The organism is Arthrobacter sp. Y81, from assembly GCF_002929335.1.
Taxonomy (GTDB): domain Bacteria; phylum Actinomycetota; class Actinomycetes; order Actinomycetales; family Micrococcaceae; genus Arthrobacter.
In genome coordinates, this window is the sequence record NZ_PJIL01000001.1 from 1 (window position 1) to 225,625 (window position 225,625).

At 65.2% G+C, this 225,625-nt stretch carries 222 protein-coding genes, 4 tRNA genes and 1 riboswitch (1 of these 227 cut by a window edge); of the genes, 139 read left to right on the forward strand and 87 right to left on the reverse strand.

Features of this window, described 5'->3' with window-relative positions:
- From CXQ91_RS00005 to CXQ91_RS00035, 7 genes are all read left to right on the forward strand, one after another.
- The coding region (locus CXQ91_RS00005; protein WP_181038724.1) for an ABC transporter substrate-binding protein at nt 1-603 on the forward strand (603 nt) is incomplete at its 5' end.
- Nucleotides 604-659: 56 nt separating this feature from the next.
- Nucleotides 660-1,385: an ABC transporter ATP-binding protein gene (locus CXQ91_RS00010; RefSeq protein WP_043483399.1), complete on the forward strand. Its 726-nt coding sequence runs from the start codon at nt 660-662 to the stop codon at nt 1,383-1,385.
- Nucleotides 1,375-2,340 carry an ABC transporter permease gene (locus CXQ91_RS00015; protein WP_104171914.1) on the forward strand — a complete coding sequence of 322 codons (966 nt, stop codon included), beginning with the start codon at nt 1,375-1,377 and terminating at the stop codon, nt 2,338-2,340. Before CXQ91_RS00010 ends, CXQ91_RS00015 begins: the two co-directional genes overlap by 11 nt.
- A gap of 240 nt (nt 2,341-2,580) precedes the next feature.
- Entirely contained in the window at nt 2,581-3,042 is a 462-nt protein-coding gene (locus CXQ91_RS00020; protein WP_104171915.1) for an SRPBCC family protein, read from the forward strand.
- Nucleotides 3,043-3,246: 204 nt separating this feature from the next.
- Nucleotides 3,247-3,543: a putative quinol monooxygenase gene (locus tag CXQ91_RS00025; protein ID WP_104171916.1), complete on the forward strand. Its 297-nt coding sequence runs from the start codon at nt 3,247-3,249 to the stop codon at nt 3,541-3,543.
- A 158-nt stretch (nt 3,544-3,701) separates the two neighbouring features.
- Entirely contained in the window at nt 3,702-4,973 is a 1,272-nt protein-coding gene (gene cobA, locus CXQ91_RS00030) for a uroporphyrinogen-III C-methyltransferase (protein ID WP_104171917.1), read from the forward strand.
- 115 nt (nt 4,974-5,088) lie between these two features.
- The gene (locus CXQ91_RS00035) at nt 5,089-6,552 is read left to right on the forward strand and encodes an FAD-dependent oxidoreductase (protein WP_104171918.1); all 1,464 of its coding nucleotides are present in this window, start codon (nt 5,089-5,091) and stop codon (nt 6,550-6,552) included.
- Between the two features lie 117 nt (nt 6,553-6,669).
- On the opposite strand, the gene CXQ91_RS00040 is transcribed toward CXQ91_RS00035, so the two are convergent.
- The 6 genes from CXQ91_RS00040 to CXQ91_RS00065 form a co-directional block, all read right to left on the reverse strand.
- Nucleotides 6,670-7,110, reverse strand: coding sequence for an SRPBCC family protein (locus CXQ91_RS00040; protein ID WP_104171919.1), 441 nt, complete (start codon nt 7,108-7,110; stop codon nt 6,670-6,672).
- A gap of 145 nt (nt 7,111-7,255) precedes the next feature.
- Entirely contained in the window at nt 7,256-7,546 is a 291-nt protein-coding gene (locus CXQ91_RS00045; RefSeq protein WP_258073765.1) for a hypothetical protein, read from the reverse strand.
- Between the two features lie 88 nt (nt 7,547-7,634).
- Nucleotides 7,635-8,804 carry an AI-2E family transporter gene (locus CXQ91_RS00050; protein ID WP_104171921.1) on the reverse strand — a complete coding sequence of 390 codons (1,170 nt, stop codon included), beginning with the start codon at nt 8,802-8,804 and terminating at the stop codon, nt 7,635-7,637.
- A gap of 153 nt (nt 8,805-8,957) precedes the next feature.
- On the reverse strand, nt 8,958-9,638 hold the full coding sequence (locus CXQ91_RS00055) for a FadR/GntR family transcriptional regulator (protein WP_104171922.1): 681 nt from the start codon (nt 9,636-9,638) through the stop codon (nt 8,958-8,960).
- Nucleotides 9,635-10,861, reverse strand: a complete 1,227-nt coding sequence (locus CXQ91_RS00060) for an MFS transporter (protein WP_104171923.1) — start codon at nt 10,859-10,861, stop codon at nt 9,635-9,637. Before CXQ91_RS00060 ends, CXQ91_RS00055 begins: the two co-directional genes overlap by 4 nt.
- A gap of 79 nt (nt 10,862-10,940) precedes the next feature.
- Nucleotides 10,941-12,383, reverse strand: coding sequence for a PucR family transcriptional regulator (locus CXQ91_RS00065; RefSeq protein ID WP_104171924.1), 1,443 nt, complete (start codon nt 12,381-12,383; stop codon nt 10,941-10,943).
- 167 nt (nt 12,384-12,550) lie between these two features.
- Between CXQ91_RS00065 and CXQ91_RS00070 the strand changes: the two genes are divergently transcribed.
- The 3 genes from CXQ91_RS00070 to CXQ91_RS00080 all read left to right on the forward strand — a co-directional run bounded on the left by CXQ91_RS00070 (nt 12,551) and on the right by CXQ91_RS00080 (nt 16,569).
- Nucleotides 12,551-13,981, forward strand: a complete 1,431-nt coding sequence (locus CXQ91_RS00070; RefSeq protein WP_104172383.1) for a gamma-aminobutyraldehyde dehydrogenase — start codon at nt 12,551-12,553, stop codon at nt 13,979-13,981.
- A 53-nt stretch (nt 13,982-14,034) separates the two neighbouring features.
- Complete coding sequence (gene gabT / locus CXQ91_RS00075) at nt 14,035-15,390, forward strand: 4-aminobutyrate--2-oxoglutarate transaminase (protein ID WP_104171925.1); 1,356 nt, start codon at nt 14,035-14,037, stop codon at nt 15,388-15,390.
- 315 nt (nt 15,391-15,705) lie between these two features.
- Entirely contained in the window at nt 15,706-16,569 is an 864-nt protein-coding gene (locus CXQ91_RS00080; RefSeq protein WP_104171926.1) for a universal stress protein, read from the forward strand.
- 90 nt (nt 16,570-16,659) lie between these two features.
- Here the strand turns inward: CXQ91_RS00080 and rarD are convergent, their stop codons facing one another.
- Nucleotides 16,660-17,703: an EamA family transporter RarD gene (rarD, locus tag CXQ91_RS00085; protein ID WP_374953600.1), complete on the reverse strand. Its 1,044-nt coding sequence runs from the start codon at nt 17,701-17,703 to the stop codon at nt 16,660-16,662.
- 132 nt (nt 17,704-17,835) lie between these two features.
- Here rarD and CXQ91_RS00090 point away from each other — a divergent pair, with 132 nt between their 5' ends.
- The 12 genes from CXQ91_RS00090 (at nt 17,836) to CXQ91_RS00145 (ending at nt 31,229) form a co-directional block, all read left to right on the forward strand.
- Nucleotides 17,836-18,846 (forward strand): DNA topoisomerase IB, encoded by a 1,011-nt coding sequence (locus CXQ91_RS00090; protein WP_104171928.1) that lies wholly within the window; start codon nt 17,836-17,838, stop codon nt 18,844-18,846.
- A gap of 66 nt (nt 18,847-18,912) precedes the next feature.
- The gene (locus CXQ91_RS00095; protein WP_104171929.1) at nt 18,913-20,367 is read left to right on the forward strand and encodes an FAD-dependent oxidoreductase; all 1,455 of its coding nucleotides are present in this window, start codon (nt 18,913-18,915) and stop codon (nt 20,365-20,367) included.
- Nucleotides 20,368-20,477: 110 nt separating this feature from the next.
- The gene (locus CXQ91_RS00100; protein ID WP_104171930.1) at nt 20,478-21,884 is read left to right on the forward strand and encodes a GAF domain-containing protein; all 1,407 of its coding nucleotides are present in this window, start codon (nt 20,478-20,480) and stop codon (nt 21,882-21,884) included.
- Between the two features lie 122 nt (nt 21,885-22,006).
- Nucleotides 22,007-23,530, forward strand: coding sequence for an aldehyde dehydrogenase family protein (locus tag CXQ91_RS00105; RefSeq protein ID WP_104171931.1), 1,524 nt, complete (start codon nt 22,007-22,009; stop codon nt 23,528-23,530).
- A 145-nt stretch (nt 23,531-23,675) separates the two neighbouring features.
- Nucleotides 23,676-24,698 (forward strand): alcohol dehydrogenase AdhP, encoded by a 1,023-nt coding sequence (adhP, locus tag CXQ91_RS00110; protein ID WP_181038725.1) that lies wholly within the window; start codon nt 23,676-23,678, stop codon nt 24,696-24,698.
- On the forward strand, nt 24,698-25,105 hold the full coding sequence (locus tag CXQ91_RS00115) for a DUF779 domain-containing protein (RefSeq protein WP_104171933.1): 408 nt from the start codon (nt 24,698-24,700) through the stop codon (nt 25,103-25,105). The genes adhP and CXQ91_RS00115 overlap by 1 nt, the downstream gene beginning before the upstream one ends.
- A gap of 209 nt (nt 25,106-25,314) precedes the next feature.
- A complete protein-coding gene (locus CXQ91_RS00120) occupies nt 25,315-26,889 on the forward strand; it encodes an amino acid permease (RefSeq protein WP_104171934.1) in 1,575 nt (524 codons plus the stop codon).
- Between the two features lie 67 nt (nt 26,890-26,956).
- Nucleotides 26,957-27,562: a TetR/AcrR family transcriptional regulator gene (locus CXQ91_RS00125; RefSeq protein ID WP_104171935.1), complete on the forward strand. Its 606-nt coding sequence runs from the start codon at nt 26,957-26,959 to the stop codon at nt 27,560-27,562.
- 203 nt (nt 27,563-27,765) lie between these two features.
- The gene (locus CXQ91_RS00130) at nt 27,766-28,752 is read left to right on the forward strand and encodes an ABC transporter substrate-binding protein (protein WP_104171936.1); all 987 of its coding nucleotides are present in this window, start codon (nt 27,766-27,768) and stop codon (nt 28,750-28,752) included.
- Complete coding sequence (locus tag CXQ91_RS00135; RefSeq protein ID WP_374953601.1) at nt 28,749-29,591, forward strand: ABC transporter permease; 843 nt, start codon at nt 28,749-28,751, stop codon at nt 29,589-29,591. The genes CXQ91_RS00130 and CXQ91_RS00135 overlap by 4 nt, the downstream gene beginning before the upstream one ends.
- A complete protein-coding gene (locus CXQ91_RS00140; RefSeq protein WP_104171937.1) occupies nt 29,588-30,361 on the forward strand; it encodes an ABC transporter permease in 774 nt (257 codons plus the stop codon). The genes CXQ91_RS00135 and CXQ91_RS00140 overlap by 4 nt, the downstream gene beginning before the upstream one ends.
- Nucleotides 30,362-30,386: 25 nt before the next feature.
- Nucleotides 30,387-31,229: an ABC transporter ATP-binding protein gene (locus CXQ91_RS00145; protein WP_374953611.1), complete on the forward strand. Its 843-nt coding sequence runs from the start codon at nt 30,387-30,389 to the stop codon at nt 31,227-31,229.
- A gap of 41 nt (nt 31,230-31,270) precedes the next feature.
- Here CXQ91_RS00145 and CXQ91_RS00150 read toward each other — a convergent pair whose 3' ends face one another.
- From CXQ91_RS00150 to CXQ91_RS00165, 4 genes are all read right to left on the reverse strand, one after another.
- Nucleotides 31,271-31,906, reverse strand: coding sequence for a DUF2461 domain-containing protein (locus tag CXQ91_RS00150; protein WP_104171939.1), 636 nt, complete (start codon nt 31,904-31,906; stop codon nt 31,271-31,273).
- Between the two features lie 163 nt (nt 31,907-32,069).
- Nucleotides 32,070-33,569, reverse strand: coding sequence for a catalase (locus tag CXQ91_RS00155; RefSeq protein ID WP_104171940.1), 1,500 nt, complete (start codon nt 33,567-33,569; stop codon nt 32,070-32,072).
- 27 nt (nt 33,570-33,596) lie between these two features.
- Nucleotides 33,597-34,064, reverse strand: coding sequence for a Fur family transcriptional regulator (locus CXQ91_RS00160; RefSeq protein WP_104171941.1), 468 nt, complete (start codon nt 34,062-34,064; stop codon nt 33,597-33,599).
- Nucleotides 34,065-34,094: 30 nt separating this feature from the next.
- Nucleotides 34,095-34,889, reverse strand: a complete 795-nt coding sequence (locus tag CXQ91_RS00165; protein WP_104171942.1) for a hypothetical protein — start codon at nt 34,887-34,889, stop codon at nt 34,095-34,097.
- Between the two features lie 142 nt (nt 34,890-35,031).
- On the opposite strand from CXQ91_RS00165, the gene CXQ91_RS00170 reads away from it, so the two are divergent.
- Together CXQ91_RS00170 and htpX are read left to right on the forward strand one after the other, a co-directional pair.
- A complete protein-coding gene (locus tag CXQ91_RS00170) occupies nt 35,032-36,303 on the forward strand; it encodes an MFS transporter (RefSeq protein WP_104171943.1) in 1,272 nt (423 codons plus the stop codon).
- A 50-nt stretch (nt 36,304-36,353) separates the two neighbouring features.
- Nucleotides 36,354-37,223 carry a zinc metalloprotease HtpX gene (gene htpX / locus CXQ91_RS00175; protein ID WP_104171944.1) on the forward strand — a complete coding sequence of 290 codons (870 nt, stop codon included), beginning with the start codon at nt 36,354-36,356 and terminating at the stop codon, nt 37,221-37,223.
- A gap of 141 nt (nt 37,224-37,364) precedes the next feature.
- Here htpX and CXQ91_RS00180 read toward each other — a convergent pair whose 3' ends face one another.
- Nucleotides 37,365-37,856, reverse strand: a complete 492-nt coding sequence (locus tag CXQ91_RS00180) for a YajQ family cyclic di-GMP-binding protein (RefSeq protein ID WP_104171945.1) — start codon at nt 37,854-37,856, stop codon at nt 37,365-37,367.
- A 223-nt stretch (nt 37,857-38,079) separates the two neighbouring features.
- Here CXQ91_RS00180 and CXQ91_RS00185 point away from each other — a divergent pair, with 223 nt between their 5' ends.
- Both CXQ91_RS00185 and CXQ91_RS00190 read left to right on the forward strand, forming a co-directional pair.
- Nucleotides 38,080-38,334, forward strand: a complete 255-nt coding sequence (locus tag CXQ91_RS00185; RefSeq protein ID WP_104171946.1) for a hypothetical protein — start codon at nt 38,080-38,082, stop codon at nt 38,332-38,334.
- A 160-nt stretch (nt 38,335-38,494) separates the two neighbouring features.
- Nucleotides 38,495-38,576 (forward strand) — tRNA-Tyr (locus tag CXQ91_RS00190).
- A 131-nt stretch (nt 38,577-38,707) separates the two neighbouring features.
- On the opposite strand, the gene CXQ91_RS00195 is transcribed toward CXQ91_RS00190, so the two are convergent.
- Together CXQ91_RS00195 and CXQ91_RS00200 are read right to left on the reverse strand one after the other, a co-directional pair.
- Complete coding sequence (locus CXQ91_RS00195; protein WP_104171947.1) at nt 38,708-39,655, reverse strand: LysM domain-containing protein; 948 nt, start codon at nt 39,653-39,655, stop codon at nt 38,708-38,710.
- Nucleotides 39,656-40,270: 615 nt separating this feature from the next.
- The gene (locus CXQ91_RS00200; RefSeq protein WP_104171948.1) at nt 40,271-41,005 is read right to left on the reverse strand and encodes a potassium channel family protein; all 735 of its coding nucleotides are present in this window, start codon (nt 41,003-41,005) and stop codon (nt 40,271-40,273) included.
- Between the two features lie 60 nt (nt 41,006-41,065).
- Between CXQ91_RS00200 and CXQ91_RS00205 the strand changes: the two genes are divergently transcribed.
- Entirely contained in the window at nt 41,066-41,611 is a 546-nt protein-coding gene (locus CXQ91_RS00205; RefSeq protein WP_104171949.1) for a thioesterase family protein, read from the forward strand.
- A gap of 63 nt (nt 41,612-41,674) precedes the next feature.
- Here CXQ91_RS00205 and CXQ91_RS00210 read toward each other — a convergent pair whose 3' ends face one another.
- From CXQ91_RS00210 to CXQ91_RS00220, 3 genes are read right to left on the reverse strand one after another with little or no spacing between them, the layout of a single operon-like run.
- The gene (locus tag CXQ91_RS00210; RefSeq protein WP_104171950.1) at nt 41,675-42,475 is read right to left on the reverse strand and encodes an ABC transporter permease subunit; all 801 of its coding nucleotides are present in this window, start codon (nt 42,473-42,475) and stop codon (nt 41,675-41,677) included.
- Nucleotides 42,472-43,401 carry an ABC transporter ATP-binding protein gene (locus tag CXQ91_RS00215; protein ID WP_104171951.1) on the reverse strand — a complete coding sequence of 310 codons (930 nt, stop codon included), beginning with the start codon at nt 43,399-43,401 and terminating at the stop codon, nt 42,472-42,474. Before CXQ91_RS00215 ends, CXQ91_RS00210 begins: the two co-directional genes overlap by 4 nt.
- Nucleotides 43,398-44,147: a TetR/AcrR family transcriptional regulator gene (locus tag CXQ91_RS00220; RefSeq protein ID WP_104171952.1), complete on the reverse strand. Its 750-nt coding sequence runs from the start codon at nt 44,145-44,147 to the stop codon at nt 43,398-43,400. The genes CXQ91_RS00215 and CXQ91_RS00220 overlap by 4 nt, the downstream gene beginning before the upstream one ends.
- Nucleotides 44,148-44,278: 131 nt before the next feature.
- Between CXQ91_RS00220 and trxA the strand changes: the two genes are divergently transcribed.
- A complete protein-coding gene (gene trxA / locus CXQ91_RS00225; protein ID WP_104171953.1) occupies nt 44,279-44,692 on the forward strand; it encodes a thioredoxin in 414 nt (137 codons plus the stop codon).
- Nucleotides 44,693-44,833: 141 nt separating this feature from the next.
- On the opposite strand, the gene CXQ91_RS00230 is transcribed toward trxA, so the two are convergent.
- Nucleotides 44,834-45,112 carry a putative quinol monooxygenase gene (locus tag CXQ91_RS00230; protein ID WP_104171954.1) on the reverse strand — a complete coding sequence of 93 codons (279 nt, stop codon included), beginning with the start codon at nt 45,110-45,112 and terminating at the stop codon, nt 44,834-44,836.
- A 102-nt stretch (nt 45,113-45,214) separates the two neighbouring features.
- Between CXQ91_RS00230 and CXQ91_RS00235 the strand changes: the two genes are divergently transcribed.
- Nucleotides 45,215-46,891, forward strand: coding sequence for an AMP-binding protein (locus CXQ91_RS00235; protein ID WP_104171955.1), 1,677 nt, complete (start codon nt 45,215-45,217; stop codon nt 46,889-46,891).
- 13 nt (nt 46,892-46,904) lie between these two features.
- On the opposite strand, the gene CXQ91_RS00240 is transcribed toward CXQ91_RS00235, so the two are convergent.
- The 3 genes from CXQ91_RS00240 to CXQ91_RS00250 form a co-directional block, all read right to left on the reverse strand.
- A complete protein-coding gene (locus CXQ91_RS00240) occupies nt 46,905-47,711 on the reverse strand; it encodes an ABC transporter permease (RefSeq protein WP_104171956.1) in 807 nt (268 codons plus the stop codon).
- On the reverse strand, nt 47,711-48,679 hold the full coding sequence (locus CXQ91_RS00245) for an ATP-binding cassette domain-containing protein (RefSeq protein ID WP_104172385.1): 969 nt from the start codon (nt 48,677-48,679) through the stop codon (nt 47,711-47,713). Before CXQ91_RS00245 ends, CXQ91_RS00240 begins: the two co-directional genes overlap by 1 nt.
- 169 nt (nt 48,680-48,848) lie before the next feature.
- Nucleotides 48,849-49,829 carry a DNA-3-methyladenine glycosylase gene (locus tag CXQ91_RS00250; RefSeq protein ID WP_104171957.1) on the reverse strand — a complete coding sequence of 327 codons (981 nt, stop codon included), beginning with the start codon at nt 49,827-49,829 and terminating at the stop codon, nt 48,849-48,851.
- A gap of 189 nt (nt 49,830-50,018) precedes the next feature.
- Between CXQ91_RS00250 and CXQ91_RS00255 the strand changes: the two genes are divergently transcribed.
- Nucleotides 50,019-50,450 (forward strand): VOC family protein, encoded by a 432-nt coding sequence (locus CXQ91_RS00255; protein ID WP_104171958.1) that lies wholly within the window; start codon nt 50,019-50,021, stop codon nt 50,448-50,450.
- Nucleotides 50,451-50,482: 32 nt separating this feature from the next.
- Here the strand turns inward: CXQ91_RS00255 and CXQ91_RS24660 are convergent, their stop codons facing one another.
- Complete coding sequence (locus CXQ91_RS24660) at nt 50,483-50,776, reverse strand: hypothetical protein (protein ID WP_181038726.1); 294 nt, start codon at nt 50,774-50,776, stop codon at nt 50,483-50,485.
- A 122-nt stretch (nt 50,777-50,898) separates the two neighbouring features.
- Here CXQ91_RS24660 and CXQ91_RS00265 point away from each other — a divergent pair, with 122 nt between their 5' ends.
- The 7 genes from CXQ91_RS00265 to CXQ91_RS00295 all read left to right on the forward strand — a co-directional run bounded on the left by CXQ91_RS00265 (nt 50,899) and on the right by CXQ91_RS00295 (nt 59,157).
- Nucleotides 50,899-52,284 carry a cystathionine beta-synthase gene (locus CXQ91_RS00265; protein ID WP_104171959.1) on the forward strand — a complete coding sequence of 462 codons (1,386 nt, stop codon included), beginning with the start codon at nt 50,899-50,901 and terminating at the stop codon, nt 52,282-52,284.
- A 39-nt stretch (nt 52,285-52,323) separates the two neighbouring features.
- A complete protein-coding gene (locus tag CXQ91_RS00270; protein ID WP_104171960.1) occupies nt 52,324-53,511 on the forward strand; it encodes a cystathionine gamma-synthase in 1,188 nt (395 codons plus the stop codon).
- 6 nt (nt 53,512-53,517) lie between these two features.
- The gene (locus CXQ91_RS00275; RefSeq protein WP_104171961.1) at nt 53,518-54,786 is read left to right on the forward strand and encodes a glycosyltransferase 87 family protein; all 1,269 of its coding nucleotides are present in this window, start codon (nt 53,518-53,520) and stop codon (nt 54,784-54,786) included.
- A 54-nt stretch (nt 54,787-54,840) separates the two neighbouring features.
- Nucleotides 54,841-55,350 (forward strand): helix-turn-helix domain-containing protein, encoded by a 510-nt coding sequence (locus tag CXQ91_RS00280; RefSeq protein WP_104171962.1) that lies wholly within the window; start codon nt 54,841-54,843, stop codon nt 55,348-55,350.
- The gene (locus CXQ91_RS00285; protein ID WP_104171963.1) at nt 55,347-56,750 is read left to right on the forward strand and encodes an MFS transporter; all 1,404 of its coding nucleotides are present in this window, start codon (nt 55,347-55,349) and stop codon (nt 56,748-56,750) included. The genes CXQ91_RS00280 and CXQ91_RS00285 overlap by 4 nt, the downstream gene beginning before the upstream one ends.
- Before the next feature lie 281 nt (nt 56,751-57,031).
- Nucleotides 57,032-58,414: a glycosyltransferase 87 family protein gene (locus tag CXQ91_RS00290; RefSeq protein WP_104171964.1), complete on the forward strand. Its 1,383-nt coding sequence runs from the start codon at nt 57,032-57,034 to the stop codon at nt 58,412-58,414.
- On the forward strand, nt 58,411-59,157 hold the full coding sequence (locus CXQ91_RS00295) for an SDR family oxidoreductase (RefSeq protein WP_104171965.1): 747 nt from the start codon (nt 58,411-58,413) through the stop codon (nt 59,155-59,157). The genes CXQ91_RS00290 and CXQ91_RS00295 overlap by 4 nt, the downstream gene beginning before the upstream one ends.
- A gap of 81 nt (nt 59,158-59,238) precedes the next feature.
- Here the strand turns inward: CXQ91_RS00295 and CXQ91_RS00300 are convergent, their stop codons facing one another.
- Genes CXQ91_RS00300 through CXQ91_RS00315 form a run of 4 tightly spaced genes read right to left on the reverse strand, consistent with a single transcriptional unit; the run spans nt 59,239 to nt 64,031 of the window.
- The gene (locus CXQ91_RS00300) at nt 59,239-60,438 is read right to left on the reverse strand and encodes an acyl-CoA dehydrogenase family protein (RefSeq protein WP_104171966.1); all 1,200 of its coding nucleotides are present in this window, start codon (nt 60,436-60,438) and stop codon (nt 59,239-59,241) included.
- Nucleotides 60,439-60,460: 22 nt separating this feature from the next.
- Nucleotides 60,461-62,017 (reverse strand): APC family permease, encoded by a 1,557-nt coding sequence (locus CXQ91_RS00305; RefSeq protein WP_104171967.1) that lies wholly within the window; start codon nt 62,015-62,017, stop codon nt 60,461-60,463.
- Nucleotides 62,014-63,234 (reverse strand): glutathionylspermidine synthase family protein, encoded by a 1,221-nt coding sequence (locus CXQ91_RS00310; protein ID WP_104171968.1) that lies wholly within the window; start codon nt 63,232-63,234, stop codon nt 62,014-62,016. Before CXQ91_RS00310 ends, CXQ91_RS00305 begins: the two co-directional genes overlap by 4 nt.
- A gap of 2 nt (nt 63,235-63,236) precedes the next feature.
- The gene (locus CXQ91_RS00315; RefSeq protein ID WP_104171969.1) at nt 63,237-64,031 is read right to left on the reverse strand and encodes a Tat pathway signal protein; all 795 of its coding nucleotides are present in this window, start codon (nt 64,029-64,031) and stop codon (nt 63,237-63,239) included.
- Between the two features lie 196 nt (nt 64,032-64,227).
- Between CXQ91_RS00315 and CXQ91_RS00320 the strand changes: the two genes are divergently transcribed.
- The 9 genes from CXQ91_RS00320 to CXQ91_RS00360 all read left to right on the forward strand — a co-directional run bounded on the left by CXQ91_RS00320 (nt 64,228) and on the right by CXQ91_RS00360 (nt 73,672).
- Complete coding sequence (locus tag CXQ91_RS00320; protein ID WP_104171970.1) at nt 64,228-65,826, forward strand: ATP-binding protein; 1,599 nt, start codon at nt 64,228-64,230, stop codon at nt 65,824-65,826.
- Nucleotides 65,823-66,497 (forward strand): response regulator, encoded by a 675-nt coding sequence (locus tag CXQ91_RS00325; protein ID WP_104171971.1) that lies wholly within the window; start codon nt 65,823-65,825, stop codon nt 66,495-66,497. The genes CXQ91_RS00320 and CXQ91_RS00325 overlap by 4 nt, the downstream gene beginning before the upstream one ends.
- Nucleotides 66,498-66,531: 34 nt before the next feature.
- Nucleotides 66,532-67,185, forward strand: a complete 654-nt coding sequence (locus CXQ91_RS00330; RefSeq protein WP_104171972.1) for an MOSC domain-containing protein — start codon at nt 66,532-66,534, stop codon at nt 67,183-67,185.
- 433 nt (nt 67,186-67,618) lie between these two features.
- Nucleotides 67,619-69,871 carry a DEAD/DEAH box helicase gene (locus CXQ91_RS00335; protein WP_104171973.1) on the forward strand — a complete coding sequence of 751 codons (2,253 nt, stop codon included), beginning with the start codon at nt 67,619-67,621 and terminating at the stop codon, nt 69,869-69,871.
- A 236-nt stretch (nt 69,872-70,107) separates the two neighbouring features.
- Nucleotides 70,108-70,179 (forward strand) — tRNA-Thr (locus CXQ91_RS00340).
- 62 nt (nt 70,180-70,241) lie between these two features.
- Nucleotides 70,242-70,318: transfer RNA gene (locus CXQ91_RS00345), tRNA-Met, on the forward strand.
- Between the two features lie 133 nt (nt 70,319-70,451).
- Nucleotides 70,452-71,246 (forward strand): membrane protein insertase YidC, encoded by a 795-nt coding sequence (gene yidC, locus CXQ91_RS00350; protein WP_104171974.1) that lies wholly within the window; start codon nt 70,452-70,454, stop codon nt 71,244-71,246.
- A 105-nt stretch (nt 71,247-71,351) separates the two neighbouring features.
- Entirely contained in the window at nt 71,352-72,011 is a 660-nt protein-coding gene (locus tag CXQ91_RS00355) for an SDR family oxidoreductase (RefSeq protein ID WP_104171975.1), read from the forward strand.
- A gap of 89 nt (nt 72,012-72,100) precedes the next feature.
- Nucleotides 72,101-73,672: a Na+/H+ antiporter gene (locus CXQ91_RS00360; protein WP_104171976.1), complete on the forward strand. Its 1,572-nt coding sequence runs from the start codon at nt 72,101-72,103 to the stop codon at nt 73,670-73,672.
- 20 nt (nt 73,673-73,692) lie between these two features.
- Here CXQ91_RS00360 and CXQ91_RS00365 read toward each other — a convergent pair whose 3' ends face one another.
- Nucleotides 73,693-74,895, reverse strand: coding sequence for an ROK family transcriptional regulator (locus CXQ91_RS00365; RefSeq protein WP_104171977.1), 1,203 nt, complete (start codon nt 74,893-74,895; stop codon nt 73,693-73,695).
- Nucleotides 74,896-75,131: 236 nt separating this feature from the next.
- On the opposite strand from CXQ91_RS00365, the gene CXQ91_RS00370 reads away from it, so the two are divergent.
- The 5 genes from CXQ91_RS00370 to CXQ91_RS00390 all read left to right on the forward strand — a co-directional run bounded on the left by CXQ91_RS00370 (nt 75,132) and on the right by CXQ91_RS00390 (nt 81,236).
- The gene (locus CXQ91_RS00370; protein WP_104171978.1) at nt 75,132-76,421 is read left to right on the forward strand and encodes an ABC transporter substrate-binding protein; all 1,290 of its coding nucleotides are present in this window, start codon (nt 75,132-75,134) and stop codon (nt 76,419-76,421) included.
- Nucleotides 76,422-76,446: 25 nt separating this feature from the next.
- Nucleotides 76,447-77,400: a carbohydrate ABC transporter permease gene (locus CXQ91_RS00375; RefSeq protein ID WP_104171979.1), complete on the forward strand. Its 954-nt coding sequence runs from the start codon at nt 76,447-76,449 to the stop codon at nt 77,398-77,400.
- Nucleotides 77,400-78,314, forward strand: a complete 915-nt coding sequence (locus tag CXQ91_RS00380) for a carbohydrate ABC transporter permease (RefSeq protein WP_219816484.1) — start codon at nt 77,400-77,402, stop codon at nt 78,312-78,314. Before CXQ91_RS00375 ends, CXQ91_RS00380 begins: the two co-directional genes overlap by 1 nt.
- Nucleotides 78,315-78,422: 108 nt before the next feature.
- A complete protein-coding gene (locus tag CXQ91_RS00385) occupies nt 78,423-80,129 on the forward strand; it encodes a glycoside hydrolase family 13 protein (protein WP_104171980.1) in 1,707 nt (568 codons plus the stop codon).
- Nucleotides 80,130-80,258: 129 nt separating this feature from the next.
- Nucleotides 80,259-81,236, forward strand: a complete 978-nt coding sequence (locus tag CXQ91_RS00390; protein ID WP_104171981.1) for an aldo/keto reductase family oxidoreductase — start codon at nt 80,259-80,261, stop codon at nt 81,234-81,236.
- Nucleotides 81,237-81,369: 133 nt separating this feature from the next.
- On the opposite strand, the gene CXQ91_RS00395 is transcribed toward CXQ91_RS00390, so the two are convergent.
- Genes CXQ91_RS00395 through CXQ91_RS25160 form a run of 4 tightly spaced genes read right to left on the reverse strand, consistent with a single transcriptional unit; the run spans nt 81,370 to nt 84,325 of the window.
- Nucleotides 81,370-82,290, reverse strand: coding sequence for a TauD/TfdA family dioxygenase (locus CXQ91_RS00395; protein ID WP_104171982.1), 921 nt, complete (start codon nt 82,288-82,290; stop codon nt 81,370-81,372).
- 54 nt (nt 82,291-82,344) lie between these two features.
- Nucleotides 82,345-83,241, reverse strand: a complete 897-nt coding sequence (locus CXQ91_RS00400) for an ABC transporter permease (protein ID WP_104171983.1) — start codon at nt 83,239-83,241, stop codon at nt 82,345-82,347.
- Nucleotides 83,241-84,119 carry an ABC transporter ATP-binding protein gene (locus CXQ91_RS00405; RefSeq protein ID WP_104171984.1) on the reverse strand — a complete coding sequence of 293 codons (879 nt, stop codon included), beginning with the start codon at nt 84,117-84,119 and terminating at the stop codon, nt 83,241-83,243. Before CXQ91_RS00405 ends, CXQ91_RS00400 begins: the two co-directional genes overlap by 1 nt.
- The gene (locus tag CXQ91_RS25160; RefSeq protein ID WP_258073767.1) at nt 84,116-84,325 is read right to left on the reverse strand and encodes a hypothetical protein; all 210 of its coding nucleotides are present in this window, start codon (nt 84,323-84,325) and stop codon (nt 84,116-84,118) included. The genes CXQ91_RS00405 and CXQ91_RS25160 overlap by 4 nt, the downstream gene beginning before the upstream one ends.
- On the opposite strand from CXQ91_RS25160, the gene CXQ91_RS25165 reads away from it, so the two are divergent.
- Entirely contained in the window at nt 84,297-84,482 is a 186-nt protein-coding gene (locus tag CXQ91_RS25165) for a hypothetical protein (protein WP_258073768.1), read from the forward strand. The genes CXQ91_RS25160 and CXQ91_RS25165 overlap by 29 nt on opposite strands.
- Nucleotides 84,483-84,697: 215 nt before the next feature.
- Here CXQ91_RS25165 and CXQ91_RS00415 read toward each other — a convergent pair whose 3' ends face one another.
- On the reverse strand, nt 84,698-85,699 hold the full coding sequence (locus CXQ91_RS00415; protein ID WP_104171985.1) for an ABC transporter substrate-binding protein: 1,002 nt from the start codon (nt 85,697-85,699) through the stop codon (nt 84,698-84,700).
- 314 nt (nt 85,700-86,013) lie between these two features.
- Between CXQ91_RS00415 and CXQ91_RS00420 the strand changes: the two genes are divergently transcribed.
- The 7 genes from CXQ91_RS00420 to CXQ91_RS00450 all read left to right on the forward strand — a co-directional run bounded on the left by CXQ91_RS00420 (nt 86,014) and on the right by CXQ91_RS00450 (nt 91,604).
- The gene (locus CXQ91_RS00420; protein ID WP_104171986.1) at nt 86,014-86,880 is read left to right on the forward strand and encodes a CoA ester lyase; all 867 of its coding nucleotides are present in this window, start codon (nt 86,014-86,016) and stop codon (nt 86,878-86,880) included.
- Nucleotides 86,881-86,906: 26 nt separating this feature from the next.
- Nucleotides 86,907-87,869, forward strand: coding sequence for a DUF2797 domain-containing protein (locus CXQ91_RS00425; RefSeq protein WP_181038727.1), 963 nt, complete (start codon nt 86,907-86,909; stop codon nt 87,867-87,869).
- Nucleotides 87,870-87,892: 23 nt separating this feature from the next.
- Nucleotides 87,893-88,117, forward strand: a complete 225-nt coding sequence (locus CXQ91_RS00430) for a DUF3188 domain-containing protein (protein ID WP_104171987.1) — start codon at nt 87,893-87,895, stop codon at nt 88,115-88,117.
- Nucleotides 88,118-88,275: 158 nt separating this feature from the next.
- Entirely contained in the window at nt 88,276-88,749 is a 474-nt protein-coding gene (locus tag CXQ91_RS00435) for a MaoC family dehydratase N-terminal domain-containing protein (protein ID WP_104172388.1), read from the forward strand.
- A gap of 3 nt (nt 88,750-88,752) precedes the next feature.
- Nucleotides 88,753-89,205, forward strand: coding sequence for a MaoC family dehydratase (locus CXQ91_RS00440; protein ID WP_104171988.1), 453 nt, complete (start codon nt 88,753-88,755; stop codon nt 89,203-89,205).
- Between the two features lie 13 nt (nt 89,206-89,218).
- Entirely contained in the window at nt 89,219-90,499 is a 1,281-nt protein-coding gene (locus tag CXQ91_RS00445) for a sugar MFS transporter (protein ID WP_104171989.1), read from the forward strand.
- A 37-nt stretch (nt 90,500-90,536) separates the two neighbouring features.
- Nucleotides 90,537-91,604, forward strand: coding sequence for a UDP-N-acetylmuramate dehydrogenase (locus CXQ91_RS00450; RefSeq protein ID WP_104171990.1), 1,068 nt, complete (start codon nt 90,537-90,539; stop codon nt 91,602-91,604).
- Between the two features lie 11 nt (nt 91,605-91,615).
- Here CXQ91_RS00450 and CXQ91_RS00455 read toward each other — a convergent pair whose 3' ends face one another.
- The gene (locus tag CXQ91_RS00455) at nt 91,616-92,107 is read right to left on the reverse strand and encodes a hypothetical protein (protein WP_104171991.1); all 492 of its coding nucleotides are present in this window, start codon (nt 92,105-92,107) and stop codon (nt 91,616-91,618) included.
- Between the two features lie 130 nt (nt 92,108-92,237).
- On the opposite strand from CXQ91_RS00455, the gene CXQ91_RS00460 reads away from it, so the two are divergent.
- Nucleotides 92,238-93,350: a winged helix DNA-binding domain-containing protein gene (locus CXQ91_RS00460; protein WP_104171992.1), complete on the forward strand. Its 1,113-nt coding sequence runs from the start codon at nt 92,238-92,240 to the stop codon at nt 93,348-93,350.
- Between the two features lie 29 nt (nt 93,351-93,379).
- On the opposite strand, the gene asd is transcribed toward CXQ91_RS00460, so the two are convergent.
- From asd to CXQ91_RS00525, 13 genes are all read right to left on the reverse strand, one after another.
- Nucleotides 93,380-94,522: an aspartate-semialdehyde dehydrogenase gene (gene asd / locus CXQ91_RS00465; protein WP_104171993.1), complete on the reverse strand. Its 1,143-nt coding sequence runs from the start codon at nt 94,520-94,522 to the stop codon at nt 93,380-93,382.
- A gap of 84 nt (nt 94,523-94,606) precedes the next feature.
- Nucleotides 94,607-95,008, reverse strand: a complete 402-nt coding sequence (locus CXQ91_RS00470) for a hypothetical protein (protein ID WP_146072288.1) — start codon at nt 95,006-95,008, stop codon at nt 94,607-94,609.
- Nucleotides 94,995-95,648, reverse strand: coding sequence for a hypothetical protein (locus tag CXQ91_RS00475; RefSeq protein ID WP_104171995.1), 654 nt, complete (start codon nt 95,646-95,648; stop codon nt 94,995-94,997). The genes CXQ91_RS00470 and CXQ91_RS00475 overlap by 14 nt, the downstream gene beginning before the upstream one ends.
- Before the next feature lie 9 nt (nt 95,649-95,657).
- Nucleotides 95,658-96,734 carry a WXG100 family type VII secretion target gene (locus CXQ91_RS24665; protein ID WP_181038728.1) on the reverse strand — a complete coding sequence of 359 codons (1,077 nt, stop codon included), beginning with the start codon at nt 96,732-96,734 and terminating at the stop codon, nt 95,658-95,660.
- Nucleotides 96,735-96,862: 128 nt separating this feature from the next.
- On the reverse strand, nt 96,863-97,081 hold the full coding sequence (locus CXQ91_RS00485; RefSeq protein WP_104171996.1) for an NF038396 family protein: 219 nt from the start codon (nt 97,079-97,081) through the stop codon (nt 96,863-96,865).
- Nucleotides 97,082-97,085: 4 nt separating this feature from the next.
- Nucleotides 97,086-97,670, reverse strand: coding sequence for a dihydrofolate reductase (locus CXQ91_RS00490; protein WP_104171997.1), 585 nt, complete (start codon nt 97,668-97,670; stop codon nt 97,086-97,088).
- On the reverse strand, nt 97,667-98,470 hold the full coding sequence (locus CXQ91_RS00495; RefSeq protein WP_104171998.1) for a thymidylate synthase: 804 nt from the start codon (nt 98,468-98,470) through the stop codon (nt 97,667-97,669). The genes CXQ91_RS00490 and CXQ91_RS00495 overlap by 4 nt, the downstream gene beginning before the upstream one ends.
- Nucleotides 98,471-98,479: 9 nt before the next feature.
- The gene (locus CXQ91_RS00500) at nt 98,480-98,866 is read right to left on the reverse strand and encodes a GntR family transcriptional regulator (protein WP_104171999.1); all 387 of its coding nucleotides are present in this window, start codon (nt 98,864-98,866) and stop codon (nt 98,480-98,482) included.
- A complete protein-coding gene (locus CXQ91_RS00505; protein WP_258073769.1) occupies nt 98,863-100,506 on the reverse strand; it encodes a hypothetical protein in 1,644 nt (547 codons plus the stop codon). The genes CXQ91_RS00500 and CXQ91_RS00505 overlap by 4 nt, the downstream gene beginning before the upstream one ends.
- Nucleotides 100,507-100,640: 134 nt before the next feature.
- Nucleotides 100,641-101,645 (reverse strand): NUDIX hydrolase, encoded by a 1,005-nt coding sequence (locus tag CXQ91_RS00510; RefSeq protein WP_104172000.1) that lies wholly within the window; start codon nt 101,643-101,645, stop codon nt 100,641-100,643.
- A gap of 10 nt (nt 101,646-101,655) precedes the next feature.
- The gene (locus CXQ91_RS00515; RefSeq protein ID WP_104172001.1) at nt 101,656-103,905 is read right to left on the reverse strand and encodes an RNA degradosome polyphosphate kinase; all 2,250 of its coding nucleotides are present in this window, start codon (nt 103,903-103,905) and stop codon (nt 101,656-101,658) included.
- Between the two features lie 103 nt (nt 103,906-104,008).
- Nucleotides 104,009-104,980: a mycothiol synthase gene (gene mshD / locus CXQ91_RS00520; RefSeq protein ID WP_104172002.1), complete on the reverse strand. Its 972-nt coding sequence runs from the start codon at nt 104,978-104,980 to the stop codon at nt 104,009-104,011.
- Between the two features lie 277 nt (nt 104,981-105,257).
- Nucleotides 105,258-105,956, reverse strand: coding sequence for a response regulator transcription factor (locus CXQ91_RS00525; RefSeq protein ID WP_011692843.1), 699 nt, complete (start codon nt 105,954-105,956; stop codon nt 105,258-105,260).
- Between the two features lie 276 nt (nt 105,957-106,232).
- Here CXQ91_RS00525 and CXQ91_RS00530 point away from each other — a divergent pair, with 276 nt between their 5' ends.
- The 7 genes from CXQ91_RS00530 (at nt 106,233) to CXQ91_RS00560 (ending at nt 112,515) form a co-directional block, all read left to right on the forward strand.
- Nucleotides 106,233-106,967: a permease gene (locus CXQ91_RS00530; RefSeq protein ID WP_104172003.1), complete on the forward strand. Its 735-nt coding sequence runs from the start codon at nt 106,233-106,235 to the stop codon at nt 106,965-106,967.
- Nucleotides 106,968-107,134: 167 nt separating this feature from the next.
- The gene (locus tag CXQ91_RS00535; RefSeq protein WP_104172004.1) at nt 107,135-107,749 is read left to right on the forward strand and encodes an FABP family protein; all 615 of its coding nucleotides are present in this window, start codon (nt 107,135-107,137) and stop codon (nt 107,747-107,749) included.
- A 109-nt stretch (nt 107,750-107,858) separates the two neighbouring features.
- Nucleotides 107,859-108,608, forward strand: a complete 750-nt coding sequence (locus tag CXQ91_RS00540; RefSeq protein ID WP_374953602.1) for a flavodoxin family protein — start codon at nt 107,859-107,861, stop codon at nt 108,606-108,608.
- A gap of 82 nt (nt 108,609-108,690) precedes the next feature.
- Nucleotides 108,691-109,776, forward strand: a complete 1,086-nt coding sequence (locus tag CXQ91_RS00545; RefSeq protein ID WP_104172005.1) for a folate-binding protein YgfZ — start codon at nt 108,691-108,693, stop codon at nt 109,774-109,776.
- Nucleotides 109,773-110,216 carry an ankyrin repeat domain-containing protein gene (locus CXQ91_RS00550; RefSeq protein WP_258073770.1) on the forward strand — a complete coding sequence of 148 codons (444 nt, stop codon included), beginning with the start codon at nt 109,773-109,775 and terminating at the stop codon, nt 110,214-110,216. Before CXQ91_RS00545 ends, CXQ91_RS00550 begins: the two co-directional genes overlap by 4 nt.
- A 177-nt stretch (nt 110,217-110,393) precedes the next feature.
- Entirely contained in the window at nt 110,394-110,957 is a 564-nt protein-coding gene (locus CXQ91_RS00555) for a PadR family transcriptional regulator (protein WP_104172006.1), read from the forward strand.
- 31 nt (nt 110,958-110,988) lie between these two features.
- On the forward strand, nt 110,989-112,515 hold the full coding sequence (locus CXQ91_RS00560) for a DHA2 family efflux MFS transporter permease subunit (RefSeq protein WP_104172007.1): 1,527 nt from the start codon (nt 110,989-110,991) through the stop codon (nt 112,513-112,515).
- A 65-nt stretch (nt 112,516-112,580) separates the two neighbouring features.
- Here CXQ91_RS00560 and CXQ91_RS00565 read toward each other — a convergent pair whose 3' ends face one another.
- From CXQ91_RS00565 to CXQ91_RS00585, 5 genes are all read right to left on the reverse strand, one after another.
- Nucleotides 112,581-113,339, reverse strand: a complete 759-nt coding sequence (locus CXQ91_RS00565; protein WP_104172008.1) for a GNAT family N-acetyltransferase — start codon at nt 113,337-113,339, stop codon at nt 112,581-112,583.
- A gap of 134 nt (nt 113,340-113,473) precedes the next feature.
- On the reverse strand, nt 113,474-114,499 hold the full coding sequence (locus CXQ91_RS00570) for a 6-phosphofructokinase (RefSeq protein ID WP_104172009.1): 1,026 nt from the start codon (nt 114,497-114,499) through the stop codon (nt 113,474-113,476).
- Nucleotides 114,500-114,670: 171 nt separating this feature from the next.
- A complete protein-coding gene (locus tag CXQ91_RS00575; RefSeq protein WP_104172010.1) occupies nt 114,671-114,928 on the reverse strand; it encodes a PspC domain-containing protein in 258 nt (85 codons plus the stop codon).
- A gap of 3 nt (nt 114,929-114,931) precedes the next feature.
- Entirely contained in the window at nt 114,932-115,234 is a 303-nt protein-coding gene (locus tag CXQ91_RS00580) for a hypothetical protein (RefSeq protein ID WP_104172011.1), read from the reverse strand.
- A gap of 1 nt (nt 115,235) precedes the next feature.
- Entirely contained in the window at nt 115,236-116,954 is a 1,719-nt protein-coding gene (locus tag CXQ91_RS00585) for a PspC domain-containing protein (protein WP_104172012.1), read from the reverse strand.
- 124 nt (nt 116,955-117,078) lie between these two features.
- Between CXQ91_RS00585 and CXQ91_RS00590 the strand changes: the two genes are divergently transcribed.
- Together CXQ91_RS00590 and CXQ91_RS00595 are read left to right on the forward strand one after the other, a co-directional pair.
- Nucleotides 117,079-118,545 (forward strand): ATP-binding protein, encoded by a 1,467-nt coding sequence (locus CXQ91_RS00590; protein ID WP_104172013.1) that lies wholly within the window; start codon nt 117,079-117,081, stop codon nt 118,543-118,545.
- A gap of 50 nt (nt 118,546-118,595) precedes the next feature.
- Nucleotides 118,596-119,228 (forward strand): response regulator transcription factor, encoded by a 633-nt coding sequence (locus CXQ91_RS00595; protein WP_104172392.1) that lies wholly within the window; start codon nt 118,596-118,598, stop codon nt 119,226-119,228.
- A 135-nt stretch (nt 119,229-119,363) separates the two neighbouring features.
- On the opposite strand, the gene CXQ91_RS00600 is transcribed toward CXQ91_RS00595, so the two are convergent.
- A complete protein-coding gene (locus CXQ91_RS00600; protein WP_104172014.1) occupies nt 119,364-120,581 on the reverse strand; it encodes a pyridoxal phosphate-dependent aminotransferase in 1,218 nt (405 codons plus the stop codon).
- A gap of 275 nt (nt 120,582-120,856) precedes the next feature.
- Here CXQ91_RS00600 and CXQ91_RS00605 point away from each other — a divergent pair.
- The 10 genes from CXQ91_RS00605 to rplL all read left to right on the forward strand — a co-directional run bounded on the left by CXQ91_RS00605 (nt 120,857) and on the right by rplL (nt 128,329).
- Nucleotides 120,857-120,929, forward strand: a tRNA-Trp gene (locus tag CXQ91_RS00605).
- A gap of 80 nt (nt 120,930-121,009) precedes the next feature.
- Nucleotides 121,010-121,294: a preprotein translocase subunit SecE gene (gene secE / locus CXQ91_RS00610; RefSeq protein ID WP_104172015.1), complete on the forward strand. Its 285-nt coding sequence runs from the start codon at nt 121,010-121,012 to the stop codon at nt 121,292-121,294.
- Between the two features lie 116 nt (nt 121,295-121,410).
- Nucleotides 121,411-122,250 carry a transcription termination/antitermination protein NusG gene (gene nusG, locus CXQ91_RS00615; protein WP_104172016.1) on the forward strand — a complete coding sequence of 280 codons (840 nt, stop codon included), beginning with the start codon at nt 121,411-121,413 and terminating at the stop codon, nt 122,248-122,250.
- A 131-nt stretch (nt 122,251-122,381) separates the two neighbouring features.
- Nucleotides 122,382-122,813 (forward strand): 50S ribosomal protein L11, encoded by a 432-nt coding sequence (gene rplK / locus CXQ91_RS00620; RefSeq protein WP_024365990.1) that lies wholly within the window; start codon nt 122,382-122,384, stop codon nt 122,811-122,813.
- Between the two features lie 174 nt (nt 122,814-122,987).
- The gene (gene rplA / locus CXQ91_RS00625) at nt 122,988-123,695 is read left to right on the forward strand and encodes a 50S ribosomal protein L1 (protein WP_104172017.1); all 708 of its coding nucleotides are present in this window, start codon (nt 122,988-122,990) and stop codon (nt 123,693-123,695) included.
- 489 nt (nt 123,696-124,184) lie between these two features.
- On the forward strand, nt 124,185-124,724 hold the full coding sequence (locus tag CXQ91_RS25170; RefSeq protein WP_258073771.1) for a hypothetical protein: 540 nt from the start codon (nt 124,185-124,187) through the stop codon (nt 124,722-124,724).
- Complete coding sequence (locus CXQ91_RS00635; RefSeq protein ID WP_104172018.1) at nt 124,706-125,830, forward strand: GNAT family N-acetyltransferase; 1,125 nt, start codon at nt 124,706-124,708, stop codon at nt 125,828-125,830. Before CXQ91_RS25170 ends, CXQ91_RS00635 begins: the two co-directional genes overlap by 19 nt.
- A gap of 8 nt (nt 125,831-125,838) precedes the next feature.
- Nucleotides 125,839-126,951, forward strand: coding sequence for a GNAT family N-acetyltransferase (locus CXQ91_RS00640; protein ID WP_104172019.1), 1,113 nt, complete (start codon nt 125,839-125,841; stop codon nt 126,949-126,951).
- 329 nt (nt 126,952-127,280) lie between these two features.
- Nucleotides 127,281-127,871: a 50S ribosomal protein L10 gene (gene rplJ / locus CXQ91_RS00645; protein WP_104172020.1), complete on the forward strand. Its 591-nt coding sequence runs from the start codon at nt 127,281-127,283 to the stop codon at nt 127,869-127,871.
- 80 nt (nt 127,872-127,951) lie between these two features.
- On the forward strand, nt 127,952-128,329 hold the full coding sequence (gene rplL, locus CXQ91_RS00650; protein WP_104172021.1) for a 50S ribosomal protein L7/L12: 378 nt from the start codon (nt 127,952-127,954) through the stop codon (nt 128,327-128,329).
- Nucleotides 128,330-128,491: 162 nt separating this feature from the next.
- On the opposite strand, the gene CXQ91_RS00655 is transcribed toward rplL, so the two are convergent.
- Nucleotides 128,492-128,992, reverse strand: coding sequence for an aminoacyl-tRNA deacylase (locus CXQ91_RS00655; RefSeq protein ID WP_104172022.1), 501 nt, complete (start codon nt 128,990-128,992; stop codon nt 128,492-128,494).
- Nucleotides 128,992-130,191, reverse strand: a complete 1,200-nt coding sequence (locus CXQ91_RS00660; protein WP_104172023.1) for an acetyl-CoA C-acetyltransferase — start codon at nt 130,189-130,191, stop codon at nt 128,992-128,994. The genes CXQ91_RS00655 and CXQ91_RS00660 overlap by 1 nt, the downstream gene beginning before the upstream one ends.
- 225 nt (nt 130,192-130,416) lie before the next feature.
- Between CXQ91_RS00660 and CXQ91_RS00665 the strand changes: the two genes are divergently transcribed.
- The 9 genes from CXQ91_RS00665 to CXQ91_RS25175 all read left to right on the forward strand — a co-directional run bounded on the left by CXQ91_RS00665 (nt 130,417) and on the right by CXQ91_RS25175 (nt 148,161).
- A complete protein-coding gene (locus CXQ91_RS00665; RefSeq protein ID WP_104172024.1) occupies nt 130,417-130,896 on the forward strand; it encodes a hypothetical protein in 480 nt (159 codons plus the stop codon).
- Nucleotides 130,897-131,218: 322 nt separating this feature from the next.
- Nucleotides 131,219-134,734, forward strand: coding sequence for a DNA-directed RNA polymerase subunit beta (gene rpoB / locus CXQ91_RS00670; protein ID WP_104172025.1), 3,516 nt, complete (start codon nt 131,219-131,221; stop codon nt 134,732-134,734).
- Between the two features lie 120 nt (nt 134,735-134,854).
- Entirely contained in the window at nt 134,855-138,754 is a 3,900-nt protein-coding gene (locus CXQ91_RS00675) for a DNA-directed RNA polymerase subunit beta' (protein WP_104172026.1), read from the forward strand.
- Between the two features lie 397 nt (nt 138,755-139,151).
- Entirely contained in the window at nt 139,152-139,526 is a 375-nt protein-coding gene (rpsL, locus tag CXQ91_RS00680; protein WP_011692814.1) for a 30S ribosomal protein S12, read from the forward strand.
- 1 nt (nt 139,527) lies between these two features.
- The gene (rpsG, locus tag CXQ91_RS00685; protein WP_011692813.1) at nt 139,528-139,998 is read left to right on the forward strand and encodes a 30S ribosomal protein S7; all 471 of its coding nucleotides are present in this window, start codon (nt 139,528-139,530) and stop codon (nt 139,996-139,998) included.
- 69 nt (nt 139,999-140,067) lie between these two features.
- Nucleotides 140,068-142,182, forward strand: a complete 2,115-nt coding sequence (gene fusA / locus CXQ91_RS00690; protein WP_104172027.1) for an elongation factor G — start codon at nt 140,068-140,070, stop codon at nt 142,180-142,182.
- 245 nt (nt 142,183-142,427) lie between these two features.
- Entirely contained in the window at nt 142,428-143,618 is a 1,191-nt protein-coding gene (tuf, locus tag CXQ91_RS00695) for an elongation factor Tu (protein ID WP_069949303.1), read from the forward strand.
- Nucleotides 143,619-143,782: 164 nt separating this feature from the next.
- Nucleotides 143,783-147,997: a hypothetical protein gene (locus CXQ91_RS00700; RefSeq protein ID WP_104172028.1), complete on the forward strand. Its 4,215-nt coding sequence runs from the start codon at nt 143,783-143,785 to the stop codon at nt 147,995-147,997.
- Between the two features lie 38 nt (nt 147,998-148,035).
- A complete protein-coding gene (locus CXQ91_RS25175) occupies nt 148,036-148,161 on the forward strand; it encodes a hypothetical protein (RefSeq protein WP_258073772.1) in 126 nt (41 codons plus the stop codon).
- An 8-nt stretch (nt 148,162-148,169) separates the two neighbouring features.
- Here CXQ91_RS25175 and CXQ91_RS00705 read toward each other — a convergent pair whose 3' ends face one another.
- On the reverse strand, nt 148,170-149,597 hold the full coding sequence (locus CXQ91_RS00705) for a GH1 family beta-glucosidase (RefSeq protein WP_104172029.1): 1,428 nt from the start codon (nt 149,595-149,597) through the stop codon (nt 148,170-148,172).
- 398 nt (nt 149,598-149,995) lie between these two features.
- Between CXQ91_RS00705 and rpsJ the strand changes: the two genes are divergently transcribed.
- The 28 genes from rpsJ (at nt 149,996) to map (ending at nt 168,818) form a co-directional block, all read left to right on the forward strand.
- Nucleotides 149,996-150,304 carry a 30S ribosomal protein S10 gene (rpsJ, locus tag CXQ91_RS00710; protein ID WP_003803825.1) on the forward strand — a complete coding sequence of 103 codons (309 nt, stop codon included), beginning with the start codon at nt 149,996-149,998 and terminating at the stop codon, nt 150,302-150,304.
- Nucleotides 150,305-150,321: 17 nt separating this feature from the next.
- Nucleotides 150,322-150,972, forward strand: coding sequence for a 50S ribosomal protein L3 (gene rplC / locus CXQ91_RS00715; RefSeq protein WP_102973689.1), 651 nt, complete (start codon nt 150,322-150,324; stop codon nt 150,970-150,972).
- 4 nt (nt 150,973-150,976) lie between these two features.
- Entirely contained in the window at nt 150,977-151,594 is a 618-nt protein-coding gene (gene rplD / locus CXQ91_RS00720; RefSeq protein WP_104172030.1) for a 50S ribosomal protein L4, read from the forward strand.
- Nucleotides 151,591-151,896: a 50S ribosomal protein L23 gene (rplW, locus tag CXQ91_RS00725; protein WP_024366132.1), complete on the forward strand. Its 306-nt coding sequence runs from the start codon at nt 151,591-151,593 to the stop codon at nt 151,894-151,896. The genes rplD and rplW overlap by 4 nt, the downstream gene beginning before the upstream one ends.
- 29 nt (nt 151,897-151,925) lie before the next feature.
- Nucleotides 151,926-152,765: a 50S ribosomal protein L2 gene (gene rplB / locus CXQ91_RS00730; protein WP_104172031.1), complete on the forward strand. Its 840-nt coding sequence runs from the start codon at nt 151,926-151,928 to the stop codon at nt 152,763-152,765.
- Between the two features lie 12 nt (nt 152,766-152,777).
- Nucleotides 152,778-153,059 carry a 30S ribosomal protein S19 gene (rpsS, locus tag CXQ91_RS00735; protein ID WP_011692805.1) on the forward strand — a complete coding sequence of 94 codons (282 nt, stop codon included), beginning with the start codon at nt 152,778-152,780 and terminating at the stop codon, nt 153,057-153,059.
- A gap of 38 nt (nt 153,060-153,097) precedes the next feature.
- Entirely contained in the window at nt 153,098-153,463 is a 366-nt protein-coding gene (gene rplV, locus CXQ91_RS00740) for a 50S ribosomal protein L22 (protein ID WP_003803798.1), read from the forward strand.
- Nucleotides 153,464-154,297: a 30S ribosomal protein S3 gene (gene rpsC, locus CXQ91_RS00745; RefSeq protein ID WP_104172032.1), complete on the forward strand. Its 834-nt coding sequence runs from the start codon at nt 153,464-153,466 to the stop codon at nt 154,295-154,297. It begins immediately after the preceding gene.
- A complete protein-coding gene (rplP, locus tag CXQ91_RS00750) occupies nt 154,298-154,714 on the forward strand; it encodes a 50S ribosomal protein L16 (protein ID WP_104172033.1) in 417 nt (138 codons plus the stop codon).
- 2 nt (nt 154,715-154,716) lie between these two features.
- A complete protein-coding gene (gene rpmC, locus CXQ91_RS25610; RefSeq protein WP_104172034.1) occupies nt 154,717-155,046 on the forward strand; it encodes a 50S ribosomal protein L29 in 330 nt (109 codons plus the stop codon).
- The gene (gene rpsQ, locus CXQ91_RS00760) at nt 155,043-155,351 is read left to right on the forward strand and encodes a 30S ribosomal protein S17 (protein WP_104172035.1); all 309 of its coding nucleotides are present in this window, start codon (nt 155,043-155,045) and stop codon (nt 155,349-155,351) included. Before rpmC ends, rpsQ begins: the two co-directional genes overlap by 4 nt.
- A gap of 393 nt (nt 155,352-155,744) precedes the next feature.
- The gene (rplN, locus tag CXQ91_RS00765; RefSeq protein ID WP_003803789.1) at nt 155,745-156,113 is read left to right on the forward strand and encodes a 50S ribosomal protein L14; all 369 of its coding nucleotides are present in this window, start codon (nt 155,745-155,747) and stop codon (nt 156,111-156,113) included.
- A gap of 3 nt (nt 156,114-156,116) precedes the next feature.
- Nucleotides 156,117-156,476: a 50S ribosomal protein L24 gene (gene rplX / locus CXQ91_RS00770; protein ID WP_104172036.1), complete on the forward strand. Its 360-nt coding sequence runs from the start codon at nt 156,117-156,119 to the stop codon at nt 156,474-156,476.
- Nucleotides 156,476-157,057, forward strand: coding sequence for a 50S ribosomal protein L5 (gene rplE / locus CXQ91_RS00775; protein ID WP_011692799.1), 582 nt, complete (start codon nt 156,476-156,478; stop codon nt 157,055-157,057). Before rplX ends, rplE begins: the two co-directional genes overlap by 1 nt.
- Before the next feature lie 86 nt (nt 157,058-157,143).
- On the forward strand, nt 157,144-157,542 hold the full coding sequence (gene rpsH / locus CXQ91_RS00780) for a 30S ribosomal protein S8 (RefSeq protein ID WP_018773673.1): 399 nt from the start codon (nt 157,144-157,146) through the stop codon (nt 157,540-157,542).
- 18 nt (nt 157,543-157,560) lie between these two features.
- Nucleotides 157,561-158,097: a 50S ribosomal protein L6 gene (gene rplF, locus CXQ91_RS00785; RefSeq protein ID WP_090575311.1), complete on the forward strand. Its 537-nt coding sequence runs from the start codon at nt 157,561-157,563 to the stop codon at nt 158,095-158,097.
- A 2-nt stretch (nt 158,098-158,099) separates the two neighbouring features.
- Nucleotides 158,100-158,483, forward strand: a complete 384-nt coding sequence (gene rplR, locus CXQ91_RS00790; RefSeq protein WP_104172037.1) for a 50S ribosomal protein L18 — start codon at nt 158,100-158,102, stop codon at nt 158,481-158,483.
- Nucleotides 158,480-159,208, forward strand: a complete 729-nt coding sequence (gene rpsE, locus CXQ91_RS00795; RefSeq protein WP_104172038.1) for a 30S ribosomal protein S5 — start codon at nt 158,480-158,482, stop codon at nt 159,206-159,208. The genes rplR and rpsE overlap by 4 nt, the downstream gene beginning before the upstream one ends.
- Before the next feature lie 3 nt (nt 159,209-159,211).
- Nucleotides 159,212-159,418 carry a 50S ribosomal protein L30 gene (gene rpmD, locus CXQ91_RS00800; RefSeq protein ID WP_056626615.1) on the forward strand — a complete coding sequence of 69 codons (207 nt, stop codon included), beginning with the start codon at nt 159,212-159,214 and terminating at the stop codon, nt 159,416-159,418.
- Complete coding sequence (gene rplO / locus CXQ91_RS00805) at nt 159,419-159,913, forward strand: 50S ribosomal protein L15 (RefSeq protein WP_011692793.1); 495 nt, start codon at nt 159,419-159,421, stop codon at nt 159,911-159,913.
- 189 nt (nt 159,914-160,102) lie between these two features.
- Nucleotides 160,103-161,413: a preprotein translocase subunit SecY gene (gene secY / locus CXQ91_RS00810; protein ID WP_104172039.1), complete on the forward strand. Its 1,311-nt coding sequence runs from the start codon at nt 160,103-160,105 to the stop codon at nt 161,411-161,413.
- A gap of 5 nt (nt 161,414-161,418) precedes the next feature.
- Nucleotides 161,419-161,988, forward strand: a complete 570-nt coding sequence (locus CXQ91_RS00815; RefSeq protein ID WP_181038745.1) for an adenylate kinase — start codon at nt 161,419-161,421, stop codon at nt 161,986-161,988.
- Nucleotides 161,989-162,204: 216 nt separating this feature from the next.
- Nucleotides 162,205-163,239: a 3-oxoacyl-ACP synthase III family protein gene (locus tag CXQ91_RS00820; protein WP_104172041.1), complete on the forward strand. Its 1,035-nt coding sequence runs from the start codon at nt 162,205-162,207 to the stop codon at nt 163,237-163,239.
- The gene (locus CXQ91_RS00825; protein ID WP_258073773.1) at nt 163,236-164,075 is read left to right on the forward strand and encodes a glycosyltransferase family A protein; all 840 of its coding nucleotides are present in this window, start codon (nt 163,236-163,238) and stop codon (nt 164,073-164,075) included. Before CXQ91_RS00820 ends, CXQ91_RS00825 begins: the two co-directional genes overlap by 4 nt.
- Complete coding sequence (locus tag CXQ91_RS00830) at nt 164,072-165,274, forward strand: cytochrome P450 (protein WP_258073774.1); 1,203 nt, start codon at nt 164,072-164,074, stop codon at nt 165,272-165,274. Before CXQ91_RS00825 ends, CXQ91_RS00830 begins: the two co-directional genes overlap by 4 nt.
- A complete protein-coding gene (locus tag CXQ91_RS00835; protein WP_104172042.1) occupies nt 165,264-167,045 on the forward strand; it encodes a class I adenylate-forming enzyme family protein in 1,782 nt (593 codons plus the stop codon). The genes CXQ91_RS00830 and CXQ91_RS00835 overlap by 11 nt, the downstream gene beginning before the upstream one ends.
- Nucleotides 167,042-167,953, forward strand: a complete 912-nt coding sequence (locus tag CXQ91_RS00840) for an NAD(P)-dependent oxidoreductase (protein ID WP_104172043.1) — start codon at nt 167,042-167,044, stop codon at nt 167,951-167,953. The genes CXQ91_RS00835 and CXQ91_RS00840 overlap by 4 nt, the downstream gene beginning before the upstream one ends.
- 37 nt (nt 167,954-167,990) lie before the next feature.
- Nucleotides 167,991-168,818 carry a type I methionyl aminopeptidase gene (gene map / locus CXQ91_RS00845; protein ID WP_104172044.1) on the forward strand — a complete coding sequence of 276 codons (828 nt, stop codon included), beginning with the start codon at nt 167,991-167,993 and terminating at the stop codon, nt 168,816-168,818.
- Between the two features lie 137 nt (nt 168,819-168,955).
- On the opposite strand, the gene CXQ91_RS00850 is transcribed toward map, so the two are convergent.
- The 3 genes from CXQ91_RS00850 to CXQ91_RS00860 form a co-directional block, all read right to left on the reverse strand.
- A complete protein-coding gene (locus tag CXQ91_RS00850) occupies nt 168,956-170,302 on the reverse strand; it encodes an ABC transporter substrate-binding protein (RefSeq protein WP_104172045.1) in 1,347 nt (448 codons plus the stop codon).
- A gap of 102 nt (nt 170,303-170,404) precedes the next feature.
- A complete protein-coding gene (locus CXQ91_RS00855; protein ID WP_104172046.1) occupies nt 170,405-171,259 on the reverse strand; it encodes a carbohydrate ABC transporter permease in 855 nt (284 codons plus the stop codon).
- Entirely contained in the window at nt 171,256-172,206 is a 951-nt protein-coding gene (locus CXQ91_RS00860) for a carbohydrate ABC transporter permease (protein ID WP_181038729.1), read from the reverse strand. Before CXQ91_RS00860 ends, CXQ91_RS00855 begins: the two co-directional genes overlap by 4 nt.
- Before the next feature lie 259 nt (nt 172,207-172,465).
- On the opposite strand from CXQ91_RS00860, the gene CXQ91_RS00865 reads away from it, so the two are divergent.
- From CXQ91_RS00865 to truA, 8 genes are all read left to right on the forward strand, one after another.
- On the forward strand, nt 172,466-173,482 hold the full coding sequence (locus CXQ91_RS00865) for a P1 family peptidase (protein WP_104172047.1): 1,017 nt from the start codon (nt 172,466-172,468) through the stop codon (nt 173,480-173,482).
- 153 nt (nt 173,483-173,635) lie between these two features.
- Nucleotides 173,636-173,857: a translation initiation factor IF-1 gene (infA, locus tag CXQ91_RS00870; protein ID WP_009358723.1), complete on the forward strand. Its 222-nt coding sequence runs from the start codon at nt 173,636-173,638 to the stop codon at nt 173,855-173,857.
- Nucleotides 173,858-173,926: 69 nt separating this feature from the next.
- Nucleotides 173,927-174,040, forward strand: a complete 114-nt coding sequence (rpmJ, locus tag CXQ91_RS00875; protein WP_009358722.1) for a 50S ribosomal protein L36 — start codon at nt 173,927-173,929, stop codon at nt 174,038-174,040.
- 173 nt (nt 174,041-174,213) lie between these two features.
- On the forward strand, nt 174,214-174,588 hold the full coding sequence (rpsM, locus tag CXQ91_RS00880; protein ID WP_066293239.1) for a 30S ribosomal protein S13: 375 nt from the start codon (nt 174,214-174,216) through the stop codon (nt 174,586-174,588).
- 52 nt (nt 174,589-174,640) lie between these two features.
- Nucleotides 174,641-175,042 (forward strand): 30S ribosomal protein S11, encoded by a 402-nt coding sequence (gene rpsK / locus CXQ91_RS00885; RefSeq protein WP_028265083.1) that lies wholly within the window; start codon nt 174,641-174,643, stop codon nt 175,040-175,042.
- A 132-nt stretch (nt 175,043-175,174) separates the two neighbouring features.
- Complete coding sequence (locus CXQ91_RS00890) at nt 175,175-176,185, forward strand: DNA-directed RNA polymerase subunit alpha (protein WP_104172048.1); 1,011 nt, start codon at nt 175,175-175,177, stop codon at nt 176,183-176,185.
- A gap of 77 nt (nt 176,186-176,262) precedes the next feature.
- Nucleotides 176,263-176,955: a 50S ribosomal protein L17 gene (gene rplQ, locus CXQ91_RS00895; protein WP_104172049.1), complete on the forward strand. Its 693-nt coding sequence runs from the start codon at nt 176,263-176,265 to the stop codon at nt 176,953-176,955.
- A gap of 31 nt (nt 176,956-176,986) precedes the next feature.
- Nucleotides 176,987-177,877 carry a tRNA pseudouridine(38-40) synthase TruA gene (gene truA, locus CXQ91_RS00900; RefSeq protein ID WP_181038730.1) on the forward strand — a complete coding sequence of 297 codons (891 nt, stop codon included), beginning with the start codon at nt 176,987-176,989 and terminating at the stop codon, nt 177,875-177,877.
- A 33-nt stretch (nt 177,878-177,910) separates the two neighbouring features.
- Here the strand turns inward: truA and CXQ91_RS00905 are convergent, their stop codons facing one another.
- From CXQ91_RS00905 to CXQ91_RS00915, 3 genes are all read right to left on the reverse strand, one after another.
- Nucleotides 177,911-179,473, reverse strand: coding sequence for a signal peptidase I (locus tag CXQ91_RS00905; protein ID WP_104172051.1), 1,563 nt, complete (start codon nt 179,471-179,473; stop codon nt 177,911-177,913).
- 74 nt (nt 179,474-179,547) lie between these two features.
- The gene (locus CXQ91_RS00910) at nt 179,548-179,949 is read right to left on the reverse strand and encodes a hypothetical protein (protein WP_104172052.1); all 402 of its coding nucleotides are present in this window, start codon (nt 179,947-179,949) and stop codon (nt 179,548-179,550) included.
- A gap of 21 nt (nt 179,950-179,970) precedes the next feature.
- Nucleotides 179,971-180,046, reverse strand: a riboswitch (cyclic di-GMP riboswitch).
- A 207-nt stretch (nt 180,047-180,253) separates the two neighbouring features.
- Nucleotides 180,254-181,933 carry a cell wall metabolism sensor histidine kinase WalK gene (locus tag CXQ91_RS00915; protein WP_104172053.1) on the reverse strand — a complete coding sequence of 560 codons (1,680 nt, stop codon included), beginning with the start codon at nt 181,931-181,933 and terminating at the stop codon, nt 180,254-180,256.
- A 256-nt stretch (nt 181,934-182,189) separates the two neighbouring features.
- Here CXQ91_RS00915 and CXQ91_RS00920 point away from each other — a divergent pair, with 256 nt between their 5' ends.
- Complete coding sequence (locus tag CXQ91_RS00920; protein WP_104172054.1) at nt 182,190-182,987, forward strand: response regulator transcription factor; 798 nt, start codon at nt 182,190-182,192, stop codon at nt 182,985-182,987.
- Here the strand turns inward: CXQ91_RS00920 and CXQ91_RS00925 are convergent, their stop codons facing one another.
- The 18 genes from CXQ91_RS00925 to CXQ91_RS01010 form a co-directional block, all read right to left on the reverse strand.
- Entirely contained in the window at nt 182,988-183,449 is a 462-nt protein-coding gene (locus tag CXQ91_RS00925) for an Hpt domain-containing protein (RefSeq protein ID WP_104172055.1), read from the reverse strand.
- Between the two features lie 107 nt (nt 183,450-183,556).
- Nucleotides 183,557-184,441 (reverse strand): type II secretion system F family protein, encoded by an 885-nt coding sequence (locus CXQ91_RS00930; protein ID WP_104172396.1) that lies wholly within the window; start codon nt 184,439-184,441, stop codon nt 183,557-183,559.
- A gap of 7 nt (nt 184,442-184,448) precedes the next feature.
- The gene (locus CXQ91_RS00935) at nt 184,449-185,381 is read right to left on the reverse strand and encodes a type II secretion system F family protein (protein ID WP_104172056.1); all 933 of its coding nucleotides are present in this window, start codon (nt 185,379-185,381) and stop codon (nt 184,449-184,451) included.
- A gap of 10 nt (nt 185,382-185,391) precedes the next feature.
- A complete protein-coding gene (locus CXQ91_RS00940) occupies nt 185,392-186,948 on the reverse strand; it encodes a CpaF family protein (RefSeq protein ID WP_104172057.1) in 1,557 nt (518 codons plus the stop codon).
- The gene (locus CXQ91_RS00945; protein WP_104172058.1) at nt 186,949-188,145 is read right to left on the reverse strand and encodes an AAA family ATPase; all 1,197 of its coding nucleotides are present in this window, start codon (nt 188,143-188,145) and stop codon (nt 186,949-186,951) included.
- Nucleotides 188,142-188,909, reverse strand: coding sequence for a Flp pilus assembly protein CpaB (locus CXQ91_RS00950; RefSeq protein ID WP_104172059.1), 768 nt, complete (start codon nt 188,907-188,909; stop codon nt 188,142-188,144). The genes CXQ91_RS00945 and CXQ91_RS00950 overlap by 4 nt, the downstream gene beginning before the upstream one ends.
- A 42-nt stretch (nt 188,910-188,951) precedes the next feature.
- The gene (locus CXQ91_RS00955; RefSeq protein ID WP_104172060.1) at nt 188,952-189,983 is read right to left on the reverse strand and encodes a pilus assembly protein TadG-related protein; all 1,032 of its coding nucleotides are present in this window, start codon (nt 189,981-189,983) and stop codon (nt 188,952-188,954) included.
- Complete coding sequence (locus CXQ91_RS00960) at nt 189,971-190,345, reverse strand: TadE/TadG family type IV pilus assembly protein (RefSeq protein ID WP_104172061.1); 375 nt, start codon at nt 190,343-190,345, stop codon at nt 189,971-189,973. Before CXQ91_RS00960 ends, CXQ91_RS00955 begins: the two co-directional genes overlap by 13 nt.
- Before the next feature lie 126 nt (nt 190,346-190,471).
- The gene (locus CXQ91_RS00965; RefSeq protein ID WP_104172062.1) at nt 190,472-190,699 is read right to left on the reverse strand and encodes a Flp family type IVb pilin; all 228 of its coding nucleotides are present in this window, start codon (nt 190,697-190,699) and stop codon (nt 190,472-190,474) included.
- Between the two features lie 418 nt (nt 190,700-191,117).
- Nucleotides 191,118-191,996, reverse strand: coding sequence for a type II secretion system F family protein (locus CXQ91_RS00970; RefSeq protein ID WP_104172063.1), 879 nt, complete (start codon nt 191,994-191,996; stop codon nt 191,118-191,120).
- 11 nt (nt 191,997-192,007) lie between these two features.
- Entirely contained in the window at nt 192,008-192,805 is a 798-nt protein-coding gene (locus CXQ91_RS00975) for a type II secretion system F family protein (RefSeq protein WP_258073775.1), read from the reverse strand.
- 146 nt (nt 192,806-192,951) lie between these two features.
- A complete protein-coding gene (locus CXQ91_RS00980; protein WP_374953603.1) occupies nt 192,952-194,472 on the reverse strand; it encodes a CpaF family protein in 1,521 nt (506 codons plus the stop codon).
- Nucleotides 194,421-195,620: an AAA family ATPase gene (locus CXQ91_RS00985; protein WP_104172066.1), complete on the reverse strand. Its 1,200-nt coding sequence runs from the start codon at nt 195,618-195,620 to the stop codon at nt 194,421-194,423. Before CXQ91_RS00985 ends, CXQ91_RS00980 begins: the two co-directional genes overlap by 52 nt.
- Nucleotides 195,620-196,390, reverse strand: coding sequence for a Flp pilus assembly protein CpaB (locus tag CXQ91_RS00990; RefSeq protein ID WP_181038731.1), 771 nt, complete (start codon nt 196,388-196,390; stop codon nt 195,620-195,622). The genes CXQ91_RS00985 and CXQ91_RS00990 overlap by 1 nt, the downstream gene beginning before the upstream one ends.
- A gap of 58 nt (nt 196,391-196,448) precedes the next feature.
- The gene (locus tag CXQ91_RS00995; RefSeq protein ID WP_258073776.1) at nt 196,449-197,405 is read right to left on the reverse strand and encodes a pilus assembly protein TadG-related protein; all 957 of its coding nucleotides are present in this window, start codon (nt 197,403-197,405) and stop codon (nt 196,449-196,451) included.
- 125 nt (nt 197,406-197,530) lie between these two features.
- A complete protein-coding gene (locus tag CXQ91_RS01000) occupies nt 197,531-197,938 on the reverse strand; it encodes a TadE family protein (RefSeq protein ID WP_104172397.1) in 408 nt (135 codons plus the stop codon).
- A gap of 110 nt (nt 197,939-198,048) precedes the next feature.
- Complete coding sequence (locus tag CXQ91_RS01005) at nt 198,049-198,243, reverse strand: Flp family type IVb pilin (RefSeq protein WP_258073777.1); 195 nt, start codon at nt 198,241-198,243, stop codon at nt 198,049-198,051.
- A 225-nt stretch (nt 198,244-198,468) separates the two neighbouring features.
- Nucleotides 198,469-199,152, reverse strand: coding sequence for an A24 family peptidase (locus tag CXQ91_RS01010; protein WP_104172069.1), 684 nt, complete (start codon nt 199,150-199,152; stop codon nt 198,469-198,471).
- Nucleotides 199,153-199,486: 334 nt separating this feature from the next.
- Between CXQ91_RS01010 and rplM the strand changes: the two genes are divergently transcribed.
- From rplM to glmM, 3 genes are all read left to right on the forward strand, one after another.
- Nucleotides 199,487-199,930: a 50S ribosomal protein L13 gene (gene rplM / locus CXQ91_RS01015; protein WP_078027203.1), complete on the forward strand. Its 444-nt coding sequence runs from the start codon at nt 199,487-199,489 to the stop codon at nt 199,928-199,930.
- 38 nt (nt 199,931-199,968) lie between these two features.
- Nucleotides 199,969-200,475, forward strand: a complete 507-nt coding sequence (rpsI, locus tag CXQ91_RS01020) for a 30S ribosomal protein S9 (protein ID WP_104172070.1) — start codon at nt 199,969-199,971, stop codon at nt 200,473-200,475.
- 163 nt (nt 200,476-200,638) lie between these two features.
- On the forward strand, nt 200,639-201,997 hold the full coding sequence (gene glmM / locus CXQ91_RS01025; protein WP_104172071.1) for a phosphoglucosamine mutase: 1,359 nt from the start codon (nt 200,639-200,641) through the stop codon (nt 201,995-201,997).
- 88 nt (nt 201,998-202,085) lie between these two features.
- Here the strand turns inward: glmM and mscL are convergent, their stop codons facing one another.
- The 3 genes from mscL to coaA all read right to left on the reverse strand — a co-directional run bounded on the left by mscL (nt 202,086) and on the right by coaA (nt 204,460).
- Nucleotides 202,086-202,481, reverse strand: a complete 396-nt coding sequence (mscL, locus tag CXQ91_RS01030; RefSeq protein WP_104172072.1) for a large conductance mechanosensitive channel protein MscL — start codon at nt 202,479-202,481, stop codon at nt 202,086-202,088.
- A gap of 87 nt (nt 202,482-202,568) precedes the next feature.
- Nucleotides 202,569-203,489, reverse strand: a complete 921-nt coding sequence (locus CXQ91_RS01035; protein WP_104172073.1) for a M15 family metallopeptidase — start codon at nt 203,487-203,489, stop codon at nt 202,569-202,571.
- A gap of 5 nt (nt 203,490-203,494) precedes the next feature.
- Nucleotides 203,495-204,460 carry a type I pantothenate kinase gene (coaA, locus tag CXQ91_RS01040; protein ID WP_104172074.1) on the reverse strand — a complete coding sequence of 322 codons (966 nt, stop codon included), beginning with the start codon at nt 204,458-204,460 and terminating at the stop codon, nt 203,495-203,497.
- A 134-nt stretch (nt 204,461-204,594) separates the two neighbouring features.
- Here coaA and glmS point away from each other — a divergent pair, with 134 nt between their 5' ends.
- The 8 genes from glmS (at nt 204,595) to CXQ91_RS01080 (ending at nt 217,317) form a co-directional block, all read left to right on the forward strand.
- Entirely contained in the window at nt 204,595-206,487 is a 1,893-nt protein-coding gene (glmS, locus tag CXQ91_RS01045; RefSeq protein ID WP_104172075.1) for a glutamine--fructose-6-phosphate transaminase (isomerizing), read from the forward strand.
- A gap of 5 nt (nt 206,488-206,492) precedes the next feature.
- Entirely contained in the window at nt 206,493-206,840 is a 348-nt protein-coding gene (locus CXQ91_RS01050; RefSeq protein ID WP_011692749.1) for a holo-ACP synthase, read from the forward strand.
- 54 nt (nt 206,841-206,894) lie between these two features.
- Nucleotides 206,895-208,421: an NAD(P)H-hydrate epimerase gene (locus CXQ91_RS01055; protein WP_104172076.1), complete on the forward strand. Its 1,527-nt coding sequence runs from the start codon at nt 206,895-206,897 to the stop codon at nt 208,419-208,421.
- Nucleotides 208,422-208,512: 91 nt separating this feature from the next.
- Nucleotides 208,513-210,786: a glycogen debranching protein GlgX gene (gene glgX, locus CXQ91_RS01060; RefSeq protein WP_104172077.1), complete on the forward strand. Its 2,274-nt coding sequence runs from the start codon at nt 208,513-208,515 to the stop codon at nt 210,784-210,786.
- On the forward strand, nt 210,783-213,155 hold the full coding sequence (treY, locus tag CXQ91_RS01065; RefSeq protein WP_104172078.1) for a malto-oligosyltrehalose synthase: 2,373 nt from the start codon (nt 210,783-210,785) through the stop codon (nt 213,153-213,155). Before glgX ends, treY begins: the two co-directional genes overlap by 4 nt.
- Nucleotides 213,152-214,906: a malto-oligosyltrehalose trehalohydrolase gene (gene treZ, locus CXQ91_RS01070; protein ID WP_104172079.1), complete on the forward strand. Its 1,755-nt coding sequence runs from the start codon at nt 213,152-213,154 to the stop codon at nt 214,904-214,906. The genes treY and treZ overlap by 4 nt, the downstream gene beginning before the upstream one ends.
- Before the next feature lie 112 nt (nt 214,907-215,018).
- Nucleotides 215,019-216,056: an L-glyceraldehyde 3-phosphate reductase gene (mgrA, locus tag CXQ91_RS01075; protein ID WP_104172080.1), complete on the forward strand. Its 1,038-nt coding sequence runs from the start codon at nt 215,019-215,021 to the stop codon at nt 216,054-216,056.
- A gap of 175 nt (nt 216,057-216,231) precedes the next feature.
- Nucleotides 216,232-217,317, forward strand: coding sequence for an inositol-3-phosphate synthase (locus CXQ91_RS01080; protein WP_104172081.1), 1,086 nt, complete (start codon nt 216,232-216,234; stop codon nt 217,315-217,317).
- A gap of 111 nt (nt 217,318-217,428) precedes the next feature.
- Here the strand turns inward: CXQ91_RS01080 and CXQ91_RS01085 are convergent, their stop codons facing one another.
- Nucleotides 217,429-218,046, reverse strand: coding sequence for a MerR family transcriptional regulator (locus CXQ91_RS01085; RefSeq protein WP_104172082.1), 618 nt, complete (start codon nt 218,044-218,046; stop codon nt 217,429-217,431).
- 101 nt (nt 218,047-218,147) lie between these two features.
- Here CXQ91_RS01085 and CXQ91_RS01090 point away from each other — a divergent pair, with 101 nt between their 5' ends.
- The gene (locus CXQ91_RS01090) at nt 218,148-218,657 is read left to right on the forward strand and encodes a DUF2306 domain-containing protein (RefSeq protein WP_104172083.1); all 510 of its coding nucleotides are present in this window, start codon (nt 218,148-218,150) and stop codon (nt 218,655-218,657) included.
- 45 nt (nt 218,658-218,702) lie between these two features.
- Here CXQ91_RS01090 and CXQ91_RS01095 read toward each other — a convergent pair whose 3' ends face one another.
- From CXQ91_RS01095 to mshA, 3 genes are all read right to left on the reverse strand, one after another.
- The gene (locus CXQ91_RS01095; protein WP_104172084.1) at nt 218,703-219,662 is read right to left on the reverse strand and encodes a DUF559 domain-containing protein; all 960 of its coding nucleotides are present in this window, start codon (nt 219,660-219,662) and stop codon (nt 218,703-218,705) included.
- 148 nt (nt 219,663-219,810) lie between these two features.
- Nucleotides 219,811-221,508 carry a formate--tetrahydrofolate ligase gene (locus tag CXQ91_RS01100; protein WP_104172085.1) on the reverse strand — a complete coding sequence of 566 codons (1,698 nt, stop codon included), beginning with the start codon at nt 221,506-221,508 and terminating at the stop codon, nt 219,811-219,813.
- A 65-nt stretch (nt 221,509-221,573) separates the two neighbouring features.
- On the reverse strand, nt 221,574-222,839 hold the full coding sequence (mshA, locus tag CXQ91_RS01105; RefSeq protein WP_104172086.1) for a D-inositol-3-phosphate glycosyltransferase: 1,266 nt from the start codon (nt 222,837-222,839) through the stop codon (nt 221,574-221,576).
- Nucleotides 222,840-222,960: 121 nt separating this feature from the next.
- Between mshA and CXQ91_RS01110 the strand changes: the two genes are divergently transcribed.
- Nucleotides 222,961-223,497, forward strand: a complete 537-nt coding sequence (locus CXQ91_RS01110; protein WP_181038732.1) for a GNAT family N-acetyltransferase — start codon at nt 222,961-222,963, stop codon at nt 223,495-223,497.
- A gap of 30 nt (nt 223,498-223,527) precedes the next feature.
- On the opposite strand, the gene CXQ91_RS01115 is transcribed toward CXQ91_RS01110, so the two are convergent.
- Entirely contained in the window at nt 223,528-224,961 is a 1,434-nt protein-coding gene (locus CXQ91_RS01115; protein WP_104172087.1) for a 6-phospho-beta-glucosidase, read from the reverse strand.
- A 92-nt stretch (nt 224,962-225,053) separates the two neighbouring features.
- On the opposite strand from CXQ91_RS01115, the gene CXQ91_RS01120 reads away from it, so the two are divergent.
- Nucleotides 225,054-225,625, forward strand: the 5' portion of a protein-coding gene (locus CXQ91_RS01120) for a PfkB family carbohydrate kinase (RefSeq protein WP_104172088.1). Its footprint extends 520 nt past the window's final position; the window shows 572 of its 1,092 coding nt (coding positions 1-572); the start codon lies at nt 225,054-225,056; its stop codon lies beyond the right edge, outside the window.

Here is a 225,625-nt window from a genome sequence, read left to right on the forward strand (position 1 = left end):
GGGCAGGGCTACAAGACCAACACCGACGGCAGCGGCGATGTGGCGATCAACCCGACCGAGAACGCGCAGACGCTGAAACTGTTCCAGGACGGCAAGCTCGACGGCGCGTGGCTGCCCGAGCCCTGGGCCTCCCGGCTGGTGCTGACGGCCGGTGCGAAGGTCCTGGTGGATGAGAAGGACCTGTGGGACGGGTCGCTGACCGGCAAGCCCGGCGAGTTCCCCACCACCATTTTGATCGTGAACAAGAAGTTCGCCGCCGACCACCCGGACACCGTCAAAGCCCTCCTGAAGGGCCACGCCCAGTCCGTTGCCTGGCTCAATGACACACCGGCTGCGGAAAAGGCGAGTGTGCTGAACGCGGCGCTGAAGGAATACGGGAGCGCCGAGCTCCAGCAGGACGTCATTGACCGGTCCCTACAGAACATCGTCTTCACGGTGGATCCGCTGGCCGGAGCCTACAAGAAGCTCCTGCAGGACGGTGTGGACGCCGGCACCACCAAGCAGGCGGACATCAACGGCATCTTCGACCTCACCGCCCTGAACAGCGTCACCGCCGAAACCGGCGGGGACAAGGCCAGCGCCGCCGGCCTAGGCAAGGACTGACCAAGCGCACCACCCCCAAGCATCACCTCCAGCCCCATCAACGTAAGGACAGGACCATGCCAGTCGTACTGGAAAACCTGGGCAAACGCTTCGGCGACGGCGCCCCGGTGCTGGACGACGTCAACGCCAGCATCGCGCAAGGCGAGTTCGTCGCCCTCCTCGGCGCCTCCGGCTGCGGCAAGTCAACCCTGCTGAACATCATGGCGGGACTGGAGCTGCCGACGTCGGGCGCCCTTGAGGTCCCCAGCGACGGCGCGGCCTTTATGTTCCAGGACGCCGCCCTCTTCCCGTGGCTGACGGCCCGGGAGAACATCGAACTCGCCCTGAAGCTGCGCGGCGTGGGCAAGGCCGAGCGGCGCACCAAGGCCAACGAACTCCTGGACCTGGTGCACCTGGGCGGTGCCGGCGACAAGCGCCCGCACGAGCTCTCCGGCGGCATGCGCCAGCGCGTGTCCCTGGCCCGCTCCCTGGCCCAGGACCGGCAGCTGCTGCTCATGGACGAGCCGTTTGCCGCCCTTGACGCCATCACCCGCGACCTCCTCCACGACGAACTGGAGCGGATCTGGAAGGAAACCGGCCGCACCATCGTTTTTGTGACGCACAACGTCCGCGAAGCCGTCCGGCTGGGCCAGCGCGTGCTGCTGCTGTCCTCACGCCCCGGCCGCGTGGTCCAGGAATGGAACGTCACCGAGGAACACCGAACCGACGCCGGACTTGCCGGACAGCTGACCGGGGTCATCACCGCCCGGCTGCGAGAGGAGATCCGCCGCCATGCCAAATAACCCAACACCCCTGGCCGAAGCGCCCGTTACCGGGGAAGTGTCCGGCGCCGAGCCCGAGACGCGGAAGATCCACGCTGCCCTGACCCGGTCCTCCACCGGCAGCGAGGACCTGCGCGAGCTCGAAGCCGGCCTTGATTCATTGCAGTCGGACGCCGCCCGTGCGGCGCGCGTCGACTGGAGCCGCATCCTGCTCCCGGTGGCGGCGCTCGTGGTGCTGGTCCTGGTCTGGCAGTTCTACGTTTCGCTGGGCCTCAAGCGCCGGGACCTGGTGCCCGGTCCGCTGGACGTGCTGGGACAGTTCGGCACGCTCTGGGGAGACGGCTCACTGCAGGAAGCCGTCTGGACCTCGCTGCAGCGCGGCCTCATCGGCTTCCTGATCAGCGTGGCCATAGCGACGCCGATCGGGCTCCTGCTGGCACAGGTGGCCCCGCTGCGCCGCGCCTTCGGCCCGCTCATCTCCGGACTGCAGGTGCTGCCCTCCGTGGCCTGGGTGCCGGCGGCTATCCTCTGGTTCGGTATCACGGACGCCACGGTGTACTTCGTGGTGTTCATGGGCGCCATTCCATCCATCATCAACGGCCTGATCTCCGGCGTGGACCAGATCCCGCCGCAGTACCGCAGCGTCGGCACCGTCCTGGGCGCGAACCGGCTGCAGATGGCCCTTCAAATAGTCCTGCCCGCGGCCCTTCCCGGCTACCTGAGCGGGCTGAAGCAGGGGTGGGCCTTCTCCTGGCGGTCACTCATGGCGGCGGAAATCATCGCGGTGGGTGGCACCATCGGCTTCGGACTCGGTTCCATGCTGAACCAGGGCCGCGACCTCGCCGACATGACCATCGTGATGTCAGCCATCCTGCTGATCCTGGCCGTGGGCATCCTGATCGAACTGCTCGTGTTCGCGCCGATTGAAAAGCGGCTCCTGCGGCGCCGCGGCCTCCTCGCGGGCAGCACCCGCTAGGGCCCGCTGCCTGCCCGGCCACAGCGAAACCCAACAGCAGAGCCCGACGGCGAGTCCCGCCGTCGGGCTCTGCTGTTCTGGTTGGTCTCGGCCTAAATGGGGCACTTCGACACGGACACGCCGCGTGTTGACCGCTTGCGGGGACGAATTGGCTTCAATGTGCCCCACGACGGACGCGACGGCGCCCCACGACGGCCGCGACGGCGCCGGGACAGCGGGGGAGTCTGGCAGACTGGCGCCATGACCGTCAGCTTTGTGTGCCGCACCGAATCCGCCCTGTCCCGGGAGCAGCTGTTCGACCTCGCGCGCAGCATCGACGCGCACGTGGACTCGCAGGCCGATGGCGGGGAGCGCGCGGTGGCGGGCGTGACGTCCGGCCTGATCGGCACCGGGCAGGAAGTGACGTGGCGGGCGCGGCACTTTGGGCTGCCCATTCGGATGACGAGCCGCATCACGTCGCTGGAGTTTCCCGCGCGCTTCGTGGATGAGCAGGTCCGGGGGCCGTTCAAAGCCTTCCGCCACGTCCACGAGTTCGAAGCGACGGACCACGGATGCCTCATGACGGACCGCGTGGAGTTCACGGCGCCGTTCGGGCCGCTGGGCCGGATCGTCGAGAGGCTCGTGCTCCGCCGGTACCTGGAACGGCTGATCGCGGAGCGCGGACTGTACCTCGCCGGGCTCGTTCCGCCGCCGGCGGGCTAGGGCTCCGGCTGCCGCTGGCGCTGGCGCGGCCGAACCGGGGCACTTCGACACGGACACGCCGGTGTCCACGGGTGCTGCAGCCGGAATCACCGTCAATGTGCCCCTCGGCCGCGGAACGGGCGAACCCTTGTCCGGCCCGGGGCACGTGCCTAGACTCGCGAATAGGCCGGCAGCGCCCGGTTCCGACGATTTAAGGAGACAGCCATGGCACCGAAACTTGGACTGCTGGCTATGGTCGAGGCGAAGCCGGGGAAGGAGCAGGAAGTTTGGGCCTTCCTCAACGGAGGCCGGGAGATTGTGGATAACGAGCCGGGCACCCGGACCTGGTATGCCTTCCGGGTCAGCGAAAACACGTTCGGCATTTTCGACACCTTTGATACTGAGGAGGACAGGCAGGCCCACCTCAACGGTGCCATTCCGGCCGCGCTCGCTGAACACGGCCCGGCCATGCTCGCCAAGGATCCCGACATCAAGCTGATCGAACTCATCGCCGTGAAGTAGGGCCGAAAGGAAGGCCGCATTTAGGGGCGGGCACCCACGCTGCTGACCACCAGCCCGCCACATGCCCACCACGTTTCAATGTGACGCAGCGTTACCTTACGTGAACTGGTGTTTCCGCGCCGTTGTTCCGGTATATGACGCGGCCCTATCGTCGATTCATGGCAATTCAGGATATTTACCCCACGGCACTGCGCCTGCTGGGCCGCCCCGTGCTGGTGGTGGGCGGCGGGCCGGTGGCCACGCGCCGCGCCAAAGGGCTGCTCGACGCCGGTGCCCGGGTAACCGTGGTTGCCCCCGCTGCCTCCGCGGGACTTGAGGAACTGGCCGACGCCGGCCTCCTCACCTGGGAGCAGCGCCCCTACCGCACTTCCGACGTCGACGGCGTCTGGTTCGTCCAGACCGCCACCGGCGATCCCGCCGTGGACTCCCGCGTTTCGGCCGACGCCGAGGCGCAGCGCGTCTGGTGCGTCAACGCCTCCGACCATGAAGCCTCCGCCGCCTGGACACCCGCCGTCGCCGTAGTTGACGATGTTCAGATCGCCGTGAACGCCGGGGGAGACCCGCGCCGGGCCATGGCCCTGCGCGACGCCGTCGCCACCGCGCTGGAAACCGGCGACCTTCCGCTGCGCCGCCAGCGGGCCCACCGGGGAAGCGTGGCCCTCGTGGGCGGCGGCCCCGGCGACACCGGGCTCATCACCGTCCGCGGCCGCCGGCTCCTGGGCCAGGCCGACGTCGTCGTGGCAGACCGCCTCGGCCCGCGCGAACTCCTGAACGAACTCGCCCCGGACGTCCGCGTCATCGAGGTGGGCAAGACTCCCGGCCACCATCCCGTACCGCAGGCCGACATCAACCGCATCCTCGTGGAAGAGGCACTCAAAGGCCACCGCGTGGTCCGGCTCAAAGGCGGGGACCCGTACGTCCTGGGCCGCGGCGGCGAGGAAGCCGAATTCTGCCGCCAGCACGGCGTCGAGGTTGAAGTGGTCTCCGGCGTGACGTCAGCGATCTCCGTTCCCGCAGCGGCCGGCATCCCCGTGACGCACCGCGGCCTGGCCAAGGGCTTCAGCGTGGTCACCGGCCACGAGGAACTTTCCGAGGTCCCCGCCCGGGCCGACCACACCATCGTGCTGCTCATGGGGGTGGGCCAGCTGCGCGAATCCGCCGCCGCCCTGGCCGGCGCCGGTTTGCCTCAGGACACTCCAGTTGGCATCGTTGAGAATGGCTATCTGCCCAACCAGCGCGTGATCATTGGCACTCTCGGTTCCATCGCTGACCAGGCCGAGGCCACCGGCGTCGCGAATCCCGCGGTGATCGTGATCGGCGACGTTGTCCGCGTCAGCCCGTTCGCGCCGTCGCACTTCAAGACTGCCGACTACAGCACCACCACCCCGAACCGCCCCCGCATTTCGAACACCCGCGTCCTCACCCCGTAGCCAAGTAGCCCCCGTAGCCCCTTCCCAACTAGCTCGCAGATAACGCTCCCAAAAGACGATTTCACGACGTTAAATGCGAGTCAGTTGGGCCGTGACAGAAAAAAGGAACACAGCCGTGTCAACTAGCACCACCGTAGGTTCTGCCGCCCGCCCGCTCCGGGTCGCCGTCGTGGGTTCCGGCCCCGCCGGCGTGTACGCCGCCGACATCCTCACCAAGAGTGAAGCCGTCAAGAGCGGCGAGCTGACCGTGAGCATCGACCTCTTTGACCGCTACCCGGCGCCCTACGGCCTGATCCGCTACGGCGTTGCCCCGGACCACCCGCGCATCAAGGGCATCGTCAACGCCCTGCACAAGGTCCTGGACCGCGGAGACATCAGGTTCTTCGGCAACGTGGACTACGGCACGGACCTCTCCATCGAGGACCTCCGCACCCACTACGACGCCGTCATCTTCGCCACCGGCGCCATCAAGGACGCGGACCTGAACATCCCGGGCATCGAACTCGACGGCTCCTACGGCGGCGCCGACTTCGTGTCCTGGTACGACGGCCACCCCGACGTGTCCCGCGAATGGCCGCTGGACGCCAAGGAAATCGCCGTCATCGGCAACGGCAACGTGGCCCTGGACGTGGCCCGCATGCTCTCCAAGCACGCCGACGACCTCCTGGTCTCCGAAATCCCGGACAACGTCTACGCCGGCCTGAAGTCCTCGCCCGTCACGGACGTGCACGTCTTTGGCCGCCGCGGCCCGGCCCAGGTGAAGTTCACCCCGCTGGAACTGCGCGAGCTGGCCCACTCCAAGGACGTGGACATCATCCTGTACCCGGAGGACTTCGAGTTCGACGAGGAATCCGACCGCCAGGTCCAGAGCAACAACCAGACCAAGACCATGGTCGGCACGCTCACCAACTGGATCGCCGAGCAGCCGGAGGACGTCTCCGAGCTCAAGGCCTCCCGCCGCCTGCACCTGCACTTCCTGCACAGCCCGGTTGAAATCTACGACGACGCCGAGACCCCCGGCCGCGTTGCCGGCATGAAGTTTGAGCGCACCGAGCTGGACGGCACGGGCAACGCCCGCGGCACCGGCGAGTTCGTGGACTACCCGGTCCAGGCCGTGTACCGCGCCATCGGCTACTTCGGTTCCGCCCTCCCGGAGGTCGAGTTCGACCACAAGAAGGGTGTTGTACCGAACGACGGCGGCCGTGTCCTGGATGCTGCCGGCACCCACGTTCCGGGTATCTACGCCACCGGCTGGATCAAGCGCGGCCCGGTGGGCCTCATCGGCCACACCAAGGGTGACGCCCTCGAAACCGTGACCTACCTGCTCGAAGACCGCGAAAACCTTCCGGTTGCCGCCGTTCCCGAGGCGGACGCCGTCGTCGAACTCCTTGATGCCCGCGGCGTGAAGTTCACGAGCTGGGAAGGCTGGCTGGCACTGGACGCGCACGAGCGAAGCCTGGGCGAAAAGGCCACCGAGACCGGTTCGCACGGCGTTGATGTTGCCCGCGAGCGGGTCAAGGTTGTGCCGCGCGAGGACATGGTGTCCATCTCCCGTGACGGAGTGGCCGCGCAGGTCTAATCCTGCCGATCCCTACCGCGCACGTTGACTAGTGCGCGAACGGGCAGCTGATGACCGCAAACCCCGGGTTTGACGTCATTAGCTGCCCGTTCGCGCGTTAACCTAGCAGCGCAGAACCTAGTTGCCGGCGCCGCCCGAGGCCATCAGTTCCAGCCGGTTCAGCGTTTCTGTATTCCGGACCGAGATGAGCGGACCCCGGATGAAACTGGGAACCAGCAGGCCCGGGCCCTTGACGGCGTCCTCGGCGATGGACACCGTGCACCCGGTTTCCACCGGCTCCAAGGTGATGACCACCTTGGCTTCTCCCAGGGGCCAGCCCCTGGCGATCAGCTCGATGGACTTCCCCGGAACCGACGCCGTCACCGTGGTCTTGTCGTTGATCAGCAGCGGCCATGCGCCGACCGAGTGGTGCAGCACGGCGCCGGCAGCGGGCCACAGTGCATCCACATCCCTGATCCTGGACGCACCTACGACCCATCCGGAGTAGAGCCAGCCGTCGGCGATGACGTTCCAGACGTCGGCCGGCGGGGTCAGGAAGGTCTTGGAAACTGTAGCCATCTCGGTGCTCGCTTTCTTCTGTGGCTGCTTCACGTCGGCCGAGGGCGGGAGCCGCCCGAACGCGCGGCGACGTCGCCGAGGGCCGTATCTTCGTCCGCCATGGGGTGTTGTTCCTGCCTTCCCTCCGTTGTGCCGCTCAGCGGTGTTAGCCGTTCATCGGACCTTCGGCATGGACATCGGCGGCGCCGGGGCCCACGAGTTTCACCGTGCAGCGGATGATGACCTGGTCCGTTGCGGTGTGGAGGTCGGCCAGGGTGTGGTCGGGATTGATGACCAAATACGTTTCGGTCCCGGCTTCGACGTCGAAGCCCCGTGAGGCGGCATCCTTCGTGGCGTTGGCCAGGGCGTCACGCCGCAGTTCGTCCAAGTACGCCTCGTCGTCGCCCCTCGAGGAGTCGCCAAAGGCCCAGCCGAAGAGGGTTCCAGTTTCGTTCATAGGGCTGATCTTACGCATCCCTCAGAGTACCAAGATATTGGTAAGCGTGCTTACTATGACAGGCCTGCAAGGGGTCAAGTCCGTGTGGTTAGCCGTGCGCGCTGTCCGCCGGAGCAAGCTCCGCGTCCGCAGGTTCCGGGTCCTTGTTGTCCAGTTCCTGACCGGCCGAGTTCTTGGCTTCCAATTCCTGGGGGTCCGTTGTCCAGACCTGGATGATCGCCCACGCCACTGCGGCCAGGGGGACGGAAAGCACGGCGCCGACGATACCGGCCAGGATGGTCCCTGCGGTCAGGGCCAGCAGGATGACCAGGGCGTGCAACTGGAGGGACTTGCCCATCACCACGGGCTGCAGCAGGTTGCCTTCCAGCTGGTTGACGGCGATCACCACGATGATCACGATCAGCGCAACGACGGGTCCGCTGGCCACCAGGGCCACGAGCGCGGCCAGGATGCCGGCCACCGTGGCGCCAACGATCGGAACGAAGGCGCCGATGAAGACGATGATGGCCAGCGGTATGGCCAGCGGAACCTGCAGGATCAGCAGCGCCGAGCCGATGGCCACGGTGTCCACCAGGGCAACAATGGCCGTGCCGCGAACGTAGTCACCCAGGACCTGGATGGTCCGGGTTCCGGACCGGCGAAGCTTCGCCTCGCGTGCGCCGGTGAACGGCCGCAGGAAGAAACTCCAGATGGCCGTGCCGTCCTTGAGGAAGAAGAACAGGATCACCACCATGAGGCTGGCGCCGGCCAGGAACTCGGTGATGACGGAGAGCCCGGTGAGCGCTCCGGAGCGGACCTGGCTGCTGGCGGCGAATTCCACGATGGCTGCCCGGGCCTGTTCAATCTGCTCCCGGTCCACGGGGATGGGGCCGTTGAGGAGGAAGGACTGCAGCTCATCCAGCCCCGAGGATGCCTGGCTTGCCAGCTCGCTCCACTGGCTGCGGATGGACACCACAATGACGGTGGTGACGCCGGCGAGTACCGCGAGCAGGGCCACGAAGGCCAGGCCCGTTGCCGCTGCACCGGGCAGGCCGCGCCGCTTCAGCACGTTGACGAAGGGCGCGATCGCGGCCGCCAGGATCAGGGCGATCAGCACCGGGATAACCAGGAGCCTGATCTGGAGCAGGGCGAAGACTGACACCACAATAACGGTCAGGATCAGCAGGATCTGGGCGGAGCGGACGCCCACCCGGCCCAGGCTGTCCGCCCAGGGGTCTGGACGCTTGCCTTCCGCGGTGACTTCGACTGATCTGGCCAAGGGGTACTCCAATTTCGTCAGCGTGCAGAAAACGGGCAAGTCGGATGCGGCCACGGCCGGATGAAGAGCTCCCCCAAAGAGACAAGCCTACTGATTTAGTGCGGTGCCCGCTGAAGGTTTAGTGCGGCGCCCGCTGAAGGGTGGCCGGACCGGCTACTCCCGGAGCCACTCGGCGCAGGAGTTCAGGTTCCGGTTGACGCTGTCCACGGCGGCGCTTTCGTCGTGCGCCTCGATGGCCTCAACAAGCTTGCCGTGCCCTTCGTCGGGGAGCCCGTCGAAGCCGACGCGGCGCTGCTGCCGGAGCAGGTCAGCGTGGAACACGGCACCGAAGCTGACGTAGAGCTCGTGGAGCAGCGGGTTCCCGGTCGCGTGCGCCACCAGCACATGGAAGTCCCAGTCGGCTTGTGCCCAGGCCGCGTAGTCCTCGGACTTCCAGGCATCGCGGCGCTGGTCCAGCAGGGCCTTCATGGCGGTGATGTGGTCCGTTGTTGCATTGCGGGCGGCCAGCCGGGCGGCCTGTGTGTCCAGGCCCACCCGGACTTCGAGGATGTGCTCCTGGGTGTGGTCCTGGTACATGCGCTGCGCCGCGCCGGAGATCTCGCTCGTGGCGCGGACGTAGGTGCCGTCGCCGCGGCGGACCTCCAGCATGCCGCCATGGGCCAGCGCCTTGATGGCCTCGCGCAGGGTGCCCCGGGACACGCCCAGCGTGGCCATCAGCTCGGGCTCGGCCGGGATTTTCTGCTGCAGCGGCCATTCGCCGGAGTGGATCATCCGGCGGAGCTTGTCGGTGATTTCGTCGGCCAGTACAGGCCGGTTCGAAGTGGTGAGGGTCATGGCCGGGTCCTTGTCAGCAGGTGCGCCACGACGATCTGGGCCAGCGCGATGGCCAGCAGCAGGACCAGCGGTACCATCCAGCCGCCCGTGGCGCTGTGAAGCAGGCCCATGCCGAACGGACCCGCCGTGGCGAGCAGATACCCCACCGACTGCGCCAGCGTGGACATCGCGGTGGTTTCCGCCGTCGTGCGTCCGCTGCGGCTGATCATCACCATCACCAGCGGGAAAATACCCAGGCCGAAGCCCAGCAGCACGGCCGGGACGGCAGCCAGCGTCGCAGGCAGCAGCATCAGGGCTGTGACGCCCAGGACCATGGTGACGCTGGCCAGGTAGAAGGCCGGCCGCAGCATCCGTGGCCGCGATCCGATGGCGATCAGCACCATGCCCGCAGGAACGGAGACCAGCTGCATCAGCCCGAACATCAGGCCGCTGTCCGTCGCGGTCAGCCCCAGCGTGGTGAGCATGTACGGGAACCAGCTCAGTACCGCGTAGGCGAGGAGTGCCTGAAGGGTGAAAATGGCGGTGAGCAGCGCGCCCTTGCGGGTCCGCAGGAGCGGCCAGGGGGAAATGTGGCTGCCCCGGCCGGGCGTGGCGTTCCGGTGTGCGTGAAGGGCGACCGGCAGGAAACCCAGGAAGGCAGCCACGGAGAGCAGGCCGATGGAGCCGAGGCCCGCCGACGCCGACCCCAGCGCCTGGGCCACCGGGACGACCATCACGGCAGTCACCGTGGCGCCGGTGGTCATGGTGACGGTATAGAGCGCCGTCATGAGGGAAGTGCGGTCCGCATAGTGTTCACGGATGAAGGACGGCATGGCCACGTTGCATACGGCTAGTCCGGACATTCCCGCCACGGTTCCGGCCACCAGCATGCCGGTGGACGGGATGCCGCGGACCAGGAGGCCGGCGGCGAGCGTTCCCAGGGCCAGCAGGATGGCCTTCTCGACGCCCACCCGGCGCGTCAGCCAGGACGTGGCCGCGCCGGCAACCGCGAAACACAGCGTGGGGATGGAGGGGATCACGGCGGCAATGAAGGGCCCGTAGCCCAGGACTTCCTGGAGGTCGTGGAGGAGGGCGGAAGCCCCGGTGATACCGGCGCGGAGGTTGAGGCCAATGAGGACGACGGCAATGATTCCGAGGACGACGACGGCGCGTGGCCGGGCAGCGCTGACCCGTGCGGTTGGTGAGGTGTCAGTCCCGGGTGGTGCCGTCGTCGTGGTTGCCATACTTAAACATTAGACGTTAGACGTTTGATGTTTGTAAAGATGTGGCAAACATCTCCGGACGATTCAAGCGGCGGGGGGACTACCCCTGCTGCCGCTGGCTCAGCCGCTGCACGGCCAGAGCCAGCCAGAGCTGCACGCGGTCCTGGGTCTGGGCGGGATCGTAGCCGGTCAGCTCGGTGATCTGCGCGAGCCGGTACCGGACGGTATTGCGGTGCAGGGTCAGTGCCTCGGCGACGGCGGCCACCGAGCCGTTGTTGTTCAGGTAGCTTTCCAGCGTGGTCATCAGCTCGGCCCCGTGCAGGGCGTCGAAGTTCCGCAGCGGGTTGAGGGACTCATTCGCCATGTCCGCGAGCGGCACGTCCTCGCTGGCCAGGAGCAGCGAGGTCAGGCTGAGCCGCTCGGGCTCGTTGACGGGCAGGCCGTGGCTTGCCGCGTCCCGGGCCTCGAAGTAGCTCCAGCGCAGCCCGTTGGGTTTGGTGTAGGCGCCGCCGATGCCGATCGTGGCGTGGATCCCGGCCTCGGCCAGGTGGTCGCTGAGGCTTTTGGCCAGCACGCTGGCGCCGCTGCCGTCGTCCTGGACCACGATGATCAGGTCCTTGCCGACGACGGCGGTCACCCCGTGCTCCAGCGGCCGCGGCACCGAGGAACTCACCAGCTGCTTGGGGTGCGCCGCGGACTCGGCCAGGAGGACCACGTTCTTCCGGGTGCTGTTGACGCCGATGCCGGCCAGCCGCCGGGACGCCTCGCTGGCCTCCAGGGTCCCGTGGATCACGTCCTCCAGCACCTGGCCGGACAGTGCCCGCTGGGCCTGCCGTTGCTTGACCATGTTGTTCAGCTCGACGCTGATCAGGTTCTGCGCGTACCCCACGATGCCGGAATCCTCGAAAGGCTGCCGGATCCAGAGGGTGCACGCGTCGCGCCGGCCGGTGGGGATGGGGTAGGACGCCCAGGTGTCCGCCGTGGGTGGCGGGTTGCCGGGCACGCTGTTGTACAGCTGCGCCGTGAACTGGGTCAGGACAATGTCTGTGCGGAGCATCGAGCCCAGGTTCTTGAGCAGCTCGGACAGGCCGCCGCCGGTCAGCAGGGCACGGGCCAGGATCTGGTGGCCCGCAATGAGCCTTTCCAGCTTGGAGTAGTGGTCCGCGGACTGCGCGTCCGCCACCAGCTTGGTGATCGCAATGAACGGCGTCTCGTACGGGACCTCCACCACGGGAAGGCCCCAGCGGTTCGCCTCGGCAATCAGTGCCGGCGGAACGGCGTCGTGCGTCAGTCCGATCCCGAACCCGATCCCCACCGCGCCGGCCCGCTGCACCTGCCGCACAAAGCGGCGCTGCTCCGGGGCGGACTTCAGCCGCATTCCTGTGGTGAGCACCAGCTCGCCGCCGTTGAGGAAACGCTGCGGGTCCTCCTGCTCGGTGACGGCAACCCACTGGATGTCCTGGTGCCACGTGGTCTCCGCCAGGCCGGATTTGGTGAGCTTGAGCGACTGTACGCCCAGCAGGGCGGCGAGGGAGATTGCCATGAATTCAGGATAACCGGGCGCTGGTCAACCGCACTAAAGGGTTCCCGGGATGGTGTGCAGGTGGCTATTCCCTGAGTACGGGCCCTGGCATAGGCTCGTGAGCAGTCGCAACACTGCGCCGGTTGCAGGACTGGCTGCAGAAACCAGCATGAAAGAGGTTGTACACCGTGGTCCAAACCTTGCAGAACTTCATCAACGGCGAGTTCGTCACGCCCGCCGGCACCGGACTGCTGGACATCGTGAATCCCACGAACGGTGAAGTGGTGGCGAAGTCGCCCATCTCCGTCCAGGCCGACGTCGACGCCGCCATGACGGCCGCCAACGAGGCGTTCAAGACCTGGAAGCACGTCACCCCGGGCCAGCGCCAGCTGATGCTCCTCAAGCTTGCCGACGCCGTTGAGGCCAACAGCGACGAACTCGTTGAGGCCCAGCACCGCAACACCGGCCAGGTCCGGTCCCTGATCGCCTCCGAGGAGGTTGCCGCCGGTGCCGACCAGCTCCGCTTCTTCGCCGGAGCCGCACGCATCATGGAGGGCAAGTCCGCCGGTGAGTACTTCGAAGGCCACACCTCCTACGTGCGCCGCGAACCGATCGGCGTCGTGGCCCAGGTTGCACCCTGGAACTACCCGTTCCTGATGGCCATCTGGAAGATCGGCCCCGCGCTCGCGGCAGGCAACACCGTGGTCCTCAAGCCTTCGGACACCACCCCGGAGTCCACCCTGGTCCTGGCGAAGCTGGCCAAGGACATCTTCCCGGCGGGCGTTCTCAACGTTGTCCTGGGAACGGGTGAAACCGGCGCCATGATGGTGGAGCACAAGGTTCCCGGCCTCGTCTCGATCACCGGTTCGGTCCGTGCCGGCATCGCGGTGGCCTCCGGCGCCGCGAAGGGCCTCAAGCGCGCCCACCTGGAGCTCGGCGGCAAGGCCCCGGCCATCGTGTTCAAGGACGCCGACATCAAGAAGAGCGCGGCCGCCATCGCCGAATTCGCCTTCTTCAACGCCGGCCAGGACTGCACGGCCATCACCCGCGTGCTGGTCGAGGACTCGGTCCACGACGACGTCGTGGCAGCCATGGTGGAACACACCAAGACCCTGCACACGGGCTCGCAGAACGACGAAGACAACTACTTCGGCCCGCTCAACAACGTCAACCACTTCAACGCCGTGAACTCCGTGGTGGAGCACCTGCCCGAGAACTGCAAGATCGTGACGGGCGGCCACCGCGCGGGCGACAAGGGCTTCTTCTTCGAACCCACCATCATCACGGGCGCCAAGCAGACCGATGACGTCGTCCAGAAGGAGACCTTCGGGCCGGTCATCACCGTCCAGAGGTTCAACACCGAGGCCGAGGCAGTGGAGCTGGCCAACGACGTCGAGTACGCCCTCGCGTCCAGCGTCTGGACCACCGACCACGGCACGGCCATGCGCGTCAGCCGCGACCTGGACTTTGGCGCGGTGTGGATCAACACCCACATCCTGCTGACCGCCGAAATGCCGCACGGCGGCTTCAAGCAGTCCGGCTACGGCAAGGACCTCTCCATGTACGGCGTCGAGGACTACACGCGCATCAAGCACGTGATGAGTGCGCTCGACGCATAATCCAGCTTCCTGACCTTTACGCCTCATCCCCAGCTTTCAAGAAAGGCTTCTCCATGACCACCACCGCCCATGACATCACCTACCGTCTCGAGCAGAAGCGCCGCGTTCAGGCGGACTTCCCGGGACCCAAGTCCGTTGCGCTGACCGAACGCCGCAAGGCTGTCGTGGCAGCCGGCGTCGCCTCCAGTGTCCCCGTCTTTGTTGCGGACGCCGACGGCGGCATCATCCACGACGTCGACGGCAACTCCTTCATCGACCTGGGCTCCGGCATCGCCGTGACCAGCGTGGGCGCGTCTGATCCCGCCGTTGTGGGTGCCGTGAAGGAAGCCGTGGAGCACTTCACCCACACCTGCTTCATGGTCACCCCGTACGAAGGCTACGTGGCTGTCGCCGAGCAGCTGAACCGCCTGACCCCGGGCGACCACGAAAAGCGTACGGTGCTGTTCAACTCCGGTGCCGAAGCCGTGGAAAACGCCGTCAAGGTGGCCCGCCTCGCCACCGGCCGTGACGCCGTCGTCGCGTTCGACCACGCCTACCACGGACGCACCAACCTGACCATGGCGCTGACCGCGAAGGCCATGCCGTACAAGACCAACTTCGGCCCGTTCGCGCCCGAGGTCTACCGCATGCCCATGAGCTACCCGTTCCGCGAGGAAAACCCCTCGATCACCGGTGCCGAGGCCGCCAAGCGGGCCATCACCATGATCGAAAAGCAGATCGGCGGCGAATCCGTTGCAGCGATCATCATCGAGCCGATCCAGGGCGAGGGCGGCTTCATCGTCCCGGCCGACGGCTTCCTGCCGGCACTGGCCGCCTGGGCCAAGGAGAAGGGCATTGTCTTCATCGCTGACGAGGTCCAGTCCGGCTTCTGCCGCACCGGCGAATGGTTTGCCGTGAACCACGAAGGCGTTGTCCCGGACATCATCACCATGGCCAAGGGCATCGCCGGTGGCATGCCGCTGTCCGCGATCACCGGCCGTGCGGACCTGCTCGACGCCGTCCACCCGGGCGGACTGGGCGGCACCTACGGCGGCAACCCGGTTGCCTGCGCCGCGGCACTCGCGTCCATCGGCTCCATGGAGCAGTACGACCTCAACGCCCGCGCCAAGCACATCGAGGAACTGGCCACCGGCCGGCTCCGCGAACTGGCCTCCGAGGTATCGGTCATCGGCGACATCCGCGGCCGCGGCGCCATGCTGGCGATCGAACTGGTGCAGGCCGGATCCAAGGAACCGAACCCGGAACTGACCAAGGCTGTTGCCGCCGCCTGCCTCAAGGAAGGCGTCATCATCCTCACCTGCGGCACCTACGGCAACGTCATCCGCCTGCTGCCGCCGCTGGTCATCAGCGACGAACTGCTGCTGGATGGCCTCGGGGTGCTGGCCGCCGCCATCAAGGCGCAGGCCTGACCACGACGCCTCAAAAAGACCCGGGGCCCGCACCAGGGCCCCACCCACTGGGACTCCGCCCGGATGCCTGACCCAGGCTGCCGGGAGCCAACCGAAGAGCCGCGGACCGACCGTCCGCGGCTCTTCTGTGCGTGCGCTGCTTTGGCTATCCCCGGGCCCCCGATTCGGGCCCGTTTCGGGCCAAATGTCTCCCCTGAATTGGGCCCTTGTGGGCTAGAGTCAGCACTACCACTGCAGGAACGCAGACCGGCCGACGTCGCCCGGGAACCCCGAGCGCGGCTGGATTCTGCCCCAGACCCAAAAAGGGGTTCACCCATGCGATACGTAGTTGGCTACACACCAAACGAACGCGGCGCCGACGCCGTAGCCCTGGCGTCCGCGATGGCCCGGGCGCAGGGCGCCCAGCTAGACCTCGTCTACGTGGTGAAGAAGGGCGTCCCGCATGCGGCGCAGGATGCCGGCGGCGGCCATGTCGGCGCCGGCGAGCAGGCGGTGCTGGACGCACAGCGTGAAGGGCTGGCACTGGTTCCCGAGGACGTCAGCGTGGAGTTCCACGTGCGCCACGCCGAGTCGTTCGCTGCGGGGCTGATCGAGGCTGCCGTCGAGTACCAAGCGGGACTGATCGTGGTGGGTGCGGCGAGCAGCGGCCTCTTCAAGCGCCACACGGTGGGCAGCGTGGCCAACGCCCTCCTGCACGCTTCCCCGGTTCCGGTGGCGCTGGCTCCCCGCGGTTACCGCCGCACGGAGGCCGTCACCCGGCTGACGCTCGCCGTCGGCCAGCGGGTGGGCGCGGACGCCGCGATCGACGTTGCCATCGGGGCCGCGCAACGCCGGGGTGTGCCGCTGCGCATGGTCTCCCTGGTGGAGCTCGACGCGGAAGGTGACAGCGGCGAAGTGGTCAACGCGGCGCACATCCACGCCAATACTGTGCTCACCGAGGCGTCGCGCCGGCTCCCGGAGGGCCATAACGTGAGCGTGGAAGTGGCGCACGGCCGCACCATCGAGGAGTGCATCGACGACCTCGAATGGGACGACGGCGAGATCCTGATCGTGGGTTCGTCGCGCCTGGCCGAGAAAAACAAGCTGTTCATCGGCAGCACGGCCAACAAGGTGCTGCGTGCCTTGCCCGTGCCGATGGTGGTCATCCCGCGCGAATACGAGCGCCTCGACAGCCCCTGAGGCCTAACTGACAGCGCGAACGGGCAGATAATGACCCCAAAAAGCGAAAAACAGGTCATTATCTGCCCGTTCGCGCTTGGTGGGTGGGGCTTAAGTGTCCGCTCGCGCTTCCCGCAGCGCGCGCTTCCGGGCCACGGAGCTCCTGCGCGATGCCGCCAGCATGTCCACGGTCAGCACCAGCAGCGCCAGCCAGACCACGCCGAAGCCGATCCACCGGTCCAGGGTCATGGTTTCCTTGAACACCACCAGGGCCACGATGAACTGGAGTACCGGCGCGAAGTACTGCAACAGGCCGATGGTGGTCATGGGCAGGCGGCGGGCCGAGGCGCCGAAGAACACCAGCGGCACCGCGGTGATGACGCCGGAAGCGACCAGGAGCCAGAAGTGCCCGGCGCCTTGGGTGCCGAGGGTGGCGGATCCGCTGACGCCAAGAAAGATCATCGTTGCGGCCGCGAGGGGAGTGAGCACCACCGTCTCCACGGACAGGCTGGTGATGGCGTCGGCCTTGGGCCCGACGCGCTTCTTCACGAAGCCGTAGAGTCCGAAGCTGACCGCCAGCGTCAGCGCGATCCAGGGCAGCTTGCCGTAGGAAATCGTCAGCACCACCACCGCAACGAAACCGATCCCGACGGCGGCCCACTGGAGCGGACGCAGCGTTTCCTTCAGCACGAACACGCCCAGCAGCACGGAGACGAGCGGGTTGATGAAGTAGCCCAGGGACGCCTCCACGGCCTGGCCGGTGGTGACGCCGTACGTATACGTCAGCCAGTTCACCGCAATCAGTGCCGCGGCGATGGACAGGGTGCCAAGGACGGTCCGGTTCCGGAACGCCGCCCCGAGCACTCGCCAGGAGCGGGTGACCGTGATCAGCAGCGTGCAGAACAGCAGCGACCACACCACCCGGTTGGCCACGATTTCCACCGCACCGGCGGGCTGCAGCGCGAAGAAGTACAGCGGCAGCAGCCCCCACAGTCCGTACGCGCCGATCCCGAAGAGGACTCCCGCCGTCGTGTCCTTGTCCACTGCCTTAAGGGCGACGCCGGGGCGGGGCGGCTGTCCGCCGGAAGCTGCGGCGGCTGCGGAGGTACCCGGAGTGGTCAGGGCTGGGGCAGTTGTTCCATCGGGTGTAGGCACACGATCAATAACACCACCCGCGCGGGCGGTATTCCGCCAACACGGCCACGATTCCCCCGGAGCCATGCTGCGGGGCCTTGCGGTGCTCAGTACGCTTACTAATATGAACAAGCATCCTGAGCCTGCCGGGCCATGAGGCTCCGCCACAGCAACGCTTCGGGAAGGGGCTACCGGCGCCTGGCCGCAGGAACCGGCTTCACGTACCGGGACCTGGACGGTTCCACGCTGCCCCCGGGGCCGGTCCGGGAAAGGCTGGAGAGCATCGGCATCCCGCCGGCCTGGACCGACGTGTGGATTGCGCCCTACGACAACGGGCACATCCAGGCCACAGGACTCGACGCCATGGGCCGCCGGCAATACATCTACCACCCGGCCTGGCGGGAAAAGAAGGACCGGCTCAAATTCGACCGGGTCCTCCAGCTCGCCGAATCCCTGCCAACGGCGCGGAGGCTGGTCACCGTGGACCTGCGCAGCGACGGACTCTCGCGCGAACGCGTCCTGGCGGCTGCCTTCAGGATGCTGGACACGGGTTCGCTGCGGGTCGGGTCCGAGCGGTACACCAACGAGAACGGCAGCCACGGGCTGGCCACCCTGCTGTGCGCCCACGTGAAAGTGAGGCAGGAGAGCCTCCGGCTCAGTTTTCCCGCCAAGAGCGGCAAAACCTGGGAATCCGAGATCGACGACGCCGACCTCGCCGCCCTGGTCCGGGTGCTCAAGCGCCGGGGCGGCAACGCCCGGCTCCTGGCGTACAAGAACGGGCGCAGCTGGCATCCGGTGGGCAGCACGGAGATCAACGAATACGTCAAGGAACGGACCGGGCAGGACTTCACGGCGAAGGACTTCCGCACCCTGCATGGAACCGTGGCTGCCGCGGTCAGCCTGGCCCGGATCGGGCCCCAGAAGACAGTGGCTGAGAAAAAGAGGGCCATCAGCCTCGCGATGCAGGACGCGGCGGCGGTTCTGGGAAACACCCCGTCGATCGCCCGGAAAAGTTATGTGGATCCACGGCTCCTGGACCATTTTGCCGCGGGGGAGACCATCGACCCCCGGCGGACAGGCTCGGCGGAATCCGAATTGCGCGCGCTGCTGTACCGGGAGGGCGACGTAGTATCCCTCAACAGCTCCCCAGGGAAAGGGGGCTGACCAATTAGAATGGGGAACTGTGCGCTACGTGACGTGGCGCAGATTCTCGTTTCAGAAGGGCTCCCGGTGTCCAACTCGGCCGAAACCACCCCCAAACGTCCCCTCCGCGTCGCAATTGTCGGCGCCGGACCGGCAGGCGTGTACGCCGCGGACATCCTGACCAAGTCCAACGAGGTCAAGGGCGGCGACTTCGAAGTCAGCATCGACCTGTTCGAGGCCTACCCTGCGCCCTACGGCCTGATCCGCTACGGCGTGGCACCGGACCACCCGCGCATCAAGGGCATCGTCAACGCACTGCACAAGGTGCTGGACCGCGGCGATATCCGGTTCCTCGGCAACGTGACCTACGGCCGCGACCTGAAACTCCACGATTTCCGCGCCTTCTACGACGCCGTGATCTTCTCCACCGGCGCCATCAAGGATGCTGACCTGAACGTTCCGGGCATCGAACTTGAAGGATCCTTCGGCGGGGCCGACTTCGTGTCCTGGTACGACGGCCACCCGGATGTGCCCCGCGACTGGCCGCTGGACGCCAAGGAAGTCGCCGTCATCGGCAACGGCAACGTGGCCCTGGACGTGGCCCGCATGCTCTCCAAGCACGCGGACGAGCTGCTCTCCACGGAAATTCCGGACAACGTCTACCGGGGCCTGAAGAACTCCCCGGTCACGGACGTTCACGTCTTCGGCCGCCGCGGCCCGGCCCAGGTGAAGTTCACCCCGCTGGAGCTGCGCGAGCTGAGCCACATGAAGGATGTGGACATCGTCCTGTACCCGGAGGACTTCGAATTCGACGAGGCCTCCGATGACGCCATCCGCAGCAACAACCAGATCAAGACCATGGTGAACACGCTGACCAACTGGCTCGTCGAGGAGCACGCGGAATCCGAACAGCCGTCCTCCCGCCGCCTGCACCTGCACTTCCTGCACAGCCCGGTGGAGATCTACGACGGCGCCGGCAACAGCGCGGGCACCGGAAGGGTTGCGGGCATCAAGTTTGAGCGGATGCAGCTGGACGGCACCGGGCACGTCAAGGGCACGGGGGAGTTCATTGACTACCCCGTCCAGGCCGTGTACCGCGCCATCGGCTACCACGGCTCCCCGCTGGACGAACTGGAGTACGACGCCAGGGCCGGCGTGATCCCCAACGAGGGCGGCCGGGTCCTCGACTCCGAGGGCAATCCGGTTCCCGGGATCTACGCCACGGGCTGGATCAAGCGCGGTCCGGTGGGACTCATCGGGCACACGAAGGGCGACGCCCTGGAGACCATCGGCTGCCTGCTGGAGGACCGGCTGACACTGCCGCCGGCGCAGAACCCGGATCCGCACGCGATCATTGCCCTGCTGGAGGAGCGCGGCGTCGAGTACACCACGTGGGAGGGCTGGAACAGGCTGGACGCCCACGAAGCAGCCCTCGGTCAGGCGTGGACCGAAGCGGAGGCGGAGACCGGCGTCGTCCGCGAACGCGTCAAGGTTGTGCCGCGCGAGGAAATGATCCGGATCTCCCGCAGCGCAGAGGGCTAACCCGACGACTAGCCCTATGGCGGCTTGCTGGATGGCAATAGACTGAGCAGACCAATCCAGCACGGCATACCGTCACGCCTGGCACACCGATGTGCCGGCAAGGGAGTTCGATGAGGAAAACGAATCAGCCAGCAGTTCCGGGCACGGACGCCGCGGCACTTCTCCAGCGGCATGCCCTGGCGGGCCACGAACTGCTCGGCGTGGCGGGCTTCGGCCCTGCCGGCGGCCTCGATTCCGCGAACAGCGCCGGCCACACCGGGAGCGTGCACCTGCCCGGGCTGCGGAGCCTGGTGGAGGAATCCTGGCAGCGTTCCGTCCAGTTCCGGGCCAATCCGGACAACCCCGAAGCACCACTGGCCCTGGACGGGGAGGAGCTGGAGGAATACCGCCGGCAGCATCCCCTGGCCACCATCATGCCCGTGATCCATAAACTCCTGGTCCTGCCGAGCCACGACAGCGGCCTGCTGGTTGCCGTGGGCGACGAGGTGGGCCGCCTCCTCTGGGTGGAGGGCGACTCCGTAATGCAGCGGCGCGCCGAAGGCATGATGTTCGTGGCCGGCGCCGACTGGTCCGAGGCCAGCGTTGGCACCAGCGCCCCGGGAACCGCCCTGGCCCTGGGCCGCAGTATCCAGATTTCCGGTGCCGAACACTACAAGCGCTCCGTCCATCCGTGGAGCTGCACCGCCGTGCCGTTCCACGACCCCGACTCCGGCGCACTGCTGGGGGTCGTGGACATCACGGGCACCGAATCCGCGGTGGCGCCGCACACGCTGTCCCTCGTGGAGGCCACCGTGGCGGCTGCCCAGGCGCAGTTGCGCGTGGAGCGGCTCCAGTTGGCGGCCGCCCGCCAGGCGGCGCCGGCACGACGGCGGACGCCGTCCTCCGCTGCGAAGGCTGGTTCCGCGGTGGAAGGGAGCCTGTACCGCAACAGCCTCCAGCTCCTGGGCCGGGACCAGGCGCTGCTCAGCATCGAAGGCCGCACTGTGGCACTCTCCGCCCGGCACAGCGAAATCCTGGCACTGCTCAGCGTCCACCCCAAGGGGCTCAGCGCGGAGGAACTCTGCACGCTGCTGTATCCGGGCGACGGCTCCTCCATGACGCTCCGGCCGGAGATGGTGCGCCTGCGCAAGGTCCTGCAGCAGCTGAGCCCGGAAGCCGTCCCCGCGTCCCGTCCATACCGGCTGCCCATGGACCTGATGCCGGACTCGAGCCAGGTGCTCAACTGCCTGCAGCGCGGGGCGCACCGCATCGCCCTGGAGATCTACCGCGGCGCGGTGCTGCCGCGTTCGGAAGCGCCGGGCATCATCGATCTCCGGGACCGTGTGTCCTCGCTGCTGCGCGAAGCGGTCCTGACGGACGGCAGCGCCGATGCGCTGCTGAAGTACGCGGAACTTCCGGAAGCAAAGGACGACGTCGGCGTCCGCACCGCTGCGCTGAGGCTGCTCCCGCTGCGCTCGCCCAAGCGGGCCGCCGTCGTCGCCGATCTTGAACGGCTGGAAAACGAACTCAGCGCCTGAGGCGGCGGCGCTGGCGTGCGGGACGGCGCTGGCGTGAGCTGAGTCACAGGGTTGCAACCTGGTTGCAACCTCCCGGCTCCTACGGTGGAGGCATAGTAACTGCCACAGCAAAGGAGCTAGCAATGACTGTCTACGCACAGCCCGGTACCCAGGGTTCGAAGGTTACGTTCAAGGACCGCTACGAGAACTGGATCGGCGGCGAATGGGTTGCCCCGGTCAAGGGCCAGTACTTCGAGAACATCACGCCCGTCACCGGCAAGGTCTTCTGCGAAGTTGCCCGCGGCACCGCGGAAGACATCGAGCTGGCACTGGACGCCGCGCACAAGATTGCACCGTCCTGGGGCAAGACCTCCGTCGCAGAGCGCGCCGCGGTCCTCAACAAGATCGCCGACCGCATCGACGAGAACCTCGAGATGCTCGCCGTCGCCGAGTCCTGGGACAACGGCAAGCCGATCCGCGAAACCCTGAATGCGGACATCCCGCTCGCGGCGGACCACTTCCGCTACTTCGCCTCCGCCGTCCGTGCCCAGGAAGGCCGGCTCTCCCAGCTCGACGACGACACCACGGCGTACCACTACCACGAGCCCCTTGGCGTCGTCGGCCAGATCATCCCGTGGAACTTCCCCATCCTGATGGCCGTCTGGAAGCTCGCCCCCGCCCTGGCCGCCGGCAACGCCGTGGTCCTCAAGCCCGCCGAGCAGACGCCGTCGTCCATCCTGGTCCTGATGGAACTCATCGGTGACCTGCTGCCGGCCGGTGTGCTCAACGTGGTCAACGGCTTCGGCGTGGAGGCCGGCAAGCCGCTGGCCTCCAGCCCGCGGATCCGCAAGATCGCCTTCACGGGCGAGACGTCCACCGGGCGCCTGATCAGCCAGTACGCCAGCCAGAACCTGATCCCGGTCACGCTGGAACTGGGCGGCAAGAGCCCGAACATCTTCTTCAACGATGTTGCCGAGTCCAACGACGCGTTCTACGACAAGGCACAGGAGGGCTTCGCCCTCTTTGCCTTCAACCAGGGCGAGGTCTGCACCTGCCCGTCCCGCGCCCTCGTCCAGGAGGACATCTACGATTCCTTCATGGCCGACGCCGTGGCCCGCGTGGAGAAAATCATCCAGGGCAACCCGCTGGACACCGACACCCAGCTCGGTGCCCAGGCCTCCAACGACCAGCTGGAAAAGATCCTCTCCTACATCGACATCGGCAAGCAGGAAGGCGCCAAGGTGCTCACCGGCGGCTCCCGCGCCCAGCTCGAAGGCGACCTGGCCGGCGGCTACTACGTCCAGCCCACCGTCTTCGAAGGCCACAACAAGATGCGGATCTTCCAGGAGGAGATCTTCGGACCTGTTGTGTCGGTCTCCCGGTTCAGTGACTACGACGACGCGATGGAAATCGCCAACGACACCCTCTACGGTCTCGGCGCCGGCGTCTGGTCGCGCAACGGCAACGTCGCTTACCGTGCGGGCCGCGAGATCCAGGCCGGCCGCGTTTGGGTCAACAACTACCACGCCTACCCGGCCGGCGCCGCGTTCGGCGGGTACAAGTCCTCCGGCATCGGACGTGAAAACCACTCCATGATGCTGGACCACTACCAGCAGACCAAAAACCTCCTGGTCAGCTACAACGAGAACAAGCTCGGCTTCTTCTAAGGGATTGGGGCGCTCCCGTGGTGTCGACTCCGTCGCCACGACGGGGCCCTCGCGCCCCACTCCGCCCGCACCACCCTGGCCACCCCTCAGGAACGCAGCACCACCTCCACCGCACCAACGCTCCATCAACGCAAGGATTTCGCCAATGACGACGACAATGCAAGCAGCAGTAGTAACCGAGTTCGGCAAGGATCTTCAGATCCAGACCCTCCCCATTCCCACCCCGGGCCGGGGCCAGGCGCTGGTCAAGGTCATCACCACCGGCGTCTGCCACACAGACCTCCACGCGGCGGAAGGCGACTGGCCGGTCAAGCCGACACCGCCGTTCATCCCCGGCCACGAAGGCGTCGGCGAAGTGGTGGCCTTGGGCGAGGGCGTCACCGACCTGGCCGTCGGAGACCTCGTCGGCAATGCCTGGCTGTGGTCCGCCTGCGGCGACTGCCAGTACTGCCGCACCGGCTGGGAGACGCTGTGCGAAGCGCAGAAGAACGCCGGCTACAGTGTGGACGGTTCCTTCGGGGAGTACATGCTCGTGGACACGCGCTTTGCCGCCCGCATCCCGGCCGGCTCGGACCCCGTTGAAGTCGCCCCGGTGCTTTGCGCCGGCGTCACGGTGTACAAGGGCCTGAAGATGACCGAGGCGAGGCCCGGACAGTGGGTCACCATTTCCGGTATCGGCGGACTCGGGCACATTGCCGTGCAGTACGCCGTGGCGATGGGCCTGCGGGTAGCCGCCGTGGATATCGCGGACGACAAGCTCGCCCTGGCCAAGAAGCACGGCGCGGAGCTTACCGTCAACGCACTGCACGAGGACCCGGTAGAAGTCATCCAGCGTGAAACCGGAGGTTGCCATGGAGTCCTGGTCACGGCAGTGCACCCGTCAGCGTTCGGACAGGCGATCGGGATGGCCCGCCGTGGCGGCACGATCGTGTTCAACGGGCTGCCGCCGGGCGACTTCCCGGCGCCGATCTTCGAGATTGTGCTCAAGGGCCTGACGGTCCGCGGCTCAATCGTGGGTACCCGGCAGGACCTGGAGGAAGCCCTCGAGTTCTATGCGCAGGGCAAGATCCACCCCACCGTGTCCACCCGGGAGCTCTCCGAGGTCAACGCCGTTCTTGACGAGATGAAGCACGCCAAGATCGACGGCCGCGTCGTCATCAAGTACTGATGATGGAGGCGAGGCTTGACGCGGCAGTGACGCTGCCCGGGGAGGACATCTCCCGGGTGGCGCTCACGGCCGAGGCCGTGGAACTGCTCAGGAAGCTGTGGGGCCAGCACGGGCCCCTTATGTTCCACCAGTCCGGCGGCTGCTGCGACGGCTCCTCGCCTATGTGTTATCCGGCGGGGGAGTTCATCACCGCGGATGCGGACGTCCTCCTGGGGCTGTTCGACATCGCCGACGGCGTGCAGCCGCAGCCCCTCGAGTTCTGGATGTCCCGGGAGCAGTTCAGCTACTGGAGCCACACCCATCTGACCGTGGACGTGGTCCAGGGCCGGGGGAGCGGGTTCTCAGTTGAGTCCCCCGAAGGCAAGCGGTTTCTGATCCGGTCAAAGCTCATGGACTGGCCGGCCTGACCAGCCCGTCCTCGCAGCACGAACGAACACTTGAGGCCTCTCGTGAGAGGGGCCTCAAGTGTTCGTTCGCGCCAAAACTTGAACCCGCTATGATCTTCAGGCCGGGCATGCGGCGTCTCACTATCTGGGATAAATATGACCGTCCACTGGATGGACACTACTCTTGATAAGTCTGTTTCCAACAAGCTATCGAGATTGTGGACTTTCCTATGAACCTTTTCCGGACAAAATCCATTGAGCAGTCGATTGCCGACGCCGATGAACCCGGACGCAAACTGAAGCGTTCCCTGAGCACGTGGGATCTGATGATCATGGGTGTCGCCGTTGCTGTCGGCGCCGGGATCTTCTCCGTCGGAGCCAAGGCCGCCGCGAACTTCGCCGGCCCCGCTGTGACGCTCTCCTTCGCCATCGCTGCAGTCACCTGCGCCCTGGCCATCATGTGCTACGCCGAATTTGCCACGGCCATCCCGGTGGCCGGTTCCGCCTACGTCTTCACCTACGCCACCATGGGCGAGCTGCTGGCCTGGATCATCGGCTGGAACCTCATCCTTGAGCTGTTCACCGCCGGCGCCGTGATCGCCAAGTACTGGGGGATCTACCTCAGCAAGGTCTTCGCGCTGATGGGAGTGGATATTCCGCCCGCCATCTCGCTCGGCGGAATCGACCTCTACTGGGGCGCCTTCCTGATCGTGGCCGTATTCACCGTGCTGCTGGTGCTGGGAACGAAGCTCTCCGCCCGCGTGGGCAATATCTTCACCCTCATCAAGATCGCCGTGGTCCTGTTCGTGATCGTGGTGGGCTTCAGCTACGTGAAGTTCGAGAACTACGCACCGTTCGTTCCCGCCTCCGAGCCCACCGCGGCCTCAGGCGGAGCCGACGTCCTCAAGCAGTCCTTCTTCGGCTTCCTCACCGGAGCCGTGCCGGCACAGTACGGCACGCTGGGCATCTTCGCCGGCGCGGCGCTGGTCTTCTTCGCCTTCATCGGATTCGACGTCGTGGCCACCTCGGCCGAAGAGGTCAAGAACCCGCAAAAAACCCTGCCGCGCGGCATCTTTGGCGGCCTGGCGATCGTCACTGTCCTCTACATCCTGGTGTCGCTCGCCCTGACCGGTATGGTGTCCTACACGCAGCTGGCGGAGGCCGAGAACCCCACCCTCACCACCGCTTTCGAAGCCGTGGGGAACACCGACGCCGCCAAGGTCATCGCCTTCGGCTCCCTGGTGGGCCTCACCACGGTGATCATGGTGCTGCTCATGGGGCTGTCCCGGGTGGTCCTGGCCATGAGCCGCGACGGCCTGCTGCCGCGCTCGCTGTCCAAGACCAGCACTATCCGTGCGACGCCGGTCCGCCTCCAGATCATCTGCGGTGCAGGGGTCGCCGTCGTGGCAGGCCTCACCAACGTGGACCTGCTGGAGGAAATGATCAACATCGGCACGCTCTCCGCGTTCGTGATGGTCAGCCTCGGCATCCTGGTCCTGCGGAGGAAGCGCCCGGACCTGAAGCCGGCCTTCCGCGTCCCGTTCGGCAAGGTGCTCCCGGTGGTATCGGCGCTCCTGTGCCTCTACCTGATGACGAACCTCGCGGTGGAGACCTGGATCTTCTTCGCCATCTGGCTGGTCATCGGCGTGGCGATCTACTTCTCCTACGGCCAGCGCCACTCCCGGCTCAACGAGAAGTTCGCCGAAGCCAAGGCCGCCGTCAATGGCCCCCCGCAAGCAGTGCATGCGGTGCAGGACAAGGGCACCGCGGACGACGAGTACGAGGACGCGCTCACCCGCAGCTGACCTCCGCTCCCGTCCGCACGCCGCTGCGTCGGAATCCGCCCTGGCCATGACTCCATAAGATGGAGCCATGGCCAGAGCAGTTAAACCGGAGCGCAAGGCGGAACTGTTGTCCGCCATTCAGGACTACCTGATGGACAAGACCCTGGCCGAACTCACGTTCCGGAGCCTGGCGGACGGCCTGGGCATCAGCTCCTACGTGCTGGTCTACCACTTCGGCAACCGGGAGCAGCTGGTCAACGAAATCATCCGCTCCATCGAATCCCGGCTGGACAGCATGCGCACCACGGACGTGCGCGACATCGACCAGGAGGCCTGGCGGTCGTACCTGATGGAGTCCTGGGGGTGGACGATGGCCCAGCGGAACCGACATCTGGCCAGGCTTGAGTTTGAGGCCACAGCGCAGGACATCGTGGCGGCCTCGCCCCGCGGAACAGCCCAGGACCACTTCCGCATGCTTCACGAAAAGGCCCGCGACTGGCTGGTGGTGCAGGGCATCCGGCCGGAGTTCGCGGACACCGACGCCCGCCTCTTCACGTCCACGTTCTACGGCCTCCAGTTCGACTTTGTGGTGATGAACCAGCCCGAGGAAGCGACGAAGGCCTTCGAGCTGATGGTGGCTGTATTTTTCCAAAACCTTGAGCACCGTCTAGCGACGGACGGCCAGCACTTCTGACCTCCTTACTGACCTCCTTACAGGGACAGCCGGCCGGGGGCTGGCACTTACCCCGGCGTCTCAGAGCTGTAACAATGAGCCGTAAGTGGATGTGGTTGACCTCACATTGTGCTTAGATCAGATTGTTGAACAGAAGTTCGGATAGCGAACATTTGCGACTTGGGGCTCATCACTCGCAAGTCAATGGGCACAAAGGAGTGAGCATGAAACGTCGTCTTATTGCCGTTTTGGCAGCCGCCTCTGTTCTGGGACTGTCGGCCTGCGGAAGCGGCTCGCCCAGTTCCACGGGAGGCGGGACTGCATCTGGCACCGCCGGTGGAGGTTCGGACCTGACGAAGGTCAGCGTCGGTGTCATTCCCATCGTCGACTGCGCACCCATCTACCTCGGCGACAAGCAGGGCTTCTTCAAGGAAGAGGGCCTCCAGCTGGACATTCAGACCGCAACGGGCGGCGCGGCGATCGTCCCCGGCGTCGTCAGTGGCAGTTTCGACTTCGCGTTCTCCAATCTGATCTCGGTCATGGTTGCCAAGGACAAGGGCCTTGACCTGAAGTTCGTCGCAAATGGTGCTTCCACCACCGGCGAAAAGGGCAGGGACATCGGCGGCGTCGTCGTTCCGGCAGGCTCGAGCATCCAGTCCGCGAAAGACCTCGCCAACAAGACCGTTTCGGTGAACAACCTCTCCAACATCGGCGACACCACCATCAAGTCGGTTGTCGAAAAGGACGGCGGTGACCCCAAGAGCGTGAAGTTCGTCGAGGTGGCCTTCCCGGACGCCCCGGCGGCCCTGGCCAACAAGCAGGTTGATGCTGCATGGATCCTTGAGCCCTTCCTGTCCAAGGCCGTGGCGGAAGGCGGCAAGGTAGTTTCCTGGAACTTCGTCGAGATGAGCCCGGAGCTGGACATTGCTGGCTACTTCACCATGGGAGACACCATCAAGGGCAAGGCTGAGCTCACGCAGAAGTTCACCCGCGCCATGAACAAGTCGCTCGAATATGCGCAGCAGCACCCGCAGGAGGTCCGCGACATCGTGGGCACCTACACGAAGATCGACGAGGCTGCCCGGGCCAAGATCGTGCTGCCGCGGTACCGGGTCGAATTCAACAAGGATGCGTTCAAGACCCTCGGCGACGCCGCCGCCAGCTACGGCACGCTGACCAAGGCTCCGAACGCAGACGAACTCCTCCCGTGAGTTCACAGGCCCCAACCGCCGGTGGTGCTGGTCCAAGCGCGGAGCGGCACCACCGGCGGGTCCGCAAGGCACCAACAAAACAACTGCTCGGCGTCGCGGGGATCCTGGGGTTCCTGGTCACCTGGGAGCTCATTTCCAGGCTCGGCATTATCGATGAGCGCTATCTGCCGCCCGCGAGTGAGGTCATTGCCGCCCTGGTTGCCGACTTCGGCCTCACGGCCTTTTGGGTCTCAGTCGGCGAGACCATGAAGGCCTGGTTCCTGGGCCTCCTGATAGCAGTGGTGGCAGCCGTGCTGCTCGGCTTCATTATCGGCTCCAGCAACTTCCTCCGGAAGGCCACCAATTCGACGGTCGAATTCCTCCGCCCAATCCCCTCTGTCGCCCTGATCCCGCTGGCCGTTTTGCTCTTCGGCGTGAAGATCGAATCGTCGCTGCTGCTGATCGTGTACGCGTCCTTCTGGCAGGTCCTGATACAGGTCCTCTACGGCGTGGCCGACGTCGATATGGTCGCCAACAATACGGCCAAGACCTACGGCCTGGGCAGGATGGCCCGCATCCGCTACGTCGTCTTTCCCACCGCCCTGCCGTACCTTATGACCGGCGTACGGCTCGCCGGCGCGGTGGCGCTGGTCCTGGCCATCACGGCCGAACTTGTGATCGGATCCCCGGGACTCGGCCGGGAGATCGCCCTTGCCCAGTCCGGCGGCGCAATCTCGGGTATGTACGCCCTGGTGCTCGCTACCGGCCTGATCGGCGTGGTGATCAATATGCTGATGCGCTTCATTGAAAAGAAGACCCTGGCCTGGCACTCCTCGGTCCGGTCCGAGGTGGTCGTATGAAAGTCCTGAAGACCCTCGGCTACCTCCTGGGACTGCCCGTCCTGCTGATTCTGCTCTGGTGGTCCTCCACCCTTGGGGCGGTCAACTTCTTCGTCCCCACGCCGGCCACCCTGGTGAGCAAGTTCGGCGAGGTCTGGTTCGGCGAGCGCTTCTTCACGGACGTGTTGCCCAGCATCGGACGGCTCCTAGTGGGCGTCGTGGCGGCAATCGTGATCGGCGTCGTCGGCGGAGTGCTGATCGGATCGATCAAATGGCTCCGGGCGCTGCTCGAACCGACGCTGGAGTTCTTCCGCGCCATCCCGCCTCCGGTCCTGGTGCCGGTGCTGATGCTGCTCATGGGCATCACCGACTCCATGAAAGTTGTCGTCATCATCTCCGGGTGCGTCTGGCCGGTGCTGCTGAACACCATCGAGGGTGTCCGCGCGGTAGACCCAGTGCTCTCCGACTCCAGCCACACCTACGGCATCGACGGCTGGGCCCGGGTCCGTTACCTGGTCCTGCCCTCCGCCAGCCCGCAAATCATGGCCGGCGTCCGCCAGTCGATGTCCCTCGGGCTGATCCTGATGGTGATTTCCGAAATGTTCGCCTCGTCCGCGGGGCTCGGCTTCACCATCGTCCAGTTCCAGCGCTCGTTCGCCATCCCGGAGATGTGGTCCGGCATTGTGGTTCTGGGCCTGCTGGGTGTTGGCATGTCATTCATCTTCCAGTGGGCCGAGCGGAACATCCTGCGCTGGTACCACGGCCAGAAAGAGGTAGAAAATGCAGCCTGACTTAACTCAAGCGGCCCCGGAAGCGATGCTCTCCGTCCGCGGGCTGAAGAAGGTGTATCAGACCGACGGCGGCGACATCGAGGCCGTACGGAACCTCACCTTCGACCTACGCGCCGGCGAGTTGGCGTGCCTCGTGGGCCCCTCGGGCTCCGGCAAGACCACGCTCCTGAAATGCATCTCGGGGCTCATGGCCCCGACGGAGGGCGAAGTCCTGCTGGACGGGAAGCGGGTCACGGGTCCTCCGAAGAAGATGGCCGTGGTGTTCCAGGAATACGGACGCTCACTCTTCCCGTGGATGCGGGTCCGCGACAACGTGGAGCTCCCGCTCAAGAACCAGGGCATGCCGAAGGCCGAGCGTGACAGGCTGGTGGATGAGGCCCTCGAGGCCGTGGGCCTGTCCGGCGTTCCGCGGTCCTACCCCTGGCAGCTCTCCGGTGGCATGCAGCAGCGCGTAGCGATCGCGAGGGCCATCGCCTACCAGCCCGAGGTACTGCTGATGGACGAACCGTTCGCAGCCGTGGACGCCCAAACCCGTGCCGACCTGGAAGACCTGATCCGCGTCGTGTGGAAAAAGCTCGGCGTAACCGTGCTCTTCGTGACGCACGACATCGATGAATCGGTCTATCTGGGGGAGCGCGTCATCATCCTCTCCAGCTCTCCGACGGTAATCCAGGAGGACATCGTGATCGATCTTCCGGCAGGGCGTGACCAGCTGAACACCCGTTCGTTGCCGCGCTTTACTGAGCTGCGGCACCATGTCTATGAGCAGATCCAGCTGGCTAAGAGAGGGCACCGCCCGGCGGCCTCATCGGCGGCGCAAACCCCAACGACACCGACTTCCACGGCTTCTACCTTTGGCCCTGCATAGCCATCTGGCGCTTCTTCCTTAGGGCGTCGCAACCCCGATGCTCACGGCGAAGCGTGGCGGCCCATCCACTCGACGAGCGGCCGCAGCTGTTCCCAGAGCCGGCCAACCTCCTCCGCGGCGCCCGGCGTGGAGAGCCAGCCGGGTTCGCCCAGCTCCCTGCCGGCGGACAGCGACTTGTATTTGAGGAGCTCCGCCCGGGGATGCTCGCGGGGGAAGCCCCGGGGGACGGTCTTGAGCCGTTCACCCTCAACGGTGAATCCGGCATCGGTGAGCCGATGAACAATCTTCTCCAGGGATTCCCCGGTCCCGGTGGCATCCACCGAGTTCCGGAAGCGGGCAAGCTGGGCGGGCGAGATCGAATGGCAGCCGGCACCCACCAGGAGGCCGCCGGCACTCAGCTGCACGTAGTACCCCACGCCCTCCTGGAAGGACGCGACCGCACCCTGGGCTGTCTTGTAGGGGGACTTGTCCTGGGAGAAACGGATGTCCCGGTTGGGCCGGAAGATCTTCGCGGGGCCAAACCGGGGCTCCAGCTCGGCCAGCAGGGCAGCCAGCGGTTCCCGGACGAGCGTCTCGTAGCGGGCCTTGTGTTCCAGCCACCAGTCCCGGTTGTTGTTCTGCTCAAGGTCCGCATAGAAGCCGGAGGCACCGGCCGGGATGCCGTCGAATGTGTTCATGTAGGGAGCCTAGGGCCGCCCCGCCGCGCAGGCCAGAGGCTGCGCACCGTATGTGGAAAGCGCACGGAACGCAGAACACCCCGCCGCGGAAAATCCGCGGCGGGGTGTTCATATCAAAGGCCGTCAGGCACCGTTCAGGAGCGAGCCTTAGCTAATGAGCGAATCAGAGCTTGTTGGCTGCCTCAGCGTCTGATTCAGTCTGGCCCGCCCCCAGGTTGGCGCGCAGCTTGGCGCCGAGTTCGGCGTCAACGTTGGTCCAGTACTGGATGGCGCGTTCCTTGATACCCGGGCTCTTCACGCCGCCCACAGCACCGGTGATGGTGTCCAGCAGGCGGGCCTTGGCGCCGTCGTCGAACACTTCGCGGTACAGCGTGCCGGCCTGGCCGAAGTCGCCGTCCTCGGCGTGCAGGGAGTGCGCGGAGAGCGTCAGCTCGCCGTCGTTCTCCCAGCCGCCTGCCGGGTCCTGCGGCTCAACAGCAGCGGGGCCGCCAACGGAGTTGGGGGCGTAGACCGGAACGGACGGGGCGTTGAAGTGGTAACGCCCGGCGCCGTCCTGGCTGTAGTTGTTGACCTGGTTCTTGGGCTGGTTCACCGGGATCTGGGCGTGGTTGGTGCCCACGCGGTAGCGGTGGGCATCAGCGTAGGAGAAGATGCGGGCCTGCAGCATCTTGTCCGGGGACGCGGCGATGCCCGGAACGAAGTTCGACGGCGCGAAGGTGGCCTGCTCGATCTGCGCGAAGTAGTTCTCCGGGTTCCGGTTCAGCTCCATGGTGCCCACCTTGATCAGCGGGTAGTCAGCCTTCGGCCACACCTTGGTGAGGTCGAACGGGTTGAAGCGGTAGGTCTTGGCATCCTCGTACGGCATGACCTGGACGTGCAGGTCCCAGGACGGGAAGTTGCCGGCAGCGATGTTTTCCTGCAGGTCGCGGATGTAGAAGTCCGCGTCCGACCCGGCCAGCTCTTCAGCCTGGTCACCGCTGATGGTCTTGACGCCCTGGTTGGACTTGAAGTGGTACTTGACCCAGAAGCGCTCGCCCTCGGCGTTGATCCACTGGTAGGTGTGCGAGCCATAGCCCTGCATTTCGCGCCAGGAAGCCGGCAGGCCGCGGTCGCCCATGAGCCAGGTGACCTGGTGCGCGGACTCGGGGGAGAGCGTCCAGAAGTCCCACTGCATGTCCGCGTCGCGCAGGTGGGTGCCCGGGAGGCGCTTCTGGCTGTGGATGAAGTCCGGGAACTTGATGCCGTCGCGGATGAAGAAGACGGGGGTGTTGTTGCCCACGAGGTCGTAGTTGCCCTCGGAGGTGTAGAACTTCACGGCGAAACCGCGGGGGTCGCGCCAGGTGTCCGGGGAGCCGCTCTCGCCGGCGACCGAGGAGAAGCGGATCAGCATTTCGGTCTCGACACCCGGCTGCAGGAAAGCGGCCTTGGTGTACTTGGAGATGTCCTCGCTGGTGGTGAACTTGCCGAACGCTCCGCCGCCCTTGGCGTGCACGACGCGCTCCGGGACACGCTCGCGGTTGAACTGTGCGAGCTTTTCGATCAGGTAATGGTCGGTCAGGATGATGGCGCCGTCAGCGCCGACAGCCTTCGAGTGAGCGTCGGAAGTGACGGGAGCACCGGACTGCGTGGTGGACACAGCGGGCGCAGAGATGTTCTGAGTCATCTTTCTCCTTCTGGTTGGGTTTCTTGCTTAGTTTCGTTCGGCGGGTAGCTTTTGGGTGCGCTGACAGTCCTGGCAGATGCCCTGGTACATGACGTCAGCGATCTGGATGGTCATCGGCTTGGCGTCCGGGTCCCAGTGCGGGGTGAGACAGGGGGCGTGGCCAACGGCGCAGTCCACGTCCTCCACCCGTCCGCAGCTGATGCACACGGCGTGGTGGTGGTTATCGCCCACCCGTGTCTCGTACAGCGCAGGGGAATGGGGAGGTTCGAACCGGCGCAGCATCTGGAGGTCCGTGAGGTCGCCAAGGACCACGTAGACGGACTGCGCGGTCAGTTCGGGGAGTTCCTCACGCGCGGCGGCAAGGATGCTTTCGGCCGGCGAGTGCGGGTGGTGTTCGACGGCGGTGAGAACCGCCAGCCGCTGTTTGGTCACCCGGCGGCCGTGGGCGCGCAGGGCAGCTGCCCATGCGTCCTGGCCGGCCTCGTGAACTGTCATAGCCCCATTGAACCACTTATTATGACTGAATCACAATAAGGCTAGGCTAATCTCCGGAGAACGCAGCACCATTTCAAACGGGTTGACGGCCTCGCCGGCGGAGCGGCCCAGCGCGTGCAGTTCCAGCCGCCCGCCCGTGACGGCAGTGTCCGGCACCATGCAGCTAAGGCCCGTGACGGCCTGCCGCAGCGCCAGGGCTTCCAATGCCGCGGCCAGGGCAAGGAGTTCCTGCGGGGTGACGTCCTGCACGGATCCGATGCTCCGCTCCGGCGCCAGGACCGTGTGGTGCGTCCCGGCAGGGGTCGACGGCGCCCAGGTGCGGATGGCGGGCAGCGGCACCGCTCCTTTCGGGCCGTCGCTGCGGGGGCCGGTGCCGTCAGGTGAGCTGGGCCGGGCGGCAGTTGCCGCCGCCAGCAACGCGGTGCGCAGCCCGACGTCGTGCTTGTCCAGATCCTGATCCGGCACCGGCCTGCGGCGCTGCGCGGGTAAGGCGAGCTGTTCGGCAGGGGTGACCGGTTCGCCGTCCCAGCGGCCGAAAAGGTGGAACGTGGGGGTGGATGACTCCGCGGCCGGTTCGCCGATCGAGGCACCGAGCGCATGCCAGCGGTGCGCAAAAAGCAGAGTGCAAGTGTCCGCCCCCAGGACGTCGGCCAGTGCCTTGCGGGCAGCGTTGTGGCACAGCAGCCAGTCGGCGGCCGACCGGTGGTCGAGGGCCGTCGCGGGATTGCTGAGGCGGATCATCAGGTGGCCGGAAGTCAGCGGCGTGCGCGGCCGGGTGACTTCCCATACCGCAGAGCCGAAAAGCAGCCTTCTGGACAACTCCATGCGCACTCCGTTCGCTGTTGTGTTTCCCCGCCCGAGACTATCAAGCTCAGCACCACTATTCGGGGCCCTGCCGGGGTCACTGCCGGGGGTGCCGGTGGCGGCATGGCCCGGTGCCGTCAGTGCCCGCGGCTAGAGTTGCCCGGTGGGCAAACTGCTGGCTGACATCACTCCGTTGCGCGAGAGTCCGGACTTCCGCCGGCTGTGGCTGGGATCAGCCGTCTCCAACCTTGGCAGCCAGCTCACCCTGGTGGCGGTCAGCCTGGAGGTGTACCGGCTGACGCAGGACAGCCTCTACGTCGGGCTGCTGAGTATTTTCGCGCTGGTTCCCCTCGTACTGGGCGGCCTGCTGGGCGGGTCCATCGCCGATGCCCACGACCGCCGCAGGGTGGCGCTCCTGGCCACTACCGTGCTGTGGCTGACCACGGCCGCGCTGGCGCTGCAGGCCTGGCTGGAGGTGGGGAACGTGTGGCTGCTGTACGTGCTGGTTGCCGTGCAGAGCGGCGCGCAGGCCATCAACCAGCCCGCCCGGAGCGCCATCATCCCTATGCTGGTCCGCAAGGAGCTGCTCCCCGCGGCCAACGCCCTGAGCATGATCAGCTTCGGCCTGGCCATGACTGCCGGTCCGCTCCTGGCCGGCGTGCTGGTGGCGTGGGTGGGGTTCGGCTGGACATACACGCTGGACGTGGCGAGCTTCGTGTTTGCCTTCTGGGCCCTGCTGAAGCTTCCGCCGATGCCGCCGGGGAAGGAAGCCCACCGCGCCGGGCTACGTTCCGTGGTGGAGGGGTTCCGGTTCCTGGGCACGCGCCCGAATCTCCGCATGACCTTCGTGATCGACCTGGTGGCCATGATCTTCGCTCAGCCCCGGGCCCTGATGCCGGCCATCGGTGCGGTGATGATCGGCGGCGGCGAGGCCACGGTGGGCATCCTCCTGGCATCCACTGCGATCGGCGCCTTCCTGGCCGGCCTGTTCTCCGGACCGCTGGGCGGCGTCCGCCGGCAAGGAAGCGCCGTGGTGTGGTCCGTCATGGGCTGGGGCGCGTCCATTGCCGGTTTCGGGCTGGTGGTGGTCCTTGCGGGGCGCTCGGGGGAGGCCGGCGTAACGCTGTGGCTGTTGCCCGCCGCGCTGTGCTGTGCACTGGCCGGCATCTCCGATTCCGTGAGCGCCGTTTTCCGCACCACCATCCTCCAGGCGGCCACGCCCGACCACCTTCGAGGGCGTCTCCAGGGCGTGTTTGTGGTGGTGGTTGCGGGTGGTCCGAGGATAGGGGACATGCTGGCCGGCGGCGGCACTAAACTTTTGAGTGAAGGTTGGGTTTTGCTGCTGGGCGGCCTTTTGTGCATCGCTGTGGCATGGGCGCTGGCACGCTGGCAGTCGGGTTTTTTGAAGTACGACGCGCGGAATCCCGTTCCGTAACGACCGCCCGTTGTAGCTTCAAGAGGGTAAGAACTTCGCGAGGAGGCACAGTGCATAATCACCACAACGGACTGAAGACCGCGGCGCTGTTCGGGGTGCTCTGGGCGGTGCTCCTGGGGCTCGGTGCCGTGATCGGCAGCAGCATGCGCAGCACGGCTCCCATCTGGATCATGGCGCTGGTGGGTGTGGGCACCACGGCTTACGGGTACTGGAACAGCGACAAGATCGCGCTCCGGTCCATGCAGGCCTACCCCGTCACCGAGGCGCAGGCCCCGCAGCTCTACCAGACTGTCCGGGAGCTCTCGGCCCGGGCCAACCAGCCCATGCCCCGGATCTACGTCTCGCCCACGCCCGCGCCGAATGCCTTTGCCACCGGCCGGAACCCGCAGAACGCCGCCGTCTGCTGCACCGAAGGCATCCTGCGGCTGCTGTCCGTCCGCGAACTGCGCGGCGTACTCGGCCATGAGCTCATGCACGTCTACAACCGGGACATCCTCACCTCATCCGTGGCCGCGGCGGTAGCCGGCGTGATCACCTCGGTGGGGCAGATGCTGCTGTTCTTCGGCGGCGGCGACCGGCGCAATTCGAACCCGCTTGCGATGATCGCCATGGCGCTGCTGGCCCCGCTTGCGGCGATGGTGATCCAGTCGGCCATCTCCCGGACCAGGGAGTACGACGCCGACGAGGACGGTTCCGAGCTCACCGGCGATCCGCTGGCGCTCGCCTCAGCCCTGCGCAAGATCCATCAGGGCGTGCAGATGGTGCCGCTGCCTCAGGACCAGAAGCTGGTGAACGCGTCGCACCTGATGATCGCCAACCCGTTCCGCGGCGGCGGGCTGAGCAAGATGTTCTCCACGCACCCGCCGATGCAGGACCGCATCGCCCGGCTGGAACTGATGGCTGGCCGCCCGCTCCGCTGAGCCCCGCCGTCGTACTTTCTTCCGTGGTGAGGCGCATCGTGCCTTTCGACGCGCAAAGAGGCCGGCGCGGCCCGTATACGGGTGTCGCCGGCCTCTTTGTGTAGCGTCAGGTTTTTTTCGTGTCGAAAACGACGGCGGGGGCTAGCTGCGGAAGTTCACGAACTGCAGGTCGGCCTCGTCGAAGCCCTTAAGCAGGTTCATGGTCTCCTGGAGGTCGTCGCGTGACTTGGACGTCACGCGCAGTTCGTCTCCCTGGATCTGGGACTTGACGGACTTCGGGGCCTCGTCGCGGATCAGCTTGTTGATCTTCTTGGCGAGGTCCTGGGCGATGCCCTCCTTGATGGAGGTCTCCAACCGGTATTCCTTGCCGGACGCGTAGGGCTCGCCCGTGTCCAGGGACTTCAGGGAGATCCCGCGGCGGATGAGCTTGGACTGCAGCACGTCCAGGACGGCGAGCACGCGCTCTTCGGAGTTCGCCTTCATCAGGATCTTCTCACCGCTGAAATCGACCTCGGCGCCGACGCCCTTGAAGTCATACCGCTGGGCCAGTTCCTTCTGCGCCTGGTTCAGCGCATTGGCAACTTCCTGCTTGTCTACCTTGCTGACGACGTCGAATGTGGATTCGCCTGCCATAACTGTCCTCCTGCTGATCGTCCCGATACCCCTTGAAGGGCGGTGTTGTCTGCATTCCAGCCTAGTACGGATGGCGTCCAAGTGAAGGCCGCGTCCCGAACAACGTTCGAAGTGGAATCGTTCCGGGCGATTCACAGTTTCCTCATAGCGAACGCAGGGCGGGAACGAAGCCTTGGCCCCCAGAGTTGAAGGTGTTGGAAGAGTTGCCCCGGAAGGAAAGCACATGCACCAGAAGGCCGTCCGTTATGTCACCCGCTCAACTGCAGCCGCAGCCGCAACAATCGCCACGGCGGCGACCTCCGTGGCAGCGGCCGCGGTGGCCGCGTCCATCATCCTTAGTCCCGTGGCAGACGCTTCTTCCCGAATGGACGGTGTGCATTCGGACCTGATGCGGGCAGTGCAACTGAACCAGATCACGGAGGAGCAAGCCGCCAAGTTCGAGGCGAAACTGGCCGGACGCATTCTCGGTGAAGCCTGATTTTCCGCGGAGTTCCGGGGGATTCGGGGCCCTTTGAGGCTCGATTCGATTCTTCGGCAGAAGTTCTGTAAAGTTGTCTTGCCCGCGGTTGCTGGAAGCGGAACGGATGGAAACAGCCGTTCTGAACATGGAAGCCGCGAGTGATCTTCTTTTGAAGTTCGGCAGATTACCCGAGCGGCCAAAGGGGGCTGACTGTAAATCAGCTGGCAACGCCTACGGGGGTTCGAATCCCTCATCTGCCACCCTTGGAAAAGTCTCCGGAACCGTCAGGTTCCGGAGACTTTTCTGTTTCCGCTACGTTTTCACGTTCCGGCCGGAGCTTGTCCGCGGTCCCTAGCCCTCAAGGCTCGGAACCGCGGACAAGCTTAGGAAATCAGTTGAGGCCTATCACCAGCATCTGGTTGGTCCCCGGGATGCAGGTCTGCAGGATCACCCGCGGAAAGCCTCCGAAAACGGCTGAGACATTGTTGGTTGTACCGGGGTTGGGCACCTGGCCCCGCCCGGTGACCGTGTAGGTTCCGTAGCCGGGAATGCTGACCGTTTCGCCGACGCCGATCCCCGAGAACCGTGCCCACCCGCCGCAGAAGTCGTGTTCCGTGATGAACAGGGCGTACGCATCAGTCGGGGTGAAATGAATCGGGCCGATGCAGGCGTCCACCATCCCCTGGCCACCGGCGCCCGCGACGTAGATTGTCCGGACCGCAGGGGCCGGAGCAGGAGCGGGGGCTGGTGCCGGAGCCGGCGCTGGTGCCGCTGCCGCGGGGGCCGCGGCCGGGGCGGCAACGGCGGGGCCCGTCAGCTTCAGGACCTGGCCCGGCACGATCGGCGAGTACGAGCCCAGCCCGTTGGCCGCCAGCATGGCGTTCATGTCGACGCCAAAGCGGGCAGCGATCGCCCCCACCGTGTCCCCGGCAACCACCGTGTACGTGTTGGATGCCTCGGGTGCCGGGGCGGGTGCCGGGGCGGGTGCCGGTTCTGGGGCCGGTTCGGGCGCCTGCACGGCGGGCGCAGGTTCGGCAGCCGGTGCTTGCGGTGGCGCGGCCTCCGGAACGGCAGCAACAGCCGCCTCCGGCGTGCTGGCACCGGCCGTGGCAGAGGCGTCTGCGGAGTTGGCGGCCGCAGGCACCGCAGCCGTCACGGCCTGGGCTTCGCTGACCTGGGACGTCTGCGCGGCGCCGGCGAAGCTTATGGCGGTCACGGCAATCGCCGTCACCACGGCTCCTGCGGCCAGCATGATCCTCAGCCTGGTATTTGTGCCGCGGCCTTGTGCAAGTGTGGGGACAGGTGATCTGTCCTCCTGATTAAGCTCGTTTTGATCCATCGGTTCCCCCCGAGAGTCAATGCCCTTGGGGGTCGACAGGACAGCAGGCCCCAGGGCGGTGGTGCGCCGGCCCCGGACCGCACAAAGGGCAGCCCGTTGCGTAAAGACGCATGAAGTGGGCTGCCGAATTGACGAAGAATTGCGGAAGCCCGAATGATTAGACCCATGCCCACCTCGGTGGCCATGTGAAATTCCGGAATGCTGCTTGCCCTAGGAATATCGAGTCTATGAATGGGGAGTATTTGCCGCACGAGTGGGCATTACCTGAATCTTCACGCATAACACCCGCACATTGGCGGGACATACCCAATGCCGTTTTTTGTTCGACGGCGGGGGCACTCGCTTGCGGATGGAGTGGTACTTGGCCTGGGGTGAGTACGCAGTCCGTGAATGCCCTGCCGTGGGCACGATGAGCGCCAGGACACGTGCGCATTGCGAATGCTGGTTAATTAGTCTTTTGCCTGGACAATTCTCGCGTTTGGGGAGAATGGCGCAAAACAAAATAATTCAGTCATCTGGATTTATTCCAGGCCAATAGACGGCAAAAGGTAGCCGCCCGGATGTAAAGTCCGGGCGGCTACCTTTTGATTGAATGGGGTCGGTTGGTGGGCGGTTCTACAGCTCGCGCTCGCTGCGCAGTTCCGCCAATTCCCGGCGCAGGGCGGCAACCTCCACCAGCAGCTCCCGGACCTCGGTGCGGACCGGAACTTCAGCCGCTTCCACGGCCGCTTCGGTGTTCTCTTCCACCCGTTGTACCAGCCATGATGCGATGGACGCCGTGACCACACCCAGCACCGCGATGCCGCTCATCATCAAAGCCGCTGCGACCATCCGGCCAATCGGCGTGACCGGAAAGAGGTCGCCGTACCCTACCGTGGTGATGGTGGTGATGGCCCACCAGGCGGCGTCACCGAAGGTGAGGATTTTGGCGTCGGGGGCGTTTTGTTCGACGTCCAGGACGGCGAGTGCGCCGACGAAGACCAGCAGGACCGCGGAGCCGGCCACGTAGGTGACCACGCGGCCGCGGAGGGTTTCACCCACGGTGCGGTGCAGCACGGAGAGCAGCGTCACCAGCCGGAGAAGCCGCAGCGGGCGGAAGAACGGGAGGGCAACGATCAGCAGCTCGTGCAGGTTGAGGATGAACCAGTGCTTCCTGTTCTCCGCGAGCCACAGGTTGGCGGCATAGTCGGCGGCGAAGATTGCCCAGGTGATCCACATGATCCCTTCCAGGACGTCGGCCTGCCGCCCTTCGATGTGGCCGATCACCTGCCAGGCATAGGCTGCCAGGAACACCAGGGCTGTCCCCATCAGCGGCCACTCGGCTATGTCCCTGTAGCGTTGCTGTGTCATGGGGGAAATCCTACGGGGCCGTCTCTTGGCGCGGATGTTACTCATGGGTAACATGGTTGCATGCACCTGCTTTTGCGAACCCTCCTGCTCCTGTTCACGTCCTCGCGCCGGCCGCCCCTGAGCATCTGGGACACATCCTCCCTGCCGCTTCGCGTCCTGCCCACGGACATAGACATCGCCATGCACGTCAACAACGGGATGTACTTCTCGCTGATGGATCTGGGCCGGTTTGATCTGATGGCACGTAGCGGGACCTGGCAAAAGATGCGCCGGCGGGGTTGGACGCCCGTGGCCGCAGGGGAGACCATCGCCTTCCGCAAGTCCCTGCAGCTGTGGCAGCAGTACACCATCGAATCGCGGATCATCGGCCTGGACACCAAGGCCATCTACTTCGAGCAGCGCATGGTGGCGGACGGGGAAATCTATGCACGGGCGCACATCGCCACCCGTCTTGTCAGTAAGGGGAAGCCTGTCAGCCAGGAGGAGATCTTCGCTGAATTCGGTGAGCCCCCGGCCGGGCTGGAACTGCCGGAGTGGATCCACGAGTGGCGCGAAACCAATGCACTGCCCGGAGCCCGCCGTCCCGCGCCGAACCTCTGGCACTGAGACGCTGCGGCGCCGCTGAAACCGCGCCTGCCGCCTACACGCCCGACGCTGCGGCACCTGCCGCTACGCGCCGACGTCGCGCCTGTCCAGCGCTACTGCGCTGAGCAGCACCAGTGTCACTGAGATGCCCCACAGCCAGCCGGCGGCCGCCCAGTCCGCCCCGCCGGCCACCGGGGAGTTTCCGTAGGCCCAGTGGTATGGGGATAGTCCCAGGAGCCACTCGACGTCCTTGCTCTGCCGCCCCACCGCATTGAAGACGTAGCCCAGCACGCCCACGGCAGCACCGGCAGCAAGTCCATACGTCCGGCGGCCCGTCAACGTGCCGGCGAAGAGGGCGGCGGTGCCGGTGAGCAGCGACAGCCCGGCGAACAGCACGGCGGCACCGAACAGGTTTTCCGGCATGATGTCCAGCCGTGCCGAGTCATTGAGCAGGCGCACCAGGACGAATACCAGGACGGACAGCAGGATCACGCGAAGGAACAGGGCCAGGGCACGCTCCAGGACCACCTGGACACGTGTGACGCCGTGCGCCAGCGTGAGTTCCAGCTGACCCGATTCCTCGTCGCCGCCCACCGCCGCCGCGCCCCAGGCCACCGAGGCGATAGTCATCAGCATGAAGCCGATCAGGCCAAAGAGCGTGGCCTGGGTGTAGCCCGGACCGGTGGCGATCTGATCGTAATTCAGGGCCTTGGTCATCTCCGGCGGCAGGGCGTCGATCATGTTCTGCATTTCGGCGCTGCCGCCGATGGAAGGGTAGAGCGGCAGGTAAAGGAAGACGGCAAAGGCCAGTCCGGCCGCCCAGCCGAGGGTCGACCGCCAGGAGTCCACGAAGGCCCTGGTGAAGAGGGGAAGGGTCGTCTTCACGGCCGTACCCCGTTGCCGGCCAGGCTTCCGTACATCTTGAGCACTGATTCCTCCAGGTCGGGTTCCTCGAGCACCAGGTCGGTCAGCTGCAGCCCGGAAAGCACGTGGAGCAGCGGCTGGATGGCGCCTTCAAGGGTGGCTGAGAGCTCGACGCCGTCGCCCGAGTCCAGCACCTCAAGCCGGGCGATGCCGGGGACCCGGCGGAGCATCGCGCCGGCGTCGTCCGCGGAAATCCCGGTGGCGCTGAGCCGGACATGCCGCACCGCGCTTTCCCGGAGCCTTGCCACCGAGGCCACGGTGACGATGTGGCCGTCGCGCAGGATGGCGACCTCATCCGCGGCCTGCTGGACTTCGCTCAGTACATGGGAGCTGAGGAAGATGGTCTGCCCTTTGTCCCGGGACTCCTTCACCATGGCCAGGAATTCCTGCTGCACGAGAGGGTCCAGGCCGCTGGTGGGCTCGTCTAGCACCAGCAGCTCCGGGTCGTGCATAAAGGCCTGTACGAGCCCCAGCTTCTGCCGGTTGCCTTTCGACAGCTTGCGTGTGTGCCGGTCCAGGTCGAGATCAAGCCGCTCCGCCAGCGCATCGATGTGGCCGCGCTTCACCGGGCCGCTGATGGCCTCGTAATGGGACAGGAGTTTTCGTCCCGTGATCCGGCCTTCCAGGAACAGTTCGCCGGGGAGATATCCGATCCGGCGACGAAGCTCCGGTCCTGCCCGACGGGGGTCCTCGCCCAGCACCCGGGAACTCCCGGACGATGGCCTGATGATGTCCAGCAGGCAGCGCATGGTGGTGGTCTTGCCGGCACCGTTGGGCCCGATCATGCCAAACACCGTTCCGCGTTCCACCGTGAAGTCGATGCCGTGCAGCACCTCCCGGTTGCCGAATTTCTTGGTCAGTGACTGAACGACTATCGCCTGGCTCATCGAACTTCCTCCCTGTTCAGCGATCCGGAAGGCTGCGCCCCGGCCCCGGCCCCGGCCCCGGCCCCGGCCCCGGCCCCGGCCTCCGCCGGAGCCTCCGTTCCGGAAGCCCCCATCGCGGACCGTGCAGCGTCCAGGAAGGCGGTGTCGGTGTAGAACCCGTACGTGTAGAGCTCCAGCGCCGGCACAGTCAGCCGGCGCACCGTGTCGGCGCCGAGTCCCGTCGTCCCCAGCGACCTGGCGATGTGCCTGCCAAGCACCAGGATGGCCAGGCTATTGGAAGCGATCACGACGGCGGCGGCGTGGGGATCGCTGAAGGCACGGACGGTGCCGTGGGCCACGCCGGTTTCCATCAGCTGCGCTGTTTGCCGCACCAGTGCATCGAACAGGCGCTCACCGGCCTCCGACTGGTCGCTGAGCGCCTGCCGGATGTAGGCGATTTCGTCGTCGTACTGCCCGGGGTCCACAAGGTATTCCGCGAGGAGGTCGCGGGCGCTGGCCGGATCCGCCTTTTCCTGGCCGCGCCGTGCCACGTCCCCGATGACGAAGTCGTCGCAGGCCAGACGCAGGCCGGCCTTGCTGCCGAAGTGATGGATGACCAGCCCGGGACTGACACCCGCGGCCGTGGCAACGGCGCGGACGGTGGTGCGTGCGAAGCCGGTGCTGCCAAAGAGCCCGATGGCAGCGTCCCTGATCCGCGCCCTGGTGCTGCGGTCGTCCCCGCGTGGGTCCGCTGTTGCTGAACGCATGTTCAAGATGCTAAACGCCTGTTTAACCCCCGGTAAGGGCCATAGGTCCCGGGGGCCGGGCTGAAGCGGTGCAGGTGTGCCAAGAGCGAAACGCATGGGACATCCCCGGGCGGCTCGCGTACCGTTGACCCATGGCTACCGTAGACATTACAGGTGAACAGTTCGCAACAACCGTCGAGAACAACGACATCGTCCTCGTTGATTTCTGGGCCGAATGGTGTGGTCCCTGCAAGCAGTTTGGACCAACGTATTCCGCCGTTTCCGAGAAGCACCCGGACGTCGTCTTCACCAAGGTGGACACCGAAGCGCAACAGCAGTTGGCGGCCGAAGCCGGCATCACGTCCATCCCCACGCTGATGGCTTTCCGCGAGAAGGTGCTGGTGTTCTCCCAGCCCGGCGCGCTGAACGCCCAGCAGCTGGAACAGGTGGTGGACGCGGTCAAGGCACTGGACATGGAGGAAGTCCACGCGCATGTGGCTCGTTCGCAGGCTGAGGCAGCGGCTGCGGCCGGCAAGCAGGACGGCACCCAGATTCCGGAGGCCTAGGCTTCCGCCGGGCGTCAATCGCCTGAGGCTCCACCGCCTAAACGCAGCATTTAAACTCCAACGCGGGGTCACTTCCGCCCACGAACCATGGTTCGTACGGGCGGAGTGACCCCGCGTTGTTTGTCCGGAAAAGCTGCGGGACTACAGCCGTTCGAGCTGGACGGGCTCGGCCAGCAGGGCGCTCAGCGATTCGTTCAGGTCCTGGACGGCGGTGCCCTTGGAATGCTTGTCAAGGTCCTCTTCGGAAGCCCACTGTTCGGTGAGCACCAGCTTGTCCTCGGTGGCCTCCGTCAGTTCGTACCGGATGCAGCCGGGTTCGTTGACCACCTCGTCGATCGCGATTTCGAGGGCGAGCTTCACGCGGAAGAATTCGCCGTCGTTGGGGATGAACGTTGCCTGCAGGTCAATGGGTGCACTCATGCTTTTCACAATAGCGGCCCGCCCTTGCCGGTTCCGAAATATTTTGTAGGGCTTCCTAGTTTTACGCTTCTCTTGCCAGTGGTCTGTTGGTAGCGTGCCAGCATGCGCGCTTATACAGCCGGGGACACTGACGTCCCGCTGCTCGAAGAGACCATCGGACAGAATTTCGAGCGGATCGTGGCCCGGTTCCCGTTCCACGACGCCCTGATCGAGGCTGCTCCGGTTCCCGGCGCGGATGCCCGCCGCTGGAGCTACACAAAACTGAACGACGACGTCGACAGGCTGGCCCGGGCGCTGCTCGCCCTCGGCGTCGGCACAGGGGAGCGGATTGGCATCTGGAGCCCCAACTGTGCGGAGTGGACCATCATGCAGTACGCCACAGCCAAGATCGGCGCCATCCTGGTCAATGTGAATCCGGCTTACCGGAGCCATGAGCTGGAGTTTGTGGTGAAGCAGAACGGCATGCGCATGCTTGTCACGGCGCCGTCGGACCGGAGCAGCGACTACACCGGGATGGCCCGGCAGGCCCTCGCCGAATGCCCTGAGCTGAAGGAACTGGTGTTCCTCCCGGATGGCGGCCAGCCGCAGCTGCAGGCAGGTGACCCGGAAACGGACGCCGAACTCACCTACGCCGAGCTGCTCAAGCGGGCAGACGACGTCGGACATTCCGTCCTGAAGGCCCGCCTGGCGGGGCTGGATCCGCACGATCCCATCAACCTGCAGTACACCTCGGGCACCACCGGCTTCCCCAAAGGCGCCACGCTCACGCACCGCAACATCCTGAACAACGGCTATTCCATCGGCGAGCTGCTGGGGTACACGGAACACGACCGCGTGGTGATCCCGGTGCCGTTCTACCACTGCTTCGGGATGGTCATCGGAAACCTGAACGCCCTGAGCCACGGCGCCGCCACGATCATTCCGGGGCGGTCCTTCACTCCTGCGGCGGCCCTGGAGGCGGTCCAGGATTTTGGCGGGACATCGTTGTATGGCGTGCCCACCATGTTCATTGCCGAGCTGGCACTGCCGGACTTCGCGTCCTACGACCTGTCCACGCTGCGGACCGGCGTTATGGCAGGATCGCTGTGTCCCATCGAGGTGATGAACCGGGTCATCTCGGAGATGAACATGAGGGATGTGGCCATTTGCTACGGCATGACGGAAACGTCCCCGGTATCCACCATGACCCGCGACGGTGACACCATGCAGCACCGCACCGAGACCGTGGGGCGGACCATGCCGCAGCTGGAGAGCCAGGTGGTGGACCCTGTGACAGGCAGTGTGTTGGAGCGCGGCGATATCGGCGAGCTGTGCACGCGCGGTTACAGCGTGATGCAGGGGTATTGGGACCAGCCGGACAAGACCGCCGAAGCGATCGACGCTGACGGCTGGATGCACACCGGCGACCTGGCCCGCATGGATGCCGACGGCTACGTGGTGATCGAAGGCCGGATCAAGGACATGGTGATCCGCGGCGGGGAGAACATCTACCCGCGCGAGATCGAGGAGTTCCTCTACATGCACCCCTCGATCCAGGACGTGCAGGTGATCGGAGTCCCGGATGCCAAGTACGGCGAGGAGCTGATGGCATGCATCATCCTCAAGCCCGGCGCCGAGCCGCTGGACGCCGCCGCCGTCGCCGAGTTCTGCCGGGGGCAGCTGGCCCACTACAAGATCCCGCGGTATGTGGACGTCCGCGAAAGCTTCCCGATGACGGTCTCGGGGAAAATCCGCAAGGTGGAAATGCGCAAGGAAGCCGTGGTCCGGCTGGGACTCTGACAGCCGGCGGCCCCTACCTGATGTTGCGGTTGATGGCCCGGATACCAACCACGAGTCCGACGGCGGCCGTCACCGACGCGGCCAGGAGGCCCAGGAGTGTATCGCTGCCGATGTTCCCCGCGAACAGTTCCCGCTCGGCATTGACCAGGTAGGTCAGGGGATTGAACCAGCTTGCGGTCTTCATCCAGTCCGGACCGGCTTCAATGGGGAGCATGATGCCGGACAGGATCATCAGCGGGAAAAGCAGGGTCTGCTGCACTCCCCAGAAGATCCACTCCTTGTTCTGCGACACGAGGGCAAGGGCATAGGAGAGCGCACCGAGTCCGATGCCGAAGATGCCCAGGATGACCAGCCCGAACAGCACGTGCAGCGGGTAGAAGACGAAGCCGAACGGGATGCAGACAAGGGCGATGAGCAGCCCTTGCACCACCAGCGGCGCCCACTCCTTCAGCGCCCGCCCGATCATCAGCGAGGAGCGGGACAGCGGTGTGGCCAGGATCCGCTCGTAGGAGCCGGTCATCAGCTCGTACTGCAGGTTGGACCCGGTCATGGACGTGCCGAACAGGGCGATCATGACCACGACGCCGGGCAGGAACCACTGCAGCGTGGACTGCCCGCCGAAGGCCGGGGCTCCCACTGCTGACCCGAGCAGCGGGCCGAAGAGGCCCAGGAAGACGAGCGGCTGGATCAGCGAAAAGATCAGCGAAAACGGGTCCCGCAGCGGCAGCAGCATCTCGCGCCAGAACACATACCTTGTGTCGTGGAGGACCTGGATCAGGCCCGGTTTCTTCGCGACGTCCCGGACATCCTGGACACTCATCAGCGGTCCGCTCCTTCCCTGAGGTTGCGGCCGGTCAGCTCAAGGAACACATCGTCCAGGGTGGGCGGTTTCAGTTCCAGGGACTGGGCGGGAGCGCCGGCGTCGTTCATTTCCTTGAGCAGCGCGGGCGCCAGCCGTGCGCCTTCCGGGAGCCGCAGGCGGAAGCTGACCAAGCCGTCGTGCGTGTTTTCCTGGACCTCACCGCCCGCTGCTGCCCGTCCCAGCAGCCCGCGCACGCCCGGGGCCGACTCCGCTGCAACCTCAACGGCCAGCAGATCGCCGGCCAGGTTGGCCTTGAGGCGGGCCGCGGTGTCGTCGGCGATGATCCGGCCGTGGTCGATGACAATCACCCGCTCGGACATGGAATCCGCCTCGTCCATGTAGTGCGTGGTGAGGACGATGGTGGTTCCGTGCTCGGCGCGCATCCGCATGATGTGTTCCCACAGGTTGGCCCGGTTCTGCGGGTCCATGCCGGTGGAGGGTTCGTCCAGGAAGAGCAGCCGCGGTGAGTGCATGAGGCCCAGGGCAACATCCATCCTGCGCCGCTGCCCTCCGGAAAGTTTGATGACCGTGCGTTTGGCGAGGTTGGTCAGGTCGAGGGACTTCAGTAGTTCCTGGGCGCGGGCGGCGGCATCCGTGGTGTTCATTCCGTAGAAACGGCCCTGCATCATCATTTCGTCGATCACCCTGAAGCTGTGGCCGCCGCCGTTACCCTGGCCGATGTAGCCGATCCGGGCGCGCACGCCGGCGGGGTCCACCGAGACGTCCACGCCGGCAACCGTGGCGGTGCCGGAGGTGGGCCGGAGCAGCGTGGTCAGCATCCGCAGCGTGGTGGACTTGCCGGCGCCGTTCGGGCCGAGGAATGCCACGAGTTCGCCCGGGGCGACGTCGATGTCGACGCCCTTGACGGCCTCGACCGTTTCCTTCTTGACCGTGAAGTTCTTGGTGAGTTTCCGGGTGTGGATCACTGCGCGCTCCAGGATGCGGATCACTGGCGTTCTGGCTGCCGGACGCCATGCCGCCACGCTATACCCGGCCGGCGGGGGCGTCCACAGGATCAGGGACAGCTTCGGTCCGCGATGGAGGGGCGGGTGTGCCCAAGATCAGGGCCGCAAGTGTCCGTTCGCGCCCAAATACCTAGTGCCGGCGGTGGTCCTGGATGGTCATGCGCGGGCCGAACGTGGGTTTCCGGAAACCGCTGAGGCCGATCATCCGTACCACCCGCTGCCGGTGACCCTGCCACGGCGCCAGCAGCTGCAGCATCCCGGCATCGTCCGTCCGCCGGCCGGTCAGCGCGGCGCCCACGTACGCGGCCAGATGGTAGTCGCCCACCGCGATGGAGTCCGGGCAGCCGTGCGTGCGCTGGACCACCTCCGCCGTCGTCCAGATGCCGATGCCGGGGATGGTCTGCATCTTGGCGGATGCCTCCGCGGCCGTGAGCCCCGCCAGGCGCTCAAGGGCGACGGCGGAACGCAAAGCCCGCATGACAGTTGCCGAGCGCTGCGGTCCCACGCCGGCCTTGTGCCATTCCCAGGAGGGGATCCGCAGCCACTGCTCAGGAGTGGGCTGAACCAGCAGCCCGGCCGGCGCGGCCGTACCGGCGGCGGGGGCCGCCGTGCCAAAGCGGTACATCAGGTAGCGGTAGCCCCGCCGGGCTTCGATGACGGTGACCTTCTGCTCGAGGATGGTAGGCACCAGGGAATCGACTATCCGGCCGGTGGACGGGAGCCGCAGGGCAAGGTTCCGGCGCCGGGCTTCCACCACCATCCGGGGGAGCGTGGCGTGGAACTCGGGGCAGTCAAAGCCGGACCAGTCGTCCCCGCTGCCCAGCAGCCGCGGCGCCGTCGAGATGGCGTCCCCGGACCCGGACCCCCAGGCCTGCACGTCCACGTCCGGTTCGCGGGGGTCCCCGGAAACGGTGAGGCGCAGCGTTGCCGGGCCATCCGGCGTAGTAAATGACATCCAGACACCATCGGGCCGGGAGGCGAAGGCCGGATCACCGTTGCCGCGCATCAGCGTGCCGAGGGTCTGCAGGAGATTGAAGGGACCGCCCGGATGCCACCGCAGCGAGGCGTCAGCCGCGGCGGCGAGGCCAGCAGGGACGTCGGTGATGGTCATGCGTCTATCGTCCCACGCAGGGCTGACACAGCCCCCAGCGGCAGGCCGCCCCGGCATCGCCTGCACGGCCTGTAGCCCGGTGGACCGGCAAGGCCAAAGGGCCCTGATTGGCTCCGGCCTGCGGGACTAGAATTTGCGTGTGGCGCGGTAGATCCGTGCCCTCCACCCCCATTTTGTCAGGAGCGCACAATGGCTGGAATCGTACATTTTGAAATCCCGGCGGACGATCAGGGACGGGCCACCGAGTTCTACAAAGCGGCCTTCGACTGGACAATCAACCCGATGCCCGAGATGGACTACAACATGGTCCTCACCACCCCGAGTGATGAAACAACCGGAATGCCCAAGGAACCCGGGGCGATCAACGGCGGACTGTTCGCCAGGGAAGGGGAACTGAAGACCCCCATCATCACCGTTGATGTCGAGGACATCGACGCCTCGCTCGCGCGGATCGAATCGCTGGGCGGAGCCGTAGTCAAACCCAAGGATGCCATCCCCGGAATGGGTTTCTACGCCTATTTCCGGGACCCCGAGGGCAACGTCCTGGGGCTGTGGCAGAACGCTGACGCCGGGGGAGCGGGCGTCAGCCCGGAATCCGCGGCAAACGACATCGGCGCGTAGGCCGGGGCCCGGGCAGCCCTTCTGCCCCGGGATCAGTCCATCCCTGAAGCCACCCACAGCGCCACGACGGCCAGGGGAACCGTCAGCGCTGCGGCCGCCAGGCCCGCGAGGGCGAATCCGCCCCACTTGATCCGGACGTTCAGGGCACGGAGCCGCTCGTGCCAGAGCAGCGTGGCCAGGGACATAGCCAGGACGAAGGACAGGACCGGAATGGTGCGGCCGGCCAGTTCCGCGAAGGCAGGCACAGGCAGCGCACCCAGGGCCAGGGCCCCCACGCCGGCCACGAGCGTGATCCCCGGCAGGAGGTAACTCCGTCTCTTCGTCAACCACGCGAACCGCTGCACCGCCCAATCGTCCCACCCGTCCCGGCCTGTGCCCGCGCGGCACGCACCGGCGGGGCGGGCCGCCGAGGCAAGGGGTGCAGGTCCGAGACGGTAACTTTGTACCTATGAAGTACGCCCAGTCCGTCCTGGACCTCATCGGCCACACGCCGCTCGTCAAACTCAACCACGTAACTGATGGTGTCAAAGCCACCATCCTGGCGAAGGTGGAATACCTGAACCCGGGCGGATCCATCAAGGACCGCATCGCGGCGAAGATGATCGAGGAGGCGGAACGGGACGGCAAACTCCTGCCCGGCGGAACCATTATTGAACCCACCTCGGGGAACACCGGAGTCGGCCTGGCCCTCGTGGCCCAGCAGAAGGGCTACCGCTGCATCTTCGTGGTCCCGGACAAGGTCGGCGAGGACAAGCGCGCCGTCCTGCAGGCATACGGCGCCGAAGTGGTGGTGACTCCCACTGCCGTCGCCCCGGACAGCCCGCAGAGCTACTACAGCGTGTCGGACCGCCTGGTCACCGAAATCCCGGGTGCGTTCAAGCCGGACCAGTTCTCCAACCCCGCCGCGCCGGGAAGCCATTACGAGTCCACCGGACCCGAGATCTGGCAGGACACCGACGGCCGGATCACGCACTGCGTGATCGGGGCGGGCACCGGCGGCACCATCACCGGCACCGGCAGGTACCTCAAGGAAGTTTCCGCCAACCGCCCCGAAGCCGACGGCGGACGCGTGCGGATCATCGGTGCCGACCCCGAAGGCTCCGTCTACTCCGGCGGAAGCGGCCGGCCGTACTTCGTGGAGGGTGTCGGCGAGGACATGTGGCCGGCCAACTACGACAAAACCGTCCCGGACGACGTAATTGCCGTCAGCGATGCCGAGTCCTTCGAGATGACCCGCAGGCTTGCCCGCGAAGAGGGCCTGCTGGTGGGCGGCTCATCCGGCATGGCCGTGGTTGCCGCGCTGCGGATCGCCAAAGACCTGCCCGAAGACGCCGTGGTGGTGGTGATCCTGCCCGATTCAGGCCGCGGCTACCTGGCCAAGATCTTCAACGACCAGTGGATGCGGTCCTACGGCTTCCTGTCCGGCGGCGAGGAATCCTCCGTCGGTGAGGTGCTCAAATCCAAGACCGGCGAGCTCCCGGAGCTGGTGCACATCCACCCGAACGAAACCGTCCGCGACGTCATCAACATCATGAACGAGTACGGCGTCTCCCACATCCCGGTCCTGTCCCAGGAACCGCCGGTGGTCATGGGCGAAGTGCTGGGCGCCGTGGATGAACGGAGCCTCACGTCCAAGCTGTTCCGCGGCGAGGCGAAGCTGACGGACAAGATCTCCGAACACATGGGGGAACGGCTGCCCGTGATCGGTTCGCTGGAGACCATCTCCGCCGCCCGCGAACTGCTTTCCGACGTCGACACGGTCATGGTCACCTTCGTCGGCGCCCCGGTGGGCATCCTGACCCGCCACGACCTCCTCGCCTACCTCAGCAACTAGTCCTGATTGCAAGCCCGATCGGCAGCCGAAAGGAACTTCATGTCTGTCTCTGAAAACCAAGGTTTCAACACCCGCGCCGTCCACGCCGGCCAGGCCTTCGAGCCGCGCACCGGCGCCGTGGTGCCGCCCGTGCACTTCTCCTCCACGTACGCCCAGGACGGTATCGGCGGGCTGCGCGACGGCTACGAATACGGCCGCGGCACCAACCCCACCCGTGACTCGCTGCAGGAACAGCTGGCCGCCCTCGAAGGCGGCTCGCACGCGTACTCCTTCAGCTCCGGCCTCGCCGCCGAGGACTCGATGATCCGTGCGCTGACCCGTCCGGGCGACCACATCGTGCTCGGCAACGACGCCTACGGGGGCACCTACCGGCTGATCAGCCGCGTGCTGGGGGAGTGGGGCATCGGCAACACCCCAGTGGACATGTCCAATCTTGACGCCGTCGCGGAGGCCGTTGCGGCCGGCGGACCGGACGGGGGCAAAACCCGCCTCGTGTGGGTGGAAACGCCGTCGAACCCGATGATGAAGATCACTGACATCGAGGCGCTCGCCAGGCTGGCGCACGACGCCGGAGCACTGCTCGTGGTGGACAACACCTTCGCCTCGCCGTACCTGCAGACCCCGCTGGCCCTCGGCGCCGACATCGTGGTGCACTCCACCACCAAGTACATCGGCGGCCACTCCGACGTCGTCGGCGGCGCGATCGTGGTCAACGACGCGGAGCTGGCCGAGAAGATCGGCTTCGTGCAGTTCGCCGTCGGTGCCGTCTCCGGCCCGATGGATGCCTTCCTCACCACCCGCGGCCTCAAGACCCTTGGCGTCCGGATGGACCGGCACAGCGACAACGCCCAGGCCGTGGCCGAGTGGCTGCTGCAGCGCCCCGAAGTGGAAGCCGTGCTGTACCCGGGCCTCCCGTCGCACCCGGGCCATGAGCTCGCGAAGAAGCAGATGAAGAAGTTCGGCGGCATGATCTCCGTGCAGTTCAAGGGCGGCGAGGCGGCGGCCCGCACCGTCGCGGAAAACACGTCCGTGTTCACCCTGGCCGAGTCCCTCGGCGGCATCGAGTCGCTCATGAACTACCCGTCGGAAATGACGCACGCCTCCGTCAAGGGAACCGAGCTGGCCGTTCCGGTCAACCTCATCCGGCTCTCCTGCGGCATCGAGGACGTCGAGGACCTCATCGCGGACCTGGAGCACGCCTTCACCTTCATCGGGACGGGCAGCTAGCAGCCGGTGACCATCTCGCTCCGGGCGGTTTCGCCCACCAAACGCGGCTGGATCGCGACGGTGGCAGGCGCTGCCGCCGTCGTGATCGCCCTTGTGGTTCTGTACTCGGCGTACATCCCGCTGATGAACGACTTCGAGGTGTACTATTACGGCGGCAGCCGGGTGCTGCAGACCGGCGAGAGCGGCGTCAACGAGCTTTACGCGCCGCGGGACGGGCTCCCGTTCACCTACCCGCCGTTCGCAGCGTTGCTGTTCGCGTTGCTGGCGACGCTCAGCATCGGTGCCAGCAGCCTCATTTTCATTACGACGGCGCTGGCCGGCGCCGCCGTTGTGTCCGCGTGGCTGGCGCGGCACTACTTCGGGCTGCACCGCTGGAAGGACGCCTTCGCCGACTGGCGGTTCCGGGCCGTGGCGCTCGCGGGGACGGCGGCGATCCTGCTGCTGGGCCCATGGCGGGACACATTCGATTTCGGTCAGATCAACATCATCCTGATGGGGCTGATCCTCGCGGACTTTGCCCTGTACGGAAAATCCCGGGCGGGTGAGCTCCGCTGGCCGGCAGGACTGCTGATCGGCATGGCGGCGGGGATCAAACTGACGCCGCTGGCGTTCGGCCTGTACTTCCTGGTGCGCCGGGACTTTAAGGCGCTCGGCTGGATGGCTGCGGGCTTCTTCGGCTCCATCGCGCTGTCCTGGGCCGTGCTCCCGCATGCCTCGGTGACGTTCTGGACCAAGATCCTGCCGGACACCGGACGGATCGGCGGGCCCGGCTACGTGGACAATCTTTCCGTCAAAGGCCTGCTGCTGCACCTGGGCATGCCGGACTCCGGAGTCACCAGCGCGGTGTGGCTGGTTCTTTCGCTGGCCCTCGTGGCCGTGGCGGCGCTGGTCATCAAATGGGCTGTTGATGCGGACGAGAACTTCGTCGCGGTATCGGCCACCGCCGTGCTCATGCTGCTCATCAGCCCGGTCTCCTGGTCCCACCACTGGGTGTGGATGGCCGTGGCGCTGCCCTCCATGGCCTTTGCGCTCCACCGCATCCCGTCGAAGGACGGAAGGATGCGGCTGGCCGGCTGGATCATCGTGGCCGCCTCTGCTGTGGCGTTCTACCTGACGCCCAAATACCTCGCCGTGATGGCGGGCGCGCACGAGTGGGGCAAGGACCCGCAGACGCTATGGCAACTCGCGGTGTCCAGCCTGGGCGTTGTGTGCGGCATCGCCATGCTCGCCTACTGGGCATTGGCCTACCGTCCGTCGAGGGCCACCCTCCGCTGACGTCGTACCCGACTACCCTGGCTTTCTTGAAGATAGTCAGCTAGGGTTTCCTGCATGGCACTCCGCTCTGACTGGTCCCAACGCACCTGCGCCATGGCCCGCGGCCTGGACATCCTGGGCGATCCCTGGAGCATGCTGGTGCTCCGCGAGGTCTTCTTCGGCAACGGCCGCTTCGACGCCATGAAAAAACGGCTGATGGTGGCTGACTCCGTGCTCACCAAACGCCTCGCCGGCCTCGTGGACGACGGGCTCCTCGCGCGGAAACCGTACGACGACGGCGGCCGCACCCGGCAGGAGTACGTGCTGACCGAGAAAGGCGAGGACGCGCTGCCGGTGCTCAACGCGGTCGTGATCTGGGCCGAAAAGCATCTCCCGGCACCGTCCGAGCAGGCGCACATGTTTGTCATTCACTCCACCTGCGGCCAGCGGACGTCCTCCGCGGACAGCTGCACCGCCTGCGGTGAGCGGCTGACCGCGGAAAACACCAGCTGGCACAGCCTCACCCGCACGGCGGAGCCCGTCCGGCTGGCCACCTCCACTTCACAGAACGGACCCGCAGCATGAGCGCTTCCGAAACCACCCTGCTGCCCTCGCCCCAGAAAGGCAGGCGCCGCCAGCTGCATCCCGCGTGGATCGTGGCCGCCGTCGCGTTCCTGGCCCTCGTGGGGGCAGCCGGCTTCCGGGCTGCCCCCGGCGTCCTGATGGTGCCGCTGCAGGACGAATTCGGCTGGTCCACCACAGTCCTGTCCGGGGCTGTCAGCATCAACCTGGTGCTCTTTGGCCTCACCGCACCGTTTGCCGCAGCGCTCATGGACCGGTTCGGCATCCGCGCCGTGACGTCCGTGGCGCTGGTCCTGATCGGCGCGGGGAGTGCCCTGACGGTGCTGGTGAACCAGTCGTGGCAGATCCTGCTGACGTGGGGGCTGCTGATCGGGCTGGGCACGGGGTCCATGGCGCTCGTCTTTGCCGCCACCATCGCCAACACCTGGTTCACCAAGAGCCGCGGCCTGGTGATCGGCATCCTGACAGCGGGGAGTGCGGCCGGGCAGCTGGTTTTCCTGCCCTTCATCGCCATGCTGGCCCAGGATCCCGGCTGGCGGCAGGCATCCCTGCTTATCGCCGCCGGCGCCCTGGCCGTGGTGCCGCTGGTGCTCAAATTCCTGAAGAACTCACCGGCCGACGCCGGAGTGCTGCCGTACGGCGCCGAGGCCGTCGCCTCCGCAGACACCGGCACAGTCGCCGGTGCTGACACCGGCACTGCGTCCGGCATTGCGTCCGCCGCTGCGGCGGAACAGGCCCCTTCCACTGCGCCCAGCGGGAACGCCGCGGTCCGGGCGCTCCAGGTCCTCAAGCGTGCCAGCAAGGTCCGGACCTTCTGGGCACTGGTGGCCGGCTTTGCCATCTGCGGTGCCACCACCAACGGCCTCATCGGCACCCACTTCATTCCCTCCGCGCATGACCACGGCATGGCAGAGACCACCGCGGCGGGCCTGCTCGCCGTCGTCGGGATCTTCGACATCGTGGGCACCATTGCGTCCGGCTGGCTGACGGACCGCTTCAACCCGAGGATCCTGCTGGCCGTGTACTACCAGTTCCGCGGCATCGGGCTGCTGGTGCTGCCGCTGCTGCTGAGTGCCACCGTCCAGCCCAGCATGATCGTTTTCGTGGTGATCTACGGGCTCGACTGGGTTGCCACCGTTCCGCCGACGGCCGCCATCTGCCGCCAGGTCTTCGGGGCGGACGGCAGTGTGGTGTTCGGCTGGGTCTTCGCCGCCCACCAGCTCGGTGCGGCCGCCGCCGCCCTGGGCGCCGGCGCCATCCGCGACGCCACCGGTCAGTACACCTATGCCTGGTTCGGCGCAGCCGCCATGTGCACCATCGCCGCCGTCATCAGCGCCACCATCCGCAAGGACGCCGGGGCACGGGAACCCGTCCTCGTGGCGGCCAGCCGCGCCGACCGTTGAGCCCGGCCGCCCCCGCAGACCGCTGAGCCCGGCCAGCCACCAACGCGCGGCCGGCCCGGCATCCCGTGGCAGCAACAGCCTGACGGTTTGTGGTGCCCTGCCTAGTGCCCCGTCTGGTTATGCCACGCCGGAGCCGCGCAGCAGGGGACAGGGCCCCTGTTTCAGTAGGATGTGAGGACGAGGCGCCGAATCCGGCGCGAGTCAGCCGGCACAACATCGCGATAGCGCGCAACGCGCCTACAGTGGCGCCACTCTGCAGGAACAACGTTTGGGGACACGGGATGGCACTGCTCGACGCCGAAAAGGAGCTCGACGCCGCGACGCGGCACGACGCCGACAGGAAACCCCGGCCACGCGCCGGGACCGCTGCACCCTGGTACCGGAGCAGGCTGGCGCTGGGCGTCTCCGGCGAGCTGGTGACATTGCTGGCCGTGCTGGCTGCCGCCCTGTTCGTCTCCTCAAGGCTCGACGCCTGGGGCGAGCACGGCCTCGACTTCAGCGTCTATTGGCACGGCGGCAAGATCCTCAACGAAGCCGGCCAGTCGCCGTCGAACCTCTACAGCCGGACAGTTGGCTGGGCCGGCGGGCCGGAACTGCCGTTCACGTACCCGCCGTTCGCCGCGATGCTGTTCAGCCTGCTGGCAACGCTGCCGGAGAAGTCAGCGCTGATGCTCTTCAACGCTGCCGGGGCAGCCGTGGCCGTGTGGGTCGCCGTGCGCGGAGTGCGGTATTGGAGCGCCAAACAGGACTGGCGCAGCACCTTCGGAGCCCCCGGGTTCAAGGCAACACGGAACCGGTGCGGCGCCGTCATTCTGCTGCTGGCCGTCATCAACCTGGGACCGTGGCGCGAGACCCTGGCGTTCGGCCAGATCAACATCCTGCTGATGGGGCTCATGGCGGCCGACCTCCTCGCCAGGAACCAGCGCTGGAACCAGGGTGTCCCCGGGCGGGGGTTCCTGGTGGGCATGGCCGCCGGCATCAAGCTGACGCCGCTGGTCTTCGGACTGTACTTCCTGGTGCGCAAGGACTGGCGCGGACTCTTCAACATGGCCGCCGGGTTCGCCTTCACCGTGCTGCTGGGGTGGCTGATGCGGCCGGTGGAATCGTTCCAGTTCTGGCTGGAGATCCTCCCGGACACGTCCCGGATCGGCGGGGCGGGCTATGTGGACAACCTTTCGATCAAGGGTGCGCTGCTGCATTTCGGTGTTCCCGAAGCCGGCGTCACCGTGCCCTGGCTGCTGCTCAGCATGCTGGTGGTGGGCGTGGGCGCCATGGTCGTCAAGGCCGCCAGCGACCAGGGCGCGCGGGTGGTGGCCATTTCAGCAACGGCACTCACCATGCTCCTCATCAGCCCGGTTTCCTGGTCCCACCACTGGGTCTGGATGGCGGCCGTCCTCCCGGCATTCGCCTGGACCCTGCGTGAGACACCGCAGCGCCAGCGGGTGACCCGCTGGCTCCTGGGCGGCGTTCTTGGGGTCTCGATCATCGTGTTCTTCTTTTCACCCAAGAGCATCGGCGAGGCGCTTGGAGCGGAGAACTTGGACTTCCAGACGCCCGAGCCCTGGCTCATGGCCTCCAGCGCCGGCGTGTTCTGCGCAGTGGCCATCCTGGCCTGCTGGCTCGTGGTGCTCCGGCGGAACTCGCTGGCTGAGGTGCCCGGATGAGCAGGACAGCCCTGGTGACCGGCGTCGGCCGCCTGGCCGGAATCGGTGCCGGCATTGCCCGCCGCCTGGCAGCGGACGGCTGGGACCTGGTGCTGACGTACTGGCAGGACTACGACTCCCGGATGCCCTGGGGAGTCCAGCCGGACGACGTCGAACGCCTCCTGGCGGAGCTGGAAGCAACCGGCGCCCTCGTCGTTGCCCTGCCGGCGGATCTGGAGGACCCGCTGGCCGTGGACCGGCTCATGGCCGAGGTGGCAGCACAGGCCGGGACGCTGCAGGGCCTGGTGCTCAGCCATGCGGAGTCCGTGGACTCCGGCGTCCTGGACACCACGCTGGCGAGCTGGGAGCGGCATTTCGCCGTGAACACCCGGGCCAGCTGGCAGCTCATCGCCGCCTTTGCCAGGCAGGCAGGGCACGACGGCGGCGCGATCGTGGCGCTGACCAGCGACCACACAGCGTTCAACCTGCCGTACGGTGCGTCCAAGGGAGCGCTGGACCGGACGGTCATTGCCGCGGCACGGGAGCTGGGACCGCTAGGGATCACGGCGAACGTGCTGAACCCCGGGCCTGTTGATACCGGCTGGATGGATGCGGAGCTGCGGGAGGATCTCAGCCGCCGCCAGCCCGGCGGACGGCTCGGCACCCCCGAGGACGTGGCGGGAACCGTGGCGTTCCTGCTCTCACCCGAGGGCCGCTGGGTGTCAGGTCAGCTGATCAAGGCCGACGGCGGCTCCTCGGCCTGAGCCCGTCAGCCCAACTAGCTGGCATTTAACGTCGTCAAAAGCGCTTTTGACGACGTTAAATGCGAGCTACTTGGGACGGGCCTACCGGAAGGCGCCGATGCCGGTGATGTGCTGGCCCAGGATCAGGGTGTGGACCTCGTCGGTGCCCTCGTAGGTGCGCACCGACTCGAGGTTGGCGGCGTGCCGCAGCGGCGAGTAGTCCAGGGTGATTCCGTTGCCGCCGAGGATGGAGCGAGCCTCCCTCGCGATGGCCAGCGCCTCACGGACGTTGTTCAGCTTGCCGAAGGAAATCTGCTCCGGCTGCAGGGTGCCGGCGTCCTTGAGCCGGCCAAGGTGAAGGGCGAGCATGGTGCCCTTCTGGATTTCCAGGAGCATGTTCACCAGCTTCTCCTGCGTGAGCTGGTACCCGGCGAGCGGCCTGCCGAACTGGAGCCGGTCCTGTGAGTACTTCAGGGCGGCTTCATAGGAATCGCGGGCTGCGCCCATGGCACCCCAGGCAATCCCGTACCGCGCCTCGTTGAGGCAGGTGAAGGGACCGCGCAGGCCGCGGGCACCCGGCAGCAGGGCCTCGGGTCCCAGCCGCACGCCGTCGAACACCACATCGCACTGGATCGAGGCGCGCATCGACAGTTTCCGGCCGATCGGCGTCGCGGTGACCCCGGGGGTGCCCGCCGGCACCAGGAAGCCGCGGACGCCGTCGTCGGTCATTGCCCACACCACCATCACCCCTGCCACGGATGCGAGCCCGATCCAGCGTTTGGCGCCGGCCAGGACCCAGCCGGCGCCATCCCCGGACCCGTCGCGGCGGGCCACAGTGGTCATCGAGGACGGATCGGATCCCGCGGTGGGTTCGGTCAGGGCAAAGCAGCCGATCACCTCTCCGGCGGCCATGCGGGGGAGCCACTCCTGCTTCTGGTCCTCGGACCCCCACCGGTGGATGGCGGTCATGGCCAGGGATCCCTGGACCGAGACGAACGTGCGGATCCCGGAGTCCCCGGCTTCCAGTTCCATCGCGGCGAGGCCGTACTCGACGGCGGAGCGGCCCGGGCAGCCGTAGCCCTCCAGGTGCATGCCGAGGACGCCCAGCTCGCCGAGTTCGGGGGCCAGATCGAGCGGAAAGACGGCGTCGTCGTACCAGCGGGCGATATCCGGCTTGATCCGTTGCTCCGTGAAATCACGGATCCGCTCCCGGACCGCCAGCTCCCCGGGGGTCAGCAGGGCATCAAGGGCCAGGACGTCGGAGGGGTCCGAAACAGCGGGAACGTCAGCAGCGTTGCTCATTGGAGCATCCTACGGGTTGCTCCTAGCGGTTGCTCGGCACCGGCCGCTGTGCCAGGAAGTAGCCGCGCGTGGCGGGGGCGAAGCGGCACACCACGGCCAGCACCACACCCAGCGCCAGCAGCACCACGCCGCTGACGAACGCACCGCCCACGCCGAGGATCTCCGTGTCCCCGTACGTCGGATCCCACATCTGCACGGCGGAAATGAAGAACGCGGCGGTCAGCATCAGCGCACCGAGCAGCGGCAGGATGCCCCGGAACCAGAGGTTGCGGGCTGACTCGCGCAGGGTGCCGCGGAAGAACCAGAAGCACGCGAAGCCGGTCAGGGCATAGTAGAACGCGATGAACAGGCTGATGGAGCTGATGGAGTCGGAGAGCAGGTTCTGGCTCAGGAAGCTCATGGCCACGTAGTACACGACGGCGGCGGCACCCATCACCTGCGTGGAGAACCCCGGCGTCTGGTTGCGCTCGTGGACTTCCCCGAACTTGGCCGGAAGGGCGCCATGGACGCCCATGGACAGTGTGCCGCGGGCGGTGGGCAGGATGGTGGTCTGCGTCGAGGACAGCACCGATGCAAGCACGGCCACCACGATCAGCCAGCCCCAGGGCCCCAGCACCACGTCCTTCATGGCCAGGAAGACGTCATCCTGGTTCTCGGCATTGCCCAGCCCGATCCCGTCCGTGCCCACGGTGGCATACATCATGACCAGCAGCGCCACGGACACGTAGATCGCCACGAGCACGAAGGCGGAGATGACGGCGCCGCGGCCGGGGGTCTTGGCGGGGTTCTCGGTTTCCTCATTCACGGCCAGGCAGGTGTCCCAGCCCCAGTAGATGAAGAGCGCCAGCAGTACACCGTGCACCACCGCGCCCGGATCGGCGAAGGCGCCGGCCGGGTTGAACCATTCGATGTCGAAGGCCTGGCCCTCGGGTGCACCGCCCGTGATCCGGAAAATGATCGCCAGCGCGAATATGCCCAGCGAGACATACTGCACGTAGGTCAGGACCCGCTGGACGTGCTCACCCAGCCGGATGCCGCGGTAGTTCACCAGGGTCATGAAGATGATGAACACCACGCCGGTGGACGTCACCACCAGGTCGTTCTCCGCCAGCGACCCGTCGCCGATCAGCAGCCACAGATACTGCCCGGCCACCTGTGCCAGGTTGGCGAGGACCACAATGCCGGCCAGGGCAACGCCCCAGCCGCCCAGCCAGCCCGCCCACGGACCGAACGCCCGGCGGGCCCAAATGAAGGTGGTGCCGCAGTCCGGCATGGCGCTGTTCAGTTCCCGGAAGGCGTAGGCGATGAAGAGGACCGGCACAAACCCCAGGAGCAGGATTAGCGGAGTGTAGTTGCCGTTGACCGCGACAATCAGGCCCAGCGTGGCCGCCAGCGAATAGACGGGTGCGGTGGAGGCCAGCCCCAGCATGACGGAGTCGCCCAGGTCCAGGATGCCGGCGCGCAGCCCCTTGGACGGAACTACCGGTCCCGGGCCGCCGGAGTTGCCCCCGGAGTTGCCGCCGGAGCTTCCCGATGTTCCCTCCGGGGGGCCTCCCGCCATCGAAGTCCCTGCGGTCATAGTGCGATACCTGCTTTGCTGGAGGAGGCCGAGGCGGCCTGGACTGAAAGAGGGGCCGGGGCGTCGATGGTGTTGGGAACGAACCGGCAGAAGTAATCGGTGATGGGTCCGTCGGACTCGCGGATGCCGCAGCCCACGGACTCGCCATCAACCACCCACAGGCCCAGCACGGGATGGTTCCCGTCGAAATCGGGCAGGGAATGGAACTGCTGGTAGCACCAGCCTTCGCGCCCGTAGCCGCCCGGCTGCTCCATGTTGATGCCGGCAGCGTGGATCTTGATGTTGTCCCCTTCGCGGCCGTGCAGCGGCTTGGCGACCCATTCCTTGAGGGGCCCGGGATCGTTCAGGTACGCCGGGAGGAGGTTCGGGTGGTCCGGGTAGAGGTGCCACAGGGCCGCCAGCAGCGCCTTGTTGGACAGGAGCATCTTCCAGGCCGGCTCCACCCATCGCGGATTGTGGGCACGCTGCAGCAGGCGCTGGCCGAAAGGCTCCTTCATCATCAGTTCCCACGGATACAGCTTGAAAATGGTGCTGATCATGAAGTTGTCCAGGTCCACAAAGCGGTTCAGGTTGGGGTCCCAGCCGATGTCGGACATGTTGATGCCGATGGTGGTCCAGCCGCCCTGGCCTGCGACGTCGCGCATGTACGCGGCGGTCATCCAGTCCTCGCCGGACTGCTCCGCCTCCGAGTGCGCAATGTGCAGGGTGCTCATGCCGGTGCGGTACTGCAGCTTCTTCCACTGCCGGATGAGGGCTTCATGGATGCCGTTCCACTGGTCCTTCTCCGGGAACACATCCTGCAGCCAGAACCACTGCGCCACGGAAGCCTCGATCAGGCCCGTGGGGGTGTCCGCGTTGTACTCGAGCATCTTGGCCGGGCCGCCCCGGCCGTCGTACACGAAGTCGAAGCGGCCGTAGATGTCCATATCCGCGGCCTGCAGCGATTCGGCAGCCAGTTCCAGCGCCTGCGGGCCGATTCCGATGTTGCCCATGGCCCCGGTGGCGAGGTACTTGGCCGCCTCAAGGCACATCAGGTGCATGTCCTCAGCGGTTTTCTCGAGGGTTTCCACCTCGTCCATGGTGAATTCGTAGTACGCCGATTCGTTCCAGTACTCGATCTTCTTGCCGTCCGGCATGGTGGTGGTGGAAAAGACCAGCCCCTGTTCCTCGATCTTTTGCTTCCAGTCGGGCCTGGGCGTCGCCTGCAGTCTCTTCACGCCTAGCCTCCCGTGCTTCCGCCCTTGGAGCTGCTGCCAAAGCCGCCCCTGCTGACCGTTCCGCCCTTGGTGCTGTATCCCTTGGACGTTTTGGCCCCCTGCGGCACGGTCTTGGTGAAACCGGTGTACTGCGAGCGGTTCTGCCCGACAGCCGGGACGCTGGCGCCGCGCGAGTAGAAGTACCAGGCGTAGATGGCCGAGCTCCGTCCGGCGCTGCTGCTGTTGTCACACTGGGCGTCATCCACGCGCTCGCCGGTTTCATCGTTGAAACAGACCTGCGCGTAGTCGGCCTCCGCTTCGTTGCTGGCCACGATGGCGGTGATGGTGCCCGCCAGCAGGGCAGTAACGCCGAGGCCGACGACGACGGTACGGCGTTGCGAGCGCTTCTTGCGTGCCGCCGCTTCCCGTTCGCGTTCGCGCTCGAAGGGGTCGATCACGGGTCCGGGTCCGCTTCCGGGCGCCGGAGCCGGGCCTTGACCAGGCCCGACAGTCGCACCCTTCTGCCGGCGTCCTGCCTTTCTTCCTGTTTCGGGCTGGGCGCCTGCCGCTGCCGAATCGCCGAGCAGGTCCGGGCGGAGATCGGGTTTGGGGACCTGCCAGGGCGGCAGTTGGCCGCTGGCGGGATCGTGGGGCTGCGGCGTGAAATCTTCGGGCGAAGTCATCCAGCCGGGTCCCGAAGCCCCGGGCACGCCGGGCGCCGCTGACTCGCCGTCCGGTCCCTGCGGTCCGGAACGGTTGTTCTTCGGATCCTTCTTCGGATCCTTCGAAGGATCCTTGTTCGGGTCCTGCGGCTCCATGGGTCCCCCTTGGTTGTCCATGCTGAATCTGTGACCGGCCACGCGCGCCAACGCTGCGTGGCCCCCCGCTTTGCCGTCCGCGTGGCCACGCGGACGGCAAGGCACAGTTGTGTCAATCCTGAAGTCAGCCTAGTGCCTGGAGGGAGGTCCTGGTAACGGGAAACAGGGGGAGAACTGCCCATGCCAAGATGGAGCCATGGCAGCAGTTGAACCCGCCCGTTCCGGCGCCCCGCACTCCGGCCCCGCCGGTTCCGGGACGGCGAGCTCGGCGCTTCAGGGCATAGGGCGGAGCCGCTTCGTCCTGGGCATGGTCCTTGCCGTGGTCCTGCCGCCTGCCGTGGAAGTCCTCGTGACGCTGGCGGGGTACCGGAATTTCAGCATCATCATGCTGCTGCACCTCGCCGTCGCCGTCGCAGTGGCTGCCATCGGGGGACTCTGGCCCGCCGTCGTGGCAGCCGTCCTGGGCACAACGCTCCTCAATTACTTCTCGGCCGATCCGGTGGGCTCGCTGTCCATCGCCGATCCCTCCACGTTGTTCACCCTTCTGGTGTTCCTGGCGGTCGCCTGCAGCGTGGCCCTTGCCGTCGGCCTGGCGACCCGCCGGGCCGAGGAAGCCGCACGGTCCGGGGCCGAAGCCACCGCACTGAGTGAGCTTTCGCTGCGGATCCTCAGTTCCGACGGCAGCCTGGAGACGTTCCTCGAGAAGGTCCGCAGCAGGCTGGCGGTGGACGCCGTCAGCCTGCTGGCCGGAACCTCCCCGGCCGGCCCGGGCAGCGCGGCCGGCCCGGGCGGCACAGGATCCGCTGCGGCAGGCCGTCCGGGACGCTGGCCGGGGAGTAATACCGAATGGACAGTGGTTGCCAGCGCCGGGACCAGTCCGCCGGTGACCCATGCGGCCGCCGACCACGCCGCCGTCGTCGATTCCCGGTACACCCTGCTGATCAACGGCGGGCCACCGGCAGGCCAGCCTTTTTCCGGCCAGCACCAGCGGATGCTGGCCGCCTTTGGCGCGTTCCTGGTGGCCATCCTGGAACGCCGGCAGCTGGTGGCAAGCAGGCAGGACAACCAGCGTCTCTCCGAGGGCAACAAGATGCGCACGTCCATCCTGAGGGCTGTCAGCCACGACCTGCGCACACCGCTGGCCGGGATCAAGCTGGCGGTCAGCAGCCTCCGGCAGGAGGAGGTGCGGTTTTCCCCGGAGGATGAACGCGAGCTGCTCGCCACCATCGAGGATTCGGCCGACCGCCTGGACCACCTGATCGGCAACCTCCTGGACATGTCCCGGATCACGGCCGACTCCGTCAACCCGCTCCTGCGCGGACTGGGGTGGGTGGACGTGCTGCCCGATGCGCTGAAGGGGCTGCCCGCGGGGCGGATCCGGGTGGAACTGCCGCCCAACTTTCCCCGGGTGGAGGCCGACGCCGGGATGCTGGAGCGCGTGGTGGCCAACCTGGTGGAGAACGCGCTCAAATACGCGCCGGAGGCCGACGTGGTGCTGACGGCTCGGGCGGGGGAGGGGATCGCGCTCGCGGGCCGCCCCGCCAGCGAATTCCGCGTGGTGGACCAGGGCTCCGGGGTGGCCCCGGCGGCCGTGCTGGACATGTTCCGGCCGTTCCAGCGGCTCAACGATTCCCAGCGCACCGACGGCGGCCGCAACGTCGGGATCGGGCTTGGCCTTGCCGTGGCGAACGGCTTCACCGAAGCCATGGGGGGCACGCTCGCAGCGGAGCCGACGCCGGGCGGTGGGCTGACCATGGTGGTCACCCTGCCGCTGTGGGAGGGGCCGTTGCCGTGACCCTGGTGCTGATTATCGAAGACGAGGCACAGCTGGCCCGGGCCATGCAGATCAACCTCCGGGCACACGGCTACCAGGCAATCACCGCTGGCTTCGGAGCGGACGGACTGAAGCTGGCAGCCCAGCACCCGGTGGACATCGTGGTGCTGGATCTCGGGCTGCCGGACATGGACGGTGTCGACGTGATCCGGGGGATCCGCGGCTGGAGCTCGGTGCCCATCATCGTGCTGTCGGCCCGCCACGCCTCGGAGGACAAGGTGGATGCCCTCGACGCCGGGGCGGACGACTACGTGACAAAGCCGTTCGGCCTCGACGAACTCCTGGCGAGGCTGCGGGCGGCCTCCCGGCGCTCGCCGGCGCAGCGCGAGGCGCCCACGGTGGAAACCGCGGACTTCGTGGTGGACCTCGCCGCCCGGAAGGTGGTCCGGGACGGAAAGGAAATCCGCCTCACCCCCACGGAGTGGAACATCCTGGAACTGCTGGTGCGCAATGCAGGAAAACTGGTCAGCCAGCAGCAGCTCCTCACCCAGGTGTGGGGGCAGGCATACGCCAAAGAGACCCAGTACCTTCGCGTCTACCTGGCCCAGCTGCGGCGCAAACTGGAGCAGGACCCGGCCAACCCGCGCCACCTGCACACGGAGGCCGGCATGGGGTACCGCTTCGATCCGTGAAGCGGCTATAAGCCCACCCGCCTACACTGGTGCCATGGACACCGCATCTGTGCTTGCCGTCTGCCGGGTACACCAGCTTCTGAGCGATGAGGGAAGCGTGGGTGTCACGGCCATCGATAAACGTGCCGTGGACGGCCCGGTCAAGGTTCACAAGCTCGGACTCCATGGGGACGTCCAGGCCAGCCGCATCCATCACGGCGGCGTGGACCAGGCGCTGTACGCCTATTCGCAGGACGACGCCGACTACTGGGTGGGTGAACTGCAGCGCGAACTGCCGCCCGGGATTTTCGGTGAGAACCTGCGCGTCGCGGGCATCGGCACCACCACCGCGGTGATCGGCGAACGGTGGAAGATCGGACTCGACGTCGAAGTCGAGGTCACCTCACCCCGTGTCCCGTGTGCCACGTTCCAGCGCCGCATGGACGAGTCCCAGTGGGTCAAGCGTTTCACCGAAGCAGGCCGGGTGGGCACCTACCTCCGCGTCATCAGGACCGGGACCATCCAGGCCGGCGACCATATCCACCGGCTGTTTGTTCCCACCCACGGCGTGACCATCGGCAAGTGGTTCAGCGAGGCCACCGTCGAGGATATGGAAGCGCTGCGTGATGCAGACGCGGACGGCGAGATCCGCCTGCAGCCGGAGTACCACGACGAATTCGAGAAGATTCAGCGGCGCCTGGGCGTCTAGTTCCACCGGCTTCGGGCGGGCTGTGCGGCCCCGTGTGCAGCCGATGTGTGGCTCTGTGTGCGCAACGTCACCGCCCTTCGGCGGCCGGCGGGTTAGTGCAAAGCGGAACCATGCCTTACACTTGAAACATCCCCCACTCCGGAAATCCCTTATTCCTGCCCAATTTTTGAGGCAGGACTGGCAAGTGTTGGGGCCCGCACAAGCGATGCGGGCATTTTCATAGGGAGAGCCGGCTAAAGAAAACGCTGTACAGACTGCTGGGATAGCAGCCAAGAGATGCAGCGGGAAGTCCTGCCACGGGATTGCGAAAGCGCCGGACTTCTACGTGACCGGCCGGTCAATGTCTGCCCGGCGTCCAAACGGCACATGTACTGCGGCTCCGCTCACCTCGGGTTGTGCCGCCTGGCCCCCTATGGATGAGGAAAACTCCCCTATGCCCGAAATTCACAACGACGCTACCGCCGAAGCCGCAACCGTCGACACCACTGCCGAAAACGCTACCCCGGTAGCCGGCGCTGCCCCCGTCTTCACCGAGGCTCCGGCACCTGCCGAAGCGCCTGCCGCTGAAGAAGCCCCCGAGGCTGAAGCCCCGAAGGCTGAAGAAGCCCCGAAGTCTGAAGAAGCCCCGAAGTCTGAAGAAGCCCCCAAGGCTGAAGAGGCACCCAAGGCTGACCCGACCAGCGGCGAAACCGACACTGAAGCCGAAGGCATCCGCTTCGTGGACCTCGGCATCGACCCCCGCGTCCTCGCCGCCCTGCAGGATGTCGGCTACGAGAAGCCCTCACCCATCCAGGCAGCCACCATCCCGCTGCTCCTTGAAGGCCGCGACGTCGTGGGCCTGGCCCAGACCGGCACCGGTAAGACTGCAGCATTCGCAGTACCGGCACTGTCCCGCCTGGCAGAGCTCCACGACCTCAACGGCCCGTCCCGCAAGACGCAGGCCCTGGTGCTGGCTCCCACCCGTGAGCTGGCGCTCCAGGTTGCCGAGGCCTTCACCTCGTACGCCAAGCACATCGACGACTTCACCGTCCTCCCCGTCTACGGCGGCTCCGCCTACGGCCCCCAGCTCGCCGGCCTGCGCCGCGGCGCCCAGGTGGTTGTCGGTACTCCCGGCCGTGTGATCGACCACATCTCCAAGGGTTCCCTGGACCTGTCCGAGCTCCAGTACCTGGTGCTGGACGAGGCCGACGAAATGCTCCGCATGGGCTTCGCCGAAGACGTGGAGCAGATCTTCCAGCAGACGCCGTCCGACCGCCAGGTTGCACTGTTCTCCGCCACCATGCCGAGCCAGATCCGCCGGATGTCCAAGCAGTACCTGAACAACCCGGCCGAAATCTCGGTTAAGTCCAAGACCACCACCGGTGCGAACACCCGCCAGCGCTACCTGCAGGTCATGGGACCGCACAAGCTCGACGCGCTGACCCGCATCCTTGAGGTTGAAGAGTTCGACGGCGTCATCGCCTTCGTGCGCACCAAGATGGCCACCGAGGACCTGGCTGACAAGCTGAGGTCCCGCGGCTTCCAGGCTGCCGCCATCAACGGTGACATCCCGCAGCAGCAGCGCGAACGGACTGTCGATGCGCTGAAGGAAGGCCGCATCGATATCCTGGTGGCCACCGACGTCGCGGCCCGCGGCCTTGACGTTGAGCGCATCAGCCACGTGATCAACTACGACATCCCGCACGACACCGAGTCCTACGTGCACCGCATCGGCCGCACCGGCCGTGCAGGCCGCAGCGGTGACGCCGTGCTGTTCATGACCCCGCGGGAGAAGTACCTGCTGCGTTCCATCGAAAAGGCAACCCGCCAGCCGGTGGAGCAGATGCACCTGCCCACGGCCGAGACCGTCAACACGCTGCGCCTGGGCAAGTTCGCCGAGCGCATCACGGAGACCCTCGAGTCCGAAGACGTAGCAGCGTTCCGCGACCTGATCGCTTCCTACGAGGAAGAGCACAACGTTCCCGCTGCGGAGATCGCTGCCGCGCTGGCCGTCATGGCGCAGGGCGGACAGCCGCTCCTGGTCAAGGAACTGCCTGCTGCTCCCGAGTTCCAGAAGCGCGAGCGCTCCAAGGACGGCTTCGGTTCACGTGGCCCCACCCGCACCCTGACCGAGGGCAACGCCACTTACCGGATCGCCGTCGGACGCCGCCAGCGCGTCATGCCGGGTTCCATCGTTGGCGCCATTGCCAACGAGGGCGGCATTTCCTCGGCACAGATCGGCGGCATCGACATCCGCTCGGACCACTCCCTCGTGGAGCTTCCGGCGGACCTGAGCGCCGACCAGCTTAAGGCCCTGTCCCGCACCCGGATCGGCGGCGAGCTGATCCACCTCGAGCTGGACAACGGCCGCAAGCCGTCCGGTGGCGGCGGCGAGCGTGGCGGTTACCAGGGCAACCGTGGCGGCGACCGTGGCGGTTACTCCGGCGGCGGAGACCGTGGCGGCAACTTCAAGGGCAACGGCGGGTTCAAGAAGGAATTCCGCAAGAGCGACGGCGAGCGTTCCTCGGCTGACCGCGGCGGCCGTTCATACAGCGACCGTTCGGAGCGCACTGTTGGCGCTGACAGCGGCGCCACCCGCGGCCAGGCCAGTGACTCCCGCTTCGGCGGCCACGGTGACGGCTCACGCAAGCCCCGCCACGGCAACGAAGGCGGCCAGGGCGGCTTCAACCGCAAGGGCAAGTGGTAACCACTAGCAACACCAAGCACTAAGAACGGGCCGGCTGATTCAGCCGGCCCGTTTTTCTTTAGCCGGCACCTTGTGTTGGCTTCATCACATCGGCGTTCCGGCGACTGCCGCAGAGCCTTCGGGAAGCTGCTTCAGGCCCGGTTTTTCGGGCTTTTCGGCGGATTTTCCCGCTTCGCGGACCTGTCCTGCCGCCGATTTGTTGGGAGCGGAATCTTCCGGTAGAGTATTTACTCGTTGCCCCCCTAGCTCAGTGGTAGAGCGCGTTCTTGGTAAGAACGAGGTCACCGGATCGATTCCGGTGGGGGGCTCTGAATGAGGGCCTGTGTCAAGGCGGTTTTTGACCGGCTTGATGCAGGTTTTTCTCATTCGTGGCGGTGTAGCTCAGTTGGTTAGAGCGCACGACTCATAATCGTGAGGTCGGGAGATCGAGCCTCCCCACCGCTACCAGATAGAACCCCCGGAATCCTTGAGATTCCGGGGGTTCTTTCGTTTTCCCGGCTTTGGAGTGCCCCGGATCCCGGGACCGTGACAATCGGCCCGTTTCGCCGTAGCTTTGCAGCACCTGGGGGAGGGGATCTCTATGGACCTTGAATCAATCATGTTTCCGTTCAAGTGGCTGGTGTCAGTCATCATGGTGGGCTTCCATGGCGGGCTGAGCGCCATTGGCATGCCGGCGGCCGACGGCTGGACGTGGTCGCTGTCCATCATCGGCCTGGTGCTGGTCATCCGTGCTGCCCTGATCCCGGTCTTCCTGAAGCAGCTCGACGCCCAGCGCCGGATGCGGTTACTCCAGCCGGACCTCAAAAAGCTGCAGGAAAAATACCGCGGCAAGACCGACCAGCTCTCCCGCCAGGCCATGGCGCAGGAACAGATGGCTATGTACAAGAAGCACGGCACCAACCCCTTTTCGGCCTGCCTGCCCATGCTCATCCAGGTGCCGTTCTTCCTGGCCCTGTTCCAGGTGCTCTCCGGCATCAGCACTGCTGCGCACCAAGCCGAAGGCATCGGGGCCATGAGCCACGAGCAGGTGGTGCAGTTCGATGAGTCCACTATTTTCGGCGCCCCGCTGTCCGCGGCACTACTCCATGGCACGCCCCCGGGCGGCAACCCCGTGGCGGTCGCAGTACTGGCCATCGTGATGATCCTCGCCATGACGGCCGCGCAGTTCATCACGCAGAAGCTGATCATGGCCAGAACCATGTCCGACGAGGCCACGGAGACTCCGTTCATGCGCCAACAGAAGGCCATCCTCTATGTCCTGCCGGTCATCTTCGGCGCGGGCGGCATCGTGTTCCCCATCGGCGTCCTGATCTACTGGACCACCACCAACCTCTGGACCCTGGCGCAACAGTTCTTCGTCAGGCCAGCGGCATAAAGCCAGCTGCCTGGCCGGGCCGCAGCCTGAACCTGCAGGGTCCTGGCCCTTAAGCCCACCGCGAGCACGCTGCCGTTCCCAGCTTCGGTGGGACAGAATGGGTCAATGACGCGCATCGCAATCATCGGCGGCCACGGCAAAGTGGCTTTGGAACTGGCCAGAATCCTCGCGGCGGACGGTGAGGACGTCACGTCCTTCTTCCGCAACCCGGACCATACGGAGGACGTCGCGGCGACAGGCGCCACGCCGTCGGTCCTGGACGTTGAACACACGACGCCGGCGGAACTCGCCGGCGCCCTTCGCGGCCATGACGCCGTGGTGTGGTCCGCCGGTGCCGGCGGCGGTAACCCCGACCGCACTTATGCGGTGGACCGGGACGCCGCCATCCGTTCGATGGACGCGGCGGCGGAGGCCGGCGTCGGGCGCTACATCATGGTGTCCTACTTCGGTGCAGGACCCGACCACGGAGCTCCCGCTGACAACAGCTTCCACGCCTACGCCGAGGCGAAAGCCGCCGCGGACCAATACCTGCGCGGCACGGACCTGGCCTGGACCATCCTGGGGCCCGGGTCGCTGACGGACGGGCCGGGCAACGGGCTGATCGACGTCAACCCGGCCGACACCTCCGCGGGCACTGCCACATCACGCGCCAACGTGGCCCTCGTAACGGCCGCCGTCCTGGGTTTGCCGGAAACCGCCGGCCGCACCATCGAATTCCGGGACGGTACCCTGCCGGTCGCCGCGGCGCTGGAGCCCGGCAACTAAACGGGGAGTAGCGCCGGCCCGCACCCGATATCGTGGAGGAGGTGCCTGCGCATCCCCGCGGGCACTTCCACTTCGGGGAAAGTGAGCACATGGACCAGCTTGCACTCATTATCGGGCTCCTGCTTGCCACGGTGGTGGCCGTGGGCCTGGGGGACCGGCTCCGGCTGCCCTATCCGGTGCTCATGCTGATCCTGGCGGCATCGCTGACGTTAATCCCCGGCTTTCCGGAAATGGACATCTCGCCCGAGCTGATCCTGCCCATCTTCCTGCCGCCGCTCCTGTTCGCCACCGCCCAACGCAGCTCGTGGGCTGTCTTCCGGGTCCGTTGGCGCACGCTGATCATGCTCGCCGTGGCCCTGGTGATCGTGTCCACCGCCGCGGTGGCCGGGGCGGCCTGGCTCATGATCCCGGGAATCGGGATCCCCACTGCCATCGCCCTGGGCGCCATGGTGGCCCCGCCGGACCCCGTGGCCGTGGAATCCGTGGCCGGCCGGGTGCACATGCCGCGGCGGCTCATCACCGTCCTGCAGAGCGAGGGCCTCTTCAACGACGCCGCCGCCATCGTCATCTTCCAGGCCGCCGTTGCCGCCGCCGTATCAGGCAGCAGGATCGGGCCCGACGTCGTCCTCAAGTTCCTCGTGGGGGCTGCGGTTGCGGTGCTGGTCGGTATCGCCATGGGCTGGGTCACGGCGCTGATCACGCGGCTCGTGGCGTCCATGGTGGCGCGCAGCGCGGTCACCTTGGTGGTGCCCTTCGCGGCCTACATCCTCGCCGAGGAGGTGCACGCCTCCGGCGTGATCGCCGTCGTCGTCACCGCCCTGGAGATGCAGCGCCACTCGCGGCCCCAGGACGCCGCCGAGAGGGTCACGCGCACGGCCTTCTGGGACGTGGTGGAGCTGCTGGTCACAGGGCTGGCGTTCGGGCTGGTGGGACTGGAAATCCGCCACGTCATCCACGACGAAGGCACTGAAATCTACGGGATGATCGGAACCGCGGTGGTGGTGTGCATCATTGTGTTCGCCGTCCGGTTCCTGTGGCTCGCCCTCCTGGCGGCCTCGGCGCGCAAGCGGGAGAACCTGCTGCAGCCCACGTCGGCCAAGGAGGTCCTGATCCTGACCTGGTGCGGCATGCGGGGCCTTGCGACGCTGGCGCTTGCCCTGGCCCTGCCCCTGACCTTGGCGGACGGCACTCCCTTCCCGGCGCGTGACCAGCTGCTGGTCATCGCCTGCGCGGTGCTGCTGGCCACCCTGGTGCTGCCCGGCCTGACGCTGCCCTGGCTGATGAAGGTGCTGAAGGCCACCGGGGACGGTTCGGAGGAACGCGACGCCGCCCGGGTGCTCGCCAAGCGGGCGCAGCAGGCCGCCGTCGCCGCCCTGAAGGACAACGACCTCATGAAGGAGCTCCCGCCGGAGAAGGTGGCGTTGGTCAAGGAGAAGATGACGCGCCTGCATGCGGAGCTCCTGGATGGAAGCCTGAAGAACGAATCGGTGGGGGAGAAGCGCAAGCGCGGCCGCGAACTGGCCATTGCCGTGCAGACCATTGCGCTCGACGCCGCCCGCCAGGAAGTGGTGGCGGCCCGGAACGAACCGGACATGGACCCGGAAGTCGCGGACCGCGTGCTCCGCCAGCTGGACCTGCGCACCATGATCATGCCGGAGTAGGTCACTCCCGCCGAAGATGCCTAGGCCGGGGCCGCGAGCTCCAGGTCCAGGGTGTTTTTCTCGACATAGTCCAGGGCGCACCGGACGGCACCCACGGTCACGATCGAGTCGCCGAGAGGGGAAACCGCCACCGTCGGGGGAGTGGCCGTGAACTCCGTCAGCCGCTTGGCGATCGGTTCGAGCAGCACGCCTGCCGAGTTTGCCACGGCACCGCCGATGACCACCAGTTCGGGGTTGATCATGGTGGCCACGGCCCCGATGACCCTGGCCATCCTGTCTGCCAGCCGGTCGAGGATTTTCAGGGCAACGGCGTCTCCGGCGGCGGCAGCGGCGAAAACGTGCTCCGCCTCGACGCCTCCGCCGGAGTGCTCACGAAGTGAGGTTTTGGCCTTGCCGGCAAGAGCGTCTGCGGCCCACCCCCTCGCCAGGGACGCGATGCCGAAGGTGTCGCCCACGCCCTCCACCATGTCGAGGAAGGCAAGCTCACCGGCACCGCCGCCGCGTCCGTGCAGCAGCCGCCCGCCGTCGATCACTCCCGAACCCAGGCGTTCACTGGCGAGGATGACCACGACGTCATCCACGCCGGCGGCCGCCCCGCGCCAGCGGTCGCCCAGGGCAGCGAGGTTGGCGTCGTTTTCCAGCAGCACAGTCCACCCGCGCCGGTCCAGCAGCGCCGCCTTCAGGCCGACGTCGAACAGTCCCCAGAAGTGCTGGGTCACCAGCACGTCGCCGTTGCGGTCCACCGGGGCCGCGATGCCGGCGCAGACGGCGAGCACGGAGTCAGGGGAGGCCCCCACGCCGTGCAGGGCCATCATGGCGGTCCGGTCAATGACGGCGATCCGTTCCTCGGCCGAAATTTCGGCACCGGCGAACGGCTGGCTGGACCGGCCCAGGGCTTTGCCGCGGAGATCGGATACCACCACCGTGGCCTTGGAGATGCCCACGTCCATGCCCAGGACATAGCCTGCGCGCTCGTTGAGCTCGAACCGCCGGGCCGGCCTGCCTTTCTGGTAGCCGCCAAATGCCCGCTGGTTTTCCAGCTCCGTGATCCAGCCGCGCTGCATGAGGTCCTCGCACACGGAAATTGCGGTGGCCCGGGTGAGTCCGGTGGCTTCCATGACTTCCGTGACGGTCACCGCCTGCGAGGCGCGCATGAATTCCAGCACTGCTCCGGCGCTCACGCGCCGCAACAGCTGGGGCGTTGCAGCAGTCATTTCAGACATGGTGTTGACCTCTCTGTGCTTTGCACCACATAATACTTGAGGAACTAAATTTAGATTCCATATAAACTTAGACCATGTGGACCGGACGGCCGCCGACCACTGGCTTGACTTCCAGCCCTTCACTCAGCCTTTTGCAAAGGAGCAACTGTGAACCGCATCCTGAAGCACTGCCCGCCCGGACCCCGGCACCAGCGCCGCCACTCCCGCACGTCAGCCCCCGTCCTGTGAACGCCGCCGTGCCCGCATCACTCCTGAGCAGGCGTTCGCTGCTCCGGGCCGCCGGCCTGGCCGGGGCCGCCGCCATGATTCCCCTGACCGGCTGCGCGTCGCCGTCCGGCCCGCAGAACGGCGTCACCACCCTGCGCTTCATGCAGAACAAGCCCGAGGTGGTGGCCTACTTCAACCAGGTCATCAAGGACTTCGAGGCGCTGAACCCGGACATCCACGTGGTCCAGGACTTCAATGAGGGCAACTTCGTTCCCGGTCTGGTCCGCAACGATCCTCCGGATGTGGTGACCCGCGGCTTCGCGCAGGCCACCGCCGATTTCGTCCGGAAAGGCATCTTCGCCGACCTCTCGGACCTGCCCGTGGCCGCCGGCATCGACCCGAAAATGCAGGAGCTCATCAGCTCCTGGGGCCAGTACAACGGCAACGAGGTCAGTGCGCTGCCGTTCTCGCTGGCCGCCGCCGGGGTCATCTACAACCGCGACATCTTCGAGGCGCAGGGTGTCGCCGTCCCCACCACGTGGAGCGGGTTCGTCGCGGCCTGCGAAACGTTCAAGGCCGCCGGCATTGCCCCGATCTACGGAACGTACAAAGACACGTGGACCCTCGCCCAGGGCATGTTCGACTATGTGTCCGGCGGCTCGCTGGACGTCGCGGACTTCTTTACCAGGATCAATGCCAGGGGCGCCCGCATCAGCAAGGACGCGGCCGAGTCGTTCTCCAACAACTTCGGCCCGGCGCTGCCCAAGATGCTGCAGCTCGCGTCCTACGCCCAGAACGGCGCCGCCAGCAAGAACTATGCGGACGGCAACGCGGCGTTCGCCAAAGGCCAGGCGGCGATGTACCTGCAGGGCCCGTGGGCGCTGTCCCAGCTCGTTTCAGCCAACAAGAACATCAGGCTCGGGAGCTTCCCGCTGCCGGTGACGGACAACGCCGAGGAAACCAAAGCCCGCGTGAACGTGGACATGGCGCTCTCCATCACCCGCAACACGCCCAACATGGCCGCGGCGCAGCGGTTCGTCAACTACCTGCTGGAGCCGTCCGTGGTGAACACGTTCAACGAAAAGAACGCGGCCTTCTCGCCCCTCAAGGACGCTCCCGCCGTCAGCAACCCGCAGATCAGCGGGCTCGGCGACTCGGTCAAGGAAGGACGCTACTACCAGGGCGCTGCGACCTACTTCCCGCCGTCAGTGCCCCTGAACAACTACATCCAGTCCTTCGTGTACGGCAAGAACGGCGAGCAGTTCCTTTCAGCGCTCGACGACGAATGGCGCCGCGTTGCCGAGCGCACCGCAGTCTGATCCCACCCCGACTCCAGGAGTTCACATGACTACAACTTCCCGGGTGGCCCAGACAGCCCGTCCCGCAGAAGGCAAGACCCCGGCCTCGGCCTCCACAGGCACCGGAGCATTCCGGTCCAAGAGCAAGATCGACCCCACGTACTACTGGATGGTGGCGCCGGTACTGGCACTGTTCGCCTTCTTCATCACCCTGCCGGCACTCGTGGGCGTCTTCTTCAGCCTCACGAACTACGCCGGTTACGGCGACTGGAAGTTCATCGGGCTGATGAACTACGTCAACATCTTCAAGGACCCGGCAGTACTGCAGTCCTACATCTTCACCTTCGTGTTCGCCCTGACCACCACAGTGGTGGTCAACGTCGTGGCGCTAGCCATTGCACTGGGACTGAACGCGAAAATCAAATGGCGCACCGGCATCCGCACCGTCTTCTTCATCCCCATGGTGCTGTCCGCGCTCATCGTCTCCTTCGTGTTCAACTACCTTTTCTCCAATACGCTTCCGGTGCTGGCGGAGCGGTTCGGAATGACCCCGCTCGCCACCAGCATCCTCGCCAATGAGAACCTGGCCTGGATCGCCATCGTGGTGGTCACTGTCTGGCAGGCGGCGCCCGGCGCCACCATCATCTACCTGGCAGGACTCCAGAGTGTCCCTTCCGAGGTCTATGAAGCCGCGGACCTGGACGGTGCCGGCAGTTTCCGCCAGTTCCTCAGCCTGACGCTGCCGCTGATCCTGGGCTACCTGGTGATCAACGTGATCCTCGGGTTCAAGGGCTTCCTGGGGACCTACGAAATCATCGTGGGCCTCACCGGCGGAGGTCCCGGCATGGCGACGCAGTCCGTGGCCATGCGCATCTTCTCCGGCTTCACGGGCGGCGACTACTCCTACCAGATGGCGAACGCCGTCATCTACTTCCTGATCACCCTGCTGATCTCCGTCATCCAGCTGCGCCTCATCCAGCGCCGGGGGGTTTCACTCTAATGACCGTTTCCACACGCCCCGAGCCCATCACCGGAGCCGCAGCGCCCACCGGCGTCACGCCGGGCTTCCGCAAGAACCGCAAGTCGAACCGCGAGGGCTTCAAGGTCAACTGGTGGCTCACCGCCCTGATGCTGGTGGCCTCGCTGACCGTCCTTCTGCCGCTGTACTTCACCGTGGCCATGGCACTGAAGTCCCCGGACCAGATCGGAACCGGCACGGGCCTCGCCTGGCCCAACCCGATGAACTGGGAAAACTTCGCCGCCGCCTACGTGGCCACCAACTTCCCGCGGGCATTCATGTCCACCGCGTTTGTTACCGTGCTGAGCGTCCTCGGTTCCCTGGCCTGCAGTTCCCTGGTGGCCTACGCCATTGCCCGGAACTGGAACCACACGTTCTTCCGGGGCTCGTTCGTCTACCTGCTCTCGGCAATGTTCATTCCCTTCCCGGTGATCATCCTGCCGCTCATCAAGCAGACAGCGCTCCTTGGCCTGGACAACCCGGCCGGTGTCGTGTTCCTGCACGTACTCGGCGGAATCTCGTTCAACACGCTGCTGTACATTGCCTTCGTACGCTCCATTCCCGTGGAGCTGGAAGAGTCGGCACGCATGGACGGCGCCACCACGTGGCAGGTGTTCCGCAGGATCATCTTCCCGCTGCTGGCTCCCATGAACGCAACCGTGGGGATCTTCGCCTTCCTCGGCTCCTGGAATGACTTCCTGCTGCCGCAGATGATGATCGCGGATCCCGCACTGCAGACCCTCCCTGTGGTGCAGATGCTTTTCCAGGGCGAATTCAACACCAACTACAGCCTCGCCTTCGCGTCGTACCTCATGGCCATGGCGCCAACTCTGGTGGTTTACATCCTCGCGCAACGTTGGGTACTGTCCGGAGTCATGCGCGGTGCAGTGAAGTAACCGAAGTAACCGGCGACGCAGCCAGTGAAACAGGCGCAAGGCATCCGGACGCGCCCATCCATTTTTCCCTTTACCAAAAACAACTAACCCAAGAAAAGGAAATCTCTTTTGTCCACCACCGCCACTCTGGCAACCCTGTCCGATTCAAACCTCGCAGCCGATCCCAACTGGTGGCGCCAGGCCTCCGTTTACCAGATCTATCCGCGCAGCTTCTCGGATTCGAACGGTGACGGCCTGGGCGACATCAAAGGCATCACGGCCAAGGTGCCGTACCTGAAGGAACTGGGGATCGACGCCGTCTGGCTGAGCCCCTTCTACCCGTCCGCGCTCGCGGACGGCGGCTACGACGTCGACGATTACCGCGACGTGGACCCCAAGCTGGGCACCCTGGAGGACTTCGCCGAGATGTCCGCCGCGCTCCACCAAGCCGGCATCAAGCTCATTGCGGACATCGTCCCCAACCACTCCTCGGACCGGCACGAATGGTTCAAGGAGGCCCTCGCCGCACCGAAGGGCTCCGCTGCGCGCGAGCGCTACATCTTCCGTGACGGCCTGGGCAAGAACGGCGAGCTGCCGCCGTCGGACTGGGACTCCGTCTTCGGCGGTCCCGCCTGGGAGCGCATCACCGAACCGGACGGCACCCCCGGCCAGTGGTACCTGCACATCTTCGCCAAGGAGCAGCCGGACCTGAACTGGGCCAACCGCGAGATCCGCGACGACTTCCTGAAGACTCTGCGCTTCTGGTCCGACCGCGGCGTGGACGGCTTCCGCGTGGACGTGGCGCACGCCCTGACCAAGGACCTCACCGAGCCGCTGCTCTCCAAGGCCGAACTCACCGAGGCCAACACCGGCACTGACGGCTTCCCGGACGGCTCGCACCCGTTCTGGGACCGCGACGAGGTCCACGAGATCTACGCCGAATGGCGTGAGGTGTTCAACGAGTACAACCCGCCGCGCACGGCCGTCGCCGAAGCCTGGGTGCACGCCACCCGCCGCGCCCGCTACGCCAGCCCGCAGGGCCTGGGCCAGGCGTTCAACTTCGACCTGCTGCAGGCGGATTTTGATGCCGAGGAGTTCCAGGAAATCATCACCCGGAACCTCGCCGAAGCGAAGGCAACCGGGGCGTCCTCGACCTGGGTCTTCTCCAACCACGACGTCGTCCGGCACGCCACCCGGTACGGCCTGCCGATGGGCGGCGGCGTCCACGCCAAGGGCCAGGACGGCAAGGGCTGGCTGCTGGCAGGCGCCCCCGCCGAGGAACTGGACACGGAGCTGGGCCTGCGCCGAGCCCGTGCGGCCAGCCTGCTGATGCTGGCCCTCCCGGGCTCGGCCTACCTGTACCAGGGCGAGGAACTCGGCCTGCAGGAAGTCGGCGAGATCCCCGACGCCGAGCGCCAGGACCCGGCCTTCTTCCGCAACAAGGGCGTGGAGATCGGCCGCGACGGCTGCCGCGTGCCGCTGCCGTGGGCCACCGAGGGCGCCTCATTCGGTTTCGGCGCCGGGGACGCCCACCTGCCCCAGCCTGAATGGTTCAGCCGCTATGCCGTAGACGCCCAGGATGGCGTGGAGGGCTCCACCCTGGAGCTCTACCGCAAGGCGCTGAAGCTGCGCCGTGAGCTGCAGACCGCGGAAGAGCTGGAATGGGTGGAAACGGGCAACTCCCAGGTGCTGCAGTTCAGCCGGCACGGCGGCTGGCAGTCCGTGACCAACTTCGGTGCGGAGCCGGTAGAGCTCCCGGCAGGCGAGGTACTGCTCAGCAGCGGCCCGCTGGCAGCCGGCAAGCTGCCCGGCAACACCACGGCCTGGCTGCGCTAAGGCCGGTGCCAAGCAGCATCCGTTAGCTTCACAATGAAACCCGTCCCGGTGGCGGTGCCCGGGCAGGGCACCGCCACCGGGGCTTTTTTGCCGCTGGGCCTTCGCCGGATCAAGTGAAAGAGTGACGACATGAGTAAAAATGCTGCAAGCCAGGAACTGAGCCGTAAACAGGAACTGATCTATGGCTGCATGGGGCTCGGCGGCAGCTGGTCCGCCGAGCCGTACGCATCCGAGCATGTGGGCCAGGCCGACGCCGCCATCAACGCCGCGCTGGATTCCGGCATCACGCTGTTCGACCACGCCGACATTTACCGCGGCGGCAAGTCGGAGGCCGTCTTCGGTGAGGTCCTCGCGATTACGCCGGGCCTGCGGGAACGGATCCGGCTCCAGACCAAGTGCGGCATCCGGCTCAACGAGCAGGGGCTCGAGACGCATTACGACCTGAGCCGCGACGGCATCCTCGAACGGGTCAACGGCAGCCTGAAACGGCTGAAGACCGAGTACGTGGATGTCCTCATGCTGCACCGCCCCGACCCGCTGGCGGACCCCTCCGAGGTGGCGTCCGCCGTCGGGCAGCTGATGCAGGAAGGCAAAGTGCGCCAGGTGGGTGTGTCCAACATGTCCGCCCCGCAGATCGAGGTGCTGCAGGACCACCTGGAAACACCGGTGGTTGCCAACCAGCTGGAAATGAGCCTGCTGAAACGCGCCTGGCTGGAAAGCACCGTGCTGGTCAACCATGCCGAGGGGCTGGACCACAGCTTCCCGCACGGCACCGTCGAGTTCTGCGGCCGGCAGGGGATCACACTGCAGGCCTACGGAGCGCTGGCACGGGGCCACTACACCGGGGCCCCGCCGGAAAGCCCGACGCCGGCAGAGGCCTCCACAGCGGCGCTCGTCGCCGACATGGCGAAGGCCCTGGGAACCACCAGGGAAGCTATCCTCCTCGGCTGGCTCATGCGGCACCCGGCCGGGATCGCCCCGGTGATCGGCTCGGCCAATCCGGACCGGATCCGTGCCTGCGCCGGCGCTGCCCGTGTTGCCGCGGCCATGACCCGCGCCGAGTGGTACCGGCTGTGGGTCACCGCCCGGGGGAGCGACATCCCCTAAGCCCCGGCCGCCCCGCCCATGTGCCCCGCTTAACCCAACTAGGTCGCAGTAGATGTCGTTATGAGCGCTCAAAACGACATTAACTGCGACCTAGTTGGGCGGGCGGGCGCCTGATGGTGCCGGCACACGGCACCTAAAGCGGCGTAACCACCGAGTACGTGGACGAGTCGCCGTTCAGGCCCTGGCTCTGCTTGCCGTCCACACCCACTGGAATGTCGCCGGCAATGGTCACCCGGTTGAGCTTGCGCGGCTGGCCGTCATAGTTGTCCGGGGCGTAGTGCTGGGTGATGCGGTTGTCGAACAGGACCAGCTGGTTTGGCTCCCAGTTCACCCGCACCACGTTCTCGGGGCGCGTGACGTAGGCCTGCAGCAGCCGGATGATGTCCTTCGACTCAGTGTTGGACAGCCCCACGATCCGCAGCCGCTGCGCGAAGCCCCCAATGAACAATCCGCGCTCGCCGGTCAGCGGGTGCACCCGGACCACCGGGTGGGCTGTCTCGAACTTCAGCCGGATGAACTCCTTGCGGCGTTCCTCCGCGTTCTGGTGCTCCAGGTTCTTGGGCACCGAGTAGTCGTAGTCGTTGGTGTGGATGGCCCACAGGGTGTCCGCGAAGTTCCGCAGTTCCTCCGGAAGGTCGGCGTACGCCCCGGCCGAGGACGCGATCAGGGTTTCCCCGCCGTAGGCCGGCAGGTCGATGCTGCGGAGCGTGGATGCCTGCGGCGGGTTCACCACGAAAGTGACGTCCGTGTGCCAGTTGTTGGCGGAGCCGTTCTCGCTGTCCACCGGCAGGACGTTTTCTTCGCCCTCAACGGAGGCCACGGTGGGGTGCGCCTTGGTGAGCGGCCCGAAGTGGCTGGCGAACTTCACCTGCTCCTCGTCCGTACGGATGTTGGCCTCGCGGAACACCAGGGCCTTGTGCTCGTTCAGGGCCGCGCGGATCCGGGACACGGTATCCGCAGAGAGGTCCCCGCTGAGGTCCAGGCCGCGGATTTCAGCCCCGATGCGGGAGCCCAGTTTGGCGAATTCGAGCTTGGTTTCGGTGATGGTGGTCATTGCTTTTCCTTACTGGTTGATGGTGCGGACAGGCTGTTGGTGCTGGTGAAGCCGTCAGTTGCCGGCGCCGACGGCGGTGCGCCAGCGGGAGAAGTGCCGTTCCAGGGCGACGAGGAGGACGTTCACCGCCAGCCCCAGGACGGAGACGGTGAGGATGCCGGCGTACATGTCCGGGATGAGGAAGCTCATCTGCGAATTGACGATCAGGTAGCCCAGCCCGGCCTTGGCACCCACCATTTCGGCGGCGATGAGCACCAGGATGGAGGATGTGCCGGCCATCCGGATGCCCGTGAAAATCGTCGGGACAGCCGAGGGCAGGATGACCTTCTGGAACAGCCGGAAGCTGTTCAGCCCCAGCGACCTCGCGGCCCGGATCAGCAGCGGATCCACGGTCCGGACGCCGGCGATGGTGTTCAGGAGCACCGGGAAGAACGCCGCGTAGGCCACGATGGTGATCTTCGATTCCTCGCCGATGCCCAGCAGCAGCGTGAACACCGGCAGCAGGGCCAGCGTGGCCGTATTGCGGAACAGCTCCAGCAGCGGGTTCAGGAATGAGCTCAACCAGCCGTACCAGGCGATCAGCAGCCCCAGCACCACGGCGGACACCACTGCGATGCTGAACCCGGAGACCGAACGCGTGAGGCTAGCCTGCAGGTGGTTCTGCAGCTGGCCGGTCTCCAGCAGCTTCACGCCTGCCGCGATGACCTCGTGCAGCGGCGGCAGGAACACCCGCGTGGAGGGGCTGGCCAGGTACGTCGGGCCGAGTTCCCACAGCGCCAGGAACAGCAGCACGGCGAGGGATTTCCAGCCGGCCCGTCCGGCGAGCCCGGCCAGGGCAGCGAACCTGCCCGCCGGCGTCGTGCGCTGTCCGCTTTCCGGACCGGAACCGGTCCGCAGGGAAGGTTCGACGGCGGCAGCCGCCTCAGGCGGTCGGGTCAACACAGCGCTCATCAGGCAGCGCTCCTTTCCTTGGGTTGTTCGTCGGGGGCCGTGCCGTCAGGGAGGATCTTGCGGTGTCCGGAGCCCTGGGCGAGCCGGACCTCGTCGTGCAGGAGGGACCAGACCTCGTGCCGGTGTTCCACGAACGCCGGATGGGAGCGGATATCGTCCTCGCCGTCGCGGTCCGGGATGTTGATGTCCACGATTTCCTTGAGCCGGCCGGGGCGGGCGCTGAGCACGGCCACGCGCTGGCCCAGGTACACGGCCTCGTCGATTCCGTGGGTAATGAAGACGATGGTTTTGCCCGTTGCCTTCCAGATCCGCAGCAGCTCGTCCTGGAGCTGCTCGCGGGTCTGCGCGTCCAGGGCGGCAAACGGTTCGTCCATCAGCAGGATGTCCGGCTCATAGGCGAGGCTTCTGGCGATGGCCACGCGCTGCTTCATACCGCCGGACAGTTCGTGCGGATAGCTGTCCTCGAACCCTGCCAGCCCCACCAGGTCGAGGAATTCGCTGGCCTTGGCGGCCCGTTCCTTCCGCGAAAGGCCGGAGTTCTCCAGCCCGATGGAGACGTTGGCCGACGCTGTCCGCCAGGGGAAGAGCGCGTACTGCTGGAAGACGACGGCGCGGTCCTGGCCCGGACCGGTCACTTCCTTGCCGTCCACCAGGACGCTTCCCGAGCTGGGCCGGGAGAGGCCGGCCAGCAGGTCCAGCAGCGTGGTCTTGCCGGAGCCGCTGGGGCCCACGAGGGTGAGGAACTCTCCGGCAGCGACGTCCAGGCTGAGGTCATCCAGGGCCGTCAGCACGGACGGGCCGGCCTGGTTCCGGGTGCCTTTGCCTTGGCGCACCGCGAATTCCTTGGTGACGTTCCGGAGGCTGATTTTCGGCGTCATGGTTGTCCTTTCGTGTTGCTGGTGGCGGCGCCGGGGCCGGCTGTGCCGGAAGCCGCACCGGTGCCGGTTGCCAGGCCGTTGAACTCGTTCGTGTAGAGCTTGGGCAGGTCCAGGGCGCCGTCGATGATCCCGGCCGAGGTGAGGTAGTCGCTCCACAGGGTGAAGTCCTTGTCCTGGATGCGGCCGCCCGGCGAGGCAACCCCCACGCTCTTCCAGTACGCCGAGGGTGCCGGCGTCCACCTGTTTCTTGCGCAGTGCCTGCTCGGTTTCGTTCGGCGGCACCACCACCAGCTGCACCTGCTTGATGTCCTCGAGGAAGCCCAGGTCCTGGGCGAGTTCGGGCAGGGACACGTTGTTGGGTGAGCCTTGGTACCGCACTGTCTTCGCCTCTTCACCGGCGGGCTTGCCGGCTGTACTCGCGCCGGCGGCAATCCCGCCGCAGCCCGTGGCCGTGAGGACGATGAACGATGCTGCTCCGAGGGCGGATGCCATGACGGTGCGGCGGGGGAGGATGATCTTTCCCGGGGCGGCGGCGCTCATCCAGTCACCAGCTCGTTGAACTCGTTGGTGTAGAGCTTCTACGGATCCAGTTCGCCCTGGACAATCCCGGTGTCCTTGAGCCACTTGCCCCAGCGGGTGAAGTCCTCATCCTTGATCTCGCCCTTGGCCGGAACACCCACGCTCTTCCAGTACTGCAGGGCAGCCGGGTTCTCGTTCCGCCCGCGTTCCTGCAGGATCTTGGTGAACCGGGCAATCACTTCCTCGCGCGGTGTGGTCCGCTCCCACTCGATGGCCTTGGCCACCCCGGTGGTGAACGTCCGCGTGGTGTTGGGGTTCTTGGCGATGAAGTCCGTGCGCAGCACGTAGGGGCCGCCGGCGAAGGTGCCGAACAGTTCGGCGTCGCTGAACACCGAGCGCAGTCCGCCGTTGGCGATTGCCTTGTCCTGCAGGACGCCGCCCAGTGAACCGGCGTCCACCTGGCCGCGGCGGATGGCTTCCTCGGTGTCGTTGGGCGGCACCACCACCAGCTGGACCTGTTTGATTTCCTCGGCACTCAGGCCGTTCTTCTGCAGGTAGGTGTTGATGACGGCGTCGGAGTGCGCACCCAGCGTGTTCACGGCGATCTTCTTGCCGATGAAGTCCCGGGCGGTGCGGATGGGGCTGTCTTCCTTGACGTAGAAGCCGTTGAACGTCTTCTCGTCCTCGCCGTAGTAGTTGATGACGGCTTTCACCGGGGCGCCGGCTTCAACGAGTTTCACCACCGCTCCGGCGAAGGCGCCGCCGAAGTCGGTCTGCCCGGTGGCTGCCGACTGGATGTCCTGCGGGCCGCTGATGGTATTGCCCACCCAGTAGAGCTTGACGTCGCCGAGGTAGCCGAGGTCCTGGGCCAGCTCGGGAAGAGTGACGGAGTTGGCCCAGCCCTGGTAGCGCAGCTCCTTCACCTCGGTGGCGCCGGCGGCGCCTCCGGAGGAACTACCGCCGGCTGAGCTTGTGCCGTTGGCAGTCCCGCCGCAGCCCCACACCGTCATCGCGATGACGACGGCGGCCGCGGCACTCATGATGGTCAGGTGTCGTTTCATCCGGGGTTCCTTTGTGAAGCATTGGGGAGAGGCTGTGGAGTGATGCAGCGGGGTTGTTTGCCTGCCGCTTGAACGATGTAATCGCACCTTTCCGGCCAATAAAAGCGTTGCTGTCACGCCGGGAAACCCGCGGAAATGAGCGGAAACAGGAGGAAACGGCGGGTCACAAGACGCCCCGTTTCGCCCGGTAACGGCCTGTGAAGGAGTTTGACGCGCAGGCAACCGCGGATTTTGGTCGTATTGTTCGCGGTATTGTTCCAGGGCAGGCGGCTGTTACTTAGCGTTTGTGCGTACCGGGCGGATACGGTAGATACATGACCTCTATCTCCACCGCCGTCGAGACTGTACGGCCCGAACGAAACATCCCCGCCGAAATTGCCCGTTCGTGGCTTTTGGTCAACGCAATGAAGCCTGAGCTTTTTGACGTCTCGGCCGTGTCGCGCGCGGACTCGATCATCCTGGACATCGAAGATGCCGTGGACCCCTCGCAGAAGGACGCTGCCCGCGAACACGTGGTCAACTGGCTGACTGCCGGCGGCCAGGCCTGGGTCCGGATCAACGACGCCACCAGCCCTTTCTGGGCCGCAGACCTCGCCGGCCTGCGCGGCACGCCCGGACTGCTCGGCGTCATGCTGGCCAAGACCGAGTCCGCGGACCAGGTCACGGAGAGCTACCACCGCATGGACGGCAAGACCCCTGTGATTGCGCTGGTCGAATCCGCCGTCGGCATCGAGGAAGCCAACAACATCGCCAAGGCCCAGGGCGCGTTCCGCCTGGCCTTCGGCTCCGGTGACTTCCGCCGCGACACCGGCATGGCCGCCACCGCCGAGGCCATGGCCTACCCGCGCGCCAAGCTGGTTGTCGCCAGCCGCGTGGGCAACCTCCCGGGCCCCATCGACGGCCCCACCGTGGGCACAAACCACCCGATCCTGCGTGAGCAGACCGGCATCACCGTGATGATGGGCATGACCGGCAAGCTGTGCCTGGCCATCGACCAGACCAACGTCATCAACGAGGTCATCAGCCCCACGCCGTCCGACGTCGCGTGGGCCACGGACTTCATGGCCGACTTCGAAGCCAACGGCCGCGTGATCCGCGACGGCTCCGACCTGCCCCGCCTGGGCCGCGCCGAAAAGATCATGAAGCTCGCCGTAGCATTTGGCGTGCAGCCGGCGCTCTAGCGTCCCCAGCAATCCAAGGAGACCCCGTGACCGATACCCGCTATCTGGTCCACGGGGTCTTTTGGGATGGGGCGCCGCCCGGTTCCGCGGAGAACCGTCCGTCCGGGAGGAACGACGGCGGGACTCCGGTCATGCGGCTCCAGGACCCGGCCGGCGGCTTCAGGGAGCTGACGCTCGACGCCGGCAGCCGGCTGGGCCTCCGGGTGGCCGCTGAGGGTAAGTTCTGCCTGGGGCATCACAGGGTGCACGGTCCGGCCGACCGGGACCATGTGCTCTGCCCGGCCAAGGCGCCGGCAGCCAGGGGCAGCCAGTGCGAGCGCTGCTTCGTGGTGGACGATTCCCGGCTCATCCACGACTTCCACCGCGGCGGCGGGGTCCCTCCGGGCCTGCGCGCGTACCTGATGCAGCAGCACTGGTTGTACGTGGCCACGTTCGCCAACGGGGCCAGCAAGGTGGGCACGGCCTCGAACCTGCGGAAATGGAACCGGCTGGCCGAGCAGGGCGCCGTGGTGGCCCGGTATGTGGCCCGCGCGGACGACGGCAAGGTTGTCCGGATTCTCGAAGACATGCTCACCCGTGACGCGGGGCTCCCGCAGCAGGTCCGGTCGGCGGCCAAGGCTGCGGCCCTGGTGGCGCCGGCCCCCGCCGTCGAACTGGACGCCCTGAACGGGCAGCTGGCAGCGGAGGCCCGCTCACTGCTGACGCGCTCCGGCATCGAAGGCTTTGACGTGGTGGACGAGAGCTGGGTGCGGCCCGGCCTCGCGGATCGTGCGTGCACGCCGGCCGCCAGGCATTCCTACCCGCATGACCTCAGCACCGGCACGCACGGATTCCGGATTGACGCGGTGAGCGGCAGCATCGCTGTTGCCGCCCTGGATGGCGCCGAGCTGGAGTTCGTGGTGAACCTCAGCCAGCTGAAGGCACGCACGGTGGAGCTCGGGGACCACTACGGATCAGAGGTTCCGGCCGTGCAGGAGTCCTTGTTCTGAACGGCGGCCCGTAGAATGGCACGGTGCTGAACGAATTCTGGGCCACCGCATCCACCGCCTACAAGGTGCTCGTTTTCAGCGCCATGGGCCTGATCGCCGCAGGCATCATCCTCAACCTGGTGGGCAACACCTCCAACAACCAGGGCCTCGCTGTGGCCTCGCTGCCGGTGATCGGGCTGGGCCTGGTCCTGCATGTGGTGGGGATCGTGGTGCGCGGCCAGCAGATCCGCAAGACCTACAAGAGGTAGCCGGCGTTTCTGTGCACCTGTTCCGGCTGGACCCCCTGGAACAACCTGATGACCATACGGCCAGTGGAGGAATGGCGCCGGACCCTCTGCGCGTAACAGGCCGTGAGCCCGCCCACCTCTTCGGTGTCCAGCGGCGGCGGAACGATAGGCTTGAGGCCATGACTATCAATCCGGATCTGCAGGGCCGTAGCTACCCTGCCGCAGAGGTGTACGACGTCGGCCGCGAGAAAATCCGCGAGTTCGCCAGGGCCGTCAAGGCAACCCACCCCGCGCACTTTGACCTGGGCGCGGCCAAGGCCCTTGGCCACAGCGACCTCGTGGCGCCGCCCACCTTCGCCATCATCATTGCCCAGCGCGCAGACGCCCAGTTGATCGAGGATCCGGAGTCCGGCATTGACTTCTCCCGCGTGGTCCACGCGGACCAGCGCTTTGTGCACCACCGCCCCATTTTCGCCGGGGACCGGCTGGTGGCCGAGCTGCACGTGGACGGTGTCCGTGCCATGGGCGGCGGCGCCATGATCACCACCCGCTCGGAAATCTTCGCCCTCAGCGGTGAAGCTTCAGCAGACGGCTCCCGGGAGAGCGTCGCCACCGCCACCTCGTCCATCCTGGTCCGCGGAGAGGGACAGTAACCCATGAGCACTGCATCCATCACCCCCGTTTTCTCTGAACTCGCGGTCGGCCAGGACCTCGGCAGCCGCAGCATCACCGTCAGCCGCCAGGACCTGGTGAAGTACGCCGGTGCGTCCGGCGACTTCAACCCGATCCACTGGAATGAAGCCTTCGCCACCGGTGTGGGCCTGCCCGGCGTCATTGCCCACGGCATGTTCACCATGGGCGCGGCAGTCCAGCTCGTCACCGACTGGGCCGGCGACCCGGCCGCCGTCGTCGATTTCCAGACACGCTTTACCAAACCGGTACTCGTCACGGACACCACCGGCACAGAGGAGCCGGGGGCCGTCATTGAGGTCAGCGGCGCCATTGGCGCGCTCGACGCCGACGCCGGCACCGTGCGCGTGGACCTCACCGTGGTCTTCGCCGGCCAGAAGGTCCTGATGAAGGCACAGGCAGTCGTCAGGCTTGCGTAACAGAAAGGCTGCCTTGACCAGGGAAGCCTTCGTTCCGGCTGCCGAAATCACCCACTGGCGCAACGCCGTGGTGGTTGCCTACGGGGCCAGCGGACTCGCGTTTTCCACCTGGGTCTCCCGTCTGCCGGCCATCCGCGATGGCCTGGACCTGACTCCCGGCACCATCGGCCTGCTCCTGCTCTGCATGACGGCCGGTTCGTTTGTTTCAGTCTCCGCCTCGGGGCTGATCGTCCTCCGGTTGGGCTCCAAGCGGACCATCCGGATCGGCAGCATCATGGTGGGCTTCGGGCTGGTGCTGGCAGGCTTCGGCACGTCCGTGCTCGCCAGCCCGGTGGCGGTTGCCGCGGGACTGGTGATCATCGGGCTGGGCACCGCCAGCTGGAACACCGCGTCAAATGTCGAAGGCGCAGCGGTGGAACGCGCCGTCCGGCGGCACATCATGCCACGGCTGCACGGCTCCTTCAGCCTCGGAACGGTGGCCGGCGCCGGGCTGGGTGCTTGGGCGGCCGGGGCCGGCGTTCCCGTGTTCTGGCATCTTGCTGGCGGCGGGCTCGTCGTGGCCGTCTCAGTGGCAACGGCAGCATCCTGGTTCCGGGCGGACATCACGCCGGTCCAGGGGGAGCGCCCGTTCAAGGCGTCCGGGACGGACACGTTCGAGGATCCCTCCACCGGGCCCATCCCGATCGTCCGCCAGACGGACGCGGTCCCGGAGCAGCCGCTGGACAATAAACGCCAGATTGCCCAGGCCTGGCGTGACAAGCGCACGCTGCTGCTGGGCGTGCTGGTCCTGGGCCTCGCCCTCGCCGAGGGGGCGGCCGGCGACTGGGTGGCCCTGGCCCTTGCCGACGGCCATGGCCAGAGCGACGCGTCCGGCGCGGCGGGCTACGGGCTGTTCGTTACCTTCATGACCATCGGCCGCTTTACCGGCACACTGGTCCTGGACCGGTTTGGCAGGGTGCCCGTGATGCGCTGGTGCGCCGCCCTGGCCGTCGCCGGCCTGGGTTTGTTCGTGTTCGCCCCCGTGCCGTGGATGGCGTTCGTGGCGTTGGCGGTCTGGGGCCTCGGGGCGTCGCTGGGCTTCCCGGTCGGCATGTCCGCGGCGGCCGATGATCCGGTCAAGGCCGCGGCCCGCGTCTCAGTCGTGTCCACCATCGGGTACGGCGCGTTTCTCTGCGGGCCGCCGCTGCTGGGGCTGCTGGCCGAACACGTGGGCATCCTCCACTCGCTGCTCGCCGTGATGGTGATGCTGGTGGTCAGTTTCCTGCTGTCCCCGGTGGCCCGAAAGCTCCCCTGAATCCCGGTGCCGTCCCAATGACCGCTAGGCTGGACAGGTGACCCAGACTTTGCTTTCCGACCTGACCACTGCCGCCGTCGGCGGTCCCGCCGGCAACTACATCGAAGCGCGCACGGAGCCGGAGATCATCGACGCCGTCCGCTCTGCGGACGCCGCCGGCGAACAGTTGCTGATCATCGCAGGCGGTTCGAACCTGTTGATTTCCGACGACGGGTACCCCGGCACCGTGCTCAAGATTGCCTCCGAGGGGTTCACCGTCAACGCTGAGGATTCCTGTGGCGGGGTGGCTGTGGTGGTCCAGGCGGGGCACAACTGGGATGCCCTGGTGGAGCACGCGGTGCGCCATGCATGGTCGGGAATCGAAGCCCTGTCCGGCATTCCCGGGTCCACCGGTGCCACGCCCGTTCAGAACGTGGGTGCCTACGGCGCCGACGTCTCCCAGACCATTGCCGCTGTCCGGACCTGGGACCGGGAACAGAACGCAGCCCGCACGTTCACGAGTTCCGAGCTGAAGTTCGGATACCGGGACTCGATCCTCAAGCAAACCACCGTCCAGGGGTCCCCGCGCTACGTGGTCCTGACGGTCGAGTTCCAGCTGCCGCTGGGCAGGATGAGTGCTCCGATCCGGTATGCCGAGCTCGCGAAAACCCTGGGCGTTGAGCCCGGCAAGAGGGCATACTCCAACGATGTGCGCCGGGAGGTCCTGCGGCTCAGGGCCTCCAAGGGCATGGTCCTGGACCCGGCCGACCGCGACACCTATTCAACCGGTTCCTTCTTCACCAATCCCATCGTCCCGGCAGGCGCGGCGGAGGCACTCCCCGAAGGCGCTCCCCGCTATCCGGCCGGAGCAGACGGACTGGTGAAGCTGTCCGCAGCCTGGCTGATTGACCATGCAGGCTTCGGGAAGGGCTTCGCGCTGGAGGCCGGCAGCGTCTCCGGCGGCCGCGCATCGCTGTCCACCAAGCACACCCTGGCCATCACCAACCGGGGTTCCGCCAGCGCGGCGGACATGGTCGCCGTCGCGCGCGAGGTGCGCCGCGGCGTCGTCGAGCGCTTTGGCATCGAGCTGCACCCCGAACCCTTGCTGATCGGCGTTGAGCTCTAAGGAACAGCCACTCAGTTCCCGCTATGGCGCGGGGCTACCTTGCTGAACAGCATGAACGTGAACCCGGACGCCGCTGCGCCCAGCAGGAAGACCTGGCAGAATGCCACGGACTGCGCGCTGGGGCCGTTGCGGAGGACCAGCCCTGCACCGGCGAACACCACTGCGCCCGCCAGCAAAGCAAGGGCGGCCAGCAGGAAACTCCTGATGGTTGGCGGCATCTCGCCGGCCTGCTCATGGGCTACGGCGCCGCGGTCCTGGTCACCAGCGCGCCGGCCGCGGTGCTGGGGCTGCAGCAGGGAGGCTGCGATGAAACTGATGACAGCCACTCCCATGCTGATTGTGGACACCAGCTGCAAGGCCTGGACGGTGGGGGAGAGGCTGGTTCCGCCGGCAATCGCGATGGACAGCCCGGCAGCCATGCCGGCGGCGCTCGTGACCCAGCCCAACAGGGCGAGTGCCCGGCACAGGGGCCGCAGGTGCGGCCAGAGGTCTCCGATAGTCATGCATCCAGCGTAGGGACCTCTGCTGTAAACGGGCTGGGAGGAGGCGGGGTACTGCCCGTGCCCCGCCGCCGGCCGGGAGATTCCGGAAATGCGGACGTGAATTGTCCGCGGCTGGACCTACGATGGGGGCATGGGAGCAGGCACGCGGATCCGGGTCACCCGGCATGTCATCGGAAGGCTGCGGCTCGCCGCGCAGGGGCTGCTGGCACCGGACTTCGACTCCGTGCCGGAGGCCGTGCGCTGGATGACGGCCATGCAGGCGCAGGACATGCAGGCCGCGCTGTGGGCGGTCGGCCTCAGGGTGCGTAACTCCGGCGTCGACACGGTCCGGTCGGCGCTGGATGAAGGGCTGGTTGTCCGCTCATGGCCTATGCGCGGGACGCTTCACCTGCTTGCTCCGGAGGACCTGCGCTGGATCCTGGACATCACGGCCGACCGCCTGCTCCGGGGCATGGGCACCCGCCACCGGGAGCTCGAGATTGATGCCCGCGACGTGGACGTTGCCCGTGAGGCGGCGTTGGAACTGGTCTCGGGCGGCGGATCGGCCACGCGCCAACAGCTCTTTGAGGCCTTCGAAGCAGCGGGCCAGTCTACGGTTGGCCAGCGCGGCATCCACCTGCTGGGGATCCTGTGCCAGCGGACCTGGTTGGTGCAGGGACCCCTCGTCGGGAACCAGCAGCTCATCAAGGCGTTCGACGAGTGGATCCCGAAATCCCGGGAACTGGGCCGCGCCGAGGGCATCGCTGAACTGCTGCTGCGGTACATGTTCAGTCACGGCCCGGCCACGGAACGTGACTTCGCCTGGTGGTCGAACACCCCGGTGACGGAGGTCCGCAGCGGCCTGGCCCTGGTGAAGGACCAGCTCGTTGAGCTGGAGTTCGAAGGGACCAGCTACTGGATGTCGCCGGCCACCGCGGCGCTGCTCGACGACGGTGTTCCCGGCCAGCGCGCCCTGCTGGCGCTGCCCGGGTTCGATGAATTCCTGCTGGGCTACACGGACCGGTCACTGGTGCTTCCACCCGAGCACGCCCAAAAAGTGGTTCCCGGCGGCAACGGGATGTTCAAGAAGACCATTGTGTCCGGCGGCGAAGTGATCGGCACCTGGGCGCGGAAAGGCACCGGGCGGACGGCCGCCGTCGTGCCTGAACCGTTCGACACGGTTAACGGACTGCGGCCTGCAGCCCAAAAGTCTTTTGAGCTGCAGGCCGCGAGGTACCTGAAGTTTCTCGGCCAGGCACCGTAGCACCTGGGGCGGGAACCGGGGGGGAGCGCCTAGAGGGTGCCGGTGGCGATGTTGAGCATGCGGCGCAGCGGCTCGGCTGCGCCCCACAGGAGCTGGTCGCCCACGGTGAAGGCGCTGATGTACTCCGGGCCCATTTCGAGCTTGCGGATACGGCCCACGGGGATGTCCAGCGTGCCGGATGCAGCCACCGGGGTGAGGCTCGCCATGGAGTCCTCCTTGGTGTTCGGCACCACCTTGGCCCACTCGTTGTCCGCGGCCAGGATGCTTTCGATCTCCGCTACGGAGAGGTCTTCGCGGAGCTTGAGCGTGAGCGCCTGGGAGTGTGAACGCATGGCGCCGATCCGGATGCACAGGCCGTCCATCACGATGTGGTTCTCGCCGGACGTGCCGAGGATCTTGTTGGTCTCGACGCCCGCCTTCCACTCTTCCTTGGACTGGCCGTTGCCCAGGTCCGCGTCGATCCAGGGGATCAGCGAGCCGGCCAGCGGGACTCCGAACTGCGTCGCGTCGATGTCGGTGCGCTGGTGCGCCAGGACCTTGCGGTCGATTTCCAGGATGGCCGACGCCGGGTCGTCCAGTTCGGAGCTGACCTCGGCGTTGAGCGTGCCGAACTGGCTGAGCAGCTCGCGCATGTGGCGGGCGCCGCCGCCGGAGGCAGCCTGGTAGGTCATGGATGTGCCCCACTCGACGAGGCCGTTCTTGAACAGGCCGCCGAGGCCCATCAGCATGCAGGACACGGTGCAGTTGCCGCCGATGAAGTCCTTGGTGCCGTTGACCAGGCCCTTGTCGATGACGTCGCGGTTGATGGGGTCCAGCACGATGATCGAGTCATCGTTCATGCGCAGGGTGGAGGCGGCGTCGATCCAGAGGCCGTCCCAGCCGCGGCTGCGCAGCTCGCCGTGGACCCGCTTGGTGTAGTCGCCGCCCTGGGCGGTGACGATAATCGGCAGCTTAGCCAGCGTGTCGACGTCGAACGCGTCCTCGAGCTTGCCAGCCGCGCCAGCGGCAGCACCGGCAAGAGTCGGGGCGGCACCTCCGGCGTTTGACGTGGAGAAGAACACCGGGTTGATGTTGGCGAAGTCGCCTTCGTCCTGCATGCGCTGCATCAGGACGGAGCCGACCATGCCGCGCCATCCGACCAGGCCGACGGAGGGGGTAGCTGCTGTAGTCATTCGTCCAGTTTAGACTTCGGAACCGGCACGGCGCAGTCGGTTACGTCACGCCCTGGCTCAACCGGAATCGTCAGAAGGGGCAACCTACTCAACCGGGCGGGCGAGGTTGCTGGCTTTGCGCAGTTTCTCGGCCCGACGCTCCTTGAAATAGCTGGACCAAGCCGCGACTGGCACAAAAACTCCGACAGGGATGACCCACCAGACCTCACCCAAAATGTTCCACGTGCCATCTAGTGCGATCCGGACAATGCCGTAGACCACTCCACCGGCGAACAGTGAGGCGAGGACCGAGAGGAAGAGCAGGCCGCCGGAGCTGTTAACGGGCTTGACCACGCCGCCGCCATCGTCTTTGCGGACTCCGTATTCGGCCGGCGTGTAGCCGACCATCTCGCCGTTCTCCGCCCTGCGGTAGATCAGCCGGTCGTCTGAATTGCGGGACGGCACGTAGCCGGGATCCTGCGGAACTCCCTGGCTACGCCGCGCCACGGGCATCCTCGATCGCAGCGAGCAGCCCGGCGTCGTCCAGGAGCGCGGTTTCGGCGACCTCATCCTTGTCGAAGTCCGGGATGCCGGTAGTCCACGTGCCGTTTTCACGCCTGATGAGCAGGTGCTGCTCGGAACCCAGGGTCTTGAACACGAGATACGCGGAACCGCCGTCGTTCTGCTCGACATGCTGCCGCACCACCCGAAGCGTCGCTTCCGCGGACGTGATGTCCGGGTCCTGGGCAAAAACGAACCAGGTCCCCAGCAACCGCGGTTGGAGCATCAGGGACACCCCGGGTGCTTCCAGGAGAGCCACGTTGTCCATGGCATCGCCGGTCAGAAGCGAGATTTCCGTCCACCGGGTCGCTTTTCCGAGGGCAGTGGCGACTGCGGCTGCGACTCCGGTGACGCCCAGGTCGCCGTCCTCATCAACGGTGGCCATGTCCCGCGCCATCAACGACGACGCACCGGCGGTGGACAACGTAACGTCGTCCACCATTTCTTCGGCGCGGAAAACGCTGACCGATCGGTCCCGGGCCGGCCCTTCGAATACATTGAGCAAATAGGCAAACTCGCCCACACCGAAGCCGATGACGTCGATGCCGAGCCGTGGCTCCTGCTGTGTGTGGTCCTGAACAGTCATGCTGGTCTCCTATCCACCGATTCCGAGGAACTTGCCCACGGACTTGCCCGCATCTTTTAGCGTATCCGCCGTATCACTGACGAACTTTCCGGGATCCTGCACAGCGTTGACGATACCCTCGCCGACGTTCTTGCCGACGCTGCTGATGGTGTCCCAGTTCTCGTATATGGCAATGCCGACGCTGGCGACCTGGCAGACGGTCCCGGCTGGAGGCGGCAGGAAGCAGCCGACGCCCAACAGGCCCTTGCCGGCGCTGGCCAAGCCACCTTTTACATCGCCCTCGGAAAAGCTCTTCACCGAGTCGTAAGCACTGAACCCAACGCCTGCCCAGCCGAGTCCCCGGGCGAGGCCGGACTTGCCGAGCCATTCAAGCTTGGTTCCAGCACCGATCCACGGCTTTTCTTCCAGTATCGGGGCAAGGTTCTTCAGCACGCCGAACTGATGCAGGTTCTTCAGCGACGCAATGTCTGTGGCTTTGTCGATAAGTCCAAGGCCGCGGTTTGCGGCGGCGGATCCCTTCAGCATGTCGTCCAGGGCAGAGTTGCCGAGAAGCCTGTGGCCAGCGAAGCCGGGGCCGCCGATCCGATGGCGCCCTTGGAGGAACGACTTGATGAAATCCGCCCGCTGGTTTTTCAGCACCCATCCGTACTGACTTACGTGCTTAGCAAGGGTGAGGGGTGCCTTGATGAACTTCTGGATGGTCAGGCCGCCCTTGAGCGCGCCGATGCCACCCAGCAGCACGCCGCCCAGGACCCCTGCCAGTGTCCCGCCGGGGTCGCTGATGCTGCCCGGTCCGCCGCCGGAGCCGGACCCGGTGTTGCTGGCCTTCTCCTGCTGCTCGGCCTGGGTCAGCAGCTTCTTCGACTCCTGCTTGAGAGCCAATGCTGTTCTCTGAATGAGGGCACGGTGGCTGCTGTTCCAGTCGGCGCGGAACGTGACCGCGTCCTGACCCTTCCACGCGGGGTTGTTGTTGATCTGGTTGCTCAGCTGTGTTGACTGCTGAAGCAGGCTGTCGGATGTTTTGCCGAACTGCTGCGCGAGAGTCCGCAGCTGGGCAACGTCCGCGCCCCACAAGTTTCCTGCCACAAGGCATCCCCCCAAAAGTTCTGAGCAGCGGATAATCGTCAAGCTGCTCGCACGACTCTAGTAGCTAAACAGCAGTGCCCGCGATGGGCTGGTCTCCCCATCGCAAAGGCAACCCGCCGCCTTAGCCGCTACTCGGCGTCGTGCTGCTCCAGCACCGCCGCCTTGCGGAGGCGCAGTGCGTAGACGGCCCCGAACGCGAACGCCTGGGTGACCACCACCAGCACGATGGCGCCGGCGATCTTGTTGCCGCCCAGGATCATGGTCAGCCCCACGATCGCGGAGAGAAGTGCCAGCAGCGGGAGCAGCATGTAGCCCAGGACAAAGAGTGTTTCCGGCTTCTTCAGCATGCTCCTAGCCCTCTGTCCGGCGCCACATGGTGAACCGGTACCGCGTTCCGCTGGTGGACGTCAGCCAGCCGGTGGCCGGTTCGCTCGCGGCCAGCTTCCACTCGAAGCCGAGATCGGGCGCATAGGTGTCGCCGTCCGTCTCGGAATCAATGAACGTCACTACCGCGACGTTGGCGATGTCCAGGGTCTGCGCAAAGATTTCTCCGCCGCCCAGCACCCACACCGTTTCGTGGCCGGGCGCGAACTGGGATTCCAGCAGGGCGTCGTCGAGCGACTTCACCGCGAGGGCGCCCTCCGCCTCGGCGGTGTCGCCCCAGCCTTCCTGCCGTGTCACCACAATGTTGGTGCGCCCCGGTAGGGGACGGTACTTGTCCGGGAAGGACAGCCAGGTCTTGCGGCCCATGATCACCGGGTGCCCGTTGGTGAGCCGGGTGAAATGCTTCATGTCCTCGGGCAGGTGCCACGGCATGTCGCCGTCCTTGCCGATCACGCCTGCCGTGGTCTGGGCCCAGACAAGCCCCACTCCGGTGGCGTCGTCGGCAATTTTTTCAGTGAAGGCCAGGGGATCCATGGCGTTGTCGGTGCTCATACTGCGATCGGCGCCTTAATCGTAGGGTGGTGCTGGTAGCCGACGACTTCGAAGTCGTCCAGCGTGTAGTCGAAAATTGTGTCCGGCTTGCGCAGGATCTTCAGCTGCGGGTACTCGTACGGCTCCCGTTTCAGCTGCTTGAGCACCTGGTCCATGTGGTTGTCGTAGATGTGCACATCCCCGCCGGTCCAGACGAACTCACCCGGTTCCAGGCCCACCTGCTGCGCCAGCATGCATGTCAGCAGCGCATAGGAGGCGATGTTGAACGGGACGCCCAGGAACGTGTCCGCGGAGCGCTGGTAAAGCTGGCAGGACAGCTTGCCGTCCGCAACGTAGAACTGGAAGAAGGCGTGGCACGGGGGCAGGGCCATGTCCTGGAGCTCGGCGACATTCCAGGCGGAGACGATGTGCCGGCGCGAGTCCGGGTTGGACTTCAGGTTCCCCACCAGTTCGGCGATCTGGTCGATGTGGCCGCCGTCGGGCGTCGGCCAGCTGCGCCACTGGACACCGTAAACGGGGCCGAGTTCGCCGTCGGCATCTGCCCATTCGTTCCAGATGGTGACGCCCTGGTCCTGCATCCACTTCACATTGGTCTCGCCGCGCAGGAACCACAGCAGCTCGACGGCCACGGACTTGAAATGCACCCGCTTAGTGGTGACCAGCGGGAAGCTTTGGCTCAGGTCAAAGCGCATCTGCCGTCCAAACACGCTGAGCGTGCCGGTGCCGGTGCGGTCTGATTTGTGCGTGCCGTTGGCAAGGACGTCGCGCAGGAGGTCTTCATAGGGCGTTGGAATGCTCACCGTCCCAGTCTACTGATGGCCGAGCCGCACGCGCAGAATGCCCTGGAGCGTGCCGTCATCAAGGCCCGCCGCGCGGCCTTCCCTGATGTAACGGTCGACGGCGGCCACGACGTCGGCGTTGACGGCGCCACCGGGCGGCAGACCGTCGTCGGGCATACCGACGACGACGGTGCCGTTCCGCCGCCGCGTTTCGATCAGGCCGGCCTGCTCGAGTTCCTTGTAGGCCCGTGCCACTGTGCCCGCCGCGATGCCCAGGTCCGCGGCAAGGCTGCGCACGGTGGGCAGCCGGGTTCCGGCAGCCAGCGAGCCCACGGCAATTAGCGAGGAGATCTGCGTGCGGATTTGCTCATAGGGCGGCACTGCCGATCCGAGGTCCACGGAAATGCCCGCCGTCATGTGATGGCTTCCCTATCGGGCAGGGGAGCGGACCGGGAGCCGGATCCCGCGAGGGCACGTACGGGCACGAGTGCCGTCACGATCGCCGCACCGGCCATGATGGCACCGGCGAGGGAGGCGGGCCACCAGGGGATGGTCGGCATAAACGCCACGCCGAACACAGCTGCCCACGCTTGGCTGTTCATGAGCAAAACCATGGCTGCCTGCGCCATGAACATGGACGAAAGTGTCCGGACTATCCGGTATACGGTGATGGCCCGCAGGGCGGCGTCGAGGCCCGGGGGAGCGTCCCGTACTCCGTGCCGGCCTCGCGTGGCGAGGAACGCCGGGAGCGCCAGGATCACACCGATTGCGCTGAAGACGGCGGGAGGCAGCCACGCCCCGTCGCGGCCAATGAGTGAGTTTCCGAGCGCTGATACAACGAGCGTTGTCACGAAGACCAGCAACGCCAGGATCGCGGTGGTATACAAAGCTGCAGACACCGGCTGCCGGGGCCAGGTGCGGGGCCGATCAGCGCTGGCGTAGTTGCGCTGCAGCAGGAGCTCGCCAGCGGCGAGGACCAAAAGCACCAGCGCGGCCATCAAGGCCACGAAAGCGGGCGGCCCGTAGCCCGCTGGCGCGGCCATGATCGCGGGCACGAGGAAGACTCCGACGAGGAGGGGAAGGGCCGCGGCGACACCGAGGGCGGCGCCGACCGAGGAAACCAGCCGGGCTGCGGGGTGCGACCCTCCGGCCGGCGTAGTGAGTTTCGCCTGGGAGCCTGTCGGCCCGGCCAGTTTCGGCGGTGCCCAGACCAGCATGGCCAGCAGAACGGCCATGCCCACAAGGCCCGCGAAATTTGTCCACGACGTGCTGCCGACGGCGGGGTCCGGCCGGGCCGCAAAGTTGCCGGCGATGGCTGCCAGGCCCGACGCCACGGTTGTCACCGTGCGCAGGAGCCGGTTCATGGCAATGGTCCGGAGCACTGAGTTGTCGTGGTCCGTCAGCGGCTCGAGTTGCCTGCGGTGGGAGATCAGCAGCAGCACCACCCACGTGCCCGCAGCCAGGACAACCAGCGCCGCGCCCAGCCAGGTGGCAAGTTCGATGCCGGCGATCCGCCCGTCGCCGCCGATGGTCCGGAATCCTTCCGGATCCTCCCGGACTGACCCGTAGGGCATCGGTGTGTACGCTGGAAGCGTGCCCGTCCAGGCGATGAAGACCGCCGCGCCCGTGAAGATGGCCAGGGTTGTCCACGCCAGCGGCCGCGGAAGGAAATCACGGATCTTCCGCACATGCAGGCTTGCCTTGCGGTGGCGGCGTTTGGGCCGCGGATAGCTGACCTGGCCGAGGGCATGGATCCCGATGACGCCAAGGACAGGCCAGGCCAGTGCCGGGATGACTGTCTCGGGTGTCACCAGGAAAGGTCCGATGACAGGGCTGTTAGTCCTGCCGGCCGGGATGATGCCGCTGTTCATGGCGCCCTGCAGTGAACTGGCCATCCAGCCGATGACCCCAACCCAGAGCGCGTGCTGGGACACAGTTTCGGGGGATGCCCCCATCTTAGGTTCCCACACCACCCACCTGAGGATGAGATAGACAACGACGGCGGCGGCCAGCGGTCCCAGCATCAGCGTTGGCGGCACTTCGAATTGGCCCGGCATAATCCCCCCAGATTTTTGCATCAATGTACTGAGTATTTGATACAAAGACCTGGGGGTCAAACCGACCCATTACTTGGCGTGCCGGGCGGGCGGGCTACTTGGCGTGCCGGGCGGGCGGGCGCCGGCACGGCCCGCTAATCGTCGAAGGGCCTGAACTGTTCCACTGCGACGATTTTGTGGTTGCTGCCGCGGGCCACGTGGCACACGATGATCTCACCCGGAGCCAGGTAGGGGTCGGAGGACGGCAGGAGCGCCCGCAGCCGGCCGTTCATGTGCTCCCCGAGCTGCTTGATGACGGTAGGCAGTGCGGGCCGGTGGGTGCACAGGGCAATGGCGCGCTGTTTGTCGAAGAGTGATTCGACGACGGCAGCGGTCTTCTTGGGGCTGCGGGCGTGGCGGTGCTCCGTCAGGGCATCGTGCAGTTTCACCTTGGCTTCGGCAGACTTGGCGTACGGGGCAATCGTGGCCACGCAGCGCTGCCACGGGCTCGAGTGCACGCGCATCGGCTTCCACACATGCAGCAGCCGGCGAACGGCCTGTGCCTGGCGCAATCCGGTGGCAGCGAGCGGACGGTCGCCTTCCGCTTTGGTCCAGGAAGAACGCGGCTTGGCTTTGGCATGGCGGACCACCAGCAGCGGCCAGGTATCCAGTTCCTTGCGGTCGTAGGCTGCCACCAGCCGCTCGAGTGGCGCCACATCACCGGGGTTGCTCAGCAGGGCGGCCGCCTTTTCCGGCGAACACCACATCACGCTGTCCACTTCCTTGCCGTCCGGACGAAGCACGGCACCGTCCACATCCACGGCCCAGTAGTGCACTACCTTCAGGCCGGCAGACACATGGTAATGAATGGGCGGAAGGGGAATGCCCAGGGTGGCCTTGAGCCCGATCTCCTCTTCGATCTCGCGGACGGCGCACTCAGGGATGGTCTCGCCGGCGTCGATCTTGCCTTTGGGCCACGACCAGTCGTCATAGCTCGGACGGTGGATCAGCAGGACTTCCAGCTTGTCCTTGTTGACGCGCCACGGCAAAGCGCCCGCCGCAACCACGGCAATGGGTTCGCCGGGATGGTCGGTCTGGTCGGCAACGAGCGAATCGTTTGCCGTGTCATTGCTGACGGCACTTGTCTCGTCACTCTTCAAGGCCAGGGTCCTACCGCCTTACCGTCGGGCGCTGGCGGGAGCGCGATGCGAGCAGCCATGACTGGACGTCTTCCAGGAGCCGGCCGTCGTCGCCGAGGTGGTGCCTGGTCCATTCGCCTTGGCTGTCCAGGTGCCAGCTGGCGGTTTCCGGGTCCATGTAGCGGCGGAGCATGTCCAGTACATAGGCGGTGTCGTCGCCGCTGGTGAGCTGGACGAGGGCTTCCACGCGCCGGTCCAGGTTGCGGTGCATCATGTCGGCGGAACCGATATAGACCACGGGGTCGCCGCCGTTGGCGAAAGCGAAGACCCGCGAGTGCTCCAGGAACCGTCCCAGCACGGAGCGCACGGTGATGTTTTCGCTGAGTCCCGGGATGCCCGGGCGCAGGGAACAGATGCCGCGGACGATCACGTCAACGTTCACGCCGGCCTGCGACGCTCGGTAGAGCGAGTCGATGATCGCCTCGTCCACCATGGAGTTGACCTTGATCTGCACCCTGGCGGCGATGCCGGCCTTGGCGTTGCGGATTTCCTTCTCGATGCGGTCGATAAGTCCCGAACGCACGGAACGGGGCGCCACAAGGAGCCGCTTGAAGGTGGACTTCGGGGCATAGCCGGAGAGCTGGTTGAAGAGCTTGGAAAGGTCCTCGCCTACCTGCTCGTTGGCGGTCAGCAGCCCGAGGTCCTCGTAGTAGCGCGCCGTGCGCGGGTGGTAGTTGCCGGTGCCGATGTGGCAGTAGCGCCGCAGGCCGTCCACTTCCTGGCGGACCACGAGGGACAGCTTGCAGTGGGTCTTCAGGCCCACGATGCCGTACACAACGTGCACGCCGGCCTGTTCCAGTTTCCGGGCCCAGGAAATGTTGGCCTGTTCGTCGAACCGGGCCTTGATCTCCACCAGGGCCAGCACCTGCTTGCCTGCCTCCGCGGCGTCGATGAGGGCGTCGACGATGGGGGAGTCGCCGGAGGTGCGGTACAGGGTCTGCTTGATGGCCTGCACCTTCGGGTCCGCCGCGGCCTGTTCCAGGAAAGCCTGGACGGAGGTGGAGAAGGAATCGTACGGGTGGTGCAGGAGGATGTCCCGCCGGCGCATGGCGGCAAACACGTTCGCCGCCTTGGACGTTTCCGATTCATTCAGGTACCGCGAGGTGTGCGGCACATGCTTGGGGTAGTGCAGGTCCGCGCGGTCGATCCCGGCAATGACGGACAAGCCGCGGAGGTCCAGCGGGGCAGGAACGGAGTAGACCTCGGACTCCTCCACACCCAGTTCGCGGATCAGCAGGGCCCGGATGTTCGGGTTGATGTCGTTGGTGACCTCGAGGCGCACGGGCGGGCCGAACCGGCGGCGCAGCAGTTCCTTCTCGAGCGCCTGCAGCAGGTTCTCGGCGTCGTCCTCTTCGACCTCGACGTCCTCGTTACGGGTGACGCGGAAGGTGTGGTGCTCCAGGACCTCCATGCCGGCGAACAACTGGTCCAGGTGGACTGCGATGACCTCTTCCAAAGCGATGAACCGGGCCACCCGGCCGGGCACGGATCCGGCACGCGGGCCGTCGATGGAGATGAGGCGGGGCAACTGGTCGGGAACCTTGACGCGGGCGAACAGCTCCTTGTCGCTGACCGGGTTGCGCACCACCACGGCCAGGTTCAGGGACAGCCCCGAGATGTAGGGGAACGGGTGTGCGGGGTCCACCGCGAGGGGCGTCAGGATTGGGAAGACCTTCTCCGCGAACATGGCGCTGAGCTGGTCCTTGGCCTGGTCATCCAGTTCGTCCCAATGCATGAGGTGGATGTGCTCGTAGGCGAGGGCGGGCCGGATCTGCTCGGCGTAGACCCGCGCGTGGCGCTGCTGGAGCCGGTGGGCGGCTTCGCCGATCTGGTCCAGAACCTGCAATGGGCTCAGGCCGGCCGGGGACGGTACGGCCAGTCCTGTGGCGATACGGCGCTTCAGGCCGGCAACACGGACCATGAAGAACTCGTCCAGGTTGGAGGCAAAGATGGAGAGGAAACTGACCCGCTCCAGGAGATAGAGGTTCGGGTCCTCGGCAAGTTCCAGGACACGCGAATTGAAGGCCAGCCAGCTGAGCTCACGGTCCAGGAACCGGTCCGGGCTGATGTCGCCTTCCGGCTCAAGGTTGGGGGCGAACTCGGGGATGTCGATCCGGTCCTGCGTGGCACGGGAGGCCGGCACCTCGGAGGACCCGAAGCGGGCGCGCGCTGGCCGCACCTTAGCTCCAGACGTGGCTGTCCCGGCTGATTCCGGTTGCATGGTCTCTCCTTTTGCTGGCGCGGTTTACCTTCAACCTTACAAGCATTCGATTCGGGGGATATGTAGATTTCCTGAACCGTCCCGCGTGCGTCAGCCGATTGGATTAACTGGCGTTTAAGGGTCCATACATAACGTCCGCATCCCATCGCGTGAAGCCGAGCCTGCGGTAGAGCGAAACGGCCGGAGTGTTGTCGGCATCCGTGTACAGCATGACCGCGTGGAAGCCCTTGTCCTGGAGGTATTTGATGCCTGCCACAGTGAGGGCTTTGCCGAGTCCCATGCCCTGGGCCTCGGGGGCCACACCCACCACGTACACCTCGCCCATCGCCGGGTGGCTGCCGTGACGCGGGTGCACCTTGGTCCAGTGGAACCCGAGGATCCGGCCGGACGAGTCTACGGCCAGGAGGAAGCCGGCCGGATCGAACCAGTCCTCGGCCATCCGGGCCGAGAGGTCCTGCCGTGTCATGTCTCCCTGCTCGGGGTGGTGGGAGAAGGCGGCCTTGTTGGCTGCAAGCCAGGCCTCTTCATCCTGGCCTGGCACGAAGGCGCGCAGGGTGACGCCGCCAGGGAGGGCGGCGTCGGGGAGTTCCGCGTCAGACGCGGTGAGCCGCATCTTCCACAGTTCCCGGATCGGTCCGTACCCGTACTTGGCTGCGAGGTCCGCCGCGGCCTCGTGGTTTCCGTGGGACCAAGCCTTGAGCCCGTCGAACCCCCGGGATGCCTTGAGTGTGGCCACCAGCCTGTCCGCCACCCCCTGGTTCCGGTAGCTGGGGTGCACTGCCACCTCAAGCACGCCGGTGCCGTCCGCTTCCTCAACCACCACCGCAAATCCGGCAAGGTCCTGGGCAGTGGCAGGGTCCGAATCCTCATCCGGCGCGTAGAGGGCCAGGGCCAGGAGCGAATGGCTGCCTGACTCGCCGGCGCGGAGCGTCACAAAGGTCTGTTCGGACAGCGGAGGGTTGCCGTCCGACTCTTCGGCGGCTGCAGCGAGGGCGGTGAAATCCCTCAGCAGCTCCTCATCCACTTCGCCTTTGAGGACGAGCACGGGCCAGTTTTCGGGATGCGCAGGACTCATGGAGTAAAGGCTATACGGCCCGTCTGGCTGGCGGAGGGATTGGGTGCCGATTTGATGCCGCGGGATCCGGCACGTATAGTCGTTACCTGTTCCGGCTTCCTGAAGCGGGATTTGAGGGGGATCCACCACTGGGGTGGCCTCGATACGTTCGACCCGTATGTCCTCCACCACCGGCGTAAAGCCCAACAAGAAGCCCCGGACCAAGTGGTCCGGGGCTTCTTCGTTTCGATGCATTGCTCGCGGCGGCCGATACCCGGCCTGCAGTTGTGCGGGGCGGCTACGCCTCCGTCAGCTCTTCCTCGGGCTGGCGTACCAGGGTCAGGCGGTAGCCGACGTTGCGGACCGTGCTGATCAGGTTTTCGTGGTCTGCGCCCAGCTTGGCCCGCAGCCGCCTGACGTGGACGTCCACTGTGCGGGTGCCTCCGTAGTAGTCATAGCCCCACACTTCGGTGAGCAGCTGCTGGCGGGTGAAAACCCGGCCCGGGTGCTGCGCCAGGTACTTCAGGAGTTCGAATTCCTTGAAGGTCAGGTTCAGGGGAGCACCGTTGACCCTGGCCGTGTAGCTGGCTTCGTCGATGACGACGCCGGCGGCGCGGATTTCGGTCGGAAGGTCCTCTTTCTCGGGCACGGCACGTGCGACAGAGAGCCGGATCCTGGCTTCGACTTCAGCCGGACCTGCTGAGTCGAGCAGGATGTCATCGACGGCCCAGGCCGAGGAGACGGCCGCCATGCCGCCTTCGGTGAGGATCAGCATCAGGGGCGCGCTGAGCCCGGTGGCCTTGAGCAACTGGGTCAGGGACCGTGCTCCCACCAGGTCCTTGCGGGCGTCCAGGAGCACAACATCGCAGGGGTCAGTTTCCAGCAGCGCTGTTGGCTCGGCCGGCAGGATATGTACTCGGTGGTTCAGTAGTTCCAAGGCAGGCAGAATGTCCACCGAGGATCCGGTGCTGTTCGTCAGTAGCAGGATGTGCGACATTGTTCCTCCAAGGGGCTGTCCGCGCATCATTGGGCGTCTGAACCGGGCTTTCACCGGCCGGTACTGGCTGCCCGCGTCGGTAGTGGCCAGCCGGAAATCCGGCCGGGTCCGCGACCTCCGAAGGAAGCGTAGCTGAGCTTTGAGTATACCTAATTGACCCTTAACGGACACTGATCCGGCCGCTTTCAGTTCACGTTTTGCGACATAAGCAGGTCATATAGGGCAGGATTGGACCCAGCGAAGATGACGTCAGCAGAGAGTGAGCGCGGGTAAACAGTGAAGCCGTGGACCATCGGAACCATCGGGCTGGCCGGGCTTGCTGTATTTATCGGCGGCGCGTACACCTCGCCGGAAGTCCTGCTCGGCGTTGCCATTCTGGTGGCATTGGCCGTCGGAATCGGCTGGCCCCATTTCCTTGGCATTCCCGCCAAGAAGACCCTTGCCGCAATCATAGGGCTCCCTGGTGCGGGCTCGGCCGTGGCTGCCACCTATGTCCCGGCACCGGGTTTCCTTGACTGGACGCCGGCCTTTATCGCCGCAGGTGTCATGGCTGTGTTCCTGATGCAGCTGATGCGGGGCACCGGCCAGGCCCAGCGGCTGGAGTCGACACTGGGCTCGAGCGCCGGAGTGCTGCTGTCCTGTCTCGGCGCAGGGTGGATCGCGGCATCGAGGTTCAACGGAGTCAAGGAAATGCTGCTCGTGGCCGGCATCAGTGCGGCGTTCGCCTTGCTGGCAGGCCTCATCCGCTGGCCTGACCGGATCGTGGCGCCCCTGGGCATTGTGCTGGCGGGCCTGACGGCGCCGCTGGCCGGCCTGATCTTCTCGAACATCGCCGTAATACCCGCCGCCGTGGTGGGAGTTGTGGTGGGTGCGGTTCTGGTCAGCCTGCGCAGGCTGGTTATACTCCGCGGGGACGCAATTAACATTCCTGCCGCCCTTGGCATGGGACTTGCGCCCGTGGCTGCGGTGGGTTCGCTCGCCTACTTCATAGACAAACTACTCATCTACTAACGCGTTAGGATGGCATCATGTCCGTACTTGCATTTGAGATTTTCTTCCTTGTCCTGCTTGGCATTGCCAGCCTTTCCATGGCCTGGTTCGCGGGTTTCGTGGTTTACCGCCTGTTCAAGGGCCAGAAGTAATACCAGCCCAGCTGGTTATCTGCAGAGGTAGTTACTGTGCCGATTGAAATTCCTACAGACCTCACTCCCGAGCTCGTCCCGTTGTCCTGGCTCATTGGTGAGTGGGAGGGCAGCGGACGGCTGGGAGCCGGCGAGGAGGATTCCGAGCACTTCTTCCAGCGGGTGTCCTTCACGCACAACGGCCTGCCGTACCTCCAGTACCGCGCCGAGAGTTGGCTCACTGACGACGACGGCACCAAGCTGCGGCCACTGACGGTCGAGACCGGCTTCTGGGCGCTGGAGCGGAAGCAGCGTGAGGAAGACGGCGGGCCCGGCCTGATTCCGGCGGACATCGTTCCCGTCCTGAAGAGCGCCGACGAAGTCGAGGCATTGCGCAACAGCGACGGCGGCTTCGACATCTCAGTTTCCATTTCGCATCCCGGCGGAATCTCCGAGCTGTACTACGGACAGATCAAGGGCCCCCAAATCCAGCTGAGCACCGACATGGTGATGCGGGGCAGCCACTCGAAGGAGTACACGGCAGCCACCCGGATTTTCGGACTGGTGGACGGAAAGCTTCTTTGGCGCTGGGACGTCGCCACCGGAAAGGGCTCCACGCCCGGCGCCGGACTGGAAGCCCACGCTTCGGCCATCCTGAGCAAGGCATCGTAGGGCCAAGCGCTGTAGCGCACGGCATAGTAGGCGCATCATGCCGGTCCAAACAGCTGGCCGCAGGTCTCACTGATTTTTGTTGTCCGCAACGAGTGCAGGGAGCAAGACCGTGAACAGCCAGCAGCCAGGCCCTGGTAAGCCAGATCAGCGAATTAAGGCAAACTACGGCGACCTCAAAGCCGTTTTCTTCAACGGCACCCTCAAGAAATCTCCGGAGATCAGCAACACAGAGGGCTTGATTGAGGTCAGCCGCCTGATTATGGAGAAGCAGGGCGTCACCACCCGCGTGATCCGGACCGTCGACCACGACATCGCCAGCGGGGTGTACCCGGACATGCGCGAGCACGGCTGGGCCACCGACGAATGGCCGGAACTGTACCCTGCGGTCAAGGAAGCGGACATCGTGGTGGTGGCCGGACCTATCTGGCTCGGCGACAACTCCTCCCAGACAAAAAAGCTGATCGAACGCCTCTACGCGCACTCCGGGCAACTGAATGAGAAAGGCCAATGGGCCTTCTATCCCAAGGTGGGCGGCTGCCTGATTACCGGCAACGAAGACGGCATCAAGCATTGCTCCATGAACGTCCTGTACAGCCTCCAGCACGTCGGCTTCACCATTCCGCCGCAGGCTGATGCAGGGTGGATCGGGCCGGTAGGGCCGGGCCCGAGCTACCTGGACGAGGGGTCCGGGGGTCCGGAGAGCGACTTCACCAACCGCAACACAACGTTCATGACGTGGAACCTGCTGCACTTCGCGCGGATGCTCAAGGACGCCGGCGGGATTCCGGCCTACGGCAACTTGCCGGAGGAATGGAAGGCCGGTACCCGGTTCGACTTCGAAAACCCCGAGTACCGCTAAACCCGCCGTCCGCGCCAACGACTGCCGGCGGCCGGGCTTGCCGGTGCCGGAATACCTGCCCACTTAAGGATGTTCCCTTCATATGACTATCAAGAGCCCCCTGTTGTCGCGCCCTGGCGCCGTCGAGGCCGGCGGTGCGGACTCCGGCGTCGCGTCGCATTACGGTGAGCCGCTGCGGGAGCAGCGGGCGCTGGCAGCCGGAACCGCCGTCGTCGACCTTTCCCACCGTGGTGTGGTCACCGTCTCCGGCCCGGACCGCTTGAGCTGGCTCAACACGCTCTCTTCCCAGCAGGTCACCAACCTTGCCCCGGGCGAGTCCAGCGAACTGCTGCTGCTCAGCATCCACGGCCGCATCGAGTTCGACGCGCGGGTGGTTGACGACGGCGGGACCACCTGGCTGATTGTGGAGGCCGCCGAAGCGGCGCCGCTGGCCGAGTGGCTGAACCGGATGAAGTTCATGCTCCGCGTCGAGATCGCGGATGCTTCCGACGAGTGGGCGGTCCTGGGGACCACCCGGCGGGTGGAGGAATGGTCCGGCCTGAAGGTGTGGGAAGACCCCTGGCCGCATGTGGGTGCCGGCGGCTACGCCTACTCCGTGGTCGGGGAAGAATCACATCCGGGCATGGAGCGGCCCTGGTTCGAATACCTGGTCCCGGCCGCGGAACTCGAGGCGACCGTGGGTGACCGGCCGCTGGCCGGCGTCTGGGCAGCGGAAGCGCTCCGTGTCGCCGCGTGGCGCCCCCGTCTCGGCGCCGAAACCGATGACAAGACCATCCCGCATGAACTGGACCTCCTACGCACCGCGGTGCACCTGGCGAAGGGGTGCTACAAGGGCCAGGAGACGATCGCCCGCGTGCACAATCTGGGCCATCCGCCGCGCCGCCTGGTCTTCCTCCAGTTGGACGGCTCCCAGCACACCCTTCCCGCTGTCGGGAGCGAAGTGCGGCTGGGGGAGCGCAAGGTGGGAACAGTGACCTCTGTGGTTCAGCACTACGAAATGGGTCCCGTGGCACTGGCAGTCATAAAGCGTTCAGTCTCCCCGGATGAAATACTGACGGTCGTAGACGGCGATGAACCATACACGGCCGCGCAGGAAGTCATTGTGGCTCCCGACGCCGGCCAGGTGGTGGGCCGCCAGACTGGCTTCCTGAAGGGAACACACCGATGACAGACAATGCAGGGGACACCGCCGCTGGACACAATCCAGCCTCAGGGCACAACACAGCCGCTGGACCCGACGACGACACCCTCGCCCTGGCCCATGCGCTCTTTGACGCGGCACGGCAGGGCGACGCTGCACTGCTGGGCAGCTACCTTGATGCCGGGGCGCCGGCCAACATGACCAACGCGTCGGGGGACTCCCTGCTGATGCTGGCGGCGTACCACGGCCACGCCCCCGCGGTTCAGCTTCTCCTGCGGCACGGTGCGGACGCCAACGCCGTCAACGACCGCGGGCAGACCCCCCTCGCAGGGGCGGCCTTCAAGGGGTACACGGACGTGGCAGAGGCGCTGCTGGGCGCCGGAGCCGACCCCGACGCCGGGACGCCCTCGGCACGTGCGGCGGCAGAGATGTTTGCCCGGACCGAAATCCAGGCCCTGTTGGGCTGAACGCATTGCCTTGCAGGGAAGTCGCCACGCGACGGCGGCACCACCTGAAAGCCCGTGGGTCACCGGACCCGCGGGCTTTCTTGCGCCCTAATATTCCATGTGGAATAGTTGAAGCGGAATAATGGCGGTTTGCCGCCAAACAACACTGCGCTGTCGGATTACAGGGGGACCGGAACCATGCCACGATCCGCTCCGCTGACGCCGCTCGGCATCTCGGCCCTCTCACTGCTGTTGGAGGAGCCGATGCATCCGTACGAGATGTACCAGCTCCTGATGGCCAGGCATGAAGACCGGCTGGTCAAAGTGCGTCCCGGTACGCTCTACCACGCCGTCGGCCGGCTGGAGGAACGAGGACTGGTGGAAACAGCCGGCACCGACCGGGAGGGCAACCGGCCGGAACGGACGACGTACCGGATCACGCCCGCGGGGCGGGAGGCCCTGACGGCGCGCCTGCAGGACATGCTTGCCGAGCCGGTCAACGAATATCCGTCGTTCCCGCTGGCTATCGCCGAGGCCTACAACCTTCCCGCCGCCCTCGTTGTGGAACTCCTGGACCGCAGGCTGGCGCTGCTGCAGGAACAACTCGAGTTCCTGCAAAGAGGGGAGGCGGCCGTCCTGAAGAAGGACGTGGCACGCAAGTACTGGATCGACCTCGAGTACCAACAGACCATGCTGGGGTCCGAAATGGGCTGGATACGCAGCCTGCAGGACCAGCTCCGCTCCGGGGAAATCCCGTGGTAGCGGAACACACCACCACACCCGAAGGATTCACATGGAAAACGTAGCTAGGCCGTGGCCGGCCCTTTGGTCCCTGGTGATCGGCTTCTTCATGATCCTGATCGACACCACCATCGTCTCGGTCGCCAACCCCCGGATCATGGAAGGCTTGAACGCCGACATCAATTCCGTCATCTGGGTGACGAGCGCCTACCTGCTGGCCTACGCCGTGCCGCTGCTGATCACCGGCCGGCTGGGCGACAGGTTCGGGCCCAAGAAGCTCTACCTGACGGGCCTTGTGGTCTTTACCCTCGCGTCCCTGTGGTGCGGCCTGTCCGGCGACGTCCAGACCCTCATCCTGGCCCGTGTGGTCCAGGGCTTTGGTGCTGCAATCATGACACCCCAGACCATGGCGGTCATCACGCGGATCTTTCCGCCGGACCGGCGGGGTGCGGCCATGGGCATCTGGGGCGCGACAGCCGGCGTCGCCACCCTGGTGGGACCGATCCTCGGCGGTGTCCTGGTGGACGGCCTGGGCTGGGAGTGGATCTTCTTCATCAACGTGCCCGTCGGCATAGCAGGCTTCATCCTGGCCCTGCGCTTTGTTCCGTCGCTGACCACGCACCCGCACAAGTTCGACATCCCCGGCGTGCTGCTCAGCGCCGTCGGGCTCTTCCTGCTCGTGTTCGGCATCCAGGAAGGCGAGACGTACAACTGGGGCACCATCACCGGCCCCATTACCGTCTGGGGCCTGATCATCGCCGGCCTTGCCGTGCTGGCGGGGTTCGTCCTGTGGCAGCGTTTCAACAAGGGCGAGCCGCTCCTGCCGCTCTCGCTGTTCAAGGACCGCAACTTTTCGCTGGCCAACCTGGGGATCACCACGGTGGGCTTCACGGTGACGGCCTTTGGCCTCCCGCTGATCTTCTACTACCAGGTGGTCCGCGGGCTGACTCCCACGCAGTCGGCCCTGATGATGATCCCGATGGCGCTGATTTCAGGCGGCCTCGCGCCGGTGGTTGGCAAGATCATCGACCGCGTGAACCCGAAATACATCACCGCCGGCGGCTTGGCACTAATGGCCGTGGCGCTGTTCTGGAATTCAGCGCTGATGCACCCGGACACGCCGATCTGGCTGTTCCTGCTGCCCAGCGCCGTGCTCGGCTTCGCCAACGCGGGCATCTGGGCGCCGCTGAGCTCCACTGCCACGCGCAACCTGCCGCCCCGCCAGGCCGGGGCGGGCGCCGGGGTCTACAACACCACGCGGCAGATCGGCGCCGTGCTGGGCAGCGCGGCCATTGCCGTCCTGATGCAGGCGCGGTTGGCTGAGGAGCTTCCGGCGGCGGCCGGCGGTGCCTCGGGGGAGGCCGGCTTGAGTTTCGGCGGCCAGCTTCCGGAGGCCCTGCGCGAAGGATTCTCGACGGCGATGGGACAGTCCATCATGTTGCCGGCGGCAGTGATTGTGCTTGGTGCGGCCGTGGCGCTGTTCTTCGCAAAGCCCAAACCGGTGGAAAACTGGGGCGGCTCCGCGGCGCAGGCATCGGACACCGCGGCGGCCAAATCAGCGCAGGCCAAGTCCGTCTAAGCCTGCACGGCTGAACCCGTTGGGCTGAACCCGTTGGGCTGAACCCGTTGGGCCGGCCGGGCCGGTCAGCCCAGCCGGACCGTGGTGTGGATGCCGCCCGTGGCGAATCCGAGGCTGCGTGCTATCGCCAGGGCGCCCTTGTTGCTGACATCCGAACGCCACTGCAGGGTGAGCCCCGCCGCCAGCGCCTCATGGGCCGCGATGGACGCCGCCAGCGAGCCGAGTCCCCGGCGGCGCCAGTCAGGGTCAACGAGAACCCCCATGTGGGCGAGAATGCCTTCCCACTCGGTATAGGCGCCGCAGGCCACCGGAATCTTGCGGCCGTTGTCATCGCGCATGATGGTGTAGCGGTGGTCGAGGTCGGACAACCCGACCTCGTTGACGTCGTCGGGCGGACACATGCCTTCCAGCTCAATGGCTTCGGGGTTGCCGTGCGAGACCGTGAGTTCCTCCGCCGGCTGGAGCAGGGGGAGATCGTCCGCGAAGAAGAGGGCGGCCGCACCCTGCCCGTGTCCGCCGTGCTGACGGGTGATGGTCAAAAGGGTTACGTGCTGCGCGAGCTCCTCATCAGGAATGCCCTCGGCGGCGTCCAGGGCCCACTGCGGTCCCACGAGGGCCGATGCCCCGAAGAGGCGCACAAAATCAACTGACTTCCGGGATTCGTCCGCGCGTGTGATCCGGGCAGCGGCCGCAGGCGAGCCGGTCCCCGAAGCGGCGGCATCGGCGTCGAGCTTCCGGGCTTCGGCGAACGCTCCGTCATCGAGGCCCAGGCGGCGGGCCCAGGCCAGCTGGATGATGTCTGCGGAACCGGCGTCGAGAGTCATGCCTCAACCCTACCCAGCGTGGACCCGACCCGCGGAGGGAAGCGCGAACGGACACTTGGGGCCCCTCCCCAAAGCGCGAACGGACACTTGGGCCCCTCCGAAGGGGCCCAAGTGTCCGTTCGCGCCAAAGCGGCCTAGCCGAAGAGGACGGCGGCCTCGTCGTAACGGTCCTGCGGGACACACTTGAGGTTGCCCAGGGCGGCGTCGAAGCCCACATGGACGATGTCGGTGCCGTGGAGCGACACCATGGTGCCCCAGCGCTGGTCCACCACGGAGTCGATGGCGGCCATGCCCAGGCGCGTTGCCAGGACACGGTCGAACGCCGACGGGACACCGCCGCGCTGGATGTGGCCAAGGACGGTTGCGCGGGTCTCGATGCCGGTCCGCGCCTCGAGTTCCGGGGCCAGCATCTCGGCGATGCCGCCCAGGCGCGGGCGGCCGAAGGTGTCCAGTCCGCGCTCGGAGTGCGGCGTTTCCTGGCCCTCGGGCACAAAGCCCTCGGCCACAACCACCAGGGGTGCACGGCCACGGGCGTGGGCTTCCTGCACCCACTCGGTGATCTGGTCCATGGAGGCCTTCTGCTCCGGGATCAGGATTGCGTGGGCGCCCGAGGCCATGCCGGCGTGCAGCGCGATCCAGCCCACGTGACGGCCCATGACCTCGGCGATCATGCAGCGGTGGTGCGATTCGCCCGTGGTGCGGAGGCGGTCGATGGCCTCGGTGGCGATCTGGACGGCGGTGTCGAAGCCGAAGGTGTAGTCCGTGGCGTCAAGGTCGTTGTCCACGGTCTTGGGAACACCGACGATCTTCAGTCCGGCGTCGGTCAGCCGCTTGGCTGCGGCCAGCGTTCCTTCGCCGCCGATGGCGATGATCGCGTCAATGCCCAGCCGGTCCATGTGGCCCTTGATGACCTCGGGGCCGCCGCCATTTTCAAACGGGTTGGTCCTCGACGTTCCAAGGATGGTGCCGCCCTGCTTCGCGATGCCGCGGACCATGGTGCGGGGAATGTCAATGACATCGCCCTCGACGACGCCGCGCCAGCCGTCGAGGAATCCTACGAATTCGTGGCCGTGGATGGCGATCCCCTTGAGGACGGCGCCGCGGATGACGGCGTTCAGTCCGGGGCAGTCGCCGCCGCTGGTGAGAATTCCAATTTTCATGTCTCGGCTCAAATCCTGGTGAGAGGGTGTACAGGCAGAGCGCCACGCTGAGCTCACCCTAGATTCTAGTGCTGAGTGTGGGTTACGACACAAACTGGTTACAAACGGCCCCGTTTCATGGCAGACGAAAGGCCCCCGCTCCGGGGAGCGGGGGCCTGCGGGACCAAGCGGTCAGGATCCGTTGATTGATCGTTTGTCGAGGAATGACTGGAGGATGATTGCGTTCCGCTGGTCCGGGAGGATCAGCCACGCCGCCAGGTAGACCACGAAGGCCGGACCTGGCAGGAGGCTCAGGAGCAGGAACGCGATCCGGACGAAGGCGACGTCCACATTGAGTTTGGCTGCGATGCCCCCGCACACGCCTCCCAGCCACCGCTGCGGTCCGCGCTTCAGGCCAAAGCCCCTGACGATGCTGAAGAACTTATCCATGCCTCAAGACTTCCCTGTTGTGGATTGTTTGTCACGTCCGCGGGCGGAAAGGAGCCCGCCCACTACCAGGGCGGCGCCGGCACCGATCATCAGGCCGATGAGCACGTAGGTTCCGTTCAGTGCCACGATGCCGAGCTGGCCGATGATGATCAGCGCTGCCAGGGCGAGGATGATAAGGCCCCAGACCACTGTGCCCACCCGGGCGGGTGAGGGTCCGCCGTGCCTTGCTCCTGTGCTGTGTGCCGGTTCTGCGGGTGAAGCCTTTGCCTGCGGCACGGTGTCCGGAGCAGGTTCGTAGCTGCTCATGTCAGTTTCCTTCCTGGATGGTGATGTTGCTCATAGTGCCGTCGATCTCAAGGACGAGGGCGGCGCCCGGCTTGTCGGTGTTGTAGTTGCTCTGCTGGTTCGTCATGCCCCCGTGGTTCTGCGAACCGTCATTGAGGTTCCCCAGGGTCATGTCCGCCCGAATTTCCACGGGAACCGTGTCCGGGATGATCACCGTCAGGTTGCTGGCCGTGACGTCCATGGGAATTACGACGTCGGTGCCCAGCGGCGGTGTGAGGCTCAGCTGCGTCAGGTCAGCGGTTCCGGTGCCGCCGGTGATGTCAAAGCCTTCCTTTGCCTGCTCGATGCTGACAGGGTTCCAGTTGGCGTTCTGGAAACGGAACCGGTCACCGTTGGGCACCACGTTGAAGATGCCGCCGATGATGAGTGCCACTACGGCAAAGAATCCGAGGATTCCCGAGGTCCTGCCCCTGAGGCCCGCGATCAGGATGCCGAGGCCCAGGACTGCAGCACCGCTTGCCCACACCACCGCGTTCGTGGCGTCACCCAGGTTGGTGATGTTGAGGGCCTCAAGGGCCTTGATGCCGCCGCCCACCAGGAGGGCAAGGCCGGCCGTCACCGCGACAGCCGGGGCGCCCGGGCCCATGTTCGGAGCCTTTGGTGCGGGAGCGGACGGGCCGCCGTAGCCGCCATACGGCTGGTTGGGGCCATAAGGAGGATTCGCTCCCGAGGGCCCAAAATTGCCGGGCGCGGGGGTGCTTGGATCCGCGTAGGGGCCGTAACCGCGTGAGCCGGGAGCGCCGCCGTCGTAAGAGCCGTCGCCGTAGGAGGCACTGGCGTAAGGGCCCGCGTAGGGGCCGGTCGCATAGGGCGCGCCTGCCGCCGGGGACGGTGTGCCGGCCGGCGATGTGGCTGCGAAGGCGGTTCCGCCGGCTGCTGCGCCGGCTGCGGCGCTGGCGTTCATGATGGGCGCTCCGTTTCGGGTCTTGTCGCGCTGCGAGAGGTAGTAGACGAGGTAGATGGCCCCTGCGATCCAGAAGGCCGTCCAGAGGAAGCCGCCGAAGCCGTTACGCTCCCAGCCCCAGAATCCGCCGCCCAGGCTGGGAAAGCCGATCACCGTGGTGACGAGGGCGCCGGTCATGCCGGTCGACCATCGGCCTGCGCCTGCTTCCTGGACGTGGATGCGGCCGTCGGGTTCGGGCAGGAGTGCCCAGGCAACGCCGTACAGCAGCACGCCGATGCCGGCGAAAATCGAGAGGACAATGAAGACGCCGCGCACGATCAGCGGATCGACGCCCAGCCGGTGTGCGATGCCGCTGGCGACGCCGCCGATCCAGCGGTCCGGCCCGCGCTGGATCCCGTGTCCCCGGACCCAGTTGAAGAAGTTCTGGGGTTGGGACTGCGGGTAGCCGTAGGGGCCGTTGGCGGACTGGGCGTCCGGGAATTGCGCATTCGGGTATAGCGGCGGTGCGGGCAGGGGCTCGCCCGCAGCTGGGCCGTCCGCTGCTGGGCCGTCCGTAGCGGGACCGGGCTCCGAGTCGGAACCGGTTGAATGCGGCGCGTCGGGGCTGGCGGGCGGACCGTCCTGTGACGCGGAGGGGCTGTCCGGAGCTGAAGCGGTGCCGTCGTCGATTGAGGAAGCGCGGTCGTCGGACGTGCCTTGCGCTGAGTCGGCGGAACCGGAATCGGGACGGCCCGACGGCAGCGGATCTTCATCTGGGTGTGCATTGTGCGAGTTCATACTTCGATCCTGCCGTCCGCAGCGGCCGCGCTCTATTGGGGAACACCCTGAGCTTCCCCTGAGTGACCCCCGGTTCATGCCGAGATCAGGCGTGACGAACCCTGATCCGTGTTTGGATTGACACATGACAACGGCCATCTCCCGCCCTCCGCTGGTCCGCAGCAGCGACCGCGTTATCGCTGGCGTCTGCGCGGGCCTCGCCGCGCATCTGGGCTGGCCGGTGCGGATGGTCCGGATCGGCATGGTGGTGGCCGCGCTCGCGGGTGGTGCAGGGCTGGCTTTTTACGCGTGGCTCTGGATCATGGTCCCCACAGCGGACGAGAACGCGAAGCGGAATGCGCGGCGTCCGGCGTCGCCCATTGCCCCGGCAGTCAGTGCACCGGGGCCGCTGCCGGTGCCGGCGGACTTTGTTGCCGCACCATTCGCTGCAGCGACATTTCCGGCCGGGGTCACCTACCCCCAGGCGCCAGGGTCACCCGGCACGCCAACCGCGCCCGGCACGCCGGGGCAGGGCTCCCCGGCGCAGGGCTCGTCGGCCTGGCAGCCGGGCCCGGCGCCCGCGTCCGGCTCAGCCCTTGGGACGGCCGGTTCGCCATGGTTCCGTTTCCGGCGCATGCCGTACGGCAAGGAAATCCTGCTGGGCGCCGGCCTCTTGCTGGCAGGTGGAATCCTGACCGCTCGGATGCTGGGGGTCGACGTTCCGCTGGGCACCCTGATCCCCGCCGCTGCCATCCTTGGCGGGGCTGCCATCGCCTGGATGCAGCTGGATGAAACCCGCCGGGCCGGGCTCCTCGACAAAACCAAGGCGGACCAGGCCGGCGGCTGGGCCCGGCTCGGCGCAGGGCTTGCCCTGGTGGTCGCCGGCGTGCTGGTGATGGTGTCCGGCTCGGGCTCCTGGGAGCAGACCTGGCTGGCACTCCTGGCTTCCGTTGCCGTCCTCGGCGGGGTGGCCCTGGTGCTGCTCCCGTGGGGCCTGAAATTCTGGCGGGACCTGGAAGCGGAACGTGCGGGCAGGGTCCGCGCCACGGAGCGGGCCGAGATTGCAGCGCACCTGCACGACTCCGTCCTGCAGACTCTCGCACTGATCCAGCGACGCGCCGGCAACGAACACGACGTCGTGCGGCTGGCCCGCGCGCAGGAGCGGGAGCTGCGGGGCTGGCTGTACCGGGACCCCGGCAAGGAGGCCGGGCAGCTTTCGGAGCGCATCAAGGCTGCCGCGGCGGAAGTCGAGGACTCCCTGGGGAACGCCGTGGACGTGGTCAGCGTAGGGGACACCGCCATGACCGAGCGGCACGAAGCCCTGGTGCAGGCCAGCCGTGAAGCCATGGTGAACGCATCCCGCCACGGCGGCGGCACCGTGTCGGTCTACCTGGAGGTTGCCGACGGCGGTGTGGAAATTTTCGTCAAGGACCGCGGGCCCGGCTTCGACCCGCAGTCGGTTCCGGCCGACCGCATGGGGGTCCGGGAATCGATCATCGGGCGGATGAAACGCCACGGCGGCACAGCCGTCATCAGCAGCAGTGCGGACGGTACGGAAGTGCGGCTCGGGCTGCCTTCGGACGCCGCGGACAACGGAGAGGGAAAGTCGTGAACAACATCGACACAGCGGGCGCGCATGCAGGAGGTGTTTCAGTTATCCGCGTGGTCATCGTGGACGACCACGCCATCTTCCGGTCGGGACTCAAGGCCGACCTGGACGCCCGGGTCACCGTCGTAGGCGAAGCCGGAACAGTGGAGCAGGCCATCGCCGTGATCGCACAGACACGGCCCGAGGTGGTGCTGCTGGACGTGCACCTGCCCGGGGGCCTCGGCGGGGGAGGGCGGGAAGTGATCGCCGGCTCGGCGGCCCTGCTGTCCAGCATCCGGTTCCTCGCCCTGAGCGTCTCGGACGCCGCGGAAGACGTCGTTTCGGTCATCCGCGCCGGGGCCCGGGGGTATGTCACCAAGAGCATCTCCGGCACCGAAATCACCGACGCCGTGCTGCGGGTGGCCGGCGGAGATGCCGTCTTTTCGCCGCGGCTGGCCGGGTTCGTCCTGGACGCGTTCGGCACCGCCCCGGCGGATATCGCCGACGACGAACTGGACCGGCTCTCCGCCCGTGAGCTGGAGGTCATGCGGCTGATCGCAAGGGGCTACAGCTACAAGGAAGTGGCCAAAGAGCTCTTCATCTCCATCAAGACCGTGGAAACCCACGTCTCTGCCGTGCTCCGCAAACTCCAGCTTTCCAGCCGGCATGAACTGACCAAATGGGCGGCCGAGCGCCGGCTCCTCTAGCCCGCCCCAGACGCTCTCTCACCACCTGCCGCTTAAACCCAAACGCTCTCTCACCACCTGCCGCTTAAACCCAAACGCTCTCTCACCGGGTGAGAGAGCGTTTGGGTTTTTCCTGCGAAAAGTGAGAGAGCGTGCCTACTTGGCCTTGCCGAGGAAGCCCTGCAGCCGGGCCACACCGGTGGCGAGGTCATCGTCGCCCAGTGCGTAGGAGAGACGCAGGTAGCCGGAGGGGCCAAAAGCCTCGCCCGGAACAACCGCAACTTCAACCTCGTCCAGGATGAGCGCCGCCAGCTCGGCGGAAGTCTCCGGGCGGACGGTTCCGTTCGCCGTCTCAAACTCCTTGCCCAGCAGTCCGCGGACGTCCGCGTAGACGTAGAAGGCTCCGGTCGGCGTCGGGCATTCCACGCCGTCGATCGCGTTCAGGCCGGCGACAATCGCCTTGCGGCGCCGGTCGAAGGCCACCTTCATCTCATCCACGGCGGTGAGCGGGCCCGAGACGGCCGCGAGGGCAGCGATCTGCATGATGTTGGAGACGTTGGAGGTGGCGTGCGACTGCAGGTTGGTGGCCGCCTTGATCACATCAGCCGGACCGATCATCCAGCCCACCCGCCAGCCGGTCATGGCGTAGGTCTTGGCAACGCCGTTGAGGATGACCACCTTGTCGCCGAGTTCAGGCACCGCCGTGGCAATGGAGGTGAAGGGAACGCCGTCGTAGGTCAGGTGTTCGTAGATTTCGTCCGTGACCACCCAGAGGCCCTTGGAGGCCGCCCAGAGGCCGATTTCCCGGACCTGTTCGGGCGAGTAGACGGAACCGGTGGGGTTCGACGGCGAGACGAACAGCAGGATCTTGGTGCGCTCGGTGAGGGCGGCTTCAAGCTGCTCGACGGTGACCAGGTATTCCTGCTCCGGTCCGGCGAACACCTCAACCGGCACGCCGCCGGCCAGGCGGATGGCTTCCGGGTACGTGGTCCAGAACGGGGTGGGGACAATGACTTCGTCGCCCGGATCAACCAGCGTGGCGAAGGTGTTGTACACGGCCTGCTTGCCGCCGTTGGTCACCAAAACCTGGGATGCCTCGGCCTTGTAGCCGGAGTCCCGGAGAGTCTTCGCGGCAATGGCCTGCTTGAGCTCCGGCAGGCCTCCGGCGGGGGAGTAGCGGTGGTACTTCGGCTGGCTGGCGGCCTCAATGGCGGCCTGCACGATGTAGCCGGGCGTCGGGAAGTCGGGTTCCCCGGCGCCGAAGCCGATGACCGGCCGTCCGGCTGCCTTAAGTGCCTTGGCCTTGGCATCAACGGCAAGGGTGGCGGATTCGGCGATAGCGGAAATGCGTTGGGAAACGCGGGCGGCAGGCATGGCGGGGTCCATTCTTCGCTTGCAGCTCGATGGCTGGTTGTGGGTTTCGACGAGATCTACTCTATGCTGTTCAGCGGATCGTTCAGCGTGGCGGCCAGGAATGTGACCGTGTCCCGGTCTGCGGCTCCCGGCAGCGGCAACGAAGGTCCAAAATGAGGCTGGTTCGACGTAAGCGCAGTTGTTGCGTAGACTAGTTCTCCGGTGTTGAAAACACGATGATGGCCTGCGCCCCGTGAAGTTTGCGGGAAGTGTGGTGTGATTGGTTTTCGATCCATAGGGTAGTGGCGCAATTGGTAGCGCAGCGGTCTCCAAAACCGCAGGTTGCAGGTTCGAGTCCTGTCTGCCCTGCGCAAGCGGTTCCGGCGGTGAGCCGGAGCCAGCGCAGCAACCATGGTTCAGTTCAGAGCCGGGTATCCGACATTGCGAGGATGAGTGAGGACCAGGTGACCGAAACGGCTGCAAGCAGCTCCAAGGGCCGCCCCGCCAAGAATGCCGCTAAGGCAGGCTTCTTCGCTCGCATCGCACTCTTCGTCCGCCAGGTCATCGGTGAACTGAAGAAGGTCGTAGCACCCACCCGCAAGGAACTGATCAACTACACGCTCGTGGTGCTGGTGTTCGTGATCATCATGATGCTCATCGTTACCGTCCTGGACCTGGCGTTCGGGACCGGAGTGAGCTGGGTCTTCGGCGGCACAGGCCCCACGGACCGCTAAGGCGATCCGTCCGCAGACTGCGTGGAATGCTCCGGGAAATCCGGAAGCATTCACGGGGTGTGCGGAATTGAGCCATTTAAATAGGCATGTTTAGCAATGAGGAAGCAGGAGACCAAGTGTCTGAGCAGGAGCTCGAGGTAACTGAGACTGAGCTGGATGATAACCAGGACGCCGTGGCGGTAGCCGGGGAAGAGTCCGAGGTTGAGTCTGCTGCGCCCGATTCCATCGACGATTCCTCTGAAGCCGACGCTGATGCCGACGCTGGCGATGAAGATTCCGACGCCGAAACGGGCGAAGCTGACGCTGACTCCGATGAAGAGGCTGACGCACTGGCCGCCGCGGCCGCCAAGGCCGAGGTTGATCCGGCCGAGGAATTCAAGGCCAAGCTGCGTCGCCAGGAAGGCGACTGGTACGTCATCCACTCCTACGCCGGTTACGAAAACCGCGTCAAGGCCAACCTTGAAACCCGCATCCAGACCCTGGACATGGAAGATTACATCTTCGAAATCCAGGTTCCCATGGAAGAAGTCGTGGAGATCAAGAACGCCCAGCGCAAGGTCATCAACCGCGTCCGCATTCCCGGCTACGTCCTGGTCCGGATGGACCTGACGGATGCCTCGTGGGGCGCCGTTCGCCACACCCCCGGTGTCACCGGCTTCGTGGGCAACGCCCACAACCCCGTGCCGCTGCGCCTGGACGAGGTCTTCTCCATGCTGGCCCCGGTCTTCGAAGAAGAGCAGGCGGAGAAGGGCAAGCCCGTCAAGCACGCGGCCGCCCAGATCGACGTCGACTTTGAAGTTGGCGAGTCCGTCATCGTCAAGGAAGGTCCGTTCGAGACCCTCCCCGCCACGATCTCCGAGATCAAGATCGAGTCCCAGACCCTCGTGGTTCTGGTATCCATCTTCGAACGCGAGACCCCGGTCACCCTGGCGTTCAACCAGGTCTCCAAGATCTAACACAACCCACAGAATTCGCTCCGTGGCTGCCCGCTTAGCAGCCACGAAGCGGCCGGCCGCCTCGCCATGGCGGCCACCAACCTGAGGCACGCTCCTGTGTCCCAGGACGAAATTGAGAGAAGGACCCTACATTGGCTCCCAAGAAGAAGGTCACCGGCCTCATCAAGCTGCAGATCCAGGCAGGTGCCGCTAACCCGGCCCCGCCGATCGGTCCTGCGCTTGGCCAGCACGGTGTCAACATCATGGAATTCTGCAAGGCGTACAACGCTGCGACGGAAGCCCAGCGCGGCAACGTTATTCCTGTTGAAATCACGGTCTACGAAGACCGCTCGTTCACGTTCATCACCAAGACCCCGCCGGCTGCAGAGCTCATCAAAAAGGCTGCAGGCGTCGCCAAGGGCTCACCCACGCCGCACACCGTCAAGGTTGCCAAGCTGACCCAGGCCCAGGTCAACGAGATCGCCACCACCAAGATGGAAGACCTCAACGCCACGAGCCTCGAAGGCGCAGCGAAGATCATCGCCGGCACCGCCCGCTCCATGGGTATCACCGTCGAGGGTTAATTCCCCACCGCTGATGCGGCGCCGGATCGGGCAACCGATGACGACGTCGGACGGCACCGCCGGGCGACCGGCACCACTGAAACATTGAAATGTCAGGATTCCACACCGGGATGCTGACTGTGGCAGGGCCCAGCGCGGTCCGCAGACCACAACTGCACAAGGAGAATAAGCAGCATGGCAAAGCGCAGCAAAGCATATGAGGCAGCCGCCGCCAAGATCGACGCGGAGAAGTTCTACGCGCCGTTCGAGGCAGTGACGCTCGCCAAGGACACCAACCCGTCCAAGTTCGACGCCACCGTTGAGGTCGCTTTCCGCCTGGGTGTAGACCCGCGTAAGGCCGACCAGATGGTCCGCGGCACCGTTAACCTGCCGCACGGCACCGGTAAGGTTGCCCGCGTCCTCGTCTTCGCAACGGGCGACAAGGCAGAAGCAGCAATCGCTGCCGGCGCCGACTTCGTTGGTTCCGATGACCTGATCGAAAAGATCGCAGCCGGCTGGACCGACTTCGACGCCGCCGTCGCCACCCCTGACCTCATGGGCAAGGTTGGCCGCCTCGGTAAGGTCCTGGGTCCCCGTAACCTGATGCCGAACCCGAAGACCGGCACCGTGACCGCTGACGTCGCCAAGGCTGTCAACGACATCAAGGGTGGCAAGATCGACTTCCGCGTCGACAAGCACTCCAACCTGCACTTCATCATCGGCAAGGTTTCGTTTGACGCCCTCAAGCTGGCCGAGAACTACGCAGCAGCACTGGAAGAGGTGCTTCGCCTGAAGCCGTCCGCTTCCAAGGGCCGCTACATCCAGAAGGCCACCGTGGCAACCACGTTCGGCCCGGGCATCTCGGTTGACCCCAACGTCACCAAGGTCCTGACCGAGGTCTAATCCTCACCAGGCTCGTAGGAAAGACCGTCCCGCATCTGCGGGGCGGTCTTTCTGCTTTTGCCCTTCCGCTTCCGTTTGCGGCGGTCTCCACGGCGGTTAGGCTGTCCCCGTGAATGCAGCGCCGTACCTCATAGAACCCCTCGTCCTGCCCGCGTCCCTCGATGCCCCGGATGGCGGACAGTTCCTGGAATTCGGCGAACTCAGCGATGCCCTGGTGCTTGAGACCTGGGGGAACCCGGACCGTTCGTCACCGGCACAAGCGCGGCTCCAGTATTGGCGTGACAGCCCGTACACCCAGTTGCGGCTCTTCTTCGTTCGGGTGGACGGACGCATGGTGGGGAGATCCTGGATCCGGTTCGGGCTCCAGGAGAACGTCCACACCGCGCTGCTCCACGCGGCTGCACCACGCTGCAGACTTTCACCGAGCACCCGGCGGACTTCGATGTCGAGGATCCCCGGCTGCTCAAGCCCGGGACGGGTACCGGAGGAGTGCCGGCAGAAGCACGGTGCGTCCGTTTCGCGCGGAGGGCCAAGGCGGGGGAGCACTATGAGTTGCTGTACTGGACCGACAGCTGTCCCGACGAGTACACGGCCCAACTGGCGGTCCTCATGGCCCGCATGAGCACGGACACCCCCGCCGGCGGTCTCAGCTACGACGAGGAAACCTGGGACGTGGCGCGGGTCCGCCATGTTGAAAATACGTGGAAGCAGGCAGGCCTGGACTCCCTCGTGGCAAGCGCCCGGCACCGCGGAACGGGTGAACTGGCCGCGTACTCGGTCCTTCAGGTATCGGACCGGAAACCCTGGCTGGCGAACCAGGACGATACCTTGGTGGCCAGTCACCACCGCGGTCACCGCCTGGGCATGCTGGTCAAGATCCTCAACATCCGCCGGCTGCTCACCGGCTACCCCAACGTGGAGCGCATCGTCACGTTCAACGCCGCCGAGAACGACCACATGCTGGCCATCAACGTGGCCCTCGGGTTCCGTCCCGCGGGGTACGACGGCGAATGGCAGAAGACGCTGTGAGCGGCCCGGCCATCACCGCCGTCCCCATCCCGCGGCCCGGGGACGAGGGGACCGAACGTGCCACTGGCCTGCTGGCATGCCGTGCCATCCGGGACATGCACCATCTGGACCAGTGGGGAAACCTGGACCGCGCTTCCACCCTCCGGGAGGACCAGGAATATTGGCGGGGCAGCGAGTACGAAGAACGCCTGCAGTTCCTGGCCACACTGGATGGAGTGCCGGTGGGAACCTGCTCGGTGGTGCTGCCGCTCAAGGAGAACACTGCCGCGGCCTGGATCGAAGTGGTGGTTGCCGCAGCATACCGACGGCAGGGGATTGGCCGGCGCCTGCTGGCGGTCGCCGAGGAAACGGCCCAACAGCGAGGGCGCCGGGTATTTGAAGGCTATTGCGAGGAGCCTGTGCTGCCGCAGGCCGGGCGGGCGGCGTCGGAGTCCGACAATCTGGAACTGCCGGCGAAATCGGGGAGCGGTGGACTTCCGCTGAATCTCGCCTCAACCCGTTTCGCGCTGGCCTCCGGCTACGAACTGGAGCAAGTGGAGAGATCCAGCAGGCTTCCGCTGCCGGTTGACCCCGGCCTGCTGGACAGGCTGGAGGCTGACGCCAGGGCGCATGCCGGCGGCTACCGGGTGGTGGGCTGGCAAGGCCGATGTCCGGACACCCTTGTGGACGCCTATGCAGTGTTGAAGGGCCGGATGAGTGCAGATGTGCCGACGGCGGGCCTGGAAGCAGAAGCCGAGGAATGGGACGCGCCGAGGGTTCGGGAGGCGGAACAAAGCTGGCAGCGCGGCGGCGTGGCTTCGCTCGTGGCCGCGGTGCAGCACTCAGGCACGGGGGAACTGGCGGCCTACACGGTGCTGAGCTACCGGCCGGAGCGGCCCGGTACGCTGATCCAGGAGGACACGCTGGTGGCAGGACCGCACCGCGGCCACCGCCTGGGCATGCTGGCCAAGATCGCAAACCTCCGGCGCGCCCAGGAGGTCTGCCCTGCCGCCGGGTCTGTCATTACGTGGAATGCCAGCGAAAACCGGCATATGCTGGCGATAAATATTTCGCTTGGATTCAAGCCCGCTGGCTTTGAAGGTGAGTGGCAGAAACGACTGGAATGACGCCCTTTATGGCTCAAGACGTACGGATCGAACAACTCTGGATTCCCGATTCCCTGGACGGGCCCGACAGCGCCGATTTCCTGGCCGCCGTCGAAGTTGGCCGCAAAGTGCGGATGCAAACGTGGGGGAGCGACGACCTCGCCTACACCCCGCTTGAAAAGCTCCTCGAACTTGCCGACCCCTACGAACGCCAAGTCATCCTCGTTGCAAAGATCGACGGCGACATAGTGGGCGCGGTGGATATTGCCCTGCCCCTGGCCGACAACCTCGACCACGCTGAGTTCACGCTGGATATCCTGCCGGAGTTCCAGCGCCAAGGCGTCGGACGCCAGCTGTTGGAGGCTGCAGAGCAGTTTGCCCGGGGCGAAGGACGGACCATGATCCTGATCGACACCAATCATCCCGGCGTTTCGCTGAACAGCTCCATCGACGACCAGCTGGTCCCCGGCTCAGGCCTGGGCTTTGTGCCGCTGGGCAGCCGGGAAGTGGAGTTTGCCCGCAAGACGGGATACACCTTGCAGCACATCGAGCAGTTCAGTTCGTGCCTGCTGCCGCTGGACAGCAAGCTGGTCGCGGAGCTGGAGGAGGAAGCCGAGCAGGCCAACGCGGGCCGCTACCGCCTGCATCATTGGACGGACAGGTGCCCGGACCAGTGGCTCGAAGCCGTGGCCGCGCTGGAAAACCAGGCAGGTGAGGACACCACACCGTCGTCGAGGACCGAAGAGCAGCTGGTGTTCGACGGCGCCATGATCAGGGAAGCTGAAGAGGCCACCATCGCGCAGGGACGGCGCACGGTGGTCACCGCCGTCGAGCACATCGCCACCGGAATGCTGGTGGGGCTGACCACCATCAGCGTGCTGTCCCAGCGGCAGGACGTGGTGTTCCAGGACGACACGGTGGTGATGCAGGAACACCGGGGCAACAAGCTGGGCCTGCTGATCAAGGTGGCCAACATGGAACGCCTTACGGAGCAGTTCCCCGATGCCAGGGTCATCTACACGTGGAACGCTCCGGAGAACCGGTATTTGCTCAAGGTGAACCAGCAGCTGGGTTTCACCACTGCAGGTGTCACGGGAATCTGGCAGAAGGACCTCCCGGACTTCGGGCCGAGCAGCAGCTGAGCGACGCTGGGCAGCAGCCTCGCCTCCCGAATGGCGACCGATTTGGAGTACGGGCCGCGTTGCCCGTAAGCTTGAACTACCAAAGACCGTCGGTTGTTGGAAATCCACTCTCCTGAGCATTGCTCAATACTGCAGTTGTGTGCGGGAGAGCCAGTGGGTTTTCGGACGAAGGACCCTGAACATAGGGCGGCCGGCGCAGGTGAACGAAGCAAAGCTCCGCGGTTAAACTGTGTTGAGCCAAGCCCCGTGCATCTGCGCGGGGCGTTTTTTAGTTTTAGCTCACCTGAGCGGGGACCCGGTATACCGGCACTATCCCCGGAAGGAGGGTTATGGCAACGCCTGCAAAGGTTTCAGCAGTAGCTGAGATCACTAACGATTTCAAGGAATCGAACGCCGCTGTCCTGACCGAATACCGTGGGCTCACTGTTGCACAGCTCAAGCAGCTGCGTGTTTCTCTCGGCCAGGACACCAAGTTCTCGGTCGTCAAGAACACCCTGACCGCCATTGCAGCCAAGGAAGCTGGTGTCGAAGCATTCGACGGTCAGCTCGCCGGCCCCACTGCAATCGCGTTCATCAAGGGTGACGCAGTTGCAGCGGCCAAGAGCCTGACGGATTTTGCCAAGACCAACAAGCAGCTGGTTATCAAGACCGGTTACTTCGAGGGCAAGGCACTGAACGCCAGCGAAGTTGCTGCCCTGGCAGCACTCGAGTCCCGCGAGCTGCAGCTCGCCAAGGTTGCAGGGATCCTCAAGGCTCCTGCCGCCGCCGCTGTACGCATCATTGACGCCCTGCGCCTCAAGCTTGAAGAAGAGAACGGTGCACCGGCGGCAGCCGAAGCGCCCGCCGCTGAAGAAGCCCCGGCCGCAGAAGCAGCAGAGACCGAAGCTCCGGCCGAAGCCGCAGCCACCGAAGAGAACTAACTTTCTCTTTCAAACCAGACTCCGGTGCGAAGGCAACGGCCCAGGCCGCCAAGCACCACCTATAGGAAGGACGCCACACCATGGCGAAGCTCACCAACGAAGAGCTCATTGAAGCTTTCAAGGAACTGACCATCATCGAGCTCTCCGAGTTCGTCAAGCTCTTCGAAGAGACCTTCGAAGTTACCGCTGCTGCTGTTGCTGTTGCCGGCCCCGCCGGTGGCGGCGCCGCTGAAGAAGCTGAAGAGCAGACCGAATTCGACGTCGTTCTCGAAGCTGCTGGCGACAAGAAGATCGCAGTGATCAAGGAAGTTCGCGCCATCACTTCCCTGGGCCTGAAGGAAGCCAAGGACGTTGTCGACAGCGCTCCGAAGGCCGTCCTCGAAGGCGTCACCAAGGAAGCTGCAGAGAAGGCCAAGGATCAGCTCGAAGCTGCCGGCGCCCGCGTTACCGTCAAGTAACACTCTCTGCTCCGGAAGGCTTCCAGCTTTCCGTACGGCTCCGGGAAACCCTGTCCACTCCGGTGGGCGGGGTTTCCCGCGTTTAACCCAACTGACTCGCAGTTAACGTCGTGAAACGGGGGAATGACGACGTTAACTGCGAGTCAGTTGGGCGGGCGGGACTTAGCCCACGGGGTCGCTGATGTCCGCGACCACGGCGTCCAGGGCAGTGGTCAACGCATCGGCGTCCACGAACGCGCTGTAGCCATGTTCCCCGGCGCCCATGGAAATGCGCCTCCCAGTGATGGTCCGGTCCGCGTACACCGGCCACGGCGTGGTGCTCCCCAGCGGCGTGATGGTGCCGCGTTCGTAGCCCGTGGCTTCCAGGGCGACGTCGGCCGGCGGCAGCGAGAGTTTGTTGACCCCCACCAGCCCCCTCAGCTTGGGCCAGGAGATCTGCCGGTCGCCGGGTATCAAAGCAAAGAGGAAGCTGCCGTCCTTGTGCTTCACCACCAGGGACTTCACAATGTCCGCCGGCGTAATGCCCAGGATGCCGGCGGCCTCCTCCAGGCTCCTGGCCGCAAGCCGCTCCACTATTTCGACGTCGAGGCCCCGCACGGCGGCGTCGGCAAGGAACCGTGCCCTGCCTGCGCCGCCAGCCACGCCTGCCGATGCGGCCGCCATCAGTCCCGGTACAGGAGGAGGGCCTCGCCCTGGCCTCCGCCGCCGCAGAGGGAAACGGCGGCCTTGCCGGTGCCCCGGCGTTTCAGCTCGTGGGCGGCATGTCCGGCCAGGCGCGCACCTGACGCACCGATCGGGTGCCCCAGGGCGATGGCGCCGCCGTGGATGTTGCATTTCTCCAGCGGGTACTTGAGGTCCTTGAGCGACTGGACGGCAACTGAACCGAAGGCCTCGTTGATCTCAATGAAGTCGAGATCCTCGGTGGTCCACCCCGCACGGTCGAGGGCGTTCCTGATGGCGTTGGACGGCTGCGAGTGCAGCGAGTTGTCCGGGCCGGCCACCTGGCCAGGCTTGCCCACCACCGCAAGGTAGTCCAGGGCGTTGTCCTCCGCGAATTTCCTGGTGGTCAGCACCAGGGCCGAGGCGCCATCGGACAGGGGAGAGGAGTTCCCCGCCGTGATGGTGCCGTCGCTGACGAAGGCGGCACGGAGGCCGGCCAGCGACTCGACCGTTGTATTGGGGCGCACGCCTTCATCGGTGGAGACAACGATGGGGTCGCCCTTGCGCTGCTTGACGCTGATCGGTGCGATCTCGTCGTCGAAGACGCCGTTCTTTGCCGCCAGCGCGGCACGCTGGTGCGACTGTGCGGCCACGTTGTCCTGCGACGTCCGGTCGATGCCCAGGACCAGGTTCTTGCTTTCCGTCGAGAGGCCCATGGAGTGACCGTCGAAGGCATCGGTCAGGCCGTCATGCGCCGCCACATCCAGCGCCTGGATGGCCCCGTAGGTCCAGCCCTGCCGGGAACCCGGCAGGATGTGCGGTGCCCGGGTCATGGATTCCTGGCCTCCGGCGACGACGACGGCGGCATCGCCGCTGCGGATCATGCGGGCTGCGTCAATTACTGCCGTGAGACCCGAAAGGCACACCTTGTTGATGGTGACCGTGGGGACGTTCCAGCCGATGCCGGCACCGATGGCGCTCTGCCGCGCCGGGTTCTGGCCGGCTCCGGCCTGCAGGACCTGGCCCATGATCACCGCGTCCACCTTGTCTGCGCCGACGCCGCTGGCGGCGAGGGCCGCCTTGATGGCATGCGCCCCGAGTTCCACCGCCGTGAAGCTGGCCAGCTGGCCGTTGAGGCGGCCCTGCGGCGTGCGGGCCGCGGCGAGGATGACAACATCGTTGTCGTCTGCGGAGTTGCTCATGGTTATCTCTTCCGATCTGTGACGATGTACGCCAAGGCTATCGTGAGCCGAATCACCTATCCATTCAAACGCACCCGAGGCGGCGTCCATTCCGCGCCGTGGATGGATACAACTGCCCATGCTGCCGCCGTGCGGACGCTGAAACAGCTGGGTAGGGTTGGGGACGGATACTCCCCTCGGATATGTCCGTGCAGGTGAGGACGTTGTGGGGAAACAGGAGCTCAAATGAAGAAGATACTTGCAGTCGTGGCATTCGCTGGCATGGCCGGGCTCACCGCCTGCGCTGCCACAGGACCCGACAGCGGTTCCGGAACAGAAACCAGCGCGCCGAAAACGGAAACGTCCAGCGCGCCTGCACCGTCGCCGTCGGCCTCCAAGCCGGCTTCCAAGTCCGCGTCCGCGGCCGGAACCTCCGGTGTGAAGGAAGCGTGCGAGACGTTCAACTCCCTCTACGCCGACTACAAGGCGATCCAGAACGATTCGAACGCCTACGAAGACATCTACCTGGCCGCTGACGACGCCCAAGACACTGTGACAGGGAACCTGGTGGGTCTGTTCGCGTCGCTCAAGGTCCTTGCGATAGACCATTCCTCGGCAGTTGATACCGGCGGCAAGCCCGAGCAGGAGTCAAAGGATGCAGTCCGCGATGCGGTGTTCGCCAACGCGGGCGAATGCACCGCAGCGGGCGTGACGCTCAGGCTGTAGGGGACGCAGGCCGGGGGCTGCGGCCAATTAGGTGCCTTCGGCAACGGTGCTTGCAATAACCGGGGAAGTGGGGTAGACACGTACGCCGTTTTGCCGTATCGTAGATATTTGCGTCTTCCCTGTTTACCTTCAGCCTTCATATAGCGGTGGGCTTTGCCTAGCAGCTGATCCATCGACGTGCCGTCCGAGACGTGCAACATCATGGACAGCCTGGGTCCCGGGTCATATAGCGGAACCGGACTGGTAGCACTGCGGAGTCATTCTGCAGGGCTTTCAACGGGGGAGATCTGAAAACGCCTGAAGGTCTGTGGAAGGATCCCTCTTGGTCGCCTCGAGCACCTCTAATGTAAACAACGCTACCGCTATCAATGCCGACAGCACCGATGGTGCCACTCGCCGGCTCTCATTCGCAAAGATTCACGAACCTCTTGACGTTCCGAATCTGCTTGCCCTGCAAACGGACAGCTTCGACTGGCTGGTCGGAAACGAACGCTGGCAGGCACGCGTTGCGAAGGCCGTCGAAGAAGGCGACCTCAGTGTCGCCACTAGCTCCGGTCTGTCTGACATCTTCGAAGAGATCTCCCCGATCGAGGATTTCCAGGGCACCATGTCCCTGAGCTTCTCCGACCCGGAGTTCGCTGACCCCAAATACACCATGGCTGAGTGCAAGGACCGGGACGCTACGTACTCGGCTCCGCTGTACGTTAAAGCCGAATTCATGAACAACAACACGGGCGAAATCAAGCAGCAGACCGTGTTCATGGGTGACTTCCCGCTGATGACCGAGAAGGGCACCTTCGTCGTCAACGGCACCGAGCGTGTCGTTGTCTCCCAGCTGGTCCGTTCCCCGGGCGCCTACTTTGAGCGCACCGCTGACAAGACCAGCGACAAGGACATCTTCACTGCGAAGATCATCCCGTCCCGCGGCGCCTGGTTCGAGCTCGAGATCGACAAGCGCGACCAGGTCGGCGTGCGCCTTGACCGTAAGCGCAAGCAGTCCGTCACGGTGCTGCTGAAGGCCCTCGGCTGGACCGAAGGCCAGATCCTCGAAGAATTCGGCCAGTACGACTCCATGCGCGCAACGCTGGAGAAGGACGCCACCGAAACCCGCGAAGACGCCTTGCTGGACATCTACCGGAAGCTGCGACCGGGCGAGCCGCCCACCGTCGAGGCTGCCCAGTCCCTGCTGGACAACCTGTACTTCAACTCCAAGCGCTACGATCTGGCCAAGGTCGGCCGGTACAAGATCAACCGCAAGCTGGGCATCGACCGCTCCCTTGGTGACAAGGAAGCTTCGGTCCTGCACGTTGAAGACATCGTTGCAATGATCAAGTTCCTGGTTGCACTGCACGCCGGCGAGAAGACCCTCACGGGCAAGCGCGACGGCCAGGACCACGAGCTGCGCGTTGAGATCGATGACATCGACCACTTCGGCAACCGCCGCATCCGCGCCGTCGGCGAGCTCATCGAGAACCAGGTCCGCACCGGCCTGTCCCGTATGGAGCGCGTTGTCCGCGAGCGTATGACCACGCAGGACGTCGAGGCCATCACGCCGCAGACGCTGATCAACATCCGCCCCGTTGTGGCAGCCATCAAGGAGTTCTTCGGAACCTCCCAGCTGTCGCAGTTCATGGACCAGAACAACCCGCTGTCGGGTCTGACCCACAAGCGCCGTCTGTCCGCGCTTGGCCCGGGTGGTCTGTCCCGTGACCGTGCAGGCATGGAAGTTCGAGACGTTCACCCGTCCCACTACGGACGTATGTGCCCCATCGAAACTCCTGAAGGCCCTAACATTGGTCTGATCGGTTCGTTGGCTTCCTACGGCCGCATCAACCCCTTCGGCTTCATCGAGACTCCTTACCGTCTCGTGTCCGAGGGCGTCGTTTCCGATGAGGTCGAGTACCTGACGGCCGACGACGAAGCAGAGGTCCTGATCGCACAGGCCAACGCTCCGCTGGACGAGAACAAGAAGTTCGCCGAAGAGACCGTCCTGGTCCGCGCCCGTGGTGGTGGAGGCGAGCCCGTGCTGGTTCCCGCCGCCGACGTCGAGTTCATGGACGTTTCCCCGCGCCAGATGGTGTCCGTGGCTACCGCCCTGATCCCGTTCCTCGAGCACGACGATGCTAACCGCGCACTCATGGGTGCCAACATGCAGCGCCAGGCCGTGCCGCTGGTCCGTTCCGAGGCCCCGTTCGTGGGCACCGGCATGGAGCGCGCCGCCGCCGTCGACGCCGGTGATGTCACCATCGCGAAGAAGGCCGGTGTGGTTACCGAGGTCTCCGCCGAGCTGGTCATCATGCTCAACGATGACGGTACGGAAACCAACTACCGCATCAACAAGTTCGCACGCTCCAACCAGGGCAACTGCTACAACAACCGTGTCCTGGTGAGCGAAGGCCAGCGCCTGGAGGTCGGCGGCATCATCGCTGACGGCCCGGCAACGGACCAGGGTGAACTCGCCCTCGGTAAGAACCTGCTCGTGGCATTCATGTCATGGGAAGGCCACAACTTCGAGGACGCCATCATCCTCTCGCAGCGCATTGTTGCCGAGGACGTTCTTTCCTCCATCCACATCGAGGAGCACGAGATCGATGCCCGCGACACCAAGCTTGGTGCCGAGGAAATCACCCGTGACATCCCGAACGTGTCCGAGGAAGTCCTGGCTGGCCTGGACGAGCGCGGCATCATCCACATCGGTGCCGAGGTTGAAGCCGGCGACATCCTGGTCGGAAAGGTCACCCCGAAGGGTGAAACCGAACTGACCCCGGAAGAGCGCCTGCTGCGTGCCATCTTCGGTGAGAAGTCCCGCGAAGTCCGCGACACCTCCCTGAAGGTTCCGCACGGCGAGTCCGGCACCGTCATCGGCGTCCGCGTCTTCGACCGCGACAACGACGACGAACTGCCCCCGGGCGTCAACCAGTTGGTCCGCGTCTACGTGGCCGCCAAGCGCAAGATCACCGACGGCGACAAGCTCGCCGGCCGTCACGGCAACAAGGGTGTTATCTCCAAGATCCTCCCGATCGAAGACATGCCCTTCCTTGCCGACGGTACCCCCGTTGATATCGTCCTGAACCCGCTGGGTGTTCCGGGCCGTATGAACGTCGGCCAGGTGCTCGAAACGCACCTCGGCTGGGTTGCCAAGACCGGTTGGAAGATCGAAGGCGAGCCCGAATGGGTCAAGCAGCTGCCGAACCTGCCGCGCGAGAGTGGCTCGACCACTGTTGCAACGCCGGTCTTCGACGGTGCGCGTGAAGAGGAAATCACGGGCCTGCTCGATTCCACGAACGTGACCCGCGACGGTGTCCGACTGATCAACTCATCCGGCAAGACCCGCCTGTTTGACGGCCGCTCCGGCGAGCCGTTCCCGGATCCGATCTCGGTCGGCTACATGTACATCCTGAAGCTCCACCACCTGGTGGACGACAAGATCCACGCACGCTCCACCGGCCCGTACTCCATGATCACGCAGCAGCCGCTGGGTGGTAAGGCACAGTTCGGTGGCCAGCGCTTCGGTGAAATGGAAGTGTGGGCGCTCGAAGCTTACGGCGCCGCCTACACGCTCCAGGAACTCCTCACGATCAAGTCGGATGATATCCACGGTCGTGTGAAGGTCTACGAAGCAATCGTCAAGGGCGAGAACATCCCCGAGCCGGGCGTTCCTGAGTCCTTCAAGGTCTTGATCAAGGAAATGCAGTCGCTGTGCCTGAACGTGGAAGTGCTTTCCACGGACGGAACCACAATTGAAATGCGTGACTCTGATGACGCAGTCTTCACGGCTGCGGAAGAACTGGGCATCGATCTGTCTCGTGCAGAGCCCAGTTCCGTAGAAGAGGTTTAGCAGGGGACTTACCGGGAAAAGCAAGCGGCCCCGCCGCGCTGACTTTTCCCGGTAAGTCACCTCCCTCTTCCCGTAACCCAAGACTTCAGAATTTAGAGAACAAGAGAGAACAGGGACCATATGTCCAGCGAATCCTCCTTCGGCCTCATGCAGATCGGCCTCGCCACCGCGGAAGACATCCGTGGCTGGTCTTACGGCGAGGTTAAGAAGCCGGAAACCATCAACTACCGCACGCTCAAGCCCGAGAAGGACGGCCTCTTCTGCGAGAAGATCTTTGGCCCGTCCCGCGACTGGGAATGCTACTGCGGCAAGTACAAGCGCGTGCGCTTCAAGGGCATCATTTGCGAGCGGTGTGGCGTTGAGGTCACCCGTGCAAAGGTCCGCCGTGAGCGCATGGGCCACATCGAGCTGGCCGCCCCGGTCACGCACATCTGGTACTTCAAGGGTGTTCCGTCCCGCCTGGGCTACCTCCTTGACCTGGCACCGAAGGACCTCGAAAAGGTCATCTACTTCGCTGCCTACATGATCACGAGCGTCGACGCCGACAGCCGTCACGAAGAACTGCCCAACCTGCAGGTTGAGCACGACATCGAGAAGAAGCAGCTGGTCGACAACCGCGACTCCGACATCGCCACGATCGCCCGCGATCTCGAGAACGAGCTTGCCCGTCTCGAAGGCGAAGGCGCCAAGGCTGCCGACAAGAAGAAGGCCCGCGATTCCGCGGACCGTCAGATGGCCAACGTGCGTAAGCGCGCCGATGCCGACATCGAGCGCCTCGAGCAGGTCTGGGACCGCTTCAAGAACCTGAAGGTCGCCGACCTCGAAGGTGACGAAGGCCTGTACCGCGAGCTGCGCGACCGCTACGGTATGTACTTCGAAGGCTCCATGGGTGCCGAGGCCATCAAGAAGCGTCTTGAGAACTTCGACATGCAGGCCGAGTCGGACTCACTGCGCGACATCATTGCCAACGGCAAGGGCCAGCGCAAGACCCGTGCCCTGAAGCGACTGAAGGTTGTCAACGCATTCCTGACCACCAACAACAGCCCGCTCGGTATGGTGCTGGATGCCGTCCCGGTGATCCCGCCGGAACTGCGCCCCATGGTCCAGCTGGACGGTGGCCGCTTCGCGACCTCCGACCTCAACGACCTCTACCGCCGCGTGATCAACCGCAACAACCGTCTCAAGCGCCTGCTTGACCTGGGTGCTCCGGAGATCATCGTCAACAACGAGAAGCGCATGCTTCAGGAAGCTGTTGACAGCCTCTTCGACAACGGCCGCCGTGGCCGTCCGGTCACCGGACCGGGCAACCGTCCGCTGAAGTCCTTGAGCGACATGCTCAAGGGCAAGCAGGGCCGCTTCCGCCAGAACCTCCTGGGTAAGCGCGTCGACTACTCCGGCCGTTCGGTTATCGTTGTCGGTCCGCAGCTGAAGCTGCACCAGTGTGGCCTGCCGAAGCAGATGGCACTGGAGCTCTTCAAGCCGTTCGTGATGAAGCGCCTGGTTGACCTCAACCACGCCCAGAACATCAAGTCAGCCAAGCGCATGGTTGAGCGTTACCGTCCGCAGGTCTGGGACGTTCTCGAAGAGATCATCACCGAGCACCCAGTGCTGCTGAACCGTGCACCTACCCTGCACCGCCTCGGCATCCAGGCGTTCGAGCCGCAGCTGGTGGAAGGTAAGGCAATCCAGCTGCACCCGCTGGTTTGTGGCGCCTTCAACGCTGACTTCGACGGTGACCAGATGGCAGTGCACCTGCCGTTGAGCCCCGAAGCCCAGGCTGAAGCACGCATCCTGATGCTGTCCTCGAACAACATCCTGAAGCCGTCTGACGGCCGCCCGGTGACGCTTCCTTCGCAGGATATGATCATCGGTCTCTACCACCTGACCACCAAGCGTGTCGGTTCAGCTGGCGAAGGCCGAATCTTCTCCTCGGTTTCGGAAGCCATCATGGCGTTCGACCTGCACGAGCTGCACCTGAACTCCCAGGTCAAGATCCGTCTTGAGGGCTTCGTCCCGTACGCCGGCTGGGAAGCTCCGGAAGGCTGGGAGCCGGGTCAGACCGCTCTCGTCCAGACCTCCCTGGGCCAGGTCATCTTCAACGAGACCCTGCCCGAGGACTACCCGTGGGTTGAGGCTGTTGCTGACAAGGGCGAACTGTCCCGCATCGTCAACGACCTCGCCGAGCGCTACCCGAAGGTTGTTACCGCGGCAACGCTGGACAACCTGAAGGATGCCGGTTTCTACTGGGCCACCCGTTCAGGCGTCACCGTTGCTATCTCCGACATCGAGGTTCCGGCCGAGAAGCCGGTCATCCTTGCCGGTTACGAAGAGCGCGCTGCCAAGATCCAGGGCCAGTACGACAAGGGCCTGATCGACGACGACGAGCGTCGCCAGGAACTGATCGAGATCTGGAACAAGGCAACCAACGAGATCGCCCAGGTCATGCGCGACAACCTGTCGCCGATGAACACCATCAACCGCATGGTGTCCTCCGGTGCACGTGGTAACTGGATGCAGGTTCGTCAGATCGCGGGTATCCGTGGCCTGGTGGCCAACCCTAAGGGTGAAATCATCCCGCGTCCGATCAAGTCCTCCTACCGTGAGGGCCTGTCGGTGCTGGAGTACTTCATCGCGACGCACGGTGCCCGTAAGGGTCTGGCTGACACCGCCCTGCGTACCGCCAACTCGGGTTACCTGACCCGTCGTCTGGTGGACGTCTCGCAGGACGTCATCGTCCGAGAAGAGGACTGCGGCACCGAGCGCGGCCTCGTCACTCCGATTGCCGTGGCTGACGCCAACGGCGAGCTGGTGCTGGACGAGAACGTTGAGAACAGCGCGTACGCCCGTACCCTGGCCGTGGATGTCGTTGACTCCAAGGGCAAGGTCCTGGCTGCCGGCGGCACCGACTGCGGCGACGTCGTCATTGCCGAACTGTTCGCAGCCGGTATCACCGAGGTCAAGGTCCGCTCCGTACTCACCTGTGAGTCCAGCGTCGGCACCTGCGCCCTGTGCTACGGCCGTTCGCTGGCCACCGGCAAGACCGTGGACATCGGCGAGGCCGTGGGCATCATCGCCGCACAGTCCATCGGTGAGCCGGGTACCCAGCTGACCATGCGTACGTTCCACACCGGTGGTGCTGTTTCCGCCAGCGGTGGCGACGACATCACCCAGGGTCTGCCCCGTATCCAGGAGCTCTTCGAAGCACGTACTCCGAAGGGTGTCGCACCGATTGCAGAAGCAGCCGGCCGCATCGCCATCGAAGAGTCCGAGCGTCAGATGCGCCTGGTCATCACTCCGGATGACGGCAGCGAAGAGATCGCTTACCCGGTCCTGCGCCGCTCACGCCTCCTGATTGAAGACGGCCAGCACGTCACGGTGGGCCAGAAGCTCATCAACGGTCCGGTCGACCCCAAGCAGGTTCTGCGCATCATGGGCCCCCGTGCTGCACAGAAGTTCCTGGTGGACGAAGTCCAGGGCGTGTACCGCAGCCAGGGCATCGGTATCCACGACAAGCACGTCGAGGTTATCGTTCGCCAGATGCTGCGCCGCGTCACGGTCATCGAGTCCGGTGAATCCGACCTGCTCCCCGGGGAGCTGGCCGAGCGCAGCCGCTTCGAAGACGCCAACCGCCGTGTTGTGTCCGAGGGCAAGACTCCGGCTTCCGGACGTCCTGAGCTCATGGGTATCACCAAGGCATCCCTGGCCACCGAGTCCTGGCTGTCCGCAGCTTCCTTCCAGGAAACCACCCGCGTCCTGACGCAGGCGGCCATGGAAGGCAAGAGCGATCCGCTGCTCGGCCTCAAGGAAAACGTCATCATCGGTAAGCTCATCCCCGCCGGCACGGGTCTCCCGCGCTACACGGAGGTCACGGTGGAACCGACTGAAGAAGCAAAGGCCAACCTGTTCACAGGTCCCAGCGCATTCAGCGACTTCTCCTACGACACCCTGGGCGGCGACGGAGCTCCTGAGTTCCACGCCATCCCGCTGGATGACTACGATCTCGGCAGCGACTTCCGCTAACCGCTAGTTCGTCGTCAGGCCCCGACCCGCTCCGCTGGAAACAGCGGAAGCGGGGCGGGGCCTTTTCCGTTGGGCCAGGGCCGCCGATTAAGGCCTGGCGGCCGTCCATGTTAGACTGGATACCAATTGTTATTGTGGCAGTGGATGAGTGCGCCGGTTGAGCTGAAAGGCTGAACCTGAGCGACGTTTCCGGTTTGCAGGGTTCTTGTGCAACGTATGCCACATTTTTGCATGCCTAGGGGCCGTTGCTGACGTGAGTCAGGTTCCCCGGTGTGCGATCCGACTATTAAGGCTTCGCCTCAGCTGCTCTGGAGATTCTTCAAAGCTCGGGCGGCGGGGCAAAGCAAAAGGAGAGCGGCTGTCAGCGGCCGCTCCGGATAAAACGGAGAACACGAGAGTGCCTACGATTAACCAGCTGGTCCGAAAGGGCCGCACGCCTAAGGTCAAAAAGACCAAGGCTCCCGCGCTTAACGGCAGCCCGATGCGCCGCGGTGTTTGCACCCGCGTCTACACCACCACCCCGAAGAAGCCGAACTCGGCTCTGCGTAAGGTTGCACGTGTGCGCCTTAACGGTGGCGTTGAAGTCACTGCCTACATCCCCGGTGTAGGCCACAACCTCCAGGAGCACTCCATTGTGCTCGTCCGTGGCGGTCGTGTGAAGGACCTTCCGGGTGTCCGCTACAAGATCGTCCGTGGCGCCCTCGATACCCAGGGTGTGAAGAACCGTAAGCAGGCCCGCAGCCGCTACGGCGCAAAGATGGAGAAGAAGTAATATGCCTCGCAAGGGTCCGGCCCCCAAGCGGCCGCTAGTTCTAGATCCCGTATACGGCTCCCCGCTGGTCACCCAGCTCATCAACAAGGTGCTCGTAGACGGCAAGAAGTCCACCGCTGAGCGCATCGTTTACGGTGCACTCGAAGGCGCCCGCGCCAAGTCCGGCGGCGACCCCGTTGCAGCCCTCAAGAAGGCCATGGAGAACGTCAAGCCTTCCCTCGAGGTCCGCTCCCGCCGCGTCGGTGGCGCCACCTACCAGGTTCCGGTTGAGGTCAAGCCGGGCCGCTCCACGGCCCTCGCCCTCCGCTGGCTGGTCGGCTACTCCAAGGCCCGCCGCGAGAAGACGATGACCGAGCGTCTCCAGAACGAAATCCTGGATGCATCCAACGGCCTCGGTGCCGCTGTCAAGCGTCGCGAAGACACCCACAAGATGGCCGAGTCCAACAAGGCCTTCGCACACTACCGCTGGTAATACTTCCCGGACGCCGCCGGCTCTGACGAGCCGGCGGCGAACGTGTAGTCCATCCGAAAGGGAGACACCGTGGCACAGGACGTGCTTACCGACCTTAGTAAGGTCCGCAATATCGGCATCATGGCCCACATTGATGCCGGCAAGACCACCACCACCGAGCGCATCCTGTTTTACACAGGTGTGAACCACAAGATCGGCGAAACGCACGACGGCGCTTCGACGACCGACTGGATGGAACAGGAAAAGGAACGCGGCATCACCATCACGTCTGCCGCCGTGACCTGCTTCTGGGACAACAACCAGATCAACATCATCGACACCCCCGGCCACGTGGACTTCACCGTTGAGGTTGAGCGCTCACTGCGCGTCCTCGACGGCGCCGTCGCCGTTTTCGACGGCAAGGAAGGCGTGGAGCCGCAGTCCGAGACTGTCTGGCGCCAGGCTGACAAGTACAACGTTCCGCGTATCTGCTTCGTCAACAAGATGGACAAGCTCGGCGCTGACTTCTACTTCACCGTGGACACCATCATCAGCCGCCTCGGCGCTAAGCCGCTGGTTATGCAGCTGCCGATCGGTGCCGAGAACGACTTCATCGGCGTCGTGGATCTCCTTGAGATGCGCGCACTGGTGTGGCCCGGCGACTCCAAGGGTGACGTCACCATGGGTGCCAAGTACGAGGTCCAGGAGATCCCCGCTGATCTCAAGGCCAAGGCCGAAGAGTACCGCGCAACGCTCGTCGAGACCGTTGCCGAGGCTACGGAAGAGCTGATGGAGAAGTACCTCGAAGGTGAAGAAATCACCGTCGAGGAGCTCAAGGCCGGCATCCGCAAGATGACGATCAGCTCCGAGCTGTACCCGGTGTTCTGTGGTTCTGCCTTCAAGAACCGTGGCGTTCAGCCGATGCTCGATGCCGTCGTCGACTACCTGCCGAACCCGCTCGACGTCCCGCCGATGATCGGTCACGATCCCCGCGACGAAGAGAAGGAACTGACGCGCAAGCCTTCTTCCGAAGAGCCGTTCTCGGCCCTGGCGTTCAAGATCGCTGCCCACCCGTTCTTCGGCCAGCTCACCTTCATCCGCGTGTACTCCGGTCACGTGGAAGCAGGTTCCCAGGTGGTCAACTCCACCAAGGGCAAGAAGGAGCGCATCGGCAAGCTGTTCCAGATGCACGCCAACAAGGAAATGCCCGTCGAGGGCGCTACCGCCGGCCACATCTACGCAGCGATTGGCCTGAAGGACACCACCACAGGCGACACCCTGTGCGATCCGGCCAACCAGATTGTCCTCGAGTCCATGAGCTTCCCGGAGCCCGTGATCTCGGTTGCAATCGAGCCGAACACCAAGGGTGACCAGGAGAAGCTCTCCACGGCCATCCAGAAGCTCTCCGCTGAGGACCCGACCTTCCAGGTCTCCCTCAACGAAGACACCGGCCAGACCATTATCGCCGGCATGGGCGAGCTCCACCTGGACATCCTGGTGGACCGCATGCGCCGCGAATTCAAGGTCGAGGCAAACGTGGGCAAGCCCCAGGTTGCTTACCGCGAAACCATCAAGCGCGCTGTAGAGCGTCATGACTACACGCACAAGAAGCAGACCGGTGGTTCGGGTCAGTTCGCAAAGATCCAGATCGCCATCGCGCCTTTGGACACTTCCGACGGCGAGCTGTACGAGTTCGAGAACAAGGTCACTGGTGGCCGTATCCCGCGCGAATACATTCCGTCTGTTGATGCAGGTATCCAGGATGCACTGAACGACGGCGTCCTGGCCGGCTACCCGGTCGTCGGCATCAAGGCCACGCTGATTGACGGCGCGTACCACGATGTTGACTCCTCGGAAATGGCGTTCAAGATCGCCGGCCGTATGGCTTTCAAGGAAGCCGCACGCAAGGCGAACCCCATCCTGCTCGAACCGCTGATGGATGTCGAGGTCCGCACCCCTGAGGAATACATGGGTGAAGTTATCGGTGACCTCAACTCCCGCCGTGGCCAGATGCAGTCCATGGAGGATGCCCAGGGCGTCAAGGTTATCCGCGCGCACGTCCCGCTGTCCGGCATGTTCGGCTACATCGGCGACCTGCGTTCAAAGACCCAGGGCCGCGCTGTGTACTCCATGACGTTCCACAGCTACGCCGAGGTCCCGAAGGCATTTGCCGACGAGATCATCCAGAAGAACCGCGGCGAGTAGTCCACCGGACTTTCAAAGCGACAAACTCGGGTGCGTTTCCGGTTCCGGAAACTAGCCCGGTGCAGATGGCCGTGTCAGGCCAGCCCGGTTTCCGGCCATCTGCACGAACAGGCTCGAGGGACTAGTATTAGTTCCTGAATCTGCAATTTCATCAATCCAAAGCCCCCCAAGTAGACTTACTGAAGTTTCGCCGCGACAAGCGCGGTCGAAGGGTAAGTCATTTGAAAACGTTCTAGGAGGAACCTGTGGCAAAGGCAAAGTTCGAGCGGACTAAGCCGCACGTTAACATCGGCACCATTGGTCACGTTGACCACGGTAAGACGACGTTGACGGCCGCGATTTCCAAGGTGCTGTACGACAAGTACCCGACACTCAACGAGCAGCGCGACTTCGCGTCTATTGACTCTGCTCCCGAAGAGCGTCAGCGCGGCATTACCATCAACATCTCCCACGTTGAGTACCAGACCGAGAAGCGCCACTACGCACACGTAGACGCTCCGGGTCACGCTGACTACATCAAGAACATGATCACCGGCGCTGCACAGATGGACGGTGCAATCCTCGTGGTTGCCGCCACTGACGGCCCGATGGCTCAGACCCGCGAGCACGTCCTGCTCGCCCGCCAGGTTGGTGTTCCCTACCTGCTGGTTGCACTGAACAAGTCGGACATGGTCGATGACGAAGAGCTCCTCGACCTCGTCGAAATGGAAGTTCGCGAGCTGCTTTCGGCTCAGGGCTTCGATGGCGATGAGGCTCCGGTCGTTCGCGTTTCCGGTCTGAAGGCTCTCGAAGGCGACCCGGTTTGGGTCAAGTCCGTCGAGGACCTCATGGAAGCTGTCGACAACTCTGTGCCGGACCCGGTACGTGACCGCGACAAGCCGTTCCTGATGCCGATCGAAGACGTCTTCACGATCACCGGCCGTGGCACCGTTGTTACGGGCCGCGCCGAGCGTGGAACCCTCGCCATCAACTCCGAGGTCGAGATCGTCGGCATCCGCCCGGTCCAGAAGACCACGGTTACCGGTATCGAGATGTTCCACAAGCAGCTCGACGAAGCATGGGCCGGCGAGAACTGTGGCCTCCTGCTCCGCGGTCTGAAGCGCGACGATGTCGAGCGTGGCCAGGTTGTCGTCAAGCCGGGTTCCATCACCCCGCACACCGACTTCGAGGCTAACGTCTACATCCTCTCCAAGGACGAAGGCGGGCGTCACAACCCGTTCTACTCCAACTACCGCCCGCAGTTCTACTTCCGCACCACGGACGTAACCGGCGTTATCACCCTGCCGGAAGGCACGGAAATGGTTATGCCTGGCGACAACACTGAGATGACCGTTGCGCTCATCCAGCCCATCGCCATGGAAGAGGGCCTCGGCTTCGCTATCCGCGAAGGCGGCCGCACCGTTGGTTCGGGACGCGTTACCAAGATCCTCAAGTAATACTTGCTGATCAGGGATCAGTACGCCGTCTGACGGTCGTCTGATCCTTATCAACAGCCCCGTTGCGTTTACACGCAGCGGGGCTGTTTTTTGCTAGAGTTAGTCCAGTCGCTGGATAAACTGCATCGAAGGTCGTTTGCGGCGATTCACCGAAAGGAACCGAGATGTGGTCCGCCCTCATGACGCTTCTGCTCATCATTGCCGCCGTACTCCTGATCGTCTCCCGGCATTCCGTCCGCCAGCTTAAAGCCGCCGCGGGCGACGCCTACCGGAACGGCTTCATGGCAGGCCACGTGCAGGGGTGGAATGACGCCAACATGGCTGCCCGGTTACCGCGGCAGGTTGCTGCCGAGGCGCCAATGACAGCAGCAGGCCATGCGGTCGGCTTGCCTGCCTTCCCACCGGCAGAGCCAGCTGTCCCGCCTGCCGAGGCACCGGGCCCACCAATAGAGGCGGCGGTGCCGATGCCGGGCCTGGTGCCGGCCGCACTCGCGGAGCAGCCGTTCGCGCACCTGCCGACGTTGGCCGCTCCGAATGATCGGCCATCGTTGGACAAGCCATTCTTTGACGGGCCATCCTTGGACGCGCCATCCTTGGACGGGGCTCCGTTCGAAGAGTCTCCGGCCGAACGGCTGGCCCGCAAGGAGAAACGCGAACGGCAGAACATCAACGTCACGCTCTATGTTGCCAGTCTGTTGCTGGTGGCAGCGGGGGCGCTCTTTGTGGGCACAAGCCTGCCGGCTGTGCTGCGTTTTGCCGGCGTTTGCCTCATCACGGTGCTCTTCTATGGCGCAGGATTTGCACTGCACGCAAAGGCTCCGAGACTGCGTCCTGCCGCCGTAGCCTTTGCCGGAACCGGGCTTGCGCTGGTGCCCGTCGCGGGCCTGGCGATGTATAACTTTGCCGTCCAGGACGGTCCCCTCGCGTGGCTCCTGACCTCCGTTGTTGGAACGCTGGCCTACGTCGCTGCTGCTCTTCGGCTCGAAAGCCGCGTACTGGTGTATCTGTCCCTCACGTTTGTGGTTTCGACGGCGTGGTCAGGAGTTGCCGTACTGGGTGCTTCGCTCATTTGGTACTTCGGGGCCATGATCGGCTTCGCCGCGGCGATGACATTGGTAACGCTGATGAAGCCCCGCTGGGTCCCGCCCCTGTTCCTGCGTCCCATCATGCTTCTCGACCCGTTCGTTGTCCCGGCAGTGGCCGTTGCGGCAACGGTTCTGCCGCTGCACTTGGATCGAGGCGAGTTCGCCCTGATCATGGCACTCTGCGGAGCATACTTCGCGCTGGCGGCCGCCGTGCCGTCCGCTGTGCACCGTCTGCCAAAGATCTATGGTGCGCGGCTGGCGATGACGATTGCGGCTTCGGCCTGGGCCTGGCACCTGACCGGTACTGTCACCTGGGGCCTCGTAACGGCCGGATCCCTTCTGGCCCTGCAATCGGTGGTGACGGCCGCGTGTGCGGCCACACTGCAGCGGTGGTGTCCGGGCCGGGGAGGAGAACGGCACTGGCGGGCTGACTCGTTCTGCACCTTTGGAGTGCAGCTGCTGATGGTCGTGCTCATGCTGCTGCCGGTTCCCGGCAGCCAGGATGGCCTCTTGTTGTGGGCGGTGCTTGCCAGCGTAGCCACCGGCATGGTGATCGCGGTCAAAGCCGGGGGAGTCGCTGAGTGGGCGCCGCCGGCAGCGCTGGCCACGGGCATCATCGCAGGCGCGCAGCTGGGGCCGTGGCTGAACTTCACCATCCTGGCGGCCGGCACGCTTTTTTGGGCCGTGCGGTCGGCGGGTACCCGTTCGCCGATGCGCCCGCAGTTCATCCTTTCTGCGCGGATAGCGGGCACCTTGGCCGTTCCAGTCCTGACCTCCGCTGTGATGGAGGGGAACCCTGAAGTGCTTGCTGCTGCTATCTTCGCCCTGTCGCTGGCTCTCGTGCTGCAGCAGCTAGCATCGGCCGCGGCGGAGCGTGCCGGCGCCGCGGTGCTTGCCCCCGTGCCCACACTGGTCGGGTTTACCGCTGCCGGGATAGTTGCCGCCGTGGCCCTGGCCGCCACGGACACCACCGCCGGGAACCTGCTTTTGGCCACAGCCCTCGTGGTTCAGCTCGTTGCGTCGCTGGCGACGGGCACGGTCCTGTTCCCGCGCATTGGCTTGGGCGTTCCCTGGCAACCGACGACAGCGGAGGCGTTGCCCCTGGCAGTCTCGGCGGCTGTCGTGCTGGCCTCCTACACGAGTGTTTCGCTCGGACTGGGCAACGGCGTCCTGCTGCTCGTCGTCCTGTATCTTGGCGCCTCGGCCCTGCGCTCAACGGCGGCCATCCGGCGGTGGGCCTACTGGTGGATGGGCCGGGCTGCGGCAACGCTCCTGTTGGTTCTTGCTTATGGGCAGCTCCAGGAGTCCACAGGGCCGGTGGTAGTCGGGGGTCAGGAAATTTCGCTCGCCACAGTCCTGATTGTTGCTTTGGGGATTCAGCTCGTGTTCCCGCTGACCGCCGCTATGCGCGACCGGGCTCCGGACGCGGTGGTGGCCGACGTCGCCCTTGTTTTGATGCTGCAGACCGCCGCCCTGGCGGCGGCCCTGATTCTGCCCCACACAGCGGCGGTCGAGGGAACTTGGGACTGGCAACGAACCCTCACCATCACCGTGATGGCCCTTAGTGCAGCTGCCTCGGGATACGTGTTCCGTGACCTGGCGGCGGCGGCAGCCTTTGCGCCGTCCATGCTGGCGGTCTTGCTTGTCTGCAGCGGTGACCGCCCGTCCGACGTCGAACTTCTGCTGGGCATCTTCGCGGCCTTCAGCGCCGCCATGGTTGTGGCGGTGGAACCGCGACAGGCGAAGGGTGCCTACTTTGCCGCGGCCCGCCTACTGACTGCGGCGCTGGCGGTGGTCTTCAGCTTCGACATCACGGCGTCCGGCACCGTAGTGTCACTCACCTTCGCCGGCGTGCTGGCGTTGCAGCACGTTGTCCGCTGGTTAATGCGGCACCGGCTGGGGCAAGTGCCATTCCAGGACGCCGCGGTATGGGTAACCCTCGGGGCGCAGGCAGTCCTGCCCGCGCTGTACGTGATCCAGGGCGCTGGCGTCTCCGCCATCTACGCTGCCGAAGGTGGACGGGCAGTTGTCCTCGTTGAGTTGCTGCTGCTGGTGCTTGGTGCCCTGGCCGCCCATCGGCTGTTCGCGGCACGTGGGGCGCTCTACCTTTGCGTGTACGGGGGAGTGTTCGCCGTCATCGCATCGGGACCGGCACTGCAGTTCGGGGCCGGAACCGTCCTCGCCGCGCCGCTTCTCAGTTGGGACGGCGTCCCCCTGGCCCTCCTGGCCGCGTCACTGGCTTTCAACATCGCGGGCATTGCACGGCAACGGCACCGCGACGGTTCACGCGAAGCTGGCGTGGACCGCTGGTTCTGGCTCGCCGGGGCAGCTGCTCCCGCCCTCACCGCCGGACTTGTCGCCGGCCAGGCTGCGGACTGGATTACCGGCGCTACCCTCGTGGTGCTGGCCGCCACCGGGTTTACGGCATCGCACGTGGAACGCACACCGTTGCTGTATCCGCTGGCCGCAGCACTTGTCCTGGCCGGGGCGACGTTGATTGCCGCCGCCGTGTTTCGCGGTACCGAGGGGCCGTGGGGCGCCTATCTGCCCTGGCTGGCCGGATGCGGGCCGGCGGCATTGGTTCTCTACGGGGCCAGCTTCGCGCTCAGTGATCAGGACGGAGTGCGGCGGAGGACCCTGGTTTCCGCAGCGGCGCTCGGGCTGGCAGCGGCAGCGGTGACGGGAATGGTGCGCGATGCCACGGCTCTGACAGCGGCTCTACTCGTGGCTGCAACCGTGTCCGTGGCCGTGAAGGAAGTTCCGGTCCGGGCGCGGAGGCTGGCTCTCGAGATTGGCGCGTTCCTGGTGACCCTGGCGGTGCAGCGGGCCGTCCTCATCACGGATGGCCACCTGCAGGCGCCGTTCTGGGCGGTGCAGTGGTACGTCCTGCTGGCCGCAGCCCTCGCCGCGCCGCGTTTCGCTGCCGGATACCGGGCAGCGGGCCGAGTCCTCCTGGGGGCGGGCGCCGCACTGCTTGGCCTGAGCGGGCTGGGCATTCTGTTTGGCGGATCCGGCGGCCAGCAGCTGTGGGTGCTGGCCCTGCACGCGGCACTGCTGCTGTCCGGACTGCTTATCGGAGAACGGATGTTCGTCTGGTGGGGTGCGGCCGGTGTCGCACTGTGCCTGACGTGGGCGCTTCGGTCCTATACCTTCGCGCTGCTGGCGCTGATCGCCGTCGGGCTCATAGCCTTTGCCCTGTGGAAACTGGCCCGCGCCAAGCCGGAGGCGCCGGCAGACGAAGGACCGCAATCCGAGGCCCAGCCGACCCCCGACGGGCGGGATCGCTTGCACTGAAGCCTTGGTAAGGTGGCTGACAACGAAAGGACAGCATCATGGAATGGATTATTTTCCTCCTGGTTGCCGCTGCGGTAGTCGCCGGAGTTTTTTGGGCGAAGAAGCACTTCCGCCAGGAGATCGACCGCGCCAAGCGCATCAACCGGGCCAACAAGAACCAGTAGGCCCGCGCTCAGGTCTTCCGTGCCCTGCTGAGCGCCTGGAACCAGTAGAAGGATTCCTTGGGTGTGCGCTCCTGCGTGTCAAAGTCCACGTGGATCAGCCCGAAGCGCTGGGAGTATCCAGCCGCCCACTCGAAGTTGTCCAACAGCGTCCACACGTAGTAGCCCAGCAGCTTCACGTCCTCGGCTATACCACCCGGGGACGTGGCCGCAATCGCGTGACTCAAATGGTTGGCCAGGTATTCGATTCTCTTTGTGTCGGCAATCGGACCGGACACGTGCTCAGGCTCCGGAAAGCTGGCTCCGCTCTCTGTGATGTAGAGGGGCGGCAAGGCATCGCCGTACCGGTCCTTCATTTCGCGGAGAAGGATGCCGAGGTGCTCCGGGGCCACCGGCCAGCCGAACCCGGTGGTCTCGTACTCCGGGTAGCCCACTTCGTGGAAGGGCAGCCGGGACAGTGCCGCAGAATTGTTCGCCGGTACGCTGACCGTCCCGCGGCCCATGGCCACTTTCACGGGGTAGTAGTAATTGAGTCCGTAGAAGTCCAACGGCTGGTGGATGGTCCGGAGGTCGGCGTCGGAGATCTTGCCCATGGAGCGGAACCACGGCCGGACCACAAGGGGCAGTTTCGGGTAGCGGCCCAGCAGGACGGGGTCCGCGTAGACACGGTTCATCAAGGTGTCGAAAATCCTCGCCACCATCCTGTCGCCGGGCTTGCCTGTTGCCGGCCGGACAGGGGAGTGGAGGTTGGTGACGCCTACCCCACCGGTGACGCCTGCGGCCCGCAGGGCCTGGACCGCGAGGCCGTGCCCCAGCAGCTGATGGTGAATAGACGGCAGGGCATTGAACAGGAGATCGTGGCCCGGGGCATGCACGCCCAGCGCATATCCGTTGAGGGTCACCGAAACCGGTTCATTCAAGGTGACCCACTGGGCAACCCGGTCGCCGAACCTTTCCCCTGCGGCTGCGCTGTACTCGGCAAAACGCTCCGCCGTGGACCTGTTCATCCAGCCGCCGCTGTGTTCGAGCGGCAGGGGCGTGTCCCAGTGGTACAGCGTGGCCATCGGTGAGATGCCGGCGTCGAGCAGCTGGTCGATCAGCCGGTCATAGAAGTCGAGGCCCTGGCTGTTGAAAGGGCCGCGGCCGTCAGGCTGGATCCGGGGCCAGGAAATGGAGAACCGGTAGGAATCGATGCCCAGCTCGCGCATCAGGGCAACGTCTTCGCCGGAGCGGTTGTAATGGTCGCAGGCAACTGCAGGGGAGTGGCCGTCCATGATGGTGCCCGGCTTTTCGGCGAAGGCATCCCAGCCGGAGGGTCCGCGCCCGTCAGCTTTTAGCGATCCCTCGATCTGGAACGCGGCGGCCGCCACACCCAGGGTGAACTCCGGATCCAGCCGTCCGGCCAGGCTCTGCAACGCCGCAGAGTTCTGCACAGTCATGTCCCTATCATCCATTCGACTGTTGCTGAAGGCAATGACCGGCGGCAAGGCTCCGCATAGCCTGATTGGCTTCTGCCCATAAAATCCGGCATACTAGATGAGTTGTTCAAGCGCTCCTTCGCGTCCCGATCCGGATAATGCCGGGTGTCAGGGTCCAAGTAGGAGACCAAACATAACCCACTCCCCATGGAACTGCGGACGAGTACGCGTGCTGAGCGCGACACGCCCGACCGCGGGGGTCGGTTACGCCGGCAGGTTGAGGAACCCGGATTTTTCCGGATTCAGCTTGTGCGGCGGGTGGTAGTTACGACTTCAAATGCTTCGGCAGCCATGCAACGAGTAAGTAAACAGGGCAGCCCTAATCAGGGGAAGCACAGACTGAAAGAGAGTCAGGCGACATGGCGGGACAAAAAATCCGCATCCGGCTGAAGTCATACGACCACGAGGTCATTGACGTTTCAGCACGGAAGATCGTTGAGACGGTCACGCGCGCAGGCGCAACGGTAGTTGGCCCCGTGCCGCTGCCGACGGAGAAGAACGTGTACTGCGTTATCCGCTCTCCGCACAAGTACAAGGACAGCCGCGAGCACTTTGAAATGCGCACGCACAAGCGTCTGATCGACATCATCGACCCCACGCCGAAGGCTGTTGACTCGCTTATGCGTCTCGACCTGCCGGCTGACGTGAACATCGAAATCAAGCTGTAGGGAGGTGCTGAGAGACTATGACCGCAACCCGTAACGTAAAGGGCCTGCTGGGCACGAAGCTCGGCATGACCCAGGTCTGGGACGAGAACAACAAGCTCATCCCCGTCACTGTTGTCCAGGCTGACTCAAACGTCATCACCCAGCTGCGCAATGCAGAAGTTGATGGCTACGTCGCCGTTCAGATCGGCTACGGCCAGATCGATCCCCGCAAGGTCACCAAGCCGCTGGCTGGTCACTTTGAAAAGGCAGGCGTCACGCCTCGCCGTCACGTCGTCGAACTCCGTACCGCAGATGCTGCCGAGTACGAGCTGGGCCAGGAGCTCTCTGTTGAGGTCTTCGAAGCCGGCCAGAAGATCGACGTCGTTGGCACCACCAAGGGTAAGGGCTTCGCCGGTGTTATGAAGCGTCACGGCTTCCACGGCGTTGGAGCTTCCCACGGTGCACACAAGAACCACCGTAAGCCCGGTTCAATCGGTGGCGCATCCACCCCGAGCCGCGTCTTCAAGGGCATGAAAATGGCCGGCCGCATGGGCGCCGTTCGTCACACCACGCTGAACCTCACGGTTCACGCAGTTGACGTCGAGAAGTCGCTGCTCCTCATCAAGGGCGCCGTTCCCGGTGCCCGCGGCCAGGTCGTCCTCGTACGCACCGCCGTGAAGGGAGCCTAGTTCAATGACTAGCACTGTCAAGGTTGACCTGCCTGCAGAGATCTTCGACGTACAGACCAACGTGCCGCTGCTGCACCAGGTCGTCGTTGCCCAGCTCGCTGCTGCTCGCCAGGGTACCCACAAGACCAAGACCCGCGCTGAAGTTTCCGGTGCAGGCCGCAAGCCGTTCAAGCAGAAGGGCACCGGCCGCGCCCGTCAGGGTTCAATCCGTGCTCCTCACATGACCGGTGGTGGCGTTGTCCACGGCCCGACCCCGCGTGACTACAGCCAGCGGACCCCCAAGAAGATGATTGCTGCTGCACTGCGCGGCGCACTGTCTGACCGCGCCCGTAACGGCCGCATCCACGTTGTTGCTGAACTGGTAGCCGGCACCAAGCCGTCCGCCAAGGATGCACTGGCAACGCTGCGCGGCGTGTCCGAGCGCAAGAACCTGCTCGTTGTCATCGAGCGCGCCAACGATGTTGCCGCACTGTCCGTGCGCAACCTCGCAGATGTTCACGTTCTGTACGCAGACCAGCTGAACACCTACGACGTGCTCGTCTCTGACGACGTTGTCTTCACCAAGGCTGCCTATGAGGCATTCGTTGCCGCCAAGGCAAAGAACGAGGAGGATGCCAAGTGAGTGCAGCCACCATCAAGGACCCGCGCGACGTTGTGCTTGCACCCGTCGTATCGGAAAAGAGCTACGGCTTGATCGATGAGGGAAAGTACACCTTCCTGGTGGACCCCCGCTCGAACAAGACCGAGATCAAGCTGGCTGTGGAGAAGATTTTCTCCGTCAAGGTCGACTCGATCAACACCATCAACCGTGCCGGTAAGCGCAAGCGCACCAAATTCGGATGGGGTACCCGCAAGAACACCAAGCGTGCAATTGTGAGCCTCAAAGAAGGCACTATCGACATCTTCGGCGGTCCGCTCTCGTAGCGGAGACCACTTTAACGAGGAAATAAATTATGGGAATCCGTAAATACAAGCCGACTACACCGGGCCGTCGTGGCTCGAGCGTAGCGGACTTCACTGAAATCACGCGGTCGACGCCGGAAAAGTCGTTGGTACGTCCCCTCCCGAAAAAGGGTGGCCGTAACAACACCGGTAAGATCACGACCCGTCACAAGGGTGGTGGCCACAAGCGCCAGTACCGTCTGATCGACTTCCGTCGCCACGACAAAGACGGCGTTGACGCCCGCGTTGCCGAAATTGAGTACGATCCGAACCGTACGGCTCGCATCGCCCTCCTGCACTACGTTGATGGCACCAAGCGTTACATCATCGCCCCGAACAAGCTGTCCCAGGGTGACTTCGTAGAGGCCGGTGCCAACGCTGATATCAAGCCTGGCAACAACCTGCCCCTGCGCAACATCCCGGTGGGTACCGTTATCCACGCAGTTGAACTGCGTCCGGGTGGCGGCGCCAAGATGGGCCGCTCCGCCGGCGCATCGATCCAGCTCGTTGCAAAGGAAGGCCGCTTCGCCCAGCTGCGTCTGCCTTCCGGCGAAATCCGCAACGTTGACGTGCGCTGCCGCGCCACGATCGGCGAGGTCGGCAACGCCGAGCAGTCGAACATCAACTGGGGCAAGGCCGGCCGTATGCGGTGGAAGGGCGTTCGCCCGACCGTCCGTGGTGTCGCCATGAACCCGGTTGACCACCCGCACGGTGGTGGCGAGGGTAAGACGTCCGGTGGACGTCACCCCGTCAACCCGAATGGTAAGCGTGAGGGCCGCACCCGCCGCCCGAACAAAGAGAGCGACAAGCTTATTGTGCGTCGTCGTCGTACTGGCAAGAACAAGCGATAGGAGCCTGGACACATGCCACGCAGCCTGAAAAAAGGTCCTTTCGTTGACCAGCACCTCTTTGTGAAGGTGGACAGGGAAAACGAAAAGGGCACCAAGAACGTTATCAAGACCTGGTCCCGCCGTTCGATGATCATCCCCGACATGCTCGGGCACACGATCGCCGTGCACGACGGACGCAAGCACATCCCGGTGTTTGTCACCGAGTCGATGGTCGGGCACAAGCTCGGCGAATTCGCTCCGACGCGGACATTCCGCGGCCATGTCAAGGACGACCGTAAGGGCAAGCGCCGCTAGGCGCCTGCACTTACGTCAAAGACGAGAGAAGGAAAGCAATGGAAGCCAAGGCAATTGCGCGTCACATCCGCGTAACGCCTATGAAGGCCCGGCGCGTCGTCAACCTTGTTCGTGGTAAGCAAGCGAACGAGGCTCTGGCAATTCTGAAGTTTGCCCCCCAGGCAGCTTCGGAGCCGGTATTCAAGGTAGTTCAGTCAGCAATCTCCAACGCCCGGGTCCTCGCGGACCGCGACGGCGTGGCGTTTGATGAAGGTGACCTCATCATCAGCGAAGCGTTTGTTGATGAAGGCCCGACCATGAAGCGGTTCCAGCCGCGTGCCCAGGGTCGTGCATTTCAGATCAAGAAGCGCACGAGCCACATCACCGTGGTAGTCGCTACCCCGGAGAAAGAGGAGGCTCGCTAAGTGGGACAGAAAGTTAACCCGCACGGGTTCCGACTCGGCATCACCACCGATCACGTATCGCACTGGTTTGCTGACAGCACCAAGGCCGGCCAGCGGTACAAGGACTTCGTTCGCGAAGACATCCGCATCCGCCAGCTCATGTCCACGGGCATGGAGCGCGCCGGTATCGCCAAGGTTGAAATCGAGCGCACCCGCGACCGTGTCCGTGTGGATATCCACACGGCACGTCCGGGCATCGTCATCGGCCGCCGCGGTGCAGAAGCAGACCGCATCCGCGGCGAGCTCGAAAAGCTCACCGGCAAGCAGGTTCAGCTGAACATCCTCGAGGTCAAGAACCCCGAGATGGAAGCACAGCTTGTTGCCCAGGGCGTTGCAGAGCAGCTGACTTCCCGCGTGGCATTCCGCCGTGCGATGAAGAAGGCAATGCAGTCCGCACAGCGTGCAGGTGCCAAGGGCATCCGTATCGCCTGCTCCGGTCGACTGGGTGGCGCTGAAATGTCCCGCTCGGAGTTCTACCGCGAAGGCCGTGTGCCCCTGCACACTCTCCGCGCGAACATCGACTACGGCTTCTACGAAGCCAAGACCACCTTCGGCCGTATCGGCGTGAAGGTCTGGATCTACAAGGGTGACGTCACCTCCAAGGAACTGGCTCAGCAGGCAGCTGCTGCTCCGTCCCGCGGCCGTGGTGCCAGCGATCGCCCGGGCCGCCCGGGTGGCGCTGACCGTGGTGACCGCCGCCGTCGTACCGACCGTCCGGCAGCGGAGGCAGCTCCGGCTGCCGAAGCTCCGGCAGTTGAGGCTGCACCTGCTGCAGTAGAAGGAGGACAGGCTTAAATGCTTATCCCACGTCGAGTCAAGCACCGTAAGCAGCACCACCCGGGTCGTTCCGGCGCTGCTACGGGCGGCACCAGGGTCTCCTTCGGTGAGTGGGGCATCCAGGCTCTGAGCCCGGCATACGTCACGAACCGTCAGATCGAATCTGCCCGTATCGCGATGACCCGCCACATCAAGCGTGGCGGTAAGGTCTGGATCAACATTTACCCGGACCGTCCGCTGACGAAGAAGCCTGCCGAAACCCGCATGGGTTCCGGTAAGGGTTCTCCGGAATGGTGGGTCTCAAACGTCAAGCCGGGCCGGGTTCTCTTCGAACTCTCCGGTGTCAGTGAAGAGGTAGCTCGCGAGGCCCTGCGCCTGGCAATCCACAAGCTGCCGTTGAAGGCACGCATTGTGCGTCGCGAAGGTGGTGAGTAGAAATGGCAGTAGGATCCAAGGAACTTGCATCCGCACAGCTGGACGGTTTCGACAACGAGCGTCTCGTTGAAGAACTCCGTAAGGCCAAGGAAGAGCTGTTCAACCTGCGTTTCCAGTCCGCCACCGGTCAGCTGGAGAACCACGGTCGTCTGCGCGCGGTAAAGAAGGACATCGCACGCATCTACACCGTTCTCCGTGAGCGCGAGCTCGGCATTCGTGTCGAGGTAGCCGCACCGGTTGTGGAAGCCAAGGAAGAGAAGAAGTCCAAGAAGGCTGCAACCAAGAAGGCCGACAAGGCTGAAACGGTTGAGGCCGAGGAGGATGCCAAGTGAGTGAAAAGGACGAGAACGTGACGGAAACTGTTTCCGACGCAGCCAAGGCTGACGAGCGCGGTTACCGTAAGACGAAGCGCGGCTACGTCGTCTCGGACAAGATGGAAAAGACCATCGTTGTCCAGGTCGAAGACCGCGTGAAGCACGCCCTTTACGGCAAGGTCATCCGCCGCAACACGAAGATCAAGGCCCACGACGAAGAGAACACCGCCGGCATCGGCGACCTCGTTCTCCTCGCCGAGACCCGCCCGCTGTCCGCTACCAAGCGGTGGCGCCTGGTGGAGATCCTCGAAAAGGCCAAGTAACCCCTGAGCCGGACCTGTCCGGCCTAGGTCATTACTGACCAGAAAGGCCCGTTCCCCGCAAGGGGAGCGGGCCTTTTCGTGTCCTGCCCCCGGGCCAGTCCAGGTCCGTCGCCGGTTAGTGTCCAGGGGCCGGAACGTGCTAAGATTTTGAGTTTGTATGGCGCCCTTCGTGCGCCGTCATCAACCTCGTAAACAATCGTGCCACGGCATAGTGCCCCCTTGAGCTCCGATCCGTCGGAATCGCCTGGGAAGCAAATGTTTTTGGCACGGGAGTTTAGGCCTGGTCTGGCAAAATCCAGGCAGGTCAAGAGACACCCCGATCAACCGTTCCGCAAGGCTCATTCCGTAGGAAGATTTTCGGTCTGAGAACCAGCGCGACGCAAGGAGTAAATAGTGATTCAGCAGGAGTCGCGACTCAAGGTCGCCGACAACACGGGTGCTAAGGAAATCCTTACCATTCGCGTTCTCGGTGGATCTGGCCGTCGCTACGCAGGCATTGGCGACGTTATCGTCGCTACCGTCAAGGACGCAATTCCGGGCGGCAACGTAAAGAAGGGCGATGTCGTCAAGGCTGTCATCGTCCGTACCAAGAAGGAACGCCGCCGTGCGGATGGTTCCTACATTAAGTTTGACGAGAACGCAGCTGTGATCCTGAAGAACGACGGTGACCCCCGCGGTACCCGTATCTTCGGACCGGTTGGTCGTGAACTTCGTGACAAGAAGTTCATGAAGATCGTTTCTCTGGCTCCGGAGGTGCTCTAGTCCATGGCTAAGATCAAAAAGGGTGACCTCGTTCAGGTCATCACTGGCGCCAAGGCTGAGCGCGGCGGCGACAAAGGCAAGCAGGGCAAGGTTCTGCGCGTATTCCCGGAGACCAACCGCGTGTTGGTCGAAGGCATTAACCGCGTAACCAAGCACACCAAGGTCGGTCAGTCGCAGCGCGGCTCCAAGACCGGTGGCATCGAGGTCGTCGAGGCTTCCATCCACATCTCCAACGTGGCCCTGGTTGACCCCTCCACCAAGAAGCCCACCCGCGTCGGTTTCCGCACCGAAACCGTTGAGCGCGATGGCGTGAAGCGTGAAGTGCGCGTACGCGTGGCCAAGAGCTCCGGGAAGGACATCTAATGACTGAGACTCTCGAGACTCCGGCAAGCAAGATCGTTCCTCGTCTGAAGACCAAGTACGCGGATTCCATCAAGAGCACGCTCATCGAGGAATTCAAGTACGAAAACGTCAACCAGGTTCCCCGTCTGGTCAAGGTCGTTGTGAACATGGGTGTTGGAGATGCCGCCAAGGACTCCAAGCTGATCGACGGCGCTGTCCGCGATCTGACCCTGATCACCGGTCAGAAGCCGCAGGTAACCAAGGCCCGCAAGTCGATCGCACAGTTCAAGCTGCGCGAAGGCATGCCCATCGGTGCACACGCAACTCTGCGTGGGGACCGCATGTGGGAATTCCTGGACCGTCTGGTCACGCTGGCACTGCCGCGTATCCGTGACTTCCGGGGCCTCAGTGGCAAGCAGTTCGATGGCAACGGCAACTACACCTTCGGTCTGACCGAGCAGGTTATGTTCCACGAGATCGACCAGGATTCCATCGACCGCGTTCGCGGTATGGACATCACCGTCGTGACCACCGCCAAGACCGACGACGAAGGCCGCGCGCTGCTCAAGGCGCTTGGTTTCCCGTTCAAGACCGAAGCTTAATCTAGCTACATAGAAGGTCCGGCCTTGCCGATTCCCCTAGGGGATGGCAGGGCGGAAACCGTTATGAGGAAGGGCAAGAGCCCAACATGACCATGACAGATCCCGTCGCAGACATGCTTACGCGTCTGCGCAACGCAAACTCGGCATACCACGATTCCGTGACCATGCCGTACAGCAAGCTCAAGGCACGCGTTGCCGACATCCTGAAGGCTGAAGGTTACATCGCCTCCTGGAAAGAAGAAGACGCTGAGGTTGGCAAGAAGCTGACCCTCGAGCTCAAGTTCGGTCCGAACCGCGAGCGTTCAATCGCTGGCGTTCGTCGTATTTCCAAGCCGGGACTGCGCGTTTACGCAAAGTCCACCAACCTGCCGCACGTGCTCGGTGGCCTGGGTGTCGCAATCCTGTCCACCTCTTCCGGCCTCTTGACTGACAAGCAGGCCGGCAAGAAGGGCGTGGGCGGCGAAGTCCTCGCTTACGTCTGGTAACGGGAAAGGAAGAGAATAATGTCACGTATTGGACGTCTCCCCATCACCGTTCCTGCCGGCGTTGAGGTCAAGGTTGACGGCTCTGTCGTCAGCGTCAAGGGTTCCAAAGGCGAGCTGAGCCACACTGTGGCCAGCCCGATTGAGGTTTCCCTGGAAGAAGGCACCCTGACTGTCGCCCGCCCGAACGACGAGCGCGCCTCACGTTCGCTGCACGGCCTGACCCGCACCCTGATCGCCAACATGATCCAGGGTGTCACCGCAGGCTACGAGAAGAAGCTTGAGATTGTCGGTACTGGTTACCGCGTCCAGGCCAAGGGTTCTGACCTGGAGTTCGCTCTGGGCTACAGCCACCCGGTCAACGTCTCGGCACCGAACGGCATCACCTTTGCAGTTGAGACCCCGACCAAGCTCTCTGTTTCAGGTATCTCCAAGCAGCAGGTCGGCGAGGTTGCTGCCAACATTCGCAAGCTGCGGAAGCCGGACCCCTACAAGGGCAAGGGCATCCGTTACGCAGGCGAAGTCATCCGCCGCAAGGTCGGAAAGGCTGGTAAGTAACCATGGCGATCGCAATTAACAAGAAGCGTACGAACAAGAGCAAGTCTGCCCAGCGCAGCCGCCGCCAGCTTCGTATCCGCAAGCGCATCTCCGGTACGGCTGTACGCCCGCGTCTGGTCGTCAACCGCTCCGCACGCCACATCTTTGTCCAGGTTGTCGATGACACCAAGGGCCTGACCGTGGCAAGCGCCTCCACACTGGAAGCCGACCTTCGTGCATTCGATGGTGACAAGACCGCCAAGGCCAAGCGCGTTGGCGAACTGGTCGCCGAGCGTGCCAAGGCTGCCGGTGTCGAAGCTGTTGTCTTCGACCGCGGTGGTAACAAGTACCACGGCCGGATCGCCGCCGTCGCTGACGGCGCACGTGAAGGTGGGCTGTCACTGTGACGGAAGCAAACAAGGAAAAGGACACTGTGTCTGCAGATCAGAAGGCGACTGAAGCCGTAGCTGCTCCGGCCACTGAGACCGCTGCTCCCGCTGCTGCCGACGACCGCCGTGGTGGCGCTCGTCGTGGCGAGCGTGGAGACCGTGGCCAGGGCCGTGGCGACCGTGGTGGCCGTGGTGGCCGCGACGGCGGCCGCGAAGCCGAAAAGAGCCAGTTCGTAGAGCGCGTTGTAACCATCAACCGCGTTTCCAAGGTCGTCAAGGGTGGTCGTCGCTTCAGCTTCACCGCCCTCGTCGTTGTCGGCGACGGCAACGGTATGGTCGGCGTTGGCTACGGCAAGGCTAAGGAAGTTCCTGCCGCAATCGCGAAGGGCGTTGAAGAAGCCAAGAAGTCCTTCTTCCGCGTTCCCCGCATCGGCAGCACCATCCCGCACCGCGTTCAGGGTGAAGCCGCCGCAGGCGTCGTTATGCTGCGTCCGGCCTCCGCCGGTACCGGTGTTATCGCCGGCGGTCCGGTCCGTGCAGTACTGGAGTGCGTGGGCATCCACGACATCCTCTCCAAGTCGCTCGGTTCCTCCAACGCCATCAACATCGTTCACGCGACCGTTGATGCCCTGAAGCGCCTCGAAGAGCCGGCAGCAGTGGCAGCACGCCGCGGCCTCCCGCTCGACGAGGTCGCTCCGCCGGCAATGGTGAAGGCTCTCCTGAACCAGAAGGCAGGTGTCTGAGTCATGGCTAAGAACCTGATTCCCTCCGACGCTCAGTTGGAGATCACTCAGATCAAGTCCGCCATTGGCGGCAAGCAGAACCAGCGCGACACCCTTCGGTCCCTCGGCCTGAAGCGGATCGGACACACCGTTGTCCGCACCGCCGATGCCGTGACCGTTGGAATGCTCAACACGGTTCCGCACCTGGTAAAGGTAGAGGAGGCGAAGTAAATGGCAGAGAAGAACACCGCCGAAAAGGCACAGGGCGCCGCTGCTGAGAAGCAGAACGCACTGAAGGTTCACCACCTGCGTCCCGCCCCGGGTGCCAAAACCGCCAAGACCCGTGTTGGTCGTGGTGAAGGTTCCAAGGGTAAGACCGCTGGTCGCGGTACCAAGGGTACGAAGGCCCGTTACCAGATCAAGGCTGGCTTTGCCGGCGGCCAGCTGCCGCTGCACATGCGCCTGCCGAAGCTGCGCGGCTTCAAGAACCCGTTCCGGGTTGAGTACCAGGTCGTAAACCTGGACAAGCTCAACGAGCTGTTCCCGGAAGGTGGCGCAGTCACCGTGGAGAACCTGGTCGAAAAGGGTGCCGTTCGCAAGAACCAGCCCGTCAAGGTGCTGGGCACCGGCGACATCACCGTCAAGGTTGACGTCACGGTCCACGCATTCTCGGCCAGCGCCGCAGAAAAGATCGCAGCAGCAGGCGGAAGCACCACCGCCCTCTAATCGGGGACGGCGGGGCAACTGCCCGTTGTGAGAACTCCCGGTACGCGGGGCCCCAGGCCCTGCGTACCGGGAGTTTTTTCTCATTTGGAACCTCACCGATTGTTCGCAGGACGCATCAACCCGTTAGACTCGGTTGTTGGGTTTTATTGACCTATCTCACACGACTTTATAAACACATCAGGAGGACGCTTGCTTAGCGCATTTGGCCGGGCCTTTCGCACGCCTGATCTGCGACGCAAGTTGTTGTTCACGCTGGGAATCATCACAATCTTCCGCTTGGGTGCCTTCATCCCCTCGCCTGGTGTGAACTACCAGAATGTCCAGCAATGCTTGCAGAACGGTCAGACCTCGGGCGGGATCTACCAGCTCGTCAATCTGTTCAGCGGCGGTGCATTGCTGCAGGTGTCCATCTTCGCCTTGGGCATCATGCCGTACATCACGGCCAGCATCATTGTGCAGCTGCTCCGGGTAGTCATTCCCCGGTTCCAGCAGCTGTATGAAGAGGGCGCATCCGGGCAGTCCAAGCTGACGCAGTACACGCGTTACCTGACCATCGCCCTGGGCCTGTTGAACGCCACGACGCTGGTGTCGCTGGCACGTTCCGGCCAGCTGCTGCCCAACTGCCAGCTGGACATCATTCCCGATGCGAGCGTCATCACCACCATCCTCATCATCATCACGCTGACGGCCGGCACCGGCCTGATCATGTGGATGGGCGAGCTCGTCACCGAGAAGGGTGTGGGCAACGGCATGTCGCTGCTCATCTTCACCTCGATCGCCGCCAGCTTCCCGACGTCCCTCGGCGCCATCTGGACCTCGCAGGGCCCGGGCACCTTCTTCATGGTGCTGGCGATTGGCCTGCTCACCGTGGCCCTCGTGGTGTTCGTGGAGCAGTCCCAGCGCCGCATCCCCGTGCAGTATGCCAAGCGCATGATCGGCCGGCGGACCGTGGGCGGGACCAGCACGTACATCCCCATCAAGGTGAACATGGCCGGCGTCGTGCCCGTCATCTTCGCGTCCTCGATGCTGTACCTGCCGGGCCTGATCTCCCAGTTCAACCAGCCCAAGCAGGGCGAGCCGATGGCACCGTGGGTTGAGTGGATCAACAACAACCTCACCCGCGGTGACCACCCCATCTACATGGCGCTCTATTTCGCCATGATTGTTTTCTTCACCTACTTCTATGTCGCAATCACTTTCAATCCTGAAGAGGTTTCCGACAACATGAAGAAGTACGGCGGCTTCATCCCGGGTATCCGGGCCGGTAAGCCGACGGCGGACTATCTGCAGTACGTCCTATCCAGGATCACCCTGCCCGGCGCCCTCTACCTGGGCTTCGTGGCACTGATCCCGCTGGTCGCCCTGGTCCTGATCAATGCCAACCAGAACTTCCCGTTCGGTGGAACGTCGATCCTGATCATGGTGGGTGTCGGCCTGGAAACGGTCAAGCAGATTGACGCGCAGCTACAACAACGTCACTACGAAGGGCTTTTGCGATGACGAGAATGCTGATTATCGGACCTCCGGGTTCAGGCAAGGGAACGCAGGCGGATCGGATATCCGAGCGCCTCGGCGTCGTTGCGATCTCCACCGGCGACATCTTCCGCGCCAACGTCAAGGGTGAGACGCCGCTGGGCGTCGAGGCCAAGAAGTACATGGATGCCGGCGATTTCGTGCCGGACAGCGTTACCAACAAGATGGTGCGCGACCGCCTGAACGAGGACGACGTCGAAAACGGCTTCCTCCTGGACGGATACCCGCGCACCACAGCGCAGGTGGACTACCTCGATGAGATCCTCGCCAAGGGTGAGCAGAAGCTGGACGTTGTCCTGCAGCTGACCGCCGACGACGAGGAACTGGTGCACCGGCTGCTCGGCCGGGCCAAGGAAACGGGCCGGAGCGACGACAATGAAGCCGTCATCCGCCACCGGCTGGACCTGTACCACGAGCAGACCGAAGCCGTTGTGGCCAAGTACGCCGAACGCGGCATCCTGACCCAGGTCGACGGCATCGGCGCTATCGACGAGGTCACCGACCGCGTGATGGAAGCCATCAAGGCAGCACAGGCAGCCTGATCCAGGATTAGCCGGGCATCAAGGCAGATGCCGGAACCCGGCTCGCCTTCAGTGCCAGGCAGGGCGCGTCCCGTACCATCGTGTACGGGACGCGCCCTGCCTTGTTTTGGGGCGGCGCCCCTGTACTGAGGGCGGCGCCGCGCTGGGCGGAGGCCGTCAGCTGGTCAGGACCGGAACCGGGAATCACCGGACGCATTGTCTGTGGGGAGATACTGCATGAACCAGACCCTTCCGGGGGCGGCGAGGATCGCCGGCCTTGAAGTCTACGTGCCGCCAGGACGGCTTGGCACCGCTCAATTGGAGCGGCAGCTCGCGGCCTCCAGCCCGGGGTTTCGGGTCCCGAAGGGCCTGATCGGCAGGCTGACGGGCATCCGGACACGGTCTGTGATGGCCGAGACGGAGCAGGCGTCCGATCTTGCGGCCGTCGCCGCCGCTAAACTGCTGGCGGACCGCGGACTCCAGCCCGCCGACGTCGACCTCCTCCTCTTTGCCTCGGCGAGCCAGGACATGGTGGAACCGGCCACCGGCCACATGGTCGCCGCAAAACTCGGCATGGGCTGCCCTGTGATGGACATCAAGAACGCCTGCAACAGCATTCTGAACGGCCTCGAGGTGGCTGATGCCCTGATCGGAACCGGCCGTTACCGGCGCGTCCTTCTGGTGAGCGGGGAATCGCCCTCCAGGGCGGTGCGGTGGGCCGTTCCGGACCAGGAGACCTTCGCCGCAGCCTTCCCGGGCTACACCATGAGCGACGCCGGGTGCGCGCTGCTGCTGGAACCGGCAGACCCCGACGACGACGCCGGGTCCCGGGTGCTGGGAATGGGGTTCACCGCGAAGAGCAGCCACTGGGCGGTGGGAACGCTCGCCACCGGCGGTTCCGTAGCCCCACGGGACCCCGAAGCAACGTACTTCAACATGGACGGCGAAAAGCTCAAGGACGCATTCCTTGATCTGGGCCGGGGCATCCTGGACGAGACCCTGGAGCGGCTCGGCCTGACCTGGACGGACTTCGCCGTTGTCTGTGTCCACCAGGTGAGTGCCCCGTACCGGGACATCTTTGCCCGCGGTGCCGGGGTGCCGCAGGACAAACTCGTCAGGACCGTGGAGGATTTCGGCAACATGGCCTCGGTCAGCCTGCCGCTGCAGCTGAAGGTGGCGCAGGACCTGGGCCGGTGCGGCCCCGGCGACCTGGTGGCGCTGGTGGGGCTGGCCGGCGGCGTGAGCCTGGGCATCGCCGTGGTGCGGCTGTGACGGCACCGGCCCCCGGCAGCGAACCGGCCCCCGGCAGCGAACCTGCCCCCGGCGGCGAACCTGCCCCCGGCAGCGTGCCGCCGGCGCGGGTGCTGTGTGTCGCGATGCCGGCGCTCAACGAGGAGAAGCTGATCCGCCAATCACTGCAGGCGCTGGCCGCGCAGGTGCTGAAGGACTTCACGCTTGTGGTGGTGGACAACGGCTCCACGGACGCAACCACGGCAATCGTCTCGGACTTTGCACGGATTCACCCGGCCATGGATGTCCGGCTGATCCACGAGCCGCAAAAGGGGACCGGAGCCGCTGCCGATACCGGCATGCGCTTCGGCGCCCTGAACGGCGCCCGCTGGCTGGCACGCACGGACGCGGACTGCCTGCCGGCTCCCGACTGGACACTGCGCATCGTGGAAGCGTTCGACGACGGCCTGGAAATGGTTGCCGGGCAGCTGAACCCCCGGCTGGACGAGGGTCTGGGCCGGGCAAGCCGCTGGCTGATGCTGCTGGCCGTGGAAGTTGCCTCGTTCTTTGGCCGCATCCGCCCGGGCAACAAGGGGGAGGGCTACCTTGGCCCTTACCAGATGCTGCCCGGCTGCAACATGGCCATCACCGCGGAGCTGTATCTGCGGTCAGGCGGATTTCCCCGCACCAGCATCGAGGACCTGCACGAGGACCGGGCGCTATCCAACAGCGTCCGCAAACTCACGCGCGCCTATGCCCTCCGGCGCAATGTGGTGGTGTTCGGATCCTCCCGCCGAGTACAGGCCTGGGGCCTGCCCAACACCCTCGCCTGGTATGCGGACCACCGGTTCCGCCCCGACCACGTCGACATCCGGTGAGCACCGATACGGCACGGGCCGCAGCCCCGGGAGGCCTGGCCGGCTGGGAGCGGCGACTGCATACCGGTGCCCACCCGGTGGCCTACCCGCTGATCCGCGGGCTGGGGAAGCTCCGGCCCGTTGTCCGGCTGCCGGGCCTCGGCGTGCTGGTCAGCGAGGCCTCACTGGTCCGCGATGTCCTGATGGACGCCAGCTACTCGAAGTCCGGGACCCGGGCTTCCGGCGCGCTGTGGACTCCCGTGGTGGGACCGCGCGTCCTGCTGAACATGCACGGGGCAGAGCACCTGGAGCTGCGGCGCCGCCTCAACGGACTGTTCACCCCGCGGGCCGTTGAAGCCATCGTCGCGCCCGCAGGCGAACGCTTTCGCGAACGGCTGGCTGCGGGGCTGGAGAACGGCGGCTCCGTGGAGTTCGTCGGGCTGGTCAAGGAACTGTCCGGGGGAGTGATCAGTAGGCTGCTGGGTGTCCCGGACGATGCGCCCGGCCGCCTGCCGGACACCGAACTCTTCACCCTGGGCACCTCCATCACCTCACTCGTCCGCCTGGGCCGGCCACGGCTAACGGCGCCGCAGGTCGCGAAGGCGAAGGCCGCCGTCGAAATTCTTGCCGGGCCCGTGCGCAACGCCTACCGCAGCGACGACCCCTCCACCTTTCCCGGCCGCCTCCGCGTCCTGGGCCTCAGCGAGGACGAAGCGGTGGGGATCGTCAGTGCCTTCGTGATCGCGGGGACCGAGACCCTGGTGTCCTACGTGCCGCGTCTCGCCGCCATGCTGTTCGACGGCGGCCGGCTGCCCGGGCTGGCAGCTGACCGCAGCGGGCTCCCGGACGCCGTCAATGAGGGCCTGCGGTACACGGCGCCGTCGCCCATGATGCTCCGCGAGGCGACGGCGGCCGGTCGGCTGGGCGGTGTCAGGATCAGGCCGGGGGACCGCATTCTGCTGTCGACCGTGCACGCGGTAAAGAGCCTGGGCGGCTTCGATCCGGGGACTCCCGTCCCGCCCGCGGCCCGCCAGCTGTGGTTCGGGGCGGGCGCCCACTTCTGCATCGGCATGCCGCTGGCGATGGCCGAAATCAACTGCGCGCTGGCCGCGCTGCTGGACGAGTACCGCCGGAACCCGTGGTCCATCCGCTCCAGGACCGTCAGCCGTAACGTGCTCATTCCGCACTACAAGTCCCTGGAGCTGACCCGTGCCAACTGACCTGCCGGATGACCTCATTGCCGCCGTGTACGACGCCGCATCGGAGTACCCGGACCATCCGGCCATCACGGCACCGGGCAAACGCAGCGGAAGGCCCGGCAAGACCATCAGCTACCGGAACCTTGCTGACGGGATCGAATCCACGGCCGCAGGCCTGCGGCGTGACGGATTCGGCCCGGGGGAGCGCCTGCTGTTTTCGGTCCGGCCGGGTCCGGCGGCTTTCACGCTCGCGCTGGCCGCCGTCCGGGCAGGCGGGGCCATTGTGTTCATCGATCCGGGGGTTGGGCCTGAGCTCTTCCGAAACAGGACCGCGCTGGCATCCCCGCGCTGGGCCGCCTCCGAGTCGCTGCTCTATGCCCTCAGCGCGCGCGGCCCGCTGCGGCCCCTTGCCCGGCGGCGCGGCCTGCTGCTCCCGGACTACGGAGCCATGAACGTCCGGCACTACCACTCCGGCCCGTGGTTTCCGGGAGTCCCGCTGAAGTCCACCAACGTCCGTTCGCTGTCCCGCCGTACGGCGCGTCGCGCAGGCAAGTACGACGGCGGTGCTCACGCAGACGGCGCTCATGCCGACGGCGGGGACGGCAGCGACGGCCGCCGTCCCGACGGGCTGCCGGCGATGGAGGCCGCGCCCGGGCAGGAAGCGGTCATCATCTTCACGTCCGGCACCACCGGGAATCCCAAGGGAGTGGTGCACAGCCGCGGGACCCTGGCGGCCGGCTTTGGCCAGCTGAGCACGCGCTGCACGTTCGCGGCCGGTGACCGCATCCATTCGGAGCAGCTGATGATGGGCCTGCCGGCGCTGATCGCCGGTGCCCACTGGACCATGCCCGCGTATGGTCTGTCCGCTGCGATCGATCCGCTGCGGTTCGCGGCCGAGCTGGGGTCCTCGCCCGGGCACAAGGCGGCAACCCACGTGTTCCTGGTGCCCTCGCAGCTGGCGCCGATCCTTGACGCCGTGGAAACAGGACAGCTGGTATGGCCGGACACCCTGAAAACGGTGATGCTGGGTGCCGCGCCCGTGCTGGCATCCTTCCTGGAACGGGCCGCCCTGCTCCTGCCCGGAGTGCGCTTCCATTGCATCTACGGGATGACCGAAGTACTGCCCATTGCGATCGCCGACGGGCGCGAGAAACTGGAGTTCGCTTCCGGGGAAACCGCGGAATTCCGGACGCCGGACGGCTCCGGGGAGGGCGACTACCTCGGCGAGCCCTTGCCGGGCGTGCACATCCGGGTAGCGGAGGACCACGAGCTAATCGTCTCCGGCCCGAACATGTGCCTGGGCTACCTCGGCGAGGACACCATGGACGAGCACGCCACCGGCGACCTCGTGCGGCTGGACCACGGACCGGCAGGACCGGCCGGACCCGTCGATGACCCGGCCGCACCGGCCGGCTCCTCGAGCGCGGCGAGGCTGGTCCTGCTGGGGCGCAAGAAGGACATGATCATCCGCGGCAAGACCAACATCTACCCGGGCCTGTACGAGCCCGTGATTGCCGGCATCGACGGCGTCGGCCAGGCGGTGATGGTCGGCGTCCCGGACGGCATCGGCGACGAAGCGGTGTGGCTCGCCGTCGAACCGCAACGCGGACGGAACCAGGAGACGCTGCTGCGGATGCTGCGCCGCGAGCTGCCCAGACTCGTCGACGAATCGGCCCTGCCCGACCGGATAGAAATCATGCCCCGGCTGCCGGCGTCCGGCCGGCACCGCAAGCCGGACCGCATTGCCCTGAGGGCCCTGTTCGCAGACCGGCCGCCGGAGGGGACGCCATGAGGATCGCGGTGACCGGTGCCAGCGGTTTCGTCGGCGGAGCCGTTGCCGCGGCCGCCGAGGAACGTGGCTGGGAGGTGATCCGTTACGGCCGGCGCCAGCTCCCTGGCCTCAGCGTGTGGGACCTCAGCGCAGGGCACCTGTCCTCTCCGCCGGAAGTTGACGCCGTCGTACATGCCGGCGCGCATGTCGGCGACTGGGGACCGTCGCCGCTGTTCCACCGTGTGAACGTGCTGGGAACAGAGGCCGTTGCCGCGACCTTCCCGGGTGCGCGGCTGGTCCACATTTCCAGTTCCAGCGTCTACCCGTGGTGGCAGCCGTGCGTGGACCGGCCGGAGGACGTGGTGGCGGGACGGTACCTGAACGCCTACTCCAGATCGAAAGCCCTGGCCGAGGCCGCTGCAGCACGGCACGGCAACGCGCTGATCCTCAGGCCGCACGGCGTCTACGGCCCCGGTGACCGGACGCTCCTGCCGCGGCTCATCCGCAACGTGAACCACGGCCGGCTGCTGAGCGTCGGAGGCCCGGACATCCGGCACCAGCTGACGTCCATCGGCAATCTTGCCCGGGCAGCGCTCGCCGCCTGCACCTCGGACGCGACCGGTCCCGTGAACGTGGCCGACCACCGGCCGGTCGCACTCGGCCAGGTCCTGCGGGAGGTGCTGGACGCTACTGGCCGGGCCGACGTCGAACTCGGCTTCATCCCGATGCGCGCGGCGATGACGCTGGCGGCGGCCCTCGAGGCGGTGGCAGGCGTGACACGCAGGCCGCCGCGGCTCACGCGGTATGCCGTGAGTCAGCTCGGCTTCCAGCGGACCTACTGCACACGGCGGCTGCGGGAGGAGCTGGGCGTGGACCCTGTCCCGAGCAGCTTCGCAGGTGCGGGACAATGGATCAGAGACCTGGGATGAACGCATCCCGCCAGCGAGACGAAGCACTGAGGTATACATGGCATTCGGACAGCCCCGCATCGAATACAAGACCAACGCCCAAATGCGCACCATGCATGAGGCCGGCCTGGTCCTGAGCCGCGCCCTGGACGCTGCGGTAGCGGCTGCCACCCCCGGCACCACCACGGCGCAGCTGGACGCCGTATTCGCTGCGGTCCTGGACGAGGCAGGCGCCAAGTCCAACTTCCTCGGCTACCACGGGTTCCCGGCCACCATCTGCACCTCCGTCAACGAGGAAGTGGTCCACGGCATCCCCGGCAACCGCGTGCTGAACGACGGCGACATCATCTCAATCGACGGCGGCGCGATCGTGGACGGCTGGCACTCCGACTCGGCCCGCACCGTGATTGTGGGCACCCCCGATCCCGAGGACGTCCGGCTGTCCGAGGTCACCGAGGAAGCCATGTGGCGGGGCATCGCGGCGCTGGCCACCGGAAAGTTCGTGGGGGACATCGGCTGCGCCGTGGACGACTACGTGGCCTCCGTGCGGGGCAAGCCGCTGGGCATCCTGGAGGACTACGTGGGCCACGGCATCGGCTCCGAGATGCACATGGCGCCGGACGTGCTGAACTACCGCACCAACCACCGCGGACCCAAGATCCGTCCCGGGCTGTGCCTGGCGATCGAGCCCATGCTGGTCCGCGGCGGCATCGAAACTGCCGTGCTCGACGACGACTGGACCGTGGTGACCACCGACGGCAAGCGCTCCTGCCAGTGGGAGCACTCGGTAGCCGTCCACGAGAACGGCATCTGGGTTCTTTCAGCGCCCGACGGCGGTGCGGAGCGGCTTGCGCCGCTGGGCGTGGTCCCCGTCCCGATCCCGTAGGTTTCGCTCCCGTAGCCACGAACCCGCGGCGACGCGCAAATTCCCCTGCGACGCAGAAAATCCCTGGCGCACCCGGAATTCCGGGTGCGCCAGGGATTTTGCGTATCGCGGGACCGGAAGCGCGTCGGGACCGGGCGTCAGCTCTTGAGCTTGGGCTTGACGTCCTTCGTGTAGATGCCCTCCAACGTGGACTTCAGGGCGGTCATGGTGGCTTTAACATCGCCCTGCTGGGTGAGGATCTTCGCGGCGGCCTTGGCCATTTCCTGGTCCGCGCCGGGCAGGAACACCCTGGCGTTGTCCTGGACGCGGGTGGCCGCGAGCTGGTCCATTGCCGTCTTGATCTGCGGCGTCTTGGCCAGCACCGAGGTCATATCGGCGGACGTGCGGGTGGGCATATAGCCCGTGGCCGCCGAGAATTCCGCGGTGTTTTCCGGCTCGGTCATGAACTTCAGGAACGTGCCCGCAGCGAGCTGCACTTCCTTGCTCACACCGCTGGGGATGCCCAGGCCTGCCCCGCCCGTGGGGCAGACTCCGCTTTCCACCTTGGGGCCGCCCGGCAGGAAACCCACGCCCACGTTGAACTTTGCCGACTTCAGCACGCCGAGCAGGGAGCCCGTGGACGAGATGGTGGACGAGGTGATGCCGGCGGCGAAATCGTCGGCCGCCTCCTTGGAGGAAACGCCCGCCCAGCCGTCCTTGTAGATGGAATCCTGGGCCCACTGCAGCGCCTCCACGGATTCAGCCGAGTCGCAGTTGATGGTCCACTCATTGGACCAGCTGCCGCCCCAGCCCCAGAGGTTGTTCTGCAGGGTCCAGCCAGCGTAGCCGGCCAATGCCGGGTAGATGTAGGCGTACTGCGCGCCCGAGCTGGCCTTCAGCTTCGGCGCCCACTCGGCGAACTCCTGCCAGGTCTTCGGTGCCCGGTCAGGGAGCCCGGCCGCCTTGAAGTGGTCCTTGTTGTAGTAGAAAAGCGGCGTGGAACGGCCGTAGGGGAGGGCCCACTGCTTGTCGTCGTACTGGTAGTCCGCCACGAGGGACTTCTGGAAGTCGTCCACCTTGATGTCCAGCTGCTTGACCAGGCCGTCCAGCGGAATGATGTTGCCGTTGGAGAAGTAGCGGAACCACCAGACATCGGAGAGCACCACAACGCCCGGAAGGGCCTCCTTGGCCGCCTGCGAGGTCTGGAACTTCTGGGCGATTTCCTCATAGTTGGCGCCCGCGGTCACCAGGTTCACCTTGATGTCCGGGAACTTGGCGTGGAATTTCGCGATGATGGACTTTTCCACGTCCTGGGACTTGCCCGGGTGGTTTGTCCAGAAATCGATGGAGGCGGCCGGCTTGACGCCGCTGAAGTCGATCTCGGCGGCTTCGCTCGCGGGCGTTGTTCCCCCGGTGGAGGGACCGCCGCATGCAGCCAGTGCCGCGGCGCCTGCCCCCGCGCCGGCCAGTCCCAGGAAATGCCTGCGGTCAAGATTCATAACCATTGTGGATCCTCTCAAAGGTGCCTGCTCATGCTGACTCGTTGTACGGGTTGGACGACGGGTGGGTCGGTAAGACTGCCTGCAGGGGTTGCCGAAACGCGGGCCTTAACCTGTGACGCTGCCCTGGGTAAGGCCGGCCACGATATAGCGCTGGAGCGCTGCGAACACCACCAGGATCGGAACGATCACCAGCACGGCACCGGCCATCAGGATGCCCCAGCCCGAACCGTTGCCTTCCGAGTTCTGCAGCAGCGTCAGGCCCACGGGAAGGGTCATGGTCTCGGGCCGGTCGGTGATGATGAGGGGCCAGATGTAGTCGTTCCATTCGCTCACCACGGTGACCAGTGCCACGGTGGCGATGGACGGCACCGAAACCGGCACCACGATCCGCCAGAGGCGGCGCCAGTGGCCGGCGCCGTCGATCTCCGCCGATTCGAGGATCGACGCCGGCAGCGTCAGGAAGTGCTGGCGCAGCAGGAAGGTGCCGAAAGCGGTCCCCAGGCCGGGGAGGATGATGCCCCACAGGGTGTTCTTTCCGCCCATCCCGGCGATGAGGATGTAGTTCGGCAGGATGGACACCTGCGGCGGGACCATCAGTGCCACGAGGATGAGGACGAAGATGGCGTTCTTGAAGGGGAAGCGGACGAACACCAGGGCGTAGGCGGTGAGGATGGCCAGCAGCACTTTGACGGTTGCGCCAACCACGGTGACGATGGTGCTGTTCAGGAAGAACCGGGCGAACGGCACCGTGGTCATGGCGATGTTGTAGTTTTCCAGGTTCAGGCTCTCCGGCAGGATCCTCAGGTCCATGGTGATGATCTCGCCGGGCAGTTTGAAGGAGCTGAGGATCATCCAGAGAAGCGGCAGGAACACCACCAGCGTGGCCAGGATCAGCGGGACGTAACCGCCGGCTATGGTCTGGACAATATTGGCGCGGGACAGCGGCCGGTGCGTGCTCATGAGTAGTGCACCTTCCGTTCGACGAAGCGCAGCTGCAGCACCGTGATGATCAGCAGGATGGCGAAGAGCACCACCGAGATAGCGGCCGAGTACCCGGCCCGGTTGTACGCGCCGAACGCCTGCAGGTAGGCCTCGTAAATCAGAGTGCTGGTGCCGTTGCCCAGCGGCGTCATGATCCTGATGAGGTCGAACGCCTGCAGTGAGCTGAGCATGGTGGTGATCAGCAGGAAGAACGTGGTGGGGGAGAGCAGCGGGACGGACATGCTCAGGAAGCGCCGGAAGCCGTTGGCACCGTCCAGCGAAGCAGCCTCCATGACGTCCTGCGGGAGCGACTGCAGCCCGGCCAGGTACACCACCGCGCAGTACCCCAGGTTCTTCCAGACGTACACAATGATCACCATGACCAGGGACAGCTGCGGATCGTTGATCCACTGCGGGCTCTGCTGGCCCAGCCCGCGGAGGACCCAGGCGAGTACGCCGTAGCCGGGATCGAAGATGAACAGCCACACCAGGCCGACGCCCACGCCGCTGAGCACATACGGGGCGAAGACGGCGGACCGCGCAAAGGTGGTGCCGCGGACTTTCGAGTTCAGGGCCAATGCGATCAGCAGGCCCAGCACCATGGAGCCGCCCACGGTGACCAGCGTGAACACGGCGGTGGTGCCCAGCACCTTGGCGGCGTCGGCGCTGGTGAAGAAGGTGACGTAGTTGTCCAGCCCCACCACCGTTGCGGAGGCCGATCCCAGCGTCCAGTCCAGGGTGGAGTAGTACACGTTGTTGAGGAGCGGGAGGTACGTGAACACCCCGATCAGCACAAGGTTGGGCAGGGCGAGGGCCAGGAAAACGAAGAAGTCCCGGCGCGTCCTGCCGGACCACCTTGCCCGGCGCCGCAGCGCCGGACCGGCTTCCGCGACGGCGGGCGGCCTGTCAGTCAGTTGTCGTGTCATTCGGTCTCTAACGGATCCGGGCCTGCGCATGACTGGCCAGTGGGCGTGGGAATTTAGCTTCACTTCACCACATGGTTGGTGGGCAGAATCCCGCACAAGCCCTCGTCAGAGGATTGTTAGTCGAGGCTTCCTTGCCCGTTAACGCTGTGTTGCTTGCAGTATTACATAACGTTTGTTTTGGCGGCCGGAGTTGCCTCCGCGGGTCGCGGAACGCGTGGGAGCGGACACTCATTTCCTGCGCAGGGCGCACAATGGTGCCATGGGAGCGATTACCGATGTCACCGGGATCCGGGTAGGCCACGTCCAGAGATCAGGAATTGTCCAGGAGTCCGACGGCGGTGTCCCGAACGACAGCGGCTGGCTCACCGGGGTGACGGTGGTGCTGCCGCCGCCTGGAACGGTCGGCTCCGTCGACGTCCGCGGCGGCGGTCCGGCGACGTCCGAAACGGACGCCCTGGATCCCACCACGCTCTCGCAGAGGGTGGACGCCGTGGTGCTCACCGGCGGCAGCGCCTACGGCCTGGTCACGGCGCGTGGTGCCCAGCGCTGGTGCGAGGAAAACGGCCGGGGCTTCCCGGTGCCCGGCGGCCTCGTGCCGATCGTCCCCGCTGCGGCCATCTTCGACCTTGGCCGGGGCGGCGACTTCGCTGCCCGCCCGGACGAGGAGATGGGCTACGCGGCAACCGCCGCCGCTGCCGCCCAACCGGAAGGCCACGACGTCGAACGCGGCAACGTGGGGGCCGGCACCGGAGCGGTGCTCGGCCGGGGGGCGTACAAAGGCGGAGTCGGGACGGCGTCCATAACTTTAGACAATGGGGTCGTTGTAGCGGCCCTGGCCGTGGTCAATGCCGTGGGGATGCCCGTTGGCGTTCGTTCGGGGAATCCCGCGTCCTTCCGGGCTCCCGATTCCCCTCCCGATGCCCAGCTGCCGCCCCTGAACACCACCCTCGTCGTCGTCGCCACGAATGCCGTCCTCAGCAAGGCCGACTGCAAGCGGACCGCCTCGGCTGCCCATGCCGGACTGGCCCGGGCGCTGAATCCGAGCCATACCTTGGCGGACGGGGACACCGTGTTCTGCCTGGCCACGGGCGCCGTCGAACTGGGCCTGGGCACCGAGGTGCCCCGGCAGTTCAGCCTCATCGCGCTGCAGAGCGCGGCGGCCGACGTCGTGACCGAAGCCATCCTGGACGGCGTCTCCCGGGCCGCGGGCATCACAACACCGGCAGGGGAATTTGCTGCGTACGGCCCGGTAGTGCGCTACCATGGTCTGATTTAACATTCCTGCCAAGATGGCGTAGTGTTGTCTGTTGGTTGTCTGCCCTGTTTGCGCCCTTTTGCGGTCGGATGGCAGAAGCCAATCAATCAAAAACGTTCGCAGTCATGTCCGGTGCCAACCGGAAGGCTGTGGCAACAACAGTTAGCGGAGGGTATGGCCAAGAAGGACGGGGTCATTGAGATCGAGGGCGTTGTGACTGAGGCGCTGCCTAATGCGATGTTTCGCGTTGAGCTCACCAACAAGCACATCGTTCTGGCGCACATCTCTGGAAAAATGCGCCAGCACTACATCAGGATTCTCCCTGAGGACCGGGTAGTGGTGGAGCTGAGCCCGTACGACCTGACACGTGGTCGTATCGTCTACCGCTACAAGTAAACACTGGGCGGCCAGAGCAATAGCCGAAGGCCGGTCCAGCTGACCAACTGCAACACGCAAAGGAACGCCATGAAGGTCAAGCCGAGCGTCAAGCAGATCTGCGAAAAGTGCAAAGTGATCCGCCGTAATGGCCGGGTCATGGTGATCTGCGAGAACCCGCGCCACAAGCAGCGCCAGGGCTAATTTCCTTCACGGGAAACCCTGGGTTGCTAACCCACGCAAGTAAATAAAGGCAGCACAAGCTGAATTGGGACGTATGAGCCCGGACAGCTAACCCCCGGTCGGAGGCTGGGGCCGCACTGAAAGTGCGGGTGTACTGCCTACGACCTCCGGTTTATACAAGGAGTACCGCCAATATGGCTCGTCTCGCTGGCGTAGACATTCCCCGCGAAAAGCGGTTGGAAATTGCGCTTACTTACATCTACGGCGTGGGCAAGACCCGTGCACACGAAACCCTGGCTGCCACTGGCATCAGCGCTGACGTCCGAGTTAAGGACCTCACCGATACCCAGCTGGTTGAGCTGCGTGACTACATTGAAGGCAACTACAAGGTTGAGGGTGACCTTCGCCGCGAAGTAGCAGCAGATATCCGCCGCAAGGTGGAAATCGGCAGCTACGAAGGTATTCGCCACCGTAAGGGCCTGCCCGTTCGCGGACAGCGCACGAAGACCAACGCACGTACCCGCAAGGGCCCGAAGCGTACCGTGGCCGGCAAGAAGAAGGCACGTTAATCCCTGAGGGATTAACGCGTTTTCCCCCAATAAACTTTCTGTAGGAGAAATAATGCCCCCGAAGACTCGTGGCGCGGTTCGCAAGCCGCGTAAGAAGGACAAGAAGAATATCGCGCTGGGCCAGGCGCACATCAAGAGCACCTTTAACAACACCATCGTTTCCATCACGGACCCGAACGGTGCTGTCATCTCCTGGGCTTCCGCCGGTGAGGTTGGCTTCAAGGGCTCACGTAAGTCCACCCCGTTCGCTGCCCAGATGGCTGCCGAAGCTGCCGCAAAGCGTGCACAGGAGCACGGTCTGCGCAAGGTTGACGTATTCGTCAAGGGACCGGGATCAGGACGCGAAACCGCAATCCGTTCACTGCAGGCCGCTGGCCTCGAGGTTGGGTCCATCCAGGACGTAACCCCCAGCGCGCACAACGGCTGCCGTCCGCCGAAGCGCCGCCGCGTCTAAGACGTTTCCAGCAGCAGGAGCTTGCCCGGACCTTCACGGGTCCGGGCAGGCCCAGCCGCGTTAAGTCTTCAGACCGAATTTCCACCACCTGTGTTGCGTCATATAGCGGATGCTCGCCGAAAGGAAACCTAAGTGCTCATTGCACAGCGCCCCACCCTCTCTGAAGAGGTCGTCTCCGATAACCGCTCCCGTTTCATCATTGAACCGCTGGAGCCGGGCTTTGGATACACTCTCGGAAACTCCCTCCGCCGTACCCTGCTCTCCTCCATCCCGGGCGCTGCTGTAACCAGCATCCGGATCGATGGCGTGCTGCACGAGTTCACCACGGTTCCGGGTGTCAAGGAAGATGTCACCGAGATCATCCTGAACATCAAGAACCTGTCGGTTTCCTCCGAGCACGACGAGCCGGTTGTTGCTTACCTGCGCAAGCAGGGCCCGGGAGTCGTCACCGCCGCGGACATCGCTCCGCCGGCCGGCGTCGAATTCCACAACCCGGATCTGCACATTGCCACGCTGAACTCGAAGGGCAAGTTCGAACTCGAACTGACCATCGAGCGCGGCCGCGGCTACGTTTCGGCAGCTCAGAACAAGTCCGGCGATTCCGAGATCGGCCGCATCCCGGTCGACTCGATCTACTCGCCGGTGCTGAAGGTTACTTTCCGCGTGGAAGCTACCCGTGTTGAGCAGCGCACTGACTTCGACAAGCTGATTGTCGACGTCGAGACCAAGCAGGCAATCGCCCCGCGCGATGCCGTTGCTTCGGCAGGCACCACCCTGGTGGAGCTGTTTGGTCTGGCCCGCGAGCTGAACACCGCAGCTGAAGGTATCGAGATTGGCCCGTCGCCGACGGATGCTGCCCTGGCAGCCGACATGGCCCTGCCGATCGAGGATCTGGACCTCACCGTCCGTTCCTACAACTGCCTCAAGCGTGAGGGCATCCACACCGTGGGTGAACTCGTTGCCCGCTCCGAGGCCGACCTGATGGACATCCGTAACTTCGGTGCGAAGTCCATCGACGAGGTCAAGGCCAAGCTGGTTGAACTGGGTCTGTCCCTCAAGGACTCCCCTCCCGGTTTCGACCTGGCAGCACGCGCCGCAGCCATCGAAGAGGACGACGCCGCGTTCAGCGACGACGAGCTCTAACAAGCAGATCTTGGCCGGCTGGCTGGATGCACCATGGTGTGCGCAGCCCACCGGCTTCCATATGAGGAGAAACAATTATGCCTACCCCCACTAAGGGTCCGCGCCTCGGAGGCGGCCCGGCTCACGAGCGTCTTATGCTCGCGAACCTGGCTGCAGCACTGTTCGAGCACAAGCGGATCACCACCACGGTGACCAAGGCCAAGCGGCTCAAGCCGTACGCCGAGCGTCTGGTGACTTTCGCCAAGCGCGGCGACCTGGCTTCCCGCCGTCGTGTACTCGGCCTGATCAGCAACAAGGGCGTCGTCCACGAGCTGTTCACCGACATTGCACAGGCAGTGGAGAACCGCGACGGCGGCTACACCCGCATCACCAAGATCGGCAACCGCAAGGGCGACAACGCTCCCATGGCTGTCATCGAACTGGTTCTCGAGCCGGTTTCCGCGAAGCAGGCCGTAGTAGCCGAGGCTACCAAGGCTGCCGAAAAAGCTGCCCCGGCTGAGGTTGAAGAGACCGAGGCTGCGGAAGCCAAGTACACCGGCTCCAAGCCTGCTACCGAGGACAACGAGGCACCCGAGGGCTTCGAGGTCAAGGGCAACGAGGACTCCATGAAGTTCCACGTTCCCGGCTCGCGCTGGTACGACTCGACGATCGCTGAAGTCTGGTTCGACTCTGCTGAGTCCGCCGAGGCTGCCGGCTTTGCACCTGCCGGCGGCGACGCTGCGCAGGAAGCTGCTGACGAGCCTGCTGCTGAGGAAAAGGACGCGAAGTAATTCGCTGATTCCTTCGCATAGACTTAAGTCTATGAACCACCAGAAACCCGCTGCCCCCGTTTTGGGGGGCGGCGGGTTTTTGCGTATCCGATTGGATTTGGCGTACGACGGCGGACCGTTCAGCGGGTGGGCCGTGCAGCCCGGCCTCAGGACAGTCCAGGGAGTACTGGAGGAGGCGCTGGGGCTGCTGGTCAGGCGCAAGGTGCGGGTGACCGTCGCCGGCCGGACCGACGCCGGCGTGCACGCCCGCGGCCAGGTGGTCCACCTGAACCTCACCGAAGAGGAGTGGCTCGGACTGAACCGCGGCGTGGAACTTGACCCCGCCGTCGCCCTCCTGCGGCGCCTGCGCGGGGCGCTCAGCCGGGGGCTGGGGGACCTCACCGGCGCCATCGAAGTCCACCGTGTCACCGTCGCCCCGGAGGGGTTTGATGCGCGGTTCTCGGCGCTGTGGCGCCGGTACAGCTACCGCATTGCGGACGGTCCCGCGCTGTGGGATCCGCTGGGCAGGTATTCCACACTGTGGCACAGGGAAGAGCTCGATGTGTCGCTGTTGAACGAAGGGGCGTCCAAGCTCCTGGGCCTGCAGAACTTCCGTTCGTACTGCAAGCCCCGGGAGGGATCCACCACCATCCGGGAGCTGCAGCGGTTTGAGTTCGCCCGGGGGACCGACGGCGTCATCGTTGCCACTGTCCAGGCCGACGCGTTCTGCCACAACATGGTGCGTGCTCTGGTGGGGTCAGCGCTGTCTGTCGGGTCTGGGGCCGAGCGCCCCGGATGGCTCTACGACAGGCTGCTTGAGCAGAAGCGCGATGCCAAGTCAGTCCTGGCGGCACCGCATCCGCTGGTACTGGAGGAAGTCGCCTATCCCTCGGACGGCGAGCTGCTGGCCCGGGCTGAGCTGACGCGGGCCATGCGGAAGTAGGTTCCGCTCGCGGAAGTATTCCGTTCGCTGGGGCTAACCGTCCCGTTCCACTGCGGTCAGTGAGTCGTCGGGCGTGTGGAATGTGTCTGCAGCTGCGGAGTGCGTCCCTCCGGCGCGATACCGGTAGGTGATGTTCTCATCCTGGACGATGAAGGTACCCACGCCGCTGCGCGTCCAGTGGAGGACCAGCAGTCCGTAGCGTTCGGCAAGTTTTGCGAGCGTCGCGAAAGTCGTGACGTCTATGACGGGTCTCCCCTGCGAGGCGGTCATCGGGTGGACGGGTACCAGCAGGGCCGCATAGCGGCGGCGGATGGCTGCGCCTTCATCGAGGGGCGCCGACCGGCGCGCTAGCGCGAGTACGATTCCTGCGGTGGCCAGGGCAGCGAGGAGCAGGACCGCTGAAATGACCCGTGCGGTTGCTGCGGTGATGGTCCAGCCATTGAAGCCGACCGTCCTGGCGGCCATGACTGTCTGCTGGCTTGTGGAGCTGTCGGCAACGTTGAGGGCTGGCTCCCCGCCTGTCAGTGTGAGTTGAAGCGGCGTCAGGCTGAGCTTGAGCTCAGGCGTGAACTCCGCCCCTGACTCGGTGGTTACCTTCGGGATGAGGCTTATGGACACGGGGGTACCGGGCTGGCCTGTGACGGCGGCTGCGGCGTCCGCCTTGGCTTCCAGTGACTTGAGGTCCAGGCTGACGGTTCCTTCGAAAGTGCTGCCCGTGAAGGAATCCGGGGCGGCCAGTAGGACTGTTGAGTGCCAGCCGCTCGGAGTGGTCAGCTCCGCCGTTACGGCAATGGTTCCTGGTTCTCCTTCGTAGGTGTACCTGACATCGACCGTGTTTGCCAGCCTGCGGAAGACTGGATCCGGGGATTTTGCGGCGGTGCCGTCGTAGGCTGCGCTCTGCCCGACGTCGGCGGTGTAGGAGAAGTTCATCCGGGTGCCGCTTTTGACGTCGGCGGATGACGCCGCTTCGAGGGGACCGGCCCAGGCGAGGATGCCGAGGGCTGCCCCGAGGATCCCGAGGACGGCCGCAACGGATACCGGAACCCGCAGCGAGGGGAAAAAGTTTCTGACTGAAGGGCCTGTCATGGGGTGGTCGCTGATGTGGCGGGACACGGTGGTTCTCCTCGTTCTGCGTCTTTTCCGGGAAGTGACTGCGCTTCCGCTGCCAGCCACTAATGCGAAGGCGATCACGCCCAGCACGGGGGGACTAGTGAGCCTTTTGAGCCATATACCGGCTTGCGGTACGTGAAGGACGGCACGTCCCACGAGCTCATTGGCGCTTGGCTGGAGAGGGTCGATGGACTCGTTGTTGTCGCCTTGGAAGACGAACGCCCGGGAGTCTCCGCTGATGATGCGGTGTAGGGCAACATCGTGGTCGTTGGGTAGCTTGTACGCGGCGATGTCGCCAAGCGAGTACGACTGTGCTTTGGCCACGACGACCAGGTCGCCCTCATGATAGCCGGGCTGCATGCTGATGCCTTCGGTGGTGACCGCCGCTATCTGGCCGCTGGCAAGGGCGGCGCCACCCAGGGCCAGTACCCCTGCCAACACCGCGAGGGAGACGGTCGACAGAACACGGGCCGGTCGATTCGTCATGAGTTCCCTAATTCCACATGGAGGTGAAGGAACGGCCCGTCCCCCAATCGGACGGGCCGTTCCTAGTGGAGCAATTAGCCGACGGTGACGGTGAGGCTGTCCGCGCTAGCGTAGCCGACGCCATCAGAAGAGCAAGTGACGACATGGTTGACGGCGCCCAGGGCACCTGCACAGGTGAGGTTCGTTCCACTGCCTCCGCCCAGGGCTGCTGTTACGGTCTTGCCATAGGTGGCGGGCTCGTCCGCAAAGGTCAGTGTGACACTGGCGACGGCAGTGTTGGAGCCGCCGACGACATACGCGTAGCTGGTATCGGTCAGCGTTGCACCGTTGATGTTCTGCGTCACTGAACCGCCGACGTATGAGTCCTCCGCGGCAGTACCTGAGGTTGAGAGGCCACCGCCGGTGAAGGCGGATCCCGCGGCTACGGCGAGGCCGGCGACGGACAGGGCAGTGATGATCTTTGCGGATTTGCGCATGGTGATGATTCACTTTCGGTTTGTGGTGGCCCGGCTGACCCTGAGTGGTCCCGTGGCTTTGCGTCCCCGGCTTCCACCGGGTTTGCCTTTGTCAGTGGACCGACGAGCAGAAGACTTCGTGGTTGGATTGCACCGACAATTCGAAGCTAGCAGGAGATTTCGCCCGTCATTTGGGAACTTGGGTGGTCCTGCGGCAAGCCTCGGGTGTCTGCACCTTTGCCGCGTGTTTCCTGCGCGTAACCTGCGGTTGGCTTCGTGGATCGTGACGGTCCCGGCAACAAAAGCGGCCCTTGTCATGAACCAATCAGTTGATCGCCGACGAATGCTCCGGACTTGCCGGCAGGGCAATCTTGAAGGTGCTGCCTGAGCCAGGTTGGCTGCTACAGGAGATAGACCCGCCGTGGCGCTCAATGATGGCCTTGGTGATGGACAGCCCAAGTCCCACGCCGGGGATGTCAGCCTCGAGAGCGGCCGGGCTACGGTAGAACCGTGTGAAGACCTTGGCGGTGTCCGCCGCGGTCATGCCCATTCCGGCGTCCTCCACCTGAAGGCGGATCAGGCCATCCTCGGCCCGCGCCGAAACCTTCACCGTTCCGCCGTCGGGGGAGTACTTGATGGCGTTCGAAACCAGATTGTCCAGTGCTTGGCCTATCCGGAGCGGGTCAACCTGCGCCCACAACGGTGTGGGAACGTCCATCAGCAGTGAGACCTTCGATGTTTCGGCTTGGGCGCGAGCCGATCCGAGGGACGCCTCAACCACACCGGCAAGGTCCGTTCTGCGTGGGTGCACATGCAAAGCCTCGGACGCCGAAACCAAGAGATCGGAAACCAGGGTGAGGAGCCGTTCGGTGTTGCGTTGCGCCACCTCGAGCCGCTGGACAGCCAAGGGCGGAAGCCCTTGGTCGCCGTCGAGCACAAGGTCGAGGTTCCCAATCACTGAATTCAGGGGCGTCCGAAGCTCGTGGGAGACGTTCGAAAGGAAGTCATCCTTTGCCGAAATGGCTTCCACCAGCCCTGTGACGTCATTGAAGACGAGTACCGCGCCGTCGAACTCGCCGTCGTCGTTCTTCAGGGGACGCGCTGCGGTGGATACAGCCCGCTGTTGCGTGCCTTCACCTAACCAAACCAGATAGTCGGCAAAGGTCTCGCCTTGGGCAGCGCGGGCTTCAGGGCGGCGGTCCGGTGGAACCGGCGTCTTTCGGTCATAGCCGGAGACCATGAGCAGCGACTCTTGGGAGCGTCCCGGGAGGCCCTCTGGACTTGCGGTCACCTCAAAGAGGGACTGCTGGTGGTTGGAAAGAAGGCGTTTGCCGTCGCCGCCGACAGCAATGATTCCGACGTCGACCGTTTCCAGGATGATGTTCAAGAGTCGCTCGCGCTCTTTGCTTTCTGCCAGGAGTGCCTGAAGCTCAATGTCTTTGGCTTCAAGTCTGCGTTGCTGAAGTCTCATATGAACGCTGGCAAAACGTATTGCGAGCGAAACGGCGAGCATCATCAAAGGCAAAAGCACAGTTGTCGTGACGTCGGCTGCCGTAATGTTCGGCATCTTTGAAAACAGGGACGGTAATCCGATGAGCAGCGGACCGAAGAAGCTGAGGATGAGGCTTGTTCTGGCGGAAATGGCGGATGCGGAAAGCCAAATGACCGGAAATATCGCCAGTACTCCCAGTCCCTGTAGATTTGCGGCGGCCCCGTTACGGGTAAACCAGATCGCAACGAGGTCCAGCACCGGTATCAACAAAGGTGCATTGGGTCCCAGTTTCTCCCAGGGCACAAGGACGCAGGCTGCAAAAATGATGGCGTGAAGTACAAGGGCGGCCAGGAAGAGTCCGCTGGTCAGTACCCCCGCCCAAACGGCGGGAGCTGCAATGACCAGGCCAGCAATGAACACCGTCAGGGGTAACTGGCAAAGTATGACCTGTGCACGTGGCCGGAGACCGCTGAAGTAGCGCTCCGCCTTTCGTGCCAGAAACCGTTCGCTCATTGAAGCTACTCCTCAGATTGGGGCCAAATCGCTCGTTTCGCCCGCAGCGGCTTTTGGACGCAAGCAACGCTGCCCACGATCTTCAACTTTCCAGAAGCAGAAGTTACATTTGGTGTCATAGTAAGCGAAGTGATGCGTGGGGTCATAGGGCAAAAAGTGATGACGATTTAGCTCCTGCGTTGTAACGTGAATTTGTGGTGATGAAATTCGCATATGTGATGGGCATATTCGGAGAATTCGTCAGGCTGGGGAGTCCATGGGTGATCTTGGGGTTGCAGTGGTTGTTGAGGATGACGCAGATGTGCGGAATCTATTGGAGGCCGTGCTGAGTCAGGCAGGGTTTGAGGTTTACTCGGCCGCGGACGGACGGAATGGAGTCGAGGCGGTTCGCGACCATGGCGCAAACGTCGTCACCCTGGACGTGGGCCTGCCCGACATCGATGGTTACGAGGTTCTTCGGCAAATCCGGCAGTTCAGCGATGCCTACGTGGTCATGCTGACAGGCAGGACAGAGGAACCGGACCTGCTAACGGCGCTACACTCCGGAGCAGACGATTACATCACCAAACCGTTTCGGCCTTTGGAGCTGAGGGCGCGGGTGGCGGCAATGCTGCGCAGACCTCGGCCGCAGTCTCCACAGGGGCGGACGCCTGCACCGGCGCCGGCCGCGTCGCCTCTCACGAGGACCGCTGAGGAAGCGGTACTCGTGCATAATGGCTTGGCGCTGAATCGGAAGACCAGGTCGGTTGTTGTCCATGGAGACGCGCTACCCCTGACCCGAAGTGAGTTCGATCTGCTTCAGGAGCTTTTGCGTGTGGGTGGGGCTGTTTGCACGAAGACTGACCTGGTTCGCGTAGTCAGGGGCGAGGAAGATCGTGACGATACGTACGTCAGCGAATCCGATGAGAGGGCCGTTGAGGTCCATATCGGGAATCTCCGGCGGAAGCTGCACGAAGACCCCCAGTCCCCGCGGTGGCTGCAGACTGTGCGCGGCGTGGGGTACAAGCTGACGCCGGCGGAGCATGAACGCCAGGAGATCCACGACCAGCGGTAGCTATTCATCCGCCAGGATGTAGTTGTCCTGCAGTTCCTTTACGGTCGCGCTTCCGTGGAGTTCCACAGCGGCAATGAGGGCATGTCCAAGTTCCAGGTCTCCCCTCCGGATGAATTCTTCCAGCTGTTCCGCTAGCCGGGACAGCCGCAGGCCTCCGACCATGGCTGAAGCTATCTTCATACTTATGACCGCGTCCAGGGCTGCAGCAGCATCCTGGCGATCCAGCGCTGCTGCCAGCTTCTGGTGGCGCTGGCTCCATAACGTCGCGTAGTCCCGTGCGAATTTCTGTGCAACGGCCGGATGCGCCAGCTGTTCTTCGAGGTCCTGCAGCACTGCGAGGTCCACCAGGGGAAGTTCAGCGTCATCCCGATTTGATGCCGGGCCCGGGGCAGCCGTGGGCTGTGAAGGTGCGGGGCCAAAGCCCGCACCTTCCTCGCCGCTTAAGCTACCTGAGATGGACATATGACAACGCTACTTCCTGAAACTGTCAATTCGCATGACTTCAGCCAATCCTGTGGAAACCTTGCGGTTGCTTGGCTGGGGAGGGCGGGTGAACGCGACTCTTGGCGTCACTGGGCGCTGAACGTGACAACCGTATTGATCACGGCGGGGCCGAGGATCGCGATGAACAGGACGGGAAAGATGAAGAACAAGAGGGGGAACAGAATCGAGACTGGCAGCTTCATCGCCTTTTCTTCGGCGCGCTGGCGTCTCTTCACCCGCATGACTTTGGCCTGGATCCTGAGGACGCGGCTGATGGCGATGCCGTAGGTGTCGGCCTGGACGATGGCCTGGACAAAGCTGCGGAGTTCCGGAATGTTGGTCCTCTCGGCCAGACCAAGGTAGGATTCCCGGCGGCTCCGGCCTACCTGCATGTCCTGTAGCGTGCGGACGAGTTCCTCTGCCAGAGGCCCCTTACCGTTTTCGCCCGCGCGGGCCATGGCACCTTCGAAGCCGAGGCCGGCTTCGACGGAGATGAGCATCTGGTCGAGGGTGTTCGCCAGTTCCAGCTGCATGGCTTTCTGCCGTTCTATGCCCTTGCTGTAGAGGAGTAGGTCCGGAATGAAATAGCCCAGGAAGAGAATGAACAGTCCGGCAAGTTTTATCATCGGGTTTGGGCCGCTCACGCTGATGAGCAGCCCAAGCGACGCTCCCACCAGGCCCAAGGCAGGCTTTGCCGCCAAAATGCGGCCCAACGGCCACGCTGCCGGGCGGCCGGCGAGTGAAAGTAGCCTGTCGAGTTTGCGGACGTAGGCTGCTGGAGTCAGCGCATACCCGATCCTGTCGAGGACGCCGCCTTGCTTCGATTCCGGGACCTCGGCTGCCCTCCTGCCACGGGTCAGGATGGCCACCGTCGCACTCCGGGCCTTGCGGTCCACGGACAGTAGAGACCAGGCCAAGTATCCAATGGGGACGCATACCAGGAGAAGCGAGGAAAGCACTACGGGATTCATTGGCATCTCAGAACTTCAGATCGATAATCTTGCGCATCCACAGGCTGCCGATGGTCATGAGGACGGCCGACGCAGCCATCATGCCCCACCCCAGCGGATGCGTGAACATCGAATCCATATAGCCCGGGTTCACCATCATGAGCATCACGACGATTCCGATGGGCATGGCAATCAGGATGTACGCGGAGAATTTGCCTTCCGCGGCCAGGGATTTGATGTGGCCCTTGATCTCGGAACGCTCCCGGATGGTCTCGTTCACCTGGTCCAGAACCTCCGCCAGGTTCCCGCCGACCTCGCGGTTGATCTGGATGGCTTGGGCGATCCAGACGAAATCCTCGTTCCGCATACGCTCGGAAGTGTCCGTCAACGAGGCCAGCAGGTCTCGGCCCAGGCTGGTTTCCGTGACGACTCGGCGCATCTCTTCCGACGTCGGGCTTTGTGATTCGGTGGCCGCGGCGTCGATGGCACGGAGAATACTGTGGCCCGCCCGCAGGCCACCAGCCAGCAATTGGAGGGTGTCCCCGAGCTGCTGGTCGAACTTAGCCCGCCGCTTTCCGGCCAGGAAGCCCAGAACCAGATGCCCCACGACTGGCGCCAGTATGACGAGGAGGACGGACAGGACCGGCACGCCGATCACAAGGCCCACGAGGGCGCCGACGATGCCACCGGCAATAACCAGGACAAAGAACTCAGCCTGGCTGAGCCGGACACCGGCGTTCTCCAATGAGTCGCGGTTGTAGAGCCGGACGTTTCTGTCCGCTAGGAAGCGGTCAAGGCCGCCGACGGTAACGTTCGCCAGGCGGGTTAGCCGTGAGGGCGGCTCCGAGTCATAGGGACGGCGCCGGCCCAGAGCGATTTCCGGCGTACCGGGTATCAGCAACGCCACACCCAAGAGGATCGGTGCGATGAATAGGAGCGCCGCTCCAACGGTCATGAGCATGTCGGCGGTCCTAGGCCTTTCCTTCGCCGGCGGGACCGGCGGGGGTGGCGAAGACCCCGGGTGAGACATGGATTCCGAGGTCCTCGAAGCGGTCGATGAAGCGCGGACGGATCCCGGTGGCGACCGGTCGTCCGAGGAAACGGCCTTGGGCATCGACGCCGGCGGAATAGTCGAAGACGAAGGCGTCCTGCAAGGTGACGATGTCGCCCTCCATACCCTGTACCTCGGTCACGTGGGTGATGCGGCGGCTGCCGTCACGCAAGCGCGAAATCTGGACGATCAGGTTCACTGCTGAAGCTATCTGTTCCCGGATGGCCCGCAGGGGCAGGTCCATCCCTGCCATGAGCACCAGCGTTTCAAGACGGGCGACGGCGTCACGCGGCGAGTTGGAGTGAACCGTTGACAATGAGCCGTCGTGCCCCGTGTTCATGGCCTGGAGCATGTCCAGCGACTCTCCGCCGCGGACCTCGCCCACCACAATGCGGTCGGGACGCATACGCAGCGAATTCCGCAGGAGTTCACGGATGGTCACTTCGCCTTTGCCCTCAGTGTTGGGAGGACGGCTTTCCAGCCTCACCACATGGTCCTGCTGGATCTGGAGCTCCACGGCATCCTCGATGGTGACGATCCGTTCGTCCGCGGGAAGGAACGAAGAAAGCACGTTCAACAGGGTGGTCTTTCCCGTTCCCGTTCCGCCGGAGACGATGATGTTGAGCTTGGCCTTCACGCACGCGTTCAGGAGCTCGGCCATTTCCGGAGTCAGTGTTCCGAAGTCGATGAGGTTCCGAACGGTGAGGGGCACTTTGCTGAACTTGCGGATGGTCAGTGATGATCCGCCGACGGCCAGGGGAGGGATCACGGCGTTGACGCGGGAGCCGTCTTCCAGCCGGGCATCCACTAGGGGAGAGGACTCGTCAATGCGGCGCCCCACCTTTGACACGATGCGCTCGATCACCTTCCGCAGATGTTCCTCCGAGCTGAAGCGAGAGTCCGCCAGGGTGAGGTGGCCCTTGCGCTCCACATAGATCTGGTCCATCCGGTTGACCATGATTTCCGTGACGGCGGGGTCGTCCAGCAGGCGCTGCAGCGGGCCGTAGCCCAGCACGTCGTCGGCAACATCCTGGACCAGGCGCGTGCGTTCCTCGGAGGAGAGCGGCACTTGCTCGGCGTCGATGATGCGCGTGAGTTCCTCCCTGGCCGACGTCCGGAGCTCCAGCTCGGTGATCGCCGAATCATTGAAGCGGGCACCCATGCGTTCGAACAACGCCGTGGCCGCCCTAGCCTTCAGCGCCGCGAAGGCGTCTACGGGCTGCTGGGTTTTGGGCTTCACCTCGTCCGGATGTTCGGTCCCCATTGACGGAACGACGACGGCGGCAGCCGGTGCCGCCGTCGTGCGCTTTTCCGGCTGCGGTGCCGCCCACGGGTCGGACTGCCGGGTGGGCAGCTCAGGGCGGTCCAGCTCAAGTGTTGCGGTGGTGGCCCGTGGGGCTGGCGACGGCGGGGGAACGGTGTGCGTGCGGGACTGCGTTTTTTCCTGGGCAGCACTGATGCGCTCTGAAAGTTTCATTTAGACCACCACTCTCCGGTGCAGTTTGCGTTGCGATTTAGCCCGCCATGCGGGATTAAAGCGGTCGACGAGTTGGTTCAGTCCCTTGGTCGCGGGGTCCTTGGCTGACGCCTGAAGCACTGGTATGCCTCGGTTGGTAGAGAGTGCCACGGCCTTGGACCGGGGAATGCTGACATCCACGGGCGCTCCGATGGTCGATTCGAGGTCCTGGACTGTCAGCCCGAGCTTGGAATCCGCCATGTTCAGCACCACGTGCCGGGTCTCCGGGAGGATATCCAGCTGACGCAGGACGTCCAGGCCAGCACGCAGGCCGCGGACGCTTGGGATGTCCATGCCGCTGACCCACACCACGTCCGTGCACTGTTCCATGGCCGCGAGGCCGATTTCCGGAAGGCCCGGAGCCGTATCCACCACGACGTACTGGAACTGCTCGGAGAGCTGTTCAAGCAGGCGACTGACCTGCTCCGGGGTTATCTCATCGGCATCAACGGGGGTTGGGGGAGCGCAAACGGCGTAGATGCTGCCCGGGTGGACCGTAAGGAAAGCCTTCAGGACCAGCGAATCCTGGCTGGCCGCGGGGGAGACTGCGTCGGTGACTGTGTGTTGGGGGTCGAGGTAGAGCGCGGAAGCTACGTCACCGAACTGCAGGTCCAGGTCAACGATCACTACGCTCATCGGGGCGATCTTGCCCAGGCCGATGGCGATGTTGGTGGCGATGGTCGTTTTGCCCACGCCGCCTTTAGGGGAGAATATGCCGATCACGAGGCCTTTGTTGGTTTCGGCCGTCAGCTGGGGCGCCTGCACGCGGTACCGGCTGACGGAGGACTGCGTGACGCGCTCCAGGAGGACCCTGATCTGTGCAGCATCGGAGTCGGGGGAGAGGATGTCCCGGATGCCCGCCCGCATGGCCTGCAGGATGAAGTTGGGATCTGGCTCACTCGCAAGGACGACGCTGAGCTCCGGAAACCGGACATTCATCACCGTCGCAAGCCGGAGCGCTTCATCCACGGGGACACCAGGCCCCAGAATCAGCACCTCGGGCTGTTCCTGGTTCAGATGGGCGAACAGCTCGTTGGGATCGGCGGGGAGCAAGCTTGTGAAGAAGGTCTGCACGCCCCCTTGCAGGGCTCCGGCAACGGCCTGGCGAAGGCGGCCGTCGAAGTCGACGTCGGGTGTGATGAGGACGAAGCGGCTCATTTGTAGACGTCCTGTTGAGTCATGATGCGCGGACCGCTGTCCTGCGCGTCGAGGGGCTCTTTGCTGAGCCAGACTTGTTCGAACTCGGAGGCAAAAACGATCTTGGTGGCGTTGATGTCATTGACCGCAACCGTGACCATTAGGGATCCCGTTGGGAGATTGACATCCCGGGGGTCGGGTTCGGTTCCGGCGCTCGCCGACGCGGCAGGCTTCGCGACTGCGCCTTCGGGGGCCCGCTGTACGGCGGTCACCAGGACTTTGTGGATGGAGAGTTGAGTGGCCGCGCCGGCCTTGTTTTCTACGACGCCATTCGCCATGGAAATAAAGACGCCAACGTGGTCACCGGGCTCAAGGCGTCCGCCGACGACGCGCTGCGGCTCCAGCTGGAAGGAGACTTCCTGCAGGCCGGCCGGCACTTTCACGGAGCCGGAGGTTTGGAGGTCTTCCGGGGCGATGAGCTTCTCCGCCAGCAGCTGTTCACCGGGAACGAGGTCGGCGGCGGCCACCTGTCCGGTGGATGCGTCCAGAGTCTTCAGTGCAGACTTTGCGACGGCGGTACCCGGTAGCTCTTCCAGAACGACCGATGCTTTCACGGTGTCCACGGAAGCGCCTGCCGGCACGGCTTTGGTGACGACAAGAACGCCCACGGGGTCCAGGTCCTTGACTGCCCGCTGGTCCGCGCCCTGGGCGTAGGTAACAACAAGGACCGCACCGACGATGGCCAGGAGGACTGCCACCACTCCTGCCAACAAACGTGACTTCACTGACTGCTCCTGTGTTTTATGGGAGATCTGGGGCTGCAAGGACTATTTGCTGAGGGCAACGATGGTCGCGCCGTCAGGGTTTATGGGGCCGAGCGTGTAGCCGCTGGCTAAGGAAACGTATTTGACGAATGTTCCGATGATTCCGCGGCAAGGTTCCTTGCATTCAAGGTTGGCGGGGACGTCCGGTGCTCTGTTGCGAAAGGTATAGGGAAGACCCGTATTGCCAACCTTCCACCCAGCAATTTTGAACGCGGCGAACGTTGTCAGTCCGTAGACTGCGTTCGTTCCGGTTCCCGTCACGGTATTGAAGATCGGCAGCAGAACGATTACGTCCTTGCCGGCGTTCATGTCCGCCGCCCAGCTGTTCAGCGTGTCCTCGCAATGGGGTGGCGCATTATTGCCGGTGTCACCGCCAGCGGTGCTCTTTGCGATGTCGATAAAGGCGCCGCACGTGTTGGCATCTTGTTTAAGACCGCCGAAGCCGCCTTGTACGAATGCACCCGATGGCCCGTAATTGCAGTCGACGTTGGCGTTTTTTCCATGCAACTGGAGCAACTGCATGATGTTCGTGCTGTCGCGAACCTGGCAGACTGACACGGTGATGGGAAAGGGGGTGGTCCCCTTTTCGGGGCTGCCCCACACGACTGTTGAAGGGGCGTTGACCTCGGTCGAGTTCATGCCCAGCACCCGGGCAAAGAAGAGTGAGACTTCGTTGGGAGTCCTGCCCTTCTCCTGTGCGCCGGCCGTGACCGTGACGGTGCGGGTGGCTTTATCCAGCATGGTGGATTTGATGTTGCTGAGGCCGTCGTTGGCATTGCTATTGGCGAAGCTGCGGGCCAGGGCGGAGTCAATTGAGCAATCGGTATCGGCGGCGTTCTTGGCGCATTTCTGGGCGATGGCCAGGGCTGCTGCGTCCGCGCCGTTGCGGAGCTGAGTCCGCTCGGCGTAGAGCATCCCGACGTCCACTGCTATGGCCCCGAAGCCGAGGAGCACCACCAACAGGATGGCGACCAGGACGCTCACGGCCCCGCGTTCGCCGTCGTGAATCAAAGACCGGGGTGTCAGCCGCCGCACAGCATGGCTCCTTTACCCTTCATCGCAAACGGGCCGGCTACGCCCGTCATAGTGGACAGGTTGTAGCTGATGGTGATGGTCATCTGCGCCCCGGGAGTGCAACTTGCGCCACCGAAAGTGATGTTCGCGTCCGTGAGAGCCGGCTTGAGCGAAACTGCGGCGTTTTTGGCTGCAGTCCGGGCGGCTGCTTGATCGTTGGAGATGGCCATTACGCGGACTCCTTCACGGGCGGCGCTGGAGAGCGACGCCTGGGCGTTGTAGGCCCGGCCAAACTCCATGATTCCCAGAAGCAGCATGACGAGAACAGGCGCCAGGATCGCAAACTCGACCGCTACGGCTCCGCGCTCGGATGCCCTGGACATGGGGGGTGCCTTTCGGTCAGGCCAATGGGGGAGTGATTACAGCCGAAGTGGCGGCGGCTTGGTTGCCGCCGCCACTCTTTGGTGTTGGTTGATGTGCGGGCACATCACTGGGTCAGGACAACCGCCTTACGGGGCGCAGGTACCTGCGGCCCCGGCAGCGCCCGCGGTGTAGGTACCGCCGCTAACCGAACACTGAACCTGGACAAACATGTCCTGGAGCGTGGTTCCGAGGAGAGTGACAGCAACGATGATCACGACGGCGATGAGGCCGACCATGATGCCGTATTCGACCGCGGTGGCGCCTTTCTCATCGCGGTGAAGGCGGGCTGCAAGGTACGTGTAGGTGGAAAGCATGGGGACTCCTGAGCGAGTTTGGGTGGGCTGGTCCTGCACCAGCTCTGCCAAAAATGTAGCAACCACTTTCCAGCTTTCGACTGGATCTTGGTGCATCCTGTGCCAAGCCTTCCCAACTTGTCCCTTTCCTGCGTCTAAACTGCGGAAATCTGGCGCCTTTCATGCTCAACCCGCCTGCGTTGACACTCACGGACACAGAAGGACTCCCTCAATCAGTGATTGGGGGAGTCCTGAGTTTAGTTAGGGATTGTCGGTGAATATTTGGTCTCCATGAAGGCCCTGAACGTGCACTCACACGCGCCCAGGGCCTTCTCCCCGGTGCGAGGTGCCGCTCCTCGGTGCCGGGTGGCAACGGAGCCTCTCGGTTCTGGGTACCGAGAGGCTCCGGGTCTAGGCCGGAGAAATCCGGCGAACTTGGTTAGCTGAAGGCCTCGATTATGTTGATGGCTGCCGGGCCGAGTAGCACTATGAAGAGCACTGGGAAGATGAAGAATAGCAGCGGGAAAAGTACCTTTACCGGTAGTTTCATCGCCTTTTCTTCGGCCCGCTGCCGGCGCTTGACCCTGGCCTGCTTGGCCTGCGTGTGCAAAACCTTGGCAATCCCGATTCCGTACTTGTCAGCCTGGACCACTGCCCGCACGAAACTCCGTAGATCCGGGACTGATGAACGGGCTGCCAGAGCCGCGTAGGCTTCCTGGCGGGGGCGACCCACCTGGATGTCCTGAAGGGTGCGCATCAACTCTTGGGCCAACGGGCCTCCTCCATATTCTGCGGCCCTGGCCATCGCCGATTCGAAACCGAGCCCCGCCTCAACCGAGATCAACATTTGGTCGAGGGTATTTGGAAGCTCAAGCGCTATTGCCTCCTGGCGCTTTATGCCTTTGTTGTAGACCAGCAGGTCCGGGACGAAATAAAACAACACCGTGACGAATAGAGCCAAACCGAAGATCGGCGGGGTGGGGGACTTACTGATGAGCAGTAAACCGAACATGGCACCCCCAAGGGCTAGGAGCGGCTTCGAGATAATGAGCTTCTCCAGGGGCATGGACTCGGGCCGGCCGGCCAGGGCGAGCCAACGGTCCAGTTTCGCCTCGTAGCTGCCGGGTGTGAGCCGCTTGGAGATCCCCAGAAAGGTCGGGGTCCGTTGGATCGCGGAAATGGAGCTCTGGGTAAAGCCTTGCCCGAGATTGGTTTGGACGGCCACTGCACCACGCCGGTCCAGTGTGACCAGAACCCAGGTGAAGTAGGCCAAGGGCAGCACAATCGCTGCTATCATCAGCCAGGCTATCGGAGTCATGGCAATTCCCCCTAGAACTTAATCTTGACGGTGCGGCTCATCCAGAAGCCGCCGATGACAAACATCAGGATGCTGACGATGAGCAAAATGATGCCTACGGGATGGGTGAAGAACACGTTCGTGTAACCGGGGTTCATGATGCCGATGACCATGGCGACACCGACGGGCATGGCCATCAGAATGTAGGCGGACATTTTGCCTTCGGCACTGAGGGAGCGCACTTGGCCCTTGATCTCGCTGCGCTCCCTGATCGTGCCGGCCACTTCTTCCAGGACCTGTGCCAGGTCCCCGCCAACCTCCCGGTTGATCTGGATGGCCTGTCCAATCCAGCGGAAGTCCTCGCTGTCCATGCGCTCGGCGACTTCGTCCAACGCCTGTCGAGCGTCCTTACCGATGCGGGTTTCAGTGACGACTCGCGAAAGCTCTTCCGATGTTGGAGCGTCCGCCTCCTGGGCTGCAGCTTCGATGGACCTCATGACGCTGTGACCTACCCGAAGGCCGCCGATCAGCATTTGGATGGTGTCTGTGAGCTGTGCTTCGAATCGCCCGCGACGCTTGTCCCTGAGCACGGAGAGGACCAGCCTGGCCAGGAAAGGAGCCGCGATGGCGAACAGGATTCCAAGAAGTATGTTCGTCAGCAGAGAGACGACCGTGCCGCCCAAGAGGGAGGCCACGGCCACCATTACGGTGAAATCGGCGGGCGCCATTTTCACACCGGCGTTGTACAGCACAGCCCTGTTGAACGGGCCACCCGATTCGCCGATGACGCCGCCCATGGCGGCGACGGCAGTGTTTGAGACCCGGCTCATGGCTGAAGGACCCTGGTAGGCGTCAGGACGCCGTCTATTGGCCGGAATCGAGCCGTAACGAGGCTTCAAAACAACCAGGAACAAAACGAGCAGCGCCCCGAAACAGAGCACAAGGGCCGCTATGAAAAGTGCTGGGGAGTCCACGGCTACCGCCTTCCCGTCGCGACGGGCGTGGCGCCGAAGATGGCCGGAGAGACGGCGATACCGAGGTCGGCAAAGCGGTCCAGGAACCGTGGACGGATTCCAGTGGGAACCGGCTTGCCAAGGAACCTGCCCTGGGCGTCCATTCCTGCGGAATAGTCGAAGACGAATGCGTCCTGGAGCGTAACGATGTCTCCCTCCATGCCCTGCACTTCCGTCACATGGGTTACACGGCGACTGCCGTCGCGGAGCCTGGTGACCTGGATAATGAGATCCACAGCGGACGATACCTGCTCGCGAATGGCGCGGAGTGGCAAATCCATCCCGGCCATCAGCACAAGGGTCTCCAGACGGGCAACGGCGTCGCGCGGCGCGTTTGCGTGAACGGTGGACAACGAACCGTCGTGGCCGGTGTTCATGGCCTGCAGCATGTCCAAAGATTCCCCGCCGCGAACCTCACCCACGATGATCCGGTCGGGGCGCATACGGAGGGAGTTCCGGACAAGTTCACGGATGCCGACGGCGCCTTTTCCTTCGATGTTGGGCGGCCTGCTTTCAAGGCGAACCACATGCTCCTGTTGCAGTTGGAGTTCGACGGCGTCCTCGATGGTCACGATCCTGTCCTCAGCGGGAATGAAGGAAGAGAGGACATTGAGCAGGGTGGTCTTTCCGGTACCGGTTCCGCCGGAAACTATGATGTTCAGCCGCGCACGGACGCAGGCGCTGAGCAGCTCCGCCATTTCGGGAGTGATAGAGCCCCAGTCAATGAGGTTCTGGACCGTCAAAGGCACGTGGCTGAACTTTCGAATCGTCAGCGAGGGCCCGTTGACCGCCAGGGGAGGAATGATCGCGTTGACACGCGAGCCATCTTCCAGCCGGGCATCGACCAGCGGTGAAGATTCATCGATGCGCCTGCCCACTCGTGACACAATCCGTTCGATGACCTTCCGCAAGTGGTCATCGGAACTGAACTGGTAACCAGTCAGGGTCAGATGTCCATGCCGTTCGATGTAGATCTGGTCAAAACGGTTGACCATGATTTCAGTGACGGAAGGGTCTTCGAGCAACCTCTGCAGGGGTCCGTAGCCCATCACCTCGTCCGCGATCTCCCGGATGAGGCGCCGCCGTTCGTCGGGGGAGAGCGGGACCTGCTCCTGGTCAATCACGGCGGAAAGTTCTTCAACTGCCATGGAACGAAGGTCTTCCTCCGACGCTGAAGCGTCGGCGGAGCGATTGCCCATGCGTTCAAACAGGGCGAGTGCCGCCCGCTGTTTCAAGCCCGCCAGCGCATCGAAGGCTTGGACCGCGGGGGCGCTGCCCAAAGACAACGCCGAGGCAAGCGGCGTAGTGGCCGGAGCGGCGGGCGGCCGCTGCTCGGCCGACACAGGAACAGCCCGCGGCGTGTCCTGTGCGGGCGTGCCGGATTCGTTGGGAGTCACATTAGTCTGTGACCGGGTAAGGCGATCTGAAAGTTTCACGACACAACCACCCTTCGGTGCAGTTTGTTGTGGGTGGAGGACACCCATTGTGGATCAAAACGGTCAACCAGCTTCTTAAGGCCTTTCGAAGCCGAGTCCCGGGTGGCGCTTTGCAGTACCGGAACTCCTCGGTTGGTGGTGAAGGGAAGCGTTCGTGACCGTGGAATCACGGTATCGATCGGAACTCCAATGGTCGCTTCGACGTCCTGCACGGATAGTCCGCTCTTACGGTCGGCAAAGTTCAGGACGGTGTGCCTGCCCTGCGGCAGGAGCTGCAGTTCCTTCAGGACACCGAAGCACTTCCGCAGGCCGCGGACACTGGGAACGTCCATCCCGCAGACCCACACGCCGTCCGTGGCCTGTTCCAGCGTGGCGAGGACGTGCTCGCCCAAGCCCGGCGCGGTGTCGACCACAACGTACTTGAACTCACTCGCCAGCTGGTTGATCAGTCGGCTGACGTGATCGGCGGTGATGTAGTCGGATTCCGCCGGCGTGTGTGGCGCACAGAGTGCGTAGATGCCGGCCGGATGAACGGTGAGGAATGCCTTGAGAACCATAGAATCCTGGGACGCCACGCCATGGACGGCGTCGGTGATGGAGTGCTCAGGCTCCAGCAGCAGCCCTGACGCGACATCGCCGAACTGCAGGTCCAGATCGACTATCACCACCCCCATCGGGGCCACCTTGCCCAGGCCGATGGCAAGGTTGGTGGCCACTGTTGTTTTACCGACGCCGCCCTTGGGGGACATGACGGCTATAACCCGGCCACGTTCCTGGCCCGGTTCTGCGGCCGGCGCCATTCCCCGGCGACGGCTGGCAGCGGCCAGGCAGGCCCGCTCCAGGAGGACGCGCAGATCGTTGACCACGATTTCCGGGGTGACGACGTCCCGTATCCCGGCATGCATGGCGCGAAGCACCAGGTCCGGAGTCGGTTCGGCAATCAGAAGCAGGCTAACCTCCGGGTACTGGAGGTCGAAGACGGTCGCCAGTTTCAGGGCATCCTCCGGCGTGACGCCCGGACCGAGAATAAGCACCTCGGGCGGTGCGCCGTTGAGCTGCTTGAACACGTCATCCGGGCCGCCGGATAGGACGTCCGGCGTGAGGGTCTGCAACTCGCCGTGTAACGCACCTGTGATGGCCTGGCGGACTCGTCCCTCGAAATCGCGAACCGCCGTGATGGCCACAAAGCGGCTCATTAGTACAGCCCTCCAAAGGTTGTCACCGGTGGATCGCTCTTGGTGGAGGTGTCAGTCTGCTTGGCTAGCCAGATGGTGCCGAACTCGGCTCCGTAAACCAGCTTTGCCGCCTCTGCGTCGCTCCTGGCCACCGTCACGAACGCGGAACCGTTAGGCATTGCTACACCGCTGTCGCTGGTGGACCCGGAGTTCTTCTCCGTCTCCGGTGCGGCCTTTTGTACCGCGGTGACGAGGACGTCATGGAAGAGGAGCCCGGTGGACTGCTTCCATCCCTTGACCTCGGCCGGGACGTTGGCGTCGGCCGGCATCTCGTCCTCGGATTTGAAGGACGTGTAGACGGTGACCTTGTCTCCGGCTTCAAGTCGTCCGCCAAGAATGCGTTCCGGTGCCAGGAGGAAAGTAACTTCTTCCAGGCCATCAGGGACCGGCACCGTGCCCGGCAGGAGATCGCGGGGGTCCACCAGCCTGGCTGCGAGCAGCTGCTCACCGGGCTCCAGGCCAACGGAGGTGATCTTCCCCTTGTAATCGCTCAGGCTTTCGATGGCGCCGTCCGGCACGGCGGCCTGGGGTATAGATTCCAGCTGGACTTTGTTGTTCAAGTCCTCCGCCTTGGTGCCGGCGGGAATGGACTCTTTGACAACCAATACATTTACGGGTTCGAGACCTTGCGCTGCCCTGTTGTCGGCTCCCTGAACGTACATAACCAGTAGTACGGTCCCGGTGATTGCCAACAATAGTGCTGCGATGCCTCCCAGTAGGCGTGATTTCACTTGACTAGCTCCTTGTCGATTTCGTGGTGCGACGGGTCGCGTACGGAGGACTTAGCGTCTATTTCGAAAGCCAGACTGAAGTCGCTCCGTAGTTAGGGGTTCCACCGCTCGTTGACAGGCCCTCTTCGAGGGAAACGTAGCGGGTGAAAAAGCCCTGGATGCCGCGGCAATTGCCGGTGCATGAGGGCGCTGCGGGATCCAGGTTTGTGAGTGATGGACCGCCGCCAAACTTGTATCCGGTAACTTGGAATGCGATGAATCCGACCAGACCGTAGGTAGCGTGCTGCCCAGTGCCGGTCGCTGTGCTGAAGATCGGGACGAGGATCGGTTCGCCCATGAGGCCGGCAAGTATTCCCGTGCATTCGTTGGGGAAGTCATTGCCGGGGTCGTTGCCAATTTCCGCTTCGGCGATATTGATGTCCGCCGAGCATCCGGTGTCCCGGTCCAGCCAACCGAAGCCGCCTTCGGCGTAACCGTTTTGCGGGACGCAGCCTGGGTAGTCGGGAGTGTTTTCGTCGTAGCGGAGGAGGATATGGGTGGGGATGGGATCACCAGTGAAGTTGCCTGTGGAGTTCAACTCCGCAAGCTGGCTGGGCGAAAGGTACTGCTCGAAGACACACTGGCTGATGGTCCATGGCAGCGTCGTAGCGGCATTGGGTGCCCCCCAGGTGGCTTCGGCCACAGCCCGAATATCGGTAGTTTCAAAGCCCATTACCCTGGCGAAGAAGAGCGAGAAAGTGTTTGCTCCGGAGCCAGCCTCGCGGGTGTTGGTTTCCACGCGAACGGTCGTGGCACTCGGGAACGTGATGGAGGATACGCCACTGGTGCTGTCATTGCTGTTGGCGTTGGCCAGGAGGGCGCCGGTCGCGTCCACATCACCGCACGAGCCGTTGGCGCAGTCGCCCGCGATTGCCAGGGCGGACGAGTCGGCGCCGTTCTGGAGCTGCGCCTTCTCTGCATACATTGCACCGACATCGACGGCTATGGCTGCAAAACCCATGAGTACAACAATCATGATGGCCACGATGACCGTGGCTGCTCCACGCTCGCTGTCTGGACCATTGCTGCCAGTGCCAGTGCCAGTGCCAGTGCCAGTGCCAGTGCCAGCGACGTGTCGGCCGTTGCCACTGCGAAGTGCTGTTAGCCACCGCATCTCATTACCCCTACTCCGGTCATGTTCAATGGGAAGATGACCGGCTGGCCAAAGAAGCCGGCATCCAGGAAACCGGACAACGAAGGTAGCGTCAGGCTCGTCGTGACTGTGACGTCTGACCCCGCGGAGCAGCTGCCCGCGTTGCTGGTGACCCCCATGCCCAGGCCTGCCAGTGACGGTGCGGCAGCGGCCGCAGTTCCGGCGACATCGAGAGTGCCGTCGTCGTAATGGATCGCCGCATGGCGGGCGCCTTCGCGAGCCGCCTGCGTGAGGGACACTTGGACGTTCAGGACGCGCCCGAATTCCATAATCCCAATGAGCAGTAACAGCAGCACGGGAAGGACAATTGCCATTTCCACCGCCACCGCGCCGCGTTCTTTCTTTGTTGATTTCACGACGGTCTCCCCAGACACTTCGTTTTCAGTAGGATGATTGCCCGAACTGCGACTGTCCTGGCGGCGGCGACTGCCGCCACCAGGACAGAGACAATGCCGACGGCGGCGAACTAGAGTGCGGCCGTGACCTGATCGAAGAGAACGGCAATTGCCGGACCGAGAAGGAGAACGGATGCCATCACGACAACGGCGATGAGCGCGACCATGATGCCGTACTCAACCATCGTGGCGCCCTTCTCTTCACCCGTGAGGCGGTTCTTGACGCCGGCGATGTAAGCAACCATAGAGACCAGTGCAGAGTTCATTTTCGTGTTCCTTTTGTGAGTGCTGAATTGGCTTCGAATTCCCCGCTCCCCCCAAGAAGGTGATTGCTGGAACTTCGATACACAAAGGAATACAGGAGTCACAAATAGCCACACAATGAGTGGTTGTACTCGTCTTTTTGACGGCAGAATCGGGCGTCTACTTGCCGTTACATCCCTTTATCCCGCCCGCTCAGGTACGCGACTACTTGGTGTACTCGGAAACGGTTATCGAGAGAACACTGTGGGCAGGAGGATGCGGCCGATTTCGACGCCCCACAGCACCGTCAGGACGCAGCCCAGGAACATGGACGGTCCGAACGGTAAGGCCGTCTTCCGCCCCGCCAATCCGCTTGTAACAAGAAGAACACTGGCAACAGCGCCCACAATAAAACCAAGGGCTATACCCAGTATCAAATGCCCGACCGAGAGGTAGCCCAAGTACAAACCAAGTGGTGCCGAGAGCTTTACGTCTCCCATGCCCATTCCGCGGGGAGAAATTAAGGCCAAAATCAGGTAAATCACGAAAGTTACGGCACATCCGATGACCGCCGCGAGCAGATTTCCCCATCGCTGGTTCACGCCGGCGTCCAAAAGCAGCAGCACAAATCCGATTCCAAGCGATGGAAGGACGATCTTGTTGGGCAACAACTTGTGTTGGACGTCAATCCGGGACAGCACAAGCCCAGCTGCACTCAGGAAAAGGAACGCCGGCAGCACCCATGACCAGCCGAACCGCCAGGCCATGGCGGCGAACAGAAATGCCGTTACCGAAAAATTTACGATGCTCTGCCATCGGACCTGCGCCAACTCCACTGCGGGCAGCAATCGCCGCGTTACCGCCAAAGCAAGGGGCGCTGTGGCCAGCCCCAGCAGGGCGCATAGAATTACCAACAGGGGAGCCGGGGGCATTTCAGTCAACAGGGCACCTAAGTTCGGAGTTACTCGTGGTCCAAAGCGCCGGATCCGAGCATCAGGACCGGCGCAGGCTGGCTACTTAGAGCCTATTTTGACCAGCGGCCTCTATACCCGCTATTCTTGATAGTCGTTGTGCGTGTCCTTTCTCGATGATGCGTGCCCGCTGAGAATCCGGTTGCAGGATAACTACTCCTCGGGCACATTCGAGACTCCGGGACCACTGGATTCATAGAGCCCTCACCTCTGTTCCGGTAGCGCATAGATAGTAGGTGCACACGCTTACGTGACACCTAAACAAGAACGCCAGAACAAGAACGAGGCAAACACCGTGCGTACGTACACCCCGAAGCCCGGCGATATCAACCGCCAGTGGCACGTCATTGACGCCACCGACGTTGTCCTTGGTCGTCTTGCCAGCCAGACCGCAATCCTGCTGCGCGGCAAGCACAAGGCCACCTTTGCTCCCCACATGGACATGGGCGACTTCGTCATCATCATCAACGCTGAGAAGGTTGCCCTCACCGGCGCCAAGCTCGAGCAGAAGCGCGCTTACCGGCACTCCGGCTACCCGGGCGGCCTGACCTCCGTCACCTACGCGGAGCTGCTGGAATCCAACCCGGTCCGCGCCGTGGAGAAGGCCATCAAGGGCATGCTCCCCAAGAACTCCCTCGCTGCACAGCAGCTGGGCAAGCTGAAGGTTTACCGCGGTGCAGAGCACCCGCACGCCGCGCAGCAGCCCAAGACTTTCGAAATTTCCCAGGTCGCCCAGTAGTCCTGGCCACCAAACAACTTATCTATACAAGGAGAACCGTGGCTCAGAACGAAGAGACCACCGAAGCCGTTGCGGCTGAGGAAACCCTGACCAGCTACACCTCGGAAAGCGGTCCTGCGGAAGCAGAAGCGCCCAAGAAGGAACGCCCGGCACTGACCGTTGCCGGCGCAGCAGTTGGCCGTCGTAAAGAAGCCGTGGCACGTGTTCGCATCGTGCCCGGTACCGGCAAGTGGATCATCAACGGCCGCGAGCTGGCCAACTACTTCCCGAACAAGCTGCACCAGCAGGATGTCAACGAACCCTTCAAGATCCTTGATCTGGATGGCGCCTACGACGTCTTCGCACGCATCCACGGTGGTGGCATTTCCGGCCAGGCCGGTGCCCTGCGCCTCGGCATCGCCCGTTCACTGAACGAGATCGACACCGAGAACAACCGCGCCACCCTGAAGAAGGCCGGCTACCTCCGCCGTGACGCACGCGTCATCGAGCGTAAGAAGGCTGGTCTCAAGAAGGCCCGTAAGGCTCAGCAGTACTCCAAGCGCTAAATCCGCTTACCGGAAGCCCGTCCCGCCATTCGGCGGGGCGGGCTTCCGTCATTTAAAGAAGTATTGCTCCCGGAGTGATAACGGCCGGGGCCGGGAGTACCAACGCCTGCCCCGGGGCGAGCCAAAGTCTGCGCCGGCGGGTCCATCGTCTAAACTTGACCCGATGTCTAGATTATTTGGAACAGATGGTGTCCGGGGCCTGGCAAACGGCCTGCTCACAGCAGAGCTGGCAATGCAGCTGGCGCAAGCGGCCGCCGTCGTACTCGGCCACCAACGGAGCACCAACGGTGCCCGGCCGCGCGCAGTGGTGGCCCGTGATCCGCGTGCCAGCGGCGAGTTCATCTCCGCGGCCGTCTCGGCGGGACTGTCCAGTTCAGGCATCGACGTCTATGACGCCGGCGTGCTTCCCACCCCGGCAGCCGCGTACCTGGTTGCCGACCTCAAGGCAGACTTCGGCGTGATGATCTCCGCCTCCCACAACCCGGCTCCGGACAACGGCATCAAGTTCTTCGCCAAAGGCGGCCAGAAGCTGCCTGACGAGGTTGAGGACGCCATCGAGGAACAGATGGGCAAGGAGGCGTTCCGCCCCACAGGAAGCGATGTAGGCCGCATCCAGACCTTCTCCGACGCCGAGGACCGCTACATCGTCCACCTGCTGGGCACCCTGCCGCACCGCCTCGACGGGCTGAAGATCGTTCTCGACTGCGCCAACGGCGCCGCCAGCGGCTGTTCCCCGCAGCTCTTCAACGACGCTGGCGCTGAGATTGTGGTCATCGGCGCGGAGCCCGACGGCCTGAACATCAACGACGGCGTTGGCTCAACCCACCTCGGCGCCCTTCAGCGTGCCGTGGTGGAGCATGGCGCAGACCTGGGCATCGCACACGACGGCGACGCCGACCGCTGCCTGGCCATCGACCACGAAGGCAACGAAGTGGACGGCGACCAGATCATGGCCATCCTCGCCGTCGCGCTGAAGGAGTCCGGAAAACTCAAGGACAACGTCCTGGTAGCCACCGTCATGAGCAACCTTGGCCTGAAGATCGCCCTCCGCAATGCAGGCATCAGCATCCGCGAAACTGCTGTGGGGGACCGTTACGTGCTTGAGGAAATGCGCGACGGCGGGTTCAACCTCGGCGGCGAACAGTCCGGACACGTTATCTTCGCCGATCACGCCACCACGGGCGACGGCCTCCTGACCGGCCTGCAGCTTGCAGCACAGGTGGCGCTCACGGGCCGCTCGCTGAAAGAGCTGGCCACCGTGATGACCAAGCTCCCGCAGCTCATGATCAATGTCAAGAATGTGGACAAAGCGCGGGCGGGCACGGATGAGGGAGTCCTCGCCGCAGTTGCGGAGGCTTCCGCGGAACTGGGCGACACCGGTAGGGTGCTCCTGCGGCCCTCAGGCACCGAGGCCCTGGTCCGCGTGATGGTGGAAGCCGCCGACATGCCCACCGCGGAACGCATCTGCAAGCGGCTCGCTGCCGTGGTGGAGGAACGCCTGGCGGTAGCACCGGCCGTCTGAGCCAACACGATCTGACACAGCACTCGAGAACCAAACAAAAGTGGTCCGCCTCCATCCGGAGGCGGACCACTTTCGTCATAACCAAAAACTAGGCCCGGCGACTGCCGCTCCTGAGCTCGTCCCGGATTTCCGTGAGGAGTGCGATATGAGGGTCCTCGGCGGCCTCCTCCTTGACTTCGGTACCAATACCGAGCCGGCGGTTGCGGCGTTCGATCATGTGGTTCATGGGCATGATGACCACGAAGTAGATGGCGGCGGCCACCAGGACGAACGAAATGATGGAGGAGATGACGGAACCGTACATGAATCCCTCCCACTGCATCTCTTCAATGCCCTTGGCACTGAACAGGCGGCCGATCAGCGGAGTCAGCAAGCCTTCAACGATTGAGGTCACGACGGCGCCGAAGGCGGCACCCATGACCACGGCGACGGCAAGGTCCACGACGTTGCCCTTCATGATGAAATTCTTGAATCCGGTCAACATAGCTTCCAAGCTAGTGCAGCCCCGTAAACATGGTGTGACAGCCAGGTAATTTCGCGGGGTGTGTCGCCCGTCACGCTAGGATGCGCCCTACAAATACCCCGGCGCCGCTTCCAGCCCGAAGTACTCCTCAAGCGTGGAGATGCCCCGTGCAGCCATGTCCGTCGCGGCCTCCACCCCGATGAAGCGCAGATGCCAGGACTCGTAGTAGTAGCCCGTTATCTCGTGGAGCATCCACGGGTACCGGACCACGAAGCCGAAGCGGTGCCCGTTGGCCTTGGCCCACACCGCAGCTGGCTGATCGGCGAAGCACGGCTGGAAGCTGCAGGCCCCGCCGCCGTCGCCGATGTCAAAGGACCAGCCGGTCTGGTGCTCCGAGAACCCCGGCCGGGCCGAGGCCGTGTCCGCCTCGGCCTGGCCCCGGGACGCAACATAGCTGTTGTACGTCGCCACCTGGGTGCCGTAGGAACGGTAGCCGCTGGCCAGCGTTATGGTCACGCCGTCCTCCGCGGCCGCGGCGAACATCTGTTCCGCGGCAGCCGCCGTCGTGCTGTTCAACTGTGCCGCTTCGCCGGAAACTGCCAGCGCGACGTTCGGCTGAACCAGATCCGCCGGCACGTAATCAGCAGGGGAGAGCGGGCGGTGCTTGTTGACCACCAGCCACGGGCTGGCGGGATCCGTCAGGGAATGCTGTTTCGCCAATCCGGCCGCGGGTGAGGTGGGCGTCGGCGCGGACGTGGTTGCCGGCGCGGGCGCCGCTACGGTCCCCGGTTGAGTGGCGGCAGCAGTGGGTGTCTCCGACCCTGCGGACTCCGAAACGGCAGCCGGCGAAGCGGAGGTTCCGGTCGCGGAGGACGACGACGGCGGCTGGGTCCCGCCGTCGGGCGGCGTGCACGCTGCCAGGGCAGTCAGCCCGGCGCCAACGGCCAGGAGCTTGGCGATGGACCTCCTGCTCGGCACAGTCCCGGCGCCCAAAGCAGGGCCCGCGGTTGCAGCACAGTTGTGGCACACCTGTGCTAGACCTTCCGCAGTAGCATGCGGCGGATGGAATGGTCTGCTTCCTTGGTGAGCACCAGCTGCGCCCGGCCCCGCGTCGGGAGGACGTTGTCCTCCAGGTTGGGCTCGTTGATGCGTTTCCAGATGTCGCGGGCAGTGGTTTCGGCTTCCTCGTCGGACAGCGTCGCATAGCGGTGGAAGTAGGATTCCGGCTGGGCGAACGCGGTGGTGCGCAGTTTGCGGAAGCGGTCCACGTACCATTCCTCGATATAGGAAGTCTTCGCGTCCACGTAGATGGAGAAGTCGAAGAAGTCGCTCAGCGCCAAGCCCTGCTTGCCGTCCTGGCGGGGGCGGGCGGGGGCCAGGACGTTCAGGCCCTCCACGATCAGCACGTCCGGCCGGCGGACCACCACTTCCTTGCCGGGCACGATGTCGTATGTGACGTGGGAGTACCAGGGGGCCCGGACCTCTTCCGCGCCGCCCTTGATCTCACTCACAAACCGCAGGAGCGCGCGGCGGTCATAGGACTCCGGGAAACCCTTGCGCTCCAGGAGGTGCCGGCGCTTGAGCTCGGCCAGGGGATACAGGAACCCGTCCGTGGTGATGAGCTCCACGTTCGGAGTACCTGGCCACCGGCGAAGCATCTCGCGGAGCACGCGGGCGATGGTGGACTTGCCCACGGCTACGGAACCGGCCACGCCGATCACAAAGGGTGTGCGCTGCGTCTGTTCGCCGAGGAACGTGGTGGTGGCGGCGTGCAGCTGGCCCGCGGCCTCCACGTAGAGGTGAAGCAGCCGGGAGAGCGGCAGATAGACTTCGCGGACTTCCTTCATGTCCAGCGGATCGCCGAGCCCTCGGAGACGGAACACGTCCTCTTCATTCAGGGGCTGTTCCATCTGGGCTGCGAGCCGGGACCAGGTCTGCCTGTCCAGCTCCACGAACGGGGAGACTCCCTCTCCGTTCGCTTCATTGCGTTGCAAAGTCACCTAAGAGATTCTGCCCCGCGCGACGCTGAGAGCGAAATGGATGGCGCCCTGAGAGCCGTAAAGGACGGCTTGCGACCCGTCAAGGAGGCCACGTTCGACGGCGGCGGCCCGCTCTGCCATATAAGCTTGCCTCTATGTGTGGAATCGTAGGATACGTAGGCCATTCGTCAGGCCGGGTAAATGTTGGCCACGGCGCGTTGGACGTTGTCCTTGAGGGACTCCGCCGTCTGGAGTACCGGGGATATGACTCCGCCGGCGTCGCGGTGGTGGCGGACGGGGCCATTTCGTCCCGCAAGAAATCCGGGAAACTGAGCAATCTGCTCACCGAACTGGAAGAGCGGCCGTTGCCGGATTCCGTCACCGGAATAGGCCACACCCGCTGGGCCACCCATGGCGGCCCCACGGACCAGAACGCGCACCCGCACCTGGCCGACGGCGGCAAGCTGGCCCTGATCCACAACGGCATCATCGAAAACTTCGCCGAGCTCAAGCTCGAACTGCTCCAGGGCGGCGCCACGTTCGCGTCCGAGACGGACACCGAGGTGGCCGCCGTGCTCCTGGGCGACATCTTCCGGAACAAGCTGGGCGGCGACCCCGCCAACGGCGGCCTGACCAAGGCCATGCAGCTTGCCTGCCAGCGCCTGGAAGGCGCCTTCACCCTGCTGGCCGTGCACGCGGACCAGCCCGACGTCGTCGTCGCCGCCCGGCGCAACTCGCCGCTCGTGGTGGGCCTGGGCGAGGGCGAAAACTTCCTCGGCTCGGACGTCTCCGGCTTCATCGACTACACCCGCCGCGCCGTGGAACTGGGCCAGGACCAGATCGTGACCATCACCGCGGACACCGTGGAGATCACCGACTTCTTCGGCGCCCCGGCCCAGGGCAAGGAATACCACGTGGACTGGGATCCGGCCTCGGCCGAAAAGGGCGGCTACCCGTCCTTCATGGAGAAGGAAATCCACGACCAGCCCGACGCCGTCGCCAACACCCTGCTGGGACGTTCGGACCTGGACGGCAAGCTGACCCTCGATGAAATGCGCATCGACCCCGAGCACCTGAAAAAGATCAACAAGATCATCGTGCTCGCCTGCGGCACCTCCGCGTACTCGGGCCAGGTGGCCAAGTACGCGATCGAGCACTGGTGCCGGATCGCCACCGAGGTGGAGCTCTCCCACGAGTTCCGCTACCGGGACCCGATCGTGGATGAGAACACGCTGATTGTGTCCATCTCCCAGTCCGGCGAGACCATGGACACCCTGATGGCCGTCCGGTACGCCAAGGAACAGGGCGCCAAGACCCTCTCCATCTGCAACACCAACGGCTCCACCATCCCGCGTGAATCCGACGCCGTGCTGTACACACACGCCGGTCCGGAGATCGCCGTCGCGTCCACCAAGGCCTTCCTGGCCCAGATCACCGCCGCCTACCTGCTGGGCCTGTATTTGGCACAGCTGCGCGGCAACAAGTTCCAGGGCGAGATCAAGGACATCCTGGCCGACCTCGCCAAAGTCCCGGCGAAGATCCAGCAGGTCCTGGACCACGTGGACGAGATCAAGGAACTGGCCCGGTCCATGGCGGACGCCAAGTCGGTGCTGTTCCTGGGCCGCCACGTCGGGTTCCCGGTGGCCATGGAAGGCGCGCTCAAGCTCAAGGAACTGGCCTACATCCACGCCGAGGGCTTTGCCGCCGGCGAGCTCAAGCACGGCCCCATCGCCCTGATCGAGGAGGGCCAGCCGGTGTTCGTGGTGGTTCCCTCCCCGCGCGGCCGGAACTCGCTGCACGCCAAGGTGGTCTCCAACATCCAGGAGGTCCGGGCCCGCGGCGCTAAGACCATCGTGATCGCCGAGGAAGGCGACGAAGCGGTCAAGGCCTACGCCGAGCACGTCTTCTACATCCCGGAGACGCCCACGCTCCTGGCACCCCTGCTGGCCACCGTGCCGCTGCAGATCTTCGCCCTCGAACTTGCCACGGCCAAGGGATACGACGTGGACCAGCCACGCAACCTGGCCAAGAGCGTGACCGTAGAATAAGCCGCATGATTGTTGGCATTGGCGTAGACGTCGTAGACATTGAACGGTTCGGCAGGCAGCTCGAACGGACCCCCGGGCTCCGGGACAGGCTGTTCGTCCCGGCCGAGCGTGAGCTGAACACGCGCTCCCTGGCCGCGCGCTTTGCGGCCAAGGAAGCGGTGGCGAAGGTCCTGGGCGCTCCCGCGGGGATGAACTGGCAGGACTGCTGGATCGGACTGGACCAGAACGGCCCCACCATCCAGGTCAAGGGCACCGTGCTGGCCGTCGCCGAGTCCAAGGGCGTCAAGCGCTGGCACCTGTCGATGAGCCACGACGGCGGGATCGCCACGGCGACCGTCCTCGCGGAGGGCTGACGCGGCCTTTCACCTGACAGCCCTGCCGTGGACCCAGCACCGATTGGACTGAACATGATCAGCGCCTACACCGGAACCCAAATACGGGAGGCCGAACAGCGCTTTGTCCAGGCAAGCCTGGGCGCTGGCACGGGCGCAGTTCTTATGCAACGGGCCGCCTACGGACTGGCCAACGCCGTGGTCCGTGAACTCGCCGTGCGCGGGATCCGCCGCTACGGGGCGAGCGTTGCGGTCCTGGCGGGCAAGGGCAACAACGGCGGAGACGGGCTGTTCGCCGCCGCTTTCCTGGCGGCCCGCGGAATGCGTACGACGGCGGTCCTCACCGCAGGGGAGGCCCACCCGGAAGGCCTTGCCGCCTTCGAGCGGGCCGGCGGCCGCGTCCTGATGCTCACCGACCACAACGCCGGTGAGTTGGCAGCGTCAACCGTCCGTGCCGACGTCGTGATTGACGCGGTGCTGGGGACCGGCGCACGGGGCGGCCTCCGCGGCGCAGCGGCGTCCCTTATCGGGAAGCTGCGGACTGCGAACCACGGCTTCGTGGTGGCCTGCGACGTTCCCAGCGGCGTGGACGCCGACACCGGTGAGGCCCATGACCCGGTCCTTCCCGCTGACTTCACGGTGACCTTCGGCGGCGCAAAAGTTGGCCTGCTTTCCGATCCCGGCGCGGACTATTCCGGACGGGTGCTGGTCATCCCTATAGGCATCGAAGAAGGGCTCCCGTGGCCGGCGCTGCGGCGGCTCGAAGTCGAGGACCTGAAAGCCCTGTTTCCCCGGCCGGCCAGGCGCGCGCACAAATACTCCCGCGGGGTGCTCGGCGTTGTTGCAGGCTCATCCACGTATCCCGGCGCAGCCGTGCTTGCCTGCCGGGGGGCCCTGGCCGCGGGGGTGGGCATGGTGCGCTACCTCGGGCCGCCGGAGGTCGCCGAGCTGGTCCGCCAGGCCTGCCCGGAAGTGGTCTGCAGCACCGGGACCGTGGCTGAAGCCCACGTCCAGGCCTGGCTGGTGGGTTGCGGCCTGGATGAGGCCGATGAGCAGCAGCTGCAGCGCGTGCGTGACGCCGCCGATTCGGGCCTGCCGACCATTGCCGACGCCGGAGCCTTGCCGGCACTTCCCGATGTGCTGGCCCCGCAGGTTGTCTTGACACCCCACGCAGGCGAGCTGGCAGCGCTGCTGGGGCGCCTTGGGCAGGAGCTGGACCGGTCCGCCGTTGAGGCCTCCACGCTTGCCGCCGTGCGCCAGGCCGCGGGGCTGACCGAGGCCACGATCCTGTTGAAGGGTGCCACCACGCTGGTGGCTTCGCCGTTCCAGGACTTCTACAGCCAGGCGGACGGCACACCCTGGCTTGCCACCGCCGGCAGCGGGGACGTCCTGGCCGGAATCACCGGGGCGCTGATGGCGCAACTGGGTTCCGACGTCGGACGCTTCACTGCGCGGGGCATCGATCCGGACGAGCGCTGGGCGGCCATCGGCGCCATGGCGGCAAGCCTGCACGGCCGCGCTGGAACCCGTGCTTCCGCCGGGGGTCCCGTGACCGCCGGTGCCATCGCTGACTGCGTGCCGGAGGTGATGCGGACGCTGTAAACCATGGGGCGCAAAGCCCAGTAACCAGAATAGTAATCCTACTTACTAGTAGTCTGTCTAGAGATTTGTTTCGTTCGCACGAGGAGTACACATGGAAGTCTGGCCCGGATCGGCATACCCGCTGGGAGCCACCTTTAACGGCACTGGCACGAACTTTGCGCTGTTCAGCGAGAGGGCCGACAAGGTGGAACTGTGCCTCTTCGATGACGACGGTGCGGAGACCCGGATCGAGGTCCTCGAAGTAGACGGCTACGTATGGCACTGCTACCTGCCCCACATCCAGCCGGGACAGAAATACGGGTACCGCGTCCACGGGCCGTACGATCCCGACTCCGGGAACCGGTTCAACCCGAACAAACTGCTGATGGACCCGTATGCGAAGGCTGTGCACGGCAAGATCGACTGGGACCCGGCGCTGTTCTCCTACAACATGGGCGATCCCGATTCCCGCAACGATGCCGACTCCGCGCCGCACATGATGATGGGCGTGGTGATCAACCCGTTCTTCGACTGGGACGGCGACCACCTGCCCCGCATCCCGTACCACAAGTCCGTGATCTACGAGGCCCACGTCAAAGGCCTGACCCAGCTGCACCCCGAGGTTCCGGAGGACCAGCGCGGCACCTACGCCGGCGTGGCCCATCCCTCGGTCATCGCCCACCTGCAGAAGCTGGGCGTCACCGCGATCGAGCTCATGCCCGTGCACCAGTTCGTCAATGACGGCATCCTGGAAGACAAGGGCCTGAACAACTACTGGGGCTACAACACCATCGGCTTCTTCGCCCCGCACAACAGCTACAGCTCCACCGGTGACACCGGCCAGCAGGTGCAGGACTTCAAGGCAATGGTCCGCTCGCTGCATCAGGCGGGCATCGAAGTGATCCTCGACGTCGTCTACAACCACACCGCCGAAGGCAACCACCTGGGCCCCACGCTGTCCTTCAAGGGCATCGACAACGCCGCCTACTACCGGCTCATGGACGGCGACGAAAAGCACTACATGGACTACACGGGCACCGGCAATTCGCTCAACGTCCGGCACCCCCACTCACTGCAGCTGCTCATGGATTCCCTGCGCTACTGGGTCACCGAAATGCACGTGGACGGCTTCCGGTTCGACCTCGCCTCCACCCTGGCCCGTGAGTTCTACGACGTTGACAAGCTGTCCACCTTCTTCGAACTCATCCAGCAGGATCCGGTGGTTTCCCAGGTCAAGCTGATCGCCGAGCCGTGGGACGTCGGCCCCGGCGGCTACCAGGTGGGCAACTTCCCGCCGCAGTGGACGGAATGGAACGGAAAGTACCGCGACACCGTCCGCGACTTCTGGCGGGGAGAACCGTCCACCCTGGGCGAATTCGCCTCCAGGATCACCGGCTCCGCCGACCTCTACGAGCACTCGGGCCGCCGGCCGGTCGCCTCGATTAACTTCGTCACCGCCCACGACGGGTTCACCCTGTCTGACCTGGTGTCCTACAACGAGAAGCACAACGAGGCCAACGGCGAGGACAACAACGACGGCGAATCGCACAACCGTTCCTGGAACTGCGGCGCCGAAGGCCCCACCGACGACCCCAAGGTCCTCGGACTCCGCGCCCGGCAGCAGCGCAACTTCATCGCCTCGCTGCTGCTCTCGCAGGGCGTGCCCATGCTGCTTCACGGCGACGAACTGGGCCGCACCCAGCAGGGCAACAACAACGGCTACTGCCAGGACTCCGAACTGACCTGGATCAACTGGGACAACGTGGACCAGCCGCTCATCGAGTTCACGGCCGCCGTCAACGCACTCCGGCACAGGCACCCCACGTTCCGCCGCAGCAAATTCTTCGACGGCAGGCCGGTGCTCCGCGGCGAGGGAGAGAGGCTTCCGGACATCGAATGGCTGGACGTTGACGGTTCCACGATGAAGCCCGATGACTGGGACAGCGGCCTGGGCCGGTCCATCGGCGTATTCCTCAACGGCGATGGCATCCAAGGCCTGGACGAGCGGGGCCGGCGGATCACCGACGTCAACTTCGTGCTGTACTTCAATGCGGACGTCGAAGAAGTGAAGGTCACCCTGCCATCCGACGAACACGCCCCGGCCTGGGACGTCATCATCGACACCGCGGGCCACAATGCCGATACCGACCCGGTGGCGGCTGGCGGTGTCTTGGCCGTGGACGCCAAGTCGCTCGTGGTGCTCCGCGCGCACAGCACGCCCGAAGTCGAACCAGACCACTCTGTGGCGGCCTCGCTCGCGGCGTTGTCGCAGACCACCACCAGCGACACGGCAGCGCTGACCAGCCCGGTGGTCCCGGATCGGGCAACCTCGGCCAAAGTCATGAAGTCGAAGCCAAAGCCGAGGCCGAAAAAGTCGAAGTCATGAAGACGCCCGTCTCCACTTACCGGCTCCAGATCCGCCCTTCGTTCACGCTCCAGGACGCTGCCGCCACGGTGCCTTACCTGAAGTCGCTGGGCGTGGACTGGATCTACCTCTCGCCAATCCTGACGGCGGAAAAGGGATCCGACCACGGCTACGACGTCACCGATCCGTCCACCGTCGACCCCGACCGTGGCGGCCCGGAAGGGCTGAAGGCGCTGTCCCGGGCAGCCCGGGGCGCCGGCATGGGCGTGCTCGTGGACATTGTGCCGAACCATGTGGGGGTGGCATCGCCCTACCAGAATCCTTGGTGGTGGTCCCTCCTCAAGGAAGGCAAACAGTCCCGTTACGCCGAGGCGTTCGACGTCGACTGGGACTTCGCCGGCGGCCGCGTACGGCTGCCCGTGCTGGGCAGCGATGACGACCTCGACAAGCTGGAAATCCGCGACGGCGAACTCCGCTACTACGACCACCGGTTCCCGCTGGCGGACGGCAGCTACTCCGAAGGGGACGACCCGCGCGACGTCCACGCCCGCCAGAACTACGAACTCGTAGGCTGGCGCCGCGCGGACAACGAGCTCAACTACCGCCGCTTCTTCGCGGTCAATACGCTGGCCGGCGTCCGGGTCGAAGTTCCCCGGGTGTTCGACGAGGCGCACGAGCAAGTGGTGCGCTGGTTCCGCGAGGGGCTGGCGGACGGTCTCCGGATCGACCACCCGGACGGGCTGGCGGACCCCGAGGGCTACCTCCGGCGGCTCCGCGAAGCGACCGGCGGCAGCTACCTGCTGATCGAGAAGATCCTGGAACCCGGGGAGGAACTTCCGGCCTCCTTTGAATGCGAGGGGACCACCGGCTACGACGCACTGGCGGATGTGGACCGGCTCTTCGTCGACGCCGAGGCGCAGACGGCCCTGGACCAGCTCGACGGCAGGCTCCGCGGCGGCGAACCCGCCGACTATGACGAGATGATCCGCGGGACCAAACGCAGGATCACCGACGGCATCCTGCACTCGGAGATCCTGCGGCTGGGACGGCTGATTCCGGCAGAAACGGTCCTCGACGCCGGCCCTGCGGCGGACGCGCTGTCCGAGATCATAGCTGCCTTTCCGGTGTACCGGACCTACCTTCCGTTCGGGGAGGAAGTCCTGAAGGAGGCCTGCAGCCTGGCTGCGCGGAACCGGCCCGACCTGGCGCTGGCGGTGGAATTGCTGCTGCCGCTGCTGCTGGACTCCGGTTCGGCGCTGGCGCAGCGGTTCCAGCAGACGTCCGGCATGGTGATGGCCAAAGGGGTGGAGGACACCGCCTTCTTCCGCTACACCCGGCTGGGGACCCTGACCGAAGTGGGCGCCGATGCCACCGAGTTCGCCCTCACTCCTTCGGAATTCCACCGCCGGATGGAACGGCGCGAAGCCGAACTTCCGCTGTCCATGACAACGCTCAGTACGCACGACACCAAGCGCAGCGAGGACACCCGGGCCCGGATTTCGGTGATTTCCGAGTTCGTCGCGGAGTGGGACAAGGTGCTGACCAGGCTGCAGGAACTGGCGCCGCTGCCGGACGGGCCGCTCGCCAGCCTGTTGTGGCAGGCCATCGCCGGTGCCTGGCCCGCCTCCCGGGAACGCCTGCAGCAGTACGCCACCAAGGCAGCCCGCGAGGCCGGGAATTCGACCGACTGGCTCGACCCGGACGAGGCGTTCGAGCAGAAGCTGGCCGCCGCCGTCGACTCCGTCTTCGATAACCCGGAGGTCCGTGCGGAACTGGAGTCCTTCGTGGCCCTGCTGGAGCCGTACGGCGCGGCGAACGCGCTGTCAGCGAAACTGGTGCAGCTGACCATGCCCGGGGTGCCGGACGTGTACCAAGGCACCGAGTTCTGGGACCGTTCCCTCACCGATCCGGACAACCGGCGGACCGTCGACTTTGCCGCGAGGCAGCGGGCACTGGCCGCCCTCGACGCCGGCGAGCGTCCGGCGTCGTACCAGGATGACGCAGCCAAGCTGCTGGTGGCCTCGCGGGCGCTCCGGCTCCGGCGCGACCGGCCGGAACTCTTCACCGGCTACGCGGCAGTCGCCGCGGCCGGCCCGGCAGCGGAGCACCTGGTGGGCTTCAGCCGCGGAACGGGTTCCGCTGGCTCAGCCGGTGCCGGTGCCTCAGCCGGTGCCGTCACGCTGGCCACCCGGCTGCCGCGCCGGCTGGAACAGGCCGGCGGCTGGCAGGACACCACCGTTACCCTGTCCGCGGCAATGACCGACGAGCTCACGGGAAACAGCTTCGGGCCCGGGCAGGTGTCCGTCGCGGACGTCCTGGCCAGGTACCCCGTTGCCTTGCTCGTTCCTGCCACCTCTGCCACTTCCGAACGATCGGAGAACGACGGATGACGACGACTGCAAACGCAAGCCAACGCTTCGATATCTGGGCACCCGATGTCAGCGCCATCACCCTGCTGGCGGGCGGCTCTGAATATCCGATGAGCCAACGCGGCGGGGGCTGGTGGACAGCTCCGGCTGCACCCGCCGACGGGGACGTCGACTACGGCTACCTGCCGGGGACCGACACCACTCCGTTGCCGGATCCCCGGTCGCGGCGGCAGCCGGCGGGCGTCCATTCCCTGTCCCGCACCTTTGACCCGTCCGCCCATGAGTGGGCGGACGGGAACTGGCCGGGCCGGGAGCTGCGGGGCGCCGTCATCTATGAGCTGCACATCGGCACCTTCACTCCCGAGGGCACCCTTGAGGCCGCGGCCGGAAAGCTGGGCTACCTCAAGGAGCTCGGCATCGACTTTGTGGAACTGCTGCCGGTCAACGGCTTCAACGGCACCCACAACTGGGGCTACGACGGCGTCCTCTGGTACACCGTCCATGAGGGCTACGGCGGGCCTGCCGCCTACCAGCGCTTCGTGGACGCCGCGCATGCCGCCGGCCTGGGCGTCATCCAGGACGTGGTGTACAACCACCTCGGCCCCAGCGGCAACTATCTGCCGCGCTTCGGGCCCTACCTGAAGTCGGGGGAGGGGAACACCTGGGGCGACTCGGTCAACCTCGACGGGGGCGGGTCCGACGAGGTCCGCCACTACATCCTCGACAACGCGGCCATGTGGCTCCGCGACTACCACGTGGACGGGCTGCGGATCGACGCCGTGCACGCCTTCAAGGACGAGCGCGCCGTCCATCTCCTGGAGGACTTCGGCGCCCTCGGCGATGCCGTGTCCGCCGAAACCGGCCGGCCGGTCAGCATGATCGCGGAGTCGGACCTCAACAACCCCCGCCTGCTGTACCCCCGGGACGTCAACGGGTACGGGCTGGAGGGGCAGTGGAGCGACGACTTCCACCACGCCGTCCACGTGAACATCAGCGGGGAGACGGAGGGGTACTACAGCGACTTCGACTCGCTGGGCGCCCTGGCCAAGGTCCTGCGCACCGGTTTCTTCCACGACGGAAGCTACTCCAGCTTCCGCGGCCGGCACCATGGACGGCCCATCAACACCGGGCTGGTTCATCCTGCCGCACTGGTGGTGTGCAGCCAGAACCACGACCAGATCGGCAACCGCGCCACCGGCGACAGGCTGTCCCAGTCGCTGTCCTACGGGCAGCTGGCCCTGGCGGCGGTCCTCACGCTGACGTCCCCGTTCACCCCCATGCTCTTTATGGGGGAGGAGTACGGCGCCACCACGCCCTGGCAGTTCTTCACCTCCCACCCCGAGCCTGAGCTGGGCAAGGCGACGGCGGAAGGCCGCATCAAGGAGTTCGAGCGCATGGGGTGGGATCCCGCCGTCGTGCCCGACCCCCAGGACCCGGAAACCTTCCGGCGTTCAAAACTGAACTGGGACGAGGCCGCGGAGGGCGACCATGCCCGCCTCCTGGACCTCTACCGCTCGCTGACCGCGTTGCGGCGCAGCACTCCGGAACTGGCAGGCCTGGGGTTCACGGACACCGCGGTGGACTACAGCGAAGAGGAGGGCTGGCTGCGGTTGCGTCGCGGAGACGTGCACGTGGTGCTGAACTTCTCGGAGCAGGCGATCAAGCTCGACAACGCCGGAGGAACCTTGCTGCTCTCCACCGATGAGGCAACGCGGCCGGACGGCGCTTCGCTCGTCGTGGCCCCGTGGAGCGCCGCCATTCTGCGGGTCTAGCCGCCGGTTTTGTTTGCCTCTCCTGTTACGCCGCGGGCTGTTTGTGTCTGCCCGCGGCGTAACAACGGACATGTTGGCTGTAGCCTGCGTCACAGCTGGCAGGATAGATAGTATGACTTATTCGGCAGCGGACAACCGCTATGAATCCATGCCCTACCGCCGCGTCGGACGCAGCGGCCTGAAACTTCCGGCTATCTCCCTTGGGCTCTGGCACAACTTCGGCGACGACAAGCGGTTTGATGAGCAGCGCGCCATCCTCCGCCGCGCCTTCGACCTGGGCGTCACCCACTTCGACCTGGCCAACAACTACGGCCCGCCGGACGGCTCCGCCGAAACCAACTTCGGCCGCCACCTGCAGGACGACTTCAAGCCGTACCGCGACGAGCTCGTCATCTCCACCAAGGCCGGCTACTACATGTGGCCCGGCCCGTACGGCGAGTGGGGCTCCCGCAAATCCCTGATCTCCAGCCTGGACCAGTCCCTGCAGCGCATGGGCCTGGACTACGTGGACATCTTCTACAGCCACCGCCCGGATCCGGAAACGCCCATGGAGGAAACCATGGGAGCACTGGACTACGCCGTGCGTTCAGGCAAGGCGCTGTACGCGGGCATCTCCTCCTACACGCCCGAGCAGACCATCGAGGCGGCCCGGATCCTCAAGGAACTCGGCACCCCGCTGCTCATCCACCAGCCCAGCTATTCCATGCTGAACCGCTGGACCGAGAACGGGACGCCGAACCTGTACGAGGCGCTCGAAGAGGTGGGCGCCGGTTCCATCGCGTTCTCCCCACTGGCGCAGGGCATGCTGACGGACCGCTACCTGAATGGCATCCCGGCCGATTCACGTGCGGCCAAGGAACGGTTCCTGTCCGAATCGGCACTGACCGAGGACAAACTGGACCGGGTCCGGGGACTCAACAAAATCGCCATGGACCGCGGGCAGTCGCTGGCGCAGATGGCCATCGCCTGGATCCTCCGCGACCAGCCCAGGGGCACCCCCGTGACGTCCGCCCTGGTGGGCGCGTCCAGCGTCAGGCAGCTGGAGGACACGCTGTCCGCCATCAACAACCTGGCGTTCACCCAGGAGGAGCTGAACGCGATCGACGAGTTCGCCGTCGAATCCGATATCAACCTTTGGGCACAGAAGTAGCCGGCGCGTAACAGAGCCACGTAACAGAGCCGCCGGGGCCGGCCGGGAACATCTCCGGCCCCGGCGGTGTTAGCTAGAATGCAAGGGCGCCCCATGGCGCTGTGCCCATCAGCCGCCGCCGCACATCAGAGTGCAGCCGCGCCGGGCACGTGAAGTTTGTTCTCAAAGGAGTTCCGTGTCTTCAAATCCGATTCGTGTTGCCATTGTCGGTGTGGGTAACTGCGCCGCATCCCTGGTCCAGGGTGTCCACTACTACCGGGATGCCGACCCCCAGGCAACGATTCCCGGTCTGATGCACGTGGAGTTCGGCAAGTACCACGTCAACGATGTTCAATTCGTTGCAGCCTTCGATGTCGACGGCAAGAAGGTCGGCGTTGACCTGGCCGACGCCATCCTGGCCAGCGAAAACAACACCATCAAGATTGCCGACGTTCCGCCCACCGGTGTCACCGTCCAGCGCGGCCACACCCTGGACGGCCTCGGCAAGTACTACCTCGAAACCATCGAGCAGTCCCCAGCAGAGCCGGTCGACGTTGTCCAGGCCCTCAAGGACGCCAAGGTTGACGTCATGGTCTGCTACCTGCCCGTCGGGTCGCAGGAAGCCGCCGAGTTCTACGCCCAGGCCGCTATCGACGCCGGTGTGGCCTTCGTCAACGCCCTGCCGGTGTTCATCGCCGGCACCAAGGCCTGGGCGGACAAGTTCACCGCCGCCGGCGTGCCGATCGTGGGCGACGACATCAAGAGCCAGATCGGTGCCACCATCACGCACCGCGTCATGGCCAAGCTCTTCGAAGACCGCGGCGTCACGCTGGACCGCACGTACCAGCTCAACGTCGGCGGCAACATGGACTTCAAGAACATGCTGGAACGCGACCGCCTCGAGTCCAAGAAGATCTCCAAGACCCAGGCCGTCACCTCCAACGTCGAAGCCGAACTGGCTGCCAAGGACGTCCACATCGGCCCGTCCGACTACGTCCAGTGGCTCGACGACCGCAAGTGGGCCTTCGTCCGCCTCGAAGGCCGCAACTTCGGCGACGCGCCGGTGTCGCTCGAATACAAGCTGGAGGTCTGGGACTCACCCAACTCCGCCGGCGTGATCATCGACGCCATCCGCGCCGCCAAGATCGGCCTGGACCGCGGCATCGGCGGCCCGCTGCTCTCCGCTTCCAGCTACTTCATGAAGTCCCCGCCGGAGCAGTTCAACGACGACCTCGCCCGTGACAAGGTTGAGGCCTTCATCCGCGGAGACCTGGAGCGCTAAGCCCCTCCTCCACGACGCTCTCTCACTTTTGGTGGGTTTTCGCACGACGCTCTCTCACTTTCTGCGGGATTTCGCACGACGCTCTCTCACCTGGTGGGGGAGCGTCGTGGTTTAAGCGCCGTGTTCGTAGCGCCGGATGGCGTGGCTGGCCTGGGCAAGGGCGAGGAGCTTCAGCAGCAGCTGGCTGTGCATGTGCATGCCCACGGCTGCGGTGAGAATGAGTTGGTCGACGCTCTCCGGGGCGGTCGTGGCTGCAATATCCAGCCCGGCGACGTCATCCATGGCTTTGCTGTAAGTGTCCAGGAGCTCGCGGGATACGCGGATGTGCAGGCTTTCCATCAGTTCCAGATGGACGTTCAAAGCGCTTCGGGCGTCGCTTGGGTAATCGGGCCAGTTTCTGAGGCGTACGACGGCGTCAGCCGCCGGTGTGCGGACGTCGCCGCTGGCGGCTGTGTCCAGGTCCAGCACCACGCGCTGAACCGCAGCCAGGAGCGCAAGGCGCGGGGCGCCGTCGTCGGCCATTTTGAGGAGGCCGCGGATCTGCTCAATGTTCAGCCCGACTGTCCGGCGGAGGACCTGGATCAATTCGAGACGCTCGACATGCCTGGCGGAATACTGTGCGCGGGTTGCGTGGACGGTCTCGCCGGCCGGCAGCAGGCCCTCCCGCAGGTAGTACTTGATGCTGGCTGCCGCGACTCCCGATTGCCCGCTCAGCTCCTTGAGCTGCATGCCGTCCTCTTTTCCCGCGGAGGTCCGGATCCGTTGGATAGCAGATCCGGCGCCAACTATCCTGATGTACACGCATTGGATAGTGGCTCTATCCTAAGCCTATGGAGCACTGGAATGTACTGCTTGTCAGCCACGTGATCGCCGCACTGTTCGTGCTCGCGATCGGCCCCTTCCAAATCCTGCGCCGACGCCGTGACCGCATCCACCGCACCATGGGCTACCTGTGGGTGGCAGCCATGTACTACGTCTGCATCAGCAGTTTCTGGATCGTGACGGCCGGGCATTTCACCTGGCTGCACGGGCTGTCCGCGTTCACGATCGTGACGGTCACGCTTGGCCTGGTCAGCGCCATCCGCCACAACATCCGGTCGCACCTGGGGAACATGATCGGCAGCTATATCGGCATTGCCGTGGCGTTCGTCTTTGCCGTTGCCGTGCCGGGACGGGCCATTCCGCAGCTCCTCGCCGAGGACCCGGCCACCGCGGCATATGTTGCCGGCCTGGTGGCGCTCGGCGTTGTGGTGGTGTTCGTTTCGCTCAAGCGCGGCGGCCGCACGGGCGCATCGGGCGGTTCAAAAGAACGGACGCTCTCTCACTTCCTGCGGGTTTAGAGCCGATCCTCTCTCACTTTCGGTGGGTTTTGGCGCGACGCTCTCTCACCCCGCGTCGGCGAAGCCGGATGCCTGGGGATGATCCAGCCACGCAGTGCGAAGCGTCCGCTTGATCTTCCCGATGGCGCGTTGGAAGCCGTCAGCATGATCGTCCTTGTCGAATATCAGGACAGTCCAGCCAGCCGATTCGAACGCCTTGTTTCTCCGCCTGTCACGAAGGGACTGGGCGTCAAGAAGGTGATGCTCGCCGTCGTACTGGATGGCGATCCGCCGGTGACGGTAACCGAGATCGGCGCTCGGGGACATGGCGTCAGTGTCGCGCAACGCCAGCTGGAGATCCGGTTCGGGAAGGCCAGCATCGGCCATGGCCAAGCGGAGCAGCGACTCGGGCGCGGAGTCCGCCCCCACCCGCATCAGGTCCAGGGCTTCCCTGGCGCGGACAATGCCCTGCAGGTTTGGATGGCGGCCGACCAGGAAGCGGAGCCCGTCCAGGGTGTCGTAGGGCTGCGTCCGGCCCTCGAAGTCCACTCGCGGAATGCGGATTAGCTGATCACCCATGCACACGAGCTCGCTTAACGACAGCCGCCGCGCCAGGTCCAGCCACGTCCGCGACCGGGTGCTGACGCGGATGCCGTCGATCGATTCAACCTCATCGTCCCGGGCAAAGACCGTATGGCCGACTACGCCCTTGCGGCGCACCGAGGGTAAGGTCCTGGGCTTGCTCAGATGGAGCTCTGTCGAGTCCGCCAGCCAAGGCGGCAACAGCTGGCACCGGAGCCGTGCTGCCGTGACGTGTGAGATCCAGGCACCAGGCGATGCGGCAGACAGCGCCCGTGCCGCGGCTTCCAGTTCAAAGTCCCAGTCCGAGGGGCGGTAGAGCCCGCGTCCGACATGGACCACGTCTTTCCGCCGCAGCCGGTCCGTGGATACTCCTGAGGCCCGCGCCGAATCCAAGGTGAACGGAGCAGTCGCCAGAATCCCGGGCAGATCGTTGCACTTTTGCATGCTGGCATTGTGACCCGAAACTCGACGACGCCGCAGAAGTTATCCACAGGCAGCCCTTGGGCGCCCCGGATGTGAGAGAGCGTCGGGGGAAAAGTTGGCAGGATGTGAGAGAGCGTCGGGGAAAAGGCGGCAGGAAGTGAGAGAGCGTCTAGAAGAGGCCCACGGGCCTGCCGGCGTCGTCCACGTCCATCCGCATGGCCGCGGGAACCTTGGGCAGGCCGGGCATGGTCATCACCGCGCCCGTCAGCGCCACGATGAAACCTGCGCCCGTCTTCGGGATGAGGTCGCGGACGTGGACCGTGAAGCCCTTGGGCGCGCCCAGTTTGGTGGCGTCGTCGCTGAATGAGTACTGCGTCTTGGCCATGCATACCGGCAAACCGGCCCAGCCGTTCTTCTCGATGTCGGCCAGGCGTTTGAGGGCAGGGACGGAGAAGTCAACGCCGTCGGCGCCGTAGATTTCCTGCACGATGGTCCGGATCTTGTCCTCCACAGAGAGCTCGAGCGGATACAGGTGGCGGAAGCTGTGCGGAGCGTCGAGTGCTGCGAGCACCTTGGCGGCGAGTTCGTCGCCGCCGTCCCCGCCGCCGCCGCGGCCCCAGACATCGGCCACGGCAGCCTGCACGCCCTCGCCGGCACACCACTCCAGCAGCCAGTCGAGCTCTTCCTGCGTGTCCGTGGCGAACCTGTTGACGGCCACCACCGGTGTGATCCCGAACTTCTCCACGTTGCGGATGTGCCGCCGGAGGTTGGCCACGCCCGTTGCAAGGGCCTCCACGTTGGGCTCCTTGAGCCGGTCCTTGGCCACCCCTCCGTGCATCTTCAGCGCCCGCACGGTTGCTACGAGCACGACGGCGGACGGCGCCACGTCCGCCACCCTCGCCTTGATGTCCATGAACTTCTCGGCCCCGAGGTCCGCGCCGAAGCCGGCCTCGGTGACCACGATGTCCGCCAGCCGACGGGCCGTCTGGGTGGCGATCAGCGAATTGCAGCCATGGGCGATGTTGGCGAACGGCCCGCCGTGCACCAGCGCAGGTGTGCCGGCGATGGTCTGTACGAGGTTGGGCTTGATGGCATCCCGGAGCAGCATGGTCAGCGCACCCTGGACCCCCAGGTCGGCCACCGTGACGGGCTCCCGGTCATAGGTGTAGCCGAACGTGATGCGGCCCAGCCTGGCGCGCAGATCGGCAATATCCGTGGCCAGGCAGAAGACCGCCATGATCTCGGACGCCGCGGTGATGTCGAAACTGTCCTGACGCGGAACACCCTGGACAGGCCCGCCGAGGCCGATCACCACTTCGCGGAGCGAGCGGTCGTTCATGTCCAGCACCCTTTTGAAGGTCATCCGGCGGGGATCGATGTTGAGTTGGTTGCCCTGGAAAATGTGGTTGTCCACCAGGGCCATGAGCGCGTTGTTCGCGGAGGTGATGGCGTGGAAGTCGCCGGTGAAATGCAGGTTGATCTCATCCATGGGCAGTACCTGGGAAAACCCTCCGCCAGCGGCGCCGCCCTTCATGCCGAGGATGGGACCCAGTGACGGCTCGCGCAGCGCAATCATCACCTTCTGCCCGGCCCGGGCCAGCGAATCCGCCAGGCCCACCGTTGTGGTGGATTTCCCTTCGCCTGCCGGCGTGGGGGACATGGCCGAGACGAGCACCACCCGGCCAGGCTGGCGGGCAGGCGCACCGGCCGGGTCCGTGAGCTTCGCCGGATCAATTTTTGCCTTGTACCGGCCATAGAGTTCCAGGGCGTCAGCATTGATGCCCGCCGCGGCGGCGATCTCCCCGATGGGCCGCATGGTGGCCCGTTGGGCGATTTCGAGGTCACTCATGGCGTTGGTGTCAGACATCTTTGTCCTTCAGTTCGTGGCTTCAGGGAAAGCCGTTCGGGGGTTCCCGCCCGGCGCTACCCGGCTTAGGGCGTGTGGCCCACCGGAATTCTGTGACTGTCAATGTACTGGTCGACGGCGGCGTGGTAGCTTTCCAGCGTGATGGCGGCGGTCCGCTGCCAGCCGAAGCTTTGGGCATGCAGCGCTGCAGCCCGCCCCATGTCCTCGCGCGTGGCGGGATCGTCGTAGAGCGCCTCGAATACGTCCGCCCAGTCCGCGGCCTTGTGCCCGTCCACCAGCAGGCCGGTCCGTCCGTCGAAAATGGCCCTGGAGAGTCCGCCAACCCGGGTGGCAACCACGGGCGTCCCGCAGGCCTGGGCTTCCAGCGCCACCAGCCCGAAGGATTCGCTGTAGGAGGGCATCACCACAACGTCGGCGGAGCGGAACCAGGCGGCCAGCTCCGGTGCGTTGACCGGCGGATGGTGGGTGACGACGTCGTCCATTCCGGCAGCGTGGATCAGCGACTTGAGGTCGAAGTCCTTGGCTCCGCTGAGGGCGCCGAGGATGGTCAGCTGGAGGTCGATGTCCGGACGGCGCGAGCGGAGCAGAGCGGCTGCCTGGATGAGGATCTGCGGGCCTTTGAGCCGCTGGATCCGGCCGGCGAAGAGCAGATGGAATTTGCCGGCAGGCACTCCGAGCTGTGCCCGGGAACGGGTCCGGAACGCCGGGCTGAACACGGTCAGGTCCACGCCGGGGGGAGCCACATCGATTTGGTCGAAGTCGGCGTTGTAGTGCGAGACGAGCTCGGCGGCCTCGGCCGGGGTGTTCGCGATCAGCCGCGCTGCGCCGTCCACAATCCGGTGTTCGCCGTCCTCCCGCCGCCTCGGTTCGGGCTTCTCGCCGGAGTGCAGGAGGAGGTTCTTGACCTTGGCCATCGTGTGCATGGTGTGCACCAGCGGCACGCCCCAGAGCCTGGACAGCTCCAAGCCGGCCACGCCGGAGACCCAGTAGTGCGAATGGATGACGTCGTACCGGCCGTGCGGCTGACGCTGCCGGATGCGCTCGATCTCCGCCACCATGCTGTGCAGCAGTCCCGGAAGTTCCTCTTTGGGCAGCTTCCGCGGCGGGCCGGAGATCACGTTGTGGACACACACGCCGGGGTCCGGGTGCTCGACGGCGGGTTGTTCCGAGGACGTTGACCGCGTGAAGATCTCCACTTCCACGCCGGTTGCGGCGAGCGCCGAGGCAAGCCCCCGCACGTAGACGTTCATGCCGCCGGCGTCACCGGAACCGGGCTGCTCCATGGGCGAGGTGTGCAGGGAAAGGAACGCGACGCGGCGGATCAGAGTCACGGCTCTCCCTTCAACTGGCGGAACTGCATCCGATAAAACAGTACTCCTGTACCGCCCCGTCCTTCACAGCGCCCGGCGTCCTGCGCTCGGCATCCCCAGCCCTCCTGCTAACGTGGCGGCTGTGAGCGCAACCGCAGACACAACCGCAGAGCCAAACAAGCATGCAGCCGGCATTGAAATCCGTCCCGCTACAGCCGCCGACTGGCCCGGCATGTGGGCAATCCTGGAACCCGTCATCAGGGCCGGCGACACCTTCACCTGGGACCGCGGCACCACGGAGGACGACGCCCGGGCACGCTGGTTCAAGGACGCCCCCGGCCAGGCGTTCGTGGCCGTCCGGGACGGGCAGGTGCTGGGGACCGGCGAGCTGCATGCGAACCAGGGCGGGGGAGGAAGCCACGTTGCCAACGCCGGCTACATGGTCCACCCCGAGCACGGCGGCAGGGGGCTGGCCAGGGCGCTCTGTGCCTACTCGCTGGACGCGGCCAGAGCGGCAGGCTTCCGTGCCATGCAGTTCAACGCCGTGGTGGAGAGCAACGTCCGCGCGGTGGCCGCCTGGCAGGCCATGGGGTTCGAGGTCCTGGCCACCATCCCGGAGGCGTTCAACCATCCGACGCTGGGCTATGTGGGGCTGCACCTGATGTACCGGAAGCTGTAGGTACTGCTGGCCCAATCCGCACTTCGGCGCCTAATCCCCGCCATGCCACAGCAGCCCGAGCGCCGGAAACGCCGCTTCGTAGCCGGCGAGCAGTTCGACGGCGAGCTTGTCCGAATCGATGAGCGGATGGAGCGCGAAGGCCCGGACGGCGTCGTCGCGGCGGCCGTGCGCCGCCGCAGACACTGTCAGCCGCTCCACCTCCTTGACCCGCTGCATGAGGGCCAGTTGCGCGTCAGCCGGCCGGTCCTGCGGCAGCGGCACCGCGCCGTCGGGGGTCACCACGCAGGGGACCTCGACGACGGCGTCCGCCGGCAGGCCGGGAACCGCACCGGCGTTGGGGGTGTTCAGGATGAGCTCGGCACCCCCGCCGGACGCCCGGCCCGATGCACCGCCGGGAGCGCCGCCGGACACCCCGCCGGACAGGGCGCGCATCACGCCGAGGGCCACGCGTTCGTACCCGCCGCCGGCGAGGTCGTCCTCGTCCCGCTGTTCGCCGCTGGCACGCGCCTCGGCCAGGTAGCCTTCCTCGCGGGACCGGCGGGCAGCGTCCCAGAGCCCATAGGCCCGGGGACCGGCCGCGGCAAGCGCCGGATACAGCCCGGACTGCTGCTCGTGGATCGACTCGCCCCGGGTCTGCGCCATGGCGCGGATGGCACCGACGGCCCGCCCCGTGTCGTAGTAGTAGTACAGGTACTCGTTGGGCAGGCAGCCCAGGGACTGGAGGAAAGGCTGCGGAAAGAGCCGGCCCTCCTCGAAACCGGACAGGGCCTGCGCGTCCGCCAGCAGCCCAGGCAGCAGGTCTTTGCCGCCGGACTCCAGCCGGTACAGCCAGCCCAGGTGGTTGAGCCCGTAGTAGCCCACGCCGTCGAGCTTTCCCTCAGGCAGCGGGGCGCCCGCCGCGCGGGCCGCCCGGTGCACCAGGGCTCCGGCCGAATCGCAGATGCCGATCACCCTAGTGCCCAGCACGGGGACCAGCGCCTCCGTCACCATTCCGGCCGGGTTGGTGAAGTTGACCAGCCAGGCCTCCGGGCAGCGCCGCTTCATTTCACGGGCCAGCTCCAGCATCCCGGGAATGGACCGCAGGGCGTAGGAGATTCCGCCGGCGCCCGTGGTTTCCTGGCCCAGGAGGCCCAGGCCGAGGGCCACGCGTTCGTCGGCGATCCGACCCGCCGTTCCGCCGGGTCGGATGGCCGCGAACACCATGTCCGTGCCATCGAGGGCGTCGGCCAGGGACGTGGTTGTCCTGACGGCGGGGCCGGGCCCGGCAGCGCCTGAACCGGCCGCGCCGGCGCCGACATCGCCAGAACCGATCGACGACAGGACGGCCTTGATCGCGGCGAGCCGCAGGGGGTCGACGTCGAACAGGACAAGCTCGCGCACCAGCCCCGCGAAGGGGCCGGAGGAGAGCGCCCGGTACACGAGCGGGACCCGGAACCCGCCGCCACCGGCAATCATGAGCCGCATAACACGCAGTCTATTCCGGGCAGGCCGCGCGGGCCCGGTCCCGTCCGGCGCGGCACTTTGCAGGGCAAGCGCGAGGGCGTAGTGTGCCGAACATGGACGCGATACCAGGGCGCCGGTTCGACCCCCTCTCCCACGTCCGCACGCCCACGGACGGGAGCTTCGATCTGCTCCTGACCGGGACGGTTTTCCAGGACATCATCTTCACCGGGCTGCCCCACGCGCCGGAGCCGGGCACAGAGATCTGGAGCGAGGGCATGGGCAGCTGCCCGGGAGGGGTGGCCAACCAGGCCATCGCCGCCGCGCGCCTGGGGTTGCGGACCGGGCTCGCGGCTGCCTTCGGCGACGACGGCTACGGCGACTACAACTGGAAGATCCTGGCTGCACAGGAACACGTTGACCTGTCCCTCTCCAAACGCGTCCCCGGCTGGCACTCGCCCGTGACGGTATCCCTCAGCGTGCAGCACGACCGCTCCATGGTGACGCACGGGCACCCTGCCCCGGTCACCTCGTCGGAGCTGATCGGGGAGCCGCCCGCGGCGCTCGCCGCCGTCGCGGACCTGGACGAGGAACTCGCCCCGTGGGCCGTCGCCGCCCACAGCGCCGGGGTCAAGCTTTTCGGCGACGTCGGCTGGGACGCCACCGGCAAATGGTCCTCCACCCGGCT

What these genes read in the sequence shown, in the direction of transcription:
- treY (WP_104172078.1), top strand. Translation starts at nt 210,783, where the DNA reads ATGAAGACGCCCGTCTCCACTTACCGGCTCCAGATCCGCCCTTCGTTC.
- CXQ91_RS00910 (WP_104172052.1), bottom strand. Translation starts at nt 179,949, where the DNA reads ATGCGCAAATCCGCAAAGATCATCACTGCCCTGTCCGTCGCCGGCCTC.
- CXQ91_RS01100 (WP_104172085.1), bottom strand. Translation starts at nt 221,508, where the DNA reads ATGTCTGACACCAACGCCATGAGTGACCTCGAAATCGCCCAACGGGCC.
- CXQ91_RS00315 (WP_104171969.1), bottom strand. Translation starts at nt 64,031, where the DNA reads ATGGAGCCGCAGGACCCGAACAAGGATCCTTCGAAGGATCCGAAGAAG.
- CXQ91_RS00305 (WP_104171967.1), bottom strand. Translation starts at nt 62,017, where the DNA reads ATGACCGCAGGGACTTCGATGGCGGGAGGCCCCCCGGAGGGAACATCG.
- CXQ91_RS00865 (WP_104172047.1), top strand. Translation starts at nt 172,466, where the DNA reads ATGGGAGCGATTACCGATGTCACCGGGATCCGGGTAGGCCACGTCCAG.
- CXQ91_RS00585 (WP_104172012.1), bottom strand. Translation starts at nt 116,954, where the DNA reads ATGAACTCGCACAATGCACACCCAGATGAAGATCCGCTGCCGTCGGGC.
- CXQ91_RS00970 (WP_104172063.1), bottom strand. Translation starts at nt 191,996, where the DNA reads ATGACTCCGATAGCCTGGCTGATGATAGCAGCGATTGTGCTGCCCTTG.
- rplB (WP_104172031.1), top strand. Translation starts at nt 151,926, where the DNA reads ATGGGAATCCGTAAATACAAGCCGACTACACCGGGCCGTCGTGGCTCG.
- CXQ91_RS00215 (WP_104171951.1), bottom strand. Translation starts at nt 43,401, where the DNA reads ATGAGCCAGGCGATAGTCGTTCAGTCACTGACCAAGAAATTCGGCAAC.
- CXQ91_RS00200 (WP_104171948.1), bottom strand. Translation starts at nt 41,005, where the DNA reads ATGACACAGCAACGCTACAGGGACATAGCCGAGTGGCCGCTGATGGGG.
- CXQ91_RS00250 (WP_104171957.1), bottom strand. Translation starts at nt 49,829, where the DNA reads ATGACCATCACCGACGTCCCTGCTGGCCTCGCCGCCGCGGCTGACGCC.
- glgX (WP_104172077.1), top strand. Translation starts at nt 208,513, where the DNA reads ATGGAAGTCTGGCCCGGATCGGCATACCCGCTGGGAGCCACCTTTAAC.
- rplO (WP_011692793.1), top strand. Translation starts at nt 159,419, where the DNA reads ATGGCAGAGAAGAACACCGCCGAAAAGGCACAGGGCGCCGCTGCTGAG.
- trxA (WP_104171953.1), top strand. Translation starts at nt 44,279, where the DNA reads ATGGCTACCGTAGACATTACAGGTGAACAGTTCGCAACAACCGTCGAG.
- rpmJ (WP_009358722.1), top strand. Translation starts at nt 173,927, where the DNA reads ATGAAGGTCAAGCCGAGCGTCAAGCAGATCTGCGAAAAGTGCAAAGTG.
- CXQ91_RS00045 (WP_258073765.1), bottom strand. Translation starts at nt 7,546, where the DNA reads ATGAACGAAACTGGAACCCTCTTCGGCTGGGCCTTTGGCGACTCCTCG.
- mshD (WP_104172002.1), bottom strand. Translation starts at nt 104,980, where the DNA reads ATGAGTCCTGCGCATCCCGAAAACTGGCCCGTGCTCGTCCTCAAAGGC.
- CXQ91_RS00115 (WP_104171933.1), top strand. Translation starts at nt 24,698, where the DNA reads ATGATGGAGGCGAGGCTTGACGCGGCAGTGACGCTGCCCGGGGAGGAC.
- CXQ91_RS00020 (WP_104171915.1), top strand. Translation starts at nt 2,581, where the DNA reads ATGACCGTCAGCTTTGTGTGCCGCACCGAATCCGCCCTGTCCCGGGAG.
- CXQ91_RS00925 (WP_104172055.1), bottom strand. Translation starts at nt 183,449, where the DNA reads ATGTCCATCTCAGGTAGCTTAAGCGGCGAGGAAGGTGCGGGCTTTGGC.
- CXQ91_RS00145 (WP_374953611.1), top strand. Translation starts at nt 30,387, where the DNA reads ATGCTCTCCGTCCGCGGGCTGAAGAAGGTGTATCAGACCGACGGCGGC.
- rplF (WP_090575311.1), top strand. Translation starts at nt 157,561, where the DNA reads ATGTCACGTATTGGACGTCTCCCCATCACCGTTCCTGCCGGCGTTGAG.
- CXQ91_RS00815 (WP_181038745.1), top strand. Translation starts at nt 161,419, where the DNA reads ATGCTGATTATCGGACCTCCGGGTTCAGGCAAGGGAACGCAGGCGGAT.
- CXQ91_RS00665 (WP_104172024.1), top strand. Translation starts at nt 130,417, where the DNA reads ATGAAGAAGATACTTGCAGTCGTGGCATTCGCTGGCATGGCCGGGCTC.
- CXQ91_RS00485 (WP_104171996.1), bottom strand. Translation starts at nt 97,081, where the DNA reads ATGCTGAAGAAGCCGGAAACACTCTTTGTCCTGGGCTACATGCTGCTC.
- CXQ91_RS00185 (WP_104171946.1), top strand. Translation starts at nt 38,080, where the DNA reads ATGCACCAGAAGGCCGTCCGTTATGTCACCCGCTCAACTGCAGCCGCA.
- rpsS (WP_011692805.1), top strand. Translation starts at nt 152,778, where the DNA reads ATGCCACGCAGCCTGAAAAAAGGTCCTTTCGTTGACCAGCACCTCTTT.
- CXQ91_RS00040 (WP_104171919.1), bottom strand. Translation starts at nt 7,110, where the DNA reads ATGGCTACAGTTTCCAAGACCTTCCTGACCCCGCCGGCCGACGTCTGG.
- CXQ91_RS00180 (WP_104171945.1), bottom strand. Translation starts at nt 37,856, where the DNA reads ATGGCAGGCGAATCCACATTCGACGTCGTCAGCAAGGTAGACAAGCAG.
- rplC (WP_102973689.1), top strand. Translation starts at nt 150,322, where the DNA reads ATGACCGCAACCCGTAACGTAAAGGGCCTGCTGGGCACGAAGCTCGGC.
- CXQ91_RS00390 (WP_104171981.1), top strand. Translation starts at nt 80,259, where the DNA reads ATGAGTAAAAATGCTGCAAGCCAGGAACTGAGCCGTAAACAGGAACTG.
- CXQ91_RS00435 (WP_104172388.1), top strand. Translation starts at nt 88,276, where the DNA reads ATGACTATCAATCCGGATCTGCAGGGCCGTAGCTACCCTGCCGCAGAG.
- CXQ91_RS00055 (WP_104171922.1), bottom strand. Translation starts at nt 9,638, where the DNA reads ATGACCCTCACCACTTCGAACCGGCCTGTACTGGCCGACGAAATCACC.
- yidC (WP_104171974.1), top strand. Translation starts at nt 70,452, where the DNA reads ATGGACCTTGAATCAATCATGTTTCCGTTCAAGTGGCTGGTGTCAGTC.
- rpmD (WP_056626615.1), top strand. Translation starts at nt 159,212, where the DNA reads ATGGCTAAGAACCTGATTCCCTCCGACGCTCAGTTGGAGATCACTCAG.
- CXQ91_RS00590 (WP_104172013.1), top strand. Translation starts at nt 117,079, where the DNA reads ATGACAACGGCCATCTCCCGCCCTCCGCTGGTCCGCAGCAGCGACCGC.
- CXQ91_RS00840 (WP_104172043.1), top strand. Translation starts at nt 167,042, where the DNA reads ATGAGGATCGCGGTGACCGGTGCCAGCGGTTTCGTCGGCGGAGCCGTT.
- CXQ91_RS00240 (WP_104171956.1), bottom strand. Translation starts at nt 47,711, where the DNA reads ATGAGTGTCCAGGATGTCCGGGACGTCGCGAAGAAACCGGGCCTGATC.
- CXQ91_RS00120 (WP_104171934.1), top strand. Translation starts at nt 25,315, where the DNA reads ATGAACCTTTTCCGGACAAAATCCATTGAGCAGTCGATTGCCGACGCC.
- rplD (WP_104172030.1), top strand. Translation starts at nt 150,977, where the DNA reads ATGACTAGCACTGTCAAGGTTGACCTGCCTGCAGAGATCTTCGACGTA.
- CXQ91_RS00290 (WP_104171964.1), top strand. Translation starts at nt 57,032, where the DNA reads ATGGCACTGCTCGACGCCGAAAAGGAGCTCGACGCCGCGACGCGGCAC.
- CXQ91_RS00700 (WP_104172028.1), top strand. Translation starts at nt 143,783, where the DNA reads ATGTGGTCCGCCCTCATGACGCTTCTGCTCATCATTGCCGCCGTACTC.
- CXQ91_RS00600 (WP_104172014.1), bottom strand. Translation starts at nt 120,581, where the DNA reads ATGCCTGCCGCCCGCGTTTCCCAACGCATTTCCGCTATCGCCGAATCC.
- CXQ91_RS01115 (WP_104172087.1), bottom strand. Translation starts at nt 224,961, where the DNA reads ATGCGGCTCATGATTGCCGGTGGCGGCGGGTTCCGGGTCCCGCTCGTG.
- CXQ91_RS00285 (WP_104171963.1), top strand. Translation starts at nt 55,347, where the DNA reads ATGAGCGCTTCCGAAACCACCCTGCTGCCCTCGCCCCAGAAAGGCAGG.
- CXQ91_RS00655 (WP_104172022.1), bottom strand. Translation starts at nt 128,992, where the DNA reads ATGGCGGCCGCATCGGCAGGCGTGGCTGGCGGCGCAGGCAGGGCACGG.
- CXQ91_RS00335 (WP_104171973.1), top strand. Translation starts at nt 67,619, where the DNA reads ATGCCCGAAATTCACAACGACGCTACCGCCGAAGCCGCAACCGTCGAC.
- truA (WP_181038730.1), top strand. Translation starts at nt 176,987, where the DNA reads ATGAACCACCAGAAACCCGCTGCCCCCGTTTTGGGGGGCGGCGGGTTT.
- CXQ91_RS00010 (WP_043483399.1), top strand. Translation starts at nt 660, where the DNA reads ATGCCAGTCGTACTGGAAAACCTGGGCAAACGCTTCGGCGACGGCGCC.
- CXQ91_RS00965 (WP_104172062.1), bottom strand. Translation starts at nt 190,699, where the DNA reads ATGCTTTCCACCTACACGTACCTTGCAGCCCGCCTTCACCGCGATGAG.
- CXQ91_RS00400 (WP_104171983.1), bottom strand. Translation starts at nt 83,241, where the DNA reads ATGAGCGCTGTGTTGACCCGACCGCCTGAGGCGGCTGCCGCCGTCGAA.
- rpsM (WP_066293239.1), top strand. Translation starts at nt 174,214, where the DNA reads ATGGCTCGTCTCGCTGGCGTAGACATTCCCCGCGAAAAGCGGTTGGAA.
- CXQ91_RS00015 (WP_104171914.1), top strand. Translation starts at nt 1,375, where the DNA reads ATGCCAAATAACCCAACACCCCTGGCCGAAGCGCCCGTTACCGGGGAA.
- CXQ91_RS00060 (WP_104171923.1), bottom strand. Translation starts at nt 10,861, where the DNA reads ATGGCAACCACGACGACGGCACCACCCGGGACTGACACCTCACCAACC.
- CXQ91_RS01055 (WP_104172076.1), top strand. Translation starts at nt 206,895, where the DNA reads ATGATCAGCGCCTACACCGGAACCCAAATACGGGAGGCCGAACAGCGC.
- asd (WP_104171993.1), bottom strand. Translation starts at nt 94,522, where the DNA reads ATGACTACAGCAGCTACCCCCTCCGTCGGCCTGGTCGGATGGCGCGGC.
- CXQ91_RS00565 (WP_104172008.1), bottom strand. Translation starts at nt 113,339, where the DNA reads ATGACTCTCGACGCCGGTTCCGCAGACATCATCCAGCTGGCCTGGGCC.
- CXQ91_RS00065 (WP_104171924.1), bottom strand. Translation starts at nt 12,383, where the DNA reads ATGGCAATCTCCCTCGCCGCCCTGCTGGGCGTACAGTCGCTCAAGCTC.
- CXQ91_RS01010 (WP_104172069.1), bottom strand. Translation starts at nt 199,152, where the DNA reads ATGCCCCCGGCTCCCCTGTTGGTAATTCTATGCGCCCTGCTGGGGCTG.
- CXQ91_RS00560 (WP_104172007.1), top strand. Translation starts at nt 110,989, where the DNA reads ATGGAAAACGTAGCTAGGCCGTGGCCGGCCCTTTGGTCCCTGGTGATC.
- secE (WP_104172015.1), top strand. Translation starts at nt 121,010, where the DNA reads ATGAGTGAGGACCAGGTGACCGAAACGGCTGCAAGCAGCTCCAAGGGC.
- CXQ91_RS00985 (WP_104172066.1), bottom strand. Translation starts at nt 195,620, where the DNA reads ATGAGCCGCTTTGTGGCCATCACGGCGGTTCGCGATTTCGAGGGACGA.
- CXQ91_RS00255 (WP_104171958.1), top strand. Translation starts at nt 50,019, where the DNA reads ATGGCTGGAATCGTACATTTTGAAATCCCGGCGGACGATCAGGGACGG.
- CXQ91_RS00940 (WP_104172057.1), bottom strand. Translation starts at nt 186,948, where the DNA reads ATGAAACTTTCAGAGCGCATCAGTGCTGCCCAGGAAAAAACGCAGTCC.
- CXQ91_RS00105 (WP_104171931.1), top strand. Translation starts at nt 22,007, where the DNA reads ATGACTGTCTACGCACAGCCCGGTACCCAGGGTTCGAAGGTTACGTTC.
- CXQ91_RS00155 (WP_104171940.1), bottom strand. Translation starts at nt 33,569, where the DNA reads ATGACTCAGAACATCTCTGCGCCCGCTGTGTCCACCACGCAGTCCGGT.
- CXQ91_RS00980 (WP_374953603.1), bottom strand. Translation starts at nt 194,472, where the DNA reads ATGGGTGTCCTCCACCCACAACAAACTGCACCGAAGGGTGGTTGTGTC.
- CXQ91_RS00125 (WP_104171935.1), top strand. Translation starts at nt 26,957, where the DNA reads ATGGCCAGAGCAGTTAAACCGGAGCGCAAGGCGGAACTGTTGTCCGCC.
- CXQ91_RS00500 (WP_104171999.1), bottom strand. Translation starts at nt 98,866, where the DNA reads ATGACGGCGGGCATTTCCGTGGACCTCGGATCGGCAGTGCCGCCCTAT.
- CXQ91_RS00705 (WP_104172029.1), bottom strand. Translation starts at nt 149,597, where the DNA reads ATGACTGTGCAGAACTCTGCGGCGTTGCAGAGCCTGGCCGGACGGCTG.
- CXQ91_RS00230 (WP_104171954.1), bottom strand. Translation starts at nt 45,112, where the DNA reads ATGAGTGCACCCATTGACCTGCAGGCAACGTTCATCCCCAACGACGGC.
- CXQ91_RS01085 (WP_104172082.1), bottom strand. Translation starts at nt 218,046, where the DNA reads ATGCAGCTCAAGGAGCTGAGCGGGCAATCGGGAGTCGCGGCAGCCAGC.
- CXQ91_RS00550 (WP_258073770.1), top strand. Translation starts at nt 109,773, where the DNA reads ATGACAGACAATGCAGGGGACACCGCCGCTGGACACAATCCAGCCTCA.
- CXQ91_RS00570 (WP_104172009.1), bottom strand. Translation starts at nt 114,499, where the DNA reads ATGAAAATTGGAATTCTCACCAGCGGCGGCGACTGCCCCGGACTGAAC.
- rpsJ (WP_003803825.1), top strand. Translation starts at nt 149,996, where the DNA reads ATGGCGGGACAAAAAATCCGCATCCGGCTGAAGTCATACGACCACGAG.
- CXQ91_RS00025 (WP_104171916.1), top strand. Translation starts at nt 3,247, where the DNA reads ATGGCACCGAAACTTGGACTGCTGGCTATGGTCGAGGCGAAGCCGGGG.
- rplQ (WP_104172049.1), top strand. Translation starts at nt 176,263, where the DNA reads ATGCCTACCCCCACTAAGGGTCCGCGCCTCGGAGGCGGCCCGGCTCAC.
- rpsK (WP_028265083.1), top strand. Translation starts at nt 174,641, where the DNA reads ATGCCCCCGAAGACTCGTGGCGCGGTTCGCAAGCCGCGTAAGAAGGAC.
- glmM (WP_104172071.1), top strand. Translation starts at nt 200,639, where the DNA reads ATGTCTAGATTATTTGGAACAGATGGTGTCCGGGGCCTGGCAAACGGC.
- CXQ91_RS00280 (WP_104171962.1), top strand. Translation starts at nt 54,841, where the DNA reads ATGGCACTCCGCTCTGACTGGTCCCAACGCACCTGCGCCATGGCCCGC.
- CXQ91_RS00205 (WP_104171949.1), top strand. Translation starts at nt 41,066, where the DNA reads ATGCACCTGCTTTTGCGAACCCTCCTGCTCCTGTTCACGTCCTCGCGC.
- CXQ91_RS00235 (WP_104171955.1), top strand. Translation starts at nt 45,215, where the DNA reads ATGCGCGCTTATACAGCCGGGGACACTGACGTCCCGCTGCTCGAAGAG.
- CXQ91_RS00945 (WP_104172058.1), bottom strand. Translation starts at nt 188,145, where the DNA reads ATGAGCCGCTTCGTCCTCATCACACCCGACGTCGACTTCGACGGCCGC.
- CXQ91_RS00270 (WP_104171960.1), top strand. Translation starts at nt 52,324, where the DNA reads ATGTCTGTCTCTGAAAACCAAGGTTTCAACACCCGCGCCGTCCACGCC.
- CXQ91_RS00525 (WP_011692843.1), bottom strand. Translation starts at nt 105,956, where the DNA reads ATGTCGCACATCCTGCTACTGACGAACAGCACCGGATCCTCGGTGGAC.
- rplX (WP_104172036.1), top strand. Translation starts at nt 156,117, where the DNA reads ATGGCTAAGATCAAAAAGGGTGACCTCGTTCAGGTCATCACTGGCGCC.
- rplJ (WP_104172020.1), top strand. Translation starts at nt 127,281, where the DNA reads ATGGCAACGCCTGCAAAGGTTTCAGCAGTAGCTGAGATCACTAACGAT.
- CXQ91_RS25165 (WP_258073768.1), top strand. Translation starts at nt 84,297, where the DNA reads ATGCGGCCGCCCGGCGAGGCAACCCCCACGCTCTTCCAGTACGCCGAG.
- CXQ91_RS00915 (WP_104172053.1), bottom strand. Translation starts at nt 181,933, where the DNA reads ATGAGCGAACGGTTTCTGGCACGAAAGGCGGAGCGCTACTTCAGCGGT.
- CXQ91_RS00295 (WP_104171965.1), top strand. Translation starts at nt 58,411, where the DNA reads ATGAGCAGGACAGCCCTGGTGACCGGCGTCGGCCGCCTGGCCGGAATC.
- mscL (WP_104172072.1), bottom strand. Translation starts at nt 202,481, where the DNA reads ATGTTGACCGGATTCAAGAATTTCATCATGAAGGGCAACGTCGTGGAC.
- CXQ91_RS00300 (WP_104171966.1), bottom strand. Translation starts at nt 60,438, where the DNA reads ATGAGCAACGCTGCTGACGTTCCCGCTGTTTCGGACCCCTCCGACGTC.
- CXQ91_RS00150 (WP_104171939.1), bottom strand. Translation starts at nt 31,906, where the DNA reads ATGAACACATTCGACGGCATCCCGGCCGGTGCCTCCGGCTTCTATGCG.
- infA (WP_009358723.1), top strand. Translation starts at nt 173,636, where the DNA reads ATGGCCAAGAAGGACGGGGTCATTGAGATCGAGGGCGTTGTGACTGAG.
- CXQ91_RS00460 (WP_104171992.1), top strand. Translation starts at nt 92,238, where the DNA reads ATGGGAGCAGGCACGCGGATCCGGGTCACCCGGCATGTCATCGGAAGG.
- CXQ91_RS00505 (WP_258073769.1), bottom strand. Translation starts at nt 100,506, where the DNA reads ATGCCGGGCCAATTCGAAGTGCCGCCAACGCTGATGCTGGGACCGCTG.
- gabT (WP_104171925.1), top strand. Translation starts at nt 14,035, where the DNA reads ATGACCACCACCGCCCATGACATCACCTACCGTCTCGAGCAGAAGCGC.
- mgrA (WP_104172080.1), top strand. Translation starts at nt 215,019, where the DNA reads ATGACTTATTCGGCAGCGGACAACCGCTATGAATCCATGCCCTACCGC.
- CXQ91_RS00935 (WP_104172056.1), bottom strand. Translation starts at nt 185,381, where the DNA reads ATGCTCATGACCGTTGGAGCGGCGCTCCTATTCATCGCACCGATCCTC.
- CXQ91_RS00420 (WP_104171986.1), top strand. Translation starts at nt 86,014, where the DNA reads ATGACCTCTATCTCCACCGCCGTCGAGACTGTACGGCCCGAACGAAAC.
- CXQ91_RS00905 (WP_104172051.1), bottom strand. Translation starts at nt 179,473, where the DNA reads ATGACGAATCGACCGGCCCGTGTTCTGTCGACCGTCTCCCTCGCGGTG.
- CXQ91_RS00515 (WP_104172001.1), bottom strand. Translation starts at nt 103,905, where the DNA reads ATGCAACCGGAATCAGCCGGGACAGCCACGTCTGGAGCTAAGGTGCGG.
- CXQ91_RS00995 (WP_258073776.1), bottom strand. Translation starts at nt 197,405, where the DNA reads ATGATTGTTGTACTCATGGGTTTTGCAGCCATAGCCGTCGATGTCGGT.
- rpsG (WP_011692813.1), top strand. Translation starts at nt 139,528, where the DNA reads ATGCCTCGCAAGGGTCCGGCCCCCAAGCGGCCGCTAGTTCTAGATCCC.
- CXQ91_RS00365 (WP_104171977.1), bottom strand. Translation starts at nt 74,895, where the DNA reads ATGTCTGAAATGACTGCTGCAACGCCCCAGCTGTTGCGGCGCGTGAGC.
- CXQ91_RS00635 (WP_104172018.1), top strand. Translation starts at nt 124,706, where the DNA reads ATGGCAGAAGACGCTGTGAGCGGCCCGGCCATCACCGCCGTCCCCATC.
- CXQ91_RS00975 (WP_258073775.1), bottom strand. Translation starts at nt 192,805, where the DNA reads ATGAGCCGGGTCTCAAACACTGCCGTCGCCGCCATGGGCGGCGTCATC.
- CXQ91_RS00490 (WP_104171997.1), bottom strand. Translation starts at nt 97,670, where the DNA reads ATGAGCACCGACAACGCCATGGATCCCCTGGCCTTCACTGAAAAAATT.
- CXQ91_RS00405 (WP_104171984.1), bottom strand. Translation starts at nt 84,119, where the DNA reads ATGACGCCGAAAATCAGCCTCCGGAACGTCACCAAGGAATTCGCGGTG.
- CXQ91_RS25175 (WP_258073772.1), top strand. Translation starts at nt 148,036, where the DNA reads ATGGAATGGATTATTTTCCTCCTGGTTGCCGCTGCGGTAGTCGCCGGA.
- CXQ91_RS00080 (WP_104171926.1), top strand. Translation starts at nt 15,706, where the DNA reads ATGCGATACGTAGTTGGCTACACACCAAACGAACGCGGCGCCGACGCC.
- rplE (WP_011692799.1), top strand. Translation starts at nt 156,476, where the DNA reads ATGACTGAGACTCTCGAGACTCCGGCAAGCAAGATCGTTCCTCGTCTG.
- CXQ91_RS00360 (WP_104171976.1), top strand. Translation starts at nt 72,101, where the DNA reads ATGGACCAGCTTGCACTCATTATCGGGCTCCTGCTTGCCACGGTGGTG.
- rplL (WP_104172021.1), top strand. Translation starts at nt 127,952, where the DNA reads ATGGCGAAGCTCACCAACGAAGAGCTCATTGAAGCTTTCAAGGAACTG.
- CXQ91_RS00160 (WP_104171941.1), bottom strand. Translation starts at nt 34,064, where the DNA reads ATGACAGTTCACGAGGCCGGCCAGGACGCATGGGCAGCTGCCCTGCGC.
- CXQ91_RS00860 (WP_181038729.1), bottom strand. Translation starts at nt 172,206, where the DNA reads ATGACACGACAACTGACTGACAGGCCGCCCGCCGTCGCGGAAGCCGGT.
- rpsH (WP_018773673.1), top strand. Translation starts at nt 157,144, where the DNA reads ATGACCATGACAGATCCCGTCGCAGACATGCTTACGCGTCTGCGCAAC.
- rpmC (WP_104172034.1), top strand. Translation starts at nt 154,717, where the DNA reads ATGGCAGTAGGATCCAAGGAACTTGCATCCGCACAGCTGGACGGTTTC.
- CXQ91_RS00130 (WP_104171936.1), top strand. Translation starts at nt 27,766, where the DNA reads ATGAAACGTCGTCTTATTGCCGTTTTGGCAGCCGCCTCTGTTCTGGGA.
- CXQ91_RS00320 (WP_104171970.1), top strand. Translation starts at nt 64,228, where the DNA reads ATGGCAGCAGTTGAACCCGCCCGTTCCGGCGCCCCGCACTCCGGCCCC.
- CXQ91_RS00165 (WP_104171942.1), bottom strand. Translation starts at nt 34,889, where the DNA reads ATGGAGTTGTCCAGAAGGCTGCTTTTCGGCTCTGCGGTATGGGAAGTC.
- CXQ91_RS00330 (WP_104171972.1), top strand. Translation starts at nt 66,532, where the DNA reads ATGGACACCGCATCTGTGCTTGCCGTCTGCCGGGTACACCAGCTTCTG.
- CXQ91_RS00140 (WP_104171937.1), top strand. Translation starts at nt 29,588, where the DNA reads ATGAAAGTCCTGAAGACCCTCGGCTACCTCCTGGGACTGCCCGTCCTG.
- CXQ91_RS00090 (WP_104171928.1), top strand. Translation starts at nt 17,836, where the DNA reads ATGAGGCTCCGCCACAGCAACGCTTCGGGAAGGGGCTACCGGCGCCTG.
- CXQ91_RS00440 (WP_104171988.1), top strand. Translation starts at nt 88,753, where the DNA reads ATGAGCACTGCATCCATCACCCCCGTTTTCTCTGAACTCGCGGTCGGC.
- CXQ91_RS00195 (WP_104171947.1), bottom strand. Translation starts at nt 39,655, where the DNA reads ATGGATCAAAACGAGCTTAATCAGGAGGACAGATCACCTGTCCCCACA.
- CXQ91_RS00920 (WP_104172054.1), top strand. Translation starts at nt 182,190, where the DNA reads ATGGGTGATCTTGGGGTTGCAGTGGTTGTTGAGGATGACGCAGATGTG.
- map (WP_104172044.1), top strand. Translation starts at nt 167,991, where the DNA reads ATGGCATTCGGACAGCCCCGCATCGAATACAAGACCAACGCCCAAATG.
- CXQ91_RS00675 (WP_104172026.1), top strand. Translation starts at nt 134,855, where the DNA reads ATGTCCAGCGAATCCTCCTTCGGCCTCATGCAGATCGGCCTCGCCACC.
- glmS (WP_104172075.1), top strand. Translation starts at nt 204,595, where the DNA reads ATGTGTGGAATCGTAGGATACGTAGGCCATTCGTCAGGCCGGGTAAAT.
- CXQ91_RS00640 (WP_104172019.1), top strand. Translation starts at nt 125,839, where the DNA reads ATGGCTCAAGACGTACGGATCGAACAACTCTGGATTCCCGATTCCCTG.
- rplA (WP_104172017.1), top strand. Translation starts at nt 122,988, where the DNA reads ATGGCAAAGCGCAGCAAAGCATATGAGGCAGCCGCCGCCAAGATCGAC.
- CXQ91_RS00580 (WP_104172011.1), bottom strand. Translation starts at nt 115,234, where the DNA reads ATGAGCAGCTACGAACCTGCTCCGGACACCGTGCCGCAGGCAAAGGCT.
- rplV (WP_003803798.1), top strand. Translation starts at nt 153,098, where the DNA reads ATGGAAGCCAAGGCAATTGCGCGTCACATCCGCGTAACGCCTATGAAG.
- cobA (WP_104171917.1), top strand. Translation starts at nt 3,702, where the DNA reads ATGGCAATTCAGGATATTTACCCCACGGCACTGCGCCTGCTGGGCCGC.
- CXQ91_RS00375 (WP_104171979.1), top strand. Translation starts at nt 76,447, where the DNA reads ATGACTACAACTTCCCGGGTGGCCCAGACAGCCCGTCCCGCAGAAGGC.
- CXQ91_RS00660 (WP_104172023.1), bottom strand. Translation starts at nt 130,191, where the DNA reads ATGAGCAACTCCGCAGACGACAACGATGTTGTCATCCTCGCCGCGGCC.
- rplR (WP_104172037.1), top strand. Translation starts at nt 158,100, where the DNA reads ATGGCGATCGCAATTAACAAGAAGCGTACGAACAAGAGCAAGTCTGCC.
- CXQ91_RS00820 (WP_104172041.1), top strand. Translation starts at nt 162,205, where the DNA reads ATGAACCAGACCCTTCCGGGGGCGGCGAGGATCGCCGGCCTTGAAGTC.
- CXQ91_RS01050 (WP_011692749.1), top strand. Translation starts at nt 206,493, where the DNA reads ATGATTGTTGGCATTGGCGTAGACGTCGTAGACATTGAACGGTTCGGC.
- CXQ91_RS00575 (WP_104172010.1), bottom strand. Translation starts at nt 114,928, where the DNA reads ATGGATAAGTTCTTCAGCATCGTCAGGGGCTTTGGCCTGAAGCGCGGA.
- rplP (WP_104172033.1), top strand. Translation starts at nt 154,298, where the DNA reads ATGCTTATCCCACGTCGAGTCAAGCACCGTAAGCAGCACCACCCGGGT.
- CXQ91_RS00415 (WP_104171985.1), bottom strand. Translation starts at nt 85,699, where the DNA reads ATGAAACGACACCTGACCATCATGAGTGCCGCGGCCGCCGTCGTCATC.
- CXQ91_RS00220 (WP_104171952.1), bottom strand. Translation starts at nt 44,147, where the DNA reads ATGCGTTCAGCAACAGCGGACCCACGCGGGGACGACCGCAGCACCAGG.
- CXQ91_RS01095 (WP_104172084.1), bottom strand. Translation starts at nt 219,662, where the DNA reads ATGCAAAAGTGCAACGATCTGCCCGGGATTCTGGCGACTGCTCCGTTC.
- CXQ91_RS01090 (WP_104172083.1), top strand. Translation starts at nt 218,148, where the DNA reads ATGGAGCACTGGAATGTACTGCTTGTCAGCCACGTGATCGCCGCACTG.
- CXQ91_RS00930 (WP_104172396.1), bottom strand. Translation starts at nt 184,441, where the DNA reads ATGAATCCCGTAGTGCTTTCCTCGCTTCTCCTGGTATGCGTCCCCATT.
- CXQ91_RS00455 (WP_104171991.1), bottom strand. Translation starts at nt 92,107, where the DNA reads ATGACTATCGGAGACCTCTGGCCGCACCTGCGGCCCCTGTGCCGGGCA.
- CXQ91_RS00380 (WP_219816484.1), top strand. Translation starts at nt 77,400, where the DNA reads ATGACCGTTTCCACACGCCCCGAGCCCATCACCGGAGCCGCAGCGCCC.
- CXQ91_RS00395 (WP_104171982.1), bottom strand. Translation starts at nt 82,290, where the DNA reads ATGACCACCATCACCGAAACCAAGCTCGAATTCGCCAAACTGGGCTCC.
- CXQ91_RS00355 (WP_104171975.1), top strand. Translation starts at nt 71,352, where the DNA reads ATGACGCGCATCGCAATCATCGGCGGCCACGGCAAAGTGGCTTTGGAA.
- CXQ91_RS00855 (WP_104172046.1), bottom strand. Translation starts at nt 171,259, where the DNA reads ATGAGCACGCACCGGCCGCTGTCCCGCGCCAATATTGTCCAGACCATA.
- CXQ91_RS00265 (WP_104171959.1), top strand. Translation starts at nt 50,899, where the DNA reads ATGAAGTACGCCCAGTCCGTCCTGGACCTCATCGGCCACACGCCGCTC.
- CXQ91_RS01005 (WP_258073777.1), bottom strand. Translation starts at nt 198,243, where the DNA reads ATGAACTCTGCACTGGTCTCTATGGTTGCTTACATCGCCGGCGTCAAG.
- adhP (WP_181038725.1), top strand. Translation starts at nt 23,676, where the DNA reads ATGACGACGACAATGCAAGCAGCAGTAGTAACCGAGTTCGGCAAGGAT.
- CXQ91_RS00555 (WP_104172006.1), top strand. Translation starts at nt 110,394, where the DNA reads ATGCCACGATCCGCTCCGCTGACGCCGCTCGGCATCTCGGCCCTCTCA.
- treZ (WP_104172079.1), top strand. Translation starts at nt 213,152, where the DNA reads ATGACGACGACTGCAAACGCAAGCCAACGCTTCGATATCTGGGCACCC.
- CXQ91_RS00545 (WP_104172005.1), top strand. Translation starts at nt 108,691, where the DNA reads ATGACTATCAAGAGCCCCCTGTTGTCGCGCCCTGGCGCCGTCGAGGCC.
- CXQ91_RS00475 (WP_104171995.1), bottom strand. Translation starts at nt 95,648, where the DNA reads ATGACTGTTCAGGACCACACACAGCAGGAGCCACGGCTCGGCATCGAC.
- CXQ91_RS00960 (WP_104172061.1), bottom strand. Translation starts at nt 190,345, where the DNA reads ATGTCCAGGGCATCCGAGCGCGGAGCCGTAGCGGTCGAGTTTGCGATC.
- CXQ91_RS00100 (WP_104171930.1), top strand. Translation starts at nt 20,478, where the DNA reads ATGAGGAAAACGAATCAGCCAGCAGTTCCGGGCACGGACGCCGCGGCA.
- CXQ91_RS00850 (WP_104172045.1), bottom strand. Translation starts at nt 170,302, where the DNA reads ATGGTTATGAATCTTGACCGCAGGCATTTCCTGGGACTGGCCGGCGCG.